This window comes from Streptomyces canus (genome assembly GCF_030815415.1).
Classification (GTDB): Bacteria; Actinomycetota; Actinomycetes; order Streptomycetales; family Streptomycetaceae; genus Streptomyces; species Streptomyces canus_F.
On sequence record NZ_JAUSWW010000001.1, the window covers coordinates 7,229,760 to 7,460,445 of the forward strand.

Genomic DNA, 230,686 nt, shown 5'->3' on the forward strand with positions numbered 1-230,686 from the left:
GACGTGACCCTGACGGTCAAGGCAGAGGACGCCGACACCGTCACGATCAGCACCAAGAACGCCGATCCGGTGCTCCCGCTGCGGCTCGCCAGCCCTGCCCTCGGGATCCTCGCCGCGAAGGCGTATGCGAAGGACGGCAGCGTCAGCCCTGTCGGCACGGGAACCGGGCCCTTCGAGATCACCGGGCTCACCGGCAAGACCAAGGCCGCCCTCGATCGGTACGACGGCTACTGGGGCGGCAAGGCCAAGGCGTCCGGCATCGACGTGACCTGGATCGCCGACGGCACCGCCCGTGCCAATGCGCTGCGCGGTGGTGATGTCGACATCGCCGAGTGGATCCCCACCGCCCAGGCGAAGCTCCTCGACGAGGACACCCGGCACGAGGTGCCCTCCGTGCGGACCGACAGCCTGATCCTCAACACCGGCAGCGGCATGTTCACCGACGCCTCGCTGCGGGCGGCTGCCCGTGCGGCCGTGGACGGGTCCGCCCTCGTCGACTCCGTCTTCGGCGGGTACGCCGATCCCGCCCAGGGACTGTTCGGTCCGGCCGTCTCCTGGGCCGCCGACAAGCGGGTGGAGGTGAGCGGCCGGGTCGATGCCGCCACGGTCGCTCAAGTGGAGGGCGAGGCCGTGGGCAGGACCCTGCGCCTGGCCACCTACACCAACCGTTCCGAGCTTCCCGAGGCCGCGAGCGTGCTCCAGCAGCAGCTGGAGAAGGCCGGGTTCACCGTGAAGCAGGATGTGCGCGAGTACACGCAGATGGAGGCCGATCTGCTCGCGGGCAAGTACGACGCCCTCGTCTTCTCCCGTGTGACGCTGCTCGACACCGGTGACGCGGTCGCCTATCTCTCCAGTGACTTCACGAGTGACGGTGTGTACAACATCGCCGGGCTGAAGGACACCAAGGTCGACCAGGCCATCAAGGCAGCTGCTGTGGAGGGTGACGCGGCCGCGCGGCAGCAGAAGGTCATGCGGGCCGAGGCGGAGATCCTACGCACCGACGCCGTCGTGCCGCTGGTCCACGAGCAGGCCGTGCAGGGCATCGCCACCGACGTCGAGGGCGTACTCCTGGACCCGCGCGAGCGCTCGCTGGTCGACCTCGACACGCGCCTGAAGTGAGAGACGGTCGCCTTCGCACCGCCGGCGGCCGCCTGGTCGCCGGCGCCGCGCTGCTCACGGCAGTCGCCCTGCTGCCCTGGCTGTCCCGGACCGACCCCGCGCTGACGGTGCTGCGGGCCCGCTCCGCCGAGCAGGACCCGACGCCGGCCCAACTGGCCGCCGTACGCGAACAACTCGGTCTGGACGACGGACCGTTGGCCCATCTTGTCGACTGGCTGGGCGGGCTGGTGCGCGGGGACGCGGGGGCGTCGTGGGTGTCCGGTGAACCCGTCGGGGCGCAGCTGAGCACCGCCTTCGCGGTGTCCGTCACGTTGATGGTCGGTGCGCTCGTGGTCACGGCCGCGGTGGCCGCGCTGATCTGCGCGCGGACCGTGTCTCTCGGTTCCCGGCGGCGGTTGCGGAAGGCGCGGACCGGTGCCGGAGCGGCTGTCCTGGCCGCGCTGCCCAAGTTCCTGCTCGCCTCCGTACTCGCCACCGTCTTCGGGGTGTGGCTGGGCTGGTTCCCGTCCAGTGGGTGGGAGGGGCCGCAGGCGATGGTGCTGCCCGCGCTCGCCCTCGGCGTGCCGTCCGGGGCGATGATCGGCGGGCTCCTGGACCGGGCGCTGCCCGCCGCCTTCCAGGAACCCTGGGCGCGCACCTGGTACGCCTCCGGACTCCCGTCCGGCGCCATCGCCCGCACCGCGCTGCGCCGCGCCCTGTCCGGGGTGCTGCCGCAACTCCTGCCGACCGTCGTGGCGTTGGTCGGCGGAGCGGTCGCCGTGGAGCAGATCTTCAACATTCCCGGCCTCGGCCGCCTGGCCCTGGACGCGGCCAGGGCCCAGGACCTCCCGCTGCTGCAGTCCGCGACCCTCGTCCTGATCGCGCTCGGCGTCACCGCCGGCCTCATCGTGCAGGCCCTGCGCCGCGCCCTCCTCGGCCCCGCCCTGCGCGACGGAGCCCTGCCCGCGCTCACGGTGCCCGTGCTCCGGCGGCCGCGCTCGCTGCCCTGGATCGCCGGGCTCTGTACGGCCGTTCTGCTGACGCTGCTGGTGGCGGGCCTGCTGCGCGACCCGCTGCACGTCGACACCACCGCCCGGCTGCTGTCGCCCTCCCTCACCCACCCGCTGGGCACCGACGCCCTCGGCCGCGACCTGCTGGCCCGCCTCGGCCACGGAGCGCTGCGCACCGCCGGGGTGGCCCTCGCGGTGACCGCCGTGAGTGTCGTGACCGGCCTTCTGCTCGGCACGGCCACCCGGGTCGGCACCGGCCTGACCGAGGTGGTCTCGACCCTGCCGGCCGTCCTCGCCGGACTCCTGACGACCGCGGTGACCGGGCCGTCGGTCTGGGGCGCGGCCCTCGCGGTGTGCCTGGTCGGCTGGAGCCCGTACGCCGCCCAGACCGCGGCGCTCATCGAGGAGGAACGGGCGAGCGGCCACCTGCTGGCGTCCTTGTCCTTCGGCGCCGGTCCGCGCTATCTGCTCCGCCACCACTACGTCCCCGCGGCGCTCCCGGGCGTTCTGCGCAACGCCCTCCTGCGCCTGCCGACCACAGTCCTCGTCCTGGCCTCGCTCGGCTTCCTGGGTCTCGGCGAACAGCCGCCGACCCCGGAGTGGGGGCGGCTGCTGTCGGAGAACCAGCCGTATGTGGAGCTGGCGCCGTGGACGGTGCTGGGGCCGGCGGGGGCGCTGGTGCTGCTGTCGGTGCTGGCGGTGTCGGCGTCGGCGTACGGGCGCAGACGGTGACCGTCGGATGCCGGACCGGGCAGGTCAGCCCGGCAGGTCGAACCGCTCCAGGTCTCGCAGCCAGGCCTTTGCCGAGCTGTCCGACGGTGCGCGCCAGTCACCTCGGGGCGACAGTGAACCGCCTGCCGACACCTTCGGACCGTTCGGCATCGCCGATCGCTTGAACTGGGCGAACGCGAAGAAGCGGCGGCAGAAGACCTCCAGCCACTTGTGGATCTCCGCCAGGTCGTAGGACCCCCGCTTCTCCGCGGGGAAGCCCGGCGGCCAGGCGCCGCCGGTCGCGTCGTGCCAGGCGTGCCAGGTCAGGAACGCGATCTTCGAGGGTCGGAACCCGTAGCGCAGTACGTGGAACAGGGTGAAGTCGTGCAGCGCGTACGGGCCGATCTTGGACTCGGTGGACTGCATCTCCTCACCCGGTACCAGTTCCGGGCTGATCTCCGTGTCGAGGATCGCGGAGAGGATCTTGCCGGTCCCGTCGTCGAACTGCCCGCTGCTGATGACCCACCGGATCAGATGCTGGATCAGCGTCTTCGGTACACCGGAGTTGACGTTGTAGTGGCTCATCTGGTCGCCCACGCCGTACGTGGACCAGCCCAGCGCCAGCTCCGACAGGTCGCCGGTGCCGAGCACGATGCCGTTGTGGTGGTTGGCGAGCCGGAAGAGGTAGTCGGTGCGCAGGCCGGCCTGCACGTTCTCGAAGGTGACGTCGTACACCGGCTCGCCGGAGGCGAACGGGTGGCCCATCTCCTTGAGCATCAGACGCGCGGTGGGCGTGATGTCCAGCTCGGCCGCGGTGACGCCGAGCGAGCGCATCAGGGCGTGGGCGTTGTCCTTGGTGTGGTCGCTGGTGGCGAAGCCGGGCAGGGTCCAGGCCAGGATGTCGCTGCGCGGGCGCCCCGCGCGGTCCATCGCGCGGGCGGCGACGATCAGGGCGTGCGTGGAGTCGAGGCCGCCGGACACCCCGATGACGACCTTCGGGCCGCCGATCGCGGCGAGGCGCTGCTGGAGGCCCTCGACCTGGATGTTGTAGGCCTCGTAGCAGTCCTGGGCGAGACGGTCGGCGTCGGCCGGCACGAACGGGAAGCGCTCCAGGTGACGGCGCAGTCCCAGGTCGGTGAGGGGTGGGGCGAGTTCGAAGGAGACCGTTCGGAAGTCGGCCGTCCGGGCCCTGTGGGTACGGCGGTTGTCGTCGAACGTGCCCATCCGCTGCCGCTCCTGGCGCAGCAGGTCGAGGTCCACGTCGGCGATCGCGTACGTGTCGCCGAGCGGGAACCGCTCGCTCTCGGCGAGCAGGACACCGTTCTCGTAGATCATCGTCTGGCCGTCCCAGGACAGGTCCGTGGTCGACTCGCCCAGGCCGGCCGCCGCGTAGACGTACGCGGCGAGGCAGCGGGAGGACGCCGAGCGGCACAGCAGCTTGCGGTCCTCGGCGCGGCCGACCGTGATCGGGCTGCCGGAGAGGTTGACGAGGAGGGTCGCACCGGCGAGGGCGGCCTCCGCGCTGGGCGGCACCGGGACCCACATGTCCTCGCAGATCTCGGCGAAGAGCACGAGACCGGGGACGTCCGCCGCCTCGAAGAGCAGGTCCACGCCGAACGGTACGGATGCGCCGCCGACCCGGATCGTCCCGCCGCGCTCGTCGGAGCCGTCGGCGATCTGGCGACGCTCGTAGAACTCGCGGTAGTTCGGGGGGTACGACTTGGGCGCGACGCCGAGGATCCGGCCGCGGTGGATGATCACCGCGCAGTTGTAGATCCGGTTGCGGTGCCGCAGCGGGGCGCCGACGACGAGGATCGGCAGCAGGTCGGCCGACCCGGTCACCACGGTCGCGAGGGCCGCCTCGACCTCGTCGAGCAGTGCGTCCTGGAGCAGCAGGTCCTCGATGGAGTAGCCGCACAGGACCATCTCGGGGAAGGCCGCGACGGCGACGCCCTCCTCGGCGCACCGGCGTGCGTGCCGCAGGACCGATTCGGCGTTGGCGGGCGGGTCGGCGATGACGGTGTGGCCCGTACAGGCGGCCACGCGTGCGAACCCGTGCTGATAGATCGACCAGAAGTTCAGTGGAGGCACGGGATCAGTGTAATCGTCAGAGCGACGCGATGGGGTGGCGTGAGGTAGGGAGCACCTCACGCCACCCTGTCGGTGTCAGTGGCGGCGGAACGATTCGACGTAGCCGTTCGCGGGCGTGCCCACGCCCGTGACGTCGTCGTAGCCCTTCACGGCGGACAGCGAGCTGTCCTTGCCGAGGGAGCGGACCGACGTGGTCAGACCGTCCGTGGCGTCGTAGCCGTTCACGAAGTCCACGCGCGCGACGGCCAGTTGGCTGCCCGTCGGGTTGTCGGTGACGTCGTGATAGGCCATCGTGCCGTACTTGGCGTAGATCGACGGGTTGGCGAAGCCGATCGCCTTGCCGCCGCGCGCCTCCTGGGCGAGGGCCTGGACGGCCGCGATGACCGGCGAGGCCAGCGAGGTGCCGCCGATGCGGTACTCGCTGTACGACTCGGAGCCGTCCGCCTGGGTCTGCGTCTGGCCGACCAGGAAGCCGGTGTTCGGGTCGGCGATCGCGGAGATGTCCGGGACGACGCGGTTGCCGGCGGCGTTGTTGGCCTTGGCGAGCGCGTCCGGGACGACACCCTTCTGGTAGAAGGGCTCGGCGACCGTCTTGCTGGTGCCGCCGCCCGCACCGGAGGTGAACGCGCCGGGGAAGTTCGTCCAGCTCTTGCCGTCCGCGGACAGCGTGGCCTTCTCGGTGCCCCAGCCGGTCTCCCACAGGTACTTGTCGCCCTTGCCGACGGCCAGGGAGGTACCGCCGACCGCCGTCACCCACGCCGAGTTGGCCGGGGTGTCGACCTGCTTCGTCCCGGTGTTGGCGACCTCGTCGCCGTTGTCACCGGAGGAGAAGTAGAAGCCGATGCCCTCGACCGCGCCGAACTGGAAGACCTGGTCGTAGGCGGCCGCGAGGTCCGGCGTCTGGTTGGCCTCGATGTCACCCCAGGAGTTGGAGACGAGGTCGGCCAGGTGCTTGTCGACGATCTTGCTGAGGGAGTCCAGCAGGTCGTCGTCCATGCAGGACGAGGCGCCCACGTAGGTGACGTTCGCGTCCGGCGCGACCGCGTGCACGGCCTCGACGTCGAGGGTCTCCTCGCCGTACCAGCCGGAGGCGTCGCACTCGTCGGCGCCGGTGTACCTGTAGTTCTTGGGCAGCACCTGGGACAGCTGGCCGGTCTTCCAGGCGGGGTCGCCGTGCTTCTTCGCGTAGGTCTGCGCGTCGAAGGCGATGGTCGGCGAGGCGAACGCGTCGGTGATGGCGACGCGCACCCCCTTGCCCGTGTACGAGCCCGCGCCGTACGCGGCCCGCAGCTGCTTGCCCGTGTAGCCCTTGATGGCGTACGGGATCTTGCCGCCGTACGCGTCGGGCAGGGTGCTCGCGGTGTTGGAGCCGTAGTACGACGAGAACGGCCCCGAGTTCTTGAACACGGCGCCCGGACCGGGCAGTTGGTCCTTGTGGCTCGCCTTGTGCGGGGCATTGTCCAGGCCGGTGACGGTCAGCACGGCGCCGTCCAGGCTCTCCGGTGCGGAGGCCGTCCTCGACGGGGCGCGGTAGGTCTTGGAGCCCTTGGCGTAGTTGTGCAGCTGGGTGCCGAAGGCCTTCTCGGCGGCGGCCACGTCACCGGAGACGGAGACGTAGTGCCGCGTGACACCGGTGACCTTCAGGCCCGCGGACGCCAGCCACGACTTCACCGCGGCCACCTGGGCCTTCGTGGCGCCGAAGCGGGCCTGCGCCTGCTGGGCGCTCAGGTACTTGCCGTACGACGCCGAAGCCGGGTCGGACACGGACTTCGCGTACGCGGCGAGGCCGGTCGCGTCCCGGCCGGCGAGGTAGACCCGGGCGGAGACCTGTGAACTGTCGGCGGTAGCGCCCTTGTCGGCCTTGGCCGTGGCCCACGCGGGCCTGGTCCCGGCCAGCGTGTCCCGGGCCGGGCCGTCCGCGGCGTGCGCCGCGGGTATGCCGAGCGCCAGCGCGCCGGCGATCATGGGCAGTGTCGCTGCCATGCTCACACCGGCACGCAGAGTGGCGCGGTTGGATCTCATGGAACCCCCTGTATGCGGTTCGTCTCGAGTGGATCACTCGACGGTGGCCACTCTTTCGATGAACCGTTCATGCCAGGGGAATACGAGTCCCAAGAGGACCCCAATTAACCTAATGACAAGGCCATTTGAGGGTTAAGACGCTCCGAGAACCGAGGGTTAACCCTCTAAGGCCCTCTGCGGCCCTCTAGGAACGCGGTTTCGCGCCGCGCTCCTTCAGCATGTCCGACATCAGACCGATCTCCGACTCCTGCGCGTTGACCATGCCCTGTGCGATGTCCTTCTCCACCTTCACCTCGCAGCGCTCGACACAGCCCTCGGCCATGTGGATGCCGCCCTTGTGGTGGTCGGTCATGAGCTGGAGATAGAAGATCTCGGCCTGCTTGCCGCTGAGCTTCCTCAGCTTCTCCATCTCCGTGTTGGTCGCCATGCCCGGCATCAGCGCGCCGTCCTCGCCGGAGGCCATGCCGCCCATGTCCATCCAGGTCATCGGCGGCTTCGACGACACCTTCGGCAGGTTCCACAGATCGAGCCACCCCAGCAGCATGCCGCGCTGGTTGGCCTGCGTCTGCGCGATGTCGTACGCGAGCAGCCGTACGTCCTCGTCCTTCGTACGGTCGCGGACGATGAACGACATCTCCACCGCCTGCTGGTGGTGCACCGCCATGTCCCGCGCGAACCCGGCGTCCGCGGAGTCCGCGGACGGGGTGTCGGCGGAGCCGTCGCCCTGGGTGACGGCGTAGGTGATCCCCCCGGTCGCGACGAGCACCGCCGCCGCGCCCGAGGCGATCCAGCCGGCCTTCCTCACTACGACAGACCGCCCTGGCACGTCGCACCCTTCTCCGGAGTCTGCTCACCCTGGACGTACGTCTCGAAGAACTTGTCGACGTTCGGGTCGCTCGCGCTCGTCACCGTCCGCTGGTGGCCCCACGCCGTCAGCATGATCGGGGCGGCCTGCTTCTCGTACGGGCTCATCAGCGTGTACGGCGTCTTCTTCACCTTCGCGGCCAGCGCGTCGATGTCGGCCTTCTTGGCCTTGGAGGTGTACGTCACCCAGACCGAACCGTGCTCCAGCGAGTGCACGGCGTTCATGTTGTTGAGTTCCTTGGTGTAGACGTCGCCGTTGCAGTTCATCCAGCGGGCGTCGTGGTCACCGCCGGCCGGGGGCGTCATCGGGTACTTCACGGTCTTGGTGACGTGGGTCTGGGAGAGCTTGGACGACCACGTCTTCACCCCGTCCTTGCCCGTGGTCCAGTGACCCGGGTTGCTGGAGTCGGCCGTCGTGCCGCCGCCGTCGTCCTGCGACCGCACGAGCACGACGCCGCCCACGACGAGAGCGGTGACGACGGCCACGCTCGCCCCGATCGTGAGGAGCCGGTTACGGCGTTCGCGGGCCTGTTCGGCACGCCGCATCTCCGCTATTCGAGCCTGGCGCTCGGCGGAGTTCTTGTTCTTGGCGGAACCCATGGGGTGTGTCCTTCTGGGTTAGGAGGGCCGGTCGGGTCCGCTGATCGTAATGGGGAAGGAGGTGTCTCCAGAAAGGGAGGGCACAGGAATGGCCGAAGACCGGGCGCCCGCGGAGATCCGGGTCCGCGCAGGTTCCGACACGCCCGGCATTACTTATACGGGTCCGAGCAGGCAAGATGGGCGGCAGAACAGTACACCTGCCGTACGTGAGGCGTTCGCCCGGAGGTCGGCCCGCCGATCATGGTCCGCAACACGGATGAAATGGTGTTGTGGTGGGATGCTCAGGTGCCCGACCGTCTCGCGCGGGACCGCAGACAGGTGGCCTGACCAGCAAGGATGGGGAAGCTGAAGATGGACAAGCAGCAGGAATTCGTGCTCCGGACGTTGGAGGAGCGCGACATCCGGTTCGTACGCCTGTGGTTCACGGACGTGCTGGGCTTCCTCAAGTCCGTCGCCGTGGCCCCGGCCGAACTGGAACAGGCATTCGACGAGGGCATCGGGTTCGACGGCTCCGCGATCGAGGGCTTCGCCCGGGTCTACGAGTCCGACATGATCGCCAAGCCGGACCCGTCGACCTTCCAGATCCTGCCGTGGCGCGCCGAGGCGCCCGGTACGGCCCGGATGTTCTGCGACATCCTCATGCCGGACGGCTCGCCGTCCTTCGCGGACCCGCGTTACGTGCTCAAGCGCGCGCTGGCCCGCACCTCGGACCTGGGCTTCACCTTCTACACCCACCCCGAGATCGAGTTCTTCCTGCTGAAGGACAAGCCGCTGGACGGCACCCGTCCCACGCCGGCCGACAACTCGGGCTACTTCGACCACACCCCGCAGAACATCGGCATGGACTTCCGCCGCCAGGCGATCACCATGCTGGAGTCGATGGGCATCTCGGTGGAGTTCTCCCACCACGAGGGCGCCCCCGGCCAGCAGGAGATCGACCTCCGCTACGCCGACGCGCTCTCGACGGCGGACAACATCATGACGTTCCGCCTGGTCATGAAGCAGGTGGCGCTGGAGCAGGGCGTCCAGGCGACGTTCATGCCGAAGCCGTTCAGTGAGCACCCGGGGTCCGGGATGCACACGCACCTGTCCCTCTTCGAGGGCGACCGCAACGCGTTCTACGAGTCGGGCTCGGAGTACCAGCTCTCCAAGGTCGGCCGCTCCTTCATCGCGGGCCTGCTGAAGCACTCCGCGGAGATCTCCGCGGTCACCAACCAGTGGGTCAACTCCTACAAGCGCATCTGGGGCGGCTCGGAGCGCACGGCGGGCGCCGGCGGCGAGGCCCCCTCGTACATCTGCTGGGGCCACAACAACCGCTCGGCCCTGGTCCGCGTCCCCATGTACAAGCCCGGCAAGACCGGCTCCGCCCGCATCGAAGTCCGCTCGATCGACTCCGGCGCCAACCCGTACCTGGCGTACGCCGTCCTGCTGGCCGCCGGCCTCAAGGGCATCGAGGAGGGCTACGAGCTCCCGCCGGGCGCCGAGGACGACGTCTGGGCCCTCTCCGACGCCGAGCGCCGCGCGATGGGCATCGAGCCCCTCCCGCAGAACCTCGGCGAGGCCCTGACCCTCATGGAGCGCAGCGACCTGGTCGCCGAGACGCTGGGCGAGCACGTCTTCGACTTCTTCCTCCGGAACAAGCGCCAGGAGTGGGAGGAGTACCGCTCCGAGGTCACCGCGTTCGAGCTGCGGAAGAACCTGCCGGTGCTGTAGGCACGTATACACAGGAAGGGCCGGCGGTCATGGACCGTCGGCCCTTTCGCGTGTCCGCAAATACCTGCCGAGAACATCCCAAGCCGTGACATGATCGCGCCACATCAGTCAGTGATCAAGGAGCGATCGCATGCGAACTCGCGCAAGGGTGGGGCTCGTCGGCGCGGCCGCGGCGGTTCTGGTCGGCACCGTCGGGCGCTTCTCAACTGCGCGACGCAGACCTCCAGGGCGTGACGACGGGGGCGCGGGCCGGCCCGGCCCCCACACGTGCGCTAGTTGCCTGCCAGCTTCGCCAGCACCTGGTGCAGCGGCTCCGTCTCGCGGCGCTTGTACTCCTGGATCGCCCAGCCGTTGCCGTCCGGGTCCTTGAAGTACATGAAGGTGGCGCCGTCCTGCGGGGCGAACTGCACTGGCTCGCTGACGTCGAGCCCGCGCGCCGTCAGCTCCTCGTATGCCGCCTTCGCGTCCGTGACGCACAGCTGCATGCCGTGGTACGTGCCCGGCTGCGGTGTGCCCGTGGGGACCTGGAGACCGTCGACCAGGGCGATGGAACAGCCCGAGCCCGGCGGGGTCAGCTGGACGATCCGTACGCCCTCCATCACCTCGCCGTCGAGGTCCACGTGGAAACCGACCTTGTCCTGATAGAACTCCTTGGCTCGATCCACATCGGAAACCGGCAGCAGGATCACTTCGAGGGACATGTCCATGGCGTTGACTCCCTTGTCACGTCAGTCGAACCGCCAGCGGGTCTGGCTGAACGGCTCCCCCTTACCGAAGCCGAAAACGGTGCGCGGCGCCACCGAGAAGACGAAAGCGTGCCCGGCACCGTGGTGGAAGCCGCCGTTCCGTACCTCGAAGCGCCAGAACTCGCCGTACTTCTCCTCCCACGCGGCCGCCAGCTCCCGCAGCCGCCCGTCATCGACGACGCGCACCGCCTCGCCCTCCACGACGAGGTCGTAGCCCTCGTTCCAGGTGTTGGCGCCGGTCGTCAGCACGACGTGCGGGTTCGCCGCGAGATTGCGGGCCTTGCGCTCCTGTGGACCCGTGCAGAAGTGCAGCGCGCCGCCTGACCAGACCGCGGGCAGCGGGGTCACGTGCGGTCGCCCGTCCGGCCGGACCGTGGAGATCCAGAACAGCTCGGCCCCGGCGAGGATCTTCAGCGCATCGGACCAGTCGGCCGCGGTGGCCGTACCGTCGCTGTAGCGGGTGTCGAGACGGGCGCGGGGTTGCTTGTCGGTCATGGGCGGGCCTCCAGACGTGTTGCCTCGCAGGACAGACCCGCCGGGCGACCGGAACTCATCGGTCACAGCCTGACGCCCCGGCGTCCGGTCGCTTCCCCGCCCCGGCGCCCCGCGCCCATTCCCCGCCCTCGCCCCCCGGGACCGGCCCGTCTCACCCGCTCGATCCGTCCCGGCGCTTCTCTCACCCTCTCCGGTTAGGCTCAGGCACGTATGACCTTGATCGGAGGAGGCCGAGGATGACGGCGCCGGGGCGCAGGAGCAGTACCTTCAGTCGGCTGCTGCGGCACGGGTTCACCGATCCCTCGGCTGCCGAGCGGCTGCTGGACGGCCCGGAGCTGACCGGCGTACGCAATGATCCCGTGCTGCTGGAAGCCCTCGGCGCCACCGCGGACCCCGATCTCGCGCTGCACGGCCTCGTACGGCTGCTGGAGGCACAGCCCGCCCCCGCCGCGCGCAGGGAGCTGCTGGACACGGTGATAGCGGCCAAGCCGTTGCGTGACCGTCTGCTGGGTGTGCTGGGGGCGTCCGCCGCGCTCGCCGAGCATCTGGCCCGGCACGCCGGGGACTGGCAGGCGCTCGTCATGTACGAACCGCGCGATCTGCACCCCGGCGTGGAGGAGTTCGAGCGCGGGCTCGCCGAAGCCGACGACCCGGTCTCCCTGCGCGTCGCCTACCGGCGCTGTCTGCTGTCCATCGCCGCCCGTGACGTGTGCGGCACCACCGACATCGCCGAGACCGCCGCCGAGCTCGCCGACCTCGCCACCGCGACCCTGCGCGCCGCCCTCGCCATCGCCCGGGCCGCCGCCCCCGACGACGCCGCGCTGTGCCGGCTCGCTGTCATCGCGATGGGCAAGTGCGGTGGCCATGAGCTCAATTACGTGTCCGACGTCGATGTCATCTTCGTCGGCGAGGCCGTCGAGGGGGCCGACGAGGGCAAGGCCCTGCGGTCCGCCACCAAGCTCGCCTCGCACATGATGCGGATCTGCTCCGAGACGACAGTGGAGGGGTCGATCTGGCCCGTCGACGCCAACCTGCGGCCCGAGGGCCGCAACGGCCCACTGGTGCGGACGCTCGCCAGCCACCTCGCCTACTACCAGCGCTGGGCCAAGACCTGGGAGTTCCAGGCCCTCCTCAAGGCCCGTCCGGTCGCCGGGGACATCGAGCTCGGCGAGGAGTACGTCAGCGCGCTGGAACCCCTCGTCTGGAAGGCCGCCGAGCGCGAGAACTTCGTCGCCGACGTGCAGAAGATGCGGCGCCGGGTCGTCGAGAACATCCCGGTCGCCGAGGTCGAGCGCGAGCTGAAGCTGGGTCCCGGTGGCCTCCGCGACGTCGAATTCGCGGTGCAGCTCCTGCAGTTGGTGCACGGCCGGGCCGACGCCTCGCTGCGCAGCGGCACCACCCTCGACGCGCTCCAGGCCCTCGCCGCCGGCGGCTATGTCGGCCGGGACGACGCGGTACAACTCGACGACGCCTACCGCTTCCTGCGCTCCATGGAGCACCGCATCCAGTTGTACCGGCTGCGCCGCACCCACCTCGTCCCCGAGGACGACGCAGACCAGCGCCGTATCGGCCGCTCCCTGGGCCTGCGCACGGATCCGGTCGTCGAGCTGAACCGCGAGTGGAAGCGGCACACCAGTGTCGTACGGCGACTGCACGAGAAGCTCTTCTATCGTCCGCTGCTCGACGCCGTGGCCCAACTCGCCTCCGGCGAGACCCGGTTGCGTCCCGAGGCGGCCCGCGAGCGGCTGGTCGCCCTCGGGTACGTCGACCCGGCCGCGGCCCTGCGGCACCTGGAGGCGCTCGCCTCCGGCGTCACCCGCAAGGCCGCGATCCAGCGAACCCTCCTTCCCGTACTGCTGGGTTGGTTCGCCGACTCCGCCGACCCGGACGCGGGCCTGCTCAACTTCCGCAAGGTGTCGGACGCGTTGGGCAAGACCCCCTGGTATCTGCGGCTGCTGCGCGACGAGGGCGCCGCCGCCGAGAACCTCGCCCGCGTGCTGTCCGCCGGGCGCCTCGCCCCCGACCTGCTCATGCGCGCACCGGAAGCCGTCGCGCTGCTGGGCGACAGCGACGGTGGGCTCGAACCGCGCGGCCGGGCCGGCCTGGAGCAGGAGATCCTCGCCGCGGTCAGCCGCGCGGACGGCGCCACGCAGGCGGTCACCGCGGCCCGCGGAGTACGCCGCCGCGAGCTGTTCCGTATCACCGCCGCCGACATCGTCGGCTCCTACGGCACCGAGACCCAGCCCGCCGAGGCCGACCAGGGAGCCCTCGTGGACCGGGTCGGCGGCGCCGTCTCCGACCTCAACGCGGCGACCCTCGCGGGCACCCTGCGCGCGGTGGTCCGCGACACCTGGGGCGACACCCTGCCCACCCGGTTCGCCGTCATCGGCATGGGCCGCTTCGGCGGTCACGAACTCGGCTACGGCTCCGACGCGGACGTCCTGTTCGTCCACGAGCCGCGCAACGGCGTGCCCGAGCAGTCGGCCTCCGAGGCCGCCAACAAGGTCGTCTCCGAGATGCGCCGCCTGCTGCGGCTCCCGAGCGCCGATCCGCCCCTGCTGATCGACGCGGACCTGCGCCCCGAGGGCAAGTCCGGGCCGCTCGTACGGACGTTGAAGTCGTACGAGGCGTACTACCGCCGGTGGTCTCTGGTCTGGGAGTCACAGGCACTGCTGCGGGCCGAAGTGGTCGCCGGTGACGAGGACCTGGGGCGGCGTTTCATCGAGCTGATCGATCCGCTGCGGTATCCGGCGGAGGGGCTCGGTGACGATGCGGTACGGGAGATTCGGCGGCTCAAGGCGCGGATGGAGTCGGAGCGGTTGCCCCGCGGCGCCGACCCGAAGCTGCACACCAAGCTGGGGCCGGGCGGGCTGTCCGACGTCGAGTGGGTCGTGCAGCTCATGCAGTTGCAGCACGGGTGGGCGGAGCCGGGGCTGCGGACCACGCGGACGCGGGAGGCGCTTGCTGCGGCGTGCGCCGCGGAGCTCATCACCGGGGAGGATGCCGAAATCCTGGATGAGGCTTGGGTGTTGGCGACTCGGGTGCGGAACGCGGTGATGCTGGTTCGGGGGAGGGCCGGGGACACCTTCCCCACCGATCCGCGTGAACTGGCAGCGGTGGGGCGGTACTTGGGGTATGGGCCCGGGCATGTGGGGGACATGCTGGATGACTATCGGCGTACGGCGCGGCGGGCGCGGGCCGTGGTGGAGACGTTGTTCTACGGGGCGTAGAGCTTCGATTTCGGCTGCGGCGCCGTCGTGGTTGCTCGCGCAGTTCCCCGCGCCCCTATGGGGCGCGTCATGGCCACCCCCACTAGTACGACCACCATGCCGAACAACACCCGGATCCCGACCTCCTCTCCCAACAGCACCGCACCCAGCGCCACCGACACCACCGGCAGCAGATAACCCACCGTCGCCGCGGTCGTCGCGCCCTCGTCCGCGATCAGGCGGTAGTTGAGGTAGAAGGTCACGCCCGTGCCCAGGACGCCCAGGGCGGTCACCGCGAGGAGGGCGGTCAGATCGGCGTCGACCGGGCCCGCGAGCGGAAGGGAGAGTGTCGTCCAGCCCGTCGCCATGAGCAGCTGCGCGGCGGACATCGCCATCGGTGCCTGCTTGTCCGTGAGTTTGCGGGCCATGTACGCGAACGCCACGGCATAGCTCGCCGCGGCCCCCAGCAGGGCGAGCGCGCTCCAGCTCAGCAGGCCCGAGCGGTGCCAGGGGGCGAAGATCAGGACCGTGCCGGCGAAGCCGAGGAAGAGACCGGCGAGGCGCAGGGGACGCAGGCCGCGGTCGGTGCCGAGGAGCAGGCCGATCAGCAGCGACCACAGGGGCGTCGTGGCGTTCAGGACGCCCGCGATCCCCGAGTCGAGGCTCTGCTCACCCACCGCGAACAGGGCGAACGGGATGGCGTTGCAGAACAGTGCGGCCACGGTCAGATGACCCCAGGTGGCCCGTGAGCGGGGCAGTCGCTGACCGGCCGCACGGGCCAGTACCAGCAGGGTCGCCGTGCCGAGCGCGCAGCGGACGATGGTGATCTGCGCGGGGGAGAGGCCGTGGTTGAGGGCGAGCTTGATCCAGAGGAACCCCGAGCCCCACAGGAGGGCGAGGGCGGCCATGCGGAGCGTGGAGGCGGGAGACATGTTTCTACGGTCCGGGAGATGACGCGTGAGGACAAGTGAAGAGTTCTGGATGAGTTGTTAAGCTGAGCTACATGCTGGATGTGCGTCGGATGCAGGTGCTGCGGGCCGTGGTGAGCAGCGGGTCGGTGACGGGGGCGGCGACGGTGCTGGGCTACACGCCTTCCGCCGTGAGTCAGCAGATCGCCGCGCTGGAGAAGGAGGCGCGGACGGATCTGCTGGAACGGGTCGGGAGAGGGGTGCGTCCCACGGCGGCGGGGCTGCTCCTGACCGAGTACGCGGACACGATCAGCCGCCAGGTCGCCGAGGCGGAGACCGCCCTGGCGGATCTGCTCGCGGGACGGACGGGCCGGCTGTCGGTGCGGTACTTCGCGACGGCGGGCGCGTCCCTGGTCGCCCCGGCGGTCGCCCGGCTGCGGACGGAACACCCCGGCGTACAGATCGAGCTGAAGCTCATCGACCCCGAGGACCCGTTGCCGGACGTGCGGGAGGGCCGGGCGGATCTGGCGCTGGTGGTGGGGCCGCGCGTCTCCGGGCAGGAGGGCGTGCGGTTCCTGCACCTGCTGGACGACCCGTACCTCGCGGTGCTTCCCGAGGGCCACCCCCTGGCGCAGGCCGAGGCGCTGGAGATGGCCGACCTCGCGGAGGAACCCTGGGTCGGCAGCGAGTGGCCCGGCCCCTGCCTCGACGCCCAGCTCACCGCCTGTGAGACGGCGGGGTTCCGGCCGCGCTTCGTGGTCGAGAGCGAGGACTACGTGACCGCCCAGGGGTTCGTCGCGGCGGGGCTCGGGGTGAGCCTCATCCCGCGGCTCGGGCTGGGGGTCGGCGTCCGGCCGGGAGTGGTCGTACGGGAGCTGCGGAGCCCGGAGCCCGCCCGCTCGATCTACGCGGCCGTACGCGAGACGGCCCCGCCCCAGCCGGCCCTCCGGTCGTTCATCGCGGCGATGCGGGCCGCGGCCGGGGCTGCTTGAGGGCCACCGCCGGCACCAGCCGCGGCAAGCGGTACGGCAGGGCGCCGTACCAGAGCCGTGCCACCGTGAAGCCGAAGGCCAGGCACATCATGCCGCCCACCGCGTCGAGCCAGAAGTGGTTGGCTGTGGCCACGATGACCACAAGGGTGGCCGTCGGGTAGAGGAGGCCCAGGACGCGCACCCAGGGCACCGACGCCAGCGCGAAGATCGTCAGGCCGCACCACAGGGACCAGCCGATGTGCATGGACGGCATCGCGGCGTACTGGTTCGACATGTTCTTGAGGTCGCCGGAGGCCATCGAGCCCCACGTCTGGTGGACCATCACCGTGTCGATGAAGTCGCCGCCGTTCATCAGGCGCGGCGGGGCCAGCGGATACAGGTAGTAACCGACGAGGGCCACGCCGGTCGTCGCGAACAGCACCATGCGGGTCGCCGCGTAACGGCCGGGATGACTGCGGAAGAGCCACACCAGGACACCGAGCGTCACCACGAAGTGCAGCGTCGCGTAGTAGTAGTTCATGCCCACGATCAGCCAAGTCACGGAATTCACCGCGTGGTTGACCGACTCCTCGACCGCGATTGCCAGGTCGTGCTCGACCCGCCAGATCCAGTCGGCATTGCGCAGCGCCTCGGCCCTCTGCTCCGGGACCGCGTTGCGGATCAGCGAGTAGGTCCAGTAACTCACCGCGATCAGCAGGATCTCGAACCAGAGGCGGGGGCGGCTCGGGGTGCGCAGTCGGCGCAGGAAGCCCGGCCTCGTATCGGCCGCGACAGGCTGGCGAACGGCCTCTTCGCGGCCTTCCAGTGTCGTCACGGTCGAATCACCCATGGACACAGAGTCTGCCAGAAAAGCCCTTGCCCCCAGATCATCCCCCGGTCCTGTCCGGGACGCATGTTCTACGGCGAGACGAGTCCCCGGCCTCCTACCGGAGCAGGGCCGCGGAACCCCGGATTCTCCGCCTTACGGACGATTTCGGTCCCCAGGGGCCGAAGCGGTCGAACCGCGCACCACCAGCTCCGGCATGAACACGAACTCACTGTGCGGAGCGGGCGTGCCGCCGATCTCCTCGAGCAGCGTGCGCACCGCGGCCTGGCCCATCGCCGGCACCGGCTTGCGGACCGTGGTGAGAGGCGGGTCGGTGAAGGCGATCAGCGGGGAGTCGTCGAAGCCGACCACCGAGACGTCCTTCGGCACGTCCAGACCGAGCTGCCGGGCCGCCCGTATCGCACCCAGCGCCATCATGTCGCTCGCGCACACCACCGCCGTGCAGTTGCGGGAGATCAGCGCCGAGGCGGCCGCCTGACCGCCCTCCAGGGTGTAGAGCGAGTGCTGGACGAGCTCCGTCTCGACCGTCTCCGCGGTCAGGCCCAGCTGGTCCTGCATCGCGCGGACGAAGCCGTCGATCTTGCGCTGGACGGGCACGAACCGCTTGGGACCCAGCGCCAGGCCGATCCTCGTGTGCCCCAGCGAGATCAGATGCGTCACCGCGAGCGTCATCGCCGCGCGGTCGTCGGGGGAGATGAAGGGCGCCTGCACCTTCGGCGAGAAGCCGTCCACGAGCACGAACGGCACACCCTGGCCGCGCAGCTGCTCGTAGCGCTGCATGTCGGCGGAGGTGTCCGCGTGCAGTCCGGAGACGAAGATGATGCCGGCCACGCCCCGGTCGACGAGCATCTCGGTGAGCTCGTCCTCGGTGGAGCCGCCCGGGGTCTGGGTGGCGAGGACGGGGGTGTAGCCCTGCCGCGTCAGCGCCTGCCCGATGACCTGGGCCAGCGCCGGGAATATGGGGTTCTCCAGCTCCGGCGTTATCAGCCCCACCAGGCCCTCGCTGCGCTGGCGCAGACGCACTGGACGTTCATAGCCGAGCACGTCGAGTGCGGCCAGCACGGACTGGCGGGTGGTGGAGGCGACGCCGGGCTTCCCGTTGAGGACGCGGCTGACAGTCGCTTCACTGACCCCCGCCTGTGCGGCGATGTCGGCAAGCCGTGTGGTCACAGGGGTGGACTGTACCGCCCGTGTCTGCCCTTGCACACCAATGGAACGTCGCGACCGGCCTGTTGGGCGGCCGGGCCCGGGTTGCTGCGTCATCGCGCTCCCTCGTGAAAGTGATGGCAAGAGCTTGCAGAGTCTTGCACAACCCCCGTTATGCCGTCCCACCGCCGGAAACAAGCGTCTCACGGCGGTCGCCGACAGGTCACACCCGGATAACTTCGATGATGCCTTGCACTTTTTTGCTGCAAGCTCTTTCGCGTCGCTTACATCGCTGTTACGTTCGGCCACGCCCGGCGGCCGCAACGGCGCAGTCGGCAAGTCGCAGAGGTGGCAGACGGGGCCGCCTACTGCACCACACGGGCTTTCACCCTCAAGGAGAACTCATGCGGCGTGGCATAGCGGCCACCGCGCTGGTGGCGTCCCTCGCTCTCGCGGCGACGGCCTGCAACGGCGACAGCGACAGTGGCAGCGACTCGAGCGGCCCGGTCACCATCACCTGGTGGGACACCTCCAACGCCACCAATGAGGCGCCGACCTACAAGGCCCTCATCAAGGAGTTCGAGGCCGCCAACAAGGACGTCAAGGTCAAGTACGTCAACGTCCCCTTCGACCAGGCGCAGAACAAGTTCGACACCGCCGCCGGCGCCTCGGGCGCCCCGGACGTGCTGCGCGCCGAGGTCGGCTGGACCCCCGCCTTCGCCAAGAAGAGCTACCTGCTGCCGCTGGACGGCACCGAGGCACTCGCCGACGAGAGCAAGTTCAAGTCCAACCTGATCGAGCAGGCCAAGTACGAGGGCAAGACGTACGGCGTCCCGATCGTCACGGACACGCTCGCCCTCGTATACAACAAGGAGCTCTTCGAGAAGGCCGGCGTCGAGGCCCCCAAGACCTGGGACGACCTGAAGAAGGCCGCCGCCACGATCAAGGACAAGACCGGCGTCGACGGCTACTGGGGCTCCACCCAGGCCTACTACGCCCAGTCCTTCCTCTACGGCGAGGGCACCGACACCGTCGATGCCGACGCCAAGAAGATCACGGTCAACTCGGACGCCGCGAAGAAGGCGTACGGCACCTGGCTGAGCCTCTTCTCCGGCAAGGGCCTGCACAAGGCCGACACCACCGCCGACGCCTACGCCCATATCCAGGACGCGTTCGTCAACGGCAAGGTCGCCGCGATCATCCAGGGCCCGTGGGAGATCACCAACTTCTACAAGGGCGCCGCGTTCAAGGACAAGGCCAACCTCGGCATCGCCACCGTCCCGGCCGGCTCCACCGGCAAGGCGGGCGCCCCGACCGGCGGCCACAACCTCTCGGTCTACGCCGGCTCCGACGCCGCCCACCAGAAGGCCTCGCTGAAGTTCCTCAACTTCATGACCTCCGCGAAGTCCCAGGCGACCATCGCGCTGAAGAACTCCACGCTGCCGACCCGTGATGACGCCTACACCACCGAGGTCAAGGCCGACCCGGGCATCGCCGGCTACGGCACGGTCCTCGCCGCCGCCCAGCCGCGCCCGGCGCTGCCCGAGTACAGCTCCCTGTGGGGCCCGCTGGACACCGAGCTGCCCAAGATCGCCGGCGGCAAGGAGTCCCTGGACAAGGGTCTGGGCAACGCCGAGACCGCGATCGCCAAGCTGGTCCCGGACTTCAGTAAGTGAGCCTGGGTGGCCGTCGGATTTCCTGACAGGGGGAGAGATCCGGCGGCCACCGGCCTGCGCCCAGCCACTTCTCAGTGCCGTTGAACTTCCAGAAGGTGTCGAACATGACAGTCGCCATCGACCGCGCCACCGGCAAACGCCGCGGTGACCGCGCGCCGCGGCCCGGGCTGGGCCAACGCTTCAAGCGCAGCTACCAGAAGCACTGGTACGCCTACGCGATGATCGCCCCGGTGGCGATCGTGCTCGGCGTCCTCGTGCTCTACCCCCTGATCTACGGCGTCTACCTCACGCTCACCGACGCCAACAGCCTCAACACGGCCCGCACCATCGGCGTCAACCACATCGACGCCACCTACAAGTTCATCGGCCTCGACAACTACGCCGACATCCTGTGGGGCCCGACGGCGTACGACCGCTTCTGGTCGCACTTCATCTGGACCATCGTCTGGACGGCACTCTGTGTCGCCCTGCACTACGGCCTCGGCCTCGGCCTCGCGCTGCTGCTCAACCAGAAGCTGCGGGGACGGACGCTGTACCGGCTGATCCTCGTCCTGCCCTGGGCCGTGCCGACCTTCGTCACCGTCTTCGGCTGGCGCTTCATGCTCGCCGACGGCGGCATCATCAACAGCTTCCTGGAGACCCTCCATCTGCCGACACCACTGTGGCTGGAGGACACCTTCTGGCAGCGGTTCGCCGCGATCATGGTCAACACCTGGTGCGGTGTGCCGTTCATGATGGTCTCGCTGCTCGGCGGACTGCAGTCCATCGACACCTCGCTCTACGAGGCCGCCGAGATGGACGGCGCCACCGCCTGGCAGCGCTTCAGGCACGTCACCCTGCCGGGCCTCAGGTCCGTCAGCTCCACCGTCGTGCTCCTCGGCGTCATCTGGACCTTCAACCAGTTTGCCGTCATCTTCCTGCTGTTCGGCAACACCGCCCCCGACGCCCAGATCCTGGTCACCTGGGCCTACTTCCTCGGCTTCGGACAGCAGCCGCGCGACTTCGCGCAGTCCGCCGCCTACGGCATCCTGCTGCTGGCCATCCTGATCGTCTTCACCTCCTTCTACCGCCGCTGGCTGAACCGCAATGACCAGCAGCTCGCGATCTGAGGCAGGAGTCCCCATGAGTACGACCACCGTCGACACCCCCGCCGAGGTCAGCGAGCAGCATCCCTCGCGGGCCCCCCGCCGGGTCAGGCGCCGTGGCGAGAACAGCCTCGCCGGCTCGTTCGTCTCCCACGGCATCCTGATCGTCGCGTGCCTCATCGCGCTGTTCCCGATCGCCTGGCTGATCTTCCTGTCCCTCGGTCCGGACAAGGACGACTACCTCCACCCCGGGGGCATCTGGGACAAGATGACGCTCGACAACTACTCGTTCGTCCTTCAGCACACGGCCTTCTTCGACTGGCTGAAGAGCACGCTGATCGTCTCGCTCGGCACCACCGTCATCGGCGTGCTGATCGCCGCGACCACGGGCTACGCCGTCTCCCGGATGCGCTTTCCGGGCTACCGGAAGTTCATGTGGGTGCTTCTGGTCACCCAGATGTTCCCGGTAGCCGTACTCATGGTGCCGATGTACCAGATGCTCTCGGACCTGCAGCTCATCGACAGCTACCTTGGGCTCGTCCTCGTGTACTGCACGACCGCGGTGCCGTACTGCGCCTGGCTGCTCAAGGGCTACTTCGACACCATCCCGTTCGAGATCGACGAGGCCGGACGCGTCGACGGGCTGACCCCCTTCGGTACGTTCGCGCGGCTGATCCTGCCGCTCGCCAAGCCAGGGCTCGCGGTCGCCGCGTTCTACAGCTTCCTGACCGCGTTCGGTGAGGTCGCGTTCGCGTCGACGTTCATGCTGTCCGACACGAAGTACACGTTCGCGGTCGGTCTGCAGAGCTTTGTGAGTGAGCACGATTCGCAGCGCAACCTGATGGCTGCGACGGCGGTGTTGATCGCGATACCGGTGTCGGTGTTCTTCTACCTGGTCCAGAAGAACCTGGTGACCGGACTCACCGCGGGCGGCACGAAGGGCTGACCTCCGGTCGAGCCGCGATGGCCGTCTGTTGTCCGACGGCTTCGTCGTGGCTGGTCGCGCAGTTCCCCGCGCCCCTTCGGGGCGCGGGTGGTGGCCGCGGTGGCCATCCGACCCCGCTGTCACCGCGGCCGCCTCCACCACCCGCCCCCCGTACCCCCACCTGACCCGATGACTCTTCCCCCACTCTCGACTCCGCTCGAGCGGGGGGACCCCCACCGCAAGGACGCCATGAGCCAGCAGCACACTGCCGACCCGGCCCCGACCTCCGCCGTAGCCACCGTCGCCCGGCACCGCGACTGGTGGCGGGACGCGGTGATCTACCAGGTCTATCCGCGCAGCTTCGCCGACAGCAACGGCGACGGCATGGGCGACCTGGAAGGCGTACGCTCCCGACTCCCGTACCTGCGCGACCTCGGCGTGGACGCCGTATGGCTCAGCCCCTTCTACGCCTCCCCGCAGGCCGACGCCGGCTACGACGTCGCCGACTACCGGGCCGTGGACCCCATGTTCGGCAACCTGCTCGACGCGGACGCGCTGATCCGCGACGCGCACGAACTGAACCTGCGGATCATCGTCGACCTGGTCCCCAACCACTCCTCGGACCAGCACGAGTGGTTCAAGCGGGCCCTGCGCGAAGGCCCCGGCTCGGCCCTGCGGGACCGCTACCACTTCCGCCCCGGCAAGGGCGAGAACGGCGAACTCCCGCCCAACGACTGGGAGTCGATCTTCGGCGGCCCGGCGTGGACCCGGGTCACCGAACCGGACGGCTCACCCGGCGAGTGGTACCTGCACCTCTTCGCCCCGGAGCAGCCCGACTTCAACTGGGAACACCCCGCGGTCGGCGACGAGTTCCGCTCCATCCTGCGCTTCTGGCTGGACATCGGCGTCGACGGTTTCCGCATCGACGTGGCGCACGGCATGGTGAAGGCGGAGGGCCTCCCGGACCTCGGAGACCACGACCAGCTGAAGCTGCTGGGCAACGATGTCATGCCGTTCTTCGACCAGGACGGCGTGCACGACATCTACCGCCAGTGGCGGACGATCCTCGACGAGTACTCCGGAAACAAGAAGGGGCCCGAAGGGCCTTCCTCAGAAGGGCGGGGGGGCGGGAGACGGGCGGGCGCATCTTCGTGGCCGAGGCATGGACACCGACGGTCGAGCGGACCGCCAACTACGTCCGCCCGGACGAGCTCCACCAGGCCTTCAACTTCCAGTACCTGGGCACCGCGTGGGACGCGGCGGAACTCCGCGAGGTGGTGGACCGCACCCTGGAGGCGATGGCCCCGGTGGGCGCACCGGCGACCTGGGTGCTGTCGAACCACGACGTGACCCGCCACGCGACCCGCTTCGCCAACCCGCCCGGCCTCGGCACGCAGATCCGCACGGCGGGCGACCGGGAGCTGGGCCTGCGCAGGGCCAGGGCGGCAACCCTGCTCATGCTGGCGCTGCCGGGCTCGGCATACGTCTACCAGGGCGAGGAGCTGGGCCTCCCGGACGTGGTGGATCTGTCCGACGACGTCCGCCAGGACCCGGCGTACTTCCGGGGCGCCGGCCAGGACGGCTTCCGCGACGGCTGCCGGGTGCCGATCCCCTGGACGCGGGAGGGTTCGTCGTACGGCTTCGGCGCGGGCGGCAGCTGGCTGCCCCAGCCGGCGAGCTGGGCCGAGCTGAGCGTGGAGGCCCAGACGGGTGTGCCGGGCTCGACGCTGGAGCTGTACCGCACGGCACTGGGTCTGCGCCGCTCGCAGCCGGACCTGGGCGCCGGCGAGTCGGTGGAGTGGCTCCGCGCACCCGAGGGCGTACTCGCCTTCCGCCGCGGCGAGTTCGTCTGTGTCGCCAACACCAGCGGCGAGTCGGTCACGACCCCCTCCTACGGCCGCGTCCTGCTCACCAGCGGTGAGATCGCGGAGGCGGACGGCGAGACGAAGGTCCCCTCGGACACGACGGTGTGGTGGACGACGGCCTGACGGCCGGCCTCCCCGGACAGGGCCCGCTGCCTGCTGAGGCTGCGGGCCCTGTCACGTAGCCTCACCACCTGTGAACATCGCATGGGCGGTACGGGGAAACGCGCAGGACAGGGCTGACATGGAGCGCCTCTCCGCGCTCTGGGACGAAGACGCCTACGAAGCGGTCGAGGCCGAGGCCAGGGCGCTCCAGGCGAAAGCGGAACGCCTGCGCAGGCGTTCCCGGGGTCTCGTGCTGGGGCAGTTCGCCAGGTTCATGGCCACGGCCGCGGCGTGCGGCCACGGGCGCGGTGCGCGGGTGCTGGACGAGATGGAATCCCTCGCGGCGGAGCTGCACGACACCGCCGGACCGTACCGGCTGCTCCTGCTGGGTGTGCGCAGGAACCGCATGGTGGTCCTCAACGCCGAGCGGCGTTTCGGTGAGGCCGAGGCGGAAGGGGTGGCCGTACTGCGCGAAGTGGAGCGGCTCAAGCATCTGACGCAGGTGTGGCGCCTGGAGCTGTCCGTGCTGGCCGGCCTCGTCGACGCGCTGTGCGGACAGGCCCGCCACGAGGAGGCCGAGAACATCGCCCGGGGGAACCTGCCCCGCGCCGAAGGACGCTCGCTCGTCGCCCTGCACTGTGGCCTGGTCGACGATCTGAACGCTCAAGGACGTCACGCCGAAGCGCTCACCGAGGCACGTCGGTTCGCCCCGCCCCGGGTCCGGGAGCAGAGCGGGCGACTGGACATGGGCACGGCTGCCGCCCTGCATGGTCTGGGACACCGGAACGAGGCGGAAACGGCGGCCCGTCAGGCGCTGACCGACTGCGAACGGTCTCTGCATCCGGAGCACCCGCGCCTCCGTCAGGCCCGCACCCTGCTGGCCGACATCACCGCCGACGGCCCACCGGCGGCATTCAACAACTCATGAGCGTGGCGGAGTTGAGAAGGGCACGTCAAGGTTGCGGATGAAAGTTCTTGCTATGGGTTTCAAGCACCTTGCTGTAAACCTTTCGTTAGCGGTACGTTCTCGCCGGCGCCGGGCAAAGACGCCCGGCCGTCAGGCAAGGAGCCCCCACGTGATATCGAGATGGTCCGCATCCGCCGGCGCCGCGGCCACCGCGCTCGCCACCGCGGCCGCCGTCCTGGTCCCCACAGCCGCCTCGGCCTCCCCGCCCGGCACCAAGGACGTCACCGCCGTCCTCTTCGAGTGGAACTTCGCCTCCGTCGCCAAGGAGTGCACCAACACCCTCGGCCCCGCCGGCTACGGCTATGTCCAGGTCTCCCCGCCCGCCGAGCACATCCAGGGCGCGCAGTGGTGGACCTCGTACCAGCCGGTGTCGTACAAGATCGCAGGGCGCCTCGGTGACACCACCGCGTTCCGGAACATGGTGACCACCTGCCACAACGCCGGCGTGAAGGTCGTCGTCGACACCGTCATCAACCACATGTCCGCGGGCAGCGGCACCGGCACCGGCGGCTCGTCGTACACGAAGTACACCTACCCGGGCCTCTACTCCTCCTACGACTTCGACAACTGCACGTCGACCATCACCGACTACACCAACCGCGCCAACGTCCAGAACTGCGAGCTCGTGGGCCTCGCCGACCTGGACACCGGTGAGGAGTACGTCCGCGCCACCATCGCCGGGTACATGAACACCCTCCTCGGCCACGGCGTCGACGGCTTCCGCATCGACGCGGCCAAGCACATCCCGGCGGCCGACCTCGCCGACATCAAGTCGCGGCTCAGTAACACGTCGGTCTACTGGAAGCAGGAGGCCATCTACGGCAGTGGAGAGGCCGTCCAGCCGACCGAGTACACCGGCAACGGCGATGTGCAGGAGTTCCGCTACGCCTACGACCTCAAGCGCGTCTTCAACAACGAGAACCTCGCCTACCTGAAGAACTACGGTGAGGGCTGGGGCTACATGAGCAGCTCGGTCGCCGGTGTCTTCGTCGACAACCACGACACCGAACGCAACGGCAGCACCCTGAACTACAAGGACGGCGCCAACTACACGCTGGCCAACGTCTTCATGCTCGCCTATCCGTACGGAGCGCCGGACATCAACTCCGGTTACGAGTGGTCCAGCACGGACGCGGGCCCGCCCAACGGCGGCTCGGTGAGCGCCTGTTGGCAGGACGGGTGGAAGTGCCAGCATGCCTGGCCGGAGATCCAGCGCATGGTCGCCTTCCGCAACGCGACCCGTGGTGAGCCGGTCACCAACTGGTGGGACAACGGTGGCGACGCGATCGCCTTCGGCCGGGGCAGCAAGGGGTTCGTGGCGATCAACCACGAGTCGGGTTCGCTGAGCCGGACGTACCAGACGTCGTTGACTGCGGGGACCTACTGCAATGTTCAGGGCGGCACGACTGTGACGGTGAACTCCAGCGGGCAGTTCACGGCCACCCTCGGCTCCAACGCCGCCCTCGCGATCTACGCCGGCAAGTCGAGCTGCTGAGCTTCGAAGCAACGGGGGAGCGCGGAGGCCAGTGAGGATTCCGAACCGCCGTGTGTTTGAAGGTGTTGGAACATATGCGCTCACGACGCGCATAATTTCGACCGGATGTGATCTTCGGTGCGATAGGTCGACCGCACGCCCATACGGTGATCTACATGAAGCTCCGGTACAACGTTCGTGTGTACCCGAGCGCTTCTCAGCGCGGCAGTCTGGCGAGGGCGTTCGGGTGCGCCCGCGTCGTATGGAACGACGCCCTTCGACTGCGTCGTGACGCGTATGAGCAGGGTGTGTCCCGCCCGACGGCGGCTGAGCTGTCGAAGCGGGTTATCACCGAGGCCAAGAAGACTCCGGAACGGGTCTGGCTCGGTGAAGTGTCCGCCGTGGTGCTCCAGCAGTCGCTGCGCGACCTGGAGATCGCGTACAGCAACTTCTTCGCCTCGAAGAACGGCACTCGCAAGGGGCCGAGGATGGGTCCGCCGAAGACGAAGAAGAAGACCGCACGGCAGGCGATTCGGTTCACCACGAACGCCCACTCCATCACCAAGAGCGGCAAACTTCGGCTGTCGAAGATCGGCGACCTCGAGGTGCGCTGGTCACGCAAGCTGCCCTCACAGCCGTCGTCCGTGACGGTCATCCAGGACCCGTCCGGACGGTACTTCGCCTCGTTTGTGGTCGAGGTGGACGACAAGCCCCTGCTCGAGCTGGACGTGGAGGAGACGGACACGGGGATCGACCTGGGCCTGTCCTCCTACGCCGTGCTGCGCGGCCGGAAGATCCTGTCCCCGAAGTTCTTCCGCCGCCAGGAGCGCAAGCTCAAGAGAGCGCAGCGAGCCGTGTCCCGTAAACGGAAAGGATCGAACAACCGGCGCAAGGCCAAGCAGACCGTCGCAAAGATCCATGCCCGCATCGCCGACCGGCGACACGACTTCATCGAGCAGGAGACCACCCGCATCGTCCGCGAGAGCCAAGCGGTCTATGTGGAGGACCTGAACGTGAAGGGCATGGCCGCCCGCGGCGGCAGGCTCGGCAAGAGCGTCCATGACCAATCCCTCGGCAGGTTTGTCCGCACCCTGGAGGCCAAGTGCACCCGGTACGGGCGGACCTTCGTCAGGATCGATCGGTGGTTCCCCTCCACTCAGCTGTGCTCCCGCACCGGGTGCGGGCGACTTACCGGCCCCAAGGGCCGCGAGCAGCTGAACGTCCGCGTGTGGACGTGCACGGAGTGCGGAACCCGGCACGACCGAGACGAGAACGCCGAGGCCAACCTACGCGCCGCTGGACGGAAACGTGTCGCTGAGATGCGGCTCGAGGCGGAGCGTCAAAACGCCTGTGGAGAGCACGTCAGACCTCGCAAGCCGGGGCAGCGCTCGATGAAGCAGGAACCCACCCGAAGCCCAGCCGCTGCGCGCGGTGGGGCAGGCGGGAATCGCCCACGTTCGCGTGGGTGAGGACGTCAATGCAACGTGCAGAACAACTCCCTTTGCTGAGGGTTCCACTGAAGCAGACTCTGAAAGTTCTTACCGATGGTTTCAAGACTCTTGCTGTAATACTTACGGCGGCGATACGGTCGCGCGGGGTCGGACCCGAAGAGCCGTACATCGCAAGGAGTCCACGTCTTGATACCGAGATGGCCGGTGCCGTCGAGGCGCCGAACTGCCCATGCTGGACGGGTAGCCGCGGTCACCGTGACCGCGCTGGCCGCAGCGCTCGTCCAACCCCTCGCGGCGCAGGCGGACACACCGCCGCCACCCCCTTCCGACGCCAAGCTCGCCTCGGAGCCCGCCCGGCACAACTCCACCCGCGAGCAGTTCTACTTCGTGCTCCCGGACCGTTTCGCCAACGGTGACACCGGCAACGACAAGGGCGGACTGACCGGCACCCGCCTCACCACCGGCTATGACCCCACCGACAAGGGCTTCTACCAGGGCGGCGACCTCAAGGGCCTGACCAAGAAGCTCGACTACATCAAGGGGCTCGGCACCACCGCCATCTGGATGGCGCCAATCTTCAAAAACCAGCCAGTACAGGGCAACGGCTCTGACGCCTCGGCCGGCTATCACGGGTATTGGATCGAGGATTTCACCCAGGTCGACCCCCACTTCGGCACCAACAAGGACCTGGAAACCCTCATCTCCAAGGCCCACGCCAAGGGGATGAAGGTCTTCTTCGACGTCATCACCAACCACACGGCCGACGTCGTCGACTACGAGGAGAAGTCCTACGACTACCTCTCCAAGGGCGCGTTCCCGTATCTGACGAAGGACGGCCGGCCGTTCGACGACGCGGACTACGCGGCCGGCGGCCGCGGATTCCCCGCGGTGGACGCCGACTCCTTCCCCCGCACGCCGACGGTCACCGGCGCCGGAGCCAAGGTGCCGTCCTGGCTCAACGACCCGACGATGTACCACAACCGCGGCGACTCGACCTACGCCGGCGAGTCCACGACCTACGGCGACTTCTCCGGCCTCGACGACCTGTGGACCGAGCGCCCCGAGGTCGTCTCGGGCATGGAGAGGATCTACCAGCGCTGGGTCAGGGACTTCCGTATCGACGGCTTCCGCATCGACACCGTGAAGCACGTAAACATGGAGTTCTGGACGCAGTGGGCCACGGCCCTCGACGCCTACGCGGCAAAGCAGGGCCGGAAGAACTTCTTCATGTTCGGCGAGGTCTACTCCGCCGACACGTCGATCACCTCGCCGTACGTCACGCAGGGCCGCCTCGACGCCACGCTCGACTTCCCCTTCCAGGAGGCGGCACGGCAGTACGCCTCCCAGGGCGGCAGCGCCCAGAAGCTGGCCTCCGTCTTCGGCGACGACTACAAGTACACGACCGACAAGGCCAACGCGTACGAGCAGGTCACCTTCCTCGGCAACCACGACATGGGCCGCATCGGGTACTTCCTCAACCAGGACAACCCGAAGGCGACCGACGCCGAGCTCCTCGCCAAGGACAAGCTCGCCAACGAGCTGATGTTCCTCAGCCGCGGCAACCCGGTCGTCTACTACGGCGACGAGCAGGGCTTCACCGGCGCCGGCGGCGACAAGGACGCCCGCCAGACCATGTTCGCGTCGAAGACGGCCGACTACCTCGACGACGACGAGATCGGCACCGACCGTACGCACGCGAGCGACGCGTACGACACGAGCGCGCCGCTGTACCGGCAGATCGCCGCCCTGTCCAAGCTCCGCAAGGCCAACCCCGCCCTCACCGACGGCGTCCAGACCGAGCGCTACGCGGCCGACGGCAGCGGGGTCTACGCCTTCTCGCGCACCGACGCCAGGACGGGCACCGAGTACGTCGTCGCGTTCAACAACGCCGGTGAGGCGAAGTCGGCGACCTTCGCCACCGGTTCGGCGGGGATGGCGTTCAAGGGGATCTACGGCGGTGACGCCTCCCTCAGGAGCGACGCCGACAAGAAGATCACCGTCACCGTCCCCGCGGGCTCCGCGATCGTCCTCAAGGCGGCCGGGAAGCCCGCCAAGCCCGCCACCGCGCCGACCCTCGCCCTCAAGGCCCCCGCCACCGGCGCCACCGGCACGGTCGAGATCGGTGCCCACGTCGACGGCGGACAGCTCAACCGCGTCGTCTTCGCCGCGCAGGTCGGCAATGGCAAGTGGCGCACGCTCGGCTCCGCCGACCACGCGCCGTACAAGGTCACGCAGGTCATCGGGGAGGACGTGGCGGCCGGAACGGCCCTGCGGTACAAGGCCGTTGTCATCGACTCGGCCGGACGCACCGCGAGCACCACGGCGGCCTCCACCACCGGCACCCCGCCCGCCGAGGAGACCCCCACCGCCTCCTCCCGCGACTACGCGATCGTCCACTACAAGCGCACCGACGGCGACTACGCGAACTGGGGCCTGTACGCCTGGGGTGACATCGCCGACGGCGAGGCCACGAACTGGCCGGACAGTCACCCCTTCGTCGGCCGTGACGCCTACGGTGCCTTCGCCTACGTCAAGCTGAAGCCGGGCGCCTCCGGTGTCGGCTTCCTCGTCATCGACAAGGACGGTAACAAGGACGTCTCCGCCGACCGCACGATCGACGTCACCAGGACCGGCGAGGTCTGGATCGAGCAGGGCAAGGCGGACGTCGTCACCGAGCGGCCCGACTATCCCGCGCAGGACAAGACCAAGGCGGTCCTGCACTACCACCGGGCCGACGGGAACTACGACGGCTGGGGACTGCACGTCTGGACGGGCGCCGCGAACCCCACGGACTGGTCGAAGCCCCTCGAGCCGGTGAAGACTGATGCCTATGGCGCGGTCTACGAGGTACCGCTCACCGACGGGGCCACCAGCCTCAGTTACATCCTGCACCAGGGCGACGAGAAGGACCTGCCCAGCGACCAGTCGCTCGACCTCACGGCCGACGGCCACGAGGTGTGGCTGGTGAACGGCCAGGAGAAGTACCTGCTCCCACAGCCCGCGGGCTCCGCGGCCGCCCTCGACCTGACCACCTCCAAGGCGGTCTGGATCGACCGGGACACGGTCGCCTGGAACGGCTCCGCCGCCGCCGTCTCCACCCAGCTGCTGTACAGCCGCGACGGCTCGATCGCGGCCAAGGACGGTGCGCTGACCAGCGACGACGAGCGCTGGCTCCGTCTGTCGAAGGCCACCCTCACCGACGCCCAGAAGGAGAAGTTCCCGCATCTGAAGGGCTACACCGCCTGGTCCGTCGACCCGCGTGACCGCGACCGCGTGCGCGAGGCCCTCAAGGGCCAGCTCGTCGCCTCCCAGCGGGCCGTGAACGGGGCTGTGCTCGCCGCCACCGGTGTGCAGATCGCCGGCGTGCTCGACGACCTGTACCCGGCCGCGACCAAGGCCGACCTCGGCCCGACGTTCGACAGGAGCGGCCGTCCGACGCTGTCCGTCTGGGCGCCGACCGCGCAGAACGTCGCCCTGGAGCTCGACGGCTCCACGGTGAAGATGAGGCGCGACACCGCAACCGGCGTCTGGTCCGTCACCGGCCCCAAGTCCTGGAAGGGCAAGGAGTACCGGTACGTCGTGAAGGTCTGGGCGCCCAGTGTCCGCAAGGTCGTCACCAACAAGGTCACCGACCCCTACTCGGTCGCCCTGACCGCGAACTCGGAGCGCAGCCTCGTCATCGACCTGGACGACAAGTCCCTCGCCCCGAGCGGCTGGTCGACGTACACCAAGCCGAAGGCCACCCCGCTGAGGGACGCCCAGATCCAGGAGCTGCACATCCGGGACTTCTCCGTCGCGGACCGGACGGCCAGTGACCCGGGTACCTACCTCGCCTTCACCGACAAGAACAGCGACGGCTCCCAGCACCTCAAGGAGCTCGCGAAGTCGGGCACCTCCTACGTCCATCTCCTCCCGGCGTTCGACATCGCCACCATCCCCGAGAAGAAGTCCGACCAGGCCACCCCCGACTGCGACCTGGCCTCCTACGCGGCCGACTCCGACAAGCAGCAGGAGTGTGTGGCGAAGGCGGCCGCGAAGGACGCCTACAACTGGGGCTACGACCCGTATCACTACACGGTCCCCGAGGGCTCCTACGCCACTGACCCCGACGGCACCGGGCGCACGGTCGAGTTCCGCGAGATGGTCAAGTCCCTGAACGAGGACGGCCTGCGGGTCGTCATGGACGTCGTCTACAACCACACGGCGGCCGGCGGGCAGGCCGACACCAGCGTCCTGGACAAGCTGGTTCCCGGCTACTACCAGCGGCTCCTCGCGGACGGTTCGGTCGCCAACAGCACCTGCTGCGCCAACACGGCACCCGAGAACGCCATGATGGGCAAGCTGGTCGTCGACTCGATCGTCACCTGGGCCAGGGAGTACAAGGTCGACGGCTTCCGCTTCGACCTCATGGGCCACCACCCGAAGGCCAACATCCTGGCGGTCCGCAAGGCCCTGGACGGACTGACCCTCGCCAGGGACGGCGTCGACGGCAAGAAGATCATCCTGTACGGCGAAGGCTGGAACTTCGGCGAGGTCGCCGACGACGCCCGCTTCGTCCAGGCCACCCAGCAGAACATGGCCGGAACCGGCATCGCCACCTTCTCCGACCGGGCCCGTGACGCGGTGCGCGGCGGCGGCCCCTTCGACGAGGACCCCGGCGTCCAGGGCTTCGCGTCCGGGCTCTACACCGACCCCAACTCCTCGAAGAGCAACGGCACCACGGCCGAGCAGAAGGCCCGTCTGCTGCACTACCAGGACCTCATCAAGGTCGGGCTGAGCGGCAACCTCGCGCAGTACACGTTCACCGACACCGCCGGCAAGGAGGTCACCGGCGCCGAGGTCGACTACAACGGCCGGCCGGCCGGTTACGCGGCCGCGCCCGGCGACGCCCTCGCCTACGCCGACGCGCACGACAACGAGTCGCTGTTCGACGCGCTGACGTACAAGCTGCCCGCCACGACCGGTGCGGACGACCGTGCCCGGATGCAGGTCCTCGCCATGGCGACGGCGACCCTCTCGCAGGGCCCGTCGCTCTCCCAGGCGGGCACCGACCTGCTGCGCTCCAAGTCCCTGGACCGCAACTCCTACGACAGCGGCGACTGGTTCAACGCCATCCACTGGAGCTGCGAGGACGGCAACGGCTTCGGACGCGGGCTGCCGATGGCGGCCGACAACGCGTCCAAGTGGTCCTTCGCCAAGCCCCTGCTGGGTTCGGTGAAGGTGGGCTGCCCGCAGATCGAGGGGACCTCGGCGGCGTACCAGGACCTGTTGAGGATCCGTTCGACGGAGAGCGTGTTCTCCCTCGGCACGGCCGCGCAGGTGCAGTCGAAGCTGTCCTTCCCGCTGTCGGGCAAGGAGGAGACACCGGGCGTGATCACCATGGAACTCGGTGACCGCAGTGATCTCATCGTAGTGTTCAACGCGACCCCGCAGGCCCAGAAGCAGCGGGTGACCGCCCTGGCCGGCACGGCGTACGCGCTGCACGAGGTCCAGGCGGCGGGCGCGGACTCTACCGTCAAGGCATCGTCCTACGAGCGGGTTTCGGGCACCTTCGCCGTTCCGGGACGGACTGTGGCCGTATTCTCCCGCAATTCCTGACAAGGGCATTACCGTGGTGGAGCAGACCCGGATCCGGGTCTGCCCCATCGTGCTGTCCAAGGGCTGAACACATGGACGTCAACGGAGACCTGACAGGCACGACCGTGATGGTCGTGGACGATGCGGAGGCAAGCCGGTATGCCATGAGCACCCTGCTCAGCCGTGCCGGCCACCGGGTCGTTCCGGTCGCCACCGGCCACGAGGCGCTCGCCGAACTCGACGACCGGCTGCGCAAGGGCACCCTGCCGGACGTGGCCCTCGTCGACGTGGGCCTGCCGGACATGAGCGGTTTCGAACTGTGCCGCCTCTTCAAGGAGCGTCCGCACACGGCCGCGCTGCCCGTCGTGCACTTCTCCGCCGCCAACGTGGCGCCGGTCGACTGCTGCGAGGGCCTGGACGCGGGATTCGAGGCCTATCTGAAGGTGCCCGCCGAGCCCCTGGAGATCGAGGCCGTGGTCCGGGCCGCCGTGCGCAACGCCCAGGTGCGGGCCGACGACCGGGCGCTGGTACGACGGCTGACACTGCTGTCGGAGACGATCGTCACCATCCAGGCGGCGCGCTCCCTGCCGGAACTGACCGACGCGGCCGCCGAGGGCATCTCGCGGGTCACCGGCACCCCCGCCGCCGTCTTCGTCCTGGAGCAGGAGGGGCGGCTGTACCGGGGCCTGTCCCGGGACCGCGTTCCGGTCGCCCTGCCGGACGAGGGGGCCGACCGGGCGGTGGCGGCTCTGCTCCAGCGGCTCACCCGGGGACAGTCCGCCGGCGTACAGCTCACGACGGTGCCCGCGCCGCTGTGGCCGGCCGGGTACTTCCGGCCCGGCGTGGAGCACGACGCCCGCCTGGCGCTCGTGCGCACGCAGGACGGCAGGGCCACGGTGTGCCTGGCCGCGCCCGCGCGCGGGATGCGGCGGCTGGGCCCCGAGCGCGAGAGCCTGCTGGCCCAGCTGACCCAGGCCACCGCGTTCGCCGCGGAACCGCTGCTCATGTACCAGGTGGAGCGGCATGTCGCGCTCACGCTCCAGCACAGCTTCCTGCCCCAGCCGCACCGGCTGCCCGAGCTGCCGGGCATCGACGTCGTGGTCCGCTATGTGCCCGCGTCCCCGGAGACCGAGATCGGCGGTGACTTCTACGCGGCGCTGCCTACCGACGACGGCGTGCTCACCGCGGTCGGCGACGTCGTCGGGCACTCGCTGGACGCGGCGACCGTCATGGTGGAGATCCGGCACGCGCTGCGCGCCTACGCCGTCGAGGACAGTGAGCCGGCCGTGCTCGCGGAGCGCCTGGACCGGATGCTCCAGCGCTACCACCCCGACCTCACGGCCACGGTCTGTCTGGCCCTGATCGATCCCGGCACCGGGCGCACCCGTATCGCCAACGCGGGACACATCCCCCCGCTGATCGTCCGGGACACCGGCAGCGCCGACTACGTCAAGGCGGCCGGTCCGCTGCTCGGTGTCGGGCTGCCGCACCCGCCGGTCACCGAGCTCTTCCTCGAACCCACCGACCGGCTCCTCATGGTCACCGACGGCCTGATCGAGACCCGGGGCATCGACCTCTCGGCCTCGATGGAGCACCTCCGCGCGGCCGCCGTCGGCTCCCTGCCCGGCCTGGACGCCCTGTGCGACACCCTTCTGGCCTCCTTCGGCCACGACCGGGAGGACGACATCGCGATGCTGGCGCTGCGGCTGGGGTGAGACGGCCCTGTGAGGGCTCCGGTACGACGGTTAGGGTGCCCTCGTCGACCTAGAACAGGAGTCCACATGCCGCAGATCACCATCGAACACTCCCCGCGTCTCGACCGCGTCCACTGGGAGGAGTTCGCCCTGGCGCTGCACCCGGTCGTCGTCGAGACGGCGGCCGCGAAGCTCGAGGCGTGCAAGACCCGGGTGCTGCGCACCGAGGACGAGGCGGTCGGCGGCGAGACGACGAACCACGCGATCGTGAACGTCACGATCGCCCTGCTCGCCGGACGGTCGGACGAGACCAAGGCGAAGCTCACCGAGGCCGTCGTGGAACTGCTGTGCAAGCACGTCGGGTCCGAGGACGGCCTCACCGTGCACCTCTCCGCCGAGGTGCGCGACCTGGACGCCTCCTACACCAAGGCCGTGCTCTAGGAGGCCAGCGCGATCAGTCGGGCCGCCAGGTCGGTGAAGGGGCCGTCGTGCGGTTCGTCCTTGAGCATGTGGCGCAACAGCGCGGCCATCTCCTCGTCGTGGGCCGCGCTCACCGCGGCCAGTGCGGCGAAGTCGTGCACGAGCTGTACCTCCAGCTCGCCGCGCGGGATGCGCCGGCCGTCCAGCCAGATCAGCGCGGTCGACTCGGCGAGCGAGATCCAGGAGCGGATGACCAGTTCCAGCCGCGCGGGCGGTTTCTCCACCCGCAGATGCGAAAGGATCTGGTCATACGCGGCCTGCCGCACGGAGTCGATGAGTGCGTTGGTCGCCGAGGAGCCGACGGCCGGGCCGCCCCGCATCAGGGCCGCGAAACCGGGCCCGTGGTCGTCCACGAAGTCGAAGTACCGCCGCATCACCCGCAGCAGCCGCGTGCCCAGCGGCCCTTCCCGCGCCTCCACGAACCGGTCCGACAGATCGTCGGCCGCACGCTTCAACGCGGCCTCGTAGAGGCTGAGTTTGCCGGGGAAGTAGTGGTAGACCAGCGGCCGGGAGATGCCTGCCGCGGTCGCTATCTCGTCGATGGAGACATCGTCGGGCGAGCGTTGGCTGAACAGTTCGAGGGCAACGCCGATCAGCTGCTGCCGCCGCTCCTCGACTCCCATTCTTCGCCGTACCCCGGTAGTCATGCGAACACCTTACCGATCGGATCCGGCCCGGAACGGCCCGGTCCGGACACGGGTGTTCACATATCCAGCACAAGTCGCTCACTTCGCGCGCGCGAAACGCAGATCAGCATCGAGTCATCGCGCTCCGCGTCTTCCCCCACTGCCTTAAGGGCGTGGGAGGTGCCCCCAAGCTCGTCCCGGTGGTCCACCTCGCCCTCCAGCACCCGCTGCCGGCAGGTCCCGCAGAAACCCTGCTCGCAGGAGTAGAGGGTGTCCGGCAGTTCCCGGCGCACGGCGGCCAGTACGGAGGAGTCCGCCGGGACCGCCAGTGTCCGCCCGCTGCGCCGGAGTTCGACCTCGAAGGCGGCGCCCGGCGCGGTGACGCGGGGCGTGAACCGCTCCAGACGCACCTGCGGGAACCGCTCCTCGACCGCCGCCATGAGCCCTTCCGGGCCGCAGCAGTAGACGGCCGCCCCCTCGGGAACGTCCAGCGCGCCGAGTTCGGGCACACCGGCGACGACGGTCACCTGGTCCAGTTCCTCGAGCTCCGCGAGGAACGGCATCGACTCCCGTGACCGCCCGCAGTACAGCAACCGCCACTCCGCCCCGTCCGGCAGCGCCCGCAGCATCGGCAGGATCGGTGTGATCCCGATGCCGCCCGCGACGAAGACGTACGACGACGCCTCGACGAGCGGGAAACGGTTGCGGGGCCCGCGCACCTCCAGCTCCATGCCCTCGGCCACCTGCTCGTGCACCTCGCGCGAGCCGCCCCGCCCGTCCGCCACCAGCCGGGCCGCCACCGTGTACGACGAGGTGTCCGCCGGGTCCCCGCACAGCGAGTACTGCCGGACAAGGCCCGACGGCAGGACGAGGTCCAGGTGCGCGCCGGGCTCCCAGCGCGGCAAGTCCCTTCCCGTCAGGCGCAGTTGTACGACCCCGTCGGCGACCTCCTCGCGCGAGGCCACCAGCAGCCGCAGCGCCCGCGACCGGGTCCGCCCGGAGACCGGCTCGTCCAGCGCGGGCATCGGCCACAGCGGTGAGACCTGGATGCGGCGGCGCATCGCCCGGCGGGTGAGGAGGGCGGCCCCCGCGACGAGCACGACGGTCAGCGGCTTCGGCATCACTCGGCTCCCTTCTCGGCCGCGAGGGCCGCGACGGCGGCGGGGGAGGAGGCCAGATAGGCGACGGCCTGCTCGGTGCAGCCCTCCTGGGAGGGGTGGTAGCCGCGGCTCAGATAGCGCGGTATCGACCGGAGCATGTCGCCGGTCCCGGGCAGCACACCGCGCCGACCCCGGACGTGGAAGTCCTTGAAGCTCGCCCTGCCGTCGGCCAGCGTCGGGTCGTTCGCCATGAAGAAACGGACCCCGCGCTGCCACAGGAACACCAGCGCCGTGAACGCCGTGGCCCAGGTGCGCACCCGGCGCCGGTAGCTGCCGTCCACGTGCTGGAAGAGGTCGAAGGCGACCGAGCGGTGCTCGACCTCCTCGGCGCCGTGCCAGCGCAGCAGGTCCAGCATGGTCGGATCGGCGCCCCGCCGGTCCAACTCCCCGGCGTTCAGCACCCAGTCGCCGAGGAAGGCGGTGTAGTGCTCGATGGCCGCGATGAGGGCCACGCGCTCCAGGAGCCACCACGTGCGCGCCTTGCCCGGCGGCAGGGTCCGGTCGCCGAGCAGCTTCTCGAAGAACCAGTCGATCTGCGCGGTGTAGGGCGTCGGATCGAGGCCGAGCTCCTTCAGATGCGGCAGCACCTCGTCATGGGCCTGCGAGTGCATGGCCTCCTGGCCGATGAACCCGATGACGTCCTCGCGCAGCCGCTCGTCCCGGATGAGCGGCAGCACCTGCTTGTAGACGTGCACGAACCAGGCTCGCCGGCCGGCAGCAGAAGATGGAGCACATTGATGGTGTGCGTGGTGAAGGGATCGCCGGGCACCCAGTGCAGCGGGGTGTCCTCCCAGGCGAAGGACACCTTCCGCGCCTTGAGCGGCACCCGGTCCGGCGTGTTGGACATGGCGTCAATGTACTGACGGGTAGGCCTTCCGGGAACCCTCGTGCACGCTCTTGTTTACGCCAGTGTCAGCAAGCCCGTTCCTGACCCGGCCCGCTCCCGGCCTACCGCAGCCCGTTGATCGGCCGCCCGTCCTCCAGCGTCCCCTTCAGCCCGGCCTGCGCGCCTTCCTTCGTCTTCACGGTCAGCAGGTTGCCCCTGGCGGAGCCACTGACCGCACCCGTCGCACTTACCGACGCCGTGTCCTTGCTGCCGGCCGCCAGCAGATACCAGTTGCCCGCCTCCGACTTCCACAGCACACCCGCCAGCACATGCGGGTCCCGCGGCCCGCACGCCGGGACGTTCTCGGCCTTCGCCGCGACCGCCCCGTACGCCCCGCCGGGTGTGCGGAACTGCGCCAGCACCCGGGTGCCGCCACCACGCCAGGTCTCGGCGCGCGTGCACATCCAGTCCGCGGCACCGCTCGCGTCGGGCAGCCGCTGCTGGGCGTAGGGCCACGCGTTCACCGTCCGTACGCCCGCCGAGCGCATCGCCGACAGGGAGCAGGCGTACGGCGCCCAGGTGCGCAGCGGCTCCGCGCCGGACACCTCGTGGAGCGCGCCGGGGCGGCCGGTGGTGAGCCGGGCCGGGACCAGTTCGCCGAGGTCGCTCATCAGCCGGGTGCCGCCGCGGTCGGTCAGCTGGAGGACATTCCAGGACGTGCAGCCGGTGGTCTGCTGGGCGGGGCCGGCCAGCGGCGAGGTCACCCCGTCGGTCAGGGTGAGGGCCATCGCGCCGGCGGAGGGCTTCAGCAGGTCCCGCTCGGCGGCCTTCGTCACCCAAGGCGCCATGAGATAGCGGACATTGCCGTCGGCCCGGCCCAGCACGACCGCGCTCGCCTCGGCCGACGTCGCCCCGTCGACCCGCGCGAAGTCGAGGGCCGCGCCCCGCGTGCCGTCCTTCGGCTCGGCGTAACGGGCGATGCGCAGACCGTCGTAGAGGATCACCACGCGCGCGTTGTCGACGGTCCCGGCGTACAGGAGCTGGGCCGGTCCCGAGGGGCCGCCGGACGGGGTGCCGGGGGTCGCGGAGACCTGCACCGTCTCGCCGGGGCGGGCCCAGACGGCGAGGGCGCGGCGCAGCAGCGCGGTGTCGTCGGTGAGGTCGCCGCGGGCGGGCCACACGGAGAAGTCGTTGCGCGAGGCGGCCTGCCAGGCGGTGGCCGGGACCCTCGTCACCCGGCCCGGGTCGAGGGCGGCCTGGGCGGCCGGGTTCCGCGCGTACGCGGGAGCGGCCGCGCCGTCCGGGCCCCAGCCGTCACCGGGCAGGCCGAGCAGCGCCCCGCACACGGTGGCGGCCACGGCGGCGGCGAGCGCGGCCTTCATGTGCTGCCGGCGCCGCATCAGGTCGGTGGGCCGGGCCTGGAGCGAGCAGGGGTCGAACTCGGCGGAGTCGAGGAGCGGGTACTGGGCCGGGACGGTGTCGGCCTCCTCCAGCGCCTCGCCCGGCTCCGCCACACCGGCCGCCGTCAGCACCCGGCGGACCTCGCCGTCCGGGAGCCGCTCCAGACCGCGCAGGACATAGGCGGCGCGGGCCGGGCCGGACAGGGCGGACAGCTTCTGGTCCAGGGCGAGTTCATCGGCCCCGCCCGAGCGGGGGAAGAGCCTGAGACCCCGCACCTGGGGGAGCAGCGGCGGCAGCTGGGAGCGCTTGGGCCACGCCTTGAAGGAGAGCGGCAGGCCCGCCTCCAGCGCCGTACGCAGCACCTGGAGGCGGACGAGAGCGTAGCCGGGGTCGCCGTCGCGGCCGGTCGACTGGGCCGGGATGACGGGCGTCGAGGCACGGCCCCGGGGCAGGGCGCGCTGGGTGAGGGCGTGCGCGGTCAGGACCCGCCGGTTGCGGCCCAGGCTCGGCGGCAGCACCAGATAGCCGAGCCGGACGAGCCGTGGGTAGTGCTCGACGAGCGCGGCCTCGGCCTGTTCGACGTCGACGAACGGCTCGGGGGAGGCGGGTGCGGGGGGCGGGGCGACATCCTGTGGCTGCACGTTCAGCAAAACGAGCGAATCGTTGGATGGTCACCCTGGGACCGGAAGCCCGGAGGGGGCATGTTCCGCCTCCGGGTCCAGCGCTGGTCGAGTGAGGTTGGCCATCGGCCGCTGTTGACGCCCTCCCTGCTGCCGCAAGGGATTCAGGTCCGCGCCGCAGGGCGGCACCACCACGGGTTCCTGCTTCGCAAGCTCCCGCCGTTCCCCGAGGGTTCCGGTCTTACATGAGCCTCCACAGGCGTCACTTCCCGCCCGTCCGGCGGTAGGTCCGTCAACTGGGTTGCCGGACGTCGATCACCGCCCGGAATTCGGCGGCGCGGTCCTCGGGGTACTCGTCGAAGGTGGCCCAGGCGGCCGTGATCCGCTGTTCCCAGTCCTCGTTCACCGGCATACTCTCGCGCGGGTGTGCCCAGGGGGACAGCGGATTTGAGCGCACCTTGCCGCGCAGCCGTATGGAAGGGGACGGGCACCCAGGCCCATGGGAAGGTTCCGGAGGAACAGATGAGGTTGACCCGATCGATGCTCGCGGTCGCCGCGGCGGCTCTTGTACTGACCGGCTGCGGCTCCGGTGGCGACGACGACAAGGCCGCGGTACCGGAGACGGCGACCGGCAGCCTCGAGCACCTGGCCGCCGAGGTGGGCTGCGATCCGACCATCCAGATCGACGCCGACGAGATCCGCCAGGCCTCGTGCCGCAAGAGCGACGCCGACGGCAAGTTCATCCTGGCCACCTTCGCCACCGACCGCGGCCAGCGCGAGTGGATCAACGGGGCCAAGGACTACGGCGGTCACTACCTCGTCGGCCGCAAGTGGATCGCCGTCGGCGAGACCAAGACGGTGACCACCCTGCGCGCCACCCTCGGTGGCGACATCGAGGAGGGCCAGGACCACACGGCGCACTCCGGCAGCCACTGAGCACGAGCACGAGAAAGCCGGCGGTGGGAAATCCCACCGCCGGCTTTCTTGCGCGCTAGCTAGCTCACTGGCACTTCTGGCCGGTGTTGATGCACTTGACCAGCTTGTTCATCGTGTTCGCGGAGAAGAAGTTGATGAAGTCGTTGTGGTCGGTGATCGGCTTGTGCAGGTTCTCCGGGAAGGTGTCCACCGCGTACGGGTTCACGACCGTCCCGTTCTCGATGGTCGGGGCCGGAACGTTGTAGACCAGCCGGACCTGGAGCTGCGGGATCGCCTTGAAGTTGTTCGCGCAGGTGCCGTCGGCCTGGACGAACGCCACGTGGGTGCGGTGGTTGGCGCTGTCGATGTTCTGACCGTCCCAGCAGCTCTGGAAGTTGGTCGTGCGCACCACCTGGCTGCCCTGCGGGCAGATCGGGTACTTGTCCTTCAGCTGGACCTTGTTCTCGAAGCCTGTGCAGCTCCAGTTGACGTTGGCGTTGGCGTTGCCGTTGACGAACGCCTTGGCGTCACCGGTGATGATGCGCAGGGCCGTCGGCATCGCGACGACGTTGCCCTTCTTGTTGCCGACGAACTTCAGCTGCGCCTGCGCGGGCTGGAGGATCTTGCCCACGTTGCCCTCGGTGCCACCGCCGGCCGCGTTCTGGTCGAAGTCCTGCGAACCGTCCTGCAGTCGCAGCACCGGCCAGAAGTACGACGACTTGTCGCCCTGGTTCTGGCAGCTGGTCTGTGCCGCCGCCAGTTCCTGGTCGCTCGCGAACGCGTCGTTGCTCTGGTTGCCGACGTAGTCGTGCAGGTGGTGGGCACCGTTGGAGACGCCGGGGGCCACGATCACGTTGTCCGTGTTGTGGTTGTCGTTCCCGTTGGTGCCGCACTTGGTGGTGAAGGTGCCGCGCGAACCCGACTGGCCGTTGGCGGCGAGTCCGTTGGCGCCCACACCGAGCTGGGCGTTGGCCTGGACCTGCGTGATGTCCACGAAGTCGGCGGCCGTCGGGCCGTTGCCCCCCTGGCCGTTCTGCTGGCCGTTGCCCTGGTCCTGACCCTGATCCTGGTCCTGACCGTCGCCCTGCTGCTGACCGCCGTCCTGCTGCTGACCGCCGTCCTGCTGCTGGCCGCCGTCCTGGCCGGCCTCGCCGTCGTTGGTCTGCGGCTGTTCGGCCGGCACTCCGGTGCATCCGGCGAGCTGGCCCAGGTTGGGGTTGGCACCGCCGGCGCGCTGGATGTTGATCCGGATCCGGTCCAGAGCCGCGGTCCGCTTGTCCTTGAGCGGGCCGAGGATCGCGTTCTGGACGAACCCCGAGTCGTTCGTCTGTGCTTGGCGCGTGGAGGCGAGGCGGGCGTAGGCCTCGGTGATCTGCTTGTCCAGGTTCGCCAGCTCCGTGCTCACGCCGGACCGGGCCCCGTTCGGGACGCTCGTCAGCTTCTGACCGACGTCCGGGCACTGGATCGTGGCGATCTGTGCCCCGGCGGCCTTCACCTGGTTCTGACCGGACCCCGACTCATGCGCCGAGGCATAGAAGTTCGCCCATACAAGCCCGCCCCCACCGAGCGCTAGGGCTGCCGACCCGGCCACGACCTTGGCGGTCATCGACGTACGGCGTTTACGAATGTTGCGTCCCATGGAACTCCTCTGACTTCCTTGCGGGGCGTCGAGTCGCCCGACAGGAGTGAAGCGGCGTCGTTCCATACGGACGTGGTCCCACGGGTGTTCAGTCGCCTCACAAACAAATCAGAGGATTACTCGGCCGTCCGGCCTCAACAATCGCCTGAACAGCGGAGGTTACAGAAAATCAACAACCGTTCACCGGCCCTGGTCCAGATAGGCGAGGACCGCGAGAACGCGTCGGTTGTCGTCGTCCGACACCTCGAGGTCCAATTTGGTGAAGATGTTGGAGGTGTGCTTGGCAATGGCCCGTTCTGTGACGACCAGCTGTCCCGCGATCGCCGCGTTGGACCGGCCCTGCGCCATCAGCTCCAGCACCTCCAGCTCCCGCGGGGTCAGCCGGCCCAGCGGCTGGTCCGCGGCGGCCCGCCGGCTCAGCAACTGCTGGATGACCTGGGGGTCCATCGCGGTGCCGCCCGCCGCCACCCGGTGCACGGCGTCCACGAACTGCGCCGCGTCGAACACCCGGTCCTTCAGCAGATACCCCACCGCGCCGGTGCCGTCGGCCAGCAGCTCGCGCGCGTACAGCTGCTCCACGTGCTGCGACAGCACCAGCACGGGAAGCCCGGGCCGCGCCCGGCGGGCGTCGAGCGCACACTGCAGGCCCTCGTCGGTGTGCGTGGGAGGCAACCGTACGTCGACCACGGCGACGTCCGGCTCCAGCTCGGCCAGCGCGCGGGCGAGCTCGGGGCCGGACTCGACGGCCGCGGCGATCTCGAAGCCGTGGGCTTCCAGCAGCCGGACCAGTCCGTCACGCAGGAGGAACAAGTCTTCGGCTAGGACAACACGCAAGGGATCTCCATGGTCACCATGGTGGGACCGCCCGCGGGGCTGCTGACGGCCAGGACGCCGTCGAATGTACCCAGCCGGCGCTCGACCCCGGCCAGACCCGAGCCCGCCCCGATCGCCGCGCCGCCCTTGCCGTCGTCGGTGACGGTGATCCGCAGCATGCCCTCGGTGTGATGCAGGTCGATCCAGAGCCGGTCGGCGCCGGAGTGCTTCACGGCGTTGGTGAGGATCTCGCTGATCGCGAAGTACGCCGCCGACTCGACCGGCGCGTCCGCCCGACCGGGCAGCTCCACCGTCACCTCGGAGGGCAGCGGCAGCGGCAGCCGCAGCGCCAACGCCTTCACGGCATCCCCGAGTCCGCGCTCGGCGAGCACCGGCGGATGGATGCCACGGACCAGGTCGCGCAGTTCGGCCAGGGCGTCGACGGAGGACTTGCGGGCCTGCGCGAGCAACTCCTTGGCCTTCGCCGGGTCCTTGTCGAGGAGCATCTCGATGGTGCCCAGGTCCATGCCCATGGCGACCAGCCGGGCCTGCGCCCCGTCGTGCAGATCCCGTTCGATACGCCGCAGTTCGGCGGCGGAGTTGTCCACGGCATCGCGCCGCGTCTCGGTCAGCACCCGCACCCGCTCGGAGAGTTCACCCTGGTTGGCGCCGAGAACGGCCTTGGTGAGCCGGAAGTGTGCCTGGAGCGCACGGGGTGCGAAGAAGTGGCCGAAGAAGAGGATGACAAGCCCGAGGGCGGCGGCGGCCAGCGCCGAGGCCTGTCCGGTGACGGGGACGAACCCGTACCAGTACCCGTCGGGGAACACCCGCCACAGCCCCGCCGCCAGCGCGAACCCCTCCAGGGGGTAGAGCACGAGCACGGCCGGCAGCAGCGCGGTGAGATAGCCCGCCGTCATGTCGACCGGCAGCCAGCGCAGGTCCCGCCAGGTCGCCGGGTCCCGCAGCATGCCGAAGGTGCGCGTCCACGGGTTGGCGTCCTCGGGGATCGGCCGGTACGCCGACGGGATCCGTACCCCGCCCCACTCGGCGGCGAGCACCCGCCGCCAGTCCGCGAACGCCCGTACGCCGGTCAGCACCCACGGTGTGGTGACGATCCCGACCCCGATCGGGATCAGCGCGAAGGACACCAGGGAGAGGGTGAAGCAGAGCACGGCCCCCGGAAGCGCCACCAGTGCCAGCGCCAGCCCCCGAACCGCCGCCCGCCCCATGCCTTTTGCCCCTGTGCGACCGCTGTCGCGCTGCGTCTCGATGTCCATGGCAGCCAGTCTGGCCGAGGGAGGCGGGCGGGGCACGGGGCTTGGCCACCGGGTCAGGAGGTGGTGCTGGGTACACCCCCGTCGAGGCCCAGCACCTTCGCCTCCACCGCCGGGTCGAGGCCCACCGCGGGCCGGTCGGGCCGCTGTGGCGCGGTGCCGCCGATCTCCCGCAGCCAGCTCCAGGTGTCGGCCACGGTCTCCCCGACCGGCCGGCAGCGCAGCCCCGCCCCGACGGCCCGCGAGACGTCGGCACTGTGCAGCGCGGCGTGCAGATCACTGCCCGGCGGCACCCACACCGGCAGCTGGGTCCACGGCTCGATGCCCGCGCCGAGCACCACGTCCGGGTCGGTCCACCGCAGGTCGGCGGCGCCCCCGGTCACCTTCGAGCAGGCGTCCAGGAGTGCGCCCATGGTGGTGTGCCCGCGCTCGCTCATCAGGTTGTACGGTCCGCTCAGCTCCCGCTCCACCCCGTCCATGATCCATTCGGCGAGGTCGCGGACATCGACGTACTGGAGCGGCAGATCCCGTGGCCCGGGCGCCAGCACCGGACCGCCGCGCGCGATCCGGGTCAGCCACCACGGCAGCCGCCCGATGTTCTCGTACGGCCCGATCAGCAGCCCCGACCGGACGAGCAGCGAGCGGTCCGCGCCGAAGACCTCGGTCGCGGCCAGCTCGCCGCCCAGCTTGTCGCGGGCGTAGTCGCGCTGCCCGGCGTCGGACGAGGCGCCCTCCACCAGGGGAGCGTCCTCGGTGTAGCCGGCGGGCGGCGCCCAGGCGTACACCGAGCAGCTCGACACATACACGTACCGCCCGGCGCGGCCCCGCAGCAGCCGCGCCGCGTCACGCACCGCGGACGGTGCCGCCGACCAGGTGTCGACGACGGCGTCCCAGGAGCCGCCGCTCCCGGCCAGTGCGGCGAGCCCGTCGGGCGTGGTGCGGTCGCCGTGCAGCGACCGCACCCCGGCCACGGGTGTGTGCCGTCCACGATGGAAGACGGTCACGTCCCAGCCGCGCCCGAGGGCCGCCTCGACGACGGCCCGTCCCGCGAACTCCGTACCACCCAGCACCAGAAGTCTCATGTCACAGACTCTGCCCGCCGAGGCGGCCGTACGGGACGGATCTCTGCCGTCAGCAGACGACCGGTGCCGTCAGCGCCCGGTCGGCGGGGAGTACTTGTAGCCGACCCGGCGGATCGTCTGGATGGCCTGGCGGTTCTCGGCGCCCAGCTTGCGGCGCAGCCGGGCGATGTGGACGTCGACGGTACGGCCGTCGCCCACATGTCCGTAGCCCCACACCGTGGTGACCAGCTGGTCGCGGGTGTGCACCCGGTGCGGGTGTGCGACGAGATGCGCGAGGAGTTCGAACTCCAGGTAGGTGAGGTCGAGTTCCGCGCCGTTCACCTCGGCGGTGCGCTGCACGGTGTCGACCCGGACGAGCGGGTCGCCGTCGGCCTCGCCGGCCTGGCCCGCCGGGTCCTGCAGCAGGGGCGGCTGCTGGTCGGCCGGGACGAGCACCAGGTAGCCGATCATCGGCGGCTGGCCCGGAAGGGTGGGCAGGGTGTGCTGCGGAGCGGGCAGCCAGGTGGCGCCGGGCGGCAGGAAGTCCACCACGCCGGGGACGTCGTCGGGGCCGACGGCCCGGAGTCGATGCCGTGCGCCGCTCTCGGAAGGGGTGGGGAGAGGGGCGGTGGACAGGGAACGAGTGGTCGCCATGAGAAGTCAGCTCTTTTCGCGCGAGGAGGTTCGTCGGTGGACGTACGTCGACTGCGCGCTGGCCGAAGGCCGAAGGGGTGTACGGCTTTAGAGGGCCCGCGCGTTCACCGCGCGGCAACACACCCGGTCGAAGTCATGGTGCTGACGAGAGGGCCAGAACGGCTCGAGGTCATGGCGACCTGTCGCGCTGGGGTTCTGGAAGCTGGCCATGCGCTCATTGAAGCAGACACAGGCCCGCAACAGGAGACTCCTCTCACTGCTTGGACGCTTCCTCGATGTGAGATCGAGCGTGGTGTGCCTCACCCCACCAGGCGCTTGCGCCAGACCAGGGGAGTGACGGTGATGGTCTTGTCCGGACTGCCGTCCCACTCCGTGGACAACCCGGCGGCCTCGAGGGCGGCGACGATCTTTCGGCCCACGGCGGCGGTGGCCTCCGGGCTGTTGTCGGTGTCTCCGTAGTAGAGGGTGAGTTCGTTGTGCTCGGCCGCGCTGCGGGTGCACTGGTAGTGGAAGAAGACGAAGCCCCGGGCGCCCGCGTCCGCCATCTCGACGCCGATCTCGGCCTTCCCGCAGCCGCCGCAGCAGGTGAAGTTCTCCCGCGCGACGATGCCGTCGCCCTCCAGCGCGGCGAACGCCCGCTCCAGGCGATCCGGGTCGGTCGGCCCCGACCAGGTCTCCTGCTCCTCGACCCGCTCCAGCCACAGCCGCTCGACGATCGGGCGGGCCTGGGCGGTGGTGAGCCGGTCCTCCACCATGTACACGGTCTCGCGGATGATCTCCGCGATGCCGAGATAGCCGTCGGCGAGCGTCTCACGCACGTACTTCTCGGCCTGCGCGGCGACGTCCGGGTCGGGCGGGGGCACCTCCTGGGGCGCCGCGAGCTCGTCGCGCTGCCAGGTGACCGGGGCGTCCCAGTCCTTCTCCTGCCGTGCCCAGCGCGCCATGACGTCCGCGACGAGGTCCGGGTCCGTCACCTCGGTCACCCACATGTGGGGGACGGAGCCGGTGCGGTGCTGGAACTCGTAGACCCCACCCGGTGTGTGGGCGACCTGGATGAACACCGCCGGCCGGTCCGGTATCCGCTGCACGATCAGGAAGTGATCGCCGCTGCCCCCGATCCGGTGCACCAGCTCACGCAGGCGCGCGGCCGAAATCCGGGTGTGTGTCTCGTTGTTCTCCGTCTGGACCTTGATGTCGAGCGGGCCCCCGTCGATCTCCATGCCCCCACCTTCGCACGTCCCACTGACAACGCACCGAGGGGCGTCCACCATGCGGCTGGACGCCCCTCGGGAAGTTACTGGCCGGCGGATCAGACCTGACCGGCCTTCTCCAGCGCGGAGCAGCACGTGTCGACGATCAGACGCGTCACCAGGTACGGGTCGACGTTGGCGTTCGGACGGCGGTCCTCGATGTAACCCTTGCCGTCCTTCTCGACCTGCCACGGGATACGGACCGAGGCGCCACGGTTGGAGACACCGTAGGAGTACTCGTTCCACGGGGCGGTCTCGTGCAGACCGGTCAGCCGGTCGTCGATGCCGGCGCCGTAGTTCTTGACGTGGTCGAGCGGCTTGGAGCCCTCACCGAGCGACTCGGCGGCGGTGATGATCGCCTCGTACGTCTCGCGCATCGCCTTGGTGGAGAAGTTGGTGTGCGCGCCCGCGCCGTTCCAGTCGCCCTTGACCGGCTTGGGGTCCAGGGTGGCGGAGACGCCGAAGTCCTCGGCGGTGCGGTAGAGCAGCCAGCGGGCGATCCACAGGTGGTCGGAGACCTCCAGCGGGGAGACCGGGCCGACCTGGAACTCCCACTGACCGGGCATGACCTCGGCGTTGATGCCGGAGATCGCCAGACCCGCCTTCAGGCAGTTGTCCAGGTGCGCCTCGACGACGTCACGGCCGAAGATCTCGTCGGCGCCGACACCGCAGTAGTAGCCGCCCTGGGGGGCCGGGAAGCCGCCCTTGGGGAAGCCGAGCGGGTAGCCGTCTTTGAAGAACGTGTACTCCTGCTCGATGCCGAAGATCGGCTCCTGAGCGGCGAACTTCTCGGCGACCTCGGCCAGCGCGGCGCGGGTGTTGGAGGAGTGCGGAGTGAAGTCGATGTCGAGGACCTCGCACAGCACCAGGATGTCGTCGCCGCCACGGATCGGGTCCGGGCAGGTGAACACCGGCTTGAGCACGCGGTCGGAGGAGTGCCCCTCGGCCTGGTTCGTGGAAGAACCGTCGAAGCCCCAGATCGGCAGCTCGGCGCCCTTGGCGGAGTCGGCGAGTATCTTGGTCTTCGAGCGGAGCTTGGCCGTCGGCTCGGTGCCGTCGATCCAGATGTACTCAGCCTTGAAGGTCACGGGACACATCCTTCGGGGTGGGTCTCTAGGCGCATGTGCGGGTGCTGCGGCGCTGCGGCACTGAAACGCCGCGCTTGATGCCCGGCAGCCTGTCAACAGGCGATTTCCCGATCATTGCTCCGATGTGAACCCCGTGTTACCTGGTGGTTCTGTGGCGCGTCTCACGCCGTGAGGACGGCCGGTGTGCACAAGCCGACACAGAAAGCCGACAGAAACCCCTGCTGACGGCTGCGCGGCGACACGGTCCGACGGGCTCGTATGCGATGCGGTTGCCGAAGACGTGTAGGTCCCGCTGTTCGTGGCCGCGAACAGCGGGACCTGTGACACGTACGGGGTTCTACGCCGTCGGCCTCACCCCACCTTCTCGATCAGGGCCCGTCGGATCAGGAACTTCCCGGGCTCGCGGACCTGCTCGAAAGCGGCGTTGTTCAGCAGCGCACAGCTGCCGGAGACCGAAGTGACCTCCACCGTCGTGGACTTGTTGTTGTCCAGGTTGGTGACCTTCAGCTTTGTCCCCGCCGGGAACTGGTTGCTGGAGGCGGCGGGCGCCCCGGCCTCGCCGGAGAGGGTGACGGTGGAGCCGTTGCAGACCTGCTGCCCCGAGACGGCGGCCGGTGCGCTCGGTGCCGCACTCGGGGCCACGCTCGCTGCGGCGCTCGGCGTGGCCGGCTGTGCCGCCTGGGAGTCCTGAGCCGACTCCCCAACAGCGCATCCGGACGCCTTCTGCTGCACCTTGATCTGTGCGATGACGGCCTCGCGGTTGGCGATCCGGGCCGTGGACTGCGCGTCCGGTGCGGCCCGTTGACCGTCGATGAACTTCTGGTTGTTGCCGAGGGCGGTGGCAAGCCCCTGGCAGACGGCCGAGTCGGCCTTGGTCCGCACATTCTGTGGAGCCTGCGAGGCGTTCGAGGTGCTCGCCATGACGAAGGCCCCACCACCCGCCACCGCGGCCGCACCGACGAACAGCGCGACCTTCCTGCCCGTACTGACAGTTCTCCTACGCGACATGCGCGCCTCCTGAGAGGTCGGGGAGCGTACGCCGCTATGTACGAGATACCGAACGAGGTTACTCAGCGGTTTACAGGAGTCACTGAAGTAACCTGCGTCACACAGAACTTGGATCCTCGTACGCCACCACGTTGTCGTCGGCGTACTGGAGGAGATCCTCGGTCTCCTCGGTGATCGCGGCCTCGTCGGTCTCCGTCCCGTCCCCCCACTGTCCGTTCGCGAACACCACGGACCGCACGGTCATCAACCGCCGGAACACCCCGGCCGAACCGGGCGGCACGGTCGGCAGCCCCGCTTCCGGCGGCGGATCGAGCGACACCACCTGATAGGCCACCGGGTCCATCGAGGCCATCGCGAACACCTTCGAGGCGTCCTGGACGGTCCGGAAGCTCAGCACGGTCACCGTCACCTGCGACCGCCGCTCGGCGTCCGTGAACAGCGCGGCGGTCAACCGCTCGCACCCCTGCCCCTGTTGGATCAGCGCGGCCAGCTCCGGCGACATGCCCTCGGAGCAGTCGGTGGTGGTGGCCAGGTCGACACGCTCGTACCGGGAGCCGTCGTCGAGCCGCACGCTCTTCGCGGGGAAGGCCTGCTCCGGACGGATCACGGGCCGGGACAGCAGGGAGGGCAGCGCGGACGGGGCGCCGGAGGGCAGGGACGCGGTGACGGACGCGGTCGCCGACGACGGGGGAGCGGCCGCCTCCCGGTCACCGTCGCCACCCGCGTACAGGACACCTCCCGCGGTGATCGCCGTGACGAGGACGACACCCGTCCCCGCGGCCACCGCGCGCCGGGTGCGCCGCCGGCGTATCCGCTCCTGCTCGACCACCCACTGGGTGTACGGGTCCGCGGCCCCGTACGGCGTTCCTTGATCACCGAAGGTCATGGCGGCGGAGGGTAACAGCGTCGACGCCCCGAACTCCCGCCGCCGGACAATCGCTTGCTTAGCGGGACAGAGCATCCCGTACGGCTTCGTCGGTACGGCCGACCACCGCCGTCCCGTCCTCCGCCGTGATGATCGGCCGCTGGATGAGCTTGGGGTGCTCGGAGAGCGCCTTGATCCAGCGGTCCCGCGAGGACTCGTCCCGGGTCCAGTCCTTGAGCCCGAGCTCCTTGGCGGCGGCCTCCTGGGTGCGGGTGATGTCCCACGGTTCGAGGCCGAGACGGTCGAGTACGTCCTTGATCTCGGCCTCGCTCGGTACGTCCTCCAGGTAGCGGCGGACGGTGTAGTCGGCGCCCTCGGCGTCGAGCAGGGTGAGGGCGCTGCGGCACTTGGAACAGGCCGGGTTGATCCAGATCTCCATGCCGTCCACGGTACGCGAAAACCCGTTCTCCACCTGGGTCACAGCGGCCCCGAAAGCCCTTGTGGCCAGGGCCTTTTGTCAGTGGCGGAGGGTAGAATAGTAGAAGTGTTCGAGGGTGTTGCGGGGGGCGTCGTGGCCCCCCGTGGACGCCCTGACCGCGACAGGAGGATGCCTGTGCCCGCTGCCGCACTGAAGCCCTTGCCCACCCAGTCGACCGCCCAGCACCCGGTGCTGCTGGACCTGCCGTACGCGCCCGTGGAGAAGCGCGCACTGCCGCCCGGCCGCCCGCGCGAGTGGTACATCACGCACAACCGCCGCCTCAAGGCGATGCGGCTCGCCATTGCCCTGCTCGACTCGGGCGTCTATCTGCCCAACCAGGCCCGCAACGAGACGATAAGGGCCACGGCGGAGACGATCGGCGTCCATCCGCCGTCGGACACGACGTGCCACATGGTGCGGGCGCTGATGCGTTACGCGCGGTGAGCCATGGCGCCGGGTACCCCGTGCCGCTCGGGGCACCCGGCGCCGCCTCGCCGCCGGCCACCCCTTACCCGGCCAACTCCCGCTCCAACGGCGTCCGGAACCGCGGCGTCACCCGGGTCGCCCCCACCCACCCCCGCAACCGCTCCGCCTCCGCCCCGATCGCCGCTTCCGCCTCACGCCCCACCCCCTCCTTCTCCAGCACCCGCCACACGATCTCCCCGTCGGCGCGCTGGGCCCAGCCCCCCACCACCCGCCCGTTCCACCACACCGTCGGTCCCACGTTGCCGCTGCGGTCGAAGAGCTGGGGCCGTAGTTCCGGCGCCAGGTACCAGTCCCGCTGCCGCCACCCCATCGCCGTCGGATCGAGGGCGGGCAGCAGCGCGGCCCAGGGCTCCACCGGCCCGGCCACCGGCTCGACGTCCTCCGCCGTGACCCACCCCGTGCCCTCGTCCAGGGCCACCGCCCGCGCCCCGATCGCGGCCAGCGCCCGCCGGACCTCCGTCACCTTCCAGCCCGTCCACCACTTGAGGTCGTCCTCCGTGGCCGGCCCGCACACCGCGAGCCAGCGCCCGAGCAGGGCCGCCTGCGCCTCGGCGACGTCGAGTTCCGGATGCGCGGGCGCCACCGCCCAGCGGAACTGCGAGGACGTCCAGGAGCCGAGCGGCCGCCCCCGTACGACCTTCCCCTCGGTCCCCAACACCCTCAGCAGCCGTGTCGAGACGGTGTGCACACCCTCGTAGCTCTTCCCCGCGGCGTACGTGAACTGCTCCCGCAACCGCGGCTCGTCCAAGGCCAGTTCGGACGCCGTCGCCTCACCCCGCCGCCCCAGCGCGGCCAGCGCCGACTCCTCGACCTCCGCCAGCCACACGGCATCCGGCGCCCCCGCCCTGGCCATGTCCTTGACCAGCGAGGCACGCTCCCGCGCGGCGACGGTCACGCCCGTCGAGGCGTGCACGACCGCGACCAGCTCGGCGGGGAACACGAACACCGTGTGCCGCATGCCGTGCATCCGCACCAGCGCACGATCCTCGTACAACGCCCGCTCGGTCTCACCCACGGTCTTCACCGACCCCGCCAACCGAGCCCCCACGGCCAGATACACGGTCGCCGGATCACTCCCATGCAAGGCAACAAGCGCCGAGGCCACCTCCTCCGGCCGCCCCGCCCTCACCTCCCGCCCCAGCAGATGCCGCACCCCAATCCGCCCCCGCCGCTCCCCGACCCCGACATACCGCTCCGGCCCACCACCCATACCAACCTCCACCCATCCGCTGCCCCCATCCTCCCCGCCCCCACTGACAACGGCCCGACACCGCCCCAGGGGCTAAAGCCCCGAGGCCCCGCCCACCCACGGGCGACCGCACCCCTCGACGCCGGCCCAGGCATTTACAGCCCGCCCGGCGTCCGAGGCCGAGGATCTGCCGCCCCGATCCCCCACCCACCCACAGGCGGCTCCGCTTCTCGTGCCGGCCCAGGCAATCTCAGCCCGTCCGGCGTTTGAGGACGAGGCCCTTTGGGCCGATGGGGGTCCAGGGGGCGGAGCCCCCTGGGGGCGGGGTCGAAGGGGCGGCAGCCCCTGGAGGATGGGACGGGTAGGGGCGGCGGGGGCGAAAACCCTCGGGGGCACCCACACCCCGTCACCCGATCGCCGTACCCGACATGCGCCACCCCCCGTCCCACGCTTCCCTGCGAACAGGAGCAGGAGGTGGCACGCCAGACCCGGGAGGCGCGATGCACAGGCAGGGCGGCAGATGACCACCCCCGGCCCCGGCCCCGGCACCCGCACCCCCACCGACCGAGCCACCCAAGGCCGAGCCGCCCGCAAACGCACCCCCCGCTCCGCCCACGCCACCTGGATGGCCTCCATCGACCGCCCGGACCCCGTCGCCGTACTGGAGCGCCAGGGCCGCGACCGCCTCCCGGAACTGCTCCCGATCCGCTACGGCCGTATGACCGCCTCCCCCTTCGCCTTTCTGCGCGGCGCCGCCGCGGTGATGGCCGCGGACCTCGCCGCCCAGCCCCGCACCGGCCTCACCGTGCAACTCTGCGGCGACGCACACCTCCTCAACTTCGGCCTGTACGCCTCACCGGAACGCTCCCTGCTCTTCGACCTGAACGACTTCGACGAGACGTTCCCCGGCCCGTTCGAGTGGGACGTCAAACGGCTCGCCGTAAGCGTCGTCGTGGCCGCCCGCGAGAACGGCCACAGCGAGGCGAAGGCGCACCGTGCCGCCGTGGAGGCGACGGCCGCGTACCGCACGTCCATCCACCGACTCGCGGGGCTCGGCGAACTCGCCGTCTGGTACGAGCGGACGGACGCCGACACCCTGCTCCCGCTCGTCCGCTCGGCCCGGCACCGAAGGCGCGTCGAGTCGAGCCTGACCCGGGCCCGCCGCCGCACCAGCCTCCAGGCGCTCGGCAAGCTGACGGAGGTCGTCGACGGACGCCACCGCATCATCAACGACCCACCGCTGCTGGAGTCCGCCGGCACCTCCGACATGGCGGCCCTGCGCAAGATCTTCAGCGACTACCGCTCCACCCTCTCCGAGGAGCGCCGCCTCCTGCTGGACCGCTACCGCTTCGTCGACGCCGCCCGCAAGGTCGTCGGCGTCGGCAGTGTCGGCACCCGCTGCTTCATCGTCCTGCTCGCCGGACGGGACGCGGACGACCCGCTGTTCCTGCAGATCAAGGAGGCGCGGAAGTCCGTACTGGAGGAACATCTGCCGCGTGGCCCCTACGTCCACCAAGGGCATCGCGTGGTGGCCGGGCAGCGCCTGCTCCAGGCGGCCGGTGACATCTTCCTGGGCTGGATGACCGGGCCCCAGGGACGGGCCTTCTACTGGCGCCAGCTGCGCGACATGAAGGGCTCGGCGGACGTCGCCGGCATGACCCCGGCCGCCCTCACCTCGTACGCCCGCCTCTGCGGCACCGCCCTCGCCCGGGCCCACGCCCGCTCCGGCGACCGCATCGCCATCGCCGCCTATCTGGGCAAGTCCGACACCTTCGACCAGGCCGTCGCCGAGTTCGCCCGGACCTACGCCGACCAGACCGTCACCGACCACACCACCCTGACCGCCGCGGTCGCCGCGGGAGTGGTGAGAGCGGCCCCGGAACTCTGACGACCCGCAGGGTCTCAGGCGTATCGCTGCAACAGCCCGTCCACATAGGCCTCCAGCCGCTCGCCCAGCACCGCCGGCGTCAGCTCGGTGCGCCCCAGCTCGCGCCACGGCCCCGCCAGTTTCCCGGCGTCGGGGGCGTAGGCGAGGGAGTCGAGCAGTCGCCAGTACAGGTGATCCGTGCCGTCGGCGAGCCGACGTCCGCCCTGGGCCTCGTAGCGGTCCCGGAAGCCGAGCCCGTGCTCCGGCCCGTGCAGCAGTGCGAGTGCTGTCGAGCAGTGGGCGACGTCCAGGTCGGCCGGGCCCCACGAGGTCTCGACCCAGTCGACGACACCGCTGATCCGCAGGTCGTCGGTGAAGAGCACGTTGCCGGGGTGGAAGTCCCGGTGCAGGAAGACACCTTCGTACGACGGCGGCTCGCGCCGGATGACGTCCACGGCCCGCTCCCACAGCGCGCCGTCGGGCACGCGCACCTGCTCCGGTGACGTCCAGGCCTGATAGGCGCGCGGGCGCTCGTCGGGTACGACCCGGTGGATCCGGACGAGTTGGGCCGCCAGCAGATCGAGCCGCTGTACGAGATCCTCCTCGTCGACCCGCACCCGGCCCGGCAGCCGGGACATCAACAGGCTCGGGTGATCGCTGTGTTCGACGGTGGCGTCCACGGCGAGCAGCTCGGGGGCCGGGATGCCGTCCTGGCCGGCGAGCAGCGTGAGGATCGACGCCTCGCGGTTCAGGAGGCCGGGGGCGTGGTGCCGGAAGAAGGGCTTCACGAAGGACCGCAGGACCAGGTCCGAGCCGTCGTCGAGGGTGAGCGCGCGCATCTGCGAGCTCCAACCCCCGGACAGGAAACGGGTGGTGGCGACCGTACGGCCCGCGGGCAGCTGCTTGGCCATCCAGGCGCGGGTCGCCGTCCAGCCCTCGACCAGCAGCGCGTCGACGAACTCCCGCCGGTCGTCGGCGTGATCGTGGAACCAGAGGCCCAACCGGTGCGGTGCGTCCGGGATGTCGAGGCGCGTGTACTGCGACCGCGCGGTCAGCGCGTCCTGGACGGCCTCCGTCACGTCGGACGGGATGACCTCGTCGTGGCCCGGCACCGCGAGCACCGCCCGCCCCTCGTACGCCCGCAGCGCGTCCAGTGCGGGCGCCCCGCGCCAGCTGTCCGGGGTGCGCAGGATCGCGCTGAACCGGCTGTTCCCGCTGCCGAACGGCACGTCCCACGCCTCGGCCGCGTACACCGCCGGCGAGCACAGCCCGATCGCCGTCACGCGCTCCCCGTAGTGCCGTACGAGATCCGCGACCGTCTGCCCGCTCATGCTGAACCCGACGAGGATCAGCGGCCCCTCCGCCGGCACCCGGGCGTCGATCACCGCGACGGCCTGCTCGAAGCGCCGGCGCAGGCTCAACTCCCGCAGCTCACCGGTGGATTCGCCGTGTCCGGAGAAGTCGAGGGCCAGGACGCCGCAGCCCCGGCCCGCGAACTCCTCCCCTACCGGCGTCAGCCGCTCCTTGCTGCCGTTGCCCGCCCCGTGCAGCAGAACGGCGGTGGCCCGGTCCGGGCCACCGCCGCCGTACACCCCGCTGAGCCGTTCGCCGTCGTGGCGCTGAGTGAACGAGGAGATCATGACCTCATTCACTCATGGCGGCCCCGGCGTCAGGAAGCGGTTTCCGCCTTCGGCGCCCGCGCCGCCGCGATCGCCTCGCGCAGATGGTCCTCGTCGGCCTGGCTCAGCGAGGTCTGCACCAACTGGCCGCCGAAGGGGGCGAGTTGCGGGATCACCTTGTCCTGGGCGGCTTGCTTGACCAGGACGAACAGGGCGGCGGCGCCCGGCCGGAGGTTCTGGCTGAGGTCCTTCATGAAGTTGTCGTTGATGCCGGTGTCGGTGACCGCGCCCCCGGCGGCGCCGGCCGCCGCACCCACCGCGGCACCGAGCAGCGGGGCCAGGAAGAGCAGCCCGATCACCCCGCCCCACAGGGCGCCGCCCGCCGCGCCCGCGGCGGTGTGGTTGAGGGCCTGGTGCAGCTTGATCTTGCCGTCCTCGCGCCGCTCGACGACCACGATGTCCTCCAGCTCGACGAGATGCTGCTTGGACAGCTCGATCACCTTCTCGCGGACCTGGTTGGCGGTGGCGAGGTCGTTGTAGGCGACGACGAAGAGATCACTCATCCGGTAACACCCCTTATCGGTGCAATATGACGTTTCGCCCGACTCTAGGGCGCCGGAATGCGGGGCGCACGCCAGGGAGGGGGAAAAAGAGATGCACACGGTGTGACCGTCTCCCTACGCTGGACACGCATTGCGGAGCTGCTCCCCACCGCTTGCCGCAGGGCCGGTTTCACCGCGCGGTCCCGGGGCTACTCTGCTGCTCACCCAACCACGCACACGGAGGCCCGTGATGGGCACCATCGTCATGGCCGGGGCCGCGGTCCTGGTCGTCTTAGGATTCGGAAACAGCGTCTACTGGCTCGCCGCGGCCGCCGTGCTCTTCCTGTACATGCAGTACGGGCGAGGCGCGTCCTCGACGCCCTCCCGGGGCGGTTCCTCGTCCGGGGTCATGCCCAGCGACTACCGGGCGTACCGGGAGCGCCGCGACAAGCAGGCCAAGTGGGAGCGCCGCTACCGCCGCGAGCGCCCCTTCGAGTCCCGCCGTCAGGAGCGCGAGAAGAAGGGCAAGTGAGCCCTTGCCGGGCCGTCCCCGGTCATCGGCGTCACAGGCCGGGGGCGCCCCACACCGGGAACCAGCGGCTCAGGTCCTGCTCGATCCGCAGATCGTCCCCGAGCGCCGCTCTGACCCGCAGTTCCAGCGCGTTGTCGCGCCGCTGCCCCCCGTCGGGCAGTGGCGCGAACGGGAACCAGGTGCCGCGCTTGTAGAGGTAGACCAGCGCGAGCGTACGGCCCTCGCCGTCACGGAAGCCCGCCAGCGAGCACAGCAGCTGCGGGCCGAAGCCGTTGACCTCCATCGAGGCGTTCACCGCGTGCAGGTCGTTCACGAGCTGGGGAAGTTCGTCGGGGGCCCGCTCGGAGACCAGCCAGGAGTAGCCGTACTCGTCGCGTCGCAGCCGGACCGGGGGGCCGTCGCGGTCGGCGTCCGCGTCGAGGAGTGCCTGCACCTCGCGGTGCGTCTGCTCGAACGCGGCGCCCTCGACCGTGGCGAAGCACACCGCTCCGCTGCCGGTCGGGGTGAACCCCGCGGCGGCCTCCAGGGTGACGGCCGCCGACGGCAGTGCGAAGAGCTGGTCGAGATCGGGTGCGACGGGTTTCGTGCGCCCGAGCAGAATGTCCAGCAGCCCCATGGGTGTCAGTCCGCCTTTCCCGGGGTCGCGGCCTCACCCAACTCGGTGGAGATCCGGCCCAGTTGATCCAGCCGCTGGTCCAGACTCGGGTGGGTGGAGAAGAGCCGGGCGATGCCGGGCTCGGACCCGAGAGCCGGGGTGAAGTAGAAGGCGTTGAACGCCTGCGCGGTCCGCAGATCCTTGCTGGGGATCCTCGCGATGTCCCCGGAGACCTTGGTGAGCGCGGAGGCCAGCGCCGAGGGCCGCCCGGTCAGCTGTGCGGCGGCCCGGTCGGCGGCGAGCTCCCGGTACCGGGACAGCGCCCGGATGAGCAGGAAGGAGAGGGCGTACACGGCCGCGGAGACCCCCATCACCCCCGCGAAGACGACGGCGGTGTTCTGGTCCTTGCGCCCGCTGAAGATCTGCGAGTAGAACGCGAACCGCACGATGAGCCCCGCGAGGACACCGAGGAAGGACGCGACGGTGATGACGGCGACGTCCTTGTGCGCCACATGCGACAGCTCGTGGGCGAGCACACCCTCCAGCTCCTCGGGCTCCAGCCGCCGCAGCAGGCCCGTCGTCACACACACCACGGCATGATCCGGATTCCGCCCGGTGGCGAAGGCGTTCGGCATGTCGATGTCCGACACCGCGACCACGGGCTTGGGCATGTCCGCGAGGGCACACAGCCGGTCGACGACCCCGTGCAACTCCGGATACTGCTCCCGCTCCACGACCCGCCCCCGCATCGCGAACAGCGCGACCCGGTCGGAGAACCAGTACTGTGCGCCCAGCATCCCCGCGGTGATCACCAGGACCAGCACCCAGGACCTCAGCAACACGATCAACGCGGCGACGAAGGCCACGTACAGCAGTCCGAGCAGAAAAAGCGTGACCGTCATCCGCACGGTCAGCCGCCGATCGCTCCGGAAACGGCTCTGCATCTGCATCACCCCGCAGTCAGGCACTCGCCCCACAGCCCAGTGTGCACCCGCCCCCACCATGAAGCGGTCGTGATCACCTCTAGACCCAGCAAAGGCTCAGGCCTTGAGCCCGGCCTCCCACTTGCGTCGCTTCAGCACGTACTCGCTGAACAGATGCCGCCCCCGGTCCAGGAGTTCACCCACCTCCACCGTCCCGCGCGGCACGTCCGCCGTCGGGTGCCAGCGCTGCACGGACTGCCGGGCCCACTGCCGGAGCTTGTCGTCCGGGTCGTCGAGCAGCGCGACGGAGGCCCGCAGCCGGACGAGCCCGTCACGCGCGTGCAGCAGCCGGAACGCGGCGACCCGCACATGCCGGGGCCGCTCCACCGCGAGCCGCTCCATCAGCCGGTCGGCGTCCAGCGGTCCGGCCGACGGCAACAGCGCCGCGGTAGCCTCCCGCACCACACCGGGCGCCGGATCGTCGAGAAGCGGCAGCAGCCGTCGTTCGTCCACCACGTCCAGCACCCGCAGCCCGGCCACGGCCCGCGCCCGCAACCCGGCCGCCGGGTGATCGAGCAGCGGCCACAGCAACTCTGCGTCCACCCGCTCCCCGCACTCCGCGAGCCCGATCACGACCCCCGGCGACAGACCCTCCGGACGGGCCCACCGCTCCCGGTACCAGGGCAGCGGATCGCCCCCGCCCTGCCGCACGACATACCGCGCACAGGCCCGCACCATCCCCGACCGGTCTCCGAGAAACCCCACCGCCCGCTCCACCCGCCCGGCCCGCCGCAACGCGGTGACCCCGGCCGCCCGGGCCCGCGGACCACGGGCGGCGAGAAGCGGTTCGAGTACGTCGTCGAGGGCCCCGTTTTGGTCCGATACGGCGGCCAGCGTGCTGTCGGCGCACAGCGACTGCACGACCGGGTCGCTGTCGCGGGCGGCGGCCCGGGCCAGCTCGGCGGGGGAGAGGAACCCCTCGTCGACGGCGAGCCGGTACGCGTACCGGCGTACCCCTCGACACGGGTCGGTGTACAGCGGGGCGAGGGTCTCCGGGGGCGCGGCCCGCAGCAGTTCGGTCGCCAGAGCGGTGACGAAGTCCCCCCGGCCCCGCCGCCCGATCCGCAGCACCAGGCCCATCACCCGCACCACGGCCTCGGCACCGAGCGTCTCCGTCAGCCGCCGCCGTGCCACCTCCCGCACCGGCGCCGCCCAGTCGGAGCACCGCACGACGAGCAGCGGCAGCAACCCGGGAAAATCGACGGCCCGCCACAGCGCAGCCGCCCTGACCCTGCCTTCCCGGTGGCACAGCGCGAGCGCGAGCTGACCCTCGCCGAGCGGTCCGCCGTCCAGCAGGGTGTCCTTCACAGCCCGCCCACTCTCGGTCTTCTCCCAGGCCGGCAACCACACGACCCGGTCCGGATCCCAGGAGATCGCCCGCACCCCGGCGTCCAGCGCGGTCCAGGCGGCCGGATCACCTGTGTCGAGCGCTTCCCGCAGCGGGACCCCTTCCGCGAGCCGCACGGCCGCAGCCGCCCCGTACCAGATGTCCATGCCCACCCCTGACCAGCCCTGATGTGTCCGGCGATGGTAGACAGTGCGACCGTGTCGAGTCGCGCGATATACGGGTCCTAGAAGGGCGCCCGGAAGTTCGCATACCCCAGCAGCACGATGACCGCCGCCACGCACCCGAAGACGATGGCCGTCGACACCCACGGCGACCGCGGCCGGCGTAGCCGCTCGGGTTCCGGACGGAACGGCTGTGCCTGTGGTGGGTTCTCCTTCCAGCGTGCGGCGAGCATCCGGGCCCGTGCCGAGGGCTCCTTCTCCTCGGCGCCGTCGGCCCACCGGATGTCGAACTCCCGCTCCTCGTCGTCCCGTTCGGCCATCGCCGTAACCCCCGGTCGCCCTTCTCGCACGTCTGTTCCCGAAACCATACGACGGCGCCCCCGCCCTGAGGAACCAGGAACGGGGGCGCCGAGAGAGCCGGGAGAACCGGCCCGGGTTCGATCACACGTCGAAGTAGAGCTCGAACTCGTGCGGGTGCGGACGCAGCTGCAGCGGCGCGATCTCGTTCGTGCGCTTGAAGTCGATCCACGTCTCGATCAGGTCCGGCGTGAAGACGTCGCCCTGGAGGAGGAACTCGTGGTCGGCCTCGAGGCGGTCGAGGACGGCCGGGAGGGAGGTCGGGACCTGCGCGACGCTCGCGTGCTCCTCGGGAGCCAGCTCGTAGAGGTCCTTGTCGATCGGCTCGGCCGGCTCGATCTTGTTCTTGATGCCGTCGAGGCCCGCGAGCAGCAGCGCGGAGAAGGCCAGGTACGGGTTGCCGGAGGAGTCGGGCGCACGGAACTCGACGCGCTTGGCCTTCGGGTTGGAGCCCGTGATCGGGATACGCATGGCCGCGGAGCGGTTGCGCTGCGAGTACACCAGGTTGATCGGCGCCTCGAAGCCCGGGACCAGACGGTGGTAGGAGTTCACCGTCGGGTTGGTGAAGGCCAGCAGCGACGGGGCGTGCTTGAGGATGCCGCCGATGTAGTAGCGGGCCATGTCCGACAGGCCCGCGTAGCCGGCCTCGTCGTAGAAGAGCGGCTGGCCGCCGGTCCACAGCGACTGGTGCACGTGCATGCCCGAGCCGTTGTCACCGAAGATCGGCTTCGGCATGAAGGTCGCGGTCTTGCCGTTCTTCCAGGCCACGTTCTTCACGATGTACTTGAAGAGCTGGAGGTCGTCGGCCGCGGCGAGCAGCGTGTTGAACTTGTAGTTGATCTCGGCCTGGCCGGCGGTGCCCACCTCGTGGTGCTGGCGCTCGACCTGGAGGCCGGAGGCGGCCAGCTCGAGGGAGATCTCGGCACGCAGGTCGGCGAAGTGGTCGACCGGCGGGGTCGGGAAGTAGCCGCCCTTGTAGCGGACCTTGTAGCCGCGGTTGTTCTCCACCGCACCGGTGTTCCAGGCGCCCGCCTCGGAGTCGATGTGGTAGAAGCTCTCGTTCGCCGAGGTGGCGAAACGGACGCTGTCGAAGACGTAGAACTCGGCCTCGGGACCGAAGTACGCGGTGTCCGCGATACCGGTCGACGCGAGGTAGGCCTCGGCCTTCTTGGCCACGTTGCGCGGGTCACGGCTGTACTGCTCGCCCGTGATCGGGTCGTGGATGAAGAAGTTGATGTTCAGCGTCTTGTCGCGGCGGAAGGGGTCGATCCGGGCGGTCGACAGGTCCGCGCGCAGCGCCATGTCGGACTCGTGGATGGCCTGGAAACCACGGATCGACGAGCCGTCGAACGCGAGCTCCTCGTCCGGGTCGAACGCCTCGACGGGCAACGTGAAGTGCTGCATGACGCCCGGCAGGTCGCAGAAACGGACGTCGACGAACTTGACGTCCTTGTCCGCGATGAACTTCTTGGCCTCGTCGGCGTTCTGGAACATCCAGCTCCTCCTACTCCCGACGGTTCCTTGCCGGGGTGGTAGTTCGTTTGTGCGGCCAGTGCGGTGGCACACGATGACGACGACACTAGGGACGCGTGATTTCTCGGGCGTGACCCATTTGTTTCGCACAAGTTAACCGGACATCCCGCTCCGCACCCCACCTGTCCGCATCCCGAAACGCGGGCAGTACGGTGGACGGGTGGACAAGAGGGAAGCAATCGGGTCGTGGCTCTCGGGGCCCCGTGCGGCCGCCGAGCAAGCCGGTGTGGACTTCGGATACCGGGGGCAGCAGCTGGGTCTGCCGGAGGAGGGGCCGGGCTCCATCGCCCGGCCGGGGCGGCGGCTCGGAGCACTCGCCGTGGACTGGGCGATGAGCGTGCTGATTGCATCCCAATTGATCACCCAGAGCTACACGCCGGCGACCTCGAACTGGGCGCTGCTGGTTTTCTTCGTGATGAGCGTGCTCACGGTCGGGACCATCGGCTTCACCCCGGGCAAGCGCCTCTTCGGCCTGCGCGTCGTCGACCTGACGACCGGCCGCCCGAGCCCGCTCCGCGGCCTCCTGCGCAGCGCCCTGCTGTGCCTCGCCGTACCGGCCCTGATCTGGGACCGCGACAGCCGGGGCCTGCACGACAGGCTGGCGCGCACGGTCGAGGTGCGGATCTAGTTCTCCTACGACGAAGGGGGCGCCCGGAGATCTCCGGGCGCCCCCTTCGTCGTAGGAGGTCGATCAGCGCGCCTTCGGCCCGCCCTTGGGCAGCTTCATGCCCTTCGGCATGGGCCCCTTCGGCAGCGGCATGTTGCTCATCAGGTCACCCATGGCCCGCAGCCGGTCGTTGGTCGCGGTCACCTGGGGGCCGGTCAGCACGCGGGGCAGCTTCAGCATGCTGGTGCGCAGCTTCTTCAGCGGGATCTGGTCCTCGCCGGTGCCGACGATCAGGTCGTGCACCGGCACGTCCGCCACGATCCGGTTCATCTTCTTCTTCTCGGCGGCCAGCAGGCTCTTCACCCGGTTCGGGTTGCCCTCGGCGACCAGGACGATGCCGGCCTTGCCGACGGCCCGGTGCACCACGTCCTGGCTGCGGTTCATCGCCACCGCGGGGGTCGTCGTCCAGCCCCGGCCGATGTTGTCCAGCACGGCCGCGGCCGCGCCCGGCTGGCCCTCCATCTGCCCGAAAGCGGCCCGCTCGGCCCGGCGTCCGAACACGATCGCCGTTCCGAGGAAGGCGAGCAGGACGCCCAGGATGCCCAGGTAGACCGGGTGACCGATCAGGAAGCCGATCGCGAGAAAGACACCGAGGATGAGGAGGAAGACACCCGCGAGCACCAGACCGATCGTCTTGTCGGCCCTGCGGGTCATCTTGTACGTCAGGGCGATCTGCTTCAGTCGCCCGGGGTTAGCGGCATCGGCCGCACTGTCACTTCTCGCCATGCGTCGAAGTCTACGTGGCCCGAGGAGTGCCGACGACGGCAGTGTCCCGGAGGAAAAGCTTCAGGGACGGACGGTGAACGACCGCTCCAGCACCTGCTGCGCCTCGACCCTGTCCTTGGCGCGGCGGCGGTCCTCCAGGACGGACGTCCAGGCGTTGCGGCGGGCGGTGCGCTGGCCGCTGCTCATGAGCAGCGACTCGACGACACGGAGTGCATCGGTGAACGACGGGATGGCGGTGGCGCGAACGGGCGCGGCCTGCATGATGGAGGTCCCCCCTCAGGGATAGCGGCTCTGGTGAGTGGTGCACGGGCTGTACAACCAGGGTCACTGATTGGTGTTACCAGGGCGTGACCGACCGGTCAAACACCAATGAAGCCTTGATTTGCGGCACGCGAACGCCGAAGCGGCCCTGGCACCGTCCCCATCTGCGGGGACGCCCAGGGCCGCGTCAATCGGTCACTACCGAGCGGTAGCCGCTTGTGCTCGGATTCACACGCTCAGAGTGGCACTCCGTGCCATCAGACGGCCTGCGACGCGACCGCGCCGCCCCGCTGCGGAGCAGCAAATTGACGCTGTTCGATGGCCATCTGGTAGAGCCGGCCGGCGCGGTAGGAGGACCGGACCAGCGGGCCGGACATCACACCGGAGAAGCCGATCTGGTCGGCCTCCTCCTTCAGCTCCACGAACTCGTGCGGCTTGACCCAGCGCTCCACGGGGTGGTGGCGGACGCTCGGGCGCAGGTACTGCGTGATGGTGACGAGCTCGCAGCCGGCGTCGTGCAGCTGCCGGAGCGCCTCGCTGACCTCCTCGCGGGTCTCGCCCATGCCGAGGATCAGGTTGGACTTGGTCACCAGGCCGAAGTCGCGGGCCTCGGTGATGACCTTCAGCGAGCGCTCGTAACGGAAGCCGGGGCGGATGCGCTTGAAGATCCGCGGGACCGTCTCGACGTTGTGCGCGAAGACCTCGGGGCGGGACTCGAAGACCTGCTGGAGCAGCTCCGGCACGGCGTTGAAGTCGGGGGCGAGCAGCTCGACCTTGGTGTGGCCGCTCTCGCGCCCGGCGGTCTGCTGGTGGATCTGGCGGACCGTCTCGGCGTACAGCCAGGCGCCGCCGTCCTCCAGGTCGTCGCGGGCGACGCCGGTGATGGTGGCGTAGTTCAGGTCCATGGTGACCACGGACTCACCGACGCGGCGCGGCTCGTCGCGGTCGAGCGCCTCGGGCTTGCCGGTGTCGATCTGGCAGAAGTCGCAGCGCCGGGTGCACTGGTCGCCGCCGATGAGGAAGGTGGCCTCGCGGTCCTCCCAGCACTCGTAGATGTTGGGGCAACCGGCTTCCTGGCAGACGGTGTGGAGCCCCTCGCTCTTCACGAGCTTCTGCATCGCGGTGTATTCGGGACCCATTTTCGCCCGGGTCTTGATCCACTCGGGCTTGCGCTCGATGGGGGTCTGGGCGTTCCGGACCTCCAGGCGCAGCATCTTGCGTCCGTCGGGTGTGACTGCGGACACATCGGCTCCCTGTAGCTTCGATTCTTCGGCGTACACCAGGGTACGCCCGTATGTTTTCGCTCCCCGGGGTGGCCAACCTTGCGGAACCGGGGGGCATTCCTTCGCCCCCGCCGCCCCTACCCATTCCCATCCCCAGGGGGCGCTGCCGCCCTGGACCCCCGCTCCTCAAGCGCCGGAGGGTCTGAGAAACCCAGCCCGTCCGGAGTTTGAGGACGAGGCCCGTTCGGGGCCGAAGCGGGGGTCTGGGGGCGGCAGCCCCCAGGGACGGGACGGGTAGGGGCGGCGGGGGCGAGGAACGCCTTAGGCCGACGCCTTCTCGATCTCGCGCGGCTTCAGATCCGCATGCTCGAGTACGTCCCTCAGGTGCCGCTCGACAACCGGCAGCACCTCGGCGATCGTCACGTCCCGTCCGAGTTCGTCCGCCAGGGACGCGACCCCCGCGTCCCGGATCCCGCACGGGATGATGCGGTCGAACCAACGGTTGTCCGGGTTCACGTTCAGCGCGAAGCCGTGCATCGTGACGCCCTTGGCGACCCGGATCCCGATCGCCGCGATCTTGCGGTCCTCGCGGCGCTGCCCCGCGTTGGACGGGGCGTACTCCGGGCCGTTCATGCGCGGGTCGAACTCCTCGTCGTGCAGACGGGGGTCGAGGTCCAGCGACAGGCCCCCGATGGACGGCCGCCGCTCGACCGGATCGCCGAGCACCCATACGCCGCTGCGGCCCTCGACCCGGCTGGTCTCCACGCCGAACTCCGCGCAGGTGCGGATGAGGGCTTCCTCGAGACGCCGTACATGCGCCACGACGTCCACCGGACGCGGCAGCTTCTGGATGGGGTAGCCCACCAGCTGGCCCGGGCCGTGCCAGGTGATCTTGCCGCCGCGGTCCACGTCGACGACCGGGGTGCCGTCCAGGGGGCGCTCGCTGTCCGCCGTGCGCCGTCCGGCCGTATACACCGGCGGGTGTTCGAGCAGCAGGACGGTGTCGGGGGTCTCGTCCGCGAACCGTGCCGCGTGCACCCGGCGTTGCTCGTCCCACGCCTCCTGGTACTCGACGGCGTCCGCGCCGAACCCCATACGGACGAACCGCAGCTCACTCACGGCAAGCGCCTCCCCGGAGAGTCGTAAGGCACGAAGTGTGCCTACGCCACTGTACGACTCGCCGTCTCGCGTCAGCCGTGCGGTCAATCCTCACACGATCGGATGAACGAACGGCGAAGTGTGCGATCGTCTGCTCACTCTCCGCTACATTCGCGCCGTCCTATAGAGGCCATAAGGGCTGCTCACAGGCAATCCGGGCAGGAGACACCACCCCAGATGACGGAACGACCCGCGCAGCGCACTCCCAACCGCCAGCTCGCCGCGCTCATCGCAGAAGCGGGGTTCTCCAACGCGGGGCTCGCCCGTCGGGTGGACCAGCTCGGTCTCGAACACGGGCTTGATCTGAGATACGACAAGACATCCGTGACCCGGTGGCTCCGCGGACAGCAGCCGCGGGGCACGACACCCGCCCTCATCGCCGAGGTCTTCACCCGACGGCTGGGGCGCCGGCTCTCCGCGCAGGATCTCGGGCTCGACGCCTGTGCGCCGGTGTACGCCGGTCTCGAGTTCGCCGCGACCCCCGAGGAGGCCATCGACATCGTCAGCGGGCTGTGGCGCAAGGACTCCGGCAGCCACGCCGAGCTGCGCAAGATCGCGTTCACCCCGGCGGGGCTCGTCGTGCCCAGCCGCGACTGGCTGATCGGGCGGGCCGACGACAAGGTGGCCCGCGGCGAGCCCCCGGTCCGCCTCCCCACCCAGGGCCGCCCGGTGGTGCCCCGGCAGCGCGGCGCGGAGCGCGGCCCGGGCCAGAAGGTCACCGGCGGCGACATCGCGGCGCTCCGCTCGGTCGGCGACCTGTTCCGCTCCCTGGACGACATGTACGGCGGCGGTCACGCCCGCCAAGCGCTCGTGCGGTACCTGGAGCACGAGTGCGAGCCGATGCTGCGCGGCATGTACGGCGAGCAGACCGGCCGTCGGCTGTTCTCGGCGGCGGCCGACCTCACGAGGCTCGCGGGCTGGACGTCGTACGACATCGCGGCGCACGGGCTCGCGCAGCGGTACTTCGTGCAGTCGCTGCGGCTCGCGCAGGCGGCGGGGGACCGGGCGTACGGCTCGTACGTGCTGATCACGATGAGCCGGCAGGCGGTGTACCTCGGGCACGGGCGGGAAGCGGTGCAGCTGGCGCGGGTGGCCCAGCAGGGCGTCGGCACCAATGCCCCGCCGGTGGTCCAGGCCCTGCTGCACGCGGTCGAGGCGCGGGCGCACGGGGTGCTGGGCGAGGTGCGGGCGTGCACGGGGGCGCTGGTGCGGGCCGAGCGGGCGCTGGAGGCGGCTCGGCCCGGCGACGAAGTCCCTTACTGGGCGCGGTTCTTCGACGAGGCGCAGCTGGCGGACGAGTTCGGTCATGCGCACCGGGATCTGCAGCAGTTCCGTGCCGCGGCCCAGCATGCCGAGCGGTCCCTGCAGTTGCGGGCGCCCGCGTACGCCCGCAGCCGGCTGTTCTGCCGTGTGGTGCTGGCCTCCGCCCGGCTGGGGCTGGGTGAGCTCGACCAGGCGTGCGCGCTGGGGGCGGAGGCGGCGGGGGCCGCTGTGGAGATGCGGTCGGTGCGCGCGATCGAGTATGTGCGGGACTTCGAGAAGCGGCTGGAGCCGTACAAGGACGCGGCGCCGGTGCGGGGGTATCGGGACAAGGTCGCGGCGCTGGGGTGATGTCTTCGCTGTGACTTCGGAGGTTGTGGGGTCTGCGCGACTCCGTTGTGGCTGGTTGCGCCCCCGCGGCGGAGCCGCATATCGATACAGCCCCGCGCCCCCAGGTGGGTTCAGGCGGCCCGAGCGGTGGGCAGTGGCTCCGCCCTGTGCATCGAGCCTGCCGAGCCCAGGTCCGTCAGGATCGCCGTCGACGCCCTGTGGCCCGAGTGCAGCGCGCCCTGGACCGTGCTGGTGTCCCTGTGGTCGCCGCACACGTACAGGCCCGCCAGCAGGCGTACCGGGCGGCGCAGGTCGTGCGGGGCCCGCATCGCCGGTACCGCTTCGGGTGTGTGGTGGACGGCGAGGGTCTCCCAGCGGGTGGTGGACGTGCCGTACAGGCGGGACAGGTGTGTGCGTACGGCGGTCTCGACGTCGGGTGGGGGCGGGCCCAGGACCGTCGACGAGATCAGGGAACGGCCCGCCGGGGCGCGGGACGGGTCCACGTGGCTGACCACCGCCGTGTGGGCCACCGGGCCGCCCCGGTCCGCGTCCAGCAGCAGCGCGGCACCCGTCTCCGGGGGCTCGTCCGTCGTGTGGTGGACCACCGTCACCGGGTGGAAGTCCGGTACGCGCAGACCCGGGAGGAGCTCCGCCGCCGTGCGGGCGTCCGTCGCCAGCAGTACCGCCCGGCAGCGGAACTCGCCGTGCTCCGCCGTGGTCACCGAGCTCGTCGACACCGAGGTGACGCGCACCCCCGTGTGCACCGTCCCGGCCGGCAGCGAGCGCGCCAGCAGCTCCGGCAGCACCTCCGCGCCGCCCTCCGGTACACACAGCCGCCCGGCCGCGAAGGCGCGCAGCGCGAGGTCGGCGCACCGGCTGGACGTGGTCAGCTCGGGGTCGCACAACAGCGCGGCGAGCAGCGGGCGCAGGAAGCCGTCGATCGTCCGGGCGGGCAGGCCACGGGCGGCCAGGGCCTGGGCGGCGGGCGACTCGGTGCGGCACAGCAGGCGTTCGATCGGGGTGTTCGCGATCCGGGTGAGCGCGGCCCCCAGGCGGGCCTGGTCGACGCCGCTGCCCAGGGGGGCGACGCCCCGTGGCGCGCTCCGCGGCACCGTCGGCCTGGGAGCGCTCGCCAGGGCGCGCACCGCGTGGAGTGCGCCCCTTGCGCCCCCTGCGCCGGGGGGCGCGCTCGCGCGATGGTGGCGCCCGTCGCTGTGCAGCAGGACGCCCGGCGCGAACGGGCGCAGGACGAGTCCGTCGAGCCCCGGTGTCCTGCGTAGTTCCGGATACGCCGTGGACAGCAGCTGTCCGATGCGGTCGAGGCGGAATCCGTCGACCTTCTCCGTCGACATACGGCCGCCCACCCCGTGGGCGGCCTCCAGCACCGCGGTCGTCACTCCTGCTCTGGTCAGCCGATGCGCGGCGGAGAGCCCGGCGACCCCGGCTCCCACGATCACGACGTCCGCCTGGTACGCGGGCTCAAGCACGTGCCCCTCCTCGAGGTTGCGCGGCCGGTGGAGACGTCATGCCCCCAACTGGCTCCGGGGATACCCGAGTTCGGCTTGAGGTTAAGGCGGTAATCGGTCAGGAACAGTCGCGCATCAACAGGGCACGGTCGCACGCCGGTCGCATACGCTCGCCCCTTCTTCATTGCTCCGCCTCCGGGGCGCCTCAGCCGGTGTCGAGAGGACCCACCGTGCTCAGCCCTTCGGGCCTCCGCGCGCTCGGCCCTCTCGCCTCCGGCGCGCCCCTACGGCTCCGCGTGCGCGGCTCGGACGGCCCCTTCGATCTCCGGGAACGCGAAGGTGAACCCCGACTCCAGCAGCCGCTTGGGCACCACCCGTTGGCTGCCCAGGACGTCCCCGGACATCTCGCCGAGTACGGCCCGCAGCACCGGCGAGGGCACCGTGAAGAGCGTCGGCCGGTGCAGCACACGGCCCATGGCGGCGGTGATCTCCTGGTTGGTGACCGGGTTCGGGGCGGTCAGGTTGAACGGCCCGGACAGCCCGTCGGTGTCGATGAGATGCCGGATCGCGGCCACCTCGTCGTGCAGCGCGATGAACGACCAGTACTGCCGCCCGTCGCCCAACCGCCCCCCGAGCCCGGCCTTGAACAGCGGGAACAGCCGCCCCCAGGCACCCCCTTCGCGCGCCACCACCAGCCCGGTCCGGGTGAACACGGTCCGTACGCCCGCCTCCTGGGCCGGCGCCGCCGCGCCCTCCCACTCCACACACAGCTCGGGCAGGAACCCCTGCCCGGCGGGCGCGCTCTCGTCGACGACCCGGTCGCCCGTCTCGCCGTAGAAGCCCATCGCGCTGCCGTTGACGAAGACCCGCGGCGGCTTGTCCAGCGAGGCGACGGCCTCGGCGAGCGCGGAGGTGCCGTGCACCCGGCTGGACCGGATCCGCGTCTTGTACTCCTCCGTCCAGCGCCGGTCGCCGACCCCGACGCCCGCGAGGTTCACGACGGCGTCGCACCCGGCGAGCCCGCCCGTGTCCACCCGCTTCCCCTCGGGGTCCCAACGGACCTCGTCCGCGTCTCTCGGCGCCCGGCGCACCAGGCGCACCACCTCGTGTCCGTCGGCGAGCAGGGACCGGACCAGGGCACCGCCGATGAGACCGGACGCGCCGGCCACCGCGATTCGGGAAGGCTGCATGGCGTCAATTCTGCTCCGGGTCCGCACAAAGTCCCGGTCGCCTGCGCCGTATGGTGGCCGATATGCACATACGCCACGCCACCCTCGACGACGAGGACACGCTGGGACGCCTCGACCGCGCCACCTGGTCCACCCTGCACGCCGTCTCCCCGCGCCCCCAGCCGCCGTACGAGCCCTTCTACGGCGAGCGGTTCGGCCCGCGCGACCATCTGGTGGCCGAACTCGACGGCGTGCTCGTCGGCTACCTCCGGCTCGGCTTCCCGACCCCGTTGGCCTGCAACGCGCACGTCCGCCAGATCCAGGGCCTGGTCGTCGCCGAGAAGGCGCGGGGCGCCGGTGTGGGGCGGGCGCTGCTGCGGGCGGCGCAGGAGGAGGCCAGGCGACTGGGGGCGCGCCGCATCACGCTGCGCGTCCTCGGGCACAACGCCCCCGCTCGGGGGCTCTACGAGTCCGAGGGGTTCGTGGTGGAAGGCGTTCTGCCCGAGGAGTTCCTGCTGGACGGCAAGTACGTGGACGACGTGTTCATGGGGCGCAGTCTCTGACCTGGTCGGCCTCGGCGGCCGTACGGCGTCTGCGGACGACCAGACAGAGCGCGGCCCCCGCGACGAGCAGGGAGATCAGGAAGAAGACGGGCACGGAAGCCTCCTGCGGACGAGTCGGTCGGTGAGTACACCGGTGAGTACACCGCTCATCCTGACGATCAAGGCGGCGATCGGCGGGCAGGCCACGTCGACGCGTTCGCAACCGCCGCCGTCAGCCCGTCAGCCCGTCAGCAGTCGCATGCCGCCCACCAGTTCCCGCAGGCATCGCACCGCCAGCTCCGCGGGTGAGCCCGGGCCGCTGGTGTCCGCGTCCGTCTCCGCCCAGGTCTCCAGCGCCACCCGGATGGCGTCCGTCGCGGCCGCGGCTGTCAGGCGTACGTCGAGCGGGTCGGCGTCCGGCCCGGCCAGCCTCGCCACCACCGGGATCAGCTTCTCCTCGGACTCCTGGTTCACCCGATACCACACGGCCCGCAGCGCCGGGTCGGCCACGGCTGCCCGCAGCAGCGCCCGCGTCTGGCGCAGGCCCTCCGCCGCGTGCGCGTCCGGCACGGACAGCGACTCCTCGATCGCCCGCTCCAGGGCCCGCGGCAGTCCGGCGGTGCCCGGCTCCGAGGCGGCGAGGAGTTCGCGCCAGCGGTCGGCGCCCCGGGCCAGCAGCGGGCCGACGGCGTCCTGTTTGTTGCGGAAGTACCGGTAGAAGGTGCGCAGGGCGACCCCGGCCCGCTCGGCGATGTCCTCGGCGGTCGTGCCATCGGGTCCGTGCTCGGTGAACAACGCGGCGGCGGCGCGTGCGATGTCGACCTGGGTCGCCGCCTTGCGGCGCGCGGTCAGTGAGAGGGGCTTGGTGCTCACCGGGGAAGCCTACGCCGGAGCTCCGACACTGGCACCTTTCGCCTTGATGGCAAAACGTGCCACCCGGGCATACGGTGAAGGCCATGAACCGTTACGAGAACCGACGCGCCCTCGTCACCGGTGGCGGCTCCGGCATCGGCCAGGCCACCGTGCTCCGGCTGCTCGCCGAGGGCGGCACCGTCGTCGCCGCCGACATCAGTGAGGCCGGCCTGAAGGACACCGTCGAAAAGGCGGGCGCGAGCGCGCGGCGGCTGACCACGGTCCTCGTCGACATCGCCGACGAGGCCTCCGTACGGCAGGCCGTGGCCCTCGCCGTCCAGGCGCTGGGCGGGCTCGACGTGCTCGTCAACGCCGCCGGCATCCTGCGCTCCGCCCACACCCACGAGCAGAGCCTCGCCGACTTCAACCGGATCATCGCGGTCAACCTCACCGGCACCTTCCTGATGATCCGCGAGGCGATACCGGCGCTGCGCGAGGGCACCGGCCCCGCCGTCGTGAACTTCAGCTCGACCTCGGCGGCCTTCGCCCACCCCTACATGGCGGCCTACGCGGCCAGCAAGGGCGGCATCCAGTCCATGACCCACGCGCTCGCGAGCGAGTACAGCAAGCAGGGCATCCGCTTCACCGCCGTGCAGCCCGGCTCCATCTCCTCCGGCATGACCGACGGCTCGGGCGCCAGTGGGCAGAGCGCCGGCCCGGGCCTGCCCGAGGACACCGACTGGGACCTCTACACCAAGCTCGCACCCGCCCTCGGCCGGGGCTTCGCGGGCCCCGAGACCGTGGCGGGCGTCGTCGCGATGCTCGCGAGCGAGGATGGCCGGTTCATCACCGGTACCGAGGTCCGCATCGACGGCGGGACCCACTTCTGACGTCGCGACCGGCTACGACGTCACCAGGTCACCCGTGTCCACCGGCGCCGTCGCCCTCGCCGCCCGCTCGGCGTCGGCGGCTACCTCGTCGGCGGTCAGCACATACCCCGTCTCGTCGTCCGACGTCGAGCGGGCGAAGACGACCCCGTACACCTGGCCGTCCGTCGTCAGCAGCGGCCCGCCGGAGTTGCCCGGGCGGACCGTCGACCGGATCGAGTAGATCTCGCGGGTGACGGTCCCGTCGTTGTAGATGTTCTGGCCGTTCGCCTGGACCCGGTTGGCGACGGTGGCGGCCTGGAGGTTGAGATCGCCGTCCTGCGGATAGCCCGCGACGACCGCGGAGTCGCCGCGCGAGGCGTTGTCGTCGAAGCGCAGCACCGGGGCCTGAAGGTCGGGCACGTACAGCACCGCCACGTCCTTGTCCGGATCGAAGAGCACCACGCGTGCCTCGTACGACCGTCCGACCCCGCCCACCCGGACGGTCGGCTCGTCGATGCCGGCCACCACATGGGCGTTGGTCATCACGTGCTCGGCGGAGTACACGAAGCCGCTGCCCTCGCGGCCCTGGGTGCCGGAGACGCCCTCGATCTTCACGGTGCTGCGCTTGGCCGCGTTCGTGGCGCTCGCGGTGACGCTGTCGCCGGTGGGCTTGGCGACCCGGGCCGTCGACTCGTTCTCGAACGGGTTGAAGACCTGGGGGAAACCCGCCTCGGTGAGCGCGGACGTGGCCCGGGAGAACCAGGCCGGAGTGGTGTCCGGCATGGCGTTCTGCACGGCACCCAGCAGCCGTGAATCCTGGATCGCCGTGGTGAGCACCGCGGACGAGGACGCGCCCAGCACGCTCGCCGCCACCCACGCCACGATCAGCACGGCGACCGAGTTGGCCGCGGCACCGCCGACCCCGTCGGCCACCCGCAGCGGACCGAGACTGGCACGGCCCAGCTCCCGGCGCAGCCGCAGCGCCAGACGCCCCGCGAGTTCGTGCCCGGCGACGGCCGGGACCAGCACCGTGAGCACCGCCGTCACCGTCGCCGACGTGCTGCCCGGAGTCACCAGGTCCATCATCCAGGGCAGCACCCACACGCCGATGATCGCGCCGCCCACGAAACCGGCGAGCGAGACACAGCCGGCCACCAGACCGCGCCGGTAGCCGGATGCCGCATAGGCCAGGATCACCAGCACCAGCAGGATGTCGAGCAGGTCCACGGAGCCGCCTTTCTCTTGGACCCCTTATTACGGAGGGGACGGGCCCAGTGATCAGCAGACACGCGCGCGTGACGCCCGGAACCGGCCACGCGTGCGCGCACACGCTGTGCGTGCATCCGGAGAAACGCCCCGGACCAGGACGATGGTTCCACCGGGTGGCACACCACACATCGCGGACGCGGAGGATCCGGCCGAGAGTGGGACCATGCGTGTCCGAAGAGCGCGGGGCATACGACGGCGGCGACCGGTCCGTATACGGACCCGGGCGCCGCGCCGGAGGAGCCGGCTGCCGACCGGAGTGCTGCTGCTGCTCGCCTGTGTCCCCGGGCTGGCGGCCGTCGTGGTCCTCGTGCTCTGCGCGAACGGCGTCGAGCGCCGCGCCGGGGCCCGCTCCGCCCACCCCCTCGCGGCCCGCCCCGCACCCCACCACGCGGCGAAGCCACGCATAGTGCCGAGGACGGTCTGGGCCTCGGGCACGGGCGAGGCGAACACGGCCGCCCGCACCCCGCCCCCGGCCCGCTACGACGACAAGGTCGTCGCCGTCTTCATCCACCACACCGACTCGCCCAACACCTACGACTGCGCCGACGTGCCCCGCATCATCCGCTACCTCGCGGCCGGCCAGATCGGCGCCCGCGACTGGGACGACATCGGCTACAACTTCCTCGTCGACCGCTGCGGCACGATCTACGAGGGCCGCGCGGGAGGTGTCGACCGCCCCGTCACCGGCGCCCACACCCAGGGCTTCAACCACCGCACCTCCGGCATCGCGGCCCTGGGCACCTTCACGGCGGGCGTCCCGGTGCCGCAGGCGATGACCGACGCGATCGCCTCGCTGGCGGCCTGGAAGCTGGGCCTCGCGGACGTGGACCCGCGCAGAACCGTGAAACTGACATCGAGCAACGGCCTCAGCCGCTACGCCGCCGGCACCAGCGCCGCCCTCCCCGCCGTCGCCGGCCACGAGGACGGCTACATGACCAGCTGCCCCGGCGCGGCCCTCTCGGCCCGCCTCCCGGAGATCAGACAGACGGCGGCCCGCCTCCAGGGACGCCTCCCGGCGACCCGGACGGCTCCGGCGCCGGACAGCCGCGTGCCCGGGCCGCAGGCGGGCCGCCCACCGTCCGGGTAGCCGCCCCGGCCCACGCCGGGAACACCGCGAGCGTCGTCGCCGACCGGCTCACCGGCGCCCGAGGTACGCCCGCAAGGCCCCCTGGAGCACCTTCCCCTGGCTGCCCACGGGCTGTTCCCACTCGCCGAGGTACTCCACGGCGTAGCCGCCCGCGCCCGTCTTGAAGCGCAGGCGCCCCAGCAGCCGGTCCTCGGTGAGGGCGGGGGTGATGGACCGCAGGTCGTACGTCTCGCAGCCCGCCGACCGCGCGTCGTTCATCATCCGCCACAACAGGGCGCTGCTGGGCCGCAGTTGACGCCCCTGGCGCCCGGACGCGGCGTAGGAGTGCCAAGCGCACGAGCCGACGTTGATCATGAGCGCGGCGGAGAGCACGATGCCGTCGTACTCGGCGAGATAGAGCCGCACCCGGTCGTCGTCCTCGGCGTTCAGGGCCTTCCACATACGGCGGAAGTAGTCCAGCGGCCGGGCCTTGAAGCCGTCGTGCGCGGCGGTCGAGACGTACAGCCGGTGGAAGTCGGGCAGATCCGACGCCGAGCCCCAGGAGACCCGGACCCCCGCCTCCTCGGCCGTACGCAACGACTGCTCCCAGTGCGGGGCGAGGCCCTCGCGCAGCTCGTCCGCCGTGCGCCCCTCCAGCGGGACGAGGCACCCGTAGCGCGGCTGACCGAGCCCGAACCCGTTCCCGTCGCCCTCCGCGCACCGCCGCCACCCGAGCCGCCCCAGCCGCTCGGCCGCGTCCAGCGCGTATCCGTCGATGGCGGCCGCGGACAGGTCGTCGAGATGGCGTACGGCGGGGTCGGCGATCCCCGTCGCGACGGTCCCCGGAGCCCACTGCCGTACGACGACCGGCGGCCCGATCCGCACCGAGAACGCCCCGCGTGCCTCCAGATGGGCGACGAGCGGGTCCAGCCAGCGCTCCAGCCGGGGGTGCCGCCAGTCGATCCCGGGCCCGTCGGGGAGGTACGCCAGGAAGCGCCGCGTCCCGGGCAGCGGCCGGTACAGCACCAACGCCGCCGCGACCAGCGCCTCGCCCTCGAACCAGCCGACGCTCTCCGCCCGCCAGTCCGGCTTCGCATCGCCCCACTCGGGGATCTGGAGATGGCTCGCGTCGGGATGCAGCCGCAGATGGGCGAGATGCTCCTCGCGCGAAATCTCCCGCACGTCCGGGCTGGTCATGGGCAGGGTGCTCCTGTTCGGGGCGGCCACGGTACGCCGGGGATCACGGCACTGGTCAAGAGTTCAAAGGTGAACCTTCCGGACGCGTTCCGTGACGTCGGTCACCGGATCGCCCGCAGCGCCTCGGTCAGCCGGGGGTGGACCTCCCGTTGCCGGTCGGCGGCGGTGAGGCGCAGGACGCGGCGGGTGAGCGGGTGCGGGGCGACGACGAGGAGCCTGACCGTCACCGAGTCGGCGAGATCCCGTATGCCCTCCAGCACGTCGACACCGGCCGAGGTCAGAAACGGATCACGCAGGTCGACGACGACCGCGCTCGCCTCCTGGCCACGGGCGCGCAGCAGTTGGCATACGAGGGCGGTACGGATGTGTTCGGCGTTGGCGATGTCGATGATCTCGTCCACCTCGACCACCAGGACATGGTCGAGGGCGCGGAAGACCGGCAGTGGCACGATCGGCTCCTGAGCGGGGTTCAGCCGAACGGCCGCTGCCTGACCAGTCCTCACCACCGAAGGCAGCTGAACGGCGCCTCTCGGTGGGGCCGTTCGGCGGTCCGCTCACAGGTTCCTCGTAGGCGGCTCATGGAGCACCCCGAAACTGCCGCCCTACCGTCATGCCATACGCACTGACTGGAGGTGGGGAAGATGAACAGCAGTCACGCCAACACCAAGATGTCCCGCGGTCCCTGGGCGGCCCTCTGCGCCGCCGTGGCCGTCGTCCTCGGTCCGGCCGCCGTCACGGCCTCCGCTCTCGACCAGGCGAACGCGGCCCCGATGCACCACGTGGTCCTGAAGGTCGACCAGACCCAGGCGTACATCCCGACGGACACGACCCGCAGGCGCGCGACCGCGGTCTGAGCCTCACCCGGGTCCGTCGCCCGTCAGGCCGAGGAACTGCTCCCCGGACGGGTCGACGTCCACGCCGAGGCCGTTCATGAGGCCCGCCAGCATGACGTAGTAGCCGACCGTCGTGACGATCTCGACCACCTGGCGGTCGGCGAAGGAGGCGCGCAGAGCCGTCAACCCGTCCTCGGACAGGGTGTGTCGGGAGAGGAGTTCGAAGGTCGCCGCGACCGCGGCCGACTCCGCCGCGTCGAACTCGGGGCCGCTGGAGCGCAGTTCGGCGATGGCCGTCAACTGGGCGGCCGTCGCGCCCGAGTTGAGCGCGATCGGCCGGTGCTGCGCGGCTTCGTACGCGCACTTCGTGCCGGCGGCCACCGCCATGATCACCAGTTCGCGCAGCCGGACGGGCAGCGTCGACTCGAGCAGGACCGCCAGGCCCATGTCGATCGCCGTGTCCGTGAGCGGCGGGGCGTGGGAGAGCATGCGGAAGGCGTTGAGCGGCACGGGCAGCTTCGCGACGCCGTCGGCGGGATGTTCCGGGTACGGGATTCGAGCCATGGTTCCCCCTGAAGTAGACGTCAGCCCCTGAACCGCTCCCACAGCTTGGGATACCGCTCCGACAACACCCGCTCGCTCTCGAAGTCGACCGGTGTCCCCTCCGGCTCCGACGGCGCGGGCGGGATTCCGAGGTCGGGGACGGTGACGCCGGTGAGCTGTTCGTACGCCTCGTCGGCGGCGTACCCCAGCTCCTCCCCGTCGCCGTCGATCTCCTCGTCGAAGTCGTCCAGGAGGTCGGACAGCGAGTCGGGAGCGTGCACGGCACCCTCGTACACCTCGCGCCCCTGACCGATCAGCCAGCAGCGGAAGGAGTCGAAGGTGTCGTCGCCGGCCCCCTCGAGCAGGACCCAGGCCGCGCCCCACAGGTCCCAGGTGTACGCGCGGTTGTAGCGGGCCTCGAAGTGACGGGCGAAGTCCAGGACCATCTCGGGGTCCATCTGGAGGAGCCGGTCGATGAGAAGATCCGCCTGCTCCTCGGGGTCGCCCTCGGCGGCCTCACGGGCGGCGTCCACCAGCTCCCAGAACTCCGTCTCGTCCATCACGGGTCCAGCATCGGCCCTGGACGGGTGAGGCGCACGTGGAGTGCGGCGGATTGTTATGTCCCGTACAGGGCGGCCAGACGGCGCGCGTCCTCGGCGAAACAGGCCCGCAGACCCTCCGGAGCCAGCACCTCCACCTCGGGGCCCAGCGACAGCAGCTGCGTACGGGCGACCTTCTCCGACTCCACGGCGACCGTCACGGTCACCCAGCCGTCCTCGTCCGGCGCCCCCGCCCGCTCCAGCGCCTCACCGGTGGAGACCCGGTCGGCCAGGGCGTACGGCAGCCGGCGCACCCCGTCCGGTGACAGCCGAACGACGACCTCGGCCCGCAGGATCGACCGTGCGAACCGTTCCGCCTGATCCTCCCAGAAGGCGGGGAGATCGAACTCCTCGTCGCGTTCGAAGCGGTCCGCCGAGGGTTCCACCGTCGTGAACCGGTCGATCCGGTACACCCGGAAGGAACCGGGGTCGGGAATCCGCGCGCACAGGTACCAGACCCCCGCCTTCAGCACGAGCCCGTACGGCTCCAGCTCCCGCTCGACCTCCTGAGCGCCCTTGCGATAGCGGGCGGTGACCCGGCGGTCGTCCCACACCGCGTCGGCGAGCGCGGGCAGCAGCTCGGGTGTCTTCGGCTCGCTCCACCAGTTCGGGGCGTCCAGGTGGAAGCGCTGGGCGGCCGTCTTCGAGGCGTCCCGGAGCGAGGGGAGCAGCGCGGCGGAGACCTTCAGACGGGCGGCCGAGGCGGCGTCCTCCAGGCCCATCTCGCGCAGCGCCCCGGGCACACCGGACAGGAACAGCGCCTCCGCCTCACCCCGGGCCAGCCCGGTCAGCCGGGTCCGGTACCCGCCGATCAGCCGGTAGCCCCCGGCCCGCCCGCGATCCGCGTACACCGGAACCCCGGCCTCCGACAGCGCCTGCGCATCCCGGGTGATCGTCCGCTCGGACACCTCCAGCTCCCGCGCCAGCTCGGCGGCGGTCATCGAGGGCCGGGACTGGAGGAGCAGGACCATCTTGATGAGGCGGGCGGCACGCATACAGCCCATGATGCGGGGCGCTCCGCGGGTTGGGCGGAGTCGGGTGCGTTTTTCGGGTGCGGGCCGGTGGGGGGTCGGTCGCGCAGTTCCCCGCGCCCCTAATAGACAGGCGTGCCTAGGCCGACCTGCTTTTAGGGGCGCGGGGAACTGCGCGACCAGCCCCCACGCACCCGTGGCCGAACTACAACCTGTACCGCTCCCGCGCTTCCTTCACGGCCGTCGCCTTGACTTCTCCGCGCCGCGCCAGCTGGGCGAGCGCCGCGACCACGATGGACTCGGCGTCGACGCCGAAGTGGCGGCGGGCCCCCTCGCGGGTGTCCGAGAGGCCGAAGCCGTCGGCACCGAGCGACGAGTAGTCCTGCTCGACCCACTGCGCGATCTGGTCCGGGACCTGGCGCATGTAGTCGGAGACCGCCAGCACCGGGCCCTCGGCGCCGTGCAGCGCCTGACGGACGTACGGCACCCGCTCCTCGCCGCGCAGGAGGGCCGCGTCGGCCTCCAGCGCGTCGCGGCGCAGCTCGGTCCAGGAGGTCGCGGACCACACGTCGGCGGCCACACCCCACTCCTCGGCCAGCAGTTGCTGCGCCTTGAGGGCCCAGTGGATCGCCGTGCCGGAGCTCAGCAGCTGGATCCGCGGGGCGTTCGCCGCGGCCGCGTCCAGGCCCGCCGACTCCGCCGTGTTGAAGCGGTACAGGCCTTTGACGATGCCCTCGTCGATGCCGGGTCCGGACGGCTTGGCCGGCTGGGGCATGGGCTCGTTGTAGACCGTGAGGTAGTAGAAGACGTTCGGGTCCTCGCCCGGGGCCGCCTCGCCGTACATCCGGCGCAGACCGTCCTTGACGATCGCCGCGACCTCGTACGCGAACGCCGGGTCGTACGTCAGGGACGCCGGGTTCGTCGCCGCGATCACCGGCGAGTGACCGTCCGCGTGCTGCAGGCCCTCGCCCGTCAGCGTCGTACGGCCCGCCGTCGCGCCCACCAGGAAGCCGCGGCCCAGCTGGTCGCCGAGCTGCCACATCTGGTCGGCCGTGCGCTGCCAGCCGAACATCGAGTAGAAGATGTAGAACGGGATCATCGCTTCGCCGTGCGTGGAGTACGCGGTGGACGCGGCGATGAAGTCGGCCATCGAACCGGCCTCGGTGATCCCCTCGTTGAGGATCTGGCCGTTCTCGGCCTCCTTGTAGTACATCAGCTGGTCACGGTCGACCGGCTCGTACGTCTGGCCCTTGGGGGAGTAGATGCCCAGGGACGGGAAGAGGCTCTCCATGCCGAAGGTGCGCGCCTCGTCGGGGACGATCGGCACCCAGCGCTTGCCCGTCTCCTTGTCGCGGACCAGGTCCTTGATCAGGCGGACGAAGGCCATGGTGGTGGCCACGTTCTGGGAGCCGGAGCCCTTGTCGAAGGAGGCGAAGGCCTTCTCGGCGGGGGCGGGCAGCGGGGCGAGCGCGTGCGTACGACGGGCCGGGGCGGGTCCGCCGAGAGCGGCGCGGCGCTCCTGGAGGTAGCGGACCTCGGGGGAGTCGGCGCCGGGGTGGCCGTAGGGCACGACCCCGTCGACGAAGTCGCTGTCCTTGATGGGCAGTTCCAGCAGGTCACGCATCGTCTTGAACTCGTCCACCGAGAGCTTCTTCATCTGATGGTTGGCGTTCTTCGACGCGAAGCCCTCGCCGAGGGTGTGGCCCTTGACCGTCTGGGCCAGGATGACCGTCGGGGCACCCTTGAACTCGACGGCGGCCTTGTAGGCGGCGTAGACCTTGCGTGCCTCGTGGCCACCGCGGGAGAGGTGGAAACACTCGAGGATCTTGTCGTCGCTCAGCAGCTTCGCCATCTCGGCGAGCGCCGGGTCCTTGCCGAAGAAGTCCTCGCGGATGTAGGCGGCGCCACGGGTCTGGTACGTCTGGACCTGCGCGTCCGGTACCTCGCGGAGCCGTCGTACGAGCGCACCCGTGGTGTCGAGCTGGAACAGCTCGTCCCAGGCCGTGCCCCACAGCGTCTTGATGACGTTCCAGCCGGCGCCGCGGAACTGGGCCTCCAGCTCCTGCACGATCTTGAAGTTCGCGCGGACCGGGCCGTCGAGGCGCTGGAGGTTGCAGTTGATGACGAAGGTGAGGTTGTCGAGGCCCTCACGCGAAGCCAGTGCGAGTGCCGCCGTCGACTCGGGCTCGTCCATCTCGCCGTCGCCGAGGAAGGCCCAGACGTGGGAGTCCGAGACGTCCTTGATGCCGCGGGCCGTCAAATAGCGGTTGAAGCGCGCCTGGTAGATCGCGGAGAGCGGGCCCAGACCCATGGAGACGGTCGGGAACTCCCACAGCCAGGGCAGCCGGCGCGGGTGCGGGTAGGACGGCAGGCCGTTGCCCCCCGACTCGCGGCGGAAGTTGTCGAGCTGCTGCTCGTCGAGCCGGCCGTCGAGGAAGGCGCGGGCGTAGATGCCGGGGGAGGCGTGGCCCTGGATGTAGAGCTGGTCGCCGGAACCGTCGGCTTCCTTGCCCTTGAAGAAGTGGTTGAAGCCGGTCTCGTAGAGCCAGGCCGCGGAGGCGAAGGTGGCGATGTGGCCGCCGACGCCGTATTTGGAACCACGGGTGACCATCGCGGCCGCGTTCCAGCGGTTCCACGCGGTGATCTTCCGCTCCATCTCCTCGTCACCGGGCGCGGACGGCTCGGCGGAAGTGGGGATGGTGTTGACGTAGTCCGTCTCGAGCAGCTTGGGCAGCGCGATGCCGTTGCCCTCCGCGCGCTCCAGCGTGCGGCGCATCAGGTACGCGGCACGGTGCGGGCCGGCAGCCTTGGCGACCGCGTCCAATGAGGCCTGCCATTCGGCGGTCTCCTCGGGGTCACGGTCCGGGAGCTGATCGAGCTCGCTCGGCTGGATGGCGTAGGGGTCGGTCATGTCGCCGCCTTCCTCAGTCGAAGGGGGTTCCCTCATCGGCAAGGGTTCGGGGTTGCCCTAGGTCTTTGGCAGGACAGGGCTCAAGCCTCGTTGGAGAGGCCGTCAGCCTCGGTAGAGGCCCGTCGGCGACTGTAACTCCCTGATCGATGATCGATCAAAGGGTTGAAGGGCAAAACCTCTCGATTACGAGAAAGTAGGCACGGGGTGCCTCCGGCGGTGGCACGGGGTGACGTTATCGCTCCGGTGTTTTTGCAGGTGAGAGTGCGTTTGAGCGAGGGCGTGCTCGGTTGGCCAGGGGTGCGGGCCGGTGCCGATGTGCGGCAGCCCCTGGGGACGGGACGGGTAGGGGCGGCGGGGGGCGAAACACCTCCGGCGACGACGGCTAGTCGGCTTCGTGGCGCGGCGCGCAGCCCAGCACATGCGCCTTCACCAGCTCCGCGATCCGCGGATCCCGGCGCCGGAACGCCTGCACGAGCTCCTCGTGCTCCTCCGCGTAGGACTGCTGGACCGTGCCCAGCCAGCGGATCGACAGGGCCGTGAAGACCTCGATGCCGAGCCCCTCCCAGGTGTGCAGGAGGACGGAGTTGCCGGCCGCGCGGACCATCTCCCGGTGGAAGCCCACCGTGTGCCGCACCTGTCCCGTCCCGTCGGACGCGCGGTCGGCCTCGTAGAGCGCGGCGACATGAGGCTCCAGCGCCGAGCAGTCCTGCGCCAGCCGCTCCGCCGCCAGCTCCGCCGCGATCGCCTCCAGACCGGCCCGGACCGGGTAGCTCTCCTCCAGGTCGGCCGCCGTCAGGTTCCGCACCCGCACGCCCTTGTTGGGCGCCGACTCGATCAGCCGCAGCGACTCCAGCTCGCGCAGCGCCTCCCGCACGGGGGTCTGACTGACCTCCAGCTCGGTGGCGATCCGTCGCTCCACGATCCGCTCGCCCGGCTTCCAGCGACCGCTGACGATCCCTTCCACGATGTGCTCGCGGATCTGTTCGCGCAGCGAGTGGACGACGGGCGCGGTCATGAGTGCTCCTTAGGGAGGGGCCGCCCATCGGCCCCGGGGGCGTTTGACGTTTAGACAATAAGGCCGCACGCGCTTTCCCGAGGGGCGCACGGGGGCGCTTTCGTGCAGGTGAGACGAGACTTACACGCTCCACAGGGCGGCTCACCCTGTAAAGACCCGTACCGGGTCCGGCCCGGAGCGGTCACCGCCGTGTCACCGCAGCAACCCCGGGAGCCCGCTCCCCGTCGCGTTCGGCAGGGGAGTGTCCGCGAGGGGCGCCCCCTGGCACCAACCATCGGGGGATGGCATGAACAACCAAGGACGACGCGGAGCACTTCGCTGGACGGCCGCGGCGGCCGTGATCGGCACGGTCCTGGGCATGACGGGCTGCCGGCAGACGTCCACGGCCACGCGGGCGGCCGCGAAGCCCGAGAGCTCGGCAGCGGTCACCGGTATGGCGGGCGCAAGCACCTCCGGCGGCGCCTGCGTCTTCATCAAGCCCGACGGCGCCCAGAAGTTCGGCCACGTCGGCTGGGGCTTCCGGGTCGCGGGGACCAACCGCTGGGTGTACGGCGCGGTGGAGAACCCGAGCGCCGGCCTCTACACCCCGCCGGGCGGCGACATCGGCGCCTGGCACGCCGAGGGCTCGTACGAGCGCATGCTCGGCGAGATGTCCCGCGACGCCCACTATCCCGGCAACTCCGAGCACCCGTACAGCCGTTACCGCTGCACCAACTCCTCGACGCACGACGTGAACGCCGCCCGCGCGATGATCCGCACCGTCGAGTCCCGCGGCTTCCTCGTCGGCTTCGACCCGAAGACCGGCGACCTCACCTCCCGGGACTGCCTCGACGCGACGTACGACGTCCTGAAGGCGTACCGCACGAAAGGACTCACCCGCGCCGACAAGCTGTCCGTCCCGAACGTGTGGGTCGAGCTGCTCTGGGGCTGGTCGGACAAGCGGCTGACGCCCCGGTGACACGACGGTGCCCCGACCGGAAAGCTCCGGGCGGGGCACCGTACAGGCACTGCTTTCTGAGGCTTACAGGCCGAGCTCGACCTCGAACTCGCCCGCCTCCAGGATCGCCTTGACCGCGGTCAGGTAGCGGGCCGCGTCGGCGCCGTCCACCAGACGGTGGTCGTAGGAGAGGGTCAGGTAGGTCATGTCGCGGACGGCGATGACCGTGCCCTCTTCGGTCTCCAGGACGGCCGGGCGCTTGACGGTGGCGCCGATGCCGAGGATCGCGACCTGGCCCGGCGGCACGATGATCGTGTCGAAGAGCGCACCGCGCGAACCGGTGTTGGAGATGGTGAAGGTCGCGCCGGACAGCTCGTCCGGCGTGATCTTGTTGGCGCGGACCTTGCCGGCCAGCTCCGCCGTGGCCTTCGCGATGCCGGCGATGTTGAGGTCGCCCGCGTGCTTGATGACCGGGGTCATCAGGCCCTTCTCGGAGTCCACCGCGATACCGATGTTCTCGGTGTCGAAGTAGGTGATCGTGCCCTCGCCCTCGTTGATCTTGGCGTTGATGGGCGCGTGCGCCTTCAGCGCCTGGGCCGCGGCCTTGACGAAGAACGGCATCGGGGAGAGCTTGACGCCCTCACGGGCGGCGAAGGAGTCCTTCGCCCGGCCGCGGAGCTTCATCAGACGCGTCACGTCGACCTCGACGACCGAGGACAGCTGCGCCTGCTCGTGCAGCGCCTTGACCATGTTGTCGCCGATGACCTTGCGGATGCGCGGCATCTTGACGGTCTGGCCACGGAGGGGGGAGGCCTCCAGGGACAGCGCCTTCCTGGCGGCGGGGGCGGCCGGGGCGGCAGCGGCCGGAGCCGGAGCAGCGGCGGCGGCCTTCGCGGCCTCGGCGGCGGCGACGACGTCCTGCTTGCGGATACGACCGCCGACGCCGGTGCCCTTGACGGTGGCCAGGTCGACGCCGTTCTCGGCGGCGAGCTTGCGCACCAGCGGGGTCACGTAGGCGCCGTCGTCACCCGCGGTGGCGGCGGGCGCGGCCGGAGCGGCGGCGACCGGAGCCGGAGCGGCCGGCGCGGGGGCCGGAGCCGGAGCCGGGGCAGCGGCGACCGGGGCCGGGGCAGCGGCGACCGGGGCCGGCGCAGCCGCGGGTGCGGCGGGGGCCGGAGCCGGGGCCGGCGGGGCTGCGGGTGCGGCCGGGGCAGCCGGGGCCGGAGCGGCGGCGGCCGGGGCAGCGGCCGGAGCCGGGGCCGGAGCGGCGGGAGCCGGGGCAGCGGCCGGAGCCGCACCCGGGGCACCGATGACGGCCAGCTTGGCGCCGACCTCAGCGGTCTCGTCCTCGCCGACCGTGATCTCCAGCAGCACACCCGAGGTGGGCGCCGGGATCTCGGTGTCGACCTTGTCCGTGGAGACCTCGAGCAGCGGCTCGTCGGCCTCGACGGAGTCGCCGACCGACTTCAGCCAGCGGGTGACGGTGCCCTCGGTGACGGACTCGCCGAGCGCGGGCAGGACGACGTCCGTGCCCTCGGCGGAGCCGCCGCCGGTGGCGGCCTCGGCGGTGGGAGCGGGCGCCGGAGCGGCCTGCTCGGTGGAGGGGGCCGCGGCGGCCGGCTCCGGAGCCGCGGCGGGCTCGGGCTCGGCGGCGGGGGCAGGGGCGGCGGCGGGCGCGCCCGTGCCGTCGTCGATGACGGCCAGCTCGGCGCCGACCTCGACCGTCTCGTCCTCGGCGACCTTGATGGAGGCCAGGATGCCGGCGGCGGGGGAGGGGATCTCGGTGTCGACCTTGTCGGTCGACACCTCGAGCAGCGGCTCGTCGGCCTCTACTCGCTCACCCTCGGCCTTCAGCCATCGGGTGACAGTGCCCTCGGTGACGCTCTCGCCGAGCGCCGGAAGGGTTACGGAAACCGCCATGGTTTCGGTTGCTCCTTACGAATTGCGGAAGTCTGTGTCGTCGCGAAGTCGCTTCGTCGACCGAGGGTCAGTCGTGAGCGTGCAGCGGCTTGCCGGCCAGTGCCAGGTGAGCCTCGCCGAGCGCCTCGTTCTGCGTCGGGTGGGCGTGGATGAGCTGGGCGACCTCGGCCGGCAGCGCCTCCCAGTTGTAGATCAGCTGGGCTTCGCCGACCTGCTCGCCCATGCGGTCGCCGACCATGTGGACGCCGACCACGGCACCGTCCTTGACCTGGACGAGCTTGATCTCGCCCGCGGTCTGCAGGATCTTGCTCTTGCCGTTGCCCGCCAGGTTGTACTTCAGAGCGACGACCTTGTCCGCACCGTAGATCTCCTTGGCCTTGGCCTCGGTGATACCGACGGAGGCGACCTCCGGGTGGCAGTAGGTCACGCGGGGGACACCGTCGTAGTCGATCGGGACGGCCTTGAGGCCGGCCAGACGCTCCGCCACCAGGATGCCCTCGGCGAAGCCGACGTGCGCGAGCTGGAGGGTCGGGACCAGGTCGCCGACGGCGGAGATGGTGGGGACGTTCGTCCGCATGTACTCGTCGACCAGGACATAGCCGCGGTCCATCGCGACGCCCTGCTCCTCGTAACCGAGACCGGCGGAGACCGGGCCACGGCCGACGGCGACGAGCAGGAGCTCGGCCTCGAACTCCTTGCCGTCGGCGAGGGTGACCTTGACGCCGTCGGCGGTGTACTCGGCCTTCGAGAAGAAGGTGCCCAGGTTGAACTTGATGCCGCGCTTGCGGAACGCGCGCTCAAGAAGCTTGGAGGAGTTCTCGTCCTCGAGCGGGGCGAGGTGCTTGAGACCCTCGATGATCGTGATGTCGGTGCCGAAGGACTTCCAGGCGGAGGCGAACTCGACGCCGATGACACCGCCGCCGAGGACGATGGCCGACTTCGGCACGCGGTCCAGGACGAGGGCGTGGTCCGAGGAGATGATGCGGTTGCCGTCGATCTCCAGGCCCGGCAGCGACTTCGGCACGGAGCCGGTCGCGAGGAGGACGTGGCGGCCCTGGATGCGCTGGCCGTTCACGTCGACCGAGGTGGGGGAGGACAGCCGGCCCTCACCCTCGATGTACGTCACCTTGCGGGAGGCGACCAGACCCTGCAGGCCCTTGTAGAGCCCGGAGACCACGCCGTCCTTGTACTTGTGGACCCCGGCGATGTCGATGCCCTCGAAGGTGGCCTTCACGCCGAACTGCTCGCTCTCGCGGGCCTGGTCGGCGATCTCGCCCGCGTGCAGCAGGGCCTTGGTGGGGATGCACCCTCGGTGCAGGCAGGTACCGCCGACCTTGTCCTTCTCGATCAGGGCGACGTCAAGCCCCAGCTGCGCCCCGCGCAGGGCCGCGGCGTAACCGCCACTACCACCGCCGAGGATCACTAGGTCGAAAACGGTGCTGGCGTCGTTCGCCACGTCACGTCCTCCATGCATGTGCGCCGTACGCCGGTCGTCCATGACCGCGCGGCGGCTGGTGTCCGGCCGCTCTTTCTTCGGCCCTGTGGTGGGGGCCCTGTCCTGCCGAGTGCCATCTTCGCACTTGTCGGAGGAGAACGAGACGCCGGGCCGGGGTGTGAGACACCACACGCTCACATGTGAGGACCTCACTTTGAGGCAGGGGTCACCGTGAGACACCCAGGGGCACGGGGCTGTGCCGACATGCGGCTCCGGCGGCCCTACGGGACACCGACGCCCTTAGGGGCGCGGGGCTGTGCCGATCTGCGGCTCCGCCGCGCGGGCGCGACCAGCTCCGGGTCCATCGGGGCGTACGGGACACCGACGCCCTTAGGGGCGCGGGGCTGTGCCGATCTGCGGCTCCGCCGCGCGGGCGCGACCAGCTCCGGGTCCATCGGGGCGTACGGGACACCGACGCCCTTAGGGGCGCGGGGAACTGCGCGACCAGCCACCACCGGCCCGCACTCGCCCACGCCCCTAAGCGATCGAGCTCTCAGGCGAACGTCACCCCAGGTCACCCGCGGCAGTCAGCTCCGCCAGCCGCACCAGCGTCCTGACAGCGGTACCCGTGCCCCCCTTGGGCGTGTACCCGAACGGCCCACCCTCGTTGAACGCCGGACCCGCGATGTCCAGGTGCGCCCACGTGATGCCCTCACCCACGAACTCCCGCAGGAACAGCCCCGCGACCAGCCCGCCACCCATCCGCTCACCCATGTTCGCGATATCGGCCGTGGGGGAGTCCATCCCCTTGCGCAGGTGCTCCGGCAGCGGCATCGGCCACGAAGGCTCGCCCACCTCGGCCGCGGCCTCGTACACCGCGGAGCGGAACGCGTCGTCGTTCGCCATGATCCCGAACGTCCGGTTGCCCAGCGCCAGCATCATCGCGCCGGTCAGCGTCGCCACGTCGACGATCGCGTCCGGCTTCTCCGCGGAGGCGGCCCACAGCGCGTCCGCGAGGACCAGCCGCCCCTCGGCGTCGGTGTTGAGCACCTCGACGGTCTTGCCGCTGTACATCCGCAGCACGTCACCGGGGCGCACGGCGGAACCCGACGGCATGTTCTCGGCGAGCGCCAGCCACGCGGTGACGTTCACCTCCAGACCGAGCCGAGCGACGGCCACGATGGCGGCGAAGACCGCGGCCGCCCCGCTCATGTCGCACTTCATCGTCTCGTTGTGACCGGCCGGCTTCAGCGAGATGCCGCCCGAGTCGTACGTGATGCCCTTGCCGACGAGCGCGAGGTGCTTCTTCGCCTTGGCGGAGGTGTACGACAGCTTCACCAGCCGGGGCGCCGCCGCCGAACCGCCGCCGACGCCCAGGATGCCGCCGTAGCCGCCCTTGAGCAGGGCCTTCTCGTCGAGCACCTGCACCTTGAGGCCGTGCTCCTTGGCCGCGGCCTGCGCGACGGCCGCGAAGGCCTCCGGGTACAGGTCGTTCGGCGGGGTGTTGACGAGGTCACGGGCCCGGTTGAGCTCCTCGGTGACCGCGAGGGCACGCTCCACGGCCGCCTTGAACGCCTTGTCGCGGGGCTTGCCGCCGAGGAGGGCGACCTCGGCGAGGGGCGCCTTGCCGTTCTTCGGGTCCTTGGCGTTCTCCTTGTAGGCGTCGAAGGAGTACGCGCCGAGGAGGGCGCCCTCGGCGATCGCGCCGGCGTCGGCGGCGTCGGCCAGCGGCAGTGCGAAGGCGGCCTTCTTGGCGCCGGTCAGCACGCGGGCGGCGGCGCCGGCGGCCCGGCGGAGCGCCTCGGAGTCGAAGGAGGCGTCCTTCTCGGGCTCCGGGCCGAGCCCCACCGCCACCACGAGGGGCGTCTTGAAGCCGGACGGCGCCGGCAGCTTCGTCACCTCGCCCTCGGCGCCGGAGGCGCCGAGGGTCTCCAGGACGCCGGCGAGGCTGCCGTCGTAGGCCTTGTCCACAGCTTCGGCGCCCGGGGCGACGACAAGGCCCCCGGCCTTGGACACAGAGCCCTTGGCGACACCGATCACGATCGCGTCGGCCCGCAGGCCGGGCGCCGCGGCGGTGCTGAGAGTGAGAGCAGTCACGGTGGTGAAATCTCGCTTCCGATGTGAAGTTCAGTTGGTCGAGTGTGGGTGGGTCGACCGGGCCCGACAGCCGACCCTAGAACCGTGTCCGGGGGCGGCATCGACCGGGGCCTTCACCCCGTCGATGAACACCCGGAACGAGCCTACGCGCGTATGGCTGGTTCGCTCATTCCTACGGGCGTTCACCTGTGAGTGGCGTCATGGCCACTTCTCAATCCTTACTCCCGGTGAGCTCAGTCACACTCCTCGTGTTCCGGTGAGCGCATCGCTCACCGCTTTGCATGATTTCCACTGATCATCCTTGGATTTACCACAAGGGGATCTTCTGGGGGAGGGCACACAGAATGGCGCAGAGTGCGCACAGACGCAGAGGCGCGGCCGCGGTCCTGACCGCCGCCGGGCTACTGGCGTTGGGGCTCGGAGTGCCGGGCGCGGCGGCAGCGGTGACGCCGCGCATCGATCTCAGAGTGCTGGTCGTGGACAACGGCGACAGCCCCGTCCAGGCCATCACCGCCCAGCTGAAGAGCACGGGCATCCCGTACACCACCGTCTCCCTGAACGACGCGAACCGCCCCGCCATCACGGCCGCGTTCCTCAGCGACACGGTCAACGGCGCGCCCCGGGCCAAGTACCAGGGCGTCGTCCTGCCCAACGAGGCCCCGTTCGGCGCCGGTTCGGCCGAACAGACCGCGCTGGAGACGTACGAGAAGACGTACGGCATCCCGCAGGTCGACGCCTACACCTGGGCGCACCCGGGCGTCGGTCTGGAGTACAGCAGCTACTCCGGCTCGCTGGACGGACAGGCCGCGGGCATCACGGCCGCCGGCAAGTCGGGGTACTTCGGCTACCTCGACGGAGCCCTCACCTTCGAGGACAACTCCCCGTCGGTGATGGAGAGTTACGGCTATGTGGCCATCCCGGGGGCGGGCTTCACCAGCTATGTCGACACCGCCGTGCCCGGCGGCTCGGGCCGCGGCAGCCTCGTCGGCGAGTACGTCCACGACGGGCGCCGCGAACTCGTCGTGACCTTCGCGTACAACCAGTACCAGCAGCAGTTCCGGGTCCTGGCCCGCGGCATCGTCGAGTGGCTGACCCAGGGGGTGCACCTGGGGCAGGCGCGCAACTACTTCGCCGTGCACGTCGACGACGTCTTCGCCCCCGACAGCCGCTGGGACACCGAACACAACTGCACCCCCGGCGACTTCGACTGCGCGGGCGGTGACGGCACGGGAACCACGCCGATCCGGATGACCGCCGCCGACGCGGTCCGCGCCGCCCAGTGGCAGCAGGAACAGGGCTTCACGCTCGACATGGTCTACAACGCCGGTTCCGGCGAGGAGTGGAAGACCGAGAACGGCGGCACGGACGCCTTCGCCACCCAGCTGCTCGCCGACAAGGCCAAGTACCGCTGGATCAACCACACGTACACACACAAGTTCCTCGGCTGCGTCCAGGACACCTCCACGGTGCCGTGGAGCTGCGCGAAGAACACCAGCGGCACGACCCAGTACATGAGCCGGGCCGACATCTCCGCGGAGATCCGCGACAACTACAACTGGGGCGTCTCCAAGGGCCTTCCGCTGACCCGCGCCGAGCTGGTCACCGGCGAGCACTCGGGCCTGAAGACGCTGCCGCAGCAGCCGAACGACAACCCCAACCTCGCCGGCGCCCTCGCCGACAACGGCATCAAGTGGACCGCCTCCGACAGCTCCCGTGAACCCGACCAGCGCGAGGTCGGCAGCGGCACCCTCACCGTGCCCCGCTACCCGATGAACGTGTACTACAACGTGGGTACGAACGCCGAGATGGTCGACGAGTACAACTGGATCTACGCCTCGGCGGCCGACGGCGGCAGCGGCATCTGCGAGAACAACCCGTCCTCCACCTGCCTGGCCGAGCCGCTCGACCCGGCCACGGGCTACACGTCGTACATCGTCCCCCAGGAGGCCCGCACCGCCCTCGGACACGCCATCAGCAACGACCCGCGCCCGCACTACGCCCACCAGTCGAACCTGGCCGAGGACCGGACCCTCTACCCGGTCATGAACAAGGTCCTCACCGACTACCGGGCGCTCTTCGCCGACAACACCCCGGTCCAGAACCTCGCCCAGGCCGCCATCGGCACCGAACTCCAGCGCCGCGCCACCTGGCAGGCCGCGCTGGCCTCCGGCAAGGTCACGGCGTACCGGGTCGGCACGACGGTCACGATCACGGCACCGAACGGGACGCAGATCCCGGTGACGGCCCCGGAGGGAACAAAGCAGCAGCTCCTGATCGGCACGACCACCTTCGGTACGGCGTACGCGGGAAGGCGCTCGGCCTGGACCACGCCGGCGGCCCTGCAGTCCGCGTTGACGCTGAAACTGCCGTAGAGGGGCGCCCCTCAAGGGGCGCGGGGAACTGCGCGACCAGCCACAACGAGCCCGCAGCCGGGGTCCGGTCCGCAGTTCCCCCCACAAGATCCGCAAACAGGGGGGAACCGCGCGGCAATGCGCACGGGCCGTCACGTCACCATGCTCACCGAAGGCACCTATCCACATGTCCACGGCGGCGTCAGCACCTGGTGCGACCAGCTCGTCAAGGGCATGCCGGAGGTCGACTTCCACATCCTCTCGCTCACCGGAAGCGGCCGCGAACCCGTGACCTGGGAGCTGCCGCCCAACGTCTACCGCCACACCTCCGTGCCGACCTGGGGCCCGCGCCCCGGCCGCAAGCACGCCCCGTACGGCAGGGCGCGGCGCCGTTTCATCGACTCCTACGAGCGTTTCCTGCTCTCCTTCCTCGACCCCGAGGCCCCCCGCGACTTCGGTGAGGCCCTGTACGAGCTGGCCGAACTCGCCCGCGACGGAAGCCTGTCGGCCGCACTGCGCACGGAGTCGGCGCTGCGCTCGCTGATGTGGATATGGACGATGCCGCACCTGGCGACGGCCGCGGCCCGCCCCACGGTCCACGACGCGCTCACCGCGACGGACCTGCTGGAACATGCCCTGCGCCCGCTGGGTGTCCGCATCCCCGAGGACTCGGTGGCACACGCGGTGAGCAGCGGCCTGGCCACCCTGCCCGCCCTCGCCGCCCACCGACTGGACGGCGTACCGTTCCTCCTCACCGAGCACGGCATCTACCTGCGCGAGCGCTACCTCGGCTACCGCTCGGACGCCCAACGCTGGCCCGTGAAGGCGTTCATGCTCGGCTTCTACCGCGAGCTCAACTCCCTCGGCTACCGGGCCGCCGACCTCATCACCCCCTGCAACCAGTACAACCGCCGCTGGGAGGAGCGCGGCGGCGCCGACGCCGACAAGATCCGCACGGTCTACAACGGCGTCGACCCCGCCGCCTTCCCGCACGCGGGACCCGAACCCGAGGTCCCGACCCTCACCTGGTGTGGCCGCGTCGACCCCATCAAGGACCTGGAGACCCTGATCCGCTCCTACGCCATGGTCCGCGCCGAGATGCCGGAGACCCGGCTCAGACTCTTCGGCCCGGTCCCGCCCGGCGGCGAGGAGTACAAGACCCGGCTGGAGAAGCTCGCCGCCGAACTCGGCGTCACCGACGGCCTCACCTTCGAGGGCCGCGTCAGCGAGGTCTGGCGGGCCTACGCGGCCGGCCATGTGGTCATGCTCTCCTCCATCTCCGAGGGCTTCCCGTTCTCCATCATCGAGGCCATGTCCTGCGGCCGTACGACGGTGTCGACGGACGTCGGGGGAGTGAGCGAGGCGGTCGGCGACACCGGTCTGGTGGTGCCCCCGCGTGAGCCGGAGAAGCTGGCGGCAGCGGCCCTGACCCTGCTCAGGAACGACGAACGGCGCCTGAAACTGGGCGAGTTGGCGCGGCAGAGAGTGATCGACCGCTTCACGCTGCGCCGCTCCGTGGACAATTTCCGGACGATCTACCAGGAGCTCGCGGGTATGCCCGAGGTGTACGAGCCCACGCTCGAGACCGTCGCCGACTGGACCCTCGAACTGCGCGACCCCTGGTACGCCGCGGTCGCGACGGACGGGACCGGCTGGTGAGCGGATCCGTCTGGCTGCCCCCGGGTGCCCGCCCGGACACCACGCCCGGCATCCCCAGGCAGCGCACCCCCAGCTGGGCACAGCCCGACCCCCTCGACGAACTCGCCGTGCGCCTCGACGACTTCGTCGCCGCGGCCGTCCACCCCGACGAGATAGCCGCGCTCCTGGAGTCCGACGGCATGTCGGACGACCAGATACGCGAGCGGTACGGCCTGAAGAACTCCTTCGCCCTCGCCGAGGAGCTCTACGAACGCGTCGAGCGCCGCTATCCCGAACCGGAGGGCCCGGTCCACGACCCGTGGCAGGTGGGCCTGTTGGGCTGCCTCCTGCGGGGCGTCGTCTTCGCCCTCCCCGGCCTCGGCTACGTACTGGGCGCCCCGCTGATGACCGGCCCCAGAGACCTCGGCCTCCCGGCGGGCACGATCCCCCTCCTCGCCGGCGCCCTGGCCGGCTGGACCTGGAACCAGGGCCTCGCGCACCGGGCGTACTCCTGGCTGGGCCTGGGAGACCGCACCGCGGCGAAACGCAGCCTGCTGCTGGGCGCGCCGGCGGGCGTGGTGCTGGGCGCCCTGGTCGCCTTCCTGGTCGCGGGCACGGGCGACATGACGGGGGTGGCCTTCGCCGCCGGACAGGCCCTGTACCTGGGCGCGTCGACGGTCCTGCTGGTCCTGGGCCGTGAACGGGCTTTGCTGCTGGCCCTGTTGCCGATGGCGGCGGGCACGGCCCTGGGGCTGGTCCGCACCCCGTCGACGGCACTCAGGCTCGTCCTGCTGCTGGGCTCCCTGCTGGCGGTGGTGGTCCTGGGTCTACTGGAACTGCGCGACAAGCCACAACGGACCCACGGCCGACAGTCGACAATGCGCCCCCAACTCGTTGCCTCCCTCCCCTACGCCCTGTTCGGTCTGGGCACCGGCGTCCTCGTCCTCTACGCAGCCCTGGACAGCGCTCTGGCCGCTGTCGCCCTCACCCTCAGCATGGGCCCCGCCGAATGGCTCCTCCACCGTTTCCGCAGCGGCAGCCTCGCCGGCCTGCGCAACACCAGCACCCCGAGGGCCTTCTGGCGTACGACGGCCACCACGCTGGTCGAATGCCTGACCATCTACCTGGTCACCCTTCTCGTCCTGGGCCTCGCCATGTCCGCCCTGTCGCCCGGTCTGCTGGTGCTGGGCGTGGTCCTCTGGACCGGTCTGCTGCTCCAGTCCTTCGGCGCGATCCTCAGCGCGACGGCGGTCTGCTGCGCCGCGGCCCTGACCCAGACACTCGCGCTGCTGACCCACACGGGCACCCCGCACTGGGTCGCCCTGATCGTCCACGGCACGGCAGCCGCGGCCCAAGCCGCCCTTGTCTGCGCCCTGTTGGGAAGGGCGACGGCCCACCGATGAGCACTCTCCTGGTCCCGTACTACGAGCACCCGTCCGTCCGCCCCGCCGAATGGGACGCGCTCATTGCGGCCGCACCCCGCCTCTACGGCGTCGTCCTCAACCCGGCCAGCGGCCCCGGCGACGCCCCCGACGAGTCCTTCGCCGAGGTCGCCGCGAGGCTGCGGGCCGCAGGTACACGGGTGTTGGGTTACGCCGACACGGACTACGCCCGCAGACCCTCCGCCGACGTGGTCCGCGACCTCACACGCCACCGCGACTGGTACGGCACGGACGGCGTCTTCCTGGACCAAGTCACCTCGGGCCCGGCGGAGTTCGCGTACTACCGGCGGCTCGCCACCGCCGTCCGAGGCACCCTCGCCCTGAACCACGGCACCACACCACACCCCTCCTACGGCCGCATCGCCGACGTCCTCGTCACCTTCGAGGGCACCTGGTCGACGTACCGCCGACAGCCCCCGCAACCCTGGCGCGGCGGCACGGACGTACGGCTGTGCCACCTCGTGTACGGCGTCCCGGACGGCGTCGATCCGGCGGTGGCAGGGGCGGACCTGTACTGCGCGGTCCCCGGGGTGGGAGATCATCCTTGGGGTACGTTGCCCCACACTCTGGAGCCCGCTCGGTGAGACGCGTTTTCTGGCTGGTCCCCCTGCTTCTGCTGGCCGCCTGCACGACGACCCCGGACGCGAAACCCGGCCCCCGCTGGCAGCCGGCCCCCGGCCTCGACTGGCAGTGGCAGCTCAGCGGCCGGACGGTCGACACCTCCGTCGACGTCCCGGTCTACGACATCGACGGCTTCGACCAGCCGAGGTCCACCGTCACCGCGCTGCACCGCGAGGGCCGCAAGGTGATCTGCTACCTCTCCACCGGAGCCTGGGAGGACTGGCGCCCCGACGCGGAGAAGTTCCCCAAGTCGGTCATCGGCCGCGGCAACGGCTGGGAGGGCGAGAACTGGCTCGACATCCGCAAGACGGACGTCCTGGAGCCGTTGATGGCGGACCGCATGGACATGTGCCGTGAGAAGGGCTTCGACGCGGTGGAGCCCGACAACATGGACGGCTACAAGAACCGCACCGGCTTCCCTCTGAAGGCCGCCGACCAGCTCCGCTACAACCGCCTCATCGCGAAACTCGCCCACGCCCGCGGCATGTCGGTGGGCTTGAAGAACGACCTGGACCAAATCCCCGAACTGGTCGACGACTTCGACTTCGCGGTCAACGAACAGTGCGCCCAGTACGACGAGTGCGAGGCCAACACACCGTTCATCGAGGCGAAGAAGGCGGTCTTCCATGTGGAGTACGAACTGCCGACGAGCAAGTTCTGCGCGGAGTCACGGAAGCTGAAGCTGAGTTCGATGCTGAAGAAGTACGAGCTGGGGGTCTGGCGCCGAGCATGCTGAAACCGCGCGGCCGGCCACGACGCACCCGCCACTCAGCCACCCAGCGAAAGCACCACCAGCGCGGTCGTGGCCGCAGTCTCCGCGAGCCCTCCGAAGACATCCCCGGTCACCCCGCCGAAGCGCCGAGTGCAGTGCCGTAGCAGGAGTTCGGCAACCCCGGCCGCGACGACGACGGCGAGCGCCGTACGGACGATGTCGTACGGCCCGAAGAACGCCCCCGCACCTGCCGCCGCCAACGTCACGGCAACGGCGACGATCGCCGCCCCCCGTACCGGGACCACCCCGGCCACGGCCGCTCCCAAGCCCTCGGGCCGGGCCGCCGGCACCCCGCGCCGCGCCGCCAGCGTCAGCGCCAGCCGGGCCGCCGTGGCCGACACGACCGCGGCCACCGCACCCCGCGCCCACGACTCGCCGTACGCCTGCGCCAACGCGGCGACCTGCGCGAGCAGCACGAAGAGGAGGGTGATGACCCCGAACGGCCCGATGTCCGACTGCTTCATGATCCGCAGCGCGTCCTCGGCCGGCTTACCGCTGCCGAGCCCGTCCGCGGTGTCGGCGAGCCCGTCGAGGTGGAGCCCCCGAGTGAGGGCGGCGGGCACGGCGGCGGTGGCGGCCGCGGCGAGCAGCGGCCCCGAGCCCAGGGCCAGAAGCAGTACACCCAGCACGGCGGCCGCCGCCCCGACCACCACCCCCGCCAGCGGAGCGCACAGCATGCCCCCGCGCGCGGCGTCACGGTCCCAGCGGGTCACCTTGACCGGGAGCACGGTCAGGGTGCCGAAGGCGAAGCGGAGGCCGTCGGGCCAGGGAGTCGAAGAGGGCGCAGACACCGGAGGAGGTTATCCGGCGGTCGGGAAGTCGCCATGGCCCACCCTGGATAAAGTGCGCATATGGGACATTGGCTCCAGCGGAACATCATCGAGCCGGGCAAACTGCCGCTGCTCCTCGCCCTCACCTCCTTCGTCGTCACCTTCCTGGTCACCCGGGTCATCACCCGGCTCATCCGCGCGGGCAAGGGTCCCTTCGGGAACGTCAGCTCCGGCGGGGTGCACATCCACCACGTGGTGCCCGGGATCGTCCTGACCGTCGTCGGCGGCTTCGGTGCCGTGGGCAGTGGCCGGCACGGCTTCGGGGGGGCCGCGTGCGCGGTGATCTTCGGTGTCGGCGCGGGCCTCGTGCTGGACGAGTTCGCGCTGATCCTGCATCTCGACGACGTCTACTGGACGGAGGAGGGCCGCAAGAGCGTGGAGGTGGTCGTGCTGACCGCCGCCCTGGTGGGGCTGGTGCTGTCCGGGTTCTCGCCGTTCGGCGTCAACGACCTGAGCCAGGACGAGCTCCAGGGCCGGGCCAACGTGATCTCGACCGCGGTGGTCAACTTCCTGTTCGCCCTGGCCGTACTGAGCAAGGGCAAGGCCCGTATGGCGATCTTCAGCGTGATCGTCCCGCTCGTCGGCCTGATCGGCTTCGTCCGCCTGGCCCGCCCCGGCTCACCCTGGGCCCGCCGCTTCTACCGCCGCCGCCCCCGCGCCCGCGCCAAGGCCACCCTCCGCGCCTACCACCACGACCGCCGCTGGTCGGGCCCCCGCCGCAGACTCGAAGACCTGATCGGCGGCAAACCCGACCCCCGGCCCTGCCGTGACAGGCCGCCTGCAGCCGACACCTGACACACCCGGCCACCGGCGTGATATCCGTCGGCCCGCCGTCCCGCGCGCCCGGCCACGGCCACCGCTGCTGCCGGGCGGCGCCCCACGCCCCCGCGCCAAGGCCACCTTGCGCGCCTCCCACCAGGACCGCCGCCGGGGAGCAGGCCCGCGTCGCCTCCGCGCGCGGCGCCCCACGCCCCCGTGCCCCCTTCTGCGCCGCGCGCCAGACTCGAGGATCTGATCGGCGGCAAGCCCGATCCGCAGGCCATGCCGTGATGGGGCGCCCACGGGCCGAGACCCAGACGGGCCCCCAGTCACCGGCATGGACATCGCCGGGGCGCCGTCTCGCTCGCCCGCTCACCGACACGGCCGTCTGCGGACGCCCCATGCCCTGCTCGCCGACGTGCGTGCCGACCAAGCGATGCCCGACATGCGGCCGGTCACCGCATCGCGACCCGTCCCGTGCGTCGCCGATGGCGTACCTCCGAGATCCCGCACAGCATCAGCACCGCCGCGATCGCCGCGAGATGTTCCTTGCCCGCGAGGTTGTCCTTCAGCAGTACCTCGACCACCATCGCCGCGATCACCACACCCCCGGTGACGTACGCGCGATAGCGCCAGGCCAGGAAGACCGCGAGGCCCACCACGGCGGCCGAGGGGCCGGTGTCGACGACGTGGGAGTCCGCGGCCGGGAGGCCGAGCGGGCTGTCGGGGCCCAGCCAGATGCCGAGGCGTGCGTACAGCGTGCCGGCGAGGGTGGCGGCGTAGGCGATGACGAAGGTGCGCCACCGGCCCAGGCAGATCTCCGCGATGCCGAACACGATCAGGAGCTGCGCCAGCGCACCCCACACGGGCAGGTCCAGCGCGGGTACGAACAACGACACGGGCGTCCGCAGGAGGGCCGGACAGAGAGGGTCCTCCGCCCGTACGGCACCGACGTTCTGTACGAACTGGTAGCCCCACGACCGGTTCTGCACGAACTGGAGCACCGCCGTCAGGCACACCGCCCCGATCGCCATCGGCACCGCCCGCCACCGCCGCCGCACCAGCGGCCCGCGCACCGCGATGTACAGGAGCCCCCATTCGGTGCGGGCCCAGCGGGCGATCCTCGTCATCGGCGCGTCTCCAGGTACGTACGGTGCGGCCACGGGCCATGTCCGAAGACCGATCCGAACCGTGCGCAGTTGAGCCACACCTACGTGAGCTGGATCTCCCGGGCCTGTTGCACACCTTCCCGGCAGCTCGGAGACATCCACACAAAGGCATCACATTGCCACCCCTGCTGCGCCGCTGCGTCCTGAGGGCTACTCCTCTTTCTCCGGCTCCTCGGCATCCGCCTCGACAGCCTCCGGCTTCTCGGGCAGCTCCGCGGCCAGCGCCGCCGCGGCCTGCACCAGCGGAAGTGCCAGCAGTCCGCCGGCGCCTTCCCCGACCGTCACCCCGTGCTCCAGCAGCGGCTCCAGCGCCATCCGGTCCAGCGCCTTCGCCTGCCCCGGCTCCCCGCTGTCGTGCGCGGCCAGCCACCAGTCCGGCGCCCGGAAGGCGATCCGCTGCCCGACCAGCGCACAGGCGGCGACCACGACCCCGTCGAGCACGACCGGCAGCTTGCGCACCGCGCTCTGCAGCAGGAACCCGGTGATCGCCGCGAGATCGGCCCCGCCCACCGTCGCCAGCAACTGCAGCTGATCCCCGAGCACCGGGCGGGCCCGCCGCAGCGCGTCGCGGATCGCCGCGCACTTGCGCATCCAGGCGAGGTCGTCGATGGCCAGCCCGCCGCGCCCGGTCACCACGGACGCGTCGGTCCCGCACAGCGCGGCGACCAGCACACCCGCCGCCGTGGTCCCGCCGACGCTCACATCGCCGAGCACCACCAGATCCGTACCGGAGTCGGCCTCCTCGTCGGCCACTGCGACCCCGGCCCGGAAGGCGGCCTCCGCCTCCTCCAGGGTCAGCGCGTCCTCGATGTCGATACGGCCGCTGCCGCGCCGCACGCGATGCCGTACGACCTCGCCGGGCAGCGACTCCGGATCGCAGTCCAGCGCCAGGTCGACGATCCGCACCGGCACCCCGAGCCGCCGTGCGAGCACGGACACCGGCCGCCCGCCCTCCAGGACCTCGCGCACCAACTCCCCGGCGCTGCCCGCCGGTCGGGCCGAGACACCGAGCTCGGCGATGCCGTGGTCACCGGCGAAGAGAACCACCCGCGGCTGTTCGATCGGCCGTACCGGAACGGCGGACTGCGCCGCCGACAGCCACTCACCCAGATCGTCCAGGCGGCCCAGCGACCCGGGCGGCACGATCTGACGTTCCCGGCGCGCCTCGGCGTCGCGGCGCACCCCACCGTCGGGGCGCTCGATCAGATCGGTGAAGTCGTCGAGATTAAGCGAGCTCATTCGCCGAACAGTACCGGCACCGATCGAACAGGACGGCGCCACATGGCCACCACGCGCACCTGACGTCGTTGCTCCCAAGATCGAGATCCCATATGTTCCGTTTTGCAGTGGAATGTCGTATGTCTCAGGGAGCCCCCATGAAACGCCTGCGCACCCGTGTCAGCGACCTCGACCGCAGACGCCGCCACCGCTCGACGGCGCGCGCGATCCTGCGGCTCCTCCCCGAACCGGAGAGCTGGCTGGACGTGGGCACGGGCGACGCCCGCTTCCCCGAGGCGGCCAAGGAGCTCTTCCCGTACACCTCCTTCGACGGCGTCGACCCGACCGCCCGCGTGGAAGAGGCCCGCGAGGCCGACCGGGTGGAGGAGGCGTACGTCGGCAGCCTGACGGACGAGCCGATCGCGACCGGCCTGCGGGCCCGCTACGACGTCGTCACCCTCCTCCGGCCCCCGGACCCCGCCGGCGAACTCCGCGCCGCACTCGCGGTCCTGCGCCCCGGCGGCTACCTCCTCCTGGAGGGCGTGGACGCCCCCGCCGAGGAACTCCGCGCCGAACTGGAGTCCCAGGGCTGCACGATCCTCCCGCCGAGGAACCGCCGTCCCCGCCCCTGGACGACGTACCGCGTGATCGCCCACAAGGAGCCCTCAGCCCCGTAGGACCACCGCCTGCCCGGCCACCACCAGCACCACGTGCTCGCACTCACCGGCGAACGCCGCGTTGAGCCGCCCGAGTTCGTCCCGGTAGCGCCGCCCGGAGGCCGTGGCCGGCACGATCCCCGAGCCCACCTCGTTCGATACGGCGACAAGGGTCCGCCGGGTCGCCCGCACCGCGTCCGTCAGCTCCCGCACCCGCTCCCGCAGCGCCCGCTCCCCGCCGTCGGCCCACTCCGCGTCGTCCCACGCCCCGACGGCGTCCATCGCGTCCGTCAGCCACAGCGACAAGCAGTCGATCAGCAGCGGAGGCCCGTCGTCGGCGAGCAGCGGCACGAGGTCGCAGGTCTCGGCCGTACGCCAGGACCCGGGCCGCCGCTCGCGGTGCGTGGCCACGCGTGCGGCCCACTCGCCGTCCCCGCCGCGCGTCCCGCCGGTGGCGACGTACAGGACGTCCGGGAACGCCTCCAGCCGCCGCTCCGCCTCCACCGACTTCCCGGACCGCGCCCCGCCCAGCACCAGCGTCCGCCGGGGCACGTCCGGTACGTCCTCGTAGACGCCGACGGTCAGCGTCGTCCCGTCGGGTACGGCCCGCGCGCCCGCCGCCGCGAGCCGTCGCCGCAACTCGGCGCCGGGCGGCACGTCGTGGTCGAGATGGACGGCGATGACATCGGTGGCCGGCCCCATCGCACCGACCGCGCGCAGCTTGGCGAGCGCGTCCGGCCGCCCCACGACATCGGCGAGGACCATGTCGTAGCCGTCCTTGCCGTTCTCCTCCAGCCCCGCCGGAGCGCCCCCGGGCGGCAGATAGAGCAGCCGCTGCCCGTCAGGGCCGGTCACCGCGTACCCGGTGCCGGGCGCGTCCATCGCCACCGCCCGCACCCGATGCCCCGTCAGCAACGCCAACTCCCGCCCGTCCGGCACCCGCCCCGGCTGCGGCAGCCCCGCCGGCACCTCCATGGCGGGCCCGTCGTGCGGATGCGACAACAACACCTGCCGCACCTGCCCCAACGACTGCCCCGCCCGGGCCGCCGCGAACACCGCGCCGGGCGTCAGATCGAGCAACAGCGCCCCGTCGACGAGCAGCGCGGTGGCGGCCCGGGCATCGGGACCGAGCGCGGTCGCACAGGCGGCGCAGGGACAGTCGGGTCGGGGAAGGCCTGAGGGAGCGCCGGTGCCAAGGAGAGTCAGTTCCACGGCTTGATTTTCGCCGGTCACCGCAAGACTTGCGCGCCCGGCATGTCCCCAGGGGCGCGGGGCTGTGACAATCAGCGGCTCCGCCGCGGAGCGCGACCAGCCACAGACGACCCGCACCCGACCGACTACCGTATGTTGATCACGGCCTAACCCAGCGGAGCGAGGAGGCGTACATGGCGGCATGGACGTGGCGATTCGAGAAGGCCGACGGGACGGAGGTTCAGCCCGCGGTGCAGCCCGAGGAGTTCACCACGCAGGGGGATGCCGAGTCCTGGGTCGGCGAGTACTGGAAGGATCTCGCGGAGGGCGGCGCGGACCAGGTGCACCTGTTCGAGGACAGTACGAAGATCTACGGCCCGATGAGCCTGCACGCCGAAGAGGCGTAGGTCCGAAGAAGGGGGCGGCCGGAATCCGGCCGCCCCTCTCACTGCTCGCCCGGCCTTACTTCAGCCGTCTTCTCGCCGTGGGCTCAGCCCCGCACTCCGCACAGGTGCAGCAGCGCCGCGACCCGACGGTAGGGGTCCGTCCGCCCGGCCCGCTCCTCGGCGGCCAGCAGCGTCTCCACGTCGTCCGGGATCTCCGCCCCGTCCGCCGCCGTGTCCGTGAACACCCGCACCCCGAACCAGGCGTGCAACGGTGCCCCGATCCCGGCCAGCGTCGCGGTCAGCGTCTCCAGCCGGTCGGCCCGCACGTCGAGCCCGAGGCGGTTGGTGTAGGACACGGTGTCGAAGGCCCCGAGCGCACCGGCCCAGTCGCCCGACAGGCCCGGCCGCATCGCCAGCGCGTCCGCGTTCCGTACCAGCAGCGACAGCAGCCCGCCCTGTGCGAGCATCCGCGCCAGCCCCGCCAGCAGCGGATCCGGCTCCTCGACGTACATGAGTACGCCGTGACACAGCACGACGTCGAAACTGCCCGGCAGGAAGTGGACCCCGGTGTCCCGGCCGTCCCCCTCGATGATGCGCATCCGCTCCCGGATGCCCTCGGGCTCGGCGCACAGGGACTCCCGGGCCGCCGCGATCATCGTGGCGTCCTGCTCGAGCCCGGTGACCTGATGCCCGGCCCGGGCCAGCCGCAGTGCCTGGGTGCCCTGGCCCATCCCGACGTCGAGCACCCGCAGCCGCTGACCCACCGGGAAGCGCCCGGCTATCTGCTCGTCGAGCTGCCGGGCCACCAGCTCCTGTCGTACGACATCCCGCAGCCCGCCCAGCCTGCTCAGCCAGGCATGCGCCGCGCCCCCGGTGAACGGCGTAGTGCTCAGGGCCGCTCTCCGCGCTTGACCTGCGGCTTGGGCAGCCGGAGCCGACGCATCTGGAGGGAACGCATGAGGGCGTAGGCCACCGCGCCCTTCCTGGACTGGTCCGGGAAGCGCTCCGCGAGCCGCTTCTTCAGACGGATGCCCGTGAGAACCGAGTCGAGCACGATGAGAACGATCACGACGAGCCACAGCAGCAGCGCGATGCTCTGCAACGCACCCACCTGCACCATGCTCAGCACGAGGATGATCACGGCCATCGGCAGGAAGAACTCCGCCACGTTGAACCGCGAGTCGATGAAGTCGCGGGCGAACTTGCGGACCGGGCCCTTGTCGCGGGCCGGCAGGTACCGCTCGTCGCCCCCGGCCAGCGCCTGGCGCTGCTTCTCCAGCTGCGCACGACGCTCCTCGCGCTGGCGCTTGGCGGCGTCCTTGCGCGTCATCGACGTATTGGCCACGCTGCGACGCTGCGACTGGGCCTCGCTCCGCTTGGGAGTGGGGCGGCCCTTCTTCGCCTCGGGGTGGCGGATCTGACTGGAGTCGGTCACCTGCGCCTTGTCGGCGGGGGCGGCCTTCTCGTCCTTGGTGGAACGGCTACGGAACACAAAACCCAAGGGTAAGGGGTGTCCGGGGTTGGACCCCAGCCCGCTGGGGAACGATCCGGCAACACCAGTCGTCATGTAGGGGGACAGAGGGGACGTCCGGTGACCGACTGCCCACCCTGATGGTCACCTACTCCCTACGCCGGAGCAGGGCCTTGGTCAGTCGTCCTTGGGGAGGAGCGCATCCGTCCCCGAACAGTGCGTCAATGGATGCAGGGCCCGTACTGTGGGTTCTGTCGCAGAGCTGAAGCTGGACTCGGTCAGAAGGGGGCGCGCGAAGCCCATGAGCGGTGTCATGAAGCGTATGGGGATGATCTTCCGCGCGAAGGCGAACAAGGCCCTTGACCGGGCCGAGGACCCGCGCGAAACCCTCGATTACTCGTACCAGAAACAGCTGGAGCTGCTCCAGAAGGTGCGCCGAGGCGTGGCGGACGTCGCCACGTCCCGCAAGCGCCTGGAGCTTCAGCTCAACCAGCTGCAGTCGCAGTCGTCCAAGCTGGAGGACCAGGGCCGCAAGGCGCTCGCGCTGGGCCGTGAGGACCTGGCCCGCGAGGCGCTCTCCCGCCGTGCCGCCCTCCAGCAGCAGGTGACGGACCTCGAGACCCAGCACTCCACGCTCCAGGGCGAGGAGGAGAAGCTCACCCTGGCGGCCCAGCGGCTCCAGGCCAAGGTCGACGCCTTCCGTACGAAGAAGGAGACGATCAAGGCGACGTACACCGCGGCCCAGGCGCAGACCCGCATCGGCGAGGCCTTCTCCGGCATCTCCGAGGAGATGGGCGACGTCGGCATGGCGATCCAGCGTGCCGAGGACAAGACGGCGCAGCTCCAGGCGCGGGCCGGCGCGATCGACGAGCTGCTCGCCTCCGGCGCCCTCGACGACCAGTCCGGCATGCACAAGGACGACATCCAGGCCGAGCTGGACCGGCTCTCCGGTGGTACGGATGTAGAGCTGGAACTGCAGCGCATGAAGGCGGAGCTGGCCGGAGGCACGAGCGGTCAGCAGGCCATCGAGGGTGGCCCGGGCCAGTCGCAGTCCCAGCAGCAGCCGCAGGACACCCCACGCTTCGACAAGCAGTAGGGCCCACGCCTTAGGAGGGCGACATGATCGTCAGGATCATGGGGGAGGGGCAGGTGAGACTGGCCGACAGCCACCTCGCCGAGCTGAACAAACTGGACGACGAGTTGCTGGCCGAGATGGAGAACGGCGACGGCCCCGGCTTCCGCCGCACCTTCGAGGCCCTGCTCGCCAAGGTCCGCGAACTGGGCGAGGCGCTGCCGGACGACGCCCTGGAACCCTCGGACCTGATCCTCCCGTCCCCGGACGCCACCCTGGAACAGGTCCGGGAACTGCTCAGCGACGACGGCCTGATCCCGGGCTGACCCAGGCCCGGGCGGTCCCCTGGGCAAGGGCACGCCCAACACTCGGCAAGTACACAGGAAACCTACAGGTGACCCCCGTTCCAAGCGCCGCAGGTCACCCGTACCGTTGGCAGACGTGAGCACCCTCGAGCGCGTCCGGCACCAGCTGAAGGCGCACCCCATGGCGCTGGACGCCGTACTCGCGGCCGGCGTCCTCGGCTGCATGGTGGCCGGCTCGTTCGTGGACCCGCACGGACCGGACGGCGTCACCTGGGGCTTTCGCACCCCGGACGTGCTCAGCCTGGTCCTCATCGGCCTCAGCGCCGTGGCCCTCGTCTTCCGCCGCCGCGCCCCGATGACGGTGCTCGCCCTCACCGGAAGCTTCTCGATCGTCGAGTGCGTCACCGGCGACCCCCGCGCCCCCGTCGCCATGTCCGCGGTGATCGCCCTGTTCACCGTCGCCTCCGCCACCGACCGCCCCACCGCCTGGCGGGTCGGTCTGCTCACGATGACCGTCCTCACCGCCGCCGCCATGCTCGGCGGCCCACTCCCGTGGTACGCCCAGGAAAACCTCGGCATCTTCGCCTGGACCGGCATCGGCGCCACCGCCGGCGACGCCGTCCGCAGCCGCCGCGCCTTCGTACAGGCGATCAGGGACCGCGCCGAGAAGGCGGAACGCACCCGCGAGGAGGAGGCCCGGCGCCGCGTCGCCGAGGAACGCCTGCGTATCGCCCGCGACCTGCACGACGTCGTCGCCCACCACATCGCCCTGGTCAACGTGCAGGCGGGCGTCGCCGCGCACGTCATGGACAAGCGCCCCGACCAGGCCAAGGAAGCCCTGGCCCACGTACGCGAGGCCAGCCGCTCGGCGCTCAACGAACTCCGGGCCACCGTCGGCCTGCTCCGGCAGTCCGGCGACCCCGAGGCACCGACCGAGCCCGCCCCTGGCCTCGACCGCCTCGACGAACTCGTCGGCACCTTCCGCAGCGCCGGCCAGCATGTCGAGGTGGCCCGCGCCGACAGCGGCACCAAACTCCCCGCCGCCGTCGACCTGGCCGCCTACCGGGTCATCCAGGAAGCCCTCACCAACGTCCAGAAGCACGCAGGTACGGAGGCGAAGGCCGAGGTCAGCGTCGTCCGGGTAGGGCCGAACATCGAGATCACCGTTCTCGACAACGGCGCCGGGGAGGACGAGCCGGCCGACGGCGGCGGCCACGGTCTGCTCGGCATGCGCGAGCGGGTCACCGCCCTGCGCGGCACCCTCACCACCGGTCCCCGCTACGGCGGCGGGTTCCGCGTCCATGCGATCCTGCCGGTCAAGACCCGCAGCCGCGCCGCCGACGACGCCGTATGACCGACTCGCGGAACTCAGGCGCACCCCGCGGAAGTTGTCGTAGCACCGAGCCCCCTGCCGCAGAGGACCCCGCATGACCATCCGCGTCCTGCTCGCCGACGACCAGGCACTGCTGCGCAGCGCCTTCCGCGTGCTCGTCGACTCCGAGCCCGACATGGAGGTCGTCGGCGAGGCGTCCGACGGGGCGGAGGCGGTGCGGCTGGCCAAGGAGGAGCGGGCCGACGTCGTGCTGATGGACATCCGCATGCCCGGCACCGACGGCCTCGCCGCCACCCGGCTGATCAGCGAGGACCCGTCCCTCGCCCAGGTCCGGGTGGTCATCCTGACGACCTTCGAGGTCGACGACTACGTCGTGCAGTCGCTGCGGGCCGGCGCCTCCGGCTTCCTCGGCAAGGGCAGCGAACCCGACGAGCTGCTCAGCGCCATCCGGATCGCGGCGGGCGGCGAGGCCCTGCTCTCCCCGGCCGCCACCAAGGGCCTGATCGCCCGCTTCCTCGCCCAGGGCGACGCGGCGGACGACGCCAACGATCCCGCCCGCGCCGCCCGCCTCGACGCGCTCACCGTCCGCGAGCGCGAGGTCCTCGTCCAGGTCGCCGGCGGACACTCCAACGACGAGATCGCCGAGCGCCTCGAAGTCAGCCCGCTCACCGTGAAGACACACGTCAACCGGGCCATGGCCAAGCTGGGCGCGCGGGACCGGGCGCAGCTCGTGGTGATCGCGTACGAGTCCGGGCTGGTGCGTCCGAGGGTGGAGTGACCCCAATTGCCCGTACTGTGCGGCCAATTGGGGTAAGTGTGTTGCACCGGGCTGGTTCCAACCCGGCTGGTGTTGATCGCGTCAGACTCGGTCGCTCGTTGAGTGGTTGAGCAGCGAGAGCCAGGAATCCCCGGTCCCGGCCGGGGAGGGTTCAAAGAATTGAGAGCCCTGACTTCGCGCAGCGAGTTCGGGCTGGAGTAGGTACCGGGGGTCGCGATCGCCTAGCGTGTGATCGCGGCGCCCCCAGCTCAAGCAGCTGCTGCTGCCCTCCATCGAACTGCCGATGGTGTCCGTGCTCGCCCCCTACCAGGGCGCCTCACCGGATGTCGTCGAGAAGCAGGTCGTCGAGCCCCTCGAGGACAGCCTCGAAGCGGTGGACGGCATCGAGGGAGTCACCTCCACGGCCAGTGAGGGCAATGCCATCGTCATGGCGCCCTTCGACTACGGCAGCGGCACCAAGCAGCTCGTCGCCGACGTCCAGCAGGCCGTCAACCGGGCCCGCGCGCAGCTCCCGGACGACGTCGACCCACAGGTCGTCGCCGGGTCCACGGACGACATGCCGACCGTCGTCCTCGCCGTCACCTCCGACAAGGACCAGCAGGCCCTGGCCGACCAGCTCGACCGGACCGTCGTACCGGACCTGAAGGCCATCGACGGCGTCGGCCAGGTCACCGTCGACGGCGTCCGCGACCTCCAGGTCACCGTCACCCCGGACGACACGAACCTCACGAAGGCGGGCCTCACCTCGGCCGCCCTCGCCCAGGCCCTCCAGGCGGGCGGCACGACCGTCCCGGCCGGCTCCTTCGACGAGGACGGCGCCAACCGCACCGTCCAGGTCGGCGGCGGCTTCACCTCGGTCGAGCAGATCCAGGACCTGATGGTCACCGGCCAGACCGGAAAGAAGCCCGTGCGCCTCGGTGACGTGGCCACGGTCAAGCAGGAGTCGGCCGCGGCCGACTCCCTCACCCGCACCGACGGCAGGCCCAGCCTCGCGGTCATGGTGACGACGGACCAGGACGGCAGCGCGGTCTCCATCTCCGACGCGGTCGAGGACAAGCTCGCCGGCATGCGCGAGGATCTCGGCTCCGACGCGACGGTCACCGTCGGCTCGTCCGGCTTCATGGCGGCCTTCGGCGGCGGCACGGACACCAACCAGGCCTTGTACCAGGTGATGCGGGCAGAAGGCGGAGGCGCCGGCCCAGCCGGAACCCGCGGGCGTGTGACGGCGGCGACGGCAGGGCTCTGGACGACGACCGTCCGGAGCCCGGCCGTCGGCGTTCCGGCGTTCTGTATCTTGTGGCTCGAACTGCTTTACGGTGAAGGGGATCCCGGGCGTGCCACTGCACAAGGACGACCCGAAATCGGTCGGCGGATACAAGCTGGTCGACCGGCTCGGCTCCGGAGGCATGGGGGTCGTCTACTGGGGCAGATCGCGCTCGGGCCGTGACGTCGCCGTCAAGGTGGTGCACGCCCAGTACGCGGAGGACAAGGTCTTCCGCGCCCGCTTCCGGCACGAGATCGAGTCCGTCCGCAAGGTCAGCGGCGCCTTCACCGCGCCCGTGGTGGACGCCGACCCGGAGGCGACACGGCCCTGGATGGCGACCCAGTACGTCCCCGGCAGCTCCCTCGCCGAACGGATCCGCGACCACGGAGCCCTCAAGGGCGCCGAACTGCGGCGGCTGGCCCTGGGGTTGGTGGAGGCGCTGGAGGACATCCACCGGGCCGGAGTGGTGCACCGGGACCTCAAGCCCGCCAACGTCCTGATGGCCGAGGACGGGCCGCGCGTCATCGACTTCGGCATCTCCCGCGCCGCGGAGAACCACCAGACCCTGACCGAGACCGGCCAGATGATCGGCACCCCGCCCTTCATGTCACCGGAACAGTTCACCGACGCCCGCACGGTCGGGCCCGCCTCGGACGTCTTCTCGCTCGCCGCACTCCTGGTCTTCTCGGCCACCGGACGCGGCCCCTTCGATGCCGACAGCCCGTATCTGACCGCCTTCCGCGTCGTCCACGAGGCGCCCGGACTGGACGGTGTGCCGCAGCCGTTGCGCCCGGTCCTGGAGCGCTGTCTGGTCAAGGAGGCCGCCGACCGGCCCGGACTGGACGTGCTGGCCAAGGAGTTCGCCGAGGCCCTGCCCGAGCCCGACCCCATGGACCCGGACACCACGACCCTGCGTCCGGCCGACCTGACGAGGACCGTCGAGGAGACCTACGGCGGCGCCGACCCGGCGACGGCGGCCGGCCTGCCCAAGTCCCGCCGCCGGACCCGGAGGGGTCGCCGCCCCCTGCTGGTGACCGTCGGCACGCTGGGCGCGGTGAGCCTCGGCCTGCTCGGGTACCTGAGCTTCGGCCCGGGATTCTCGGACACCTCCCAGGAGACGAGCTCGACAGCCGCGTCCGGGGCCACTCGCTGGTCGGCGGTGCCCGAGGGCTGGGAGGCCTGGCAGACGACGATGTTCGAGACCGCGCGGTCGGGCGAGGTCAACCCGCTGGCGAAGGCCGGCGAGGCCACGAGCGACGCCACCTGCCGGCCGTATGAGGACGCGGTCTACTGCGCGGGCAACACGATCCTCCCGGTCCGCCTGGACGGCCGTACCGGCGCCACCGTCTGGCGCTCCGCCCTTGCGACCTCCGCCGAGGGCACGGACTCGTCGGGGAACAACTTCGCACTCCTCGGCGTGCGGGACGACGCGATGATCCTGCAGCACGACGTCTTCGCGGCCGACGGGACCACCAGGTCGAGCATCGTCGCCCTCGACACCGAGACCGGCGACCAGCTGTGGACCCGCGACCGGGGAGGGGCGAGCGTCGACCAGCTCATGGCCGGCGACCTCGTCATGACCCCCGACACCAGCGGCCGGCTGGTGACGGCCCGTTCCCCGCGCACCGGCACCGACCGCTGGACCACACAGCTGCCCTCCGGCGACTACTGCCTGTTCACGACGGCCGGCTCCCGCCTCTACGCGCACTGCTTCCCGGACGACGAGTCCAAGGACGCCGTACTCCTGGAGCTGGACAAGACCGACGGAACAGTGCGCCGCCGTCTGAGCACCCCGAACGGGAGCGGTCTGCTCGGCACCGTCGACGGCCGTCTCGCCGTGGCCGTCGGGGTCGACGTGGGCTCCGGCCCGGCGCGTCCCGAGGAGAACACCTTCGACGAGATCCGGCTCCTCGACCCGGACACCGGCGCCACCACCACGACCGAACTCACGCAGAGCCACAAGGGCTCGATCCGCCTCGCCGCCGGCACCGTCTGGATCACCGGAGCCAATGGCCAGGTCACCGCGGTCTCCCCGCTGACCGGCAGACAGCTCTGGCAGACCCGGACCAGTGTCGAGGACTCGGGCCGGCCCACCTACGACCCCACCACCCGCACGCTCTACCTGGCCAGCATCAGCGGCCGGGTCGCCGCCCTCGACTCCCGCAAGGGCACGCTGCTCTGGGAGACCGGCGCCCGAGCCGACCAGCTCGCCAGCGGCGAGACGACCAAGTCCACGGTGTCGCTGGACGGCGGGGCGGTGGTCGTGAACACACCGAACGGGACGGTCTTCAGCCTGGACCCCGCTCACCCCGAGGGGTGAGCGGGCGCCGCAGGAGTCCTACGGCAGCGCCAGCATCCGCTCCAGCGCCAGCTTCGCGAACGCCTCGGTCTCCTTGTCGACCTCGATGCGGTTGACCAGGTTGCCCTCGGCGAGGGACTCCAGGGTCCACACGAGGTGGGGGAGGTCGATGCGGTTCATCGTCGAGCAGAAGCAGACCGTCTTGTCGAGGAAGACGATCTCCTTGCCCTCGGGCGCGAAACGGTTCGCGAGCCGTCGTACGAGATTCAGCTCGGTCCCGATGGCCCACTTGGAGCCGGCCGGAGCGGCCTCCAGGGCCTTGATGATGTACTCGGTCGAGCCGACGTAGTCCGCCGCGGCCACGACCTCGTGCTTGCACTCGGGGTGCACCAGGACGTTCACGCCCGGGATCCGCTCGCGCACGTCCCGCACCGACTCCAGGCTGAAGCGGCCGTGCACCGAGCAGTGGCCCCGCCACAGGATCATCTTCGCGGCCCGCAGCTCCTCGGCCGTCAGCCCGCCGTTCGGCTTGTGCGGGTTGTAGAGGACGCAGTCCTCCAGCGTCATCCCCATGTCCCGCACGGCGGTGTTCCGGCCGAGGTGCTGGTCGGGGAGGAAGAGAACCTTCTCGCCCTGCTCGAAGGCCCACTCAAGAGCCTTCTTGGCGTTCGACGAGGTGCAGATCGTGCCGCCGTGCTTGCCCGTGAACGCCTTGATGTCCGCGGAGGAGTTCATGTACGAGACGGGCACGACCTGCTCGGCTATCCCGGCCTCGGTCAGCACGTCCCAGCACTCGGCGACCTGCTCGGCGGTGGCCATGTCGGCCATCGAGCACCCGGCGGCCAGGTCCGGCAGCACGACCTTCTGGTCGTCGCCGGTCAGGATGTCCGCGGACTCCGCCATGAAGTGCACACCGCAGAACACGATGTACTCGGCCTCCGGGCGCGCGGCCGCGTCCCGGGCCAGCTTGAAGGAGTCACCCGTGACGTCGGCGAACTGGATGACCTCGTCGCGCTGGTAGTGGTGGCCGAGCACGAAGACCTTGTCCCCGAGCTTCTCCTTGGCCGCGCGCGCCCGCTCCACCAGGTCCGGGTCGGACGGCGAGGGCAGGTCGCCGGGGCACTCGACACCCCGCTCGCTCTTCGGGTCGGCCTCACGGCCGAGGAGCAGCAGGGCGAGAGGAGTCGGCTGTACGTCGAGCTCCGTGGTCTGGGCGGTGGTCACGGCACGCACCCTTTCTACTTTTCGTCGATCTGACGTTATCTATCATAACCCGGTTCACGTCACTTTGACGACGGTCATAGCGTCGATGTGACATGAATCCCGGCACCGCACCGGCGGGTGATCTTCGGGCCGCTGTTCGCTTCGTCGCGGGTGTGCGAGCATGAAAGAACAGGCGAAAAGACAAGGCGCGCGGCCCGGAATGAATCCGCGGCCCTGACGGTTGGAACCGTCGGCAAGCAGTCTCCGTACAACCCGGGAGAGATGTAGATGTCCGTATCGGACGAGAAGACCACTGTCAGCGACGGCATCCTCCTGTCCGACGCCGCCGCGGCGAAGGTCAAGGCCCTGCTCGACCAGGAAGGCCGTGAGGACCTGGCCCTGCGCGTGGCCGTTCAGCCCGGTGGCTGCTCGGGCCTGCGCTACCAGCTCTTCTTCGACGAGCGCTCCCTCGACGGCGATGTCGTCAAGGACTTCGGCGGCGTCAAGGTCGTCACCGACCGCATGAGCGCCCCCTACCTCGGCGGTGCCTCGATCGACTTCGTCGACACCATCGAGAAGCAGGGCTTCACGATCGACAACCCGAACGCGACGGGCTCCTGCGCCTGCGGCGACTCGTTCAACTAGATCCGTACGCCCGGCTGCGTCCGCGAGGGCCGGCCGAGTCGATACGACGGTGAAGGCGGCGGCCCCCTCCGACAGGGCCGCCGCCTTCATGTGTTCCGGAGCGTGCGGACTACCGCGCCCCGGACGTCTCCGGCAGCCGCGCCCCCGGCTTCTCCATCGGGATCGCCTTGCCGTCCGTGCCCACGACCTGGCGATCACCCAGCGGCTGCTCCAGCCGCAGTGTCTCGTGGTAGAACTTCGCGATCAGGATGCAGACCTTGTCCGGCAACGGCGTCCCGGTCACCCGGACCGTCACCTTGTCCGAGCTCTCGACCACGGACGCCTTGTAGTCGGCGCAGACCCCGCCCGTGTAGCTCACGGTCAGCTCGTCGCCCTCGGCGGTGTAGCCACTGACCGTCACATCATGGGGCGCCGGCGCCGCGGTCGGCTCGTCGGGGTCCGGACCGGTCGGCCGCGGGCTCGGCTGTCCCGTCGGTTCGCCGGTGGGCGCCGAGGACGGGGTGGCCGTGGCCAGGTACTTCGGGTCGATCGCGGGATACGTCACCGTGAAGCCGTCCTGCGCGCCGGACGCCCGCACCTCGAACAGCCACGACGGCACCAGCGCCTGCCGGGCGTCCACGTAGTGCGAGGCCAGCCCGAACACGGCCTTCTCGACCGTGATCGTCTCCTGCTTCGGCGTACTTGTCCCCTCCGATCCGCAGGGCGCCTCGAGGCGGTCCTTCAGCGGTACGGAGGTGGCGCAGCCGCCGATGCCCATGCGGTGGTCGGTCGCCGGTACCGCGTTCAACTGGTCCAGCGCCTTCTCGGCGCTCACGACGGGGTACGTGTCGCTCTTCGCCGGCGTCCTCAACTGACCGCTGCCGCCGACCACTTCGCCCTGCGCGTTGACGGTGACCCCGGTCGTCCAGCCGTGCGTCGGCAGCCCGCCGACCACCGGATCGGCGTTCACCACCCGCTGGGCGCCCATGACCTGGCTCGCGTCGACCTTCGCATCGTCCTGCCCGACCGCCTTCAGCACCGGCGCCGCCGCCTTCTTCGCGGCCTCCTCGCTCACCGGGTCGCCGGCCGGTGCGGCGGGGTCGCTCGCACACACCGTCGCGCTCTGGCAGTCGTCGGTACCCGGCGCGTACCGGTGGAACGTCCACGCCCCCGGAGCCTGCTGGTTCACCTGGAGACTCGGCCCGGCCGCCTCCTGCCCGCCGACCTTCCAGGCCTTGCCCTCCAGAACGGGCGTCCCCCGCACCCCGAGCGCCTTCGCCAGCCGGGCCACGTCGTCCTCGGTGACCTCGCCGGCCGCCCGGTACACGGGGGCCTCGCCGGGACCGTCCGGCAGCGTGCCGGCGGCCTGATAGGTGACGCCGTACGGGTTGGGCTCACCCGGCGCGATGCCGGCCGTGCCGCCGTCGCCCCCGGTGTACCCGTCGAGGTGGAGCAGCGGGGGAGTGTCATCGCCGTTCGCCCCTGACGTCGTACCGCCACCGCCCGACCCGCCTGCGGCCGAGGTGGCGAGATACGCCCCACCACCCCCGACGAGCAGCACGGCGGCCGCGACGGAGGCGACGAGCACGGGGGAGCGCCGCCGACCGGCACGCGGAACCTCGTGCTCGCCGTCCCGGGGGATCTCCTGCTCGGAAGCGCCGGAAACACCGGGCTCGGGAGCTCCGGCAGGTTCGGAAATCTCGGTGGACTCAGAAGCTTCGGAATCCTTGAGAGCTCCGGCGGGCTCGGGAATCTCATCCGACTCGGGAGTCTCGCTGACCTCGGCGGTCTCGTCCGCCTCGGAAGTCGCAGCGCCCCCGGAAGCCTCCGGCGCCTGCGCGGTGTCCCCCTGGGGAGCCTCCCCGGGGGCCTCCGTCTCCGGGGCCCCCTCCGCCGCCGTACCGCCGTCTTCGTCGGCGATCTCGGCGACCCCGGCACCCTCATCGGCGCCCGTGGCCCTGCCGACCTCGGCGTCGTCGTCGTTGTCGGGTCGCTCGGTGTTCACCGCATCGCTCCTTCGGCCGCGCATCTGTCCCTATGACCCTGACCCGGCCCTGTCAAAACGGCCGGCTGGAGGGTCGTATCCCACGTCCCCTTTACGGGGGACAGCGATGGGACGCAGCGGGGGAGCGCATGGTTCCCCGGAAGGCGCTGTTTCAGTCGCCGTAGTCCGACATCGCGTCCAGCATCCGGGCGGACTCGGTCGGAACGGTCACGCCGTGGATGAGGGAGGGGGAGACGGGAAGGGCGGCGACCCGGTCGGGAGCCAGCCAGTGCGGGGCCATCCGGGCACAGTCGCCGAGCAGCGCCGCGAGATCGCCGTCCAGGTCGGCCGGAACGGGGGCGTGGACCTTGAGGTTCGTCATGACGGCACCGTATGCAGGTCGGAGCCCGCGAAGAAAGATCTACTATCGGGTAGTTTTGGCGGCTTCAGAGCCCCGTGCCGACCGGGTAGCGTGAACTGTCAATAAACCCTCCCCTCAGGAGAGTCCTCGCCGTGCGCATCGCAGTCACCGGCTCCATCGCCACCGACCACCTCATGACCTTCCCCGGCCGCTTCGCCGACCAGCTCGTCGCGGACCAGTTGCACACGGTCTCGCTCTCCTTCCTGGTCGACAATCTGGACGTACGCCGGGGCGGCGTAGGCGCGAACATCGCCTTCGGTATGGGCCAGCTCGGCACCGCCCCGATCCTGATCGGCGCCGCGGGTTTCGACTTCGACGAGTACCGCGCCTGGCTGGGCCGCCATGGCGTCGACACCGCGTCCGTCCGTATCTCCGAGACGCTGCACACCGCGCGCTTCGTCTGCACCACCGACGCCGACCACAACCAGATCGGCTCCTTCTACACCGGTGCGATGAGCGAGGCCCGCCTCATCGAGCTGAAGACCGTCGCCGACCGCGTGGGCGGCCTCGACCTGGTCCTCATCGGCGCCGACGACCCCGAGGCGATGCTCCGGCACACGGAGGAGTGCCGGTCGCGCGGCATTCCGTTCGCCGCGGACTTCTCCCAGCAGATCGCCCGTATGAACGGCGACGAGATCCGGATACTGCTGGACGGCGCGACGTACCTGTTCTCCAACGAGTACGAGAAGGGCCTCATCGAGTCGAAGACCGGCTGGACGGACGAGGAGATCCTCGCCAAGGTCGGCCACCGGGTCACGACGCTGGGCTCGCGCGGTGTCCGTATCGAGCGGGTCGGCATGGACCCGATCGAGGTCGGCTGCGCGGAGGAGGAGCGCAAGGCGGATCCCACGGGCGTGGGTGACGCGTTCCGTGCGGGGTTCCTGTCGGGACTGGCGTGGGGGGTGTCCCTGGAGCGCGCTGCACAGGTCGGGTGCATGCTGGCGACGCTCGTCATCGAGACGGTGGGTACGCAGGAGTACCAGCTGCGTCGGGGGCACTTCATGGAGCGGTTCACCAAGGCGTACGGGCATGAGGCCGCGGCTGAGGTTCAGGGGTATCTGGGCTGAGTCTGCCGTCTGCGGGTGCGTGGGGGCTGATCGACACAGCCCCGCGCCCCTTTGGGTGGGTCAGGTGAGCCGGCGGATCAGATATGCCGTTCCTTTTTCCGCCGGTTCCTCGCCTACGTAGTCCTGCTCGCGCATCTCGCACCACGCGGGGATGTCGAGTCGTGCGGCCTCGTCATCTGACAGGACCCGGACCAGGCCGCCCACCGGGACGTCCCCGATGACCTTCGCGAGTTCGATCACGGGGATCGGGCACCGCTTGCCCAGGGCGTCGACGACGAGCTCGTCCTCCGTCATGACCGCCACCGGCGTCGGCGCGCCCAGCTTCTCCCGTACCCCCGACACCGCCCCCGGCAGCACGGCGAGGAACCTCTCCACGTCCTCCGCCGTCGCCCCGCGTGGCAACGAGACCCGCACATTCCCCTCACTCAGCACTCCCATCGCCTTCAGCACATGGCTGGGCGTCAGCGTGCTGCTCGTGCAGGACGAGCCGGACGAAACGGAGAAACCCTCCCGGTCCAGCTCGTGCAGCAGTGTCTCCCCGTCGACATAGAGACAGGAGAAGGTGACGATCCCGGGCAACCGCCGCTCCGGATCCCCCACCACCTCCACATCCGGCACCAGCCGCGGCACCCGCACCCGGATCCGCTCCGTCAGCTCCCGCAGCCGTGTCGCCTCTTGGGCCGCCTCGGCCCGCACGGCCCGCAGCGAGGCCGCCGCCGCGACGATGCCCGGCAGATTCTCGAACCCCGGCGCCCGCCCCGACTCCCGCTCGTCCACGGGCCCTTGAGCGGCGAACCGCACGCCTTTCCGTACGACGAGCAGCCCGACCCCGGACGGCCCGCCCCACTTGTGCGCACTGGCCGCCAGCAGCGACCAGTGACCCTCGACCGTCCCCCATCCGAGCGACTGAGCCGCGTCCACGAACAACGGCACCCCGGCCTCCCGGCAGGCCTCGGCCACGGCGGCGACCGGCTGCTCCGTCCCCACCTCGTGGTTGGCCGACTGGAGGCAGGCCAGCGCGGTGTCCTGCCGGAGCAGAGCCGCGTAGGCCGAGGGATCCACCCTCCCCGACCGCTCGACCGTCACCCGATCGACCGAACCGCCCTCCCTCTCGTGCACTTCGGCCGAATGGAGCACGGATGAATGTTCAACCGCTGACACGATCAGGTGACCCCCGACGCGCCGCCGCGCAGCCAGAACACCCGCGATTCCGGTGTGTACGGCGCGTGTGCCGGACGAGGTGAAGGTCAGCTCATCAGGACGACACCCGACAGCCTCGGCAGCGGCTTCCCGAGCGGCATCCAGCAACAGCCGGGCCCGCCGCCCTTCTCGATACAACCGCGCAGGATCAGCCCACCCTTCGTCCAGGGAGGCCAACAGCGCCTGGCGAGCGACGGGATGAAGGGGCGCACTGGAAGCAGCGTCAAAGTAAGACACGCGCCAACGCTAACGCCGTCAGGGGCGCGGGGCTGTATCGATCTGCGGCTCCGCCGCGGGGCGCGATCAACCACAAACAACCCGCAGTCGCCATTCCAGCGAACCGCCCAACCCACTAGGCCCCCCTCCCCGCGAACCCCCAGAACGCGTCGGCTAGGGTTTGGTCCGCATAAACATCCAAACCCCTGCCCGACGCAGGGCGGCGACCGACCACCGAGTAAGGCAGGCCGCAGCCAATACGCGCGGGCGAGACTCTCGGGAAGGCGCTACGTGAGTCCCAACGGCTCCGACCGCTCGCCGCGGCGCCCGATGCGGCGGAAGCTGCTGCAGGCAATGACCGCGGGCCTGGTCCTGGCGACCGCGACCGGTTGCACATACAAGGACTTCCCCCGCCTTGGTATGCCCACCCCCACCACCGAAGAGGCTCCGCGGATCCTCTCTCTGTGGCAGGGCTCGTGGGCGGCCGCGCTCGCCACCGGCGTGCTGGTCTGGGGCTTGATCCTGTGGAGCGCCATGTTCCACCGGCGCAGCCGCACCAAGGTCGAGGTTCCTCCGCAGACCCGGTACAACATGCCCATCGAGGCGCTGTACACGGTGGTCCCCCTCATCATCGTCTCGGTGCTCTTCTACTTCACGGCTCGTGACGAGTCGAAGATCCTGAGCCTCGACAAGAAGCCCGACGTCACCGTCAACGTCGTCGGCTTCCAGTGGAGCTGGGGCTTCAACTACATCGAGAACGTCGACGGTTCCACCGGTGACGCGAAGACCGACGAGAACCTGGACGCCATCCCGCAGCGGTTCAAGGACCAGTTCCCGGCCGCCGCCGGCGGTGTCTACGACGTCGGTACGCCCGGCACGCGGAACCCGCAGACCAACAATCCGGGTCCGACCCTCTGGCTCCCCAAGGGCAAGACGGTCCGCTTCATCCTCACCTCGCGTGACGTCATCCACTCCTTCTGGGTGGTGCCGTTCCTGATGAAGCAGGACGTCATCCCGGGGCACACCAACTCCTTCCAGGTGACCCCCAACAAGGAGGGCACCTTCCTGGGCAAGTGTGCCGAGCTCTGCGGCGTCGACCACTCCCGAATGCTGTTCAACGTGAAGGTCGTCTCGCCCGAGCGCTACGAGCAGCACCTCAAGGAACTCGCCGAGAAGGGGCAGACCGGTTACGTTCCCGCGGGCATCGAGCAGACCGCCCACGAGAAGAACCGGGAGACGAACAACCTGTGAGCATCCTCAACGAACCCCAGGGTGCCGCGGCAGGGTCCCACTACGAGGACGAACTGCCGGTCCGGCGCAAGCAGCCCGGCAACGTCGTGATCAAGTGGCTCACCACCACTGACCACAAGACGATCGGGACGCTGTATCTGGTCACGTCGTTCGCGTTCTTCTGCATCGGTGGCCTGCTGGCGCTGTTCATGCGCGCCGAGCTGGCCCGTCCCGGTCTGCAGATCATGTCGAACGAGCAGTTCAACCAGGCGTTCACGATGCACGGCACGATCATGCTGCTGATGTTCGCGACGCCGCTGTTCGCCGGCTTCGCGAACTGGATCATGCCGCTGCAGATCGGCGCGCCGGACGTGGCCTTCCCCCGGCTGAACATGTTCGCCTACTGGCTGTACCTGTTCGGCTCGCTCATCGCGGTCGGTGGCTTCCTCACCCCGCAGGGCGCGGCCGACTTCGGCTGGTTCGCCTACAGCCCGCTGTCCGACGCGGTCCGCAGCCCCGGCATCGGCGCCGACCTGTGGATCATGGGTCTGGCCTTCTCCGGCTTCGGCACCATCCTCGGCTCGGTCAACTTCATCACCACGATCATCTGCATGCGCGCACCCGGCATGACCATGTTCCGCATGCCGATCTTCGTGTGGAACGTGCTGCTGACCGCGGTGCTGGTCCTGCTGGCCTTCCCGGTCCTGGCGGCCGCGCTGTTCGCCCTGGAGGCGGACCGCAAGTTCGGTGCGCATGTCTTCGACTCCGCCAACGGCGGGGCCTTGCTGTGGCAACACCTCTTCTGGTTCTTCGGCCATCCAGAGGTGTACATCATCGCCCTACCGTTCTTCGGCATCATCTCCGAAGTGATCCCGGTCTTCTCCCGTAAGCCGATGTTCGGCTACATGGGTCTGGTGGCCGCGACGATCTCGATCGCCGGTCTGTCCGTAACGGTGTGGGCGCACCACATGTACGTCACCGGCGGCGTGCTCCTGCCGTTCTTCTCCTTCATGACGTTCCTCATCGCCGTGCCAACGGGCGTGAAGTTCTTCAACTGGATCGGAACGATGTGGAAGGGCTCGCTGTCCTTCGAGACACCGATGCTCTGGGCCACCGGCTTCCTGATCACCTTCACCTTCGGTGGTCTGACCGGTGTCATCCTGGCCTCGCCGCCGATGGACTTCCACGTCTCGGACTCGTACTTCGTGGTGGCGCACTTCCACTACGTGGTGTTCGGCACCGTCGTCTTCGCGATGTTCTCCGGCTTCCACTTCTGGTGGCCGAAGATGACCGGCAAGATGCTCGACGAGCGCCTCGGCAAGATCACCTTCTGGACGCTGTTCATCGGCTTCCACGGCACCTTCCTGGTCCAGCACTGGCTGGGTGCCGAGGGCATGCCCCGTCGTTACGCGGACTACCTCCACGCCGACGGCTTCACCGCCCTGAACACGATCTCGACGATCAGCTCGTTCGTCCTCGGCGCGTCGATCCTGCCCTTCTTCTACAACGTGTGGAAGACGGCCAAGTACGGCAAGAAGGTCGAGGTCGACGACCCGTGGGGCTACGGCCGCTCGCTCGAGTGGGCGACGTCCTGCCCGCCCCCGCGGCACAACTTCCTCACCCTGCCGCGGATCCGCAGCGAATCCCCGGCGTTCGACCTGCATCACCCGGAGATCGCGGCTCTCGACCAGCTCGAGAACGCGCCTCACGGTGAGAAGGCCCTGGCTGGTGGCAAGGAGGCCGGCAAGTGAAGGTCCAAGGCTGGATGTTCATGTGGCTGAGCGTCTTCGTGCTCGCCATGGCGGTCGTCTACGGCGTGTGGTCGAAGGAGCCTGCCGGTACCACGGCGCTCTTCCTGGCCTTCGGCCTGTGCATCATGATCGGCTTCTACCTGGGCTTCACGGCCAAGCGGGTCGACGTCGGTGCGCAGGACAACAAGGAGGCGGACGTCGCGGACGACGCCGGCGAGATCGGGTTCTTCAGCCCGCACAGCTGGCAGCCGCTGTCGCTCGCCATCGGTGGCGCGCTGGCGTTCCTGTCGATCGCGATCGGCTGGTGGCTGATGTACTTCTCGGCGCCGCTGATCATGATCGGCCTGTGGGGCTGGGTCTTCGAGTACTACCGCGGTGAGAACCGCACCCAGTAGCACGAGCTGAGCTCGAAGGAGCCCGGACACTCCGTCAGGAGCGTCCGGGCTCCCGCTTTTGCAGCAGTGCTGTTCCCTCGTACGAGTTACCCACCGCGCCGGGGCTGACGAAGCTTCCTAGCGTGAAGTCATGAGCCAGACTCCGCGTACAAGCACCGTCATCTCCTGCACGCTGCTGGTGGTCGCCCTGACCGCCGGCGCCACCGCCTGTAGCAGCGAGGGCAGCCCGCTGTCGGCGGCGCCGTACGACGCGGCGGACCAGATCTCCTTCAACGGCCCCTCGGGCCACGGCAAGAAGGCCGACCCGGACAAGCCCCTGGAAGTCACCGCCGAGGACGACGACGGGCGCATCACGGACGTCACGGCCCGGGATGCGACAGGACGCCATGTGGCGGGCGAACTCTCCGCAGACGGCACCCGCTGGCACAGCACCAGCCCGCTGGCGGCCAGCGCCCACTACACGGTGCGGGTGAGCACCGAGGACGAGGACGGGGCGCCCGGTCGCAAGGTCCTCGCCTTCGACACCGGCAAGCCCCTCACCAAGAAGCGCCTGAAGGTCACCTTCGGCCCCAAGGCGGGCACGTACGGCGTCGGCCAGCCCATCACGGCCGAACTCAGCAAGCCGGTCAAGGACAAGGCGCAGCGGGCCATCGTGGAGCGCGCGCTCAAGGTCGACTCGATGCCCGCCGTGGAAGGCGCTTGGCACTGGGTGGACGACAAGGAGCTCCACTACCGCCCCAAGGAGTACTGGCCCAGCAAGGCCACCATCCAGGTTCGAAGCAATCTGGACGGCATCAAGATCAGCGACCGGCTGTGGGGCGGCAAGGTCAAGCCCCTCAAGCTGACCACGGGCGACCGGGTCATCGCCGTCACGGACGCGTCCTCGCACTCCATGACGGTCTACAAGAACGGCAAGGCGATCAACGACATCCCGGTGACCACCGGGAAGCCCGGCTTCGAGACCCGCAACGGCGTCAAGGTCGTACTCGGCAAGGAGTACTTCGTACGGATGCGCGGCACCAGCATCGGTATCTCCGAGGGCTCCTCGGAGTCGTACGACCTGCCCGTCTACTACGCCACCCGCGTCACCTGGAGCGGCGAGTACGTGCACGCCGCCCCCTGGTCGGTGGGGTCACAGGGCTACGCCAACGTCAGCCACGGCTGCACGGGCATGAGCACCGGCAACGCCGAGTGGTTCTTCGACAACGTCCGTGAGGGTGACGTCGTCAAGGTCGTGAACTCCGACGGCGACACCATGGAAACCTTCGGCAACGGCTTCGGGGACTGGAACCTCGGCTGGAAGAAGTGGCGCAAGGGCAGCGCCCTGGTGGGCGGGAGCCCCGACGGCCCCCGCCCGGAGGAGAAGGCGAGACTGCGTCCCGAATCGGTCTGAGCGGCCGTGTCAGGCGCTCAGGGCCCTCTTCTGACGCAGCAGGGACGCCAGCGCCGACGCGAACTCCACCGGGTCCACAGGATGCGTCACCGCGGCCTCGGCACGGCTCCAGGTGGCCAGCCAGGCGTCCTGGGGCCGCCCGATGAGCAGCAGCACCGGCGGGCAGTTGAAGATCTCGTCCTTGGCCTGCCGGCACAGTCCCATGCCGCCCATGGGCACGGCCTCGCCGTCCAGGACACAGACGTCGATACCGCCCCGGTCCAGTTCCTTGAGGACGGCGGCAGGCGTCGCGCACTCCACGAACTCGACCTGGGGGACGTCGGGAGCGGGCCTGCGTCCGGTGGCGAGCCGCACCTGCTCGCGGGTGTTGGAGTCGTCGCTGTAGACCAGCACCGTGGCGGTCGCCTGCATGGATCCTCCGTGACATCAGTGTCGTACGGCCATGAACGGGCAGAGCCCGATGCGGCGGATGCTACTCCCTTGAACACCCGGTCAACACCCGCTTGAACACCCCCGCGATGGGCCATACGGGCAGTACACACGCTGCGGAGACCCCGAACGGCACCCCCGGGAGTGAGGGCGGGATAAGGGACCGACATAATGTCGGTCGTGGCGACAGCAACGACAGTAGAAACCGGGCACGCGCACCCGTCGGTCAACCGGCCGAACCTCACCAGCGTCGGAACCATCATCTGGCTGAGTTCCGAGCTGATGTTCTTCGCGGCCCTCTTCGCGATGTACTTCACCCTCCGATCGGTGACCGGTCCCGAGTTCTGGAAGGAGAAGGCAGACTTCCTGAACCTCCCGTTCTCGGCGACGAACACCACGATCCTGGTGCTCTCCTCCCTCACCTGCCAGCTCGGCGTGTTCGCCGCCGAGCGCGGTGACGTGAAGAAGCTCCGGATGTGGTTCATCGTCACGTTCGCGATGGGTGCGATCTTCATCGGCGGTCAGGTCTACGAGTACACCGAGCTGGTGAAGCACGAGGGCCTCTCGCTCTCCTCGGACCCGTACGGCTCGGTCTTCTACCTGACCACCGGTTTCCACGGTCTGCACGTGACGGGCGGCCTCATCGCCTTCCTGTTCGTCCTCGGCCGTACCTACGCGGCCAAGAGGTTCACGCACGAGCAGGCGACCGCAGCCATCGTCGTGTCCTACTACTGGCACTTCGTCGATGTCGTCTGGATCGGCCTCTTTGCCACGATCTACCTGATCAAGTAGCCGGGCCCGCTCCCGCACATTCCAGAAGCATCGACGCAGAAGATCCTGACACCGGGGTAATCCGTGAAAAAGCTCTCCGCACGACGACGCCATCCGCTGGCGGCGGTCGTCGTCCTACTCCTCGCGCTGGCGGCCACCGGGGGGCTGTACGCCGCGTTCGCGCCGGCGGACAAGGCGCAGGCCGATGAGACCGCCCAGTCCCTCACCATCGAGGAGGGCAAGAAGCTGTACGCCGTGGGCTGCGCAAGCTGCCACGGCACCGGTGGTCAGGGCACCACCGACGGCCCGAGCCTTGTGGGTGTGGGCGCCGCGGCCGTCGACTTCCAGGTCGGCACCGGCCGTATGCCGGCCCAGCAGCCCGGCGCGCAGGTCCCGAAGAAGAAGGTCATCTACACGCAGGCCGAGATCGACCAGCTCGCCGCGTACGTCTCCTCGCTGGGTGCCGGTCCGGCCATCCCGACGAAGAACGAGTACAGCCCGGACGGAGCGGATATCGCCAAGGGTGGCGAGCTGTTCCGCACCAACTGCGCGCAGTGCCACAACTTCACCGGCAAGGGTGGCGCGCTGACGCACGGCAAGTTCGCGCCGAGCCTCGAGGGCGTCGACCCGAAGCACATCTACGAGGCCATGCAGACCGGCCCGCAGAACATGCCGTCGTTCCCCGACACCACCCTGTCGGAGCAGAACAAGCAGGACATCATCGCGTACCTCGACGCGGTCAACGGGGAGGACACCGAGAGCCCCGGCGGCCTCGAACTGGGCGGACTCGGTCCGGTCAGCGAGGGTCTGTTCGCGTGGGTGTTCGGACTCGGTGCGCTCATCGCGGTTGCCGTCTGGCTCGCCGCCCGGACCGCAAAGGCCAAGAAGTCATGAGTAGCCAAGACATTCCGGAAGAGAACGAGAACCTGCCCGCAGAGCAGGAAGCCCATGGTGCGGTAAGCGTCGCGGACGACAAGAACCCGTTCGCCGACCCCGGCCTGCCGCCCCACGAGCACCGCGTCCAGGACATCGACGAGGTGGCCGCCCGGCGCTCCGAGCGTGTGGTCGCCTTCCTGTTCACGCTGTCGATGCTGGCCACGGTCGCCTTCATCGCCTCGTACGTGGCGGTGCCGCACGACAAGGCGATCTTCGTCTTCCCGATCGGTCACATCAACGCGCTGAACTTCGCGCTCGGTCTGACCCTCGGTGTGGCGCTCTTCTCGATCGGCGCGGGCGCGGTCCACTGGGCCCGCACGCTGATGTCCGACGAGGAGATGGTCGACGAGCGGCACCCGATCTCGGCCCCTGCCGAGGTTCGCGAGAAGGTCTTCGACGACTGGAAGGCGGGCGCCAAGGAGTCCGCGATCGGCCGTCGCAAGCTGATCCGCAACACGATGCTCGGTGCGCTCACCCTGGTGCCGCTGTCCGGAGTGGTGCTGCTGCGCGACCTCGGCCCGCTGCCCGGGACCAAGCTCCGCCACACCATGTGGAAGAAGGGGCTGCTGCTCGTCAACATGAACACCAACGAGCCGCTGCGCCCCTCGGACATCGCCGTCGGTTCGCTCACCTTCGCCAAGCCCGACGGCCTGGAGGAGGACGACCACGAGTTCCAGACGGAGATCGCCAAGGCGGCCCTGATGATCGTCCGGCTCCAGCCGGAGGACATCAAGGACAAGCGCGAGCTCGAGTGGTCGCACGAGGGCATCGTCGCGTACTCGAAGATCTGCACCCACGTCGGTTGCCCGATCTCCCTGTACGAGCAGCAGACGCACCACGTGCTCTGCCCCTGCCACCAGTCCACCTTCGACCTCTCCGACGGCGCCCGAGTGATCTTCGGCCCCGCCGGTCACGCCCTGCCGCAGCTGCGCATCGCCGTGAACGACGAGGGCTACCTCGAAGCGCAGGGCGACTTCGAAGAGCCTGTCGGTCCTGCCTTCTGGGAGCGCGGATGAGCACCAACGAGAACACTGAGCCCGCCCGCGACCGCGGGAAGGCGCCGGCCGGCGAGAAGCTCGCCGACTGGGCCGACGGCCGGCTGGGGATCTACTCCCTGGCCAAGGCCAACATGCGCAAGATCTTCCCCGACCACTGGTCGTTCATGCTGGGCGAGATCTGCCTGTACAGCTTCATCATCATCATCCTCACGGGTGTGTATCTGACGCTGTTCTTCCACCCGTCGATGAACGAGGTGGAGTACCACGGCAGCTACGTCCCGCTGCAGGGACAGCTGATGTCCGAGGCGTTCAACTCGACCATGCACATCTCCTTCGATGTGCGCGGTGGTCTGCTGATCCGGCAGATCCACCACTGGGCGGCGCTGATCTTCCTCGCCGGCATGTTCGTGCACATGATGCGCGTGTTCTTCACGGGCGCGTTCCGTAAGCCGCGTGAGGTCAACTGGCTGTTCGGCTTCCTGCTGTTCGTCCTGGGCATGTTCACCGGCTTCACCGGCTACTCGCTCCCTGACGACCTGCTCTCCGGCACCGGTGTCCGCTTCATGGAGGGCGCGGTCCTGTCCGTGCCGATCGTCGGCACGTACCTGTCGTTCTTCCTCTTCGGCGGCGAGTTCCCGGGCGGCGACTTCGTGGCCCGGTTCTACTCGGTCCACGTCCTGCTGCTGCCGGGCATCATGCTCGGCCTGGTGGTGGCGCACCTGATCCTGGTGTTCGTCCACAAGCACACGCAGTACGCGGGCCCCGGCAAGACCAACAAGAACGTGGTCGGCATGCCGCTCTTCCCGGTCTACACGGCCAAGGCCGGCGGCTTCTTCTTCCTGGTCTTCGGTGTCATCGCGGTCATCTCGGCCATCGCCTCGATCAACCCGATCTGGTCCATGGGCCCCTACCGGCCGGACCAGGTGTCCACGGGCGCCCAGCCCGACTGGTACATGGGCTTCTCCGAGGGCCTGATCCGTGTGATGCCGGGCTGGGAGATCAACTTCTGGGGTCACACGCTCGTCCTGGGTGTGTTCATCCCGCTGGTGATCTTCCCGCTGGTCCTGGTCGCGATCGCGGTCTACCCGTTCATCGAGGCCTGGGTCACCGGCGACAGGCGCGAGCACCACATCCTGGACCGCCCGCGCAACGCGCCGACCCGTACGGCCTTCGGCGTCGCGTGGATCACCTGGTACATGGTGTTGCTCATCGGTGGTGGAAACGACCTGTGGGCCACGCACTTCCACCTGTCGATCAACTCGATCACCTGGTTCGTCCGGATCGCGTTCTTCGTCGCCCCGGTGCTCGCGTTCATCGCGACCAAGCGGATCTGCCTCGGCCTCCAGCGCCGCGACAGGGAAAAGGTGCTGCACGGCCGCGAGTCGGGCATCATCAAGCGCCTGCCGCACGGTGAGTTCATCGAGGTGCACGAGCCGCTCAGCCAGGACGCGCTGCACACGCTCACCGCGCACGAGCAGTACGTGCCGGCCGAGATCGGCCCGACGGTCGACGACAACGGCGTCGAGCGCAAGGTGAAGGGTTCCGAGAAGCTGCGGGTCAAGCTGAGCAAGGCTTACTTCGGCGAGGAGTCCCAGATCCCCAAGCCCACCGCCGAGGAGTACAAGGAGATCACGAGCGGCCACGGCCACCACTGATCGCTGCGCTCGCCACGCGCGCCGAAGGGCCCCGTCCGAACACCGGACGGGGCCCTTCGCCGTGCCCTGCGGCTGGATAGGGTGGGGCCACACTCTTCTACGACATCCTGGAGCGGCCTTATGAGCGCTGTGACCCCCGCTGGAGGCGACATCGCGGCGGGCCGTTCCTGGCCCGAGGTACTGAGCGCCCTGCTCGCCGGACAGGACCTGAGCTCGGGTGACACGGCGTGGGCCATGGACCGCTTCATGAGCGGCGAGGCCACGGACGCCCAGATCGCGGGCTTCATGGTGGCGCTGCGGGCCAAGGGGGAGACGGTCGAGGAGATCACCGGTCTCGTCGAGGCGATGTACGCGCACGCGCAGCCGCTGGACATCCCCGGGCCCGCCGTCGACATCGTCGGCACCGGTGGCGACCGGGCGAAGACGGTCAACATCTCGACGATGTCCGCCATCGTGATCGCGGGCACCGGGGCGAAGGTCGTCAAGCACGGCAACCGGGCCTCGTCCTCGGCGAGCGGTTCCTCCGACGTCCTGGAGAAGCTCGGCATCAACCTGGACCTGTCGCCCGCGCGGGTGGCCCAGGTGGTGGAAGAGGCCGGCATCACCTTCTGTTTCGCGGCCAAGTTCCACCCGTCGATGCGGTTCGTCGGCGGGGTCCGCCGGGACCTCGGGATCCCGACCTCGTTCAACCTGCTCGGCCCGCTGACCAACCCCGCGCGGGTCACCGCCTCGGCGGTCGGCTGCTTCGACACCCGGATGGCGGGGCTCATCGCCGGAGTGCTCGCCGAGCGCGGCTCCTCCGCGCTGGTGTTCCGCGGTGACGACGGTCTCGACGAGCTGACGACCACGGCCACGTCACGGGTGTGGGTCGTCCGCGACGGCAAGGTGCGCGAGGAGGCCTTCGACCCGCGGGACGTCGGTCTCGAACTGGTGCCGGTGGAGGCGCTGCGGGGCGCGGACGCGTCGTTCAACGCCGAGGTCGCCCGACGTCTGCTGGACGGCGAGACCGGAGCGGTGCGGGACGCGGTCCTGCTCAACTCGGCCGCGGCGCTGGTGGCGTTCGCGCCGACGGAGGCGCCGCTCGTGGACCAGATCCGGGCCGGCATGGTGAAGGCGGCCGAGTCGATCGACTCCGGCGCGGCCAAGCGGACGCTGGAGCGCTGGGCGGCGGCCAGCAACGCCTGACGTCCACCGGCTGTCGTCCCGCGATCCGGACACGGGTTGCGGGACGACGATCACATCGCGTACGTTCTTTGACCAGGTCATGAGTGACAGTCATGAGGCCCCGGCCGACTGTCCGGCAACCCTCCGTCCGTGGCGGGGTGCCCCGGGTGAAGACCAGGCCGTAGGCAGCGAGGTCTACGGCAAGCGCGGGCCCCTCTCGAAAACCAGGGGTCCTGGTCGTTCGAGGGAGTCTTCCGTGAGCAAGCGAATGCGATAGGGCTGCCGAGCCCCGCCTCCGCGCACCCTTTTCCTCACCTCCGCATGTCCTTCTTCGGCATGCTCTCTCACGGGAGTTCCCCATGTCTGTCTCCACCGCTGCCGCCGCCCAGACCATTTGTGCCCCGCTGCCCGTTCTGGGGAGCGATGTCACCGTCCCGCTCGTCACCGGCGGCGAGGTCAGCTACGCGGCCCTCGACTACGCGGCCAGCGCCCCCGCCCTGCAGCGCGTGTGGGACGACGTGGCGGCCTACGCCCCGTACTACGGCAGCGTCCACCGCGGCGCCGGCTACCTCTCCCAGCTGTCGACGGACCTCTTCGAGAACGCCCGGAACACCATCAGCGAGTTCCTGGGCTGCCGCGCCGACGACCAGCTGATCTTCACCCGCTCGACCACGGACTCCCTGAACCTCCTCGCCACCGCCCTCCCCGCCGACTGCCAGGTCTTCGTCTTCGAGACCGAGCACCACGCGAGCCTGCTGCCCTGGCAGGACGCCCGCGTCACCTACCTCGACGCCCCGCGTACCCCGGCCCAGGCCGTCGAGACCCTGGAGCAGGCCCTGGCGGCCCGCGACCCCCACGGCCCGGCCCTGGTCTGTGTGACCGGCGCTTCCAATGTCACCGGGGAACTGTGGCCGGTGCGTGAGCTGGCCGCCGCCGCCCACGCGCACGGCGCCCGGATCGTCCTGGACGCCGCCCAGCTGGCCCCCCATCACCCGGTCTCGGTGCGGGAACTGGACGTCGACTGGATCGCCTTCTCCGGCCACAAGCTGTACGCGCCCTTCGGCTCCGGTGTCCTCGCGGGCCGCGCCGACTGGCTCCGGGCCGCCGACCCCTACCTCGCCGGCGGTGGCGCCAGCCGCAAGGTCACCCGCCGTACGGACGGCGGCGTGGACGTCGAGTGGCACGAGACCGCGGCCCGCCACGAGGCCGGGTCCCCGAACGTGATCGGCGCCTACTCCATCGCGTCGGCCTGCAAGGCGCTCACCGAGGCCGGCTTCGACACCCTGGTCGCCCGTGAGCGGCACCTGATCGAGAAGGTGCAGACCGGCCTCGCCGAGGTCCCCGAGGTGCGGATCCTCTCCCTCTTCGGGGACGAAGCCCCGCGTGTCGGCGTGATCTCCTTCGTCGTCGAGGGCTGGAACAGCTCCCACTTCGCCGCCGCCCTCTCCGCCGAGTACGGCATCGGCGTCCGCGACGGCCTCTTCTGCGCCCACCCCCTCGTCCGAACCCTCCTCGGCAGCGACCCCCAGACCCAGGGCGAGTGCGGAGCCCCGGAGGCCGCGCCCGGCGAGAAGTCCCTCAACGCGATCCGGGTGAGCTTCGGCGCGGGCACGCCGGACGAGCACGTCGAGCGCTTCGTGACCGCCGTCAAGGAGCTCGTCCAGGACGGTGCGAAGTGGAAGTACCGCACGGAGGACGGCCGTTGCGTCCCGGCGGTCTGACCTGCTGACGGGCCTGCTATACCCTGCCTCCTCGACAGGTTCACGCAGACGGGGGAGCAGGAAGTGCAGGTGCTGCGCGCGACGGACCCACGCAGGATCGGCCCGTACGAGGTACGGGGCCGACTCGGCTCGGGCGGCATGGGCGAGGTCTATCTCGCCGAGTCACGGGCGGGACTGCGGCTTGCGGTGAAGGTCGTGCGGTCCGAGTACGCCCAGGACCGCACCTTCCGCGCCCGGTTCCGGCAGGAGGTGCGGGCCGCGCAGACGGTCGGCGGGACAGGGACGTACACCGCGCGCGTCGTGGACGCCGATCCGGAGGGCGAACACCCGTGGATGGCCACGGAGTTCGTGGAGGGGCCGAACCTGCGGGACGCGGTGCTGGACGGCGGTCCGCTGCCGGAGCCGGCGGTACGGGTGCTGGCGGCGGCGCTGGGTGAGGCGCTGGGCGCCATCCACGCCAAGGGCATGGTCCACCGGGACCTCAAGCCCTCCAACATCCTGCTCGCCCCTGACGGTCCCCGGGTCATCGACTTCGGGATCGTCCGGGCGCTGGAGGCCACGGCGATGACCCGCACGGGCGCGATCGTCGGCTCGGTCGGCTATGTCTCGCCCGAGCAGATCCGCAACGGCGGCCAGGTCGGCCCGCCGAGCGACGTCTTCGCCCTGGGCGCGGTGCTGGCGTACGCGGCGAGCGGCCGCGAGCCCTTCGGCGAGGGCCAGGACTCGGTGATCCTGCTGCGCGTGCTGACCCGGGACTTCGACCTGAAGGGCGTCCCGGACGGGCTGCTGCCGCTGGTGGAGTCCTGTCTGCGGGACGAGCCGGCGGAGCGGCCTACGCCGGAGGCGGTCATCGGAGCCGTGGGGCATACGGCGGGAACGCTGCGGGAGAGCGTACGGTCCGGCTGGTTCAGGGGTGCCTCGGCGGAGTCCGTCGCGGTCAAGGGTGACGAACGGTGGCTTCCGCAGGGGGAGTCGGGGGAGCGGGAGAGCCGGGTCGAGTACGTGGCGCCGGTGACGGCGACGGACACGCCGGTGCCGGACGCGGTGGTGCCCGACGTCCCGGCGGAGACCGTGGTCCCGGCTCCCCCGCCCTCGCGGCGCGGGCTGCTGAAGGCCCTCACCGGCGGGGCCGTGGTGGCTGCCGGGGGCGGGGTCGGCGGGTGGCTGTGGCTGCGGGACTCGGGGGACAAGGGAGGCGCGACGGGCGGCGGGCCCACCGCGCCGGACAAGGCCTCGGGTTCCGGCAAGCCGGGGGCGAAGGTCCGATGGCGGTACTCGGCCGCCCGGCCGAGCGCTTCGCAGGGCCCCCTGGGGGCGGTGTCGCCCGATGGAAAGGTGCTCTACGTCCCGATGGCGGACGGGACCCTGCGGGCGATCTCAGCGGACGGCAAGGAACTCTGGAAGCACGACTTCGGCGACATCGCCACCCTCACCGTGTCGAACCCGGTGGTGACATCGGACGGCCTCTACACCGTCGTCAGCGATGTCGAAGCGGGTGCCCCCGTCTCCTCGCTGCTTGCGCTGAACCCGGGCGGGACCGGGCGGTGGAAAAAGTCCATACCCAGCGGGGGTTATGTCACCGGTCCGGTGCTGGTCGGGGATCTGGTGGCCGTCGGCTACGCCGTGGCCGATCTCGAAGGCGCCGGCGAGATCCGTGCCTACGACGCGGGCGGCGAGAGCCCGTGGAAGACCGGGCTCCAGGGTTCCCCGCACGCCGAGCTCCTGGTGGCGGACGACATCCTCTACGCGCCGAGCTTCGACAACCATCTGCACGCGCTCGCCGGAGCCGACGGCTCGGAGCTGTGGAAGGCCAAGCTGAACGGTGACGTCGACCGGCCGGCGGTGACCGGGGGCGTGGTGGCCGTCGGCACCGGCGACGCGGCCGGCACCTTGTTCGGGATCGGCGCCGACGGCCGACGGGTGTGGGCGGAGAAGGGGCTCGGCAGTGCGGTCGTCACGGCCGGCGGCTCGGACGACGTGGCCTTCCTCGGCATCGAGCCGGAGGGGCAGGTCCTTGTGGCGATAGGCAAGGACGGGCAGCGGGTCTGGAAGTACCGGCCCGGGGACTTCTTCTCGGAGCCGGTGCCGGCCGGCGACCTGATCTACCTGCTGACGACCACGCAGGTCCATGTCCTCACCCGGGCCGGAAAGCTCAGCCACAAGGTCGAGGTCGGTGCCCTCCAGTACGGGACGGCGGCCCCCGTTCTGCACGGGAACCGCCTCTACACCGCCTCCAGCGAGGGCATCACCGCCCTCGACGTCACCGCCTAGCTGTCGAGGCCGATCGCGAACGCCGCCTCCAGGTCGTGCTGGGAGTACGTGCGGAAGGCGACGTGGGTGTCGGTGCCCTCGACGCCCGGGATCTTGCTGATGCTGCCGGGGATGACCTCGGCGAGGTCCTCGTGCTGCTTGACCCGGACCATGGCGATCAGGTCGTAGGTGCCGGTGACGGAGAAGACCTCGCTCACGGAGTCCAGGGCCGCGATCGACTCGGCGATCTCGGGGATCCGGTCCACGCTGGTCTTGATGAGGACGATCGCGGTGATCACTGCTGGTTCTCTCCCTCGGGGGCCGCTGCTGGGGCGGTCTTCACTCTAGTGGCACGGCCGAATCGCACCCATGCGAAGGCGAAGCCCAGGCCGAAGCCCACCAGGTGCGCCAGATACGCCACCCCCGGGCCCTGCGACGCCTGTCCCGCCGCCAGCCACTGCAGGGCCGCCCAGAAGGGCAGCACGACCCAGGCGGGGAAGCGCAGCGGGAGGAAGAAGAGGAACGGGAACAGGCTTGTCACCCGGGCCCCGGGGAACAGGTAGAGAAACGCTCCAAGGACCGCGGAGATCGCCCCCGAGGCGCCGACCAGCGACTGCTCGGATTCGGCGTTGGCGGCCGCGTACCCCAGCAGCGCGAGGTAACCGCAGCCCAGGTAGAAGAGCGTGAACTGGACGCGGCCCATCCGTTCCTCGGTCAGCACGCCGAAGACGTAGAGGAAGAGCATGTTGCCGAGGAGGTGGACCCAGCTGCCGTGGACGAAGAGCGCTGTCGCCGGGGTGAGCACGGCTCTGGCGGAACCCTCGAACAGTTCTGCGGGGACCACCACCCCAGCGGTGGAAGTAGGCGCGCTGGACGGCCGCCAGCGCGTCGCCGGAGCCGTACGCCGGGTTGAAGCCCGCCGCCGGGCCGACCACGAAGAGCGCGCAGCACAGGGAGATGAGGCCGTAGGTCATCGGCGCCGACCGCCACAGCGACCTGCTCGCCCGGCCGGCCACCACGCTCCAGTTGCTGATCATGAACACAGAGCATGACGTAATGGGACGCAAGCCGACAGACCGCCTCGCCGCCGTGGACGGACCAGCGGCGAGTCCCCGCCAGGCCGTAGGGTTACGGCCACACGCGCCGGGAGACCGGCGCGTCACGGACAATAGAGACCTAGAAGGAATGAGCACAGTCACGATGACGGTTCCCCTGCCGACCGCCTCGACGCGGTGGCGCTGCACCCTCTGTGGCAACCTCACGCGCTTCGATGTGACCCGCTCGTCGAAGGTCGTCGAGTACGTCCACCTCGACCTCGCCGGTGAGCCGAAGGTCGAGGAGCGCGAGGTGGTCAGTGAGACCATCGAGTCGGTGCGCTGCCGCTGGTGCAATGCCGTGGATCAGGTGGAACTCGTGGACAGGCCGGGCGCCGGCTCCTGAGGGAGCAGGCCCCGCGGAACGGTTGGGGTGTTGACGGATGGTGGAGAGCGCAGGCGGGGGGCCGGGCGACGGCGCCGCTGAGGTGCTCGACCGTCCGCTGCCCGACGGCGTGCGCCGCCGGGTCGTACAGATCGTGTCCGACGGCTTCGGCGGGCTGACCGTCGGCGAACTGCCCGCACAGCTCAGACAGTACGTGAGATTCGCGCCCAACCGGCGGGCCAAGTTCGCCGGCAACGCGATGGCCGCGGCACTGGAGACCGATCCGCTGTTCCGGCAGCGGATCGGGGAGAAGTTCAGAGAGGCCCAGCCGGAGCTCTCCGGCGCCCTCGACTCCGGCACACCGCCCCCGGCCGCGGATCCGCTCGACGTGGCGGCCGCGGCCTATGTTCTGCGCCCCATCGGCTGGGTGAAGCTCGTGACGGCGGCCGGCGAGGAGGCCCAGCGGGCCGACGCCGAGCGCGCCGACGAGGAGAGCCGCGCCGAGCTGGAGCGACTGCGCGAGGAGCTCGCGCACGCGCGCGAGCACACGCGGACCGAGACCGAGCGGCTGCGGGCCGAGCTGGAGTCGGCGAAGAAGGAAGCCGAATCGCTGCACCGGAAGCTGCGCGCCGCCCACAGTGACGTCAAGCGTGGCGAGGCCGCCCTGCGCAAGATCCAGGGCGAGATCGAGACCGTACGCGCCGAGGGGCAGACCCAGGTCTCCGCCGCCGAGGTCGAGGCCCGCCGGCTCAAGGCCCGCCTGAGCGAGGCCGAGGCCGCCCTCGAGGCCACCCGCAGGGCGGCCCGCGAAGGGCGCAGCGTCGAGGACATGCGGGTGCGGCTGCTTCTGGACACCGTGCTCGACGCGGCGCAAGGGCTGCGCCGGGAGCTGGCGTTGCCGCCGCTGTCCGTACGGCCGGCCGAGACCGTCGACGCGGTCGAACCGGGACGAATGACCCCGAAGGACATCGCGGCGCGGGCCCTGTCCGAGAACGACCCCGCGATCCTGGACCAGCTTCTCGCCCTGCCGCAGGCGCACTTGGTGGTCGACGGCTACAACGTGACCAAGACCGGCTATCCCCAGATGCCCCTGGAGAAGCAGCGGCTCAGGCTGCTCGGTCAGCTCTCGCAGCTCGCCGCCCAAACCGGGGCAGAAGTGACGTGTGTCTTCGACGGGGCCGAGCTGGCCGCGCCGGTGCTGCTCGCGCCGCCGCGCGGCGTGCGGGTGCTGTTCTCCAAGCCCGGTGTGACCGCCGACGAGTTGATCCGCCAGCTGGTGCGCGCCGAGCCGCCGGGGCGGCCGGTCATCGTCGCCTCCACCGACCGCGAGGTCGCCGACGGGGTGGCCAAAGCGGGGGCCCGGCCGGTCGCTTCGGCGATGCTTTTGAAGCGGCTGTCCTGATCGTCAACTTCCAGGTTTAATGCCCGAATTAGCGCAATCGTCACGCAACGTAGCGTCAATCCGGCATCACTGCTCGTGAGTTCTGTGTAAAGAATGCAGCCTGTGACGGGTTTTTTCTCGTGAGGATTTGAACTGATCACAAGAAGGTCACTAGGGTCTGGGCTCGAACCTCCGAACGGGTGATCACTCACAAGAAGGAGCTCACCTCCGTGGCGTCCCACCGTCGACCCAAGCAGCCGAGCCGCACGCGCGTGACCGTGCTGACCACAGCTGCTGCCGCTGCAGTCGCTCTGAGCGCCAACGCCGCCAACGCGGCACCGAGCGAGAAGCCCAGCAAGGACGAGGTCAAGTCCAAGGTCGACAAGCTCTACGAGGAGGCCGAGCAGGCCACCGAGAAGTTCAACGGCGCCAAGGAGAAGCAGGAGAAGCTCCAGAAGGAGATCTCCACGATCCAGGACAACGTCGCCCGCGGCCAGGAGGAGCTCAACGACCTCCGGGACTCCATGGGTCTGGCCGCCGCCGCCCAGTACCGTACGGGCAGCATCGACTCCTCCCTCCAGCTCTTCCTGTCGTCCAACCCGGACGACTACCTGGACAAGGCGTCCACCGCCGACCAGCTCAGCGCCCAGCAGGTCGACGCGCTGAAGAAGATCCAGGAGAAGCAGCGCGAGCTCGCGCAGGAGCGCTCCGAGGCCTCCGAGAAGCTCAAGGACCTCTCGAGCACCCGCACCGAGCTGGCCAAGAAGAAGAAGGAAGTCCAGGGCAAGCTCGCCGAGGCGCAGAAGCTGCTCAACAGCCTGACCGCCGCCGAGAAGGCCGCCCTCGCCGCCGAGCAGGACCGCGCCAGCCGCTCCTCCGCCGAGCGGGTGGACCTCGGCAAGTCCACCCCCGCCTCCGGCCGGGCCGCCGCCGCCTTCTCGGCCGCGCAGTCCCAGCTCGGCAAGCCGTACGTCTACGGCGCCACCGGCACCGCCTCCTACGACTGCTCGGGCCTGACCTCCTGGGCCTACGCGCAGGCCGGCGTCGCGATACCGCGCACCTCGGAGGCGCAGGCCAACTACGGCACCCGGATCTCGCAGAGCCAGCTCCAGGTCGGCGACCTCGTCTTCTTCTTCAACGACCTGCACCACGTCGGTCTGTACGCGGGCAACGGGCAGATCATCCACGCGCCGCGCAGCGGCACGGTCGTCCGCTACGAGTCGATGAGCACCATCGGCGGCCCGTTCATGTTCGGCGTCCGCGTCTGACCCCGAGCGGTCCGCGATCAGGACACCGCACCGCCCGAACGGGCGAATCATGACGACATGAACTGACCCCGCGCCCCGCCCATGACCTGCGTCAGAGGCGGGGCGTACCGATGTGCGCCCCCGACGGTCGTTGGTGGGACCCCCTCGACGGGGCTACTGTCTGCCGCGTTTCCCTGTCCGCCAGCGGAAGGAGTGCGGCTTCCCGTGGGGTTCCATCGCCGCCTTGTACCGTCCGGGTTCGACCGGGGCGCGTCCGCCGCGCTCTGTGTCCTGTCAGCCACCGCCGCGGCCCTCGGAGCCGTACCGGCGTCGGCCGTGCCGCACGACGACACCCGTGCCGAGGTGGACCGTCTCTACGAGCAGGCCGAGCAGGCCACCGAGGCCTACAACAAGGCCGACGAACGGGCCGACACCCTCCGCAAGCAGGTCTCCACCGCCCAGGACCGGATCGCCCGGCAGCAGGAGCGCATCAACTCCATGCGGGAGGCGCTCGGTTCGCTGGCCGGCGCCCAGTACCGCGCCGGCGGCCTCGACCCCTCCCTCGCCCTGCTGTTCTCCGACGACCCGGACGACTACCTCGACAAGGCCGCCGCCCTCGACCGGATCAGCGCCCACCAGGCCGGTGAGCTCAAGGACCTCCGGGAGGCGATGCGCGAGCTCACCCAGGAGCGCGTGGAGGCGGCCGGGCAGCTCTCCGAGCTGGAGAAGAGCCGCAAGGCGGTGGCGACCCACAAGCGGACCGTCGAGAAGAAGCTCGCCAAGGCCCGTGAGCTCCTCAACTCCCTGCCGTCCGCGGAGCGCGCCGCCTACGACCGGGCCTCGCGGTCGGGCCGTGCGGGCATGCCCGACCTCGGCGGCGCGGTCCCGCCCAACGCCCGGGCCGGTGCCGCGGTCGCCGCCGCCCGCGGCGCGCTCGGTAAGCCGTACGTCTGGGGTTCCACGGGCCCTTCCGGCTTCGACTGCTCGGGTCTGATGGTGTGGTCGTACCGCCAGGCCGGGGTCTCCCTGCCGCGCACCTCGCAGGCCCAGCGGCACGCCGGCCGCCAGGTCCCGCTCTCCCAGGCCCAGCCCGGTGATCTGGTCACCTACCGGTCGGACGCCAGCCATGTCGGGATGTACGTGGGCAACGGCCAGGTCATCCACGCGCCTTACCCCGGCGCACCCGTGCGCTACGACCCGGTGGGCATGATGCCGGGGGCGACGGTCACCAGGGTCTGACCAACGCCTCGCCGCCGCCGTACGATCGGGAAATGGCTGGTCGAAGGCGGGCGTCGAAACACGGTGTCGTGGCGCTGTGCCTGCTGCTCGTCTCCTTGGTGGGATGCGGCGGCAGACCCGCCTCCGACACGGCCAGGGCCGATGTCCAGCGGCTCCTGGACCGGCGCTCGGCCGCCGTCCTGGACCGGGACCGGGCGGCCTTTCGCAGGACGGGCGACCTGGACTGGTTCGAGAACGCCCGTGGGGTGCCGTTCGCGGCCTGGTCGTACCGTCTGACCGCCCTGCACCGCGACGGGGCCACGGCCACCGCCGAGGCCGAGCTCGACTACCGGATACAGGGCTACGACAACGCACCGGTCAGCGTCGGCCGCACCCTCACGCTGAGCCTGGACGCGAGCGGCCAGTGGTACGTGGACACGGAGAGGCCCGCCGAGAAGTCCGCCGAGCAGCTCTGGGACCAGGGCGAGGTGGCCGTCGTGCGCGGAGAGCACAGCCTCGTCCTGGGCGCCGAGCAGTCGACCGAGGTGCTGCACTCCTACGCCGATCTGGCGGACCACGCCGTTCCGGCCGTCTCGGCGGCCTGGGGCACCGACTGGTCCCGGCATGTCGTCGTCCTCGTTCCGAACTCCCTGGACGGCATGGCGGCGCTGCTCGGCTCGCCCGCCTCCTCGTACCGCGGGATCGCGGCCGTCACCACGGGCGAGACGGGCGCCCCGGCGAGTGCGCCCGCGGACCGGATCATCGTCAACCCCGACGCGTACGGCGTCCTCGGCGATGTCGGCAAGCAGGTCGTGCTCACCCACGAGACCACCCATGTCGCCACCCGCGCCCACACCAGCGCCGCCACGCCCCTGTGGCTGTCGGAGGGGTACGCCGACTTCGTGGGCTACCTCGGCTCCGGCCGCTCGCCCGCGCAGGCCGCCCCCGAACTCTGGCGGGCCGTGACCGACGGGCGGGTGCCGGAGGCGCTGCCCGAGGACGCGGACTTCGGCTTCAGCGGCGACGCGACCGAGCTCGCCCAGGCCTACGAGAGCGGCTGGATGGCGTGCCGGATGGTCGCGGACCAGTGGGGTGAGCCGAAGCTGCGGGAGTTCTACGAGGCCGTGGGCGCCCACAAGGAGCGGGCCGGGGCGGTCGAGGACGCGCTGGAGCGGGTCCTGGACACGGACCTGGACGACTTCACCGCGCGGTGGCGGGACTATCTGCGCGCCCGGCTGGGCTGACCGAGCGTCTCGATCGCCTCCGTCAGCCAGGCGCGCTCCGCCGTCCCGGTGGCTCGCGCGACCCGCAGCATCCCCGCCCGGAACAGGTCGTCCGTCTCCTCCGCGCGGACCGGCTCCCCACCGTCGTAGAAGAAGCTCGTGGGCGCGTTCAGGAAGTCCAGGCGGCGGCGCAGCACCTCGGCCTGTTCGCGGCGGTCCGGCAGGTGCCGCAGGAACGACAGGACCGTGTTGAAGCGGACCTGGTCGGTGATCTCGGCCTGCTTGGGGTGGCGCAGGCGCTCCAGCAGCTCCTCGCGTCCCGCGTCGGTGAGGGAGAGGATGCGGCGCGGCGCCGCGCTCGCGCCCGGCTCCTCGTGCTGGTCGAGCTTGCCGGACTTGATGAGGCGCGTGATCGCCGGGTAGAGGGCGCCGTCGCTGACCGGGCGGACATGGCCGCTGAGCGCCTTGATGCGCTCCTTCAACTCGTAGCCGTGCAGGGGTTCTTCGGCCAGGAAGCCCAGGATCGACAGCTCCAGCACCGTGATTCCTCCTTGCGGGTGTCGTGACGCCATGCTACCTCTTATCGAGCTACCTCGAATCGAGGTAGCTCGATAAGAGGGGTCCCCACGTGAACAGTCACCGCAAGCAGCTCATCGCCCTCGCCCACCCCGTCTACTTCTCACTCCTCGCTCCCGTCGCCGCCGGGATCATCAACACCGTCTGGGTCTCCCGGCTCGGCGGCCCGGCCGTGGCCGCCGTCGCGGTGGCGACCAACACCGAGAACGTGCTGCTCGGCGTCGCCCTGGTCTTCGGCTCCGGTACGACCGTGCTGGTCGCGCACGCCCGCGGCGCGCGGGATCCGGGGGCCGTGCGGGCGGCCGTGCGCGGGGGCTGGGCGGTGTTCTGGCTGATCGCTCCGCTGGTGGCGGCGGGCGGGTTCCTGCTGCGGGAGCCGCTCGCCCGCCTGGTCCTCGGCGGGGGCGCGGCACTGCCCCTGGCGGTCGGGTACTTCGCGGTCTCGATGCCGGGCATCGCCGTGTTCTTCGCCCAGCAGCTGGTCGACGGGATCCTCAAGGGCACGGGGGACACGAGGACCCCGATGCGGCTGGCGCTGCTCGCGAGCGGGCTGATCCTGGTCTGCGACCCGTTCCTCATCCACCTCTACGGCGTCCAGGGGGCCGCCGCCTCGACGGTGCTGTGCCGGGGCGTGGCGCTGGGGGCGGGGCTGGTGGCGCTGCGGCGGAACGCGCTGCTGCGCACCGCCGCCGGGCCCGGGGTGGCCTTCCGGAGGACGCTGCGCACGGGGCTGCCCATGGCCGCCGACTTCACCGTGCGACAGGGCGGGGCGCTGGTGCTGGTCGCGATCGTGGCGCGGCTGGGGGTGACGGCGGTGGCCGGGTACACGATCGCGTACAAGGTCATGTACGTGGCCACCATGGGCTTCTACGCGGTACGCCAGGCCGCCTCCATCCACACCGCGCATGTGGTGGGCGCGGGCCGGGACGAGCGGCGGGCGATCGGGCGGCAGGCCGTGCTGGTGTCAGGAGGGTTCGCGCTGGGGGCCGCCCTGCTGCTGGCCCTGACCGCCCCCTGGATCATGGCCGCCTTCGGCGCCGGACCCGGCGTCGCCCGGGACGGAGTGCTCTTCCTGCGCTGTGTCGGCCCCTATCTGCTGCTGATGGCCTGCTTCATCGCGCTCGGCGGGGTCTTCGAGGGCAGCGGAGGGGCGCCGGTGCTGCTGCGGGTGACGCTGCTCGGCACGGCGGTCCAACTGCCGCTGGCGTACGGGCTGTCGGGGCTGGGGCTGCCCGGGGTGTGCCTGGCGCTCGCGCTGTCCATGGCGTTGCAGTGCGCGGTGGTCGCCCTGCTCGCGGCCCGGCGTCAGGAGGTGCCCGAGGCCTTGGTGGCGCGGGCCTCGGTCTGAGGGGCGTCGATGTCCCGGCCCGGGGCGTGGTGGCGGTCGACGGGCCATCGCGTCCGGGGGATGCGCAGGGTGCGGGAGTCCTGCTCCGAAGCGGTCGGCGTCAGGGGGAGACCGAGGTCTCCTCGGTGGTGAGCGTGGCGTGAGCGGGTAGCGGTGCCTCGGCCTCGGGGGACGCCGTCGAGCGCCACAGCCGCACGGCCGCGAGGACGGCCGCCACGACCAGCAGGCCGTTGCGGAGGAACAGCAGGGTGACGCCGAGGCCGTCGCTGGCGACGACGTTGCCGAAGTAGATGGGGAACTCCAGCACCGTCACGAAGGACGCCACCAGCACGATCAGGGCGGGCACCCCCATCCGGCTCGCCCGGAAGCACAGGCAGACGGCCGCGAGTCCGATCAGCCACACCATGTACTGCGGGCTGATCACCCGGCTGGTCGTGGTGAACATCAGCACCGCCACGAAGGCCGCGTCGGCCGCGGTGTGCGCCTCGAAGCGGGTGGCCGTCAGCCGCCACAGCAGCAGCCAGCCGAAGGCGAGACCGGTCAGGGCGAGGGCGGCCGTGCTGACGACGTTGACCCAGGGGCCGAGGAATTCGACCGAACCGTAGTTGAGCAGCACCTGGCCGTCCCAGCCGTACTGCCGGGCCACATGGAAGACGAGGGAGCCCAGCGACTCCACCTCGGTGCCCCGGTCGGCCTGGAAGGTCAGGAAGGCGAAGGCGCCGGGCATGGCGACCGAGAACAGGGCCGCCAGGCCGGCCGCGGTGACCGCCGTCGCCATCCAGGTGCGCCGCCTGCGGACCGCGACCAGCAGCAATGCCGGCCACACCTTGAGCATCGCCCCGAAGCCCACGAGAACGCCCATCACGCGGGGGTGCCGGGCGCCCGCGAGCAGCGCGGCCACCGCGACGGCGGTGACCATCACGTCGTAGCGGGCGTAGACGGTCGGCCCGAGCAGCGGCACGCCCACCACCCACACCCAGACACCGCGCAGCGAGCGACCGGGGCGCAGGCCCGCGTACAGGAGCAGGGAGAAGGCGACCAGGTCGGCGAGGAAGGCGAGGACGAAGAACGCCGTCGCGTACGGGAGGAAGGGCAGCAGCCCGGGGGAGAGGATCGCGAGCGCGGCGGCCGGCGGGTACTGCCAGGTGACGTCGTCCAGCGGGAACGTTCCGGTGCGCAGGACGTCGTACCAGCCCTGGTAGATCACGGAGACGTCGCTGGTGACGTCCGGGCCGGGGAAGACGAACACCTTGAGCACGAACAGGAGCAGCAGCAGCCGCGTCAGCCCCCAGGTCACCAGCAGTCCGGCCGGAGACCGCCTCGCACCCGCAATGTCCACCGGAGCCCCTGTTCGCCCGTCGCCGTTCCTGAGATTGCCACTCTTGAGATGGCCATGATGTCCCGTCCACCTGTGTGCTTGCCATAAACGCGGCCGTGCCGAGCCGTGGGCGGGCCGTGGACCGGGGCGGGCAGGTGCTTTGGATAGGGTCGGCGGCGATGCACAAGACCCTGATCGTGACGAACGACTTCCCGCCCAGGCCGGGCGGTATCCAGGCGTTCCTGCACAACATGGCGCTGCGGCTGGACCCGGAACGGCTCGTCGTCTACGCGTCCACCTGGAAGCGCGGCCGCGAGAGCGCCGAGGCTACGGCCGCCTTCGACGCCGAGCAGCCCTTCACCGTCGTACGCGACCGTACGACGATGCTCCTGCCGACGCCCGCGGCCACGCGTACGGCCGTCGGTCTGCTGCGGGAGCACGGCTGTACGTCGGTGTGGTTCGGGGCGGCCGCGCCGCTCGGGCTGATGGCGCCCGCGCTCCGCAGGGCCGGGGCCGAGCGGCTGGTGGCCACGACCCACGGGCACGAGGCGGGGTGGGCCCAGCTGCCCGCCGCGCGGCAGCTGCTGCGCCGGATCGGGGAGGGCACGGACACGATCACCTACCTCGGCGAGTACACGCGGTCGCGGATCGCCGGGGCGCTGACGCCCGCGGCGGCCTCGCGGATGGTGCAGCTGCCGCCGGGGGTGGACGAGAAGACCTTCCATCCGGGATCGGGGGGCGACGCGGTGCGGGCCCGGCTCGGGCTGACCGACCGGCCGGTGGTGGTGTGTGTCTCGCGGCTCGTGCCGCGCAAGGGACAGGACACGCTGATCCTGGCGATGCCGCGGATCCTCGCCGCCGAGCCGGACGCGGTGCTGCTGATCGTCGGCGGGGGGCCGTACGAGAAGGAGCTGCGCAGACTCGCCGTGGAGACCCGGGTCGCCGACTCCGTCCGCTTTACCGGTGCGGTGCCCTGGTCCGAGCTGCCCGCGCACTTCGGCGCCGGGGACGTCTTCGCCATGCCCTGCCGGACCCGTCGGGGCGGCCTCGACGTCGAGGGGCTCGGGATCGTGTACCTGGAGGCGTCGGCGACGGGGCTGCCGGTGGTGGCGGGGGACTCGGGCGGTGCCCCGGACGCCGTACTGGACGGTGAGACCGGGTGGGTGGTGCGCGGCGGTTCGGTGGAGGAGGCGGCCGAGCGCATCGCCGTACTCCTCGGGGACGCGGAACTGCGGAGCCGGATGGGGGCGCGGGGGCGGGAGTGGGTCGAGGAGAAGTGGCGCTGGGATCTGTTGGCGGAAAAGTTGAAGGCGTTGCTATAGCCGGAAGCGGATAATCCGCCGATGCTGCGCGCATGACAGCAAAACTGATGCAGCGTCAGCTGACGAGACGTCACATACTGGGCATGGCCGCCCTCCAGACGGCCGCCGCCGCAGGTCTCACCCGCATCGGTCTCCAGTCGGCACAGGCCGTAGAACCGGCCGCCGTCGACAACGCCCCCGCCATCGTGGTCGGTTCGGGCTACGGCGCCGCCGTGGCCGCCCTCCGCCTCGGTCAGGCGGGCATCCGTACGATCATGATCGAGATGGGCCGGCTCTGGAACACCCCCGGCTCCGACGGCAAGGTCTTCTGCTCCACCGCCAACCCGGACCAGCGCTCCATGTGGTTCCGCACCCGCACCGAGGCGCCGCTGGCCACCTTCCTGTGGCTGGACGTCGTCAACAAGGACATCAGCCTGTACCCGGGCGTCCTGGACCGGGTGCGCTTCGCCAACATGTCCGTGTTCGTGGGACGAGGTGTCGGCGGCGGCTCCCTGGTGAACGGCTGCATGGCGGTGACCCCGCTGAAGTCGTACTTCGCCGAGCAGTTCCCCACCGTCGACGCCGACGAGATGTACGGCACCTACTTCCCGCGCGCCAACTCCATGCTCGGCGTCAACACCGTCGACCCCTCGTGGTTCGAGTCGACGGAGTGGTACCGGTTCTCGCGCATCTCCCGCAAGCACGCCCAGAACACCGGCCTGAAGACCACCTTCGTGCCCAGCACCTACGACTTCGCCTACATGCAGAAGGAGGCCGCCGGCACGGCGACCAGGTCGGCTCTCGCGCAGGAGGTCATCTACGGCAACAACCACGGCAAGAAGAGCCTCGACAAGACGTATCTCGCCGCCGCGCTCGGCACCGGCAACGTCACCATCAACACGATGGAACGGGTCAGGGCCGTCAGCCGGGCGAGCGACGGGAGATACGTACTGACCGCCGACCGCATCAACGACGCCGGCACGGTCGTCGAGACCAAGCAGTACAGCTGCACGTACCTCTTCCTCGGCGGCGGCAGCCTCGGCACCACCGAACTCCTCGTCCGGGCCCGGGACACGGGCACCCTGCCCGCCCTGGACGCCAGCGTCGGCGCCGGCTGGGGACCCAACGGCAACACCATGCTCGGCCGGGCCAACCACCTGTGGGACACCGTCGGGGCGAACCAGTCGACCATGCCGGTCATGGGCATCGACGACTGGGCGAACACCGCCAACCCCGTCTTCGCGGAGATCGCTCCTTTACCCACGGGACTGGAGCACTGGGTCAGCCTCTATCTGGCGATCACCAAGAACCCGCAGCGCGCGACGTTCACGTACAACAGCGCCACGGGCGGCGTGAACCTCGGCTGGACCGCCGCGCAGAGCGCCGTGTCCTCGGCCATGGCCAAGAAGCTCTTCGACCGGATCAACTCGGCGAACACCACGATCTACCGGACCGACCTGTTCGGCTCGGCCAACCGGACCTTCGCCGACGACTTCACCTACCACCCGCTGGGCGGCTGCGTGCTGGGCAGGGCGACCGACAACTACGGGAGGGTGAAGGGGTATTCGAAGCTGTACGTCACCGACGGCTCGCTCGTGCCCGGATCGATCGGGGTGAACCCGTTCGTGACGATCACGGCGCTCGCCGAACGGACGATGGCGCGGGTCCTCGTGGAGGACACCGCGCCATGACGCTCTTTCAGAGGGCCTGCTACTTCTGGTAGATCGCCTCGACCTCGTCCGCGTAATCCTTCGCCACCACGTTGCGCTTGAGCTTCAGGGACGGCGTCAGGTGGCCCGAGTCCTCCGTGAACTGGGAGGAGAGAATGCGGAACTTCCGCACCGATTCCGCCTTCGACACCGCGGCGTTGCCGTCGTCGATCGCGGCCTGGATCGCCGCGTTCAGATCCGGGTCGTCGACCAGCGACGCCGCGGTGACACCCGCCGGCTTGCCGTGCTCGGCCGCCCAGCGGCCCAGGAACTCCTCGTCGATGGTGATCAGCGCGCCCACGAACGGCCGCCCGTCGCCCACCACCATGCACTCCGCGACCAGCGCGTGCGCACGGATGCGGTCCTCGATCACGGCCGGCGCGACGTTCTTGCCGCCCGCGGTGACGATGATCTCCTTCTTGCGGCCGGTGATCCGGAGGTAGCCGTCCTCGTCGAGGGTGCCGATGTCACCGGTGTGGAACCAGCCGTCGGCCAGCGCCTCCTCGGTCGCGCCCGGGTTGTTCCAGTAGCCCGTGAACAGGTGCTCGCCGTGCAGCAGGACCTCGCCGTCGTCGGCGATCCGGATCACCGAGCCGGGCAGCGGCTGGCCGACCGTGCCGATCTTCTGGCGGTCCCAGGGGTTGAAGGCGGTGGCCGCGCAGGACTCGGTCAGGCCGTAGCCCTCCAGGACCGTGAAGCCGATGCCGCGGAAGAAGTGACCGAGGCGCTCACCGAGCGGGGCACCGCCGGAGATGGCGAACTCGCCCTTGCCTCCCAGGACCGCGCGCAGCTTGCTGTAGACCAGCTTGTCGAAGGTCTTGTGCTTGATCTTCAGACCCAGCGACGGGCCCGAGGGGGCGTCCAGCGCCTTGCTGTACGCGATCGCGGTGTCCGCGGCCTTGTCGAAGATCTTGCCCTTGCCGTCCGCCTGCGCCTTGGCACGGGCCGAGTTGTAGACCTTCTCGAAGACGCGCGGGACACCGAGGATCAGGGTCGGCCGGAAGGAGGCCAGCTCGTTGGTGAGGTCCTTGATGTCCGGGACGGTCCCCAGCTTGATCGGCGCCATCATCGGGGCGATCTGCACGAGTCGGCCGAAGACGTGCGCGAGCGGCAGGAAGAGCAGGACGGAGCACTCGCCGGTGCGGAAGAGCGGGCGCAGGCGCTCCACGATGTTCCCGCACTCCGCGAAGAAGCTGCGGTGGGTCAGCACACAGCCCTTGGGGCGGCCGGTGGTGCCGGACGTGTAGACGATGGTCGCCGGGTCGTCGGCCTTGGCGAGCGAGCTGCGCTCCTCGACGGCGGCGTCGCTGACGTCCTTGCCGAGCCGGCCCAGCTCCTCCACGCCCCCGGCCTCGATCTGCCAGACGTGCTTGAGGGCGGGCAGTCCGTCGCGCACCGACTCGACGGCGGCCACGTGAGTGTCCAGCTCGACGACGACGGCGGTGGCGCCCGAGTCGGAGAGGATCCACTGGACCTGCTCCGCCGAGCTGGTCTCGTACACCGGCACGGTGATCGCGCCCGCGCACCAGATCGCGAAGTCGAGCAGCGTCCACTCGTAGCGGGTGCGCGACATCAGGCCGACCCGGTCGCCGGGCTGGACACCGGAGGCGATGAGCCCCTTGGCGGCGGCGTGGACCTCGGCCAGGAAGGTCGTGGCGGTCACGTCCTGCCAGACACCGCCCACCTTGCGGGCGATCACGGCGACGTCGGGATGCTGCGCGGCGTTTCTACGGACGATGTCCGTGAGGTTGCCGTCCGCAGGGACCTCGTACAAAGCCGGAAGGCTGAACTCGCGCAAGACTGCTGCTCCTCATAGGGCGCCGGCGCCACGACGTTGTGCGATGCGACGGTGCGGTCCAAGGCTCGGGCAGGTGCTCGGGATCTTCGGTGGTTGCGCCACTTGTTGAAATCCTGAGCACGACTGGACTGCCCGGACGTTACCCGCCGGTATGGCGTCTCCGACAGGGGGGTCCGGCGAGATGTTCGCTGCGTCACACAGATTGGTGCTTCTTTTCGCGCACAGTAGTCCACCCATTTGATGACTAGCCAGTAACCGCAGGCGCCATCGCCACTGTTCACGTATGCCACACACGCCTACCCTTGATCGTCATGGCACCCACACCGGCCGGTAACCGGAGGACACGCGTACATGTGGTCAGCGACGTACACGGCAACGCCCGTGACCTGGCCAGAGCCGGCGAGGGCGCGGACGCCCTGATCTGTCTGGGTGACCTGGTCCTCTTCCTCGACTACGCCGACCACTCGCGCGGCATCTTCCCCGACCTGTTCGGAGCGGAGAACGCCGACCGCATCGTGGAACTGCGCACCGCCCGCCGCTTCGAGGAGGCCCGCGAGTTCGGCGCCCGGCTGTGGGCCGGCATCGGCACCGACCGGGCAACCGCGATCGAGCAAGCGGTACGCAAGCAGTACGCCGAGATGTTCGCGGCCTTCCCGACACCGACGTACGCCACCTACGGCAATGTCGACATGCCACCCCTGTGGGCCGAGTACGCCGGACCGGGCACCACCGTGCTGGACGGCGAGCGGGTGGAGATCGGGGGACGGGTGTTCGGATTCGTGGGCGGCGGGCTCAGGACTCCGATGCGCACGCCGTACGAGATCAGCGACGAGGAGTACGCGGCGAAGATCGAGGCGGTCGGCGAGGTCGACGTGCTGTGCACGCACATCCCGCCCGAGGTGCCGGAGCTGGTCTACGACACCGTCGCGCGCCGCTTCGAGCGGGGCAGCCGGGCGCTGCTGGACGCGATCCGGCGCACCCGGCCCCGGTACGCCCTGTTCGGGCACGTCCATCAGCCACTGGCGCGACGGATGCGGATCGGGGCGACCGAGTGCGTCAACGTGGGGCACTTCGCGGGGAGTGGCAGGCCCTGGGCCCTGGAATGGTGAGTGGGCGGTGAAGTCGGGCGCTCACGTGCGCGGTAGCCTTCACGCTGCACACACGGGCGCAGCACGACCTGCCCTACCGGCCCGCATCTGGAGGAGCCACACCGATGGCGGAACACACCAGCTCGAGCATCACGATCGAGGCGGCACCGGCCGATGTCATGGGGGTGATCGCCGACTTCGCCCGCTACCCGGACTGGACCGGCGAGGTGAAGGAGGCGGAGGTCCTCGCGACCGACGCCCAGGGGCGTGCCGAACAGGTGCGGCTCGTCATGGACGCGGGGGCGATCAAGGACGACCAGGTCCTGGGATACACGTGGACCGGTGAGAACGAGGTCTCCTGGACACTGGTGAAGTCCCAGATGCTGCGGTCGCTGGACGGGTCGTACATCCTGAAGCCGGTGGCTAGCGGGTCGACCGAGGTCACCTATCTGCTGACGGTCGACGTCAAGATCCCGATGCTGGGGATGATCAAGCGCAAGGCCGAGAAGGTCATCATCGACCGGGCGCTGGCCGGGTTGAAGAAGCGCGTGGAGTCGGGGGCGAAGTAGGGGGACTACCGTTCAGTCCCATGCGCACCCTCCTGATCACCGGGCCTGGCGGTAGCGGTCGTACGACCGTCGCGGCCGCCACCGCTCTCGCCGCCGCCCTGTCCGGCGTTCGCACGCTCGTGCTGAGCGCCGATCGCACCGACAGCCTCGGCGCGGTGCTCGGAACGGCGACCGGGGCGACGCCCGTGCAGGTCCGAGAGGGGCTCACCGCGTGGCGGCCCGACGCCACCGCCGGGTTCCGGGACGACCTCGCCGCCTTCCAGGAGCGTGCCGCCAACGTCCTCGATCTCCTCGGTGCTTCCCGGCTGGACGCCGAGGAGGTCACCCCCCTCCCCGGCGCCGAGGAACTGACCCTGCTGCGCGCCCTGCGCGACGCGGCCCTCTCCGAGCGGCACGAACTGCTCGTCGTGGACCTTCCGCCCACACCGCAGGCGCTCGCGCTGCTCGCCCTCCCCGAGGAACTCCGCCGCTATCTGCGCCGTCTCCTGCCGCCCGAGCGACAGGCGGCCCGTGCGCTGCGGCCCATGCTCGGACGGCTGGCCGGGGTGCCGATGCCCTCGGAGTGGCTGTACGAGACCGCCGCGCGGTGGGACACGGAGCTGGCCGCGGTCGAGGCGGTCGTCACGGACCGGAACACCGTCCTACGACTGGTCACCGAGCCCGGCCCGGCCGGCGCCGACGCCGTGCGCTCCGCCGGCCTCGCCCTCGCCCTGCGCGGTCTGCGCCCCGACGTTCTGGTGGCCAACCGGGTCCTGCCCGAGCAGGCGCACGACACCTGGCTCGCCGGTCTCGCCGCCCAGCAGCGCAAAGCGCTGGAGGAGTGGCAGGAGACGCACGACGTACGACCGGTCCGCCACCTCGGTCACGACCCGCGCGGCACCGACGACCTCGCCGCCCTCACCGTCCCCGGTGTCGACGACGACGCCACCTCCGCCGTCGAGTGGTCCATCGCCGACCGCCTCGCCGACGACGGTGTCAGCCGGGTCTTCGTCTGGCACATCCCGCTCCCCGGCGCGATACGCGACGAGCTCGACCTCATCCGGCGTGGCGACGAACTCGTGGTCACCGCCGGGCAGTTCCGCCGTATCGTGCCCCTTCCCTCCGCACTGCGGCGCTGCACCGTCGCCGGCGCCGCCCTGCGCGAGGGGGAACTGTGCATCCGGTTCGCGCCGGATCCCGACCTCTGGCCGGAGACACGGTGAACGTGGTACGCCCATTCGGGTAACGTCGTAGGGACGAACCGCAGTCAGGAGTCCGTCATGAGCGAAGAGCTCCCCCCGTCAGACGCCGCCGGTCGTGAGGCTGTCGACGAGGTGCGGGCCACCGACGCCGACGCCTGGGCGACGGCGTGTGCCGAGGATCTCGCGGCGGAGAAGGCCCGCCGTCGCGCCGAGTACGGCCAGCCCGCGGGCTCGGCCGCCGAGGAGCTGCGCAAGCTCGTCGACGCCGTCACCGACAAGCTGTCCTCGATCCAGTCGCCCCTTTTCGGAGCGGTCGCGGGACCTGCCGCCCAGCAGGTGGTGCACCAGGTCGTCCAGCAGGCCAAGGCCGCCGTCGAGCCCGTCATCGAGCGCAACCCGGACGTCTTCGACCACCTGGCCGCGGCGGGCACCGAACTGCTCGCCGCCTACCGCTCCGCCGTCCAGGCCCAGGAGCAGCGCTGGACCCAGCGGACCACCGATCAGAAGGACCCGGAAAAGCCCCGCCAGGACCGGGGCGACGACTCCGGCCCGGGCGAGCGCATCGACCTGGACTAGAGCGCCCTCGGGTACGGTGGGCCGTAGCGGGGCTCGACCGAAACTGAGGGATTCATGGGACTCACCATCGGCGTCGATATCGGCGGCACGAAGATCGCGGCCGGCGTGGTCGATGAGGAAGGCAACATCCTCTCGACCCACAAGGTGCCGACCCCGGGCACGCCCGAGGGCATCGTGGACGCCATCGCCTCCGCGGTGGACGGCGCGCGTGCCGGGCACGAGATCGTCGGCGTGGGTATCGGTGCGGCCGGTTACGTCAACCGGCAGCGCTCGGAGGTCTACTTCGCACCCAACATCGACTGGCGCAACGAGCCGTTGAAGGACAAGGTCGAGGCCCGCGTGGGCCTCCCCGTCGTCGTCGAGAACGACGCCAACGCGGCCGCGTGGGGCGAGTACAGGTTCGGCGCCGGCAAGGGCCACCGCAACGTCATCTGCATCACGCTCGGCACCGGCCTCGGCGGCGGCATCATCATCGGCAACAAGCTGCGCCGCGGCCACTTCGGTGTCGCCGCCGAGTTCGGCCACATCCGGATGGTCCCGGACGGCCTGATGTGCGGCTGCGGCTCGCAGGGCTGCTGGGAGCAGTACGCGTCGGGGCGGGCGCTGGTGAGGTACGCCAAGCAGCGCGCCAACGCCACCCCGGAGAACGCCGAGCTCCTCCTCGGCCTCGGCGACGGCAGCCCCGACGGCATCGAGGGCAAGCACATCTCCATGGCCGCCCGCCAGGGCGACCCGGTCGCCGTGGACTCCTACCGTGAGCTCGCCCGCTGGGCCGGCGCCGGCCTCGCCGACCTCGCCTCCCTCTTCGACCCGTCCGCCTTCATCGTCGGCGGCGGCCTCTCGGACGAGGGCGAACTGGTCCTCGACCCGATCCGCAAGTCCTACAAGCGCTGGCTGGTCGGCGGCAACTGGCGCCCGGTGGCAGATGTGATCGCGGCCCAACTGGGCAACAAGGCCGGACTGGTGGGCGCGGCAGACCTGGCAAGGGAACCCGACCCGATCATGTGATGCCGGGCAGGTGGACATGCCTAGGGGCGCGGGGAACTGCGCGACAAGCCACGACGATCCGGCAGTCGCACATCTCCCTCGCGCCCCTCGTCATCAGGCGTAAATTGCTCATCATGGCGCCCGACGATTCCACCCTCGTCCGAGTCCTGAGCTACAACATCCGCTCCATGCGGGACGACACCGACGCGTTGGCCAGAGTCATCCGCGCCTGCGCCCCGGACCTCGTACTGGTCCAAGAAGCCCCCCGCTTCTTCCGCTGGCGCAAGAAACTCGCCCGCCTGGCCCGCGCCGCGGACCTCGTCACCCTCACCGGCGGCGCCACAGCCGCAGGACCGGCGATCCTGTGCAACCTCCGCACCACGGTCGAGCGCACGGAAGACGTCCTTCTCCCGCTCACGCCAGGACAGCACCGACGCGGTTTCGCCACCGCGGTCGTCTGGATCGGCGGCGCCCGCCTCGGCGTCCTCAGCTGCCATCTCTCCCTGCGGAAGGACGAGCGCTACGAGCAGGGCGGCATGCTCCTGGACCGCCTGGCCGCACTGGGCGTGGAGCACGCGATCGCGGGCGGCGACCTCAACGAGCGCCCCGGCGGCCGCACGTTCACCCGTCTCTCCGACACCCTCCAGGACGGCTGGGTCACGGCCCCCGACGGCGCCGAGCACACCTGGACCCGCACCGAACCCCACCAGCGCATCGACGCGATCTTCGCGACGAAGGGCATCGAGGTGCTCGGCTGCGGCGTACCGCTCGAACTCCCCGGCGTCACCGGGACAGACTTGAGGGCGGCCACGGACCATCTTCCGGTCCTGGCCACCCTCAGAGTTCCGGCGGGCTGAGCCTCAGACGACCGCTCCGCGCCCCGGGTCGTCGTCCTCGTCCTCATCCGTCCGCATCCGCATCACCAGCGTCGCGAACCCGCCCAGGAAACCGCCGATGCCGATGGTGGCGAGCCACCAGGTCATGTCCCAGCTGAGCAGTATCGCCAGCAGGAGCAGCAGAGGGCCGCCCAGGACTGCCAGCCACGCGAACTTCGCGGTGGTGTCCGCGGCCGGCAGCGGCGGCGGCTCCGGCGGGACGAAGTGGCCCTCGTCGTCCTCGTCGAAGTCCTCCTCCACCGGCTCGGGAGCCGTGTAGTCACGCGGGCCGACACCGGGAGCGAAGGCGACGGAGCTGCCCAGCGGCTTGGCCGAGGCGGGCTTCTCCGGCTTCTCGTCCTCCTTCGGCTCCTCCGAGTTGGTCTCCGGCTCCAGCAGCGCCAGGTCCTCCACCGACTTGAACGGCTTGGCGCCCGGCGGATCCTTCGGCTCCTCGCCGTACCCGGCGACGATCGCCGCCCAGGCGGCCGCCTCGTCGAAGGGCACGCCCTGCTCGTCCGGCTCGCGGTCCTCGCGGTCGGAGTCGTGCTCAGCCACGTGCGGCCGTCCCTTCCTTGCCGATACCGGTTGCGAGCCGGCCGATGAACGCGAAGCTCTCCTCGAAGATCCGCTCCGCGTCATGGTCCAACGTCGCCACGTGGTAACTCTGTTCCAGCACGATCTCCGATACGTCCGTCGACGACACCCGGCTCAGCACGCGCGCGGAATCGGCCGCCGGCACCACGTGGTCCTCGGCGCTGCGCAGGACCAGCAGCGGCTGGGTGACCTGCGCAAGCTCACCGTCGACCAGGCGGAAGAACTGCCGCAGGGAGTGCGCGGAGTGCAGCGGCACCCGGGTGTACCCCAGCTCGTGGGCGCCCTCCTTGGCGATGTCGTCGGCGATCCCCGGCGTCGTCCGCAGCAGATGGCGCACCACCGGAAGGGCGTAGGGCGCGAGGCCGTGCATACGGTTCGCCGGGTTGACGACCACCACTCCGCGCACCGCGTCGCCGTGCTTGGCGGCCAGCCGCAGGGCGAGGGCGCCGCCCATGGACAGACCCGCCACGAACACCTGGGCACAGCGCTCGCGCAGGGCCCGCAGCTCGCGGTCCACCTCGGCGTACCAGTCCTGCCAGCCGGTGAGTGCCATGTCCTCCCAGCGGGTGCCGTGCCCCGGAAGGAGAGGCAGCGACACGGTGAGACCGCGCTCGGCGAGGTACTCCGCCCAGGGGCGCAGCGACTGCGGGGAACCGGTGAAGCCGTGACAGAGGAGGACGCCTGTCTCCCCGCCCTCGTGGCGGAACGGCTCGGCTCCAGCAAGGACCGGCACCTTCGGTCTCCTGTTCATGAGAAGGATGTGAACGAGTCCAGGTGAGGTTCACCGTACGCGACCGCACTGACACCGACCAGGGTCGTCGGGCCCTTTGCCAGCGCTCCGGGTTAAGGTCTCACCGACAGACACAGGAGGCACGGGGTTGTTGTACGGAACCATGAAGGTCGCCATCGGCGGGCCGCTGAAGGTCGCCTTCAGGCCCTGGGTGGAAGGCCTCGAGAACATCCCTGACGCGGGCCCCGCGATCCTGGCGAGCAACCACCTGTCCTTCTCGGACTCCTTCTTCCTGCCCGCGGTCCTGGACCGCAAGGTCACCTTCATCGCCAAGGCGGAGTACTTCACCACGCCAGGGCTGAAGGGCCGGCTCACGGCCGCGTTCTTCAAGGGCGCCGGGCAGCTCCCCGTGGACCGCTCCGGTGCGCGCGGCGCGGGCGAGGCGGCGGTCAAGGCCGGCATCGAGGTGCTGGAGCGCGGTGAGCTGTTCGGGATCTACCCGGAGGGCACGCGCTCGCCCGACGGCCGCCTCTACCGGGGCAAGCCGGGCGGCCTCGCGCGCGTGGCGCTCGCCACCGGCGCGCCCGTCATCCCGGTCGCCATGATCGACACCGAGAAGATCCAGCCGCCCGGGCAGGTGATGCCCAAGCTGATGCGGCCGGGCATCCGCATCGGCCGGCCCCTGGACTTCACCCGGTACCAGGGCATGGAGCACGACCGTTTCGTGCTGCGCGCGGTGACCGACGAGGTCATGTACGAAATCATGAAGCTCTCCGGCCAGGAGTACGTCGACATGTACGCGACCGCCGCCAAGCGGCAGATCGCGGACGCGGCCAAGGCCGAGAAGGAAGCGGAGAAGGCGGCGAAGGCCGCACTCGCGAAGGCTGAGAAGGAACGCTCCGAGTCCTAGCGGGACTTCGGGGCCGGGGGTGGGGAGTGAGCCGGAGGGCGCGCCGAGATCGGGACCGCGAGCGCGCGGAGGCCCGAAGGGCTGAGCACGGTCGCGGTCCCGGCCTCGGCTGAAGCGCCCGGAGGCGAACGACCAGAAAAGGGGGGGGCATGGCCAGGCGTGAGCGTGTGATGAGGATGTCGGTGGAGCTGCCGCTGTGGCGCGCGCTCACCGGATACCGGGTGCTGACCATGCTGTACGCGGTCGGACTGTTCGCCACCAACTACGAGAACTACGATCGCCCGGGCATCGCCGTCGCGTACTACGTCGTCCTGTGCGGCTGGACGCTCGCCACCCTGCCCCGGGTCCAGAACGAGGCCGCCTGCACCAAGCGCTTCCTGGCCGTGGACCTCGCCGTCGCGGTCACCGGCATCCTCCTGACCCCGCTGGCCGTCAACGACCACCACATCGACACCGGCGGGCCCACCCTGCCGTCGATATGGACCGCCGGCTCGGTCCTCGCGTACGCCATCAAGGGCGGCTGGCGCTGGGCCGCGTTCGCCTCCACACCGGTCGCCGCCGCCAACCTGATCGAGCGCGGCCAACCGGCCCGGGACACCGTCCACAACGTCATCCTCGTCTGGGTCGCCTCCATCGCCATCGGCTACGTCGTCGAGGTCGCCCGCGCCTCCGAGCGCACCCTGGCCCGCGCCCTGGAGATCGAGGCCGCGACCAGGGAGCGGGAGCGGCTCGCGCGGGACATCCACGACAGCGTGCTCCAGGTGCTCGCCATGGTGCAGCGGCGCGGTGCCGTCATCGGCGGCGAGGCGGCCGAGCTGGGCCGGATGGCCGGCGAGCAGGAGGTGGCGCTGCGCACGCTGGTCTCCGGCGGGCTGAGGCCCGTCTCGTGGGTCTCGGAGGACGCGGCCCAGGGGGCGGTCGTGCGGGCCGTCGACGAGCCGGATCCCGAGGGTCCCGTCGATCTTCGCGCGCTGCTCGCCCCGTTCGCCGCCGCCAAGGTCAGCTTCGCCGAGCCCGGCGCCCCGGTGGAACTGCCCCCGGCCGCCGCGGAGGAGCTGGCCGCCGCGGTGGGGGCCGCCCTGGACAACGTACGGAAGCATGCCGGTGAGCACGCGCGCGCGTGGATCCTCGTCGAGGACGAGCCCGACGAGGTCGTGGTGACCGTACGGGACGACGGGCCCGGCATCCCCGAGGGGCGGCTCGCGCAGGCCGAGGGGGAGGGGCGGATGGGGGTGGCCCTGTCGATCCGGGGGCGGTTGGGCGAACTCGGCGGCAGCGCCGAACTGATCTCTGTGCCCGGGCAGGGCACGGAGGTCGAGCTGAAGGTACCGAAGGTTTCACGGGGGAAGGCAGGACAGCGATGAGTGACCAGGGCCCGATCAAGGTGATGGTGGTCGACGACCACCCGATGTGGCGCGACGCGGTCGCCCGAGACCTGGAGGCGTCCGGCTTCGACGTGGTGGCCACCGCGGGCGACGGCGACCAGGCCGTGCGCCGCGCCAAGGCCGCCGGGCCGGATGTGCTGGTGCTCGATCTGAACCTGCCGTTGAAGCCCGGTGTCCAGGTCTGCAAGGAACTCGTCGGGCACAACCCGGCGCTGCGCGTCCTCGTGCTGTCGGCCAGCGGTGAGCACGCGGACGTCCTGGAGGCCGTGAAGTCGGGCGCGACCGGCTATCTGCTGAAGTCGGCGTCCACCGAGGAACTGTTGGACGCGGTCCGCCGTACGGCCGTCGGCGACCCCGTCTTCACGCCCGGCCTCGCCGGACTCGTCCTCGGGGAGTACCGCCGGCTGGCCTCCGAGCCCGCGCCCGCCCCGGACACCGACCAGCCCAAGGCGCCGCAGCTCACCGACCGGGAGACGGAGGTGCTGCGGCTGGTCGCCAAGGGCCTGAGCTACAAGCAGATCGCCGAGCGCCTGGTCATCTCGCACCGCACGGTCCAGAACCACGTCCAGAACACCCTCGGCAAGCTGCAGCTTCACAACCGGGTCGAGCTCGTCCGGTACGCCATAGAACGCGGGCTCGACGACGAATAGAACCGCGCGCTTGACGGTGCGTAAACCAACGACCATCTGATTCACCGGAATTGCCCTTCCCGCCCATCGCTGTGTGACCTGGATCACCATTAGCGTGACCCTCACAGGCAACCGCGGCGAAGGGACATTTCCATGCGGGTCGGAGTACTGACCGGAGGCGGCGACTGCCCCGGGCTCAACGCCGTCATCCGGGGCGTCGTCCGCAAGGGCGTGCAGGAGTACGGCTATGACTTCGTCGGCTTCCGGGACGGCTGGCGAGGACCACTGGAGAACGACACCGTCCGCCTCGACATCCCCGCCGTGCGCGGCATCCTGCCCCGCGGCGGCACCATCCTCGGCTCCTCGCGGACCAACCCCCTGAAGGTGGAGGACGGTATCCGCCGCATCAAGGAGAACCTCGCCAAGCAGGAGGTCGAGGCGCTCATCGCCATCGGCGGCGAGGACACCCTGGGCGTGGCGGCACGGCTCAACGACGAGTACGGCGTCCCCGTCGTCGCCGTACCCAAGACCATCGACAACGACCTGTCCGCCACCGACTACACCTTCGGCTTCGACACCGCGGTCGGCATCGCCACGGAGGCGATCGACCGGCTGCACACCACCGCCGAGTCCCATATGCGGGTCCTGGTCTGCGAGGTCATGGGCCGGCACGCGGGCTGGATCGCCATCCACTCGGGGCTGGCCGGCGGCGCCAACGTCATCCTCATCCCCGAACAGCGCTTCGACGTCGACAAGGTGTGCGCCTGGGTGACCTCCCGCTTCAAGGCCTCGTACGCCCCGATCGTGGTCGTCGCCGAGGGTGCCATGCCCAAGGACGGCGACGCGGTCCTCAAGGACGAGTCGCTGGACTCCTTCGGACACGTCCGGCTGTCCGGGGTCGGCGAGTGGCTGGCCAAGGAGATCGAGAAGCGGACCGGCAAGGAGGCCCGCACGACGGTCCTCGGGCACATCCAGCGCGGCGGCACCCCCAGTGCCTTCGACCGCTGGCTCGCCACCCGCTTCGGCCTGCACGCCATCGAGGCCGTCCGGGACGGCGACTTCGGCAAGATGGTCGCGCTGCGCGGCACGGACATCGTGCGGGTGCCGATCGCGGAGGCGACGGCCAAGCTGAAGACGGTGGACCCGAAGCTGTACGAGGAGGTCGGGGTGTTCTTCGGCTGAGACCGGAGGCCGGGAGTAACTCCCCTTCCTGTGACATGAGTTGTGCGACATCCGAACGCCGCCGCGGTTACCGTGGCGGCGTTCGGCGCAGATGTCGCGGGGAGGACCGATGGTCGGGTGGTGGAGCGGGCGGGCGCTGCCTCAGCGGCACGAGGGGGAACTTGCCGCGGTCTGGCCGTCCGTACGGCAGGTGGCCGGGCTCGGCGAGCTGCCTGGTCGCCGGCAGACACCCCACCCAGACCCAGGCCACGGGAACCCCACGCACGATGTCGCCCGTAGCACCGCGCGCTCTGCATCTCGAACGCCTGCACAGGCGCCTCGCCGAGCCCCGCCCGTTCCCGCAGCAGGGGCGCGCGCTGACGGAGCGGCTCCGCGGGGGTCTGTGAGATATTCGCCAGTACCAGACAATTCCGGCGCACCTCGGAGGGCCGCGTGGAGATCCTCGCCTTCGGAGTCCAGGCGGACGAGAAGCCCCTGATCCAGCAGGCCTTCCGGGGCCATCACGAGGTCCGCTGTCTCGACGTCTTCCTCAACGAGGACACCGCCCCCATCGCGGCCGGCTACGAGGTGATCTCCACCGCGTCAACGCCGAACTCGGCGCCGGTGTCCTGGAGGTCCTCGCGGCCGGCGGCACGCGGATGATCGCCCAGCGGTCCACCGGGTTCAACAACATCGACCTCAAGGCCGCCGAACGGCTCGGCATGACGGTCGCCCGGGTCTCGTACTACTCGCCGTACTCCGTCGCCGAGTTCGCCTGGACCCTCGCCATGGCGGTCAACCGCCGTATCGTCCGTGCCTCCACCCGCACCCGCGACTTCGACTTCCGTCTCGACGGCCTGATGGGCCGCGACCTGCGCGGCCGCACCGCCGGAGTCCTCGGCACCGGCAAGATCGGCGAGGCCTTCACCCGGATCGCCCATGGCTTCGGCATGCGCTTGCTGGGGTGGGACGTCGCCGAGATCCTGGCGCGAAAGGAACGCGGCATGAAATCGGCGTCGACACGGCCCCCAAGGAGCAGAATCCGCCAACTCTGATCAGGTCGAGGCGGGGCACTCTCTCGGCCGGTATCGACAGTGACGTGCCAAGCGAGAACCAAGCTGGCGCGAGAATTCTCATTCCTTGGGGAAACCGGGCTGGTTCCAACCCGGCTGGTGTTGATCGCGTAGGACTCGGCCGTTCGCTGAGCGCCCGAGCGGCGTGAGCCAGGAATCCCCTCGGACACCGAGGGGGAGGGTTCAAGTCCCACCAGGCGTACTCATCCGCACGCCATTCTGAGGGCGTCGCCGATCATTCTGCGGCGCCCTCAGCGCACAACGTCTCGACTACAGGGCCGGCCGTCGCTCCGAGAACGTGCTCGTCCCGCGCAGCTGACCCACCAACTCCCGTACGACCGCGGCACCGTTCAGCGTGAGCACCGACTCCGGGTGGAACTGCACCCCGGCGAAGCCCGGCCCGCGCAGCGCATGCACCTCGCCCGAAGCGCTCCGGCTGACCTCGACCTCGTGCGCGGCCAGCTCGGCCGCCGTCTCGTCGTCGCAGTGCGCCACGAAGCTGTTGTAGAAGCCCACGGTCTCCGGCCGCCCGAACAGATCGACCGTCGTCTGCGCGCCCTGGTAGGGCACGTCCTTCCGTACGATCTCCAGCCCCAGCTCGGCCGCCAGCAGCTCGTGCCCGAGGCAGACGCCGAGCACACCGTGCCGGTTCTCGCGGACGACATGGGCGGTCAGGTCACGCAGGAAGACCATCTTGGGGTCGGTGAGGTCGCAGGGGTCGCCCGGACCGGGGCCCAGGACCACCGGACCCTCATGAGCGAGGACCGCCTCGCGCAGACCGGGCTCGTCGTAACGCCGGACGGTGACGTCCAGTCCGCTGGACCGCAGCACGTGCGCGAGCATCGCCGTGAAGGTGTCCTCGCCGTCCACGACCAGGGCGTGGCCGGTGAGCTCCGCGTCCTTCCCGGGGGACTCCTGCATCCGCAGCCAGAACGGGGCGAGCGAGGACCGGCGGCCGTCGAGCGCGGCCCGTACCCGGGGGTCGTCGGCCAGCCGGGGACGTACGCCCTCCTCGCGCGGCCTCTGCTCACGCACGCCCAGCGCCGCCAGCACCCCCGCCGCCTTCGCGTGCGTCTCGGCCACCTCGCCCGCCGGGTCCGAGCCGCGGACGAGCGTGGCACCGACCGGTACCCGCAGCCGGCCGTCCGTGTCGATGTCCGCGGTGCGGATGAGGATGGGGGAGTCCAGGGTCTGGGCCCCGCCGGAGTCCTTGCCGAGCAGCGCCAGCGCCCCCGCGTAGTAGCCGCGCCCCCCGACCTCGTGCCGCTCGATGACCCGGCAGGCGTTCTGCACGGGCGAGCCGGTGACGGTCGCCGCGAACATGGTCTCCTTCAGCACCTGACGCACATCCAGCGAGGACTTCCCGCGCAGCTCGTACTCCGTGTGCGCGAGATGAGCCATCTCCTTCAGCCGCGGCCCGATGACGACCCCGCCCATGTCGCCGACGGTGCACATCATCTTGAGCTCCTCGTCGACGACCATCGACAGCTCCTCGATCTCCTTGCCGTCGGCGAGGAAGTCGAGCAGGTGCTCGGGGGTGGGGCCTTCGGCCGGGTAGCGGTACGTCCCGCTGATCGGGTTCATGACGACCGTGCCGCCGGACATGCGCACATGCACCTCGGGGCTCGCGCCGACGAGGGTCCGGTCACCGGTGTGCACGACGAACGTCCAGTACGCGCCGCGCTCACCCTCCAGGAGCCGCCGGAACAGGGCGAGGGCATCGGCTCTGCCGAACCCCGGGATCTCCCCCTCGTACGTCCGCCGGATCACGAAGTTCGCGCCCTCGCCCTGCCCGATCTCCTCCCGCAGCACGCGCCCGACGATCCCCGCGTACTCCTCGTCGCCGACGTCGAAGCCACCGCGCTCGACCCGCACGTCGTGCGCCGGGAGCTGAGCCAGGACCTCCTCCAGATCCAGCGTGTGGGTCTCCTCGGGCGTCAGCACCGCGAGCGGCGTCCCGTCGTCCCGCACGTCGAAGCCGCGCTCGCGGATCTGGCGGAAGGGGACCAGGGCGAGGCCTTCGTCGGGGAGGTCGGCGAGCCGGTCGTACGAGCTGACCGGGCCGAGCAGCAGCTCCACGGCCTGTTCGTCATGGCCCGGTGTGCGACGGCGCAGCAGGGCGAACGGGCGGGGATCGTCGAGCAGGTCGAGCAGATGCATGGGTCCGTTGTCCTTCTCGGTGAGAGTTCACTGGGAGGAACGGACCCCGGAAACGCCGAAGGCCGCCCCTCGGGCGGCCTTCGCGAAGTCTTGCGTACGCGCAGTCAGTGGGCCGCCGGATGAGCGGTCCACCACCAGTTCTGGGTCGAGTGCGCGAACATGCGACGCACCTTACCCCACGCGCACCTGAGCATGGGTGCGTCTCACCTGTCGAGCCATGCGAAAACGACGCGACACGACCCCGTAATGTTGAGGTCGTGACCGTGAACGCTAAGACCGGCCAGAGCGCCGGCAACACCTGGCGAGACCTGCCCGCGGCGCAGCAGCCCGAGTACCCCGACACCGAGGCTCTGCGCGCAGTCGTTGCGGACCTCGAGTCGTATCCGCCGCTCGTCTTCGCGGGCGAGTGCGATCAGCTGCGCGCCCGGTTGGCGGCCGTCGCCAAGGGAGAGGCGTTCCTCCTCCAGGGCGGCGACTGCGCCGAGGCCTTCGACGCGGTGTCCGCCGACCACATCCGCAACAAGCTCAAGACCCTGCTCCAGATGGGCGCCGTGCTGACGTACGCCGCCTCGGTGCCGGTCGTGAAGGTCGGCCGTATCGCCGGCCAGTACTCCAAGCCGCGCTCCAAGGGCACCGAGACCCGCGACGGCGTGACCCTGCCGACGTACCGCGGCGACTCGGTCAACGGCTTCGAGTTCAACGAGAAGGCCCGCATCCCGGACCCCGAGCGCCTGAAGCGGATGTACAACGCCTCCGCCTCCACGCTCAACCTGGTCCGCGCCTTCACCACGGGCGGATACGCGGACCTGCGCCAGGTGCACGCCTGGAACCAGGACTTCGTGAAGTCGTCCCCGTCCGGGCAGCGCTACGAGCAGCTCGCGCGGGAGATCGACAACGCGCTGAACTTCATGCGGGCCTGCGGCACGGACCCGGAGGAGTTCAAGACGGTCGAGTTCTACGCCTCCCACGAGGCGCTGCTCCTCGACTACGAGTCGGCGCTGACCAGGGTCGACTCGCGTACGGGCCAGCTGTACGACGTCTCGGGCCACATGGTCTGGATCGGTGAGCGCACCCGCCAGCTGGACGGCGCGCACATCGAGTTCGCCTCCAAGATCCGCAACCCGATCGGGATCAAGCTGGGCCCGACGACGACGGCCGAGGACGCGCTGCAGTACATCGAGCGCCTCGACCCGGACCGCGAGCCGGGCCGTCTCACCTTCATCGTGCGGATGGGCGCGGACAAGGTCCGCGACAAGCTGCCCGAGCTGGTCGAGAAGGTCACCGCCTCCGGCGCGACCGTGGCCTGGGTGAGCGACCCGATGCACGGCAACACCTTCGAGGCGGCCTCGGGTCACAAGACCCGTCGCTTCGACGATGTGCTCGACGAGGTCAAGGGCTTCTTCGAGGTCCACAAGGGCCTGGGCACCCACCCGGGCGGCATCCACGTGGAGCTCACCGGTGACGACGTCACCGAGTGCGTGGGCGGCGGCGACGAGATCTTCGTCGACGATCTGCACCAGCGCTACGAGACGGCCTGCGACCCGAGGCTCAACCGCAGCCAGTCCCTGGACCTGGCGTTCCTCGTCGCGGAGCTGTACCGGGACTAGTAGCAGATCAGCAGCGGATGCGCCTGTTACAGGGGCATGAGGTGGGGCGCGGATCACATACGATCCGCGCCCCACTCCACTTTTGTGGTCCCTGCGCGCCGGGTAAGGTTAGGTTAGCCTCACCGTTCATCGGGGCGGCACCATTGATCTATTCCGGCAGGAGGTGAACCGCGTGTACGTCTGCAGTTGCTTCGGCGTCACCGAGCAGCAGGTCAAGAAGCATGCGGCGGACGGCGCCTGCACTCCGCGCCAGATAGCCTCCGCCTGCAAGGCGGGCACCGACTGCGGTTCCTGTGTGCGGCGTATCCAGGCGCTGCTGGGCCGGGGCGCCTGCCCGACACGTGACCTCGCCGACCAGGGCCGGCCGGTCCTTGCCGGGCTGGAAGAGGCCGCCTAGCTCTCCGGCTGCTCGATCAGCTGCGCGATGTAGAGCGCCTCGCCGAGCTTCTCCACCAGTTCGAGCTGGGTGTCGAGGTAGTCGATGTGGTGCTCCTCGTCCTCGAGGATCGACTCGAAGATGTTCGCGGACGTGATGTCGCCCTTGGCACGCATCACCTCGATACCGCGCTTGAGGCGGTCGATCGCCTCGACCTCGACCTGCCGGTCGGCCTCGAACATCTCCTTGACCGTCTGCCCGACCCGGACGTGGAACAGGCGCTGGTAGTTCGGCAGCCCGTCCAGGAAGAGGATCCGGTCGGTGAGCACCTCGGCGTGCTTCATCTCGTCGAACGACTCGTGGCGCGTGTACTTGGCGAGCTTCGTCCAGCCGAAGTTCTCCTGCATCTTCGCGTGCAGGAAGTACTGGTTGATCGCGGTGAGCTCGCCGGTGAGCTGCTCGTTGAGGAATTCGATGACCTCGGGGTCGCCCTGCATCGCAGAGGCTCCTTCCAACCGGGGGGAACTGGCAGGTTGCGCCGCATCCTTGCACCGGTATCGAAGATCGTCCAGTAAGTCTTCACTTAGTAAGTAAGGGCATGCTTAGTCCGATTTGAGGCGAATTAGCAAGGGGCTGGTCATGTGCACTGCCCCGGGTCTGTCAGGATGGAGTCATGGGTCAGCCGGTGGAACGCGAGTCAGGAGAAGCGGCACAGTCCGAGCTTCCGCCGGGACAGCGAATCCAACGCGGCTGGCCGGTCACGCACTACGGACCCGTCCCCAAGTTCCGCCCCGAACGCTGGGAGTTCCGCGTCTTCGGGGCCACCGCCGACGGCGAGAAGCGGTGCTGGAACCACGACGAGTTCACGGCTCTGCCGCATACCACCGTCCTGGCCGATCTGCACTGCGTCACGAAGTTCAGCATGCTCGGCGCGGAGTGGGGCGGCGTCCCCGCCCGGACCATCCTGGACATCGCCCCGCCGGCTCCGGCCGTCACCCATGTGATGGTGTGGGCCGAGTACGGCTTCAGCTCCAACCTGCGCCTCGCGGACTTCGCCGCCGAGCGCACGATCTTCGCCACCCACAAGGACGGCGAGCTGCTCACCGCCGAGCACGGCTTCCCGCTCCGGCTGGTCGTTCCTCATCTGTACGCCTGGAAGGGGCCCAAATGGGTCCGCGGCGTCGAGTACATGACCGCCGACCGCCGTGGCTTCTGGGAGGAGCGCGGCTATCACAACATCGGCGACCCCTGGCGGGAGCAGCGCTACTCCTACCAGGAAGTGCCGGGGGACGGCCCGGACCTGTAGGGCTCAGTGGTGGTACTGGTGCACCACGGCGTGCCCCTTGCCCCGGCCGATCATCCACTTGTTGACCGGCGTGGTCGCGAAGAAGGCGATGACGAGCGAGATCGCCAGCGCGCCCCAGAACAGCAGGTCGCCCAGTTCCGCGTCCATCGCGCCGGGCCACAGGATGATCACGCCGTTGTCGACCAGTTCCATCACGGCGATCGACAGGGTGTCCGCGGCCAGTGCCACCTTGACGGCGTCCCGGAGGCCGAGGCCGGCCTTCAGGACACCGCGCAGGGTGAGTGAGTAGCCGAAGAAGAACGCGAGGACGATCGCCAGGATCGTGGTCGGCAGGTTCCCCCAGCCCAGTGCCGTCCCGATGACCATGCCCAGCACTTCGCCGATGGCACAGCCGGTGAGGCAGTGCAGGGTCGCCTGGACGGCCATGGACCAGCTGCTCGCCCGGTGGTGAACGTGTCCTGCGTGCGCCTCGTGCTGCATGGGTGCCCCCAATGTCAGGTAACGGTTCCTGCGTCTGGCAAGAACCGTATACCCCCCAGGGGTATTCCCTAACGGGGTATGCCGCAACGCGTCACGCGTCCCGGAGCTTCTTCAGCCGCTCCACGTCCGCCGCGTGCCCCTCCTTGCCGCCGGGCGTCTCGATGATCAGCGGTACGCCCTCGGTGGCGGGGTGGGTCATCAGCGCCCGGAACGGGTCCTCGCCGATATGGCCGGCGCCGATGTTCGCGTGCCGGTCCTTGTGGGCGCCGACCACGTCCTTGGAGTCGTTGGCGTGGATCAGCTTCAGACGGCCCTCGCCGACCGTGTCCACCAGCAGATCGAGGGTCTGGTGCATGCCGGAGGGGCCGGTCAGGTCGTGGCCGGCCGCGAAGATGTGGCAGGTGTCGAGGCAGACGCCCAGCTTGGGGTGGGCGTCAAGCGCCTCGAAGTACGGACCGAAGTCCCAGGTCCGCGAGCAGAGCGAGGCGCCTTGGCCGGCGGTCGACTCCAGCAGCAGATACGGGTCGTCGTCGTGGGTGAGCTCGTCGAGCAGCGGCAGCAGGTACTCCCGGACCTGCTTGAGGGCGACGGACCGGTCCCGTCCGCCGGTCGCGCTGCCCGTGTGCACGACGACACCGAGCGCCCCGATCTCCCGCCCGCGCCGCAGCGAGTGCCGCAGGCTCTCCACCGACTTCTCCACCGTCGCCTCGGTGTGCGAGCCGAAGTTGATCAGATACGGGGCATGGACGTACGCCGGGATCGACTCCGCCGCGCACGCCGCACGGAACTCCTCGTCCTGCCGCGGGTTGCCGGTGGGTGTGGCCCAGCCCCGCGGGTTGGCGACGAAGACCTGCACGGTCTCGGCCGCGAGGTCACGGGCGTAGGACAGACCGACGGAGTTCAGACCGCCGGCCACGGGGACATGGCCGCCGACGGGGTTGCGCTGAGTCATCACCGGTCCAGGGTGTCACGCGGTGCGGGGCACCCTGTCGACGGATGGTGACCGGGCCCGCTCAGCGGATCTCGATGGTGATCGTCGATCCCTTGGGGGCGGTCTGGCCGCCCTCCACCGACTGGCCCTTGACGGTGTCGCCGAACAGCCCGAGGAGCCCGCGGTCCTCGTCGACCTCGAAGCCGGCCCCCTCCAGCTCGGCCTTCGCGTCGTCGACGCTGTCGCCGACCACGTCCGGGACCTCGACCAGCTCCGGGCCCTTGGAGATGGTCAGCGTCACCGTGTCGCCCTCGGCGGCCTCGCTGCCGTCCTGCGGGGTCTGCGCGGCGACCATGCCCTTGTCGTACTCGGAGTTGACCTGCTCGGAGGCGACCTTCACCTTCAGACCCGCCTCCGCCAGGTCCGCCTTCGCGTCCTCCAGGCTCTCGCCGGTGACGTCCGGGACGTCCACCGGGCTGCCCTTGCTGACGACCAGGGCGACCGCCGCGCCCGAGCGGAGCGTGGTGCCCGCCTCCGGGTCGGTGCTGATCACGAAGCCCTTGATGACGTCCTCGCTGAACGCGCGGGTCACCATGCCCGGTTCGAGGCCGTCACCCTTGAGCCGTGCCCGCGCCTTGTCGAGGCGGAGGCCCTTCAGGTCGCCCAGCTTCACGGTCTCGGGGCCCTTGGAGACGGTCAGCGTCACGGAGTCGTGGCTCCGGATGCGGGTGCCCACGGTCGGGTCCGAACCGATGACCCGGCCGCGCTTCACGGTGTCGCTGTACTCCTGCTTCACCTTGCCGACCTCGAGCCCGGCCTCCTCCAGCCGGTCCCGGGCCTGCGTCTCGGTCTTGTCGATCAGCGCCGGGACCTTGGTGAACTGGCCGGAGTTGATGTACCAGACGCCGGCTCCGACACCGAGGATCAGCAGCAGGGCGACGACGATCGCGAGCGGCCCGCGCGGGGGTCCCGAACGGCGCCGGGGCGGCGGGGGCGGCGGGGACTCGAACCGGCTCGTGTGGTGGAGCGCGGTCCCGTCCTCGTTGACCGGCAGCGGCCGCGGCACCGTCAAAGAGCGCGGGATCACGCTGGTGCGGTCCTCGGCGCCACTGTGCGCGACGGACAGTGCCTGCGGCGGCACCAGGTCCAGCTGCTCCTCGCTGAGCGCGCCACGGGCCGCGCGGGCGTGCGCGAGCAGCGCCACCGCGTCGTACGGGCGGATGTCCGGGGTGCGGGCGGTCGCCGAGGCGACCAGCTCGTCCAGCTCGAACGCCAGCCCCGGCACGATGCCCGAGGGCGGCGGGACGTCCTCGTGGAGGTGCTTGTAGAGCACCACGGCGGGGGAGTCCCCGTCGTGAGGCTTCTCACCGGTCAGCATCTCGTACAGCACGACACCGCACGCGTACACGTCGACGCGGGGGTCGGCCGTGCCGCTCTCGATCTGCTCCGGCGCGAGATACGAGACCGTGCCGAGCACGGTGCCCGTGGTGTTGGTGACGGTGTCGACGGATCGGACGAGCCCGAAGTCGGCCACCTTGACCCGGCCGTCGTCCCCGATCAGCACGTTCTCGGGCTTCATGTCCCGGTGTACGAACCCCGCGCGGTGCGCGGCGCCGAGCGCGGCGAGGACCGGCTCCAGGATGTCGAGCGCGGCCCGCGGCTGCAGCGCGCCACGGTCGCGCAGCACGTCACGCAGGGTGCAGCCCGCCACGTACTCCATGGCGAGATAGACGTACGACCCGTCGGTGCCCTGGTCGAAGACCTGCACCACATTGGGGTGGGCGAGCCGGGCGACGGACTTGGCCTCGCGGATGAACCGGTCGACGAACGTGACGTCGGCGGCGAGGCCCGGGTGCATCACCTTCAGCGCGAGCACGCGGTCGAGGCGGGTGTCCACGGCCCGGTAGACCGTGGCCATCCCGCCGACCGCGATCCGCGCGTCCACGCGATAGCGGCCGTCGAGCACCTGCCCGACCAGAGGGTCCTGAAGGGTCGTATCCACGCAGGTGAGTGTACGAGCCGCGACTGACAGGGCCGCGGGTTCGGGCGAGATCGGGGCGGGACTGAAGCCGTCCTGTGACGGACGTCGCAACGAATTCCGGCCTGCGTCGAACGTACGTTCAGAATGCGGGACGTTCGGGATCCAGCCGCGCCAACCCCTCCCTGGGGGACGAGGCTTCGGCGAAATGCCGCTTGGGGATGCGCCCCGCCCGGTACGCCAGCCGGCCCGCCTCTACCGCGTGCCGCATCGCGTGCGCCATCAGCTCCGGCTCCCGGGCCCGTGTCACCGCCGAGGCGAGCATCACACCCGCGCACCCCAGCTCCATCGCGAGCGCCGCGTCCGACGCCGTACCGGCCCCCGCGTCCAGGATCACCGGCACGCGCGCGTGCTCGACGATCAGCTGGAAGTTGTGCGGGTTGCGGATCCCGAGCCCGGAGCCGATCGGGGAGCCCAGCGGCATGATCGCCGCGCAGCCCACGTCCTCCAGCTTCCGCGCGAGGACCGGGTCGTCGTTGGTGTACGGCAGCACCGTGAAACCGTCGTCGACCAGCGTCTCCGCGGCGTCCAGGAGCTCGATGGGGTCCGGCAGCAGGGTGCGCTCGTCGGCGATGACCTCCAGCTTGACCAGATCGGTGCCGAGCGCCTCGCGCGCGAGGCGGGCCGTCAGCACGGCCTCGCCCGCGGTGAAGCAGCCCGCGGTATTGGGCAGCACCTCGATGCCGAGCCCGGTCAGCACGGACAGGACCGAGCCGTGCACCGTCGGATCCACCCGCCGCATCGCGACCGTGGTCAGCTCGGTGCCGGAGGCGATCAGCGCCCGCTCCAGCACATCCGGGCTGGGCGCGCCGCCGGTGCCCATGATCAGACGGGAGGAGAAGGTCCTGCCGCCGAGGACGAAGGGATCGTCGGCCATGGGTCAGCCTCCTTGGACGGCGGTGAGGACCTCGACGCGGTCTCCCTCGCACAGGGGCGTCGAGGGCCATTGTCCGCGCGGGACGACGGTTTCGTTGAGGGCCGCGGCCACTCCGGCGGGGGCCGGGGCGAGGGCTCGCACGACGGTGTCGAGAGCCGTGCCGGGAGCGATCTGTCGCGGCTCTCCGTTGACGGAGATGTTCATGCGGGCAGCTCCGTGAAGGTGAAACGCCGGGGGGTGAAGGGGCGGACCTCGTCCGGCAGTTCACCCGTGGTCAGTACATCGGCCATCGCGTCGCCAGTGACCGGCGCGAGCAGCACACCGTTGCGATAGTGGCCGGTCGCCAGGAGCAGCCCCGGGAGCTCGGTCGGTCCGAGCAGCGGAGCGTTGTCGGGGGAACCGGGGCGCAGTCCCGCGCGGGTCTCCGTGAGCGGCAGCTCCGTGATGCCGGGCACCAGCTCATGGGCGTCGCGCAGCAGCTCGTACACCCCGCCCGCGGTCACCGAGGTGTCCCAGCCCTGCTCCTCGCTGGTCGCCCCGATCACCAGCTCGCCGTTCTCGCGCGGCACCAGATAGACCTGGCTGCCACGGACCACGGCCCGCACGGTCCGGTTCAGGAAGGGCGCGTACCGCTGCGGCACGGTCAGCCGCAGCACCTGCCCCTTCACGGGCCGCACCGGCGGCAGCACCTCGGCGGGGACACCGGCGAGCCGCCCGCTCAGACTGCCGGCGGCGAGCACCACCTGGGCCGCGCCCAGCCGGGTGCCGTCGGTGGCCGTGATGCCGGCGGCCCGGTCCCCCACGAGGTCCAGGCGCTCGGCCCACAGGCGGTGGAAGACCACGCCCGCTCGCTCGCAGGCGTCCAGCAGCGCCTTGATCAGCCGCCGGGGGTCGATCTGGTGGTCGCCGTCGACCCGCAGCCCGCCGCGCACCCCCGGTGCGAGCATCGGCTCCAGGCGCCGACACTCCCGCCCGGACAGCCACTCCGAGTCCAGGCCCGACTCCTGCTGCAGGGCGTGCAGTTCCCGCAGATGGGCACGGTCGTCGGCGTCCAGCGCGACGGCGAGCGTGCCGCAGCGGCGGTAGCCCAGGTCGTGGCCGGTCAGCTCGGTGAGCTCGGCCGCGAACTCCGGATAGCGGCGGGCCGAGGCCAGGTTCAGGCCCAGCAGGGTCTGCTCGCCGTAGTGCAGTTCCGTGACGGCGGCCAGCATCCCGGCGGCCACCTGGGCGGCCCCGCCGCCCGGTTCGGGATCGACGACGGCCGTGGCGAAACCGCGCTGCGCGGCCCGCCAGGCCGTGACGAGGCCGATGATTCCGCCCCCGACGACGAGGACGTCTGACGTACGTGAGGACATGGGCGTCCAGCCCCTCCCTTCGCCGGCATGACCCGGATCAGGTTCGTACGGTCGGAGGCCGCCAGCCTCCCTCTCAGCCCGGTGCGTCCGGGCTCCCGCGAGTGCTCTACGTTGGCCACCCTAGCTCTTGGTCTTTCGCTTGTGTAAGGGAGCCCGCTGCCATGGCCCGCTCGCTGGACGGCCTCGTCCTCGCCCCCGTCGCCGACCAGTCCCCAGGTCAGGTGGGTACCCGCACCCGGTTCGCGTACCACGAGAAGAGCGGCGAGATCTGGGCCGAGTACGCGGGCGGCGACGTGGTGCGCGGGCATCTGGTGGGCACCCGCGAAGGTGACCGGCTCGACTTCCGGTACGTCCAGCTCAAGCACGACGGGACGACCTCGTCGGGGCACTGCGTGTCCACGGTCGTCGAACTGCCGGACGGGCGGGTGCGGCTGGAGGAGAGCTGGGCGTGGGAGTCGCAGCCGGGCAGCGGGACGAGCGTTGTGGAGCAGGTCACGGTGCATGACCGCTGACTGACAAATTGTCAGTTGTCTATGGTGATCCGGTGAGCGAGCAGACGGAGCAGTCTCAGCGGCGCGTGGTCGTGGTCGGCGCGGGCATGGCCGGCGTACAGACCGCGGTGGCCCTGCGCGAACAGGGTTTCACCGGCACCGTGACCCTCATCGGCGCGGAGCCGCATCAGCCGTACGACCGGCCGCCGCTGTCGAAGGCCGTACTGCTCGGCAAGGCCGAGGGCTCCGCCTTCGACGTCGACTTCGAGGCGCTCGGCATCGACCTGGAACTGGGCCGCGAGGTGCTGGGCGTCCGCCCCGCCGAGCACGAACTGGACACCGAGTGCGGGCCCGTGCCGTACGACGTCCTGGTCCTCGCCACCGGTGCCGAACCGATCCGGCTGCCGGGCGCGGAGGGTGTTCCCGGCGTGCATCTGCTGCGCACCCTCGACGACGCCGAGCGGCTGCGGCCCGTTCTCGCCCGGCAGCACGACATCGTGGTGGTCGGCGCGGGCTGGATCGGCGCCGAGTTCGCCACCGCCGCGCGCGAGGCGGGCTGCGCGGTGACGGTCGTGGAGGCCGCCGAACGGCCGCTCGCGGGGGCGCTGCCCGCGGAGGTGGCCGCGCCGATGTCGTCGTGGTACGCCGACGCCGGTGCCGTGCTGCGCACCCACGCGCGCGTGGAGCGGGTGCGGCCCGGCGAGGTCCTCCTGGACGACGGCACCCGGCTGCCCGCGGACGCCGTCGTGGTCGGCATCGGCGCCCGCCCCGCCACGGTCTGGCTGGCCGGCTCGGGCATCGAACTCGGCGCGCACGGCGAGGTCGTGGCCGACGACCACCTGCGCACCTCCGCGCCGGACGTCTACGCGGTCGGCGACTGCGCGTCCTTCCCCTCGGGACGGTACGGCGAGCGGCTGCTGGTCCACCACTGGGACAACGCCCTCCAGGGTCCGCGGACGGTGGCGGCCAACATCATCGCCGAGACGCCCGCGGTCTACGACCCCGTGCCGTACTTCTGGTCCGAGCAGTTCGGCCGCTTCGTGCAGTACGTCGGCCACCACACCTCCGCCGACACGGTCCTGTGGCGCGGCGACCCGTCCGGCCCGGCCTGGACGGTCTGCTGGCTGCGGGAGAACCGCCTCATCGCCCTGCTGGCGGTGGGCCGGCCCCGGGACCTGGCACAGGGACGGCGGCTGATCGAGGCGGGACCGGAGCTGGACCCGGAGCTGCTGGCGGACCCGGCGAGGCCGCTGAAGGCGGCGACGGCGTAGTCCGAAAGCCCAGGTCGCAGGGGTCTGGTTTCCGACTGTCAGTGCGGGATGGCAGGCTTGATGCCGTGACCGAGATTGACGCAAAGATCGATGCTCTCGTCCCCGCCTGGCTCACCCTCCCCGACATCGCGGAAATCCTCGATATCGAGGTGACGCGTGTGCGGCAGCTGGTCAGGGACGGCCAGCTCATCGCCGTACGCCGTGGTGAGAACCGCGCACTGCACGTCCCCGCCGCCTTCATCGACGGGGTCGAGCAGAAGGTCGTCAAGGGCCTCGCCGGGACCCTGACGCTCCTGAGGGACGACGGCTTCTCCGACGAAGAGATGCTGGAGTGGCTCTTCACTCCCGACGACAGCCTGCCCGGGACCCCTGCCCAGGCGCTGAGCGAGAACCGCGGCACGGAGGTGAAGCGCAGGGCCCAGGCGCTCGCCGTCTGACCCGGGACCGCCGAACCGGACGTGTCCCACACCTGGCGACGATGACCTGCGGGTCCGTCGCCAGGACGTGGGGCGGATCCGCCCGTCGCCTCTGAGGCCGGGGCATGGGCCGGGGAGCCGTCCCTGTGGTTCACTACGCCCGGCCCGCCCAGGTCGACCGCACCGGCCCGCGGCCCGTACGCACCGACATCGGGGGACACCCATGCCCGTCACGTCCGACACCGACGCCCGCGCCCAGTTGGCCGACGCCCGGCTCTATCTCTGCACGGACGCCCGCAAGAAGCAGGGCGACCTGCCCGACTTCCTGGACGCGGTCCTGGAGAACGGCGTCGACTTCATCCAGCTCCGTGACAAGACCCTGGAGGCGGACGAGGAACTGGGCTGGCTGGAACTGTTCGCCGACAAGTGCCACATGTACGGCAAGGTCCTCTCGGTGAACGACCGCGCCGACGTGGCGCACGCGGTCCGGACCGCCCACCCCTGGCCGCCCGCCGTCCTGCACCTCGGCCAGGGCGACCTTCCGGTCCCCGCGGCCCGCGCGATCCTCGGCGACGACATCCTCGTCGGCCGCTCCACGCACTCCGAGGCCGAGGCCGCCGCGGCCGCCGTCCAGGACGGCGTGGACTACTTCTGCACCGGCCCGTGCTGGCCGACCCCGACCAAGCCCGGCCGCCACGCACCCGGCCTCGACCTGGTCCGGTACACCGCTGCCCTCGGCACCGACCGCCCCTGGTTCGCCATCGGCGGCATCGACCTCGGCAACCTCGACCAGGTGCTGGAGGCGGGCGCCCGCCGGGTCGTCGTCGTACGGGCCATCACGGACGCGGACGACCCGGGAGCCGCCGCGGCGGAGTTCGCGAAGAGGCTCAGGGACCCGGCGTGACGGGCCCCGGTGTCCGAAGGGTGGACAACAAGTCGACAAACCGGGCAAATTTCCCGGATCCGGTTGGGTGACCGCTGCCCCCTGGCTAACCTGCGGGTATGGCCCTCGGAACCGCATCCACCAGGACTGACCGCGCACGCACCGTGCGCGACATGCTCGCCACGGGCAAGTCGACGTACTCGTTCGAGTTCTCGGCACCGAAGACCCCCAAGGGTGAGCGGAACCTGTGGAGCGCGCTGAGGAGGGTCGAGGCGGTCGCCCCGGACTTCGTCTCCGTCACGTACGGTGCCGGCGGTTCCACCCGCGCGGGCACGGTCAAGGAGACCCAGCAGATCGTCGCGGACACCACGCTCACGCCGGTCGCCCACCTCACCGCGGTCAACCACTCCATCGCCGAACTGCGCAACATCATCGGCCAGTACGCCGACGCCGGGATCCGCAACATCCTGGCCGTCCGCGGCGACCCGCCCGGCGATCCCATGGGCGAGTGGGTGGCCCACCCGCAGGGGCTGACCTACGCCGCCGAACTCGTGCGCCTCATCAAGGAATCGGGCGACTTCTGTGTCGGCGTCGCCGCCTTCCCGGAGATGCACCCGAGGTCCGGGGACTGGGACGCCGACGTCGCGCACTTCGTCGACAAGTGCCGGGCCGGCGCCGACTACGCCATCACGCAGATGTTCTTCCAGCCGGAGTCCTATCTGCGACTGCGTGACCGAGTCGTCAAAGCGGCCTGCGAGACCCCCGTCATCCCCGAGATCATGCCGGTGACCAGCGTGCGGATGCTGGAGCGCCTGCCACAGCTCAGCAACGCGGCCATCCCCTCTGTCCTGAAAGAGCGGATCCTCACAGCAAAAGACGATCCGGCCGCTGTACGCTCCATCGGTATCGAATTCGCCACGGAGTTCTGCGCCCGGCTGCTGGCCGAGGGAGTGCCCGGACTGCACTTCATCACGCTCAACAACTCCACGGCGTCGCTGGAGATCTACGAGAACCTGGGCCTGCACCACCCACCGCAGGCCTAGACCGGCCGCACGGATATACGACACACTGCGTAGCGGTCACTGGGAGAGGGGCGTACATGGGCTGGACGGTCCTCTACATCGCGTTCGGAATCGTCGCGCTGTGGTTGCTGGGCGAGGTGCTGCTGCAGTACAAGGCGCGGCTCCGCTGGCGACTGCTCGCCTTCGCCGGCTTCGTGGGCGTCGTACTCGGTGTGCTCATCCCGTCGGTGATCGTCATCGGACTGGGCGCCATCGCCTTCGCGGTCGGCCAGACCTACGTCACCCTCTCCTTCCGCCGCGGCTTCGAACAGGGCTGGGCGGTCAATCCGCCGGAGGCCCTGGGCGGCCTCGTCGGCGGCAAGCGCGGCGGCCGCCGCGAACGCGGCCGCGAGGAGCCGACGCTGGAGGTCTCCGACCTCGAGGCGACGGACGCCGCCTACGGCGACGAGGGCAACTACGTCCCGAACGCGTCCGGTTACGGCCAGGACGACTACGACCGCGACGACGTCTTCACGCCCGCCCGCCCCGCGGCCGCCGAGGTCTACGAGCCGCAGCCGATGCCCGACGACACCGGCTCCTACGGCATATACAACAACGACGGCACGTACGCCGGTCAGGGACAGACCCAGGACCAGTACGCGTCGGCCGCCCAGGGCGCCGACCAGAACTACGGCTACGACGGCTACGACCAGCAGCAGTACGGCTACGACATGGCCGGACAGCAGCAGTACGCCGCCTACTCCGACCCGTACATCGGCACCCAGACCTACGGCGGCTACGACACCTCCTACGGCGGCCAGCAGCAGTACGGCCAGCAGGCCTACGGCCAGGACCAGTACGGCAACCCCACCTACGGCGGCGAGACCCCGGCCGGCGGTGTGTGGGTCCCGCAGCAGCGCACCGACGAGACCTACGGCGGCGAACTCCCGCAGGAGCAGCAGTACCCCTACCAGGGCGACGGCCAGCAGAACAACGGCCAGCAGAACAACGGCTACGACGAGCAGTACCGCTTCTGACCAGCGGTCACCGAGAGCCCCGGAACTCCGGCCCCTCCACGATCAGCCCCGCCACCAGCGCACCCGACATGCCGGCGTGCGGCAGGCCGCCGCCCGGGTGGGACCAGCCGCCCACGGTGAACAGACCGGGCAACCCGGTGGTGTTCGCCGGGTGCAGCAGGCGGCCTTCGGCCGCGGCGAGAGCCGGGGCGGGAACCGCGCCTCCCTCCGCGCCGGTCGCCTCCGCGATGTCGGCCGGGACCCGCACCTCGTGCCACAGAAGGCGCTCGCGCAGATCCGGTACGGCACGCTCGGCAGCGGTGATCAACGTGTCCGCGTGATCGTCGAAGACCTCCGACGTCGGCCCGGCCTGGTCCGCGTCGGCGGGCACGGTGGCGGTGAGGGCGATCGCCTCGTGGTCCGGGCCCGGGACCACACCCGGGTCGTCGGGGCGCAGCACGGTGAGCGTGGGGTGTGCGTCGAGCCCCGAGGACGCGCCGAACAGCAGGTCCAGCTCCCGCTCCCGGTCCTGCGCGTGCACGACTGTCCGGTGCGCCGCTCCCTCCGGGCGCCCGCCGCGCAGCGCCAGCAGCACCGTCAAACGGCTCGGCAGCCCGCGCTGTGGAGGAACCGCATCGGCCTCCCGCACCGCGGTGCCCCGCACACAGCGGCTCAGCACATCGGGTGCGACACCCGCGACGACGAAGTCCGCCTCCGCCGCCACCGCGTCGGCCAGTTCGAGCCCCGCCGCCCGGCCGTCCTTCTCCAACACCCCGGTGACCTCGACACCGAAGTGGAACTCCACCCTGCGCGCCACACACCGCTCGTACACCGCGCGCGCCAACTCCCGTATGCCGCCGCGGACATACCAGGTGCCGAAGGCGTGCTCCATGTACGGCAGCACCGCCGCGCTCGCCGGGGCGACGCGCGGGTCCAGGCCGTACGCGAGGGCGTGGCTCTCCAGAAGGGCGACGAGCCTCGGGTCACGCAGCTCCCAGGCGCCGACCTCGGCGAGCGTGCCGGCCCGGCGGGTGCGGAGCAGCTTCTTGTGGGGGACCGACGGATAGGGCTCGCGGTCGGCCAGCACCGACCAGTTCGGCCAGAGAGGTTCCTCCAGGAGCGGCCTGCGGGTGCGGTCCCAGGCCTCGCGGGCCCGGACCAGGAAGTCGCCCCAGCGGGCGCCCGCGTCGGAGCCGAGCGCCTCGTCCAGCGCCGAGACGACACCCGCGCGGGAGGCGTTCGGCAGACTGACCTCCGTGCCGTCCGCGAAGACGTGCCGCGTGGACGGGTCGACCTGGACCAGCTCGACGACCGACTCCAGCGGCTCCTTGCCGGTCTTGACGAACAGATCGCGGTAGACCGCGGGAAGGGTGAGCAGCCCCGGACCGGTGTCGAAGGCGAAGCCGTCGCGCTCGAGGCGGCGCACCGCACCGCCGTACGTCTCCGTACGCTCGTACACCGCCACCCGGTGGCCCGCGACGGCCAGCCGGGCGGCGGTCGCCATCGCGCCCATCCCGGCGCCGATCACCGCAATCCGTGCCATGCCTGCGACTTTATCGGCCACCACTGACAGCCCCGGCCGCGGGCGTCTTCGGAGGACTTCCCGGGGTCACCAGCCCGGTGGATGCCCCGTCCGCCCCGCGAGCCGTCTCTCCTCGCGCCGTTGCGCCCGGCGGCGCAGGAACCGTCGGATCCGGGAGATCAGGAAGACGAGTATCACCAGGCCGCCGACCAGCAGTACGGCCGCGATGCTCGCCGCCGCCACCGGGTGGAATATGGCGAAGGTGACGATCCCGGCGACCCCGAGATCCTCGGCCAGGCTCACGATCACGTTGCTGAACGGCTCGGGCGAGGAGTTGACCGCCATCCGCGTCCCCGCCTTGACGGCATGGCTGGCCAGCGCCGTCGAACCGCCGACCAGACCCGCGACCGCGTCGTTGAGCGAACCGCTCTGCCCGGCGAGCACCGCACCGATCCAGGCGCCCGCGGCAGGGCGGATCAGCGTGTGGACCGAATCCCACGCCGAGTCGACGTACGGGATCTTGTCCGCGACCGCCTCGCACAGGAACAGCACGACGGCTGTGATGAGGACCTCGGGGCGCTGGAGCGTCTCGGGGACGTCGTCGCTCAGCCCGGTCGCGCCGAAGAGGCCGAGCAGCAGCACGACGGCGTACGCGTTGATTCCGCTGGCCCAGCCGCTGGTGAAGACGAGAGGGAGTACCGACACGGAGGCGATCGTAACCACTCGGCAACGGAGCGAGGTGGGCCTGAGTACGCAGGTGTGAGTATCCGTACCTAGGGGGCGAGATGAGTACGCGCGCGGATGGGGACCGACCTGCGCGAACGAGAGAGTGGGACCACGGAGAAGGGGAACGGCTCGGCACCGGCGACACGGGGCGCCGGAGCGGAGCCGCCCCGGATCCGCTCCTTCCGCCGGCGGAGGTCGGCGGGAGCGAGGCACGGGGGGCCCGGGGGAACGACCGAACGGGGGCCCGACGGGGGAAAACGGGGGAGTACGAGAAGGCGCCGGTTCGAGGTGGCCCGCGGGGGACGCGGCCACAGCGAACCGGCGCTTTCGTCTGTCCACGCGCGCGTACCGCCGGCTCAGCCCCGGCCGCTCACCCGTCCCTGCAGCAGCCGTGACAGCGCCGAGTGCACATCGTCCAGGGAGCGCTCCGCCTGGAACGCCTTCCAGTCCAGGGCCGCCACCAGCACCATGCCGACCAGGGCGGACGCGGTCAGGGAGACATCGATCGCCTCGTGGAACTCGCCGTTCGCGATGCCCTCGCGCAGCACCTCCTCGACGACCGCCACCGCCTGCTGCCGGACCACCAGGAGCGTGGACTGCCAGGCCCGGTTGGTGCGCCAGAGCTCGGCCACGTACAGCTGGGTGAAGGCCGGATAGCGGTCGATGAAGACCAGGCCGGCCCGGATCATCGCGTCCAGGGCGTCCGTCTTGCTGCCGCCCTCACGAGCCGTCCGCTCAGCGGCCTCCTGGAGGGAGGCGGTGAGCAGTCCCACACCGTGCCGCAGCAGCTCCTCGAAGAGGACGGACTTGCTCGCGAAGTTGTAGTAGACCGTGCCCTTCGCCACCCCGGCCCGCTCGGCGATCTCGTCGACGGTCGTGGCGGAGAAGCCCTGCTCCGCGATGAGTGTGACGGCCGCCTCGTAGAGCTTCTGCCGGGTGGCCTCGCGGCGCGTGCTGCCGCTGCTGCTTTCCATGGTCCCGATTCTCACAGCAACCGGGGGCCTGGCCGTCGTCGAGGTCACAGGCTCAGCTCCGGGTGCAGCCGGTCGAGCGTCCACACCTGGCGGCGGCGGGCCGACAGCGCGGTCAGCGCGAGCGCGCCCGCGGTGAAGGCGACGAGCACCACGCACGCGTGCCAGACCGGACCGAGACCGCCGCCCGAGATGAGCCTGCGAAGCGCGTCGACGACGTAACTCATCGGCAGGAAGGGGTGGAGCGCGTTGAAGAAGCCCGGGCTGGTCTGCACGGGGTACGTGCCGCCCGCGGAGGTCAGCTGGAGCATCAGGAAGGCGAGGACGAGGATCCGTCCCGCCGCCCCGAAGCGGGCGTTCAGCCACTGCACGATCGCCGCGAAGCACGCCGTCACCAGGAACAGGAAGCCCACCGTGCCGACCGCCCGCACCATCTGCAGGCCGATCGCCCAGTGCAGCACCGACATCAGGGCCACCGTCTGGAGCACCCCGACCGCCACCACCGGCAGCCAGCCCGCCAGCGCGATCCGCCACGCGGGGGCGCCCGCGGCGAGCGCGCGCCGGTTCATCGGTGCGATCAGCATGTACGCCACCATCGCGCCCACCCACAGGGACAGCGGGATGAAGTACGGGGCGAACCCGGTGCCGTAGTTGGGCGCCTTGTGCATGTCCTGGGAGACCAGCTGGACGGGGTCGGCCATGACCTCGGTGCGATCGTCGCGGTGCTGCTTGTCGTAGTCGGGGATCTGGCCGGCGCCGTCGTGCAGCCCGTCCGAGAGCTTCCCGGAGCCGTCGACCAGCTTGTACATGCCGCCGTTCAGTTCGGCGGCGCCGGTCTTGAGCTTGCCGACCCCCTCGTCCAGGTCACCGGCACCGGTCTTGGCGGTGCCGAGCCCGGTGTGCAGCTTCTTGGCGCCGGCGGCGACCTTCCCCGCGCCCTTGTTCAACTCGTTGACCTTGGAGACGGCGTCGTCGAGGTCCTCGGAGAGGTGCGGCGCCCGGTCGGCGAGCGCCTGGGCCTGCTTCTGCAGGGTCGCCAGGTTCTTGTCGAGCTTCTTCAGGTCGCCGTCCTGGTCGCCCACGAGGGTGTTGAGGTCGTCGGCGATGGTCGCCACGTCGGCGGCCGCGTCCTTGGCCTTCTCCAGGTCGGCGCAGGCCGCGTCGGGCAGTACGGCCTTCTCGCAGCGCGTGCGGTGGATCTCCTCCAGTGTGTCGGAGGCCGTGCGGGCGCCCTTGGCGGCGACGGGGGCCGTCGTCACCAGGGTGTCCAGGTGCTTGCGGATCGCCTTGCTGGAGTCCGCGACGAGCTGGGCGGTGTCACCGATGGTCTTCTCGTTGTCCTCCAGGAACGGGCCCGCCTTCGCCGCGACCCCGTTGACCTTGTCGGCGAGCGTCTGGGTGCCCTCCGCGACCTGCTGAGAGCCGTCCTCCAGGTCGCCCGCGCCCTTGTCGAGCTTGTTGAGCCCCTTGGCCAGCTTGCCGCTGCCGCTCTTGGCGTCCTTCAGCCCGTCGGCGAGGTCCTTGGACCCCTTCTCGGCCTTTCCGAGCCCGCCTTCGAGCTTGTCGGCGCCCTTGGCGGCCTTGACCGTCGCGCTGTGGATGTCGGAGAACGAGATGAAGATCCGGTCCAGGAAGGACCGCGACGCCTTCGTGGACGCGGCCTGGCGCACCTCGCTGAAGACCGTGCGCGAGATCTGCCCGACGATGTAGTTGTTCGCGTCGTTGGTCCGCACCTGGAGTGCGCCGGTCTCGGGGGAGTCGCCCGCGCTGGACGCGATCCGCGCGCTGAAGTCGGTCGGCACGGTGAGCGACAGGTAGTACGTGCCGTCCTCCACGCCCGCGCGTGCCTCGGCGGCGCTCACCTCGTGCCACTCGAAGACGTCGCTGTCGTGCAGCCCCCGGGTGATGTCGTCGCCCGCCGCGAGCTTCTTCCCGTCGGCGGTCGCCCCCTTGTCGTCGTTCACGAGCGCCACGGGGATGCGGTCCAGCCGGCCGTACGGATCCCAGAACGACCACAGGTACAGGGCGCCGTAGAGCAGGGGCAGCACCAGCAGCGCGACCAGCGCGGCCCGCGGCAGCTTCCCCCGCCCGAAGCGCCGCAGCTCAAGCGCGGCCAGTCGCGGCGAGCGCATCGGCGTCCTCCTTCTTCCGGACCGAGCCCTGAGGGGCGCTGCGGGTGGACACCTTCACGGCCCCCTCGGGGGCCTCGCTGCACACCGCCACGACCGTGGTCCCCGCCTCGGCGATCGACGTCAACAGCGCCCAGACCTCGGCCCGTTCCGCGTCGGACAGCTTCAGATCGGCGTCGTCGACGCCGAGCAGCCGCGGCCGCCCGATCAGGGCGAGCGCGATGGACAGCCGCAGCGCCTCCATCCGCTCCAGATCGCGTACGGCGGTCCGGGAGCCCTTCGGCAGCGCCTCCCGGTCGAGACCAGCGGCGCTCAGGGCGGTGTCGATCCGCAGCCTCGCCTCGTTCGCGCGCTCGGTACGCGGTCGCAGCAGCCCGCGCAGGGAGTCGCCGAACCGGTGCTGCAACAGCGCCCGCTCGCGCAAGTGCTCCCCGACGGTCAGGGCCGCGTCGAGGTCGGTGACACCGGCGACGTTGGCCACGGCGCTCATCCGCCGCACCGCGGTGAGCTGCCTGGGCAGCCGGGCCGCGCCCACGGACGCCGTCCCCTCGGACGCCTTCATCCGTCCCGTGAGCGCGAGCAGCAGACACGTACGGCCCGATCCCGACGCCCCCTCGACGGCGATCAGCGCACCGGGCTCCGCGTCGAGGCCGATCCCGCGGAACGCCCAGCCGCGCGGCCCCTTGAGCCCGAACCCCTCGGTTGTGACGGCGACTCCGCCCACGGCCCACCCCCTGATGTCCAGAACTGCCGAAGTTTTTGAACTGACTGGTCAGTGCAAAAACTAACCCGAACCTTCGATCGAAGCAAAAGTCCAGGTCAGAACGGATTGTCAGTGGCATACCTCACGATGGGCACATACGGCATCCCGTATCGGGACGTGCCGTCACACAGACGACAGGAGGTTCGTCATGGCCACCTACCACGCAGCAGCCGCCCGCCGGCGCCGCGCCACCGGCCCTGCCCCCTCACTGACCGGTCCGGCGAGCGACGTACACCCCGTGCTCCGCAGGACCACGGCCCCGCCCGCCGCCCTCGACCTGCTCGCCCAGGCCCGTGCCGGACTCGACGAGGCCGCCGTCCTGGAGACACCGAACGAGCGCTATGCGACGGCCCACCTGGCCGCCCTGCGCACCGCCGCCGCCGTGCTCGCCGCGCGCGGGCGCCCGGAGCCCTCGCCCCGACGCCGGGCCAAGATCCGGAGCGCCTGGGAAGTGCTCCCCGAAATAGCCCCCGAGCTCGCCGAGTGGAGCGCGCTCTTCGCCGCCGGTGCCCGCCGCCGCGCCCGGGCCGAGGCCGGCATCCAGGGCGCGGCCAGCCGCCGGGACGCCGACGACCTCATACGCGACGTGGCGATGTTCCTGCGCCTCGTCGAGCGGATGCTGGTCCTCCAGCCGGTCCTGCCCCAGCCCCGCCAGGACACGGACGAGCCGGAACCCGGCGATCACGACACGGGCCGGGACATGCCGGACGCGGGCTGAGCCCTCCGGCACGGCATGGCACGACACTGCACGGGCTCTGCCGCCCGGACGCCACGGTGGTCGGGCGAGGTGACGGAGGCAATAGGGTGGAGGGCGCCTGAAGCCTTCCTTCTCCGGTACCCGGACGAGGAGGGCAGACCGATCGCTCCGCCTCACTGGAGGCGGTGCCGCGCCGAGGAGTCAACTGCCGTGTCGGACCCGCTGCGACCCCGCGCCTCTCTCCGTACCGCCGTGGTCTGGGAGGTCCTCCAGGACGCCCTCGAGCGGCGGGTCAAGGCCACGGGCCGGGACGCCCTGGACGTCCTCGACACCGGCGGCGGCAGCGGCAACTTCGCCGTGCCCGTCGCCCGTCTCGGCCACCGGGTCACCGTCGTCGACCCCAGCCCCAACGCGCTGTTCGCCCTGGAGCGCCGCGCCGCCGAGGCCGGCGTCGCCGACCGGGTGCGCGGTGTCCAGGGCGACGCCCACGGTCTCTTCGACGTGGTCGAGCGCGGCGCCTACGACGCGGTGCTGTGCCACGGCGTCCTGGAGTACGTCGACGACGCGGCCGAGGGCATCCGCAACGTGGTGGCCGCCCTGCGCTCCGAGGGTGTCCTCAGCCTGCTCGCGGCGGGGCTCGGCGGCGCCGTCCTCGCCCGGGCCCTCGCCGGCCACTTCAAGGAGGCCAAGCAGGCGCTCGAGGACCCGAACGGACGCTGGGGCACCGGCGACCCCGTGCCGCGGCGCTTCACCGCCGAGCAGCTCACCGAGCTGGTCGAGGGCGCGGGCCTCGAGGTCGGTGCCGTGCACGGCGTGCGGGTCTTCGCGGACCTGGTACCCGGCGTGCTGGTCGACACCGAGCCCGGGGCCCTGGAGGCCCTGCTCAAGCTGGAGGAGGCGGCGGCCGAACTCCCCGCCTTCCACTCCGTGGCCACACAGCTTCACGTGCTCGGTGAGACCCGAGGGACCGTCGAGGCCTGAGGCAGCCCTCCTGGTGCGGCGCTGATCAGGGACTTGGGTGCACATGGAGTACGCCACAGGCCCCCCGATCGGGCGCCCGGCGCCGTATGATCGAGGGAGACCGTCCGGCATGACGGGTCGGCCGCTGGGGAATGCAAGATCTAGCGGGCCGGGACGTGCATGGCGGAATCCCGGTTGGCCAATTGGCGTAGAGGGGCGGGTTTCACGGGGGCGATTCCCTGCCTATCCTGAAGGGACCCCCCGGGTCGCCCCGGCGACTGCACGATGAGGAGGATTCCGTGCCGCTCTCGGAGCACGAGCAGCGAATGCTCGAGCAGATGGAGCGAGCGCTGTACGCCGAAGATCCCAAGTTCGCGACAGCGCTTGAGGGAAGCGGGCTGCGCACGTACACCCGGCGACGGGTCTACCAGGCGGTCGCGGGCTTCCTCGTGGGTATCGCGCTCCTCATGGCAGGAATGGTCGCCAAGCAGGTCTGGCTCAGCGTGGTGGGCTTCCTCGTCATGCTGGGTTGTGCGGTGCTCGCCGTGACCGGCTGGCGCAAGGCTCCCAAGCCGGGTGAACAGCCCGCGGCCGGTGCCCCGCACGCGCGTCGTCAGGCCAGGCAGAAGCGCTCCATGATGGACCGTATCGAGCAGCGCTGGCAGAAGCGCCGTGACGAACAGGGCGGCCATTAGCTCAACTCATAGCTGATGCGTGAGGGGGTGACCACCCTCCGGGAGGGTGGTCACCCCCTCACGCACGCCCTTTTGGCCGCGCCGATCGTCCCTTCGGTGATCGCCCGCTCGACGCCCGATCCAACGGCTGAGGCCCCGACCCGTGCGAACGGGTCGGGGCCTCAGCCGTCGCTCCGAGGGCTCAGCTCTCCTGGCCCGAGGGCTGCTTGCGCAGCGTCGGCCTGGCCGCCGCCACACGGGCCGTGACACCGGCCCACCACTCCGAGACCGCCCACACCACTCGTACGGTCGAACGCGGGGCGAGCATCGCCCGCAGCTTCGTACGCCGGGTCACCGGGACGGCCAGTCCGGCGATCACCCGCCGGACGTCCTCCGCGAGCCCCGCCGTCGGGCGCGGCCGCGGCGCGTAGAGAACCTGCTCCACCGCGTCCGCCACCCGGTGCACCGCGGTCGCGGCCGTCGGGTCGAGATGCCCCAGCCGCACGATCCGCGCCGCCGCCTTGCGCGGGGTCTGCGAATCGTCCGGAAGGATCCCGAAGTCCCACGCCGTGTCGGTCAGTTCCAGCCAGACCGCCAAGGTGTGCAGCGCCGCGTCCGCCTCGCTGCGGCCGTGCGCACCCAGTCGTACCGCCCGGATGCGGCGGCGCCACACCATCGGCGCCAGAGGGATCGCCAGCGCGGCGAGCCCGCCGAGGACCCAGGCGAGCACGACGGTCCACTTCGGACCGCCGCCGTCCGTGACCGGCAGGGCCGCGGCGGACTCGCTCGGGCAGGCTTCCAGCTTCTTCTGCTCCGCCGTGCAGCTCTCGCTCGCCGAGGGGGCGGTGGAAGGCGCGGCGCTCGCCGATCGGGACGGGACACCCGGGTCGGGCAGGTTGCTGTTCGGAGTGTCCGTCTGCGTGTATTCGGGCTGCGTGCCCCGGGTCGGAGTCGGCTCGAAGCGGGTCCAGCCCACGCCCTCGAAGTACAGCTCGGGCCAGGCGTGGGCGTCCCGCAGCCCCACCGTCACCGTGCCGTCGGCCTGCGGCGTACCCGGCGCGAAGCCCACCGCCACCCGGGCCGGGATGCCCAGGGTGCGGGCCATCGCCGCCATCGCGAAGGAGAAGTGGACGCAGAAGCCCTGCTTGTCCTTCAGGAACCGGGCGATCGCCTGGGAGCCGGAGCCGACCTGCACCTGGGTGTCGTACTGGAAACCGCCCGTCAGGGAGAAGTACTCCTGGAGCTTGACCGCCTGCTCGTAGTGGTTCGCCGAGCCCTGGGTGACCTCGCGAGCCGTGGTGGCCACGACCGCCGGCAGCGAGTCGGGTACCTCGGTGTAGTCGCGCCTGATGTCCGCGGGCGGCACCGGAGCGGCCGCCAGCTGCTCCGCCGTCGGCTGCACGACGAGGCTCTTGACCTCGTAGGTCGCCCCGCTCGTGGTCTGGTCGTGGTCGCCGACGAGGGTCATGCCCTCGGGCTCGTAGCGCCAGTCCCCGTCGATCTGCACACCGCTGGGCGGGTACGGCATCGGCAGCCAGTCCTGGCGGTAGTCCCTGGCGGCCGTGACACTGGTCGTGATCTCCGCGCGCCGGATGTCGGGGCCGAGGCCGGTCGGCGTGGGCAGCTGGTCCGGCACCTTCTCGATGTCGCGCTTGGACGGCTTCCAGGTCCGGCCGTCGAAGTCGTCCAGCGAGACGATCCGCATATACAGGCTGCCCTGGTCCTCGGGCTCGGTGCGCAGGGACAGGACCTGGCGGTCCTCGTCCACGTTGAGGTTGTCGCGCAGGGACACCAGGGGGTTCACCGCGGAGATGGTGCCGCCGCTCCCGCTGCCGCCGCCCACACCCGCCCCGGTGGCGTCCAGGAGGCCGCCGTCCATCGCGGGCAGCGCGACCGGCACCACCAGGGCGAGCCCCAGTGCGACCGCGCCGATGCGCCGCCCGGTGCGGACCGGCGCCACCACGCCGGGCTCCCCGCCCGGGGTGCGCGGTGCCCCGCCGAAGACCCGGCCCCACTGGGAGAGCCGGTCGCGCCCCTCGGCCAGCAGTAGCATCAGATAGCCGGCCGCCGCGACCAGGAACCACAGCCAGTCGGCGCCGCCGTCGGACAGCCCCGCGGCGACGGAGTACAGCGCCAGCAGCGGCAGCCCCGCCGGAGCCGCGCTGCGGAAGGTCACCGCGAGGGTGTCCACCGCGAGGCCGATGACCAGCACACCGCCGATGATCATCAGCCGGATGCCGTCGGACTCCAGCGGCGCCGGGATCGCGTACCGCGCGACGTCGTCGCCGCCCTGCTGGAGCAGATCGGCGAACCGCTGGAACGCCTCCGGACCCGGGATCAGCCCGGCGAGAGCCTGCTCCCGGGTGAAGACCAGGGTCAGCATCATCAGTGTGACCAGGGCCTGTGCGGCCACGGTCAGCGGCCGGGCCAGCGGCACCCGCCGGGTCGCCGCGCCCACCAGCGACTGGACGCCGAGCAGCAGGGCCGCCTGCAGGATCCACGAGGCCGGTTCGACCAGGGGCAGCAGGGCGCAGGACGCCATCAGGGTGGCCGCCCAGGCACACAGTGCCAGTCGTGCCCGCCCGCTCATGCGCGTGCCCCCTCACTGCCCGGCCCGCTCGTCGCGCCGACGCCGGTGCGCTCGCGGTCCGCCTGGCGCCACAACTCGGTCAAGGAGGCGCCCCGCGGCACGCTCAGCGCCGTCCAGCCCGCCTCACGCAGCATCCGCAACCGCTCCTCGCTCCTGTCCAACGGGCCGGCCACATCGGTCGGTTCCCGCCCCCAGCCGCCGCTGTCCAGCACGAAGGCGACCGCGCCGCCACTGCGCTGACGCATCTTGGCGGCCACCGCGGCCTGCTCCTCGTCGAGGTCGCCGAAGAAGGCGATCAGCAGCCCCTCGTTGCCCCCGCGCAGCAGGTCGTACGCCCGGGACAGACCCGTGCCGTCGGAGTGGTCGATCACCGCGAGGGTGTCCATCATCAGCCCGGCCGCGTCCGCCGACTCCTGGCTCGCGCCCGCGAAGCCGTCCGCGCCCTCGCCGGGGACCGAACTGCCGGTGTCCGTCACCAGCCGTACGGAGAAGCCTCGTTCGAGCATGTGCACCAGCGCCGACGCCGTGCCCGACACGGCCCACTCGAAGGGCGAGTCGGGGCCCGCGCCGCGGAAGGCGAGACCCCGGGTGTCCAGCAGCACCGTGCAGCGGGCGCGCTGCGGCTGCTCCTCGCGGCGCACCATCAGCTCGCCGTAGCGCGCGGTGGAACGCCAGTGCACACGGCGCAGATCGTCGCCGTAGCGGTAGCCGCGCGGGATGACGTCGTCCTCGCCGGCCAGGGCGAGCGAGCGGTTCCGTCCGTCGCCGTACCCCTTCGCCTCACCGGCGAAGCGCACCGGCGGCAGCGGCTCCACGCGCGGGATCACCGTCAGGGTGTCGTACGACGAGAAGGACCGGGTCAGCTCGCACATGCCGAACGGGTCGGTCAGGCGCAGCTGGAGCGGGCCCAGCGGATAGCGGCCGCGCAGGTCGGAGCGGACGCGGTAGGACACCTCGCGGCGGCCGCCCGCCTCCACCCGGTCCAGCACGAAGCGGGGACGCGGGCCGAGGACGTACGGCACCCGGTCCTGGAGCATCAGCAGACCGGTGGGCAGCCGCGAGACGTTGTCCATCCGCAGATGGACACGGGCCTCGCTGCCGGAGGGCACGCGCGCGGGGGCGAGCCGGCGGCTGCCGGCCACCCGGTAGCGGGTGCGGTAGAGCACGGTCGCGCACACCAGCGGCAGCAGCGCGAGGAGCAGGCCGACCCGGAGCAGATCGCTCTGCCCCAGGACGTACGCGCAGATGGCGGCTGCGATCCCGGCCGCCAGGAACGAGCGGCCGCGGGTCGTCAGACCGGCCAGCGCGGTGCGCACCCCGCCCTTGTCGCCCCGGTCGGCCTCGCTGTGGACCGGCCCGGCGGCGGTGGTCATCACAGCCTCCGCGGCGGCTGCTGGCCGTACGCCGACGTGCCGTGCCCGAGCCCGGCGCCGCCCTGCTGCTGGGGCACCGGAGTGCGCTGCAGGATCTCCTGCACCACCTGCTCCGCCGTACGCCGGTTGAGCTGGGCCTGCGCGGTGGGCAGCAGCCGGTGGGCCAGGACAGCGACGGCGAGCGCCTGGATGTCGTCCGGCAGCGCGTACTCCCGGCCGCTCAGGGCGGCGGACGCCTTCGCCGCGCGCAGCAGATGCAGCGTCGCGCGCGGGGAGGCGCCGAGTCTGAGGTCGGGGTGGGTGCGCGTGGCGGCGACCAGCTCCACCGCGTAGCGCCGGACCGTGTCGGCGACGTGGACGCCGCGGACGGCGTCGACCAGCTTCACGATGTCGTGCGCGTGCGCCACCGGCTGGAGGTCGTCCAGCGGGCTCACCCCGCCATGGATGTCGAGCATCTGCAGCTCGGCCTCCGCGCTGGGGTAGCCGATGGAGACGCGCGCCATGAAGCGGTCGCGCTGGGCCTCCGGCAGCGGATAGGTGCCCTCCATCTCGACCGGGTTCTGCGTGGCCACCACCATGAACGGGCTCGGCAGCTCGTACGTCTGCCCGTCGATCGTGACCTGCCGCTCCTCCATGGACTCCAGAAGTGCCGACTGGGTCTTCGGCGAGGCCCGGTTGATCTCGTCGCCGATCACGATCTGCGCGAAGATCGCCCCCGGCTTGAACTCGAAGTCCCGGCGCTGCTGATCCCAGATGGACACACCCGTGATGTCCGAGGGCAGCAGGTCGGGCGTGAACTGAATACGCCGCACCGAGCAGTCGATGGACCGCGCCAGTGCCTTCGCGAGCATGGTCTTGCCGACGCCGGGGACATCTTCGATCAGAAGATGTCCCTCGGCGAGCAGTACGGTCAGCGAAAGCCGTACGACCTCGGGCTTGCCCTCGATCACACCCTCTACCGAACTGCGGACACGCTCCACAGTGGCAGTCAGATCTGTGAGGCTCGCTCGATCGTCATAGGTCGTCACCCGGCCCTCCTCGGCCCGTTCTTTCTCCGGGCCGACGCTCTGCGTTGCGGACCGGCCCACCCCGAATCACGGACACCGCCCGGAAAAGCGCGACGTCCATCCACGCATTCTTGCTGCCGTTACCGATTCGTGTCACTCGCCTGTGGACAACTGCCCGCGATATGTCAGGGCTTGCGGCCTTTTGGGCACCCCTGAACCGGAAATCAACAGGAGAACGACAGCTTCGGTGGTGGGTCAGGAGGGGTCGATCTCGCGCAGCAGGCCCGTCTTCACGTCGAACACGAAGCCGCGGATGTCGTCGGTGTGCAACAGGAACGGGGAGGTGCGCACCCGCCGCATGGACTGCCGTACGTCCTGGTCGACGTCCCGGAAGGACTCCACGGCCCAGGCCGGGCGCTGGCCGACCTCCATCTCCAGGTCGGTGCGGAATTCCTCGGTGATCTGCTCCAGGCCGCAGCCGGTGTGGTGGATGAGGACCACGCTGCGGGTGCCGAGCTTGCGCTGGCTGATGGTGAGCGAGCGGATCACGTCGTCGGTGACCACGCCGCCCGCGTTGCGGATGGTGTGGCAGTCGCCGAGCTCCAGGCCGAGGGCCTCGTGCAGGTCGAGACGGGCGTCCATGCAGGCCACCACGGCCACGTGCAGGACGGGACGGGCGTCCATGCCGGGGTCGGTGAACGCGGAGGCGTACCGTTCGTTCGCCTCGACGAGACGGTCGGTGACGGTGTCGCCCGGTATGGCGCCTTCGGTTGCGGTGGCGCCGGTTGCAGAAGTCGTCATAGTCAAGACGGTACTGGTCACAGCCGTCCTGGTCCTGTCGTGAGATGGGAAAAAGAGCGTCATCACGTCCTTCGTGTGAGATAAGCCACAGAGGGCGGTATGTGTCCGAGCGGGTGATTTCCGGCGGTCCGTCGCCCCGCCCCGGAGCCGGGCCGCGACGCGCAGGCCGGTTGATTGACCGCGAGTGACCGTGGACTAAAGTGACGCGAAGCGGGAGGCGAGGTCTCCCTGCTGGACTGAATTCCCCAGGAGAAACCGGCCAGGTCGCCGGATCTCCCCACGTGCGCGGCGCGCACGTACGGCTCGGCCTCCTCCCGCTCCCGGCCGGCTGACGCTTTTGGCGCCGGCAGGCCTCCCCTTCACGAGCGGGCGGGGACCCGGCGGTGCGTACCGCCTCGCCGGATCTGAGAGGGCCCCTTGAGCCAGAGTCGACACGTCCCTGTGATGCTCCAGCGGTGCCTGGACATGTTGGCCCCCGCTCTCCAGGCCCCCGGAGCGGTCGTCGTCGACTGCACGCTCGGCCTCGGCGGCCACAGCGAGGCCCTGCTCCAGCAGTTCCCCGAGGCCCGGCTCGTCGCCCTCGACCGCGACAAGGAGGCCCTGCGCCTGTCCGGCGAGCGCCTCGCGCCCTATGGCGAGCGCGCCACCCTCGTCCACGCGGTCTACGACGAGCTGCCCGAGGTACTGGACCGGCTCGGCCTCCCGCGTGTGCAGGGCGTCCTCTTCGACCTCGGCGTCTCCTCCATGCAGCTCGACGAGGCCGACCGCGGCTTCGCCTACGCCCAGGACGCCCCGCTCGACATGCGCATGGACCAGACGACCGGCGTCAGTGCCGCCGAGGTCCTCAACACCTACCCGCCCGGCGAACTCGTGCGGATCCTGCGGGCGTACGGCGAGGAGAAGCAGGCCAAGCGGATCGTGTCCGCGATCGTGCGCGAGCGCGACAAGGAGCCCTTCTCCCACAGCGCGCGGCTCGTCGAGCTGATCCGGGACTCCCTGCCGCAGGCCGCCAAGCGCACCGGCGGCAACCCCGCCAAGCGCACCTTCCAGGCGCTGCGCATCGAGGTCAACGGTGAACTGGCCGTCCTGGAACGGGCGATCCCGGCCGCCGTGCAGGCCCTCGCGGTCGGCGGGCGGATCGCCGTCCTGTCGTACCACTCGCTCGAGGACCGCCTGGTCAAGCAGGTGTTCGCGGCCGGTGCCGCCACCACCGCGCCTCCCGGGCTGCCGGTCGTCCCCGAGCAGTACCAGCCGCGGCTCAAGCTGCTCACGCGCGGTGCCGAACTTCCCACGGAGGAAGAGGTCGCCGAGAACCGGCGAGCGGCTCCCGCGCGGTTGCGCGGCGCCGAGCGCATCAGGGAGGCGCTGGAATGACGGACACGAGGGGGCCGGGGCGCGTGAGCGAGTACGGAAACCGGACTCACTGGAGGTGCAGTGAGCAGGAAACCTGAACTCAAGGGCCGGGCCGCTCGGCTGGCACGGCTCTTCCCGACCACGGGGGGCCGGGGACAGGCCGCCCGCACCCCGTTCGTCCTCCTCGTCGTCCTGCTCCTCGGCGGCGGTCTCATCGGGCTCCTGGTGCTGAACTCCGCGGTCTCCGAAGGTTCGTTCAAACTCGACGACCTCCAGAAGGAGACCAAGAGCCTCACCGACCAGGAGCAGGCCCTCCAGCGGGACATCGACGCCTACTCCGCCCCGGACGCCCTCCAGCGCCGTGCCCGGGAGCTCGGCATGGTTCCCGGCGGCGACCCCGCCTTCCTCGACCCTGACGGCACCGTCAAGGGCGTCCCGGGCGCCGCTGCCGAACAGTCCTCGGCCCAGGTCGTACTGCCGCCCGAGGCGATCGTCCCGCTGACCGTCACCTCGGCACCCCCGTCGCCGTCGGCCACCCCCGCGCCCACGCCCACCCTCACGCCCACTCCCACCCCCTCCACCGCCCCGTCCTCCTCGACCCCGACCCCCGGCAGGTGACGGAAGTGTCCGACAGGGAACCGCCGCGCCGCCGCGTGCCCGGACCCACCAGGCCCGCCCCCGACGCCCGACGGCGCCCCGCTGGCCCCGGCGCCCGCCCGGCCCGCCGCCCGGCGCCCCGCCCCCAGGCCGCGCGCCCCACGGGCCCGCGCATCATCCGGCTCGGCAGCCCCCGGCCCCGGCTCCGCATGGTCGGCCTCGGCCTGACCCTCGTACTGATCGCCTTCGCCGTACGGCTGCTCCAGGTCCAGGCCGTCGAGGCCGGCACCTACGCCGCCAAGGCCGAGCAGAACCGGTACGTCGGCTACACCCTGGCCGCCGAGCGCGGCCAGATCACCGATCGCTCCGGCGTGGCCCTGGCGACCAGCGTGGACGCGTACGACATCACGGCCGACCCCACGCTCTTCAGCCGCAAGCAGCTCAAGATCGACGACGGGCCCGAGCAGGCCGCCGCCCTGCTCGCCCCGATCCTCGGCCAGGACCAGGCCGGGCTGACCGAGAAGCTGCGGACCAAGGGGCAGTACGTCAAGCTCGCCGGCCGGCAGACGCCGCAGGTCTGGAAGCAGATCAAGGACCTCAAGAGCGCACTGGCCGCCAAGGCCGACGACGACCACACCACCGTCAACGTCCTCGCCGGTGTCTTCGCGGTCGCCCACCAGCAAGCGCGTGTACCCGAACAGCGACCTCGCCGCCGGGATACTGGGCTGGGTCAACGCCGACGGCAAGGGCGGCGGCGGGGTCGAGCAGAAGCTGAACACCCTGCTGTCCGGCAAGGACGGCAAGATCCGCTACGCCCAGTCCGGCGGCCGCCAGGTCCCGACCGCGGGCTCCACCGAGACCCCGGCGGTGCCCGGCAGCGACGTCGAGCTCACCATCGACCGCGACATCCAGTGGGCCGCGCAGGACGCCATCACCGAGCAGGTGACGAAGTCCAAGGCGGACCGCGGGTACGTGATAGTGCAGGACACACAGACCGGCGAGATCCTCGCCATGGCCAACTCGCCCGGCTTCGACCCGGGCGACCTGTCCCAGGCCGACCCGGGCACCCTGCACAACTGGGCCCTGGAGGACGCCTACGAGCCCGGCTCCACCGCCAAGGTCATGTCGATGGCCGCCGTGCTGGAGGAGAACGTCGCCACGCCGCAGACGCACGTCGTCGTGCCCAACCGGCTGCACCGCGGCGACCGGCTCTTCAAGGACGACATCGACCACGAGACCTGGTACCTCACGCTCAACGGCGTGCTCGCCAAGTCCAGCAACATCGGCACCATCCTGGCGACCGGTCAGCTCGGCAAGACCCAGGCGCAGGCCAACCAGGTCCTCTACTCGTATCTGCGCAAGTTCGGCCTGGGCAGCTACAGCGGCCTCGACTTCCCCGGCGAGACCAAGGGCATCCTCGCGGCGCCGCAGGACTGGTCGACCTCGCAGCAGTACACGATTCCTTTCGGCCAGGGCGTCTCCCTCAACGCGATGCAGGCCGCGTCCGTCTACTCGACGATCGCCAACGGCGGCGTCCGCGTCGAACCCACGCTCGTCCGCGGCACCCAGGGACCCGACGGACGCTTCACGCCCGCCGCGAAGCCCGAGAAGTCCAGGGTGATCAGCGAGAAGACGGCGAAGACCCTCGCCCGGATGCTGGAGTCGGTCGTGGACGACCGGGAGGGCACCGGCGCCAAGGCGCGCATTCCCGGCTACCGGGTCGCGGGCAAGACGGGTACGGCCAACCGCGTGGATCCGGCCACCGGCAAGTACCACGGCTACACCTCCTCGTTCGCCGGCTTCGCACCCGCCGACAACCCCCGCGTCACCGTCTACTGCGCCATCCAGAACGCCACCGAGGGCAGCTACTTCGGCGGCCAGATCTGCGGACCCGTCTACAAGCAGGTCATGGAGTTCGCCCTGAAGACCCTCCAGGTCCCGCCCACCGGGGCCAAGTCCGCCAGCCTCCCCGTCACCTTCAAACCCTGACCCGCACTGTTCAGCACGGAACCACCCAGGAACCAGCTCGTGACAACGATCACTCCCGACTCCGGGAACCAGGGCGCGCCCGTGCCCTCACTTCGCTCCGAACGGGGTGTGCCCGGTACGCTCACCGCCGTGCCACACGCTGACCAGTCCCAAACCGCCCAGAAGGGCCATCCCGTGACATATCCCGGGCCGCCCAGGCCGGTTCAGGTCTCCGCCACACCCCTCGCGGAGCTCGCCGTCCAGGTGGGTGTCGAACAGCCGGGAAACGCCGCGGAGGTCACGGGCATCACCCATGACTCGCGGGCCGTCCGCCCCGGCGACCTGTACGCCGCCCTCCCGGGCGCCCGCCTGCACGGCGCCGACTTCGTCACCCAGGCCGCCGGCCTCGGCGCGGTCGCCGTGCTGACCGACCCGACCGGCGCCGAGCGCGCCGCGGCGACGGGGCTCCCGGTGCTGGTCGTCGACGATCCGCGCGCGCGGATGGGCGAACTCGCGGCCACCATCTACGGTCGTCCGGGCCGTGATCTGCTCCAGATCGGCATCACCGGCACCTCCGGGAAGACCACCACCGCGTATCTGGTGGAAGGCGGTCTGAAGGCCGTCCGCAACACCGGACTCATCGGCACCGTCGAGATGCGGATCGGCGACGAGGGCATCAAGTCCGAGCGCACCACCCCCGAAGCCACCGACCTCCAGGCCCTGTTCGCGGTCATGCGCGAGCGCGGTGTCGAGGCGGTCGCGATGGAGGTGTCCAGCCACGCGCTGGTGCTCGGCCGGGTCGACGGCTGCGTCTTCGACATCGGCGTCTTCACCAACCTCAGCCCGGAACACATGGAGTTCCACTCCGACATGGAGGACTACTTCCGGGCCAAGGCACAGCTCTTCACGCCGCAGCGCAGCCGGCTCGGCGTGGTCAACGCCGACGACGAGTACGGCCGCAGGCTCGCCAAGGAAGCCACGGTCCCGGTCGTCACCTTCTCCGCCGAGGGCCACCCCGACGCCGACTGGCGTGCCGAGGACGTCCAGGTCGGCCCGATGGACTCGACGTTCACCGCGGTCGGCCCCAAGGGCGAGCGGATCACCGCCAGGTCGCCCATCGCCGGGCCCTTCAACGTGGCCAACACCCTCGCCGCGATCACCGCCCTCGCCGCCGCGGGCCTCGACCCGCAGACCGCCGCCGACGGCATCGCCGCGGTGCCGGGCGTGCCGGGGCGCCTGGAGCGCGTGGACGCCGGCCAGCCGTATCTCGCGGTCGTCGACTACGCCCACAAGACGGACGCCGTCGAGTCCGTTCTCAAAGCGCTCCGGAAGGTCACCGAGGGCAAGCTGCACATCGTGCTCGGCTGTGGCGGGGACCGCGACACGACCAAGCGCGCGCCGATGGGCGCCGCCGCGGCCCGGCTCGCCGACACCGCCGTACTGACCTCCGACAACCCCCGCTCGGAGGACCCGCTCGCGATCCTTGCAACCATGCTCGAGGGCGCGGCGTCCGTACCAGCACACGAGCGCGGCGAGGTCCAGGTCTTCGAGGACCGGGCCGCCGCGATCGCCGCCGCCGTCTCCCGCGCACAGCCGGGCGACACCGTGCTGGTCGCAGGCAAGGGCCACGAGCAGGGCCAGGACATCGCCGGAGTGGTCCGTCCCTTCGACGACCGCCAGGTGCTTCGAGAAGCCATCCAGAAGACCCAGGGATGAACTTGTGATCGCCCTCTCTCTCGCCGAGATTGCCTCAGTCGTCGGCGGGCAGACCCACGACATACCGGATCCGTCCGTCCAGGTCACCGGATCCGTGGTCCGGGACTCCCGCGAGGTGGAGCCCGGCAGTCTCTTCGTCGCCTTCGTCGGCGAACGCGTCGACGGCCATGACTTCGCCGCGCAGGTCGTCGCGGCGGGCGCGGTCGCCGTACTGGCGTCGCGGCCCGTCGGCGTGCCCGCGATCGTCGTGGACGACGTCCAACGGGCCCTCGGTGCCCTCGCCCGTCATGTCGTACGACGTCTCGGCGCGACCCTCGTCGCCCTGACCGGCTCGGCGGGCAAGACCAGCACCAAGGACCTCATCGCCCAGGTGCTGCAGCGCAAGGCGCCGACGGTGTGGACGCCCGGCTCGCTCAACAACGAGATCGGGCTGCCGCTGACCGCCCTCAGCGCCACCGACGAGACGAGGTTCCTCGTCCTGGAGATGGGCGCCCGTCGCATCGGCCACATCCGCTACCTCACGGATCTGACGCCCCCGAAGATCGGCCTCGTCCTCAACGTCGGCACCGCCCACATCGGCGAGTTCGGCGGCCGGGAGCAGATCGCGCAGGCCAAGGGAGAGATCGTCGAGGGTCTGCCGGAGGACGGCACGGCCGTCCTCAATGCCGACGATCCCCTCGTACGGGCCATGGCATCCCGTACGAAGGCGAAGGTGATCCTTTTCGGAGAGTCCGACGAAGCGGACGTACGCGCCGAGAACGTGAGACTCACGGACACCGGACAGCCCTCCTTCAGGCTTCGCACACCCTCCGGTGCAAGCGACGTGACCATGCGCCTGTACGGTGAGCACCACGTGTCGAACGCGCTCGCAGCGGCCGCCGTCGCCCATGAGCTGGGTATGTCCGCGGAAGAGATCGCCACCGCGCTCTCAGAGGCGGGCTCCCTCTCCCGCTGGCGGATGGAGGTCACCGAGCGCCCGGACGGCGTGACCGTCGTCAACGACGCCTACAACGCCAACCCAGAGTCCATGCGGGCCGCCCTGCGCGCCCTGGCAGCCATGGGCCGGGGGCGGCGGACCTGGGCGGTGCTCGGCAAGATGGCCGAGCTCGGGGACGAGGCGCTCGCCGAGCACGACGCGGTCGGACGGCTCGCCGTCCGGCTCAACGTCAGCAAGCTCGTCGCGGTCGGGGGCAGGGAAGCGTCCTGGCTCCAACTGGGCGCATATAACGAGGGTTCGTGGGGTGAGGAGTCGGTGCACGTGTCCGACGCACAGGCGGCGGTCGACCTGTTGCGCAGTCAGCTGCGCCCGGGAGACGTCGTACTCGTGAAGGCGTCCCGTTCGGTCGGCCTGGAGAGCGTCGCCACGGCGCTGCTCGGCGCCGAGGGTGAGGTTGCAGCCCGATGATGAAGCAGATCCTGTTCGCAGGAGTCATTGGTCTGTTCCTGACCCTGGTCGGCACCCCGCTGCTGATCAAGCTGCTCGCGCGCAAGGGGTACGGCCAGTACATCCGCGACGACGGCCCGCGTGAGCACGCCAGCAAGCGCGGTACGCCGACCATGGGCGGTATCGCCTTCATCTTCGCGACGGTGGCCGCCTACTTCCTGTCCAAGGTCATCACCGGCTACCCGCCGACCTACTCGGGTCTGCTGGTGCTCGGTCTGATGGTCGGCATGGGTCTGGTCGGCTTCCTCGACGACTACATCAAGATCGTCAAGCGCCGCTCGCTGGGCCTGCGGGCCAAGGCCAAGATGGCCGGCCAGCTGATCGTCGGCATCAGCTTCGCGGTGCTCGCGCTGATGTTCCCGGACGCCCGCAACAACACCCCGGCCTCCGACAAGCTGTCGTTCATCACGGACTTCGGCTGGAAGATCGGCCCGGTGCTGTTCGTGGTCTGGGCGCTGTTCATGATCCTCGCGATGTCGAACGGCGTGAACCTGACGGACGGTCTGGACGGCCTGGCCACCGGCGCCTCCGTGCTCGTCTTCGGTGCCTACACCTTCATCGGTGTCTGGCAGTTCCAGGAGTCCTGCGCCAACGCGGGCACCCTGACCAACCCGGGGGCCTGCTACGAGGTACGAGATCCCCTCGACCTCGCGGTCATCGCCTCGGCGCTGATGGGCGCCTGCCTCGGCTTCCTGTGGTGGAACACCTCCCCGGCGAAGATCTTCATGGGCGACACCGGTTCGCTCGCCCTCGGCGGTGTCCTCACGGGCCTGGCGATCTGCTCCCGCACCGAGCTCCTCGTGGCCATCATGGGCGGTCTGTTCGTCCTCATCACGATGTCGGTCGTCATCCAGGTCGGCTCCTTCAAGCTCACCGGCAAGCGCGTCTTCCGAATGGCGCCGCTCCAGCACCACTTCGAACTCAAGGGCTGGTCGGAAGTCCTGGTCGTGGTCCGTTTCTGGATCATCCAGGGCATCTGTGTGATCGTCGGCCTGGGGCTCTTCTACGCGGGATGGGCAGCGGAAAAGTGACCGACTGGCAGGGGAAGCACGTCACCGTCGCCGGACTCGGCGTCTCCGGCATCCCGGCGGCCAAGGCGCTGCACGCGCGCGGAGCGATCGTCACGGTCGTCAACGACGGCGACGACGCACGCGCGCGTGAGCAGGCCGCCGAGTTGGAGGCGCTCGGTATCACCGTGCGCCTCGGTGACGGTGCGACCCTGCCCGAGGGCACCGAACTCGTCGTCACCGCACCCGGCTGGAAGCCGGACAAGCCGCTGTTCGCGGCGGCCCGTGCGGCCGGCCTGGAGATCTGGGGCGATGTCGAACTCGCCTGGCGGCTCAGGGGTCCGGACGCGGCTCCCTGGCTCGCGATCACCGGCACCAACGGCAAGACGACCACCACCCAGATGCTGGCGTCCATCCTGAAGGCCGCCGGGCTGCGCACCGCCGCCGTCGGCAACATCGGCGTCTCCCTGCTGGACGCAGTGCTCGGCGACGAGCAGTACGACGTCCTGGCCGTGGAGTTGTCGAGCTACCAGCTCCACTGGGCGCCCTCCCTGCGCGCCCACTCCGCCGCCGTTCTGAACCTGGCGCCGGACCACCTCGACTGGCACGGCTCCATGGAGGCGTACGCCGCCGACAAGGGCCGTGTCTACGAGGGCAATCGCGTCGCCTGTGTCTACAACGTGGCCGACAAGGCCACCGAGGACCTGGTGCGCGAGGCGGACGTCGAGGAGGGCTGCCGGGCCATCGGCTTCACCCTCGGAGCCCCCGCCCCCTCCCAACTCGGCGTCGTGGACGGCATCCTGGTCGACCGCGCCTTCGTCGAGAACCGGCACAAGAACGCCCAGGAGCTCGCCGAGATCTCCGACGTCAACCCGCCGGCCCCGCACAACATCGCCAACGCCCTTGCCGCGGCGGCGCTCGCACGCGCCTTCGGGGTGCCCCCCAAGGCCGTACGGGACGGGCTGCGGGCCTTCACGCCGGACGCGCACCGCATCGCGCACGTGGCCGACGCGGACGGCGTCGCCTACGTCGACGACTCCAAGGCCACCAACACCCACGCCGCGGAAGCCTCGTTGGCGGCGTACGAGTCCATCGTCTGGATCGCGGGCGGGCTCGCCAAGGGCGCCTCCTTCGACGAACTGGTCGCCAAGTCGGCAAAGCGACTTCGTGCCGTGGTTCTGATCGGTGCCGACCGGGCCCTGATCCGCGAAGCCCTCGCGCGACACGCGCCGGAAGTACCCGTGGTCGACCTCGACCGGACCGACACTGGGGCGATGCTCCAGGCGGTGACGGAGGCGAAGCGGCTGGCACAGCCCGGCGACACCGTGCTGCTGGCCCCGGCCTGTGCCTCCATGGACATGTTCACCAACTACAACAAGCGCGGTGACGCGTTCGCGGAGGCGGTTCGCGAACTCGGCTCCTGACCGACGTAGCGGAGGCTCTGATGCCCAGCAGCCGTACCGGCCGACCGCCCGTGCAGCGGGCCGTCAGACGTCCCGCCGCCTCCCGGACAGCGCGCCAGAATCCCGTCCTGCGGCTCTACACCCGCGCGCGCGACGCCTGGGACCGGCCGCTGACGGCGTACTACCTGATCCTCGGCGGCAGTCTGCTGATCACCGTGCTCGGGCTGGTGATGGTCTACTCGGCCTCCCAGATCAAGGCGCTGCAGATGTCGCTGCCGGGCTCGTACTTCTTCCGCAAGCAGCTCCTCGCCGCCGCGATCGGCGCCGTACTGCTGCTCGTCGCCTCGCGGATGCCGGTGAAGCTGCACCGGGCACTTGCCTACCCGATCCTCGCGGGTGCGGTGTTCCTCATGGCGCTGGTGCAGGTGCCGGGGATAGGGATGGCGGTCAACGGCAACCAGAACTGGATCGCGCTCGGCGGTTCCTTCCAGATCCAGCCCAGCGAGTTCGGCAAGCTCGCCCTGGTGCTGTGGGGCGCCGACCTGCTGGCCCGCAAGCAGGACAAGAAGCTGCTGACCCAGTGGAAGCACATGCTGGTGCCGCTCGTCCCGGTCGCCTTCATGCTGCTCGGGCTGATCATGCTCGGCGGCGACATGGGCACCGCGATCATCCTCACAGCGATCCTTTTCGGCCTTCTGTGGCTCGCGGGGGCGCCGACCCGGCTGTTCGTCGGGGTACTGTCGGTCGCCGCCGCGATCGGCATGGTCCTTATCAAGACCAGCCCCAACCGGATGGCCCGCCTCCAGTGCATCGGCGCCACCGACCCGGGCCCTGGCGATGCCTGCTGGCAGGCCGTGCACGGAATCTACGCCCTCGCATCCGGTGGAATCTTCGGCTCCGGGCTCGGCGCCAGTGTGGAAAAATGGGGCCAACTCCCGGAAGCGCACACGGACTTCATCTTCGCCGTCACCGGTGAGGAGCTGGGCCTGGCGGGGACGCTGTCGGTGCTCGCCCTCTTCGCGGCTCTAGGCTATGCGGGTATCCGCGTGGCCGGCCGCACGGAGGACCCCTTCGTCAGGTATGCCGCGGGAGGCGTGACCACCTGGATCACCGCACAGGCGGTGATCAACATCGGTGCGGTGCTCGGCCTGCTGCCGATCGCCGGTGTCCCGCTCCCGCTGTTCTCCTACGGAGGATCCGCCCTGCTGCCGACCATGTTCGCCATCGGGCTGCTGATCGCCTTCGCACGTGACGAGCCCGCTGCACGGGCAGCGCTTTCGCTGCGGCAGCCCCGCTTTGGTAGAAAGCGGGGTGGCGGGGGACCCACGGGGCCTCGGAGATGGAACACGATGCGACGGCGTGCCTCGGCGCGTTCGTCCGGAGAGCGGTGAATTTCGGTGCATGTCGTACTCGCCGGTGGGGGGACCGCCGGCCACATCGAGCCCGCGCTCGCCCTCGCGGACGCCCTGCGCAGGCAGGACCCGACCGTGGGGATCACGGCCCTCGGCACGGAGCGCGGCCTGGAGACCACGCTCGTCCCGCAGCGGGGCTATGAACTCGCGCTGATCCCGGCGGTGCCGCTGCCACGCAAGCCCACCCCCGAGCTGATCACCGTCCCGGGCCGGCTGCGCGGCACGATCAAGGCCGCCGAGCAGATCCTGGAGCGCACCAAGGCGGACGCCGTCGTCGGCTTCGGCGGGTACGTGGCCCTGCCCGGCTATCTCGCCGCCAAGCGGCTCGGGGTGCCGATCATCATCCACGAGGCCAACGCCCGCCCCGGTCTCGCCAACAAGATCGGATCGCGGTACGCCGCCCAGGTCGCCGTCTCCACCCCGGACAGCAAGCTCCGGGGTGCCCGCTACATCGGCATCCCGCTGCGCCGCACCATCGCCACCCTCGACCGGGCCGCGGTCCGCCCCGAGGCCCGCGCGATGTTCGGCCTCGACCCCAACCTGCCGACCCTCCTGGTCTCCGGCGGCTCCCAGGGCGCCCGCCGCCTCAACGAGGTCGTCCAGCAGGTCGCCCCCTGGCTCCAGCAGGCCGGCATCCAGGTCCTGCACGCGGTCGGCCCGAAGAACGAACTGCCGCAGGTGCACCAGATGCCGGGGATGCCCCCGTACATCCCGGTACCGTACGTGGACCGGATGGACCTCGCGTACGCCGCGGCCGACATGATGCTGTGCCGTGCGGGCGCGATGACCGTCGCCGAACTCTCCGCCGTCGGACTGCCAGCCGCCTACGTCCCGCTGCCCATCGGCAACGGCGAACAGCGGCTCAACGCCCAGCCGGTGGTCAAGGCGGGCGGCGGTCTGCTGGTCGACGACGCGGAGCTCACCCCCGAGTGGGTCCAGCAGAACGTGCTGCCTGTGCTCGCCGACCCGCACCGGCTCTACCAGATGTCCCGCGCCGCCGCCGAGTTCGGCCGCCGGGACGCCGACGACCTGCTCGTCGGCATGGTGTACGAGGCGATCGCCGCCAACCGTGCACACCACTAGGCACATGTGACGAAGGGCAGGCAGCGTGGCCGGAACGACGACCGCCGAGCGCGGTGAACGCCAGCAGGAGTCGTCCGGCCCGCCCCCTGTCCGACGGTTGAGGGTGCCTCAGCCTCGTACGATCATCGTTCTCGCCGTCGTCCTGGTCCTGCTGGGCGCGGGCGGTGTCTGGGCCCTGTACGGCTCGCAGTGGCTGCGCGTGGAGCGGGTGTCCGTCTCCGGTACCGACGTTCTGACGCCCGGACAGGTCCGCGAGGCGGCCGACGTACCGGTCGGATCGCCGCTGATTTCCGTCGACACCGATGCGATTGAGGCGCGGTTGCTCCGGAAATTGACCCGAATTGACTCGGTTGACGTGGTCCGCTCCTGGCCCCATGGAATCGGCCTGAAAGTGGTTGAGCGCACTCCGGTTCTGATTGTCGAAAAGGGCGGAAAGTTTGTCGAAGTGGACGACGGAGGCGTCCGTTTTGCCACGGTTTCCCAAGCCCCCAAAGACGTTCCCGCACTGGAAATGACGGTCTCCGAGTCGGGTTCCGGCGCCGCGAGCCTGCGACGCTTCGGCGAGGACCGGCTCGTGCGCGAAGCCGTCCGGGTCGCCGGTGACATTCCGGCCGCCGTCGCGAAGAGAGCCCGGACCATCAAGGTGCGTTCGTTCGACGACATCTCACTGGAGTTGAGCGACGGCAGGACCGTCGCGTGGGGGAGTGGCGAGAAGGGTGCCGCCAAGGCCCGTACGCTCACCGCTCTGCTGAAAGCGGCGCCCGATGCGCGGTACTTCGACGTCTCGGTTCCCACCGCCCCTGCGTCATCAGGGAGTTGACGTACATCCGCGCAGGCCAGCACCCTGGTTGGCTACCGCTACGGCTGATCACATAGGGTGAAAAGAAAAACGGGAGGTTCGGCGTGTTCGTTGAACGTGCGCCACTTGTCGACTTAGTGTCCTGTTCAGAAGACTCCAGGGAACAGACACACTGGTAACCCTAAACTTCAACGTTAGGGTTCGGGTCGGCGCTATGGACCGTCCCATTCGGCATCCGTCGCGTATCGCATCACCCGCGAGACGACGACACGTAACTCGAGGCGAGAGGCCTTCGACGTGGCAGCACCGCAGAACTACCTCGCAGTCATCAAAGTCATCGGTGTCGGCGGCGGTGGTGTCAATGCCATCAACCGGATGATCGAGGTCGGTCTCAAGGGCGTCGAGTTCATCGCCATCAACACCGACGCTCAGGCGCTGTTGATGAGCGACGCCGACGTCAAGCTCGACGTCGGCCGTGAACTCACCCGCGGACTCGGCGCCGGAGCCAACCCGGCCGTCGGCCGCAAGGCGGCCGAGGACCACCGCGAGGAGATCGAGGAGGTCCTCAAGGGGGCCGACATGGTCTTCGTGACGGCCGGCGAAGGCGGCGGCACCGGTACCGGCGGCGCGCCCGTCGTGGCCAACATCGCCCGCAACCTCGGCGCCCTCACCATCGGCGTGGTCACCCGCCCCTTCACCTTCGAGGGCCGCCGTCGCGCCAACCAGGCCGAGGACGGCATCGCGGAACTCCGCGAAGAGGTCGACACCCTCATCGTCATCCCGAACGACCGGCTGCTGTCCATCTCGGACCGCCAGGTCTCGGTCCTCGACGCCTTCAAGTCGGCCGACCAGGTCCTGCTCTCCGGTGTCCAGGGCATCACCGACCTCATCACCACGCCGGGTCTGATCAACCTCGACTTCGCCGACGTCAAGTCGGTCATGTCCGAGGCCGGTTCGGCGCTCATGGGCATCGGCTCCGCCCGCGGCGACGACCGCGCGGTGGCCGCCGCCGAGATGGCGATCTCCTCGCCGCTCCTCGAGGCCTCCATCGACGGCGCCCGCGGCGTCCTCCTCTCCATCTCCGGCGGCTCCGACCTCGGTCTGTTCGAGATCAACGAGGCCGCCCAGCTGGTCTCCGAGGCGGCCCACCCCGAGGCCAACATCATCTTCGGCGCGGTCATCGACGACGCCCTCGGCGACGAGGTCCGGGTCACCGTGATCGCGGCCGGCTTCGACGGCGGGCAGCCGCCGGCCCGCCGGGACACCGTCCTCGGTTCGTCCTCGTCCTCGGCGCGCCGCGAGGAGCCCACTCCGGCACGGCAGACCGAGAGCCGTCCGTCCTTCGGCTCGCTCGGCAGCGTCACGCCGAAGGAGGAGCCGGAGTCCGCGCCCGAGCCGGTGGCCGACCTCCCGGTCGCCCCGCCGGTCCCGCCGTCGCGGACCTACTCGGACAGTGCGGCCGAGGAACTGGACGTGCCGGACTTCCTGAAGTGATAGGACAGCGCGACACCGTGAGCGGCGCGCACTTCGCCTTCACCGACAGGTGGGGCGGGGTGAGCGCCGTTCCGTACGAGGAGCTCAACCTCGGCGGGGCGGTCGGCGACGACGCCGACGCCGTACGTACGAATCGCGAACTGGCCGCCAAGTCGCTGGGGATCGACTCCGGCCGGGTGGTCTGGATGAACCAGGTGCACGGGGCGGAGGTGGCCGTGGTCTCCGAGGCGTGGGGTGACCGTCCGGTGCCGGAGGTCGACGCCGTCGTCACCGCCGAGCGCGGTCTCGCCCTCGCCGTCCTCACCGCCGACTGCACGCCCGTTCTGCTCGCCGACCCGGTGGCCGGAGTCGTCGGCGCGGCCCACGCGGGGCGGCCCGGCATGATCGCCGGGGTCGTCCCCGCCGCCGTACGGGCCATGACCGGACTCGGCGCCGAGCCCGCCCGGATCGTCGCCCGCACCGGACCCGCCGTCTGCGGCCGGTGCTACGAGGTGCCGGACGTGATGCGCGCCGACGTGAGCGCCGTCGAACCGGCGGCGTACGCCGAGACGAGCTGGGGCACCCCCGCGGTGGACGTGACCGCCGGAGTGCACGCGCAGCTCGAACGGCTCGGGGTGCGCGACCGGGAGCAGTCGCCGGTGTGCACGCTCGAGTCGGGCGACCACTTCTCCTACCGCCGCGATCGCACCACGGGGCGACTCGCGGGATATGTCTGGCTGGACTGAGAGAGCATGACGGACCGTAAGGGCGAACTCGCCGCAAACCTGGCGCGGGTGGAGGACCGTATCGCCGCCGCGTGCGCGGCCGCGGGGCGCAAGCGCGAGGAGGTGACCCTGATCGTGGTCACCAAGACCTACCCCGCGAGCGATGTGCGCATGCTGTCGGAACTCGGTGTCCGCGACGTCGCCGAGAACAAGGACCAGGACGCCGCACCGAAGGCTGCCGAGTGCTCGGATTTGCCGCTGTCTTGGCACTTCGTGGGTCAGCTGCAGACCAACAAGGTGCGTTCTGTGGCTGGTTATGCCGATATGGTGCAGTCCGTTGACCGCGCTCGACTCGTCACGGCGCTCTCCAAGGAAGCGGAGCGGCAGGGGCGGGAACTCGGTTGTCTGATCCAGGTCGCGCTCGACGCGAACGAAGGCGGACGCGGGGAGCGCGGGGGTGTCGCACCCGACGGAATCGAAGAGTTGGGCGAACTCGTGGCTGGGGCGCCGGGTCTGCGGCTGGCGGGTCTGATGACCGTCGCACCCCTCACCGGTGTTTACGCGGGACGCGAACTCGCGGCATTCGAGCGGCTGATGGATTTGTCGACCGACCTGCGCCGAGCCCATCCGGCTGCGAACATGGTGTCGGCAGGGATGAGTGCGGATCTCGAGCAGGCCGTGGCGGCCGGAGCGACACATGTGCGCGTCGGTACGGCGGTGCTCGGAGTCCGCGCGAGGCTCGGGTAACGTCGCCAGGAAGTCGGACCACAGCAGAAAATATGGTCATTACCGCCGAAAGGCGGGTGTAAAGGCCACGTGGATCGCGGGCACTTGGCAGTTCGTCAGCCGATCCACCACAGAGCGGAGGACTCAGAGCATGGCCGGCGCGATGCGCAAGATGGCGGTCTACCTCGGCCTCGTGGAGGACGATGGTTACGACGGCCGCGGTTTTGACCCCGACGACGACTTCGAACCCGAACTGGACCCGGAGCCCGAGCGTGACCACCGGCGGCATGAGCCGGTGCACCAGGCACACAGTGCACATCAGTCCCAAAGGGACGAAGAGGTGCGAATCGTACAGCCGTCGGTGTCGCGCGAGCCGGTCGCCCGTTCCGCTTCGCTGGCCGCTGAATCCGGACGTCCCGCGCGCATCGCGCCCGTGGCATCCATCACACAAGAACGTCAAAGCCTGGAGAAGAACGCACCGGTGATCATGCCCAAGGTCGTGTCGGAACGAGAGCCTTACCGGATCACCACGCTTCACCCGCGGACCTACAACGAGGCCCGTACCATCGGGGAACACTTCCGTGAGGGCACCCCGGTGATCATGAATCTGACTGAGATGGATGACACAGACGCCAAGCGACTTGTCGACTTTGCGGCTGGTTTGGTGTTTGGTCTTCACGGCAGCATCGAGCGGGTGACGCAGAAGGTGTTCCTGTTGTCGCCTGCTAACGTCGATGTCACGGCGGAGGACAAGGCCCGTATCGCAGAGGGCGGGTTCTTCAATCAGAGCTGAGACAGCCGACCGGTAGAAGTACGGAACAGGGGAGAGGGAAAGACAGGCCATGGGCGTGTTCGCGCAGGTGATCTACATCGCGCTGATGGTGTTCCTCATCGTGCTCATCTTCCGGTTGGTCATGGACTACGTCTTCCAGTTCGCCCGCTCGTGGCAACCTGGCAAGGCGATGGTGGTCGTTCTGGAGGCCACCTACACTGTCACCGATCCACCGCTGAAGCTTCTGCGGCGGTTCATCCCGCCGCTGCGTCTCGGGGGCGTGGCGCTCGACCTGTCCTTCTTCGTACTGATGATCATCGTCTACATCTTGATCTCCATCGTGGGGAATCTCGCGAGGTGACAGTGGACGATACGGTCTTGCCGACTGCCGATGACTACGTTGAGGTGAAGAGATGCCGTTGACCCCCGAGGACGTGCGGAACAAGCAGTTCACGACCGTCCGCCTCCGAGAAGGCTATGACGAGGACGAGGTCGATGCCTTCCTCGATGAGGTCGAAGCCGAACTGACGCGCCTGCTGCGCGAGAACGAGGACCTGCGCGCCAAACTGGCCGCGGCGACGCGTGCTGCTGCCCAGAACCAGCAGAACATGCGCAAGCCTCCGGAGGGCCCCGGCGGCCCCCAGGATCAGCAGCAGGGCGGAATGCAACAGCAGGGTATGCCGCAGCAGGGTATGCCCCAGCAGGGTGGAATGCCGCAGCAGGGCATGCGTGGGCCCGGCGGCCCCGTGCCGGCCGGCATATCGGGCCCGCCGCAGCAGCAGATGGGCGGCCCCATGGGCGGCCCGCCCCAGCTGCCGAGCGGTGCACCGCAGCTGCCTGCCGGTCCCAGCGGTCAGGGTGGCCCGCAGGGTCCCGGTCCGATGGGTCAGGGTCCCGGTCCGATGGGCCAGGGTCCGATGGGTGGCCAGCCCCCCATGCAGCAGCAGATGGGCGGCCCCATGGGCGGTCCTATGGGTGGCCCCATGGGCGGTGGCCCCATGGGCGGCCACGGTCAGGGCCCCGGTGGCGACAGCGCCGCGCGTGTCCTCTCGCTGGCCCAGCAGACCGCCGACCAGGCGATCGCCGAGGCCCGTTCCGAGGCCAACAAGATCGTCGGCGAGGCGCGTTCGCGTGCCGAGGGTCTCGAGCGTGACGCCCGTGCCAAGGCCGACGCCCTGGAGCGGGACGCGCAGGAGAAGCACCGCGTCGCGATGGGCTCCCTGGAGTCCGCCCGCGCCACGCTGGAGCGCAAGGTCGAGGATCTGCGCGGCTTCGAGCGCGAGTACCGCACGCGGCTGAAGTCCTACCTGGAGTCGCAGCTGCGTCAGCTGGAGACCCAGGCCGACGACTCGCTGGCGCCGCCGCGCACGCCCGCGACCGCGTCGCTTCCGCCGTCCCCGGCGCCCTCCATGGCCCCGGCCGGCGCGAGCGCTCCGTCGTACGGTGGCAACCCGGGCGGCATGGGCGGTGGCCCGGCTCCGGCCGCCCCGTCCTACGGCGGCCAGCAGCAGATGTCTCCCGCCATGACCCAGCCGATGGCTCCGGTCCGGCCGCAGGGCCCCGGCCCGATGGGCCAGGCCCCTTCGCCGATGCGCGGGTTCCTCATCGACGAGGACGACAACTGACGAGTTGTAGTACGCCTTAGGCGTCGGCAGCGTTCAAAGGGGCGAGCCCTGGACTCCGGTCCGGGGCTCGCCCCTTTTACGCGTGTTGATCGTCATGCCCTGTGTCTGTGTCTGCGTAATGAGTCTGTGCAGGCGAGGGAAACGGAAGGGCCCGGCCCCCGAGTGGGGGGACCGGGCCCTTGGCTGTCTTGCGGTTACGCCTTGCGCAGGCGGAACGTCAGCGACAGACCCTCGTCGGTGAAGGCATCGCCGTATGTGGCGTCCGCCTCACCCTGGTCGCTGTGCTCATCCAAGAAGGTGGTCGCCAGGACCTCGTCGGCGATCAGGCCGGCGTGCTCGGTCAGGGCCGCGCGCACCGCCGGGTCCGTGGACGTCCAGCGCAGCGCGATGCGGTCGGCCACGTCGAGGCCGCTGTTCTTGCGGGCCTCCTGGATCAGACGGATCGCGTCACGGGCCAGGCCCGCCTGCCGCAGCTCCTCGGTGATCTCCAGGTCGAGAGCGACCGTCGCACCCGAGTCGGACGCCACCGACCAGCCCTCGCGCGGGGTCTCCGTGATGATCACCTCGTCCGGGGCCAGGGTGATCGTCTCGCCGTCGACCTCGACCGACGCCGTGCCCTCGCGCAGGGCGAGGGACAGGCCGGCCGCGTCGGCGTTCGCGACGGCCTTCGCCACGTCCTGGACGCGCTTGCCGAAACGCTTGCCCAAGGCGCGGAAGTTGGCCTTGGCGGTGGTGTCCACCAGGCTGCCGCCGACCTCGCTCAGCGACGCCAGGGCTTCGACGTTCAGCTCCTCCGTGATCTGCGCGTGCAGTTCACGGTCGAGGGCGTCGAAGCCGGTCGCGGCGATGAGCGCACGGGACAGCGGCTGACGGGTCTTCACGCCCGACTCCGCGCGCGTGGCCCGGCCCAGCTCCACGAGCCGGCGCACCAGGACCATCTGCTTCGACAGCTCCGGGTCGATGGCGTCGAGGTCCGCCTCCGGCCAGGACGCCAGGTGCACCGACTCCGGGGCGCCCGGGGAGACCGGAACCACCAGGTCCTGCCAGACCCGCTCGGTGATGAACGGGGTCAGCGGGGCCATCAGCTTCGTCACCGTCTCGACGACCTCGTGCAGCGTGCGCAGCGCGGCCTTGTCGCCCTGCCAGAAGCGGCGACGGGAGCGGCGGACGTACCAGTTGGACAGGTCGTCGACGAACGCGGACAGCAGCTTGCCGGCGCGCTGGGTGTCGTACGCCTCCAGAGCCTGCGTCACCTGGTCGGTGAGCGCGTGGAGTTCGGACAGCAGCCAGCGGTCCAGGACCGGGCGGTCGGCCGGGGCCGGGTCGGCCGCGGACGGCGCCCAGTTCGACGTGCGCGCGTACAGGGCCTGGAAGGCGACCGTGTTCCAGTACGTCAGGAGTGTCTTGCGGACGACCTCCTGGATCGTGCCGTGGCCCACACGGCGAGCCGCCCACGGGGAACCGCCGGCCGCCATGAACCAGCGCACCGCGTCCGCGCCGTGCTGGTCCATCAGCGGGATCGGCTGCAGGATGTTGCCCAGGTGCTTGGACATCTTGCGGCCGTCCTCGGCGAGGATGTGGCCGAGGCACACGACGTTCTCGTACGAGGACTTGTCGAAGACCAGGGTGCCGATGGCCATGAGGGTGTAGAACCAGCCGCGCGTCTGGTCGATGGCCTCGGAGATGAACTGCGCCGGGTACCGGCTCTCGAACAGCTCCTTGTTCTTGTACGGGTAGCCCCACTGCGCGAACGGCATCGAACCCGAGTCGTACCAGGCGTCGATGACCTCCGGCACGCGCGTGGCCGTCTTCGCGCACTGCGGGCAGTCGAAGGTGACGTCGTCGATGAACGGGCGGTGCGGGTCCAGGCCCGACTGGTCCGTGCCCGTCAGCCCGGTGAGCTCCGCGCGGGAGCCGACCACGGTCAGGTGGTCGTCCTCGCAGCGCCAGATCGGCAGCGGGGTGCCCCAGTAGCGGTTGCGGGACAGCGCCCAGTCGATGTTGTTCTGCAGCCAGTCACCGAAGCGGCCGTGCTTGACCGTGTCCGGGAACCAGTTGGTCTTCTCGTTCTCCTGGAGGAGACGGTTCTTGACCTCGGTGGTGCGGATGTACCAGGACGGCTGCGCGTAGTAGAGGAGCGCGGTGTGGCAGCGCCAACAGTGCGGGTAGCTGTGCTCGTACGGGATGTGCCTGAAGAGGAGGCCGCGCTGCTGGAGGTCCGCGGTGAGCTTTTCGTCCGCCTTCTTGAAGAAGACGCCACCGACCAGGGGGACGTCCTCCTCGAAGGTGCCGTCGGGGCGGACGGGGTTCACCACCGGCAGGCCGTACGCGCGGCAGACCTTGAGGTCGTCCTCACCGAAGGCGGGGGACTGGTGGACCAGGCCCGTACCGTCCTCGGTCGTGACGTATTCGGCGTTGACGACGAAATGTGCCGCTTCCGGGAACTCCACGAGCTCGAACGGACGTTGATAGGTCCAGCGCTCCATCTCGGCGCCGGTGAAGGACTGGCCGGTGCTCTCCCAGCCCTCGCCGAGCGACTTGGCGACGAGCGGCTCGGCGACGACGAGCTTCTCCTGGCCGTCGGTCACCACGACGTAGGTGACCTCGGGATGGGAGGCGACCGCGGTGTTGGAGACCAGCGTCCAGGGCGTGGTCGTCCACACCAGGAGCGCGGCCTCACCGGCGAGCGGACCGGAGGTGAGCGGGAAACGGACGTACACGGACGGGTCGACGACCGTCTCGTAGCCCTGCGCCAGCTCGTGGTCGGAGAGGCCGGTGCCGCAGCGGGGGCACCAGGGGGCGACGCGGTGGTCCTGGACCAGCAGGCCCTTATTGAAGATCTCCTTGAGCGACCACCAGACCGACTCGATGTACTCGGGGTGCATCGTGACGTAGGCGTCGTCGAGGTCGACCCAGTAGCCCATGCGGGTCGTCAGCTCGGAGAAGGCGTCGGTGTGGCGCAGCACGGAGTCGCGGCACCTGGCGTTGAACTCCGCGATGCCGTACGCCTCGATGTCCTGCTTGCCGGAGAAGCCGAGCTCCTTCTCCACCGCGAGCTCCACCGGGAGGCCGTGGCAGTCCCAGCCGGCCTTGCGGGCCACGTGGTAGCCGCGCATGGTGCGGAAGCGGGGGAAGACGTCCTTGAAGACGCGCGCCTCGATGTGGTGGGCGCCCGGCATGCCGTTGGCGGTGGGCGGGCCCTCGTAGAACACCCACTCGGGGCGGCCCTCGGACTGCTCCAGGCTCTTGGCGAAGATCTTCTGCTCGCGCCAGAACTCGAGCACGGCGTGCTCGAGGGCGGGCAGGTCGACCTGGGCGGGCACCTGGCGGTACGTAGGCGATGTCATCAGCGAGCTTCCTCCGGCGGACTTGCTGCCTTCCGTCCGGAGGGACGAGAGCTGTCCTGTGTACGCCGGTTTCGGCGCGCTCCCGCGGTACCACCCTCCTTGGCTCCCCGGTGCGTCTTCCGCACCGATGAGCCCCCTCATTGGGGTCGCGATGCCGGGTCTACCACCCCGCGTGGGGCTTCTTCCGGCGGCTCCGGGGTGATCTTCACGTCGCGCTCGCCCCCGGGCTTCCACCGTCCCCGGGTCGCTCTGGGCTGCGTACGCCGCTACTCGTCCCCATCCAAGCTTTTCGCTCCGCCCAGTGTACGGCGCCGCACGGACAGCGGCCGACCGCTTTTCCGGGCCCGGGGGACACGGACGTCGCACGGCGGGGAGTGACCCGAATGGAGCGGTACGCGTGTTCGGATTCTGGGACGCACGGCACGGCGGATTACCCGGCGGGGAGCTGGGCACAACGCATGCAGGTTCGGCGCGCCCCTGCGCGAGCCGGGCGAATCGGGCGGTGTGCCCCGTTGCCGTGGGACTCGAGTCGATTTATCGTCCCAGCACGATTCGCGTGCAAGATCACAATATGTGAAGGGGCCGCGGCCATGGTGGCGAAGAAGACCGCCGTACAGCAGTCGGCGTCGGGCAGTTCGGGGGCTGCCAAGGCCTCCGGTGGTGCGGCCAAGGACGTGGGTGGGAAGAAGAGCGCACAGGGGGGTGCCGAGGGGCGTGCCGCCAAGGCCGTGAAGACGGTGGCCGGCGCCGCGAGGAAGGCGGTGGCCAAGAGCCCCGAGAAGAAGACCGCGGCCAAGAAGGCCACGGCGTCCAAGGCGGCTCCCGCGCGGGAGGCCGTCGAGGAGGAGGGGTCCCAGAGACCGGCGGCCAAGAAGGCCGCCGCGAAGAAGACGGCGGCCAAGAAGTCGGCGGCCAAGAAGGTGACTGCCAAGAAGACGGCAGCGAAGAAGACGGCGGCCAAGAAGACCGCTGTCGCGAAGAGCACCTCCACGAAGAGTGCGGCCGGCAAGAGCACGGCCGAGAAGGCGGGCGCGGCGCAGGCCGCGAAGCAGACGGGAGCCACGACGGTGGTTGCGAAGAAGACTCCTGGCACGGCCACGGCGGCGCAGACCGCCGTCCCCAAGGCACGTCTCGCCGCGGCGGTGGAGCCGGGCGAGCTCGCGGTCCGCCCGGGCGAGGACCCCTGGACGCCGGAGGAGGTCCAGGAGGCGCGTACCGAGCTGCAGTCCGAAGCGCTGCGGCTGAGCTCCGAGATCACCTCGTCCGAGGAGTCCCTCGTGGGCCTGATGCGGGACTCCGGGGACGGCGCGGGCGACGACCAGGCCGACACCGGCACCAAGAACATCACGCGCGAGCACGAGATGGCCCTCGCGGCCAACGCGCGCGAGATGCTCATCCAGACCCAGCGTGCCTTGGACCGCCTCGACGCGGGTACCTACGGCCTGTGCGAGAACTGCGGCAACGCCATCGGCAAGGCGCGTATGCAGGCCTTCCCGCGCGCCACGCTCTGCGTGGAGTGCAAGCAGAAGCAGGAACGCCGGTACTGAGGGTGCGGTGGGGCGTGCCGTACCCTCGTCGTCAGTCAGGTACCTAGGTCGAGGGACACACGTGGCAGAGGCGGAGCGCATCATCGGTACGCCGGACTCCCCGGAGGGGGCGGAGACCGAGCCGGAGCAGTCGTCCGGTGCGGAGGGGCAGGCGAGCGCCGAGGCGCGGCCCAGGGGGAAGCGGCGGATCGCCGTGCTGTTCGCGGTCGCCACGTTCGCGTACGCCCTCGACCTGGTCAGCAAGATGATCGTGGTCGCCAAGCTGGAGCACCACGCGCCGATCGAGATCATCGGGGACTGGCTGAAGTTCGAGGCGATCCGCAACGCGGGCGCGGCCTTCGGCTTCGGCGAGGCCTTCACCGTGATCTTCACGGTGATCGCGGCCGCCGTGATCGTGGTGATCGCCCGGCTCGCCCGCAAGCTCTACAGCCTGCCCTGGGCGATCGCGCTGGGCATGCTGCTGGGCGGTGCGCTCGGCAACCTCACCGACCGGATCTTCCGCTCGCCCGGCGTCTTCGAGGGCGCGGTCGTGGACTTCATCGCGCCCAAGCACTTCGCGGTGTTCAACCTGGCCGACTCGGCGATCGTGTGCGGCGGCATCCTGATCGTGCTGCTGTCCTTCAAGGGCCTCGACCCGGACGGGACCGTCCACAAGGACTGACGGGCCGAGGGGTCCCGGCCGAGGGTTTTCCACAGGCTCGCGTCGGGGCCGTCGGCGCTGTCCTGCATACTCGTCGGGTGAGCCCGATTCCCGAGATCCGTACCCTGCCCGTGCCCGACGGCCTGGAGGGCGAGCGTGTCGACGCCGCCATCTCCCGCATGCTCGGCTTCTCCCGAACCAAGGCCGCGGAGCTCGCCGCCGCGGGGAAGGTCACGGTCGACGGGTCGGTGGTAGGGAAGTCCGAGCGGGTCCACGGCGGCGCCTGGCTCGAGGTGGAGATGCCACAGGCGCCGGCGCCCGTGCAGATCGTCGCCGAGCCCGTCGAGGGCATGGAGATCGTGCACGACGACGATGACGTGGTCGTGATCGTCAAGCCCGTCGGCGTCGCCGCGCACCCCTCGCCGGGCTGGAGCGGGCCGACCGTCATCGGCGGTCTCGCCGCGGCCGGCTACCGGATCTCGACCTCCGGCGCCGCCGAGCGCCAGGGCATCGTCCACCGGCTGGACGTGGGCACCTCCGGCCTCATGACGGTCGCCAAGTCGGAGCGGGCGTACACCTCGCTCAAGCGCCAGTTCAAGGAGCGCACGGTCGACAAGCGCTACCACACGCTCGTGCAGGGCCACCCGGACCCGACCAGCGGCACCATCGACGCGCCCATCGGCCGCCACCCCCAGCACGACTACAAGTGGGCGGTCACGGCCGAGGGCAAGCCGTCGGTCACCCACTACGACCTCATCGAGGCGTTCCGCGCGGCCTCCCTGCTCGACGTGAAGCTGGAGACCGGCCGCACCCACCAGATCCGCGTCCACATGGCCGCCCACCGCCACCCCTGCGTCGGCGACCTGACCTACGGCGCCGACCCGACCCTCGCCAAGCGGCTGCACCTGTCCCGCCAGTGGCTGCACGCCGTCCGCCTCGGCTTCGAGCACCCCGGGGACGGACAGTGGGTCGAGTTCGAGAGCGACTACCCGGCCGACCTGCAGAAGGCCCTGGACCAGGTCCGCGAGGAGACGTACGGATGAGCCTGCCGTCGTACGCGGTCCGGGTCGCCGAGGACCGCGCCGACCGCGAGCTGTGCTTCGCGGTGCGCAAGGAGGTCTTCGTCGCCGAGCAGGGCGTGCCGGAGGACCTGGAGTACGACGCGTACGACGCCGTCGCGGTGCATGTGCTGGCCGTGCGGGAGGACGGGGTGCCGCTGGGCACCGGGCGGCTGCTGTACGGCTCCGCGGCCGCGGAGAAGGTCGGCGGTGACCTGACGCTGGGGTCGCTCGGGCGGCTCGCCGTCACCCAGGAGGCGCGCGGACTGGGGGTCGGGGTCGCGCTCGTGCGGGCCATCGAGGACGCGGCACGCGCGCTGGGGCTGGCGGCGGTGGATCTGCACGCGCAGACGCATGCGCTGGGGTTCTACGAGCGGCTGGGGTACGAGGCCTACGGGGCGGAGTACCTGGAGGCGGGGATGGCGCACCAGGGGATGCGGCGCGCTCTGTAGCACGGGGTGTGCCCGGTGACACAGGGTACCGAAAACGCTGGTGGGAACCGGGGCGTGGCAGGCTTGAGGTCTGCCGTCCGAACGTCCAGAGCTCATCGGAGTGCTGACCGTGGATCAGTTGGCCCTGCTGTTCGTGCTGTTGCTCGGGGCCGTGGTGAGCGTCCCGGTCGGAGACCGGGTCGGGTTGCCGGCGCCGGTGCTGATGACCCTGCTCGGGATAGTCCTCGCGCTGCTCGACTTCGTGCCCAACGTCGAGATCTCGCCGGAGCTGATCCTGCCGCTCCTGCTGCCACCGCTGCTCTACGCCGCCGTACGGCGCACTTCCTGGCGGCAGTTCGCGGCCAACATCAGACCGATCTTCCTGCTCGCCGTGGCGCTGGTGTTCGTCACCACCCTGTGTGTGGCCGTCGTCGCGGGCGCGATCGTGCCGGGCCTGCCGATCGCCGCCGCCGTGGCCCTCGGCGCGCTGGTCGCACCGCCCGACCCGGTCGCGGCGACCGCCGTCGCCGGGCAGCTCGGGCTGCCGCGCCGACTGGTGTCGATCCTGGAGGGCGAGGGGCTCTTCAACGACGTGACGGCGATCGTGCTGTACCACGTCGCGATCGCCGCGGCCGTCAGCGGCACGTTCTCGCCCTGGCGGGCCGGCCTCGACCTGGTGCTGTCCGCCGTGGTCGCCGTCGTTGTCGGCCTCGCCCTCGGCTGGGGCGCCAACAAGCTCATGGACGTGCTCGACGACGCGACCCTGCAGATCGGCCTCACCCTCCTGGTGCCGTACGCCTCCTACGTAATGGCCGAGGAGCTGCACGGCTCCGGGGTGCTCGCCGTCCTCACCACCGCCCTCTTCCTCGCCGAGTACGCCACCGACGCCGACGACGTCCTCACGCGGCTCGCCGGGCACACGTTCTGGGACATCGTCGACACGCTGGTCACCGGCGTGGCCTTCGGACTGATCGGGCTCGAACTGCACAACGCCATCCGGACCGCGTCCGGGCGGTGGGGCGAGATGCTCGGCTGGGCGGCCGCGATCGTGGGGGTCGTCGTCCTCGTACGGCTGCTGTGGCTGTTGCCCGCGACCTGGGTCGCCAAGCGGCTGCACGCCAAGCAGGACTACGACGAGGAGATCCCGACGACCTGGCGGGAGACCGTCGTCATGTGGTGGTCCGGGATGCGCGGGGTGGCGTCCGTGGCGCTGGCCCTGGCGATCCCGCTGAAGACCGACGACGGGTCCGCTTTTCCCGACCGGGACGAGATCGTCTTCATCGCGTTCGGCGTCATCATGGCGACCCTCGTGCTCCAGGGGCTGACCCTGCCCTGGCTCGTGAAGAAGCTCGGCGTGAAGGCCGACACCGAGCGGGAGAAGGAGTTCGAGAAGACGCTGGCGATCCGGGCGGCCAAGGCGGCCAAGCGCAGGCTGAAGGAGATCGAGGAGGTCGAGGAGCTGTCGGAGGAGCTGACCGAGCAGCTGCTGCGGCGGGCGTTCGAGATCGGGGTGCGGATCAGCCCGGACATGGGGGACGAGGAGCGGCGGGAGGCGCACGAGCAGCGGGTGAAGCGACTGAGGCGGATCCGGCGGATCCAGAGCGAGATGATGAGCGCCGCACGGCACGAGGTGCTGGCGGCACGCAGTGAGCCGGGGGCCGACCCCGAGGTCGTGGACCGGGTGCTGAGGCACCTCGACGTGCGCAGTCTGCGGTGACCTTTCCGTCGTATGGCAGTCGTGTGAAGGGCGACGACTGTGCGGGCGGCCCTTCTTAGGGTGGGGGCATGTCTCGCAACATCGTGATCAGTGGTGGCGGTACGGGGATCGGGCTCGCGGCGGCGCAGGCCTTCGCGGCGGACGGGGACCGGGTGCTGCTGCTCGGGCGGCGGGCCGAGGTGCTGGAGAAGGCCGGGGTGCCGGGGGCGCTGACGTACGCGGCCGATCTCAGCGACACGGCGCAGGTGCGTGGGGTCGCCGGGTTCGTCGCCCGGGAGCTGGGGACCGTGGATGTGCTGGTCCACAGCGCGGGCGGGACCGGGCAGCTCGAACCGCCCGCCTCCGGTGACGATCCGCTGGATGCCGTGGCCCATGCCTGGACCGTCAACTTCCGGCTCAATCTGCTGACCGCGGCCCTGCTCACCGAGGCCCTGAAGGACCGGCTCGCCGAGCCCGGCGGGCGGGTGCTGTTCGTCAGCTCCATCGCCGCCTACCGGGGGTCCGGCAGCGGGGCGTACGCGGCGGCCAAGGCCGGGCTGCATCCGTACGCCCATGACCTGGCCCGGGAGCTCGGACCCCGCGGGATCACCGTGAACGTCGTCGCGCCCGGCTACATCGAGGACACCGAGTTCTTCGGGGCGGCCATCGACCCCGCCCGCCGCGCCCGGCTCGTCGCCGACACCGAGAACGGGCGCGCCGGGACGCCCGGGGACGTCGCCGGCACCCTGCACTGGCTGGCCTCGCCGGGCGCCGGGCACGTCACGTCGCAGATCGTGCAGGTCAATGGGGGTGCCGAGCGGGGGCGTTGATCTCGGCGAGGTGAGCGGGCCGGTGCCGGTGGGGCTGTCTCGTCCGTCGGCTCCGGTCGTCCGGTCGGCCCGTCCTTTCTGCCGGGGGTCCGGGGGTCGCCCCCGGGAGAATGCAGTACGTCGCAGATCGTGCAGGTCAATGGGGGTGCCGAGCGGGGGCGTTGATCTCGGCGAGGTGAGCGGGCCGGTGCCGGTGGGGCTGTCTCGTCCGTCGGCTCCGGTCGTCCGGTCGGCCCGTCCTTTCTGCCGGGGGTCCGGGGGTCGCCCCCGGGAGAATGCAGTACGTCGCAGATCGTCCAGGTCAATGGGGGTGCCGAGCGGGGACGGTGAGTGGCCGTCAGCGGCCCGTCCGCGGTGGCTCGTGGGCGCGGCGGGGGGCGCCGTCCGGGGTGGACGGGCGGCTGCCGTTGGTGCCCGGGGGCAGGGACGCGTCCGCCGTGTTGACGCGGGGGAGGGCGTGCGGGTGCTTTTCGGACAGCCACTGGATCATGCGCTCGCGGACCGTGACCCGGACCGTCCAGATGTCGTCCGCGTCCTTGGCGGTCACCAGGGCCCGCACCTGCATCGTGTTCGGAGTGGAGTCCGTCACGGTCAGGTCGCAGGCGCGGCCGTCCCAGGCGGGGCACTCGCGCAGGATGTCGCGGAGTTTCTCGCGCATCTCCTCCATCGGCGCCGAGTGGTCCAGATGCCAGTAGACGATGCCGGTCATCTGGGCACCGCCGCGCGACCAGTTCTCGAACGGCTTGGACGTGAAGTAGGAGACGGGCATCGTGATCCGGCGCTCGTCCCACGTCCGCACGGTCAGGAAGGTCAGCGTGATCTCCTCGACCGTGCCCCACTCGCCGTCCACCACGACCGTGTCCCCTATGCGCACCATGTCGCCGAACGCGATCTGCAGCCCTGCGAACATGTTGCTCAGCGTGGACTGCGCCGCGACACCGGCGACGATGCCGAGGATGCCGGCCGAGGCCAGCAGCGAGGCGCCGGCCGCGCGCATCGGCGGGAACGTCAGCAGCATCGCGGCGACCGCGACGACACCGACGACCGCGGCGACCACCCGTGTGATCAGCGTCACCTGGGTGCGCACCCGGCGGACCCGGGCGGGATCGCGGCTGGCGCGCGCGTAGCGCGTGTACGTCGTCTCGACGATCGCGGCCGCGATCCGGATCACCAGCCAGGCCGTCGCCCCGATCAGCGTCAGTGTCAGCGCCTGCCCGATGCCGACGCGGTGCTCCCGCAGCACCCGTGCCTCGTCGTACGCCCCTCTGAGCAGGGCCGCGCAGATCACCAGTTGGTAGGGGATGCGCCCACGGCGCAGCAGACCCCACAGCGGGGTCTCGTGGTGCCGTCCGTCGGCTTTGCGCAGCAGCATGTCCGTGGCCCAGCCGATGACCAGCGTGAGCAGAACCGAGCCACCGATCACGATCAGGGGGCGGAGTACGTTCTCCATGACCCCGAACCTAACCGGCCCGGGGCGGACATGAACATGTGACTTCGGCGGCGATGTGGGTACGGCCGCGGAACGGCACTGTCGTACCCGGCTGGCACCATGGCCTCATGAACATCATGCTCTTTCACTCGACCTACGGTCTGAGGCCCGCGGTGCGGCAGGCCGCCGACCGGTTGCGCTCCGCCGGGCACGAGGTGTGGACGCCGGACCTCTTCGAGGGGCATACGTTCGAGACGGTCGAGGAGGGCATGGAGTTCAAGGAGCAGGTCGGCAAGGACGAGCTGCTCAAGCGGGCCGTGCTGGCCGCCGCGCCCTACTCGGCGCGGGGCCTCGTGTACTCCGGGTTCTCGTTCGGCGCCTCCGTCGCGCAGACCCTCGCCCTCGGCGACGACAAGGCGCGTGGGCTGCTGCTTCTGCACGGCACCTCGGACATCGCGGCCAACGCGTCCGTGGACGACCTGCCGGTCCAGCTGCATGTCGCCGAGCCGGACCAGTTCGAGACCGACGACTGGCTGAGCTCCTGGTATCTGCAGATGAACCGCGCCGGCGCGGACGTCGAGGTGTACAGATACGCCGGGGCCGGCCACCTCTACACTGACCCCGGCCTGCCGGACTACGACGAGGAGGCCGCCGAGGCCACCTGGCGGGTGGCGCTCGGCTTCCTGGAGTCCCTCTAGGGTCAGCCCGCGGCGCGGTAGGCGGCCCAGTTCTGCTGCATGCGGGTCACCTGGCCCGAGGTGAACTGGTACATGCAGTCGTCGTACGTGTAGTCCATGAAGTTGTGGATCGGGTCGACGCCCGTCTTGTTGGTGCAGGTGTCGCGGCCGACCGGGCATTCGTAGGCGGCGCTCTTCTCGGCCGGGGTGTCGTCGACGTAGTCGCCCTTGCCGTTACAGCCGCCCTGGAAGGTGTGGTAGAGCCCCATCCAGTGGCCGACCTCGTGGGTCGCGGTGTCGCCCTCGTCGTAGTTGGTGGCCGAGCCGCCGGGCAGGGACGCGTCGAGGAGGACGACGCCGTCCATGGCGGGGCTGGACTTGTAGGAGCTGGGGAAGGTGGCCCAGCCGAGGAGGTCGTCGCCGAGGTTGGCGGTGTAGACGTTGAGCGCGTTCGCCCCGCCCTTGCGCAGGGCGGTCTTCATCGCCTTCTCCGCCGTGGAGCCGTAACCGACGTTGTACCAGGCCGCGTTGTCGGTGTAGTCGGTGCCGGCCAGCGTGAACTGGTAGCCGGAGTCGACGTTCCCGGTGCCCTGACCGGCGTAGGCCGCGTTCAGGACGTTCAGCTGGGCGCTGATGTCGGAGGAGCCGAGCCGGCCGGTCGCCCCGTCGTGGATGACGTGGAAGTACACCGGGATCGTCGTCGAGGCGGCCGCGGCGAGGCTGCGGCTGCCGGAGGACGGCAGCTTGTCGAGCTTCTGCCGGAGATCGGCGTCCATCGACTGGGCCTTCGCGGCGCTGATCTCGTTGGGTTCGGCGACGGTCCCGCCGTGCGCGGGACGGGCCTCGCGGGCCGCGGTGTGGGCGTCCGTGTCGGCGCAGTCGGCGGCCGGAGCCTGGGCCGCCGCGACTCCGGTGGGTGCCGACAGGGGAGTGAGCATCAGGGTTCCGGCCACAACGGCCGTGCCCAGAAGGCGTCTGCGTATAAGGGGGGATATCCGGGCAAGCGCACGCATGCTGACTCCTGGCTGATGCGTCGGGGAGAGCGGGCGCAGGGGTCTTCCTGGCCGCCGCCCGGGAGATTACGTGTACATGCTCAGCCTGTAAATGCTTTCTGACCGGGCGAGTAGCGCTTCCGTATACGAATGCGGCTTGCGCTACCCGCCGTTGGCCAAAAGGCGACTTACACGGGGTCGTACGTCCGCTCGACCTTCTGCGTGCCGCTGCGCGTGCGGTACGAACGGGCCCAGGACGAGGTCGCGTTCGCCTTTGTCTTGTCGGACAGCACGTAGTAGTCCATCTGCGCCCGCTCGGCGGTGATGTCCAGGACGCCGTAGCCGTGGCGGTCCGTGTCGACCCAGTGGACGTGCCGGTTGGCGAGCTGGATGACCGGCGCCGCGAGCGCGGTGACCGTGCCCTCGGGGACCTTGAGGATGTCGTCGAGGTTGTCGGAGGTCACCGAGGTCACGACGAACTCCGTGGCGGCCGAGGCGGACAGCGGGTACGTCCCGGCGTTCACCGGCACGTCGTTGGCCCACGCCATGTGGATATCGCCGGTCAGGAACACGGTGTTGCGGATCGCGTTCGCGCGCAGATGGGCCAGCAGCTCGCGGCGGTCGTCCGTGTAGCCGTCCCACTGGTCGGTGTTGAGGGCGAGCCCCTCCTTCGGCAGGCCCAGCAGCTCGGCGAGCGGTTTGAGGAGGTCCGCGGAGAGCGAGCCGATGGCGAACGGCGAGATCATCACGGAGTTGCCGACCAGCCGCCAGGTGGTGTCGGAGGACTTCAGCCCCGCCTTCAGCCAGTCGAGCTGGGCGCGCCCGGTGAGCGTACGGTCCGGGTCGTCGACCGAGCCGTTGCCGACGGCCACCTGCTGCGAGCGGAACGAGCGCAGGTCGAGGAGCGACAGGTCGACGAGCTTGCCGAAGCGCAGCCGCCGGTAGGTGGTGCCGGCGGTCGCCGTGCGCACCGGCATCCACTCGAAGTAGGCCTGCTTGGCGGCGGCCTGGCGTGCGGCCCAGGCGCCCTCCGTGCCCTCGGTGTGGTTCTCGGCGCCGCCCGACCAGGCGTCGTTGGCGAACTCGTGGTCGTCCCAGATGGCGACGACCGGAGCGACCGCGTGGAGCGCCTGAAGGTCCGGGTCGGTCTTGTAACGGCCGTGCCGGGTGCGGTAGTCGGCCAGCGAGAGGATCTCGTGGGCCGGCGCGTGCGGGCGGACGACGGTGTCGCGCGTCCCGTACTCGCCGGTGCCGTACTCGTAGATGTAGTCGCCCAGGTGCAGCCAGGCGTCCAGGTCGCCGCGGGCCGCGAGATGGCGGTACGAGGAGAAGTAGCCGGCCTCCCAGTTGGCGCAGGAGACCACGCCGAAGCGCAGGTTCGGCACGGCCGAGTCCGCCGCCGGCGCGGTGCGGGTGCGCGCCGCCGGGGAGTCGGTGCCGCCCGCCGAGAAGCGGAACCAGTACTCGGTGGCCGGCTCCAGGCCGCGGACGTCGGCCTTGACGGTGTGGTCAGTGGCGGCGGTCGCGGTCGTGGTGCCCTTGGCGACGACGTTCGTGAACGCCTTGTCCTTGGCGACGACCCAGCCGACCTCGGTGTCCGGGCCGAGCCCGGAGCCGGGTATCGCCTCGGCGGTGGGCGTCACCCGAGTCCACAGCAGAACGCCGTTCGGGAGCGGGTCGCCGGAGGCGAGACCGTGCAGGAAGGCGGGGGCCTCGGCGGCGCGGGCCGGGATCGCGGCGGCGAGGGGGCCGGCCAGTACCGCGCCGGCGGCGGCGGCCTTGACCACCGTACGGCGGCGCGGTGACAGGGAGTTGAGATGCTCGGATGCTCTGAATCTACTGGTCACGACCGATCAGGTTACTGATCGGTATGAACGAGAGCGGGCGAACCGGCAAAAGTTCGCCCGCTCTTGGGATGACGGTCGGGTCAGGCCTTGAGGGCCGCCTCGAGCGCCGTGTTGAAATCGGCCACCGTCATCGGCGCGTTCTTGCCGTCGGAACCGGTCAGCGCCTTGCCGTCCATCTTCAGCGTCGGGGTGCCGGTCACCCCGCTGTCGTCGAACGTCTTGGACATCTCCAGCGCCCACTTGTCGTAGGTGCCGTTCTTCACGGCGTTCTGGAACGTCTTGTTGTTCTTCAGGGCGTCGACCGTGTTCGCGATCTTGATGAGGTAGGCGTCGTCCTTGAACTTGTCGTCGGACTCTTCCGGGTGCCACTTCGTCGAGTACATCGCGGTTTTGTACTCGAGGAAGGCCTCGGGGCTGACGTTGAGCGCCGCGCCGAGCGCGCTGAGCCCGTTCTTCGAGCCCTCGCCGCCCAGGCCGTTGTCGAGGAAGGTGGCGCCGACGTACTGGATCTTGAACTTGCCGTCCTCGACATCCTTGTCCACGGTCGAGCCGACAGTCTGCTCGAACGACGCGCAGACGGGACAGCGCGGGTCCTCGTACATGACGAGGGTCTTCTTGGCGGTGCTCTTGCCGATGGTGACGGTCGTGCCGTTGGTGCCCGTGGTGTTGGCCGGCTTGACGAGCTTGTCGTCCTTGGCGGCCTCCCAGTAGTCCGGCTTGTTGCCCTGGACGACCGCATAGCCGATGCCGCCGGCTATCGCGAGGACGCCGACGAGGGAGCAGGCGACGATGACCTGCCGCTTGACCTTGTCGCGCTTGGCCTGGCGCTCGCGCTCCTGGCGCAGCCGCTCACGGGCCGCCGACTTCGACGCCTGGCTGTTCCGCTTGCTCATGGGTGATCTCCGTAAGGGGACGCGCACACCTCGTGTGCGGGATGCATGGGGGACTGGTGGTGCTCGGGTGCTGTCCGGTCAGGCGGAAGCGACCGGGCACGGCGGTCCACGCCGTCCCAGGGAATGCACGAGGATCCGGTCGCGGACGACGGCCGTACGACGACCGGGGTGCCGCGGGGCGCGGGCCGCCGGGGCCCGTCGTACCGCCACCGCGGCGACGGCCAGCAGGAGCGGCCGGAACGTGGTCGCCGTCACCGCGCCGACCACCTGGGCCAGGGCCCGCTCGCCGCGGCGCAGCCAGGCGGCGGCGAGGAGGCCGACGCCGATGTGCGCGCCGAGCAGCAGCCAGGCGGCCTGCGGGTCGACGTGGGCGAGGGCGCCCGCGAGGCGGTCGGTGTCGGTGCCGGTCACACGGGCCAGCGGGCTGCCGACGCTGCCGCCGTCACCGCAGAACACGTCCCAGCCGACCGAGCGCAGCGGACCGGTGACCGGTCCGCCCGCCGCGCCGTAACAGACGTGCTGGCCGGTGGTGAAGACGGTGTCGGCGGCCAGCTCCAGCGGCACCAGCAGGGCGGCGATCCGCCCGAAGCTCCGCTCGCGGCCGGCGAGGGCGTAGGCGAGGACGAACACGGCGGCCGCGACGAGGGCCACCGTGTTCAGCGGCAGCGGGACCCGGGACAGCAGCACGTGCGACGCGGTGCTGAGTGTCACGACGAGTGCCGTGAACAGCGCCGCGCGGAGCGCTCGCAGTCGGGTCCCGGATATGTCCATAGCGGAGGAGAGTGTGTCACGCGGGCCGGTAAGGGACCCCTAAAGGGTTCCTGTGAGCGGCCCTGTCGTTATCGATCGATTCGGTCAGAGGCCCGGAATGCGGCCGTTGCGGAACAGGTCGACGAAGATCTGGTGGTCGGTACGCGCGCGTGCCCCGTAGTCGTGGGCGAAGGAGACCAGCAGGTCCGCGAAGCCGTCCTCGTCGGCCGCGATGGCCGCGTCGATGGCCCGCTCGGTCGAGAAGGGCACCAGGGACTCGCCGGACTGGTCGTCCGCCGCCCCGTGCATGGTGGCGGTGGCCCGGCCGAGGTCGGCGACGACCGCCGCGATCTCCTCCGGGTCGTCGATGTCGCCCCAGTCCAGGTCGACGGCGTACGGCGAGATCTCCGCGACCAGCTGACCGGAACCGTCCAGCTCGGTCCAGCCCAGCCACGGGTCGGCGTGCTGCTGCAGGGCGCGCTGCGAGAGCACCGTGCGGTGGCCCTCGTGCTGGAAGTAGTCACGGATCGCCGGGTCGGTGATGTGCCGGGAGGCGGCCGGGGTCTGGGCCTGCTTGATGTAGATCACCACATCGTTCTCCAGGGCGTCGCTGTGGCCCTCCAGGAGGATGTTGTACGACGGCAGCCCCGCCGAGCCGATGCCGATGCCGCGGCGGCCGACGACGTCCTTCACCCGGTACGAGTCCGGGCGGGTCAGCGAGGTCTCCGGCAGCGTCTCCAGGTAGCCGTCGAAGGCGGCGAGCACCTTGTAGCGGGTGGCCGCGTCCAGCTCGATGGAGCCGCCGCCCGGCGCGAAGCGGCGCTCGAAGTCGCGGATCTCGGTCATCGAGTCCAGCAGGCTGAAGCGGGTCAGCGAGCGGGCGTCGCGCAGCGCGTCCAGGAGCGGGCCCTCGGCGGTGTCCAGCGTGAAGGGCGGCACCTCGTCGCTCTTGGCGCCGGTGGCCAGGGCGTGGACGCGCTCGCGGTAGGCGGCCGCGTAGATCTTGACGAGCTCGGTGATCTGCTCGTCGCCGAGCGCCTTGGCGTACCCGATGAGGGCGATCGACGCGGAGAAGCGCTTGAGGTCCCAGGTGAAGGGGCCGACGTACGCCTCGTCGAAGTCGTTGACGTTGAAGATCAGCCGACCGGTGGAGTCCATGTACGTGCCGAAGTTCTCGGCGTGCAGGTCGCCGTGGATCCACACGCGCGAGGTGCGCTCGTCCAGGTACGGGCCGCCCCGCTTGTCCGAGTCGAGGTCGTGGTAGAAGAGGCACGCCGTACCCCGGTAGAACGCGAACGCCGAGGCCGCCATCTTCCGGAACTTCACCCGGAACGCGGCCGGGTCGGCGGCCAGGAGCTCGCCGAAGGCGGTGTCGAAGACGGCGAGAATCTCCTCGCCGCGAGGCTCGTCGTTGAGCTGCGGTACCGACATCGCTGGGTGCCTCCTGGTGCATGTGTACGACAGCGTTTCTGTCGTCTCAACGGGCGGGGCGGGACGAAAGTGCCCGCGAAACCCTCGCTGTGAAGGTACGCGGGGCAGCCCCCGGAGTGTCAGTGCCGAGGCATAGACTTCGACGCTGTCCCCCAGAGTGTCCGTAACTGGTGGGACACCCGTCGCCGTACGTTTCCCCTGGAGGCCGCAGCCGTGTCAAAGCCGCCGTTCACGCACCTGCACGTCCACACCCAGTACTCGCTGCTGGACGGTGCCGCGCGGCTCAAGGACATGTTCAACGCGTGCAACGAGATGGGCATGACCCACATCGCCATGTCCGACCACGGCAACCTCCACGGGGCGTACGACTTCTTCCACAGCGCGAAGAAGGCCGGGGTCACCCCGATCATCGGCATCGAGGCCTATGTCGCCCCCGAGTCCCGGCGCAACAAGCGCAAGATCCAGTGGGGCCAGCCGCACCAGAAGCGGGACGACGTCTCCGGTTCGGGTGGTTACACCCACAAGACGATCTGGGCGGCCAACTCGACCGGTCTGCACAACCTCTTCCGGCTCTCCTCGGACGCGTACGCCGAGGGCTGGCTGCAGAAGTGGCCCCGGATGGACAAGGAGACCATCTCCCAGTGGTCCGAGGGCCTCATCGCCTCCACCGGCTGCCCCTCCGGCGAGCTCCAGACCCGCCTGCGCCTGGGCCAGTTCGACGAGGCGCTGAAGGCGGCCTCCGAGTACCAGGACATCTTCGGCAAGGACCGTTACTTCCTGGAGCTGATGGACCACGGCATCGAGATCGAGCGCCGGGTCCGCGACGGCCTCCTGGAGATCGGCAAGAAGCTCGGCATCCCGCCGCTGGTGACGAACGACTCGCACTACACGTACGCGCACGAGGCGACCGCGCACGACGCCCTGCTGTGCATCCAGACCGGCAAGAACCTCTCCGACCCGGACCGCTTCCGCTTCGACGGCACCGGCTACTACCTGAAGTCCACGGACGAGATGTACGCCGTCGACTCCTCCGACGCCTGGCAGCAGGGCTGCGCCAACACTCTCCTGGTCGCCGAGCAGATCGACACCTCCGGCATGTTCGAGGCGAGGAACCTCATGCCGAAGTTCGACATCCCCGAGGGCTTCACCGAGGTCACCTGGTTCAAGGAGGAGGTCCGCCGGGGGATGGAGCGCCGCTTCCCGGGCGGCGTCCCCGAGGACCGGCAGAAGCAGGTCGAGTACGAGATGGACGTCATCATCCAGATGGGGTTCCCGGGCTACTTCCTCGTCGTCGCCGACTTCATCATGTGGGCCAAGAAGAACGGCATCGCGGTCGGCCCGGGGCGAGGCTCCGCGGCCGGTTCGATCGTCGCCTACGCCATGGGCATCACCGACCTCGACCCGATCCCGCACGGTCTGATCTTCGAGCGGTTCCTCAACCCCGAGCGCGTCTCCATGCCCGACGTCGACATCGACTTCGACGAGCGCAGGCGCGTCGAGGTGATCAGGTACGTGACCGAGAAATACGGCGCCGACAAGGTCGCCATGATCGGCACCTACGGCAAGATCAAGGCGAAGAACGCGATCAAGGACTCCGCGCGCGTGCTGGGCTACCCGTACGCCATGGGCGACCGCCTCACCAAGGCCATGCCCGCCGACGTCCTCGGCAAGGGCATCGACCTCAACGGCATCACCGACCCCTCGCACCCGCGCTACAGCGAGGCCGGCGAGATCCGGGCGATGTACGAGAACGAGCCGGACGTGAAGAAGGTCATCGACACCGCCAAGGGCGTCGAGGGCCTGGTCCGGCAGATGGGTGTGCACGCCGCCGGCGTGATCATGTCCAGCGAGCCCATCGTCGACCACGCCCCGATCTGGGTGCGGCACACGGACGGTGTGACCATCACGCAGTGGGACTACCCGCAGTGCGAGTCGCTCGGCCTGCTGAAGATGGACTTCCTCGGCCTGCGCAACCTGACGATCATGGACGACGCCGTCAAGATGGTGAAGTCCAACAAGGGCATCGACCTCGACCTGCTGGCCCTGCCGCTCGACGACCCCAAGACCTTCGAACTGCTCCAGCGCGGTGAGACCCTCGGCGTCTTCCAGTTCGACGGCGGCCCCATGCGCTCGCTGCTGCGTCTGATGAAGCCCGACAACTTCGAGGACATCTCCGCCGTCTCGGCGCTCTACCGTCCGGGCCCGATGGGCATGGACTCGCACACCAACTACGCGCTGCGCAAGAACAAGCTCCAGGAGATCACCCCGATCCACCCGGAGCTGGAGGAGCCCCTCGAAGAGGTCCTCGCGGTCACCTACGGCCTGATCGTCTACCAGGAGCAGGTGCAGAAGGCCGCCCAGATCATCGCCGGGTACTCGCTCGGTGAGGCCGACATCCTGCGCCGCGTGATGGGCAAGAAGAAGCCCGACGAGCTGGCGAAGAACTTCACCATCTTCCAGGCCGGCGCCAAGAAGAACGGCTACAGCGACGAGGCCATCAAGGCCCTGTGGGACGTGCTGGTCCCCTTCGCCGGCTACGCCTTCAACAAGGCGCACTCGGCCGCGTACGGCCTGGTCTCCTACTGGACCGCCTACCTCAAGGCCAACCACCCCGCCGAGTACATGGCCGGACTGCTCACCTCCGTCAAGGACGACAAGGACAAGTCCGCTGTCTACCTCAACGAGTGCCGGCGCATGGGCATCAAGGTGCTCCCGCCGAACGTGAACGAGTCGGTGCACAACTTCGCCGCCCAGGGCGACGACGTGATCCTCTTCGGCCTCGAAGCGGTGCGCAACGTCGGTACCAACGTGGTCGAGTCCATCATCAGGAGCCGCAAGGCCAAGGGGAAGTACGCCTCCTTCCCCGACTACCTCGACAAGGTCGAGGCGGTCGCCTGCAACAAGCGCACCACGGAGTCGCTGATCAAGGCGGGCGCCTTCGACACCATGGGGCACACCCGCAAGGGCCTCACCGCGCACTTCGAGCCGATGATCGACAACGTCGTGCAGGTCAAGCGCAAGGAGGCCGAGGGCCAGTTCGACCTCTTCGGCGGGATGGGCGAGGAGGAGACCAGCGAGCCCGGTTTCGGACTCGACGTGGAGTTCACCACCGACGAGTGGGACAAGGCCTATCTGCTCGCCCAGGAGCGGGAGATGCTCGGTCTGTACGTCTCGGACCACCCGCTCTTCGGCCTGGAGCACGTACTGTCCGACAAGGCCGACGCGGGCATCGCCCAGCTCACCGGAGGTGAGCACGCGGACGGCGCGGTCGTCACCATCGGCGGCATCATCTCGGGCCTCCAGCGCAAGATGACCAAGCAGGGCAACGCCTGGGCGATCGCCACCGTCGAGGACCTCGCCGGCTCCATCGAGTGCATGTTCTTCCCGGCGACCTACCAGCTCGTCTCGACCCAACTCGTCGAGGACGCCGTGGTGTTCGTCAAGGGCCGCCTCGACAAGCGCGAGGACGTGCCCCGGCTGGTGGCGATGGAACTCCAGGTCCCCGACCTGTCCAACGCGGGCACCAACGCGCCCGTGATCCTCACCATCCCGGCAACCAGGGTCACCCCGCCGATGATCAGCCGCCTCGGCGAGATCCTCACCCACCACAAGGGCGAGAGCGAGGTCCGGATCAAGCTCCAGGGCCCGACCAGGACCACGGTCCTGCGCCTCGACCGGCACCGGGTGAAGCCGGACCCGGCGCTCTTCGGCGACTTGAAGGTGCTGCTCGGCCCGTCCTGCCTGGCGGGATAGGACATGACAGGAGGGCGTACCCCGTGCACGGGGTACGCCCTCTCTGTGTGCCTGGGTCTCAACGACCCGTTATGAAGATGTCAGTTGTGACCGAAGCGCTTCTGCTTGCCCTTGCGGGCCATGTCACCCGGAGTCACCTGGGTCATGCGCTGCTCGGCCTGCGCCTCCATCGAGGACTGCTGGGCCTCCTGCTGACCACGCTCGGACTGCGGCTGCTTGCGGTCACGGTTCTTGTTCTTGGCCATGGTGATCTGCCTCCTGAGGGGGATCTAGGGGCCAGGGCCGGGACCAGATTCACATAAGCTGATAAAGAACGCATTTCGGATAATTACCGTCTGTGACAGGGTTCGTCGCCCCGCGATGTGCCGAAACGCCACGCCGAAGATCGAGTTCCGGCCGTTAACCTCCGCGCGGTCGGGCAGACTCGAAGGAAGTCCGAAGTAAACCGCCTCGGAAGAGGGTGAGTCGCGTGGACCGCTGCATCGTCCTGGTGGACGCCGGGTATCTGCTGGGCGCCGCCGCCTCCCTCCTTGCCGGGGAACCCTCGCGATCCCGGATCACCGTCGATCACCCCGCCCTCATCCAGGGCCTGCGCGAACGCGCCGAGTCGGACACCGAACGACCCCTGCTGCGCATCTACTGGTTCGACGGCGCCCCCGACCGCGTCCCCCAGCCCGAGCACCGCAGGCTGCGGGTGATGCCCCGGGTCACCGTCCGGCTGGGCGCCCTGACCCGCAGCGACGGACGCTGGGCCCAGAAGGGCGTCGACGCGGCCATGCACGCCGAGCTCACCGAACTGGCCCGCAACCGCGCCTGCTCCGACATCGTCCTCGTCACCGGCGACGGCGATCTGCTGCCGGGCATGATGGCCGCCAAGGAGCACGGCGTCGCCGTACACCTGTGGGCCGTCCAGGCCGCCGACGGGGACTACAACCAGTCCGAGGACCTCGTCGCCGAGGCCGACGAACGGCGCGTCCTGGACCGTACGTGGATCACCAAGGCCGTACGCGCCAAGGACCTCGGCGGGATCTGTGCGCCGCCGCCCGCGCCGCGTCCCGAGATCGCCGCGATCCTGTCCGCACCGCTGCCCGAATCCGCACTCGCCGCGGCGGCCGAACGATCCGCCGACGAGAGCGACCACGCCCCCGCCGCCTCGGAGAACGGCACCCAGGAGCGAGTGCCCGCGCCCAAGGGCGTGCCCACCCCCAAGGACCTGGCCGCCCTGCGCGGTCCCGGCACCCAGCCGCAGCAGCCCGCGAACGCGACCCTGCGCTGGTCCTCCGACAAAGGCTGGGTCGACCGCCCCGGCGGCCCTGCCGAGCCGCCCGAGGTCGCCTCGATGCCCACCCTCGCCCAGCTGACCAGCGCCGAGCAGCGATGGGCGGACCGCGAGGAGGACATCACCACCGTCGGCGGCGATCCGTTCGAGGTCGGGCAGGTCTTCGCGCGGCGCTGGATGGAACGGCTGGGCGACCAGGCCCATCTGCAGAAGCTCTCGGGCATGTATCCGCGCGTCCCGCACCGGATCGACGGTGAGCTGCTGCGGTACGCCGCCCGGTTCGGACTGCTCGCCCACAAGGACGACCAGATCGACGAGCACGACCGCTACGCCATCCGTGCCGGGTTCTGGCGCGAGATCGACGTAC

At 70.4% G+C, this 230,686-nt stretch carries 196 protein-coding genes, 7 pseudogenes and 2 riboswitches (2 of these 205 only partly in view); of the genes and pseudogenes, 109 read left to right on the forward strand and 94 right to left on the reverse strand.

What is annotated here, in order from left to right:
• Together QF037_RS33455 and QF037_RS33460 are read left to right on the forward strand one after the other, a co-directional pair.
• Positions 1-1,119 carry the 3' portion of an ABC transporter substrate-binding protein gene (locus QF037_RS33455; RefSeq protein ID WP_307031736.1) on the forward strand. The gene continues 396 nt to the left of window position 1, outside the view, so the window shows 1,119 of its 1,515 coding nt (coding positions 397-1,515); its start codon lies beyond the left edge, outside the window; its stop codon occupies positions 1,117-1,119.
• Positions 1,116-2,840, forward strand: coding sequence for an ABC transporter permease subunit (locus QF037_RS33460; RefSeq protein ID WP_307031738.1), 1,725 nt, complete (start codon positions 1,116-1,118; stop codon positions 2,838-2,840). The genes QF037_RS33455 and QF037_RS33460 overlap by 4 nt, the downstream gene beginning before the upstream one ends.
• A 24-nt stretch (positions 2,841-2,864) precedes the next feature.
• On the opposite strand, the gene QF037_RS33465 is transcribed toward QF037_RS33460, so the two are convergent.
• The 4 genes from QF037_RS33465 to QF037_RS33480 all read right to left on the reverse strand — a co-directional run bounded on the left by QF037_RS33465 (position 2,865) and on the right by QF037_RS33480 (position 8,396).
• Entirely contained in the window at positions 2,865-4,910 is a 2,046-nt protein-coding gene (locus QF037_RS33465) for an NAD(+) synthase (RefSeq protein ID WP_307031740.1), read from the reverse strand.
• A 75-nt stretch (positions 4,911-4,985) separates the two neighbouring features.
• Positions 4,986-6,932, reverse strand: coding sequence for a S53 family peptidase (locus QF037_RS33470; protein WP_307031743.1), 1,947 nt, complete (start codon positions 6,930-6,932; stop codon positions 4,986-4,988).
• A 184-nt stretch (positions 6,933-7,116) separates the two neighbouring features.
• Entirely contained in the window at positions 7,117-7,737 is a 621-nt protein-coding gene (locus tag QF037_RS33475; protein ID WP_307037503.1) for a DUF305 domain-containing protein, read from the reverse strand.
• Complete coding sequence (locus tag QF037_RS33480; protein WP_307031745.1) at positions 7,737-8,396, reverse strand: DUF3105 domain-containing protein; 660 nt, start codon at positions 8,394-8,396, stop codon at positions 7,737-7,739. Before QF037_RS33480 ends, QF037_RS33475 begins: the two co-directional genes overlap by 1 nt.
• 351 nt (positions 8,397-8,747) lie before the next feature.
• On the opposite strand from QF037_RS33480, the gene QF037_RS33485 reads away from it, so the two are divergent.
• Complete coding sequence (locus tag QF037_RS33485; protein WP_266830106.1) at positions 8,748-10,109, forward strand: glutamine synthetase family protein; 1,362 nt, start codon at positions 8,748-8,750, stop codon at positions 10,107-10,109.
• Between the two features lie 272 nt (positions 10,110-10,381).
• On the opposite strand, the gene QF037_RS33490 is transcribed toward QF037_RS33485, so the two are convergent.
• Both QF037_RS33490 and QF037_RS33495 read right to left on the reverse strand, forming a co-directional pair.
• Positions 10,382-10,816, reverse strand: coding sequence for a VOC family protein (locus QF037_RS33490; protein WP_307031748.1), 435 nt, complete (start codon positions 10,814-10,816; stop codon positions 10,382-10,384).
• Positions 10,817-10,837: 21 nt separating this feature from the next.
• A complete protein-coding gene (locus QF037_RS33495) occupies positions 10,838-11,350 on the reverse strand; it encodes a pyridoxamine 5'-phosphate oxidase family protein (RefSeq protein ID WP_307031750.1) in 513 nt (170 codons plus the stop codon).
• A 236-nt stretch (positions 11,351-11,586) separates the two neighbouring features.
• On the opposite strand from QF037_RS33495, the gene QF037_RS33500 reads away from it, so the two are divergent.
• Positions 11,587-14,580, forward strand: coding sequence for a bifunctional [glutamine synthetase] adenylyltransferase/[glutamine synthetase]-adenylyl-L-tyrosine phosphorylase (locus QF037_RS33500; RefSeq protein ID WP_307031751.1), 2,994 nt, complete (start codon positions 11,587-11,589; stop codon positions 14,578-14,580).
• Here the strand turns inward: QF037_RS33500 and QF037_RS33505 are convergent.
• Entirely contained in the window at positions 14,568-15,491 is a 924-nt protein-coding gene (locus QF037_RS33505; RefSeq protein ID WP_307031753.1) for a DMT family transporter, read from the reverse strand. The genes QF037_RS33500 and QF037_RS33505 overlap by 13 nt on opposite strands.
• A 71-nt stretch (positions 15,492-15,562) precedes the next feature.
• Between QF037_RS33505 and QF037_RS33510 the strand changes: the two genes are divergently transcribed.
• Positions 15,563-16,459, forward strand: a complete 897-nt coding sequence (locus QF037_RS33510) for a LysR family transcriptional regulator (RefSeq protein ID WP_307031755.1) — start codon at positions 15,563-15,565, stop codon at positions 16,457-16,459.
• Here QF037_RS33510 and QF037_RS33515 read toward each other — a convergent pair.
• On the reverse strand, positions 16,422-17,288 hold the full coding sequence (locus QF037_RS33515; protein ID WP_307031757.1) for a phosphatase PAP2 family protein: 867 nt from the start codon (positions 17,286-17,288) through the stop codon (positions 16,422-16,424). The two genes, QF037_RS33510 and QF037_RS33515, sit on opposite strands and share 38 nt — an antisense overlap.
• Positions 17,289-17,420: 132 nt before the next feature.
• Positions 17,421-18,455 (reverse strand): LacI family DNA-binding transcriptional regulator, encoded by a 1,035-nt coding sequence (locus QF037_RS33520; protein WP_307031759.1) that lies wholly within the window; start codon positions 18,453-18,455, stop codon positions 17,421-17,423.
• Between the two features lie 380 nt (positions 18,456-18,835).
• Between QF037_RS33520 and QF037_RS33525 the strand changes: the two genes are divergently transcribed.
• The 10 genes and pseudogenes from QF037_RS33525 (at position 18,836) to QF037_RS33570 (ending at position 35,688) form a co-directional block, all read left to right on the forward strand.
• Positions 18,836-20,107: an extracellular solute-binding protein gene (locus QF037_RS33525; RefSeq protein WP_307031761.1), complete on the forward strand. Its 1,272-nt coding sequence runs from the start codon at positions 18,836-18,838 to the stop codon at positions 20,105-20,107.
• A 104-nt stretch (positions 20,108-20,211) separates the two neighbouring features.
• Positions 20,212-21,216, forward strand: a complete 1,005-nt coding sequence (locus QF037_RS33530) for a carbohydrate ABC transporter permease (protein WP_307031763.1) — start codon at positions 20,212-20,214, stop codon at positions 21,214-21,216.
• 13 nt (positions 21,217-21,229) lie between these two features.
• Complete coding sequence (locus QF037_RS33535; protein ID WP_307031766.1) at positions 21,230-22,138, forward strand: sugar ABC transporter permease; 909 nt, start codon at positions 21,230-21,232, stop codon at positions 22,136-22,138.
• A 228-nt stretch (positions 22,139-22,366) separates the two neighbouring features.
• Positions 22,367-24,105: pseudogene (locus QF037_RS33540) on the forward strand (glycoside hydrolase family 13 protein).
• Between the two features lie 118 nt (positions 24,106-24,223).
• On the forward strand, positions 24,224-25,012 hold the full coding sequence (locus QF037_RS33545) for a hypothetical protein (protein WP_307031768.1): 789 nt from the start codon (positions 24,224-24,226) through the stop codon (positions 25,010-25,012).
• Positions 25,013-25,160: 148 nt separating this feature from the next.
• Entirely contained in the window at positions 25,161-26,546 is a 1,386-nt protein-coding gene (locus QF037_RS33550) for an alpha-amylase (protein WP_307031770.1), read from the forward strand.
• A gap of 155 nt (positions 26,547-26,701) precedes the next feature.
• On the forward strand, positions 26,702-27,994 hold the full coding sequence (locus QF037_RS33555) for an RNA-guided endonuclease InsQ/TnpB family protein (protein WP_307031772.1): 1,293 nt from the start codon (positions 26,702-26,704) through the stop codon (positions 27,992-27,994).
• A gap of 168 nt (positions 27,995-28,162) precedes the next feature.
• The gene (gene pulA, locus QF037_RS33560) at positions 28,163-33,574 is read left to right on the forward strand and encodes a pullulanase-type alpha-1,6-glucosidase (RefSeq protein ID WP_307031775.1); all 5,412 of its coding nucleotides are present in this window, start codon (positions 28,163-28,165) and stop codon (positions 33,572-33,574) included.
• A gap of 71 nt (positions 33,575-33,645) precedes the next feature.
• Positions 33,646-35,268, forward strand: coding sequence for a fused response regulator/phosphatase (locus tag QF037_RS33565; RefSeq protein WP_307031777.1), 1,623 nt, complete (start codon positions 33,646-33,648; stop codon positions 35,266-35,268).
• 66 nt (positions 35,269-35,334) lie between these two features.
• The gene (locus QF037_RS33570) at positions 35,335-35,688 is read left to right on the forward strand and encodes a 5-carboxymethyl-2-hydroxymuconate Delta-isomerase (protein ID WP_307031779.1); all 354 of its coding nucleotides are present in this window, start codon (positions 35,335-35,337) and stop codon (positions 35,686-35,688) included.
• On the opposite strand, the gene QF037_RS33575 is transcribed toward QF037_RS33570, so the two are convergent.
• From QF037_RS33575 to QF037_RS51515, 5 genes and pseudogenes are all read right to left on the reverse strand, one after another.
• Complete coding sequence (locus QF037_RS33575; protein ID WP_307031781.1) at positions 35,685-36,374, reverse strand: TetR/AcrR family transcriptional regulator; 690 nt, start codon at positions 36,372-36,374, stop codon at positions 35,685-35,687. The two genes, QF037_RS33570 and QF037_RS33575, sit on opposite strands and share 4 nt — an antisense overlap.
• Positions 36,375-36,430: 56 nt before the next feature.
• Positions 36,431-37,474, reverse strand: a complete 1,044-nt coding sequence (locus tag QF037_RS33580) for a PDR/VanB family oxidoreductase (RefSeq protein ID WP_307031783.1) — start codon at positions 37,472-37,474, stop codon at positions 36,431-36,433.
• A 143-nt stretch (positions 37,475-37,617) separates the two neighbouring features.
• Positions 37,618-38,360, reverse strand: a pseudogene (locus QF037_RS33585) (metal-dependent hydrolase); the annotation flags it as partial.
• Positions 38,361-38,461: 101 nt separating this feature from the next.
• On the reverse strand, positions 38,462-40,381 hold the full coding sequence (locus QF037_RS33590; RefSeq protein WP_307031785.1) for a hypothetical protein: 1,920 nt from the start codon (positions 40,379-40,381) through the stop codon (positions 38,462-38,464).
• A gap of 289 nt (positions 40,382-40,670) precedes the next feature.
• Positions 40,671-40,772, reverse strand: a pseudogene (locus QF037_RS51515) (tetratricopeptide repeat protein); the annotation flags it as partial.
• Between the two features lie 110 nt (positions 40,773-40,882).
• On the opposite strand from QF037_RS51515, the gene QF037_RS33595 reads away from it, so the two are divergent.
• Positions 40,883-41,296 carry a hypothetical protein gene (locus QF037_RS33595; protein ID WP_307031787.1) on the forward strand — a complete coding sequence of 138 codons (414 nt, stop codon included), beginning with the start codon at positions 40,883-40,885 and terminating at the stop codon, positions 41,294-41,296.
• 64 nt (positions 41,297-41,360) lie between these two features.
• On the opposite strand, the gene QF037_RS33600 is transcribed toward QF037_RS33595, so the two are convergent.
• The 10 genes from QF037_RS33600 to QF037_RS33645 form a co-directional block, all read right to left on the reverse strand.
• Positions 41,361-42,914, reverse strand: a complete 1,554-nt coding sequence (locus tag QF037_RS33600; protein WP_307031788.1) for a DUF1996 domain-containing protein — start codon at positions 42,912-42,914, stop codon at positions 41,361-41,363.
• Positions 42,915-43,094: 180 nt separating this feature from the next.
• Positions 43,095-43,748: a response regulator gene (locus QF037_RS33605; protein ID WP_307031790.1), complete on the reverse strand. Its 654-nt coding sequence runs from the start codon at positions 43,746-43,748 to the stop codon at positions 43,095-43,097.
• Positions 43,733-45,004, reverse strand: a complete 1,272-nt coding sequence (locus tag QF037_RS33610; protein ID WP_307031792.1) for a sensor histidine kinase — start codon at positions 45,002-45,004, stop codon at positions 43,733-43,735. The genes QF037_RS33605 and QF037_RS33610 overlap by 16 nt, the downstream gene beginning before the upstream one ends.
• Positions 45,005-45,057: 53 nt before the next feature.
• Positions 45,058-46,083 (reverse strand): SDR family oxidoreductase, encoded by a 1,026-nt coding sequence (locus QF037_RS33615; protein WP_307031794.1) that lies wholly within the window; start codon positions 46,081-46,083, stop codon positions 45,058-45,060.
• A gap of 69 nt (positions 46,084-46,152) precedes the next feature.
• Positions 46,153-46,716: a winged helix-turn-helix domain-containing protein gene (locus QF037_RS33620; protein WP_307031795.1), complete on the reverse strand. Its 564-nt coding sequence runs from the start codon at positions 46,714-46,716 to the stop codon at positions 46,153-46,155.
• A 299-nt stretch (positions 46,717-47,015) separates the two neighbouring features.
• Positions 47,016-47,936 (reverse strand): DUF6891 domain-containing protein, encoded by a 921-nt coding sequence (locus QF037_RS33625; protein WP_307031798.1) that lies wholly within the window; start codon positions 47,934-47,936, stop codon positions 47,016-47,018.
• A gap of 89 nt (positions 47,937-48,025) precedes the next feature.
• On the reverse strand, positions 48,026-49,054 hold the full coding sequence (gene glnII / locus QF037_RS33630; RefSeq protein ID WP_307031800.1) for a glutamine synthetase: 1,029 nt from the start codon (positions 49,052-49,054) through the stop codon (positions 48,026-48,028).
• Between the two features lie 351 nt (positions 49,055-49,405).
• Positions 49,406-50,062 (reverse strand): hypothetical protein, encoded by a 657-nt coding sequence (locus QF037_RS33635; RefSeq protein WP_307031802.1) that lies wholly within the window; start codon positions 50,060-50,062, stop codon positions 49,406-49,408.
• Between the two features lie 97 nt (positions 50,063-50,159).
• Entirely contained in the window at positions 50,160-50,948 is a 789-nt protein-coding gene (locus tag QF037_RS33640; protein ID WP_307031804.1) for a hypothetical protein, read from the reverse strand.
• 58 nt (positions 50,949-51,006) lie between these two features.
• Positions 51,007-51,366: an arsenate reductase family protein gene (locus QF037_RS33645; protein ID WP_307031806.1), complete on the reverse strand. Its 360-nt coding sequence runs from the start codon at positions 51,364-51,366 to the stop codon at positions 51,007-51,009.
• Positions 51,367-51,540: 174 nt separating this feature from the next.
• Between QF037_RS33645 and QF037_RS33650 the strand changes: the two genes are divergently transcribed.
• The gene (locus tag QF037_RS33650; RefSeq protein WP_307031808.1) at positions 51,541-51,849 is read left to right on the forward strand and encodes a hypothetical protein; all 309 of its coding nucleotides are present in this window, start codon (positions 51,541-51,543) and stop codon (positions 51,847-51,849) included.
• Between the two features lie 64 nt (positions 51,850-51,913).
• Here the strand turns inward: QF037_RS33650 and QF037_RS33655 are convergent, their stop codons facing one another.
• Positions 51,914-53,101, reverse strand: a complete 1,188-nt coding sequence (locus QF037_RS33655; RefSeq protein WP_307031810.1) for a winged helix DNA-binding domain-containing protein — start codon at positions 53,099-53,101, stop codon at positions 51,914-51,916.
• Between the two features lie 499 nt (positions 53,102-53,600).
• On the opposite strand from QF037_RS33655, the gene QF037_RS33660 reads away from it, so the two are divergent.
• Entirely contained in the window at positions 53,601-54,968 is a 1,368-nt protein-coding gene (locus QF037_RS33660) for a DUF2252 domain-containing protein (protein ID WP_307031812.1), read from the forward strand.
• 14 nt (positions 54,969-54,982) lie between these two features.
• Here the strand turns inward: QF037_RS33660 and QF037_RS33665 are convergent, their stop codons facing one another.
• Positions 54,983-56,587: an alpha/beta fold hydrolase gene (locus QF037_RS33665; RefSeq protein ID WP_307031814.1), complete on the reverse strand. Its 1,605-nt coding sequence runs from the start codon at positions 56,585-56,587 to the stop codon at positions 54,983-54,985.
• Positions 56,588-56,616: 29 nt separating this feature from the next.
• Positions 56,617-57,129 carry a DUF1269 domain-containing protein gene (locus QF037_RS33670; RefSeq protein WP_307031817.1) on the reverse strand — a complete coding sequence of 171 codons (513 nt, stop codon included), beginning with the start codon at positions 57,127-57,129 and terminating at the stop codon, positions 56,617-56,619.
• A 229-nt stretch (positions 57,130-57,358) separates the two neighbouring features.
• Here QF037_RS33670 and QF037_RS33675 point away from each other — a divergent pair, with 229 nt between their 5' ends.
• Complete coding sequence (locus QF037_RS33675) at positions 57,359-57,640, forward strand: hypothetical protein (RefSeq protein ID WP_307031819.1); 282 nt, start codon at positions 57,359-57,361, stop codon at positions 57,638-57,640.
• A 31-nt stretch (positions 57,641-57,671) separates the two neighbouring features.
• Here QF037_RS33675 and pspAB read toward each other — a convergent pair whose 3' ends face one another.
• The 5 genes from pspAB to glnA form a co-directional block, all read right to left on the reverse strand.
• Positions 57,672-58,256, reverse strand: a complete 585-nt coding sequence (pspAB, locus tag QF037_RS33680; protein ID WP_307031821.1) for a PspA-associated protein PspAB — start codon at positions 58,254-58,256, stop codon at positions 57,672-57,674.
• A 5-nt stretch (positions 58,257-58,261) separates the two neighbouring features.
• Positions 58,262-59,179, reverse strand: coding sequence for a zinc metalloprotease HtpX (htpX, locus tag QF037_RS33685; protein ID WP_307031824.1), 918 nt, complete (start codon positions 59,177-59,179; stop codon positions 58,262-58,264).
• A 96-nt stretch (positions 59,180-59,275) separates the two neighbouring features.
• Positions 59,276-60,712 (reverse strand): hypothetical protein, encoded by a 1,437-nt coding sequence (locus QF037_RS33690; protein ID WP_307031825.1) that lies wholly within the window; start codon positions 60,710-60,712, stop codon positions 59,276-59,278.
• 77 nt (positions 60,713-60,789) lie between these two features.
• Complete coding sequence (locus QF037_RS33695) at positions 60,790-61,047, reverse strand: SCO2583/SCO2584 N-terminal domain-containing protein (protein ID WP_307031827.1); 258 nt, start codon at positions 61,045-61,047, stop codon at positions 60,790-60,792.
• Between the two features lie 121 nt (positions 61,048-61,168).
• A complete protein-coding gene (gene glnA / locus QF037_RS33700; RefSeq protein ID WP_307031829.1) occupies positions 61,169-62,578 on the reverse strand; it encodes a type I glutamate--ammonia ligase in 1,410 nt (469 codons plus the stop codon).
• A gap of 199 nt (positions 62,579-62,777) precedes the next feature.
• On the opposite strand from glnA, the gene QF037_RS33705 reads away from it, so the two are divergent.
• The gene (locus tag QF037_RS33705; protein ID WP_307031831.1) at positions 62,778-63,245 is read left to right on the forward strand and encodes an RDD family protein; all 468 of its coding nucleotides are present in this window, start codon (positions 62,778-62,780) and stop codon (positions 63,243-63,245) included.
• Between the two features lie 63 nt (positions 63,246-63,308).
• On the opposite strand, the gene QF037_RS33710 is transcribed toward QF037_RS33705, so the two are convergent.
• The 4 genes from QF037_RS33710 to lipB form a co-directional block, all read right to left on the reverse strand.
• Entirely contained in the window at positions 63,309-64,010 is a 702-nt protein-coding gene (locus tag QF037_RS33710; protein ID WP_307031833.1) for a DUF4191 domain-containing protein, read from the reverse strand.
• 60 nt (positions 64,011-64,070) lie between these two features.
• Positions 64,071-64,271, reverse strand: a complete 201-nt coding sequence (locus tag QF037_RS33715) for an SCO2195 family GlnR-regulated protein (protein ID WP_307031835.1) — start codon at positions 64,269-64,271, stop codon at positions 64,071-64,073.
• A gap of 257 nt (positions 64,272-64,528) precedes the next feature.
• Entirely contained in the window at positions 64,529-65,515 is a 987-nt protein-coding gene (gene lipA / locus QF037_RS33720; protein WP_307031837.1) for a lipoyl synthase, read from the reverse strand.
• A gap of 300 nt (positions 65,516-65,815) precedes the next feature.
• The gene (gene lipB / locus QF037_RS33725) at positions 65,816-66,613 is read right to left on the reverse strand and encodes a lipoyl(octanoyl) transferase LipB (protein WP_307031839.1); all 798 of its coding nucleotides are present in this window, start codon (positions 66,611-66,613) and stop codon (positions 65,816-65,818) included.
• Positions 66,614-66,829: 216 nt separating this feature from the next.
• Here lipB and QF037_RS33730 point away from each other — a divergent pair, with 216 nt between their 5' ends.
• A complete protein-coding gene (locus QF037_RS33730; RefSeq protein WP_307031842.1) occupies positions 66,830-68,263 on the forward strand; it encodes a regulator in 1,434 nt (477 codons plus the stop codon).
• A 110-nt stretch (positions 68,264-68,373) separates the two neighbouring features.
• On the opposite strand, the gene QF037_RS33735 is transcribed toward QF037_RS33730, so the two are convergent.
• Together QF037_RS33735 and QF037_RS33740 are read right to left on the reverse strand one after the other, a co-directional pair.
• Positions 68,374-69,729 carry an NAD(P)/FAD-dependent oxidoreductase gene (locus QF037_RS33735; RefSeq protein ID WP_307031844.1) on the reverse strand — a complete coding sequence of 452 codons (1,356 nt, stop codon included), beginning with the start codon at positions 69,727-69,729 and terminating at the stop codon, positions 68,374-68,376.
• 263 nt (positions 69,730-69,992) lie between these two features.
• Positions 69,993-70,898, reverse strand: a complete 906-nt coding sequence (locus tag QF037_RS33740) for a TIGR01777 family oxidoreductase (protein WP_307031846.1) — start codon at positions 70,896-70,898, stop codon at positions 69,993-69,995.
• A 62-nt stretch (positions 70,899-70,960) separates the two neighbouring features.
• Between QF037_RS33740 and QF037_RS33745 the strand changes: the two genes are divergently transcribed.
• Positions 70,961-71,440, forward strand: coding sequence for a GNAT family N-acetyltransferase (locus QF037_RS33745; RefSeq protein ID WP_307031848.1), 480 nt, complete (start codon positions 70,961-70,963; stop codon positions 71,438-71,440).
• Positions 71,441-71,659: 219 nt separating this feature from the next.
• On the opposite strand, the gene QF037_RS33750 is transcribed toward QF037_RS33745, so the two are convergent.
• Positions 71,660-72,292, reverse strand: coding sequence for a TetR family transcriptional regulator (locus QF037_RS33750; RefSeq protein WP_307031850.1), 633 nt, complete (start codon positions 72,290-72,292; stop codon positions 71,660-71,662).
• A gap of 83 nt (positions 72,293-72,375) precedes the next feature.
• Here QF037_RS33750 and QF037_RS33755 point away from each other — a divergent pair, with 83 nt between their 5' ends.
• Positions 72,376-73,161 (forward strand): SDR family NAD(P)-dependent oxidoreductase, encoded by a 786-nt coding sequence (locus tag QF037_RS33755; RefSeq protein ID WP_307031852.1) that lies wholly within the window; start codon positions 72,376-72,378, stop codon positions 73,159-73,161.
• Positions 73,162-73,173: 12 nt separating this feature from the next.
• Here QF037_RS33755 and QF037_RS33760 read toward each other — a convergent pair whose 3' ends face one another.
• Positions 73,174-74,367 (reverse strand): MarP family serine protease, encoded by a 1,194-nt coding sequence (locus QF037_RS33760; RefSeq protein ID WP_307031853.1) that lies wholly within the window; start codon positions 74,365-74,367, stop codon positions 73,174-73,176.
• A 205-nt stretch (positions 74,368-74,572) separates the two neighbouring features.
• Here QF037_RS33760 and QF037_RS33765 point away from each other — a divergent pair, with 205 nt between their 5' ends.
• Positions 74,573-75,496 (forward strand): peptidoglycan recognition protein family protein, encoded by a 924-nt coding sequence (locus QF037_RS33765; RefSeq protein ID WP_307031854.1) that lies wholly within the window; start codon positions 74,573-74,575, stop codon positions 75,494-75,496.
• A gap of 48 nt (positions 75,497-75,544) precedes the next feature.
• Here the strand turns inward: QF037_RS33765 and QF037_RS33770 are convergent, their stop codons facing one another.
• Together QF037_RS33770 and QF037_RS33775 are read right to left on the reverse strand one after the other, a co-directional pair.
• Positions 75,545-76,672 carry a lipid II:glycine glycyltransferase FemX gene (locus QF037_RS33770; RefSeq protein WP_307031856.1) on the reverse strand — a complete coding sequence of 376 codons (1,128 nt, stop codon included), beginning with the start codon at positions 76,670-76,672 and terminating at the stop codon, positions 75,545-75,547.
• 101 nt (positions 76,673-76,773) lie between these two features.
• On the reverse strand, positions 76,774-77,121 hold the full coding sequence (locus QF037_RS33775; protein WP_307031857.1) for an STAS domain-containing protein: 348 nt from the start codon (positions 77,119-77,121) through the stop codon (positions 76,774-76,776).
• 192 nt (positions 77,122-77,313) lie between these two features.
• Here QF037_RS33775 and QF037_RS33780 point away from each other — a divergent pair, with 192 nt between their 5' ends.
• Complete coding sequence (locus tag QF037_RS33780) at positions 77,314-77,526, forward strand: hypothetical protein (RefSeq protein ID WP_307031859.1); 213 nt, start codon at positions 77,314-77,316, stop codon at positions 77,524-77,526.
• 3 nt (positions 77,527-77,529) lie between these two features.
• Here the strand turns inward: QF037_RS33780 and QF037_RS33785 are convergent, their stop codons facing one another.
• From QF037_RS33785 to QF037_RS33805, 5 genes are all read right to left on the reverse strand, one after another.
• A complete protein-coding gene (locus tag QF037_RS33785; protein WP_307031860.1) occupies positions 77,530-78,069 on the reverse strand; it encodes a carboxymuconolactone decarboxylase family protein in 540 nt (179 codons plus the stop codon).
• Positions 78,070-78,089: 20 nt separating this feature from the next.
• Positions 78,090-78,608 carry a DUF4240 domain-containing protein gene (locus QF037_RS33790; RefSeq protein WP_307037506.1) on the reverse strand — a complete coding sequence of 173 codons (519 nt, stop codon included), beginning with the start codon at positions 78,606-78,608 and terminating at the stop codon, positions 78,090-78,092.
• Between the two features lie 56 nt (positions 78,609-78,664).
• Positions 78,665-79,642 carry a helix-turn-helix transcriptional regulator gene (locus tag QF037_RS33795; RefSeq protein WP_307031862.1) on the reverse strand — a complete coding sequence of 326 codons (978 nt, stop codon included), beginning with the start codon at positions 79,640-79,642 and terminating at the stop codon, positions 78,665-78,667.
• Positions 79,643-79,823: 181 nt separating this feature from the next.
• Positions 79,824-82,529 (reverse strand): pyruvate dehydrogenase (acetyl-transferring), homodimeric type, encoded by a 2,706-nt coding sequence (gene aceE, locus QF037_RS33800; protein ID WP_307031864.1) that lies wholly within the window; start codon positions 82,527-82,529, stop codon positions 79,824-79,826.
• Between the two features lie 382 nt (positions 82,530-82,911).
• Positions 82,912-83,544 carry a GntR family transcriptional regulator gene (locus QF037_RS33805; protein ID WP_046257782.1) on the reverse strand — a complete coding sequence of 211 codons (633 nt, stop codon included), beginning with the start codon at positions 83,542-83,544 and terminating at the stop codon, positions 82,912-82,914.
• A gap of 286 nt (positions 83,545-83,830) precedes the next feature.
• Between QF037_RS33805 and QF037_RS33810 the strand changes: the two genes are divergently transcribed.
• Positions 83,831-84,502: a hypothetical protein gene (locus QF037_RS33810; RefSeq protein ID WP_307031866.1), complete on the forward strand. Its 672-nt coding sequence runs from the start codon at positions 83,831-83,833 to the stop codon at positions 84,500-84,502.
• A 63-nt stretch (positions 84,503-84,565) separates the two neighbouring features.
• On the opposite strand, the gene sucB is transcribed toward QF037_RS33810, so the two are convergent.
• The 3 genes from sucB to QF037_RS33825 form a co-directional block, all read right to left on the reverse strand.
• Complete coding sequence (gene sucB / locus QF037_RS33815) at positions 84,566-86,401, reverse strand: 2-oxoglutarate dehydrogenase, E2 component, dihydrolipoamide succinyltransferase (protein ID WP_307031867.1); 1,836 nt, start codon at positions 86,399-86,401, stop codon at positions 84,566-84,568.
• Between the two features lie 67 nt (positions 86,402-86,468).
• Positions 86,469-87,857 carry a dihydrolipoyl dehydrogenase gene (gene lpdA, locus QF037_RS33820; RefSeq protein ID WP_307031869.1) on the reverse strand — a complete coding sequence of 463 codons (1,389 nt, stop codon included), beginning with the start codon at positions 87,855-87,857 and terminating at the stop codon, positions 86,469-86,471.
• A 543-nt stretch (positions 87,858-88,400) separates the two neighbouring features.
• On the reverse strand, positions 88,401-89,933 hold the full coding sequence (locus QF037_RS33825) for a leucyl aminopeptidase (protein WP_307031871.1): 1,533 nt from the start codon (positions 89,931-89,933) through the stop codon (positions 88,401-88,403).
• Positions 89,934-90,277: 344 nt separating this feature from the next.
• Here QF037_RS33825 and QF037_RS33830 point away from each other — a divergent pair, with 344 nt between their 5' ends.
• From QF037_RS33830 to QF037_RS33850, 5 genes are all read left to right on the forward strand, one after another.
• Positions 90,278-92,305 carry a hypothetical protein gene (locus QF037_RS33830; RefSeq protein WP_307031873.1) on the forward strand — a complete coding sequence of 676 codons (2,028 nt, stop codon included), beginning with the start codon at positions 90,278-90,280 and terminating at the stop codon, positions 92,303-92,305.
• A gap of 117 nt (positions 92,306-92,422) precedes the next feature.
• The gene (gene pelF / locus QF037_RS33835) at positions 92,423-93,943 is read left to right on the forward strand and encodes a GT4 family glycosyltransferase PelF (protein WP_307031875.1); all 1,521 of its coding nucleotides are present in this window, start codon (positions 92,423-92,425) and stop codon (positions 93,941-93,943) included.
• On the forward strand, positions 93,940-95,325 hold the full coding sequence (locus tag QF037_RS33840) for a hypothetical protein (RefSeq protein ID WP_307031877.1): 1,386 nt from the start codon (positions 93,940-93,942) through the stop codon (positions 95,323-95,325). The genes pelF and QF037_RS33840 overlap by 4 nt, the downstream gene beginning before the upstream one ends.
• Positions 95,322-95,948 (forward strand): spherulation-specific family 4 protein, encoded by a 627-nt coding sequence (locus QF037_RS33845; protein WP_307031878.1) that lies wholly within the window; start codon positions 95,322-95,324, stop codon positions 95,946-95,948. Before QF037_RS33840 ends, QF037_RS33845 begins: the two co-directional genes overlap by 4 nt.
• On the forward strand, positions 95,945-96,721 hold the full coding sequence (locus tag QF037_RS33850) for an endo alpha-1,4 polygalactosaminidase (protein ID WP_307031880.1): 777 nt from the start codon (positions 95,945-95,947) through the stop codon (positions 96,719-96,721). The genes QF037_RS33845 and QF037_RS33850 overlap by 4 nt, the downstream gene beginning before the upstream one ends.
• A gap of 32 nt (positions 96,722-96,753) precedes the next feature.
• On the opposite strand, the gene QF037_RS33855 is transcribed toward QF037_RS33850, so the two are convergent.
• Positions 96,754-97,548 (reverse strand): adenosylcobinamide-GDP ribazoletransferase, encoded by a 795-nt coding sequence (locus QF037_RS33855; protein ID WP_307031883.1) that lies wholly within the window; start codon positions 97,546-97,548, stop codon positions 96,754-96,756.
• Positions 97,549-97,608: 60 nt separating this feature from the next.
• Here QF037_RS33855 and QF037_RS33860 point away from each other — a divergent pair, with 60 nt between their 5' ends.
• Complete coding sequence (locus QF037_RS33860) at positions 97,609-98,382, forward strand: hypothetical protein (protein WP_307031885.1); 774 nt, start codon at positions 97,609-97,611, stop codon at positions 98,380-98,382.
• A 419-nt stretch (positions 98,383-98,801) separates the two neighbouring features.
• On the opposite strand, the gene QF037_RS33865 is transcribed toward QF037_RS33860, so the two are convergent.
• Positions 98,802-99,476 carry a hypothetical protein gene (locus QF037_RS33865; protein WP_307031886.1) on the reverse strand — a complete coding sequence of 225 codons (675 nt, stop codon included), beginning with the start codon at positions 99,474-99,476 and terminating at the stop codon, positions 98,802-98,804.
• A gap of 189 nt (positions 99,477-99,665) precedes the next feature.
• Positions 99,666-100,754 (reverse strand): nicotinate-nucleotide--dimethylbenzimidazole phosphoribosyltransferase, encoded by a 1,089-nt coding sequence (cobT, locus tag QF037_RS33870; protein ID WP_307031889.1) that lies wholly within the window; start codon positions 100,752-100,754, stop codon positions 99,666-99,668.
• A gap of 137 nt (positions 100,755-100,891) precedes the next feature.
• Here cobT and QF037_RS33875 point away from each other — a divergent pair, with 137 nt between their 5' ends.
• Entirely contained in the window at positions 100,892-101,410 is a 519-nt protein-coding gene (locus QF037_RS33875) for a class I SAM-dependent methyltransferase (RefSeq protein WP_307031891.1), read from the forward strand.
• Here the strand turns inward: QF037_RS33875 and QF037_RS33880 are convergent.
• A complete protein-coding gene (locus tag QF037_RS33880; RefSeq protein WP_307031893.1) occupies positions 101,399-102,601 on the reverse strand; it encodes a bifunctional adenosylcobinamide kinase/adenosylcobinamide-phosphate guanylyltransferase in 1,203 nt (400 codons plus the stop codon). The genes QF037_RS33875 and QF037_RS33880 overlap by 12 nt on opposite strands.
• Before the next feature lie 173 nt (positions 102,602-102,774).
• On the opposite strand from QF037_RS33880, the gene QF037_RS33885 reads away from it, so the two are divergent.
• On the forward strand, positions 102,775-102,987 hold the full coding sequence (locus tag QF037_RS33885) for a hypothetical protein (RefSeq protein WP_046262608.1): 213 nt from the start codon (positions 102,775-102,777) through the stop codon (positions 102,985-102,987).
• Positions 102,988-103,070: 83 nt separating this feature from the next.
• Here QF037_RS33885 and QF037_RS33890 read toward each other — a convergent pair whose 3' ends face one another.
• Positions 103,071-103,772: a methyltransferase domain-containing protein gene (locus QF037_RS33890; protein ID WP_307031895.1), complete on the reverse strand. Its 702-nt coding sequence runs from the start codon at positions 103,770-103,772 to the stop codon at positions 103,071-103,073.
• 83 nt (positions 103,773-103,855) lie between these two features.
• Positions 103,856-104,533, reverse strand: a complete 678-nt coding sequence (locus QF037_RS33895) for a DUF3043 domain-containing protein (protein ID WP_307031897.1) — start codon at positions 104,531-104,533, stop codon at positions 103,856-103,858.
• A gap of 205 nt (positions 104,534-104,738) precedes the next feature.
• Here QF037_RS33895 and QF037_RS33900 point away from each other — a divergent pair, with 205 nt between their 5' ends.
• From QF037_RS33900 to QF037_RS33925, 6 genes and pseudogenes are all read left to right on the forward strand, one after another.
• Positions 104,739-105,533: a PspA/IM30 family protein gene (locus QF037_RS33900; protein ID WP_307031899.1), complete on the forward strand. Its 795-nt coding sequence runs from the start codon at positions 104,739-104,741 to the stop codon at positions 105,531-105,533.
• A gap of 23 nt (positions 105,534-105,556) precedes the next feature.
• A complete protein-coding gene (gene pspAA / locus QF037_RS33905) occupies positions 105,557-105,835 on the forward strand; it encodes a PspA-associated protein PspAA (RefSeq protein ID WP_307031901.1) in 279 nt (92 codons plus the stop codon).
• A 115-nt stretch (positions 105,836-105,950) separates the two neighbouring features.
• The gene (locus tag QF037_RS33910) at positions 105,951-107,168 is read left to right on the forward strand and encodes a sensor histidine kinase (RefSeq protein WP_307031902.1); all 1,218 of its coding nucleotides are present in this window, start codon (positions 105,951-105,953) and stop codon (positions 107,166-107,168) included.
• Positions 107,169-107,241: 73 nt separating this feature from the next.
• Positions 107,242-107,925 carry a response regulator transcription factor gene (locus QF037_RS33915; RefSeq protein ID WP_266893484.1) on the forward strand — a complete coding sequence of 228 codons (684 nt, stop codon included), beginning with the start codon at positions 107,242-107,244 and terminating at the stop codon, positions 107,923-107,925.
• Between the two features lie 241 nt (positions 107,926-108,166).
• Positions 108,167-109,036: pseudogene (locus tag QF037_RS33920) on the forward strand (efflux RND transporter permease subunit); the annotation flags it as partial.
• 223 nt (positions 109,037-109,259) lie between these two features.
• Entirely contained in the window at positions 109,260-111,509 is a 2,250-nt protein-coding gene (locus tag QF037_RS33925; protein WP_307031904.1) for a protein kinase domain-containing protein, read from the forward strand.
• A gap of 18 nt (positions 111,510-111,527) precedes the next feature.
• On the opposite strand, the gene nadA is transcribed toward QF037_RS33925, so the two are convergent.
• Positions 111,528-112,712: a quinolinate synthase NadA gene (gene nadA / locus QF037_RS33930; RefSeq protein WP_307031907.1), complete on the reverse strand. Its 1,185-nt coding sequence runs from the start codon at positions 112,710-112,712 to the stop codon at positions 111,528-111,530.
• Between the two features lie 267 nt (positions 112,713-112,979).
• On the opposite strand from nadA, the gene QF037_RS33935 reads away from it, so the two are divergent.
• Positions 112,980-113,336, forward strand: a complete 357-nt coding sequence (locus tag QF037_RS33935) for an iron-sulfur cluster assembly accessory protein (RefSeq protein WP_266893491.1) — start codon at positions 112,980-112,982, stop codon at positions 113,334-113,336.
• A 109-nt stretch (positions 113,337-113,445) separates the two neighbouring features.
• Here the strand turns inward: QF037_RS33935 and QF037_RS33940 are convergent, their stop codons facing one another.
• Entirely contained in the window at positions 113,446-115,320 is a 1,875-nt protein-coding gene (locus QF037_RS33940; protein WP_307031910.1) for a hypothetical protein, read from the reverse strand.
• Positions 115,321-115,471: 151 nt separating this feature from the next.
• On the reverse strand, positions 115,472-115,681 hold the full coding sequence (locus QF037_RS33945; RefSeq protein WP_307031912.1) for a hypothetical protein: 210 nt from the start codon (positions 115,679-115,681) through the stop codon (positions 115,472-115,474).
• A 131-nt stretch (positions 115,682-115,812) separates the two neighbouring features.
• Here QF037_RS33945 and QF037_RS33950 point away from each other — a divergent pair, with 131 nt between their 5' ends.
• Positions 115,813-116,787 (forward strand): carbohydrate kinase family protein, encoded by a 975-nt coding sequence (locus tag QF037_RS33950; RefSeq protein ID WP_307031914.1) that lies wholly within the window; start codon positions 115,813-115,815, stop codon positions 116,785-116,787.
• Between the two features lie 60 nt (positions 116,788-116,847).
• Here the strand turns inward: QF037_RS33950 and QF037_RS33955 are convergent, their stop codons facing one another.
• Positions 116,848-118,224, reverse strand: coding sequence for a cysteine desulfurase/sulfurtransferase TusA family protein (locus QF037_RS33955; RefSeq protein WP_307031916.1), 1,377 nt, complete (start codon positions 118,222-118,224; stop codon positions 116,848-116,850).
• A gap of 270 nt (positions 118,225-118,494) precedes the next feature.
• Between QF037_RS33955 and ctaC the strand changes: the two genes are divergently transcribed.
• From ctaC to QF037_RS33975, 4 genes are all read left to right on the forward strand, one after another.
• The gene (gene ctaC / locus QF037_RS33960) at positions 118,495-119,454 is read left to right on the forward strand and encodes an aa3-type cytochrome oxidase subunit II (RefSeq protein WP_307031917.1); all 960 of its coding nucleotides are present in this window, start codon (positions 118,495-118,497) and stop codon (positions 119,452-119,454) included.
• Entirely contained in the window at positions 119,451-121,184 is a 1,734-nt protein-coding gene (gene ctaD / locus QF037_RS33965) for an aa3-type cytochrome oxidase subunit I (protein ID WP_307031920.1), read from the forward strand. Before ctaC ends, ctaD begins: the two co-directional genes overlap by 4 nt.
• Positions 121,181-121,579 carry a cytochrome c oxidase subunit 4 gene (locus tag QF037_RS33970; RefSeq protein ID WP_307031922.1) on the forward strand — a complete coding sequence of 133 codons (399 nt, stop codon included), beginning with the start codon at positions 121,181-121,183 and terminating at the stop codon, positions 121,577-121,579. Before ctaD ends, QF037_RS33970 begins: the two co-directional genes overlap by 4 nt.
• A gap of 130 nt (positions 121,580-121,709) precedes the next feature.
• The gene (locus QF037_RS33975; RefSeq protein WP_307031923.1) at positions 121,710-122,972 is read left to right on the forward strand and encodes a L,D-transpeptidase; all 1,263 of its coding nucleotides are present in this window, start codon (positions 121,710-121,712) and stop codon (positions 122,970-122,972) included.
• A gap of 9 nt (positions 122,973-122,981) precedes the next feature.
• Here QF037_RS33975 and QF037_RS33980 read toward each other — a convergent pair whose 3' ends face one another.
• Positions 122,982-123,383 (reverse strand): hypothetical protein, encoded by a 402-nt coding sequence (locus QF037_RS33980; RefSeq protein WP_307031925.1) that lies wholly within the window; start codon positions 123,381-123,383, stop codon positions 122,982-122,984.
• A gap of 189 nt (positions 123,384-123,572) precedes the next feature.
• On the opposite strand from QF037_RS33980, the gene ctaE reads away from it, so the two are divergent.
• From ctaE to QF037_RS34015, 7 genes are all read left to right on the forward strand, one after another.
• A complete protein-coding gene (gene ctaE / locus QF037_RS33985; protein ID WP_307031927.1) occupies positions 123,573-124,193 on the forward strand; it encodes an aa3-type cytochrome oxidase subunit III in 621 nt (206 codons plus the stop codon).
• Positions 124,194-124,256: 63 nt separating this feature from the next.
• On the forward strand, positions 124,257-125,066 hold the full coding sequence (gene qcrC, locus QF037_RS33990) for a cytochrome bc1 complex diheme cytochrome c subunit (protein ID WP_307031929.1): 810 nt from the start codon (positions 124,257-124,259) through the stop codon (positions 125,064-125,066).
• Entirely contained in the window at positions 125,063-126,124 is a 1,062-nt protein-coding gene (qcrA, locus tag QF037_RS33995; RefSeq protein ID WP_307031931.1) for a cytochrome bc1 complex Rieske iron-sulfur subunit, read from the forward strand. Before qcrC ends, qcrA begins: the two co-directional genes overlap by 4 nt.
• The gene (qcrB, locus tag QF037_RS34000) at positions 126,121-127,761 is read left to right on the forward strand and encodes a cytochrome bc1 complex cytochrome b subunit (RefSeq protein WP_307031933.1); all 1,641 of its coding nucleotides are present in this window, start codon (positions 126,121-126,123) and stop codon (positions 127,759-127,761) included. The genes qcrA and qcrB overlap by 4 nt, the downstream gene beginning before the upstream one ends.
• Positions 127,762-127,881: 120 nt before the next feature.
• A complete protein-coding gene (gene trpD / locus QF037_RS34005; protein ID WP_307031935.1) occupies positions 127,882-128,946 on the forward strand; it encodes an anthranilate phosphoribosyltransferase in 1,065 nt (354 codons plus the stop codon).
• A gap of 75 nt (positions 128,947-129,021) precedes the next feature.
• A riboswitch (SAM riboswitch) is annotated at positions 129,022-129,138 on the forward strand.
• A 146-nt stretch (positions 129,139-129,284) separates the two neighbouring features.
• A complete protein-coding gene (locus tag QF037_RS34010) occupies positions 129,285-130,646 on the forward strand; it encodes an aminotransferase class V-fold PLP-dependent enzyme (RefSeq protein WP_307031937.1) in 1,362 nt (453 codons plus the stop codon).
• Positions 130,647-130,709: 63 nt separating this feature from the next.
• Positions 130,710-132,917, forward strand: coding sequence for a serine/threonine-protein kinase (locus tag QF037_RS34015; protein WP_307031940.1), 2,208 nt, complete (start codon positions 130,710-130,712; stop codon positions 132,915-132,917).
• On the opposite strand, the gene QF037_RS34020 is transcribed toward QF037_RS34015, so the two are convergent.
• Both QF037_RS34020 and QF037_RS34025 read right to left on the reverse strand, forming a co-directional pair.
• Positions 132,914-133,195 (reverse strand): Lrp/AsnC family transcriptional regulator, encoded by a 282-nt coding sequence (locus QF037_RS34020; RefSeq protein WP_046261229.1) that lies wholly within the window; start codon positions 133,193-133,195, stop codon positions 132,914-132,916. The two genes, QF037_RS34015 and QF037_RS34020, sit on opposite strands and share 4 nt — an antisense overlap.
• A pseudogene (locus QF037_RS34025) lies at positions 133,192-133,933 on the reverse strand (rhomboid family intramembrane serine protease). Before QF037_RS34025 ends, QF037_RS34020 begins: the two are co-directional and overlap by 4 nt.
• Positions 133,934-134,096: 163 nt before the next feature.
• Here QF037_RS34025 and QF037_RS34030 point away from each other — a divergent pair.
• From QF037_RS34030 to QF037_RS34050, 5 genes are all read left to right on the forward strand, one after another.
• Positions 134,097-134,336, forward strand: a complete 240-nt coding sequence (locus QF037_RS34030) for a hypothetical protein (RefSeq protein ID WP_037719539.1) — start codon at positions 134,097-134,099, stop codon at positions 134,334-134,336.
• Positions 134,337-134,373: 37 nt separating this feature from the next.
• Positions 134,374-135,717 (forward strand): NYN domain-containing protein, encoded by a 1,344-nt coding sequence (locus QF037_RS34035; protein ID WP_307031945.1) that lies wholly within the window; start codon positions 134,374-134,376, stop codon positions 135,715-135,717.
• A 209-nt stretch (positions 135,718-135,926) separates the two neighbouring features.
• Positions 135,927-136,964, forward strand: coding sequence for a C40 family peptidase (locus QF037_RS34040; RefSeq protein WP_307031947.1), 1,038 nt, complete (start codon positions 135,927-135,929; stop codon positions 136,962-136,964).
• 204 nt (positions 136,965-137,168) lie between these two features.
• Positions 137,169-138,182, forward strand: coding sequence for a C40 family peptidase (locus QF037_RS34045; protein WP_307031949.1), 1,014 nt, complete (start codon positions 137,169-137,171; stop codon positions 138,180-138,182).
• 32 nt (positions 138,183-138,214) lie between these two features.
• Positions 138,215-139,405, forward strand: coding sequence for a hypothetical protein (locus QF037_RS34050; protein WP_307031951.1), 1,191 nt, complete (start codon positions 138,215-138,217; stop codon positions 139,403-139,405).
• Here QF037_RS34050 and QF037_RS34055 read toward each other — a convergent pair.
• On the reverse strand, positions 139,381-139,923 hold the full coding sequence (locus tag QF037_RS34055) for a PadR family transcriptional regulator (RefSeq protein WP_307031953.1): 543 nt from the start codon (positions 139,921-139,923) through the stop codon (positions 139,381-139,383). The genes QF037_RS34050 and QF037_RS34055 overlap by 25 nt on opposite strands.
• An 89-nt stretch (positions 139,924-140,012) precedes the next feature.
• On the opposite strand from QF037_RS34055, the gene QF037_RS34060 reads away from it, so the two are divergent.
• Entirely contained in the window at positions 140,013-141,308 is a 1,296-nt protein-coding gene (locus QF037_RS34060; RefSeq protein WP_307031955.1) for an MATE family efflux transporter, read from the forward strand.
• Positions 141,309-141,408: 100 nt separating this feature from the next.
• On the opposite strand, the gene QF037_RS34065 is transcribed toward QF037_RS34060, so the two are convergent.
• Positions 141,409-142,647: a glycosyltransferase family 87 protein gene (locus tag QF037_RS34065; protein WP_307031958.1), complete on the reverse strand. Its 1,239-nt coding sequence runs from the start codon at positions 142,645-142,647 to the stop codon at positions 141,409-141,411.
• 158 nt (positions 142,648-142,805) lie between these two features.
• On the opposite strand from QF037_RS34065, the gene QF037_RS34070 reads away from it, so the two are divergent.
• Both QF037_RS34070 and QF037_RS34075 read left to right on the forward strand, forming a co-directional pair.
• Positions 142,806-143,948, forward strand: coding sequence for a glycosyltransferase family 4 protein (locus QF037_RS34070; RefSeq protein ID WP_307031959.1), 1,143 nt, complete (start codon positions 142,806-142,808; stop codon positions 143,946-143,948).
• A gap of 83 nt (positions 143,949-144,031) precedes the next feature.
• Complete coding sequence (locus QF037_RS34075; RefSeq protein ID WP_307037507.1) at positions 144,032-145,618, forward strand: GMC oxidoreductase; 1,587 nt, start codon at positions 144,032-144,034, stop codon at positions 145,616-145,618.
• Between the two features lie 19 nt (positions 145,619-145,637).
• Here QF037_RS34075 and QF037_RS34080 read toward each other — a convergent pair whose 3' ends face one another.
• On the reverse strand, positions 145,638-147,434 hold the full coding sequence (locus QF037_RS34080) for an AMP-dependent synthetase/ligase (protein ID WP_307031960.1): 1,797 nt from the start codon (positions 147,432-147,434) through the stop codon (positions 145,638-145,640).
• Positions 147,435-147,787: 353 nt separating this feature from the next.
• On the opposite strand from QF037_RS34080, the gene QF037_RS34085 reads away from it, so the two are divergent.
• From QF037_RS34085 to QF037_RS34110, 6 genes are all read left to right on the forward strand, one after another.
• Entirely contained in the window at positions 147,788-148,543 is a 756-nt protein-coding gene (locus tag QF037_RS34085) for a metallophosphoesterase family protein (protein ID WP_307031962.1), read from the forward strand.
• Between the two features lie 104 nt (positions 148,544-148,647).
• Positions 148,648-149,091, forward strand: a complete 444-nt coding sequence (locus QF037_RS34090) for an SRPBCC family protein (protein ID WP_307031965.1) — start codon at positions 148,648-148,650, stop codon at positions 149,089-149,091.
• A gap of 20 nt (positions 149,092-149,111) precedes the next feature.
• Entirely contained in the window at positions 149,112-150,293 is a 1,182-nt protein-coding gene (locus tag QF037_RS34095) for an ArsA family ATPase (RefSeq protein WP_307031967.1), read from the forward strand.
• A gap of 57 nt (positions 150,294-150,350) precedes the next feature.
• Positions 150,351-150,848, forward strand: a complete 498-nt coding sequence (locus tag QF037_RS34100) for a DUF5304 domain-containing protein (RefSeq protein ID WP_307031969.1) — start codon at positions 150,351-150,353, stop codon at positions 150,846-150,848.
• A gap of 54 nt (positions 150,849-150,902) precedes the next feature.
• Positions 150,903-151,856 (forward strand): ROK family glucokinase, encoded by a 954-nt coding sequence (locus QF037_RS34105; protein WP_307031971.1) that lies wholly within the window; start codon positions 150,903-150,905, stop codon positions 151,854-151,856.
• A 113-nt stretch (positions 151,857-151,969) separates the two neighbouring features.
• Positions 151,970-152,692 carry an endonuclease/exonuclease/phosphatase family protein gene (locus tag QF037_RS34110; RefSeq protein ID WP_307031973.1) on the forward strand — a complete coding sequence of 241 codons (723 nt, stop codon included), beginning with the start codon at positions 151,970-151,972 and terminating at the stop codon, positions 152,690-152,692.
• Positions 152,693-152,695: 3 nt separating this feature from the next.
• Here the strand turns inward: QF037_RS34110 and QF037_RS34115 are convergent, their stop codons facing one another.
• Positions 152,696-153,268 carry a hypothetical protein gene (locus QF037_RS34115; RefSeq protein ID WP_307031975.1) on the reverse strand — a complete coding sequence of 191 codons (573 nt, stop codon included), beginning with the start codon at positions 153,266-153,268 and terminating at the stop codon, positions 152,696-152,698.
• A complete protein-coding gene (locus QF037_RS34120; protein ID WP_307037509.1) occupies positions 153,261-154,040 on the reverse strand; it encodes an alpha/beta hydrolase in 780 nt (259 codons plus the stop codon). Before QF037_RS34120 ends, QF037_RS34115 begins: the two co-directional genes overlap by 8 nt.
• 160 nt (positions 154,041-154,200) lie before the next feature.
• Here QF037_RS34120 and QF037_RS34125 point away from each other — a divergent pair, with 160 nt between their 5' ends.
• The 5 genes and pseudogenes from QF037_RS34125 to QF037_RS34145 form a co-directional block, all read left to right on the forward strand.
• On the forward strand, positions 154,201-154,947 hold the full coding sequence (locus QF037_RS34125) for a lysophospholipid acyltransferase family protein (RefSeq protein ID WP_307037512.1): 747 nt from the start codon (positions 154,201-154,203) through the stop codon (positions 154,945-154,947).
• A 149-nt stretch (positions 154,948-155,096) separates the two neighbouring features.
• The gene (gene macS / locus QF037_RS34130) at positions 155,097-156,311 is read left to right on the forward strand and encodes a MacS family sensor histidine kinase (protein ID WP_307031977.1); all 1,215 of its coding nucleotides are present in this window, start codon (positions 155,097-155,099) and stop codon (positions 156,309-156,311) included.
• The gene (locus tag QF037_RS34135) at positions 156,308-156,982 is read left to right on the forward strand and encodes a response regulator (protein WP_307031978.1); all 675 of its coding nucleotides are present in this window, start codon (positions 156,308-156,310) and stop codon (positions 156,980-156,982) included. The genes macS and QF037_RS34135 overlap by 4 nt, the downstream gene beginning before the upstream one ends.
• Before the next feature lie 132 nt (positions 156,983-157,114).
• The gene (locus tag QF037_RS34140; RefSeq protein ID WP_307031980.1) at positions 157,115-158,143 is read left to right on the forward strand and encodes a 6-phosphofructokinase; all 1,029 of its coding nucleotides are present in this window, start codon (positions 157,115-157,117) and stop codon (positions 158,141-158,143) included.
• Between the two features lie 432 nt (positions 158,144-158,575).
• Positions 158,576-159,132: pseudogene (locus QF037_RS34145) on the forward strand (NAD(P)-dependent oxidoreductase); the annotation flags it as partial.
• Between the two features lie 333 nt (positions 159,133-159,465).
• On the opposite strand, the gene QF037_RS34150 reads toward QF037_RS34145, so the two are convergent.
• Together QF037_RS34150 and QF037_RS51090 are read right to left on the reverse strand one after the other, a co-directional pair.
• Entirely contained in the window at positions 159,466-161,355 is a 1,890-nt protein-coding gene (locus tag QF037_RS34150) for an anthranilate synthase family protein (RefSeq protein ID WP_307031982.1), read from the reverse strand.
• Between the two features lie 104 nt (positions 161,356-161,459).
• Positions 161,460-161,549 carry a trp operon leader peptide gene (locus tag QF037_RS51090; protein ID WP_373463852.1) on the reverse strand — a complete coding sequence of 30 codons (90 nt, stop codon included), beginning with the start codon at positions 161,547-161,549 and terminating at the stop codon, positions 161,460-161,462.
• A 63-nt stretch (positions 161,550-161,612) separates the two neighbouring features.
• On the opposite strand from QF037_RS51090, the gene QF037_RS34155 reads away from it, so the two are divergent.
• Both QF037_RS34155 and QF037_RS34160 read left to right on the forward strand, forming a co-directional pair.
• Entirely contained in the window at positions 161,613-162,962 is a 1,350-nt protein-coding gene (locus tag QF037_RS34155; protein ID WP_307031984.1) for a class II 3-deoxy-7-phosphoheptulonate synthase, read from the forward strand.
• A 163-nt stretch (positions 162,963-163,125) separates the two neighbouring features.
• Complete coding sequence (locus tag QF037_RS34160; protein ID WP_307031986.1) at positions 163,126-163,359, forward strand: (2Fe-2S)-binding protein; 234 nt, start codon at positions 163,126-163,128, stop codon at positions 163,357-163,359.
• On the opposite strand, the gene bfr is transcribed toward QF037_RS34160, so the two are convergent.
• Complete coding sequence (gene bfr, locus QF037_RS34165) at positions 163,356-163,835, reverse strand: bacterioferritin (RefSeq protein WP_030596293.1); 480 nt, start codon at positions 163,833-163,835, stop codon at positions 163,356-163,358. The two genes, QF037_RS34160 and bfr, sit on opposite strands and share 4 nt — an antisense overlap.
• A 176-nt stretch (positions 163,836-164,011) precedes the next feature.
• Between bfr and QF037_RS34170 the strand changes: the two genes are divergently transcribed.
• Positions 164,012-164,644 carry a sulfite oxidase-like oxidoreductase gene (locus QF037_RS34170; RefSeq protein ID WP_307031990.1) on the forward strand — a complete coding sequence of 211 codons (633 nt, stop codon included), beginning with the start codon at positions 164,012-164,014 and terminating at the stop codon, positions 164,642-164,644.
• A gap of 3 nt (positions 164,645-164,647) precedes the next feature.
• Here QF037_RS34170 and QF037_RS34175 read toward each other — a convergent pair whose 3' ends face one another.
• From QF037_RS34175 to thiO, 6 genes are all read right to left on the reverse strand, one after another.
• On the reverse strand, positions 164,648-165,124 hold the full coding sequence (locus QF037_RS34175) for a DUF4396 domain-containing protein (protein ID WP_307031992.1): 477 nt from the start codon (positions 165,122-165,124) through the stop codon (positions 164,648-164,650).
• Positions 165,125-165,215: 91 nt separating this feature from the next.
• Positions 165,216-166,076: a deoxyribonuclease IV gene (locus QF037_RS34180; RefSeq protein WP_307031994.1), complete on the reverse strand. Its 861-nt coding sequence runs from the start codon at positions 166,074-166,076 to the stop codon at positions 165,216-165,218.
• Between the two features lie 61 nt (positions 166,077-166,137).
• Entirely contained in the window at positions 166,138-168,057 is a 1,920-nt protein-coding gene (gene pknB, locus QF037_RS34185) for a Stk1 family PASTA domain-containing Ser/Thr kinase (RefSeq protein ID WP_307031996.1), read from the reverse strand.
• A 118-nt stretch (positions 168,058-168,175) separates the two neighbouring features.
• On the reverse strand, positions 168,176-168,970 hold the full coding sequence (locus QF037_RS34190) for a thiazole synthase (protein WP_307031997.1): 795 nt from the start codon (positions 168,968-168,970) through the stop codon (positions 168,176-168,178).
• 3 nt (positions 168,971-168,973) lie between these two features.
• Positions 168,974-169,174, reverse strand: coding sequence for a sulfur carrier protein ThiS (gene thiS / locus QF037_RS34195; RefSeq protein ID WP_307031998.1), 201 nt, complete (start codon positions 169,172-169,174; stop codon positions 168,974-168,976).
• Positions 169,171-170,325 (reverse strand): glycine oxidase ThiO, encoded by a 1,155-nt coding sequence (gene thiO / locus QF037_RS34200; RefSeq protein WP_307031999.1) that lies wholly within the window; start codon positions 170,323-170,325, stop codon positions 169,171-169,173. The genes thiS and thiO overlap by 4 nt, the downstream gene beginning before the upstream one ends.
• Positions 170,323-170,434: riboswitch (TPP riboswitch) on the reverse strand. Its footprint overlaps the gene before it by 3 nt.
• Before the next feature lie 52 nt (positions 170,435-170,486).
• On the opposite strand from thiO, the gene QF037_RS34205 reads away from it, so the two are divergent.
• The 6 genes from QF037_RS34205 (at position 170,487) to QF037_RS34230 (ending at position 175,424) form a co-directional block, all read left to right on the forward strand.
• On the forward strand, positions 170,487-170,837 hold the full coding sequence (locus tag QF037_RS34205) for a hypothetical protein (RefSeq protein ID WP_307032000.1): 351 nt from the start codon (positions 170,487-170,489) through the stop codon (positions 170,835-170,837).
• Positions 170,838-170,869: 32 nt separating this feature from the next.
• Positions 170,870-172,087 carry an NAD(P)/FAD-dependent oxidoreductase gene (locus QF037_RS34210; RefSeq protein WP_307032001.1) on the forward strand — a complete coding sequence of 406 codons (1,218 nt, stop codon included), beginning with the start codon at positions 170,870-170,872 and terminating at the stop codon, positions 172,085-172,087.
• A 65-nt stretch (positions 172,088-172,152) separates the two neighbouring features.
• A complete protein-coding gene (locus QF037_RS34215) occupies positions 172,153-172,524 on the forward strand; it encodes an Rv2175c family DNA-binding protein (protein ID WP_307032002.1) in 372 nt (123 codons plus the stop codon).
• A 202-nt stretch (positions 172,525-172,726) separates the two neighbouring features.
• Positions 172,727-173,407: a thiamine phosphate synthase gene (gene thiE, locus QF037_RS34220; RefSeq protein WP_307032003.1), complete on the forward strand. Its 681-nt coding sequence runs from the start codon at positions 172,727-172,729 to the stop codon at positions 173,405-173,407.
• Positions 173,408-173,505: 98 nt separating this feature from the next.
• On the forward strand, positions 173,506-174,429 hold the full coding sequence (metF, locus tag QF037_RS34225) for a methylenetetrahydrofolate reductase [NAD(P)H] (protein ID WP_307032004.1): 924 nt from the start codon (positions 173,506-173,508) through the stop codon (positions 174,427-174,429).
• A 56-nt stretch (positions 174,430-174,485) separates the two neighbouring features.
• Positions 174,486-175,424, forward strand: coding sequence for an SCO2102 family sporulation regulator (locus QF037_RS34230; protein ID WP_307032005.1), 939 nt, complete (start codon positions 174,486-174,488; stop codon positions 175,422-175,424).
• 7 nt (positions 175,425-175,431) lie between these two features.
• Here the strand turns inward: QF037_RS34230 and QF037_RS34235 are convergent, their stop codons facing one another.
• The 5 genes from QF037_RS34235 to QF037_RS34255 all read right to left on the reverse strand — a co-directional run bounded on the left by QF037_RS34235 (position 175,432) and on the right by QF037_RS34255 (position 181,475).
• The gene (locus QF037_RS34235) at positions 175,432-176,946 is read right to left on the reverse strand and encodes a phytoene desaturase family protein (RefSeq protein ID WP_307032006.1); all 1,515 of its coding nucleotides are present in this window, start codon (positions 176,944-176,946) and stop codon (positions 175,432-175,434) included.
• A 66-nt stretch (positions 176,947-177,012) separates the two neighbouring features.
• A complete protein-coding gene (locus QF037_RS34240) occupies positions 177,013-177,630 on the reverse strand; it encodes a DUF4126 domain-containing protein (RefSeq protein WP_307032007.1) in 618 nt (205 codons plus the stop codon).
• 377 nt (positions 177,631-178,007) lie between these two features.
• The gene (locus tag QF037_RS34245; protein ID WP_307032008.1) at positions 178,008-178,625 is read right to left on the reverse strand and encodes a TetR/AcrR family transcriptional regulator; all 618 of its coding nucleotides are present in this window, start codon (positions 178,623-178,625) and stop codon (positions 178,008-178,010) included.
• Positions 178,626-178,669: 44 nt separating this feature from the next.
• Positions 178,670-180,754: a YhgE/Pip domain-containing protein gene (locus QF037_RS34250; protein WP_307032009.1), complete on the reverse strand. Its 2,085-nt coding sequence runs from the start codon at positions 180,752-180,754 to the stop codon at positions 178,670-178,672.
• Positions 180,726-181,475: an ATP-binding cassette domain-containing protein gene (locus tag QF037_RS34255; protein ID WP_307032010.1), complete on the reverse strand. Its 750-nt coding sequence runs from the start codon at positions 181,473-181,475 to the stop codon at positions 180,726-180,728. The genes QF037_RS34250 and QF037_RS34255 overlap by 29 nt, the downstream gene beginning before the upstream one ends.
• Before the next feature lie 187 nt (positions 181,476-181,662).
• Here QF037_RS34255 and QF037_RS34260 point away from each other — a divergent pair, with 187 nt between their 5' ends.
• The 3 genes from QF037_RS34260 (at position 181,663) to QF037_RS34270 (ending at position 183,866) form a co-directional block, all read left to right on the forward strand.
• Entirely contained in the window at positions 181,663-182,232 is a 570-nt protein-coding gene (locus QF037_RS34260) for an SAV_6107 family HEPN domain-containing protein (protein ID WP_307032011.1), read from the forward strand.
• Positions 182,233-182,421: 189 nt separating this feature from the next.
• Positions 182,422-183,192 (forward strand): methyltransferase, encoded by a 771-nt coding sequence (locus QF037_RS34265; RefSeq protein WP_307032012.1) that lies wholly within the window; start codon positions 182,422-182,424, stop codon positions 183,190-183,192.
• A gap of 278 nt (positions 183,193-183,470) precedes the next feature.
• Positions 183,471-183,866, forward strand: a complete 396-nt coding sequence (locus QF037_RS34270) for a DUF3040 domain-containing protein (protein ID WP_171144436.1) — start codon at positions 183,471-183,473, stop codon at positions 183,864-183,866.
• 181 nt (positions 183,867-184,047) lie between these two features.
• Here the strand turns inward: QF037_RS34270 and QF037_RS34275 are convergent, their stop codons facing one another.
• The 4 genes from QF037_RS34275 to QF037_RS34290 all read right to left on the reverse strand — a co-directional run bounded on the left by QF037_RS34275 (position 184,048) and on the right by QF037_RS34290 (position 189,679).
• On the reverse strand, positions 184,048-186,435 hold the full coding sequence (locus tag QF037_RS34275; protein ID WP_307032013.1) for a transglutaminase TgpA family protein: 2,388 nt from the start codon (positions 186,433-186,435) through the stop codon (positions 184,048-184,050).
• Positions 186,432-187,808 (reverse strand): DUF58 domain-containing protein, encoded by a 1,377-nt coding sequence (locus QF037_RS34280; RefSeq protein ID WP_307032014.1) that lies wholly within the window; start codon positions 187,806-187,808, stop codon positions 186,432-186,434. Before QF037_RS34280 ends, QF037_RS34275 begins: the two co-directional genes overlap by 4 nt.
• On the reverse strand, positions 187,808-188,836 hold the full coding sequence (locus QF037_RS34285; protein WP_307032015.1) for an AAA family ATPase: 1,029 nt from the start codon (positions 188,834-188,836) through the stop codon (positions 187,808-187,810). Before QF037_RS34285 ends, QF037_RS34280 begins: the two co-directional genes overlap by 1 nt.
• A 234-nt stretch (positions 188,837-189,070) precedes the next feature.
• Positions 189,071-189,679: a beta-class carbonic anhydrase gene (locus tag QF037_RS34290; protein WP_373463853.1), complete on the reverse strand. Its 609-nt coding sequence runs from the start codon at positions 189,677-189,679 to the stop codon at positions 189,071-189,073.
• A gap of 354 nt (positions 189,680-190,033) precedes the next feature.
• On the opposite strand from QF037_RS34290, the gene rsmH reads away from it, so the two are divergent.
• The 16 genes and pseudogenes from rsmH (at position 190,034) to QF037_RS34370 (ending at position 207,719) form a co-directional block, all read left to right on the forward strand.
• Positions 190,034-190,990 carry a 16S rRNA (cytosine(1402)-N(4))-methyltransferase RsmH gene (rsmH, locus tag QF037_RS34295; RefSeq protein ID WP_307032017.1) on the forward strand — a complete coding sequence of 319 codons (957 nt, stop codon included), beginning with the start codon at positions 190,034-190,036 and terminating at the stop codon, positions 190,988-190,990.
• Positions 190,991-191,050: 60 nt separating this feature from the next.
• Positions 191,051-191,587, forward strand: coding sequence for a septum formation initiator family protein (locus QF037_RS34300; RefSeq protein WP_307032018.1), 537 nt, complete (start codon positions 191,051-191,053; stop codon positions 191,585-191,587).
• 188 nt (positions 191,588-191,775) lie between these two features.
• Positions 191,776-193,555: pseudogene (locus tag QF037_RS34305) on the forward strand (peptidoglycan D,D-transpeptidase FtsI family protein).
• A 174-nt stretch (positions 193,556-193,729) separates the two neighbouring features.
• Entirely contained in the window at positions 193,730-195,250 is a 1,521-nt protein-coding gene (locus QF037_RS34310; protein WP_307037514.1) for a UDP-N-acetylmuramoyl-L-alanyl-D-glutamate--2,6-diaminopimelate ligase, read from the forward strand.
• A 4-nt stretch (positions 195,251-195,254) separates the two neighbouring features.
• On the forward strand, positions 195,255-196,655 hold the full coding sequence (locus tag QF037_RS34315; RefSeq protein WP_307032019.1) for a UDP-N-acetylmuramoyl-tripeptide--D-alanyl-D-alanine ligase: 1,401 nt from the start codon (positions 195,255-195,257) through the stop codon (positions 196,653-196,655).
• A complete protein-coding gene (mraY, locus tag QF037_RS34320) occupies positions 196,652-197,725 on the forward strand; it encodes a phospho-N-acetylmuramoyl-pentapeptide-transferase (RefSeq protein ID WP_266828289.1) in 1,074 nt (357 codons plus the stop codon). Before QF037_RS34315 ends, mraY begins: the two co-directional genes overlap by 4 nt.
• A complete protein-coding gene (murD, locus tag QF037_RS34325) occupies positions 197,707-199,125 on the forward strand; it encodes a UDP-N-acetylmuramoyl-L-alanine--D-glutamate ligase (RefSeq protein WP_307032020.1) in 1,419 nt (472 codons plus the stop codon). Before mraY ends, murD begins: the two co-directional genes overlap by 19 nt.
• Before the next feature lie 20 nt (positions 199,126-199,145).
• The gene (ftsW, locus tag QF037_RS34330; protein WP_307032021.1) at positions 199,146-200,495 is read left to right on the forward strand and encodes a putative lipid II flippase FtsW; all 1,350 of its coding nucleotides are present in this window, start codon (positions 199,146-199,148) and stop codon (positions 200,493-200,495) included.
• A gap of 6 nt (positions 200,496-200,501) precedes the next feature.
• On the forward strand, positions 200,502-201,599 hold the full coding sequence (murG, locus tag QF037_RS34335) for an undecaprenyldiphospho-muramoylpentapeptide beta-N-acetylglucosaminyltransferase (RefSeq protein ID WP_307032022.1): 1,098 nt from the start codon (positions 200,502-200,504) through the stop codon (positions 201,597-201,599).
• Positions 201,600-201,624: 25 nt separating this feature from the next.
• On the forward strand, positions 201,625-202,419 hold the full coding sequence (locus tag QF037_RS34340; RefSeq protein ID WP_307032023.1) for a cell division protein FtsQ/DivIB: 795 nt from the start codon (positions 201,625-201,627) through the stop codon (positions 202,417-202,419).
• Between the two features lie 276 nt (positions 202,420-202,695).
• A complete protein-coding gene (gene ftsZ, locus QF037_RS34345) occupies positions 202,696-203,892 on the forward strand; it encodes a cell division protein FtsZ (protein WP_307032024.1) in 1,197 nt (398 codons plus the stop codon).
• A complete protein-coding gene (gene pgeF / locus QF037_RS34350) occupies positions 203,889-204,617 on the forward strand; it encodes a peptidoglycan editing factor PgeF (RefSeq protein WP_307032025.1) in 729 nt (242 codons plus the stop codon). Before ftsZ ends, pgeF begins: the two co-directional genes overlap by 4 nt.
• A gap of 6 nt (positions 204,618-204,623) precedes the next feature.
• Positions 204,624-205,343, forward strand: coding sequence for a YggS family pyridoxal phosphate-dependent enzyme (locus tag QF037_RS34355; protein ID WP_307032026.1), 720 nt, complete (start codon positions 204,624-204,626; stop codon positions 205,341-205,343).
• Positions 205,344-205,473: 130 nt separating this feature from the next.
• Positions 205,474-206,115 (forward strand): cell division protein SepF, encoded by a 642-nt coding sequence (locus QF037_RS34360; RefSeq protein WP_171145273.1) that lies wholly within the window; start codon positions 205,474-205,476, stop codon positions 206,113-206,115.
• 49 nt (positions 206,116-206,164) lie between these two features.
• Positions 206,165-206,455, forward strand: a complete 291-nt coding sequence (locus QF037_RS34365) for a YggT family protein (protein ID WP_037937545.1) — start codon at positions 206,165-206,167, stop codon at positions 206,453-206,455.
• 52 nt (positions 206,456-206,507) lie between these two features.
• Positions 206,508-207,719, forward strand: a complete 1,212-nt coding sequence (locus tag QF037_RS34370; protein ID WP_307032027.1) for a DivIVA domain-containing protein — start codon at positions 206,508-206,510, stop codon at positions 207,717-207,719.
• 194 nt (positions 207,720-207,913) lie between these two features.
• On the opposite strand, the gene ileS is transcribed toward QF037_RS34370, so the two are convergent.
• Positions 207,914-211,066 (reverse strand): isoleucine--tRNA ligase, encoded by a 3,153-nt coding sequence (gene ileS, locus QF037_RS34375; protein ID WP_307032028.1) that lies wholly within the window; start codon positions 211,064-211,066, stop codon positions 207,914-207,916.
• Between the two features lie 590 nt (positions 211,067-211,656).
• On the opposite strand from ileS, the gene QF037_RS34380 reads away from it, so the two are divergent.
• The 6 genes from QF037_RS34380 (at position 211,657) to QF037_RS34405 (ending at position 217,268) form a co-directional block, all read left to right on the forward strand.
• On the forward strand, positions 211,657-212,613 hold the full coding sequence (locus QF037_RS34380) for a TraR/DksA family transcriptional regulator (protein ID WP_307032029.1): 957 nt from the start codon (positions 211,657-211,659) through the stop codon (positions 212,611-212,613).
• Positions 212,614-212,674: 61 nt separating this feature from the next.
• Positions 212,675-213,274, forward strand: a complete 600-nt coding sequence (gene lspA / locus QF037_RS34385; protein WP_307032030.1) for a signal peptidase II — start codon at positions 212,675-212,677, stop codon at positions 213,272-213,274.
• 77 nt (positions 213,275-213,351) lie between these two features.
• Positions 213,352-214,296, forward strand: a complete 945-nt coding sequence (locus QF037_RS34390; RefSeq protein ID WP_307032031.1) for an RluA family pseudouridine synthase — start codon at positions 213,352-213,354, stop codon at positions 214,294-214,296.
• Positions 214,293-214,763 carry a GNAT family N-acetyltransferase gene (locus QF037_RS34395; RefSeq protein WP_307032032.1) on the forward strand — a complete coding sequence of 157 codons (471 nt, stop codon included), beginning with the start codon at positions 214,293-214,295 and terminating at the stop codon, positions 214,761-214,763. Before QF037_RS34390 ends, QF037_RS34395 begins: the two co-directional genes overlap by 4 nt.
• A gap of 109 nt (positions 214,764-214,872) precedes the next feature.
• Positions 214,873-216,459 carry a Na+/H+ antiporter gene (locus tag QF037_RS34400; RefSeq protein WP_307032033.1) on the forward strand — a complete coding sequence of 529 codons (1,587 nt, stop codon included), beginning with the start codon at positions 214,873-214,875 and terminating at the stop codon, positions 216,457-216,459.
• A gap of 68 nt (positions 216,460-216,527) precedes the next feature.
• Positions 216,528-217,268, forward strand: coding sequence for an SDR family NAD(P)-dependent oxidoreductase (locus QF037_RS34405; protein ID WP_307032034.1), 741 nt, complete (start codon positions 216,528-216,530; stop codon positions 217,266-217,268).
• 337 nt (positions 217,269-217,605) lie between these two features.
• Here QF037_RS34405 and QF037_RS34410 read toward each other — a convergent pair whose 3' ends face one another.
• Complete coding sequence (locus QF037_RS34410; RefSeq protein WP_307032035.1) at positions 217,606-218,718, reverse strand: mechanosensitive ion channel family protein; 1,113 nt, start codon at positions 218,716-218,718, stop codon at positions 217,606-217,608.
• Positions 218,719-218,825: 107 nt separating this feature from the next.
• On the opposite strand from QF037_RS34410, the gene QF037_RS34415 reads away from it, so the two are divergent.
• Positions 218,826-219,395 (forward strand): dienelactone hydrolase family protein, encoded by a 570-nt coding sequence (locus QF037_RS34415; RefSeq protein ID WP_307032036.1) that lies wholly within the window; start codon positions 218,826-218,828, stop codon positions 219,393-219,395.
• 2 nt (positions 219,396-219,397) lie between these two features.
• On the opposite strand, the gene QF037_RS34420 is transcribed toward QF037_RS34415, so the two are convergent.
• From QF037_RS34420 to QF037_RS34440, 5 genes are all read right to left on the reverse strand, one after another.
• Positions 219,398-220,387 carry a zinc metalloprotease gene (locus QF037_RS34420; protein WP_307032037.1) on the reverse strand — a complete coding sequence of 330 codons (990 nt, stop codon included), beginning with the start codon at positions 220,385-220,387 and terminating at the stop codon, positions 219,398-219,400.
• Positions 220,388-220,554: 167 nt separating this feature from the next.
• Positions 220,555-222,213, reverse strand: a complete 1,659-nt coding sequence (locus QF037_RS34425) for an alkaline phosphatase D family protein (protein WP_307032038.1) — start codon at positions 222,211-222,213, stop codon at positions 220,555-220,557.
• Between the two features lie 80 nt (positions 222,214-222,293).
• Positions 222,294-223,106, reverse strand: a complete 813-nt coding sequence (locus tag QF037_RS34430) for a thioredoxin domain-containing protein (RefSeq protein WP_307032039.1) — start codon at positions 223,104-223,106, stop codon at positions 222,294-222,296.
• 78 nt (positions 223,107-223,184) lie between these two features.
• Positions 223,185-223,877, reverse strand: a complete 693-nt coding sequence (locus QF037_RS34435) for a hypothetical protein (protein WP_307032040.1) — start codon at positions 223,875-223,877, stop codon at positions 223,185-223,187.
• An 84-nt stretch (positions 223,878-223,961) separates the two neighbouring features.
• Positions 223,962-225,287 carry a DUF2252 domain-containing protein gene (locus QF037_RS34440; protein ID WP_307032041.1) on the reverse strand — a complete coding sequence of 442 codons (1,326 nt, stop codon included), beginning with the start codon at positions 225,285-225,287 and terminating at the stop codon, positions 223,962-223,964.
• 213 nt (positions 225,288-225,500) lie between these two features.
• On the opposite strand from QF037_RS34440, the gene dnaE reads away from it, so the two are divergent.
• Positions 225,501-229,040, forward strand: a complete 3,540-nt coding sequence (gene dnaE / locus QF037_RS34445; protein ID WP_307032042.1) for a DNA polymerase III subunit alpha — start codon at positions 225,501-225,503, stop codon at positions 229,038-229,040.
• A gap of 80 nt (positions 229,041-229,120) precedes the next feature.
• On the opposite strand, the gene QF037_RS34450 is transcribed toward dnaE, so the two are convergent.
• Complete coding sequence (locus tag QF037_RS34450; RefSeq protein WP_266893661.1) at positions 229,121-229,285, reverse strand: hypothetical protein; 165 nt, start codon at positions 229,283-229,285, stop codon at positions 229,121-229,123.
• Between the two features lie 224 nt (positions 229,286-229,509).
• On the opposite strand from QF037_RS34450, the gene QF037_RS34455 reads away from it, so the two are divergent.
• Positions 229,510-230,686, forward strand: the 5' portion of a protein-coding gene (locus QF037_RS34455; protein WP_307032043.1) for an NYN domain-containing protein. It continues 35 nt past the right edge of the window; only the first 1,177 of its 1,212 coding nucleotides appear in the window; it begins with the start codon at positions 229,510-229,512; its stop codon lies beyond the right edge, outside the window.

Coding starts and splice junctions, on each gene's coding strand:
- QF037_RS34070 (WP_307031959.1), top strand. CDS start 142,806: ATGCACAAGACCCTGATCGTGACGAACGACTTCCCGCCCAGGCCGGGC.
- QF037_RS34100 (WP_307031969.1), top strand. CDS start 150,351: ATGAGCGAAGAGCTCCCCCCGTCAGACGCCGCCGGTCGTGAGGCTGTC.
- ileS (WP_307032028.1), bottom strand. CDS start 211,066: ATGACATCGCCTACGTACCGCCAGGTGCCCGCCCAGGTCGACCTGCCC.
- QF037_RS34095 (WP_307031967.1), top strand. CDS start 149,112: ATGCGCACCCTCCTGATCACCGGGCCTGGCGGTAGCGGTCGTACGACC.
- QF037_RS33865 (WP_307031886.1), bottom strand. CDS start 99,476: ATGACGAGGATCGCCCGCTGGGCCCGCACCGAATGGGGGCTCCTGTAC.
- qcrB (WP_307031933.1), top strand. CDS start 126,121: ATGAGCACCAACGAGAACACTGAGCCCGCCCGCGACCGCGGGAAGGCG.
- cobT (WP_307031889.1), bottom strand. CDS start 100,754: ATGAGCTCGCTTAATCTCGACGACTTCACCGATCTGATCGAGCGCCCC.
- QF037_RS33640 (WP_307031804.1), bottom strand. CDS start 50,948: ATGACCTTCGGTGATCAAGGAACGCCGTACGGGGCCGCGGACCCGTAC.
- QF037_RS33655 (WP_307031810.1), bottom strand. CDS start 53,101: ATGGGTGGTGGGCCGGAGCGGTATGTCGGGGTCGGGGAGCGGCGGGGG.
- QF037_RS33670 (WP_307031817.1), bottom strand. CDS start 57,129: ATGAGTGATCTCTTCGTCGTCGCCTACAACGACCTCGCCACCGCCAAC.
- QF037_RS33490 (WP_307031748.1), bottom strand. CDS start 10,816: ATGGACATGTCCCTCGAAGTGATCCTGCTGCCGGTTTCCGATGTGGAT.
- QF037_RS33615 (WP_307031794.1), bottom strand. CDS start 46,083: ATGAGACTTCTGGTGCTGGGTGGTACGGAGTTCGCGGGACGGGCCGTC.
- QF037_RS33740 (WP_307031846.1), bottom strand. CDS start 70,898: ATGCAGCCTTCCCGAATCGCGGTGGCCGGCGCGTCCGGTCTCATCGGC.
- QF037_RS34430 (WP_307032039.1), bottom strand. CDS start 223,106: ATGAGCAAGCGGAACAGCCAGGCGTCGAAGTCGGCGGCCCGTGAGCGG.
- murD (WP_307032020.1), top strand. CDS start 197,707: ATGGGCAGCGGAAAAGTGACCGACTGGCAGGGGAAGCACGTCACCGTC.
- aceE (WP_307031864.1), bottom strand. CDS start 82,529: ATGACCGACCCCTACGCCATCCAGCCGAGCGAGCTCGATCAGCTCCCG.
- QF037_RS33470 (WP_307031743.1), bottom strand. CDS start 6,932: ATGAGATCCAACCGCGCCACTCTGCGTGCCGGTGTGAGCATGGCAGCG.
- QF037_RS33485 (WP_266830106.1), top strand. CDS start 8,748: ATGGACAAGCAGCAGGAATTCGTGCTCCGGACGTTGGAGGAGCGCGAC.
- QF037_RS33770 (WP_307031856.1), bottom strand. CDS start 76,672: ATGACCAGCCCGGACGTGCGGGAGATTTCGCGCGAGGAGCATCTCGCC.
- QF037_RS34290 (WP_373463853.1), bottom strand. CDS start 189,679: ATGACGCTCTTTTTCCCATCTCACGACAGGACCAGGACGGCTGTGACC.
- QF037_RS51090 (WP_373463852.1), bottom strand. CDS start 161,549: ATGCTCAGGTGCGCGTGGGGTAAGGTGCGTCGCATGTTCGCGCACTCG.
- QF037_RS33780 (WP_307031859.1), top strand. CDS start 77,314: ATGAACAGCAGTCACGCCAACACCAAGATGTCCCGCGGTCCCTGGGCG.
- QF037_RS33600 (WP_307031788.1), bottom strand. CDS start 42,914: ATGGGACGCAACATTCGTAAACGCCGTACGTCGATGACCGCCAAGGTC.
- QF037_RS33660 (WP_307031812.1), top strand. CDS start 53,601: ATGACCACCCCCGGCCCCGGCCCCGGCACCCGCACCCCCACCGACCGA.
- ftsW (WP_307032021.1), top strand. CDS start 199,146: ATGCCCAGCAGCCGTACCGGCCGACCGCCCGTGCAGCGGGCCGTCAGA.
- QF037_RS33665 (WP_307031814.1), bottom strand. CDS start 56,587: ATGATCTCCTCGTTCACTCAGCGCCACGACGGCGAACGGCTCAGCGGG.
- QF037_RS33610 (WP_307031792.1), bottom strand. CDS start 45,004: ATGGACATCGAGACGCAGCGCGACAGCGGTCGCACAGGGGCAAAAGGC.
- QF037_RS33805 (WP_046257782.1), bottom strand. CDS start 83,544: ATGACCGCGCCCGTCGTCCACTCGCTGCGCGAACAGATCCGCGAGCAC.
- QF037_RS34180 (WP_307031994.1), bottom strand. CDS start 166,076: ATGACTCAGCGCAACCCCGTCGGCGGCCATGTCCCCGTGGCCGGCGGT.
- QF037_RS33570 (WP_307031779.1), top strand. CDS start 35,335: ATGCCGCAGATCACCATCGAACACTCCCCGCGTCTCGACCGCGTCCAC.
- glnA (WP_307031829.1), bottom strand. CDS start 62,578: ATGTTCCAGAACGCCGACGAGGCCAAGAAGTTCATCGCGGACAAGGAC.
- QF037_RS33980 (WP_307031925.1), bottom strand. CDS start 123,383: ATGCAGGCGACCGCCACGGTGCTGGTCTACAGCGACGACTCCAACACC.
- QF037_RS33875 (WP_307031891.1), top strand. CDS start 100,892: ATGAAACGCCTGCGCACCCGTGTCAGCGACCTCGACCGCAGACGCCGC.
- QF037_RS33545 (WP_307031768.1), top strand. CDS start 24,224: ATGGAGCGCCTCTCCGCGCTCTGGGACGAAGACGCCTACGAAGCGGTC.
- QF037_RS34010 (WP_307031937.1), top strand. CDS start 129,285: ATGTCTGTCTCCACCGCTGCCGCCGCCCAGACCATTTGTGCCCCGCTG.
- QF037_RS33530 (WP_307031763.1), top strand. CDS start 20,212: ATGACAGTCGCCATCGACCGCGCCACCGGCAAACGCCGCGGTGACCGC.
- thiS (WP_307031998.1), bottom strand. CDS start 169,174: ATGAACATCTCCGTCAACGGAGAGCCGCGACAGATCGCTCCCGGCACG.
- QF037_RS33595 (WP_307031787.1), top strand. CDS start 40,883: ATGAGGTTGACCCGATCGATGCTCGCGGTCGCCGCGGCGGCTCTTGTA.
- QF037_RS34105 (WP_307031971.1), top strand. CDS start 150,903: ATGGGACTCACCATCGGCGTCGATATCGGCGGCACGAAGATCGCGGCC.
- QF037_RS34380 (WP_307032029.1), top strand. CDS start 211,657: ATGGTGGCGAAGAAGACCGCCGTACAGCAGTCGGCGTCGGGCAGTTCG.
- QF037_RS34250 (WP_307032009.1), bottom strand. CDS start 180,754: ATGCGCTCGCCGCGACTGGCCGCGCTTGAGCTGCGGCGCTTCGGGCGG.
- QF037_RS33845 (WP_307031878.1), top strand. CDS start 95,322: ATGAGCACTCTCCTGGTCCCGTACTACGAGCACCCGTCCGTCCGCCCC.
- QF037_RS33915 (WP_266893484.1), top strand. CDS start 107,242: ATGACCATCCGCGTCCTGCTCGCCGACGACCAGGCACTGCTGCGCAGC.
- QF037_RS34260 (WP_307032011.1), top strand. CDS start 181,663: ATGGCCACCTACCACGCAGCAGCCGCCCGCCGGCGCCGCGCCACCGGC.
- QF037_RS33620 (WP_307031795.1), bottom strand. CDS start 46,716: ATGGCGACCACTCGTTCCCTGTCCACCGCCCCTCTCCCCACCCCTTCC.
- QF037_RS33565 (WP_307031777.1), top strand. CDS start 33,646: ATGGACGTCAACGGAGACCTGACAGGCACGACCGTGATGGTCGTGGAC.
- QF037_RS33500 (WP_307031751.1), top strand. CDS start 11,587: ATGACGGCGCCGGGGCGCAGGAGCAGTACCTTCAGTCGGCTGCTGCGG.
- QF037_RS34110 (WP_307031973.1), top strand. CDS start 151,970: ATGGCGCCCGACGATTCCACCCTCGTCCGAGTCCTGAGCTACAACATC.
- QF037_RS34275 (WP_307032013.1), bottom strand. CDS start 186,435: ATGAGCGGGCGGGCACGACTGGCACTGTGTGCCTGGGCGGCCACCCTG.
- QF037_RS34090 (WP_307031965.1), top strand. CDS start 148,648: ATGGCGGAACACACCAGCTCGAGCATCACGATCGAGGCGGCACCGGCC.
- QF037_RS34205 (WP_307032000.1), top strand. CDS start 170,487: ATGGCCCGCTCGCTGGACGGCCTCGTCCTCGCCCCCGTCGCCGACCAG.
- QF037_RS34050 (WP_307031951.1), top strand. CDS start 138,215: ATGGCTGGTCGAAGGCGGGCGTCGAAACACGGTGTCGTGGCGCTGTGC.
- QF037_RS33495 (WP_307031750.1), bottom strand. CDS start 11,350: ATGACCGACAAGCAACCCCGCGCCCGTCTCGACACCCGCTACAGCGAC.
- qcrA (WP_307031931.1), top strand. CDS start 125,063: ATGAGTAGCCAAGACATTCCGGAAGAGAACGAGAACCTGCCCGCAGAG.
- QF037_RS33555 (WP_307031772.1), top strand. CDS start 26,702: ATGAAGCTCCGGTACAACGTTCGTGTGTACCCGAGCGCTTCTCAGCGC.
- QF037_RS33860 (WP_307031885.1), top strand. CDS start 97,609: ATGGGACATTGGCTCCAGCGGAACATCATCGAGCCGGGCAAACTGCCG.
- QF037_RS34360 (WP_171145273.1), top strand. CDS start 205,474: ATGGCCGGCGCGATGCGCAAGATGGCGGTCTACCTCGGCCTCGTGGAG.
- QF037_RS33675 (WP_307031819.1), top strand. CDS start 57,359: ATGGGCACCATCGTCATGGCCGGGGCCGCGGTCCTGGTCGTCTTAGGA.
- QF037_RS33945 (WP_307031912.1), bottom strand. CDS start 115,681: ATGACGAACCTCAAGGTCCACGCCCCCGTTCCGGCCGACCTGGACGGC.
- QF037_RS34355 (WP_307032026.1), top strand. CDS start 204,624: ATGACGGACCGTAAGGGCGAACTCGCCGCAAACCTGGCGCGGGTGGAG.
- QF037_RS34140 (WP_307031980.1), top strand. CDS start 157,115: ATGCGGGTCGGAGTACTGACCGGAGGCGGCGACTGCCCCGGGCTCAAC.
- metF (WP_307032004.1), top strand. CDS start 173,506: ATGGCCCTCGGAACCGCATCCACCAGGACTGACCGCGCACGCACCGTG.
- QF037_RS33480 (WP_307031745.1), bottom strand. CDS start 8,396: ATGGGTTCCGCCAAGAACAAGAACTCCGCCGAGCGCCAGGCTCGAATA.
- QF037_RS33785 (WP_307031860.1), bottom strand. CDS start 78,069: ATGGCTCGAATCCCGTACCCGGAACATCCCGCCGACGGCGTCGCGAAG.
- pelF (WP_307031875.1), top strand. CDS start 92,423: ATGCGCACGGGCCGTCACGTCACCATGCTCACCGAAGGCACCTATCCA.
- macS (WP_307031977.1), top strand. CDS start 155,097: ATGGCCAGGCGTGAGCGTGTGATGAGGATGTCGGTGGAGCTGCCGCTG.
- QF037_RS34035 (WP_307031945.1), top strand. CDS start 134,374: ATGGTGGAGAGCGCAGGCGGGGGGCCGGGCGACGGCGCCGCTGAGGTG.
- QF037_RS33635 (WP_307031802.1), bottom strand. CDS start 50,062: ATGTCGCGTAGGAGAACTGTCAGTACGGGCAGGAAGGTCGCGCTGTTC.
- trpD (WP_307031935.1), top strand. CDS start 127,882: ATGAGCGCTGTGACCCCCGCTGGAGGCGACATCGCGGCGGGCCGTTCC.
- thiE (WP_307032003.1), top strand. CDS start 172,727: ATGCCCGTCACGTCCGACACCGACGCCCGCGCCCAGTTGGCCGACGCC.
- QF037_RS33575 (WP_307031781.1), bottom strand. CDS start 36,374: ATGACTACCGGGGTACGGCGAAGAATGGGAGTCGAGGAGCGGCGGCAG.
- QF037_RS33900 (WP_307031899.1), top strand. CDS start 104,739: ATGAGCGGTGTCATGAAGCGTATGGGGATGATCTTCCGCGCGAAGGCG.
- QF037_RS33715 (WP_307031835.1), bottom strand. CDS start 64,271: ATGCAGGCCGCGCCCGTTCGCGCCACCGCCATCCCGTCGTTCACCGAT.
- QF037_RS34175 (WP_307031992.1), bottom strand. CDS start 165,124: ATGCAGCACGAGGCGCACGCAGGACACGTTCACCACCGGGCGAGCAGC.
- QF037_RS34235 (WP_307032006.1), bottom strand. CDS start 176,946: ATGGCACGGATTGCGGTGATCGGCGCCGGGATGGGCGCGATGGCGACC.
- QF037_RS33580 (WP_307031783.1), bottom strand. CDS start 37,474: ATGCCGAAGCCGCTGACCGTCGTGCTCGTCGCGGGGGCCGCCCTCCTC.
- QF037_RS33830 (WP_307031873.1), top strand. CDS start 90,278: ATGGCGCAGAGTGCGCACAGACGCAGAGGCGCGGCCGCGGTCCTGACC.
- thiO (WP_307031999.1), bottom strand. CDS start 170,325: ATGTCCTCACGTACGTCAGACGTCCTCGTCGTCGGGGGCGGAATCATC.
- QF037_RS33645 (WP_307031806.1), bottom strand. CDS start 51,366: ATGGAGATCTGGATCAACCCGGCCTGTTCCAAGTGCCGCAGCGCCCTC.
- QF037_RS34405 (WP_307032034.1), top strand. CDS start 216,528: ATGTCTCGCAACATCGTGATCAGTGGTGGCGGTACGGGGATCGGGCTC.
- QF037_RS33710 (WP_307031833.1), bottom strand. CDS start 64,010: ATGGCGAGAAGTGACAGTGCGGCCGATGCCGCTAACCCCGGGCGACTG.
- QF037_RS34150 (WP_307031982.1), bottom strand. CDS start 161,355: ATGCATCTGCTCGACCTGCTCGACGATCCCCGCCCGTTCGCCCTGCTG.
- QF037_RS34230 (WP_307032005.1), top strand. CDS start 174,486: ATGGGCTGGACGGTCCTCTACATCGCGTTCGGAATCGTCGCGCTGTGG.
- QF037_RS34395 (WP_307032032.1), top strand. CDS start 214,293: ATGAGCCTGCCGTCGTACGCGGTCCGGGTCGCCGAGGACCGCGCCGAC.
- QF037_RS33885 (WP_046262608.1), top strand. CDS start 102,775: ATGGCGGCATGGACGTGGCGATTCGAGAAGGCCGACGGGACGGAGGTT.
- QF037_RS34190 (WP_307031997.1), bottom strand. CDS start 168,970: ATGGCCGACGATCCCTTCGTCCTCGGCGGCAGGACCTTCTCCTCCCGT.
- htpX (WP_307031824.1), bottom strand. CDS start 59,179: ATGCAGAGCCGTTTCCGGAGCGATCGGCGGCTGACCGTGCGGATGACG.
- QF037_RS34420 (WP_307032037.1), bottom strand. CDS start 220,387: ATGCGTGCGCTTGCCCGGATATCCCCCCTTATACGCAGACGCCTTCTG.
- QF037_RS33515 (WP_307031757.1), bottom strand. CDS start 17,288: ATGGGTGATTCGACCGTGACGACACTGGAAGGCCGCGAAGAGGCCGTT.
- QF037_RS33505 (WP_307031753.1), bottom strand. CDS start 15,491: ATGTCTCCCGCCTCCACGCTCCGCATGGCCGCCCTCGCCCTCCTGTGG.
- pspAB (WP_307031821.1), bottom strand. CDS start 58,256: ATGGGGCTGCTGGACATTCTGCTCGGGCGCACGAAACCCGTCGCACCC.
- QF037_RS34075 (WP_307037507.1), top strand. CDS start 144,032: ATGGCCGCCCTCCAGACGGCCGCCGCCGCAGGTCTCACCCGCATCGGT.
- QF037_RS34030 (WP_037719539.1), top strand. CDS start 134,097: ATGACGGTTCCCCTGCCGACCGCCTCGACGCGGTGGCGCTGCACCCTC.
- QF037_RS33975 (WP_307031923.1), top strand. CDS start 121,710: ATGAGCCAGACTCCGCGTACAAGCACCGTCATCTCCTGCACGCTGCTG.
- QF037_RS34170 (WP_307031990.1), top strand. CDS start 164,012: ATGGGTCAGCCGGTGGAACGCGAGTCAGGAGAAGCGGCACAGTCCGAG.
- QF037_RS34415 (WP_307032036.1), top strand. CDS start 218,826: ATGAACATCATGCTCTTTCACTCGACCTACGGTCTGAGGCCCGCGGTG.
- QF037_RS33935 (WP_266893491.1), top strand. CDS start 112,980: ATGTCCGTATCGGACGAGAAGACCACTGTCAGCGACGGCATCCTCCTG.
- QF037_RS34435 (WP_307032040.1), bottom strand. CDS start 223,877: ATGGACATATCCGGGACCCGACTGCGAGCGCTCCGCGCGGCGCTGTTC.
- QF037_RS33525 (WP_307031761.1), top strand. CDS start 18,836: ATGCGGCGTGGCATAGCGGCCACCGCGCTGGTGGCGTCCCTCGCTCTC.
- QF037_RS34370 (WP_307032027.1), top strand. CDS start 206,508: ATGCCGTTGACCCCCGAGGACGTGCGGAACAAGCAGTTCACGACCGTC.
- pspAA (WP_307031901.1), top strand. CDS start 105,557: ATGATCGTCAGGATCATGGGGGAGGGGCAGGTGAGACTGGCCGACAGC.
- QF037_RS34135 (WP_307031978.1), top strand. CDS start 156,308: ATGAGTGACCAGGGCCCGATCAAGGTGATGGTGGTCGACGACCACCCG.
- QF037_RS33695 (WP_307031827.1), bottom strand. CDS start 61,047: ATGGCCGAACGGGACGACGAGGAGCGGGAGTTCGACATCCGGTGGGCC.
- QF037_RS33690 (WP_307031825.1), bottom strand. CDS start 60,712: ATGGACATCTGGTACGGGGCGGCTGCGGCCGTGCGGCTCGCGGAAGGG.
- QF037_RS33790 (WP_307037506.1), bottom strand. CDS start 78,608: ATGGACGAGACGGAGTTCTGGGAGCTGGTGGACGCCGCCCGTGAGGCC.
- QF037_RS34125 (WP_307037512.1), top strand. CDS start 154,201: ATGAAGGTCGCCATCGGCGGGCCGCTGAAGGTCGCCTTCAGGCCCTGG.
- QF037_RS33510 (WP_307031755.1), top strand. CDS start 15,563: ATGCTGGATGTGCGTCGGATGCAGGTGCTGCGGGCCGTGGTGAGCAGC.
- QF037_RS33625 (WP_307031798.1), bottom strand. CDS start 47,936: ATGGAGATCGACGGGGGCCCGCTCGACATCAAGGTCCAGACGGAGAAC.
- QF037_RS34440 (WP_307032041.1), bottom strand. CDS start 225,287: ATGTCGGTACCGCAGCTCAACGACGAGCCTCGCGGCGAGGAGATTCTC.
- QF037_RS34245 (WP_307032008.1), bottom strand. CDS start 178,625: ATGGAAAGCAGCAGCGGCAGCACGCGCCGCGAGGCCACCCGGCAGAAG.
- QF037_RS34410 (WP_307032035.1), bottom strand. CDS start 218,718: ATGGAGAACGTACTCCGCCCCCTGATCGTGATCGGTGGCTCGGTTCTG.
- QF037_RS33765 (WP_307031854.1), top strand. CDS start 74,573: ATGCGTGTCCGAAGAGCGCGGGGCATACGACGGCGGCGACCGGTCCGT.
- sucB (WP_307031867.1), bottom strand. CDS start 86,401: ATGGCGGTTTCCGTAACCCTTCCGGCGCTCGGCGAGAGCGTCACCGAG.
- QF037_RS33795 (WP_307031862.1), bottom strand. CDS start 79,642: ATGCGTGCCGCCCGCCTCATCAAGATGGTCCTGCTCCTCCAGTCCCGG.
- QF037_RS34365 (WP_037937545.1), top strand. CDS start 206,165: ATGGGCGTGTTCGCGCAGGTGATCTACATCGCGCTGATGGTGTTCCTC.
- QF037_RS33810 (WP_307031866.1), top strand. CDS start 83,831: ATGAACAACCAAGGACGACGCGGAGCACTTCGCTGGACGGCCGCGGCG.
- QF037_RS33755 (WP_307031852.1), top strand. CDS start 72,376: ATGAACCGTTACGAGAACCGACGCGCCCTCGTCACCGGTGGCGGCTCC.
- bfr (WP_030596293.1), bottom strand. CDS start 163,835: ATGCAGGGCGACCCCGAGGTCATCGAATTCCTCAACGAGCAGCTCACC.
- QF037_RS34280 (WP_307032014.1), bottom strand. CDS start 187,808: ATGACCACCGCCGCCGGGCCGGTCCACAGCGAGGCCGACCGGGGCGAC.
- ctaE (WP_307031927.1), top strand. CDS start 123,573: ATGTCGGTCGTGGCGACAGCAACGACAGTAGAAACCGGGCACGCGCAC.
- QF037_RS33745 (WP_307031848.1), top strand. CDS start 70,961: ATGCACATACGCCACGCCACCCTCGACGACGAGGACACGCTGGGACGC.
- QF037_RS33535 (WP_307031766.1), top strand. CDS start 21,230: ATGAGTACGACCACCGTCGACACCCCCGCCGAGGTCAGCGAGCAGCAT.
- mraY (WP_266828289.1), top strand. CDS start 196,652: ATGATGAAGCAGATCCTGTTCGCAGGAGTCATTGGTCTGTTCCTGACC.
- QF037_RS34450 (WP_266893661.1), bottom strand. CDS start 229,285: ATGGCCAAGAACAAGAACCGTGACCGCAAGCAGCCGCAGTCCGAGCGT.
- QF037_RS33730 (WP_307031842.1), top strand. CDS start 66,830: ATGACGGAACGACCCGCGCAGCGCACTCCCAACCGCCAGCTCGCCGCG.
- QF037_RS33895 (WP_307031897.1), bottom strand. CDS start 104,533: ATGACGACTGGTGTTGCCGGATCGTTCCCCAGCGGGCTGGGGTCCAAC.